The following is a 227798-nucleotide window of genomic DNA, read 5'->3' as shown; positions in this document are numbered from 1 at the left end:
CTCCCGCGCCCTTGCCGGCCACGAGCGGGCATGACAGGGACAGGTCAGTTCGACAGTAAAACGGCTGCCCACCTCCATTGTTCCGACGGCCTCTCGCCACGGCCTCCTGCCCTGCCCTCGTTTCCGGCCCCTCCATGCTCGATAGCCTGATCGCCGTCTTCCTCGTCATCGCGACGGGCTGGTTTCTGAAGACGCGCAACATCGTCTCGCCGGCGCATTGGGTCGGCGTCGAGCGTCTGACCTACCAGGTCCTGTTTCCGGCCGTGGTGATCCATACGCTGGCCATGGCCGACCTGCGCAGCATGCCGGTCCTCGGCATGGGCTCCAGCCTCGTGCTCGCGATCCTCAGCGTCGCGGCCCTGCTCCTGCTGGCCCGCCCGCTGCTGGCGCGCGCCGGTATCGAGGGGCCCGCCTTCACCTCGATCTTCCAGGGCTCTGTGCGCTGGAACACCTTCGTCGGCCTTGCCCTGGCGGCCGGCCTGCAGGGCCGCACCGGCACGACGCTGATGGCGATCGCTGTCGCCTCGATGATCCCGCTGCTCAATGTCATGTGCGTCTTCGTGCTCGCCCGCTATGCGAGCGGCAAGCCGATGAGCCTCGGCGCGACGATCCGCTCGATCCTCTACAACCCCTTCATCTGGTCATCGGCGGTCGGGCTCGCGCTCAACCAGCTCCAGTGGATGCTGCCCACCGCCTTCACCGGCTATCTCGACGTGCTCGGGCGCGCCTCGCTCGGCATCGGGCTGCTCGTGGTCGGCTCGGCGCTCGACCTCGGCCGCCTGGCGCGGCCACGGCTGGCGCATGCCGTTGCCGTCGGGCTCAAGCTTGCGGTCATGCCGGTGCTGGCCTGGCTCTATGCCGGCTGGTTCGGCGTCACCGGCCCGGCCCTTGCGATGACAGTGGTCGCAGGCGCCGTCCCGACCGCAACCGCGGCCTATTTCCTGGCGCGCGACCTCGGCGGCGACGCGCCGCTGATGGCCGAGATCACGACGCTGCAGACGCTGCTCGCCCTGGCCACGCTTCCGGCTGCGGTCTTTCTTCTGACATAGTATACTGAAACTTGAAATTGATTCATAATTGCAATCTATGATTGCAAATCTGTCCGGGAAGCAAAACCCGCCGGACGAGTCGATCCCCGATTATGCGAGGGAATCCATTCGCCATGAAACACAAAGTCTCCAAGCTGGTCGCATTTGAGCCCGATCCGGGAGAGCGCAGCGACGACGACATTCCCAGCCGGCCGATGTCACCGCTGGAGGCCGCCTGCTTCATAGAGGGGATGGCGGCGGAACTCCGCGCCATGGCCCGCGATGCCAGGCTCAGCGCTCTCAGCTATTTTCTCGAGATGGCCAGAATCGAGGCCTCGGCGGAAATCGAGCGACTGGCATCCCCGCGCAACGAGCGTCATTGAAACCGGCCTGGCCGGTTCAGGGCAGATTGCGCGACAATGCCCCGCCGGGGTGGCGCCGTATCGTTCCCGAGAGCTCCAGCTCGACGAGGATCTGACCGATCTCGCGGGCGGGGAGCCCGCTGGCACGGACGAGATCGTCAAGCCCGATCGGAGTGGGGCCGAGAAGATCAAGCACGAGCCGGCCCGGTTCGGGGGCGCCCTTCGCCTGCAATGATGACGGCGGCTCCGGTTCGAAGCCGTCTTCATGCCGGGCATAGCCGGGCGCCGGCATGACCTCGGGCAGGTCGAGTTCGTCCCACATCGCCTCGGAGGCGGGTTCTCCGATGACCTCGCGCATGGCTTGGGCCGGGAAGGACAGGTCGAGCTCGCGCTGGCGCAAGGGCTGAAGCGCTTCGATGACATGGGCCGCTTCGGCGCAGAGCGTCGCCCCTTCCCGGATCAGGTGATTGCCGCCCTCGGCGCGTGGATCGAGGGGCGAGCCCGGAACGGCGAAGACCAGCCTGCCCTGCTCATTGGCGAAGCGCGCGGTGATCAGCGAGCCCGAACGGCGCGCCGCCTCGACCACGACCGTGCCGAGCGACAGCCCCGAGACCAGGCGGTTGCGGCGGGGGAAGTCGCGCGCCCGCGCGACCCAGCCCAGCGGCATCTCGCTGATGAGCGCGCCGTGCTCCAGGATGCGGCGGGCGAGCAGGATGTTCTGCGGCGGGTAGATCTCGTCTAGCCCCCCGGCGAGCACGGCAACCGTGCCGGTTTCGAGGCTTGCCTCATGGGCAGCCGTATCGATGCCGCGCGCCAACCCCGAGACCACGGTGAAATCGGCCTCGCCGAGCTCGCGGGCGAGCCGCGCGGTGAACTTCATCCCGGCGGCCGAGGCGTTGCGCGAACCGACCATGGCCACGCCAGGGCGTTGCAGGATGTCGCCGCGCCCGAGGACGGCCAGCAAGGGCGGGGCCGAATCGATCGCCTGCAGCGGGACGGGATAATCGGCTTCGCCGAGCGCGATAAAGCGGCCGCCGAGGCGCGACAGTCCCTCGAACTCGCGCTCGGCTTCGCCTGCCGGGCAGATGCGGATGGCGCGGCCTGCCTGCCGGGCGAGATCGGGCAGCGCATCGAGTGCCGCGGCCGCGCCGCCGCAGCGGTTCATCAGGGTGCGGAAGCTGCGCGGGCCGATGCTCTCGCTGCGGATCAACCGCAACCAATCGAGACGCTGGCGATCGGAGAGGACGATCCCAGCCATGCCCCTGTCAGCCCTTCTGGCCGATCTTGCCCTCGCGCCCGGCCAAGAGCCGGGCGATGTTCTCCCGGTGCATGATCCAGAGCAGGACGGAGAGGACGGCCATGACGAGCGCCGCCTGTGGCATTCCGGCCCAGAACCAGAGCAGCAGCGGCGCGATCACGCTGGCGATCAGGGCCGAGAGCGAGGAATAGCGGAAGAGGTAGGCCAGCCCGAGCCAGATCACGGCGAAGACGAGCGCAATCGAGGCCTTCACGCCGATCAGCACGCCGATATAGGTGGCGACGCCCTTGCCGCCCTTGAAGCCCAGCCAGACCGGGAAGAGATGGCCGAGGAAGGCGCCGGCACCAGCCGCCAGCGCGGCCTCGGGACCGCCGAGGAAGTGTGCGCCGACCAGGACAGCCACCGTGCCCTTGAGCATGTCGCCGACGAGGGTGGCTGCCGCGAGCTTCTTGTTGCCGGTGCGCAGCACATTGGTCGCGCCGATATTGCCGGAGCCGATGCTGCGCAGGTCCGGCCCGCCGGCGAGCCTGGTCAGGATGATGCCGAAGGGGATCGAGCCGAAGAGATAGCCGACGACGAGGGCGATCAGCGTGGCGGAGCCGGAAAGGCCCCAGTTCAGAACATCCGTCATGCCGCCCCTTTTCCCCCGCGGTTCGCGGCCAGCCTAGCCCGGCTCGACTTCGTAGACCACCCGGCCGCCGACGAAGGTCGCCTGAACGATGCCTTCCAGCCGCGCCTCGTCGAAAGGCGAGTTCTTGGCGCGGGACTTGAGCTTGCGCTTGTCGACGACGAAGGGCGCCTCCGGATCGAACAGGACAAGGTCGGCGGGCGCCCCGACGGCGAGCTTGCCGGCGGAGAGCCCGAGCAACGCCGCAGGGCGCGCCGACAAGGCGGCGAGCAATTGCGGCAGGCCGATCTGCCCGGCCTGAACCATTCGCTGGGCAGTCGAGAGCATGGTCTCGATGCCGAGCGCGCCGTCGGCGCATTCGGCGAAGGGCTGGCGCTTGGTCTCGACGTCCTGGGGATCGTGGTCGGAGACGACGACGTCGATCACGCCCTCGGCCAGCGCCGCTACCATGGCAAGGCGATCGTCCTCATGGCGCAGCGGCGGCGTGACCTTGCAGAAGGTGCGGTATTCGCCGACGTCGTTCTCGTTGAGGGTGAGGTTGTTGATCGAGACGCCGCAGGTGACGCGCAAACCGTCCTGCTTGGCGCGGCGCACGATCTCGACCGATTCCGCGCAGGAGATCATCGCGGCGTGGTAGCGGGCGCCGGTAGCGCGGGCGAGGCGGATGTCGCGCTCCAGCATCACCGTCTCGGCTTCGAGCGGAATGCCCGGCAGGCCCTTGCGGCTGGCGAACTCGCCTTCGTTCATCACGCCCGAGCCGCGCAGGTCGGGATCCTCGACATGGTTCATGATCAGGGCGTCGAAATTGCGCGCATAGATCATGGCGCGGCGCATGACCTGCGGATTGCGCAAGCCCCTGGCACCGTCGCAGAAGGCGACCGCGCCGGCCTCCAGCAGCAGGCCGAGTTCGGTGATCTCCTGACCGTGCAGGCCCTTGGTCAGGGCGGCGCAGGAGAGGACGTTGACGACGGCCTTGTCACGGGCGCGGCGTTTGACGAAATCGATGATCGCGGGGTCGTCGATCGGCGGATTGGTGTCCGGGCGGCAGACGACCGTGGTGACGCCGCCGGCGGCAGCAGCCTGCGAGCCGGTGCCGAGCGTCTCGCGGAATTCGGCCCCGGGCTCGCCAAGGAAAGCGCGCAGATCGACGAGGCCGGGCGTCAGCACCTGACCCTTCGCGTCGATGCGGCGCACGCCCTCGCCCGTGGCCGGCGCGCCCTGCCATTCGACCGCGGCGACCGCGCCGTCGCGGATGAGGACGGAGCCCGCTCCCTCGCGCCCGGCCACCGGGTCGATCAGGCGAGCGTTGACGATCGCCAGGTCCCGCGTCGCCAAGTCCTGCTTTGCCATGTCCTGCGTGTCAGCCATGTTCGGTCTCTTTACGCTCAGGCATTCGGCAGATGCTGGGCCAGCGCGTCGAGCACCGCCATGCGGACGGCGACGCCCATCTCGACCTGCTCGCGGATCAGCGACTGAGCGCCATCGGCGACAGCGGAGGAAATCTCGACGCCGCGATTCATCGGGCCGGGATGCATCACCAGCGCGTCGGCTTGAGCGCGCTCCAGCTTCTCGTGATCGAGCCCGTAATAGCGGAAATACTCCTTCGGCGAGGGCACGAAGGCGCCGTGCATGCGCTCGAGCTGGAGGCGCAGCATCATCACGATGTCGGCGCCCTCCAACCCCTTGTTCATGTCGGTGAAGACTTCGACGCCCATGCGCTCGATGCCGGCCGGCAGCAGCGTCGTCGGCGCGATCAGCCGGACTTTCGCGCCCAGCGCGTTGAGCAGGATGATGTTGGAGCGGGCGACGCGCGAATGCAGGATGTCGCCGCAGATCGCGACCGTCAGGCCCTGGATGCGGCCCTTGTTGCGGCGGATCGTCAGCGCGTCGAGCAGCGCCTGTGTCGGGTGTTCATGGGCGCCGTCGCCGGCATTGACCACCGAGCAGCCGACCTTGCGGGCGAGCAGGTTGACCGCCCCCGCTGCATGATGGCGCACGACGATGATGTCCGGCCGCATCGCGTTCAGGGTCGCTGCGGTGTCGATCAGCGTCTCGCCCTTCTTCACCGAGGAGGACGCGACGGACATGTTCATCACGTCGGCGCCGAGACGCTTGCCGGCGAGCTCGAAGGAGGCCTGCGTCCGGGTCGAGGGCTCGAAGAACAGGTTGATCTGGGTGCGGCCGCGCAAGGTCGCCGCCTTCTTCTCGACCTGGCGGGAGAGTGCGACGTAGGCCTCGGCCCTGTCCAACAGCGCCTCGATGTCCAGATGGGACAGCCCCTCGATCCCGAGGAGATGGCGGTGCGGATAGAGCGGTGCTGGCGATGTCATTTGAAGCAGGCTGTTTAGGCGCGAGTCGGGTGCGGCGCAAGCTCCTGCCGGCAGGGAGGACACATGTCCTGTGGGTCGTGGAGCTTTTGCGGAAACGGCGCTACCAATCGGCTTTTCCGCCGAGCGTGAGGATGCCGCCTTGTCCAGCCCGACCGACGCCTTCGTTCCCGCCCCTGACGGCGCCCTCTGGCAGACGATCGCGCCCGCCGAGGCCGGCTTCGACGCGGAGAGGCTGAAGGCCGCCGTCGAATTTGCCCGCGAGCAGGAGAGCCCCTGGCCGCGCAGCCTGTACTATCCGGACGGCAGCTATGTCGGGAATGTCGAGTGGAACGAGCGCGGCCCCTGGACCGAGATCGTCGGCCCGGTGCGCGAACGCGGCGGCCCGGCCGGCCTGATCCTGAAGGGCGGGCGCATCGTCGCCGAATGGGGCGACACTGCCCGTACCGACATGACCTTCTCGATCGCCAAGAGCTATCTCGCGGTGCTCGCCGGCATCGCCTTCGACGATGGCCTGATCAAGGATGTCGAGGAGCCGGTCGGCGCGACGGTTTCCGGCCCGGTCTTCGCCGGCGCTCATAACGGCCAGATCACCTGGCGGCACCTGCTGCAGCAGTCGAGCGAGTGGCAGGGCGAGATCTTCGGCAAGTCCGACCAGGTCGACCATAACCGCCAGATCGGCCCCGGCGCCGACAACAGCCGCAAGGGCCAGCGCCGCGACCTCAGGACGCCCGGCAGTTTCTACGAATATAACGATGTGCGCGTGAACGTGCTGAGCTACGCGCTGCTGGAGCGCTTCCGCCGCCCGTTGCCGGAGGTATTGCGCGAGCGGGTGATGGACCCGATCGGCGCCTCGGCGGACTGGGAATGGCAGGGCTACTCCTCATCCTTCACCGAGATCGACGGACGCTCGATCCAGTCGGTGCCGGGCGGCGGCCATTGGGGCGGCGGTCTGTTCATCGGCGCGCGCGACCATGCCCGCTTCGGCCTGCTGATCGGCCGCGAAGGCGACTGGGGCGGCCGGCAGATCCTGTCGCGCGACTGGGTCAGGCGCATGCTGACGCCCTCGCCCACCCTGGCCAATTACGGCTATCTCTGGTGGCTGGCGGCGCGCCCGGGCGTGCCGGCCGCGTCCTTCTCGGCGCTCGGCGCCGGCAGCAACGTGATCTGGGTCGATCCGGAGCAGGACATCGTCGCGGTGCTGCGCTGGATCAACGGCGCCCAGACCGACGGCTTCATCGACCGGCTGGTGGCGGCACGGGGCTGAGGCCCCGCTTGCAAAGCCGGCGATCGCCCCCATGTCTCACCGCTGCATCAGCGGGCCGGCGATCGTCGTTGTCATCCATTCGGGGTTTGACAGAGCCGGCGCGCTGAACCACTTTCGCGCGCAAATCCGAACCGCAGCGGTCTTGCGGGTCGCGGAACCGTCGGTTACGGCCGGTTCCGCGCTCTGATCAAGGCTGTCATCGAGACACAAAAACCATGAAGCTCCTCGTCGTCGAGTCGCCGGCCAAGGCCAAGACGATCAACAAATATCTGGGCTCCGACTACGAGGTCATCGCCTCGTTCGGGCATATCCGCGACCTGCCGGCCAAGGACGGCTCGGTCGAGCCCGACAACGACTTCTCGATGAAATGGGAGATCGAGGGCCGCGGCGCCAAGCAGGTCGCCGAGATCGCGCGCGCCGTGAAGGGCGCCGAGAAGCTGATCCTCGCAACCGACCCGGATCGCGAGGGCGAGGCGATCTCCTGGCATGTGCTGGAGGCGCTGAACCAGAAGAAGGTGCTCAAGGGTATCCCCGTCGAGCGCGTCACCTTCAACGCCGTCACCAAGGACGCCGTGCAGAAGGCGCTGGCCAATCCCCGTGCGATCGACCAGGCGCTGGTCGATGCCTATCTGGCGCGCCGCGCGCTCGACTATCTCGTCGGCTTCACGCTCTCGCCGGTGCTGTGGCGCAAGCTCCCGGGCGCCCGCTCGGCCGGCCGCGTGCAGTCGGTGGCGCTGCGCCTCGTCTGCGACCGCGAGCGCGAGATCGAGGCCTTCCGGGCCCGCGAATACTGGTCCCTGGTCGCGACGCTCGCGACGGAATCGGGCCAGACCTTCGAGGCCCGCCTGGTCGGCGCCGACGGCAAGAAGATCACCCGGCTCGATATCGGCAACGAGGAAGAGGCCAAGGCGTTCAAGGCGGCGCTGGAAACCGCGCTCTTCGCCGTGAGCGAGGTCGAAGCCAAGCCGGTCAAGCGCCATCCGCAGCCGCCGTTCCAGACCTCGACGCTGCAGCAGGAAGCCTCGCGCAAGCTCGGCCTCGCCCCGGCGCGGACGATGCAGCTCGCCCAGCGGCTTTATGAAGGCGTCGATATCGGCGGCGAGACCGTCGGCCTCATCACCTATATGCGTACCGACGGCGTCGACATGGACGGCTCGGCCATCACGGCGGCGCGCAACGTCATCGGCAAGGAGTTCGGCGCGAAATACGTGCCGAACGCGCCGCGCAAATACATGGTCAAGGCCAAGAACGCGCAGGAGGCCCACGAGGCCATCCGCCCGACCGATCTCGCAAGGCTGCCGGCCATGGTCGCGCGCCAGCTCGAGCCGGAGCAGGCCAAGCTCTACGAACTGATCTGGAAGCGCACCATCGCGAGCCAGATGGAATCGGCCGAGATGGAGCGCACCACGGTCGACATCGCGGCCAAGGTCGGCGCCCGCAATCTCGATCTGCGCGCCTCGGGCCAAGTCGTGCTCTTCGACGGCTTCCTGACGCTCTATCAGGAGAGCCGCGACGACGAGGAGGACGAGGATTCCAAGAAGCTGCCGGCGATGAAGGCCGGCGACAAGCTGGAGAAGCGCGCGATCGCCGCCGACCAGCATTTCACCGAGCCGCCGCCGCGCTTCTCGGAAGCGAGCCTGGTCAAGCGCATGGAAGAGCTCGGCATCGGCCGGCCCTCGACCTATGCCGCGACGCTCTCGACTTTGCGCGACCGCGAATATGTCCGCATCGAGAAGAAGCGCCTCGTGCCCGAGGACAAGGGCATGCTGGTGACCTCATTCCTGGAGAGCTTCTTCAAGCGCTATGTCGAGTTCGACTTCACGGCGAATCTCGAGGAGAAGCTCGACCGCGTTTCCAATGCCGAGATCGACTGGAAGGCGCTGCTGCGCGAATTCTGGGAGGAGTTCCAGGCCTCGATCGGCGAGACCAAGGATCTGCGCGTCGGCGACGTGCTGGAGGCGCTGAACGGCATCCTCGGCGAGTATATCTTCCCGCCGAAGGCCGACGGCTCCGATCCGCGGCTGTGCCCGACCTGCGGCAATGGCCAGCTTTCGCTCAAGCTCGGCAAGTTCGGAGCCTTCGTCGGCTGCTCGAACTACCCGGAATGCCGCTACACACGGCCGCTTTCCGTCCCCGCTGCCGATGGCGAGGCCTCGGCCGAGGGTAGCCAGGGCGCGCCGGGCGTGCGCATCCTCGGCACCGACCCGGTGACGAACCTTGAAGTCACGCTGCGCGACGGCCGCTTCGGCCCCTATATCCAGCTCGGCGAGGGCGAGAAGCCGAAGCGCTCCAGCCTGCCGAAGGGCCTGAGCCCGTCGAGCGTCACGCTGGACAAGGCCTTGGCGCTCCTATCCCTGCCACGCGAAGTGGCGCGGCATCCCGAGAGCGGCGAGCCGATCCTCGTCGGCATCGGGCGCTTCGGGCCTTATGTCCAGCACGGCAAGGTCTACGCCAATATCGACAAGGACGACGACGTGCTCGAGCTCGGCGCCAACCGCGCCATCGACCTGATCGTCGCCAAGGAGGCCGGCGGCGGGCGCGGCGGCCGGGCGGCGACGCCAGGCCGGGCGCTGGGCGACCATCCTGCCGGCGGCGCTCTGGAGGTGAAGGCCGGGAAGTACGGTCCCTATGTCGCCTGGGGCAAGATCTTCGCGACCCTGCCCAAGACCATGGCGGCCGAGAGCATCACGCTGGAACAGGCGATCGAGCTGGCAAACGCCAAGGCCGAGGCCAAGGGCGGCAAGGGCAAGCCGAAGGCCGCCAGCGGTGCAGCCAAGGCCAAGGCTCCCGCAAAGAAGGCTCCGGCCAAGAAGGCTGCTGCAAAGAAGGCGCCTGCGAAGAAGGCCGCGGCCAAGACAGCGGCCGAGCCGGACGCAGCCGAGAAGAAGGCGCCGAAAGCCGCGCGCGGCTGACGGCGCCGCGCCTCACGGAGAAGCCTGGATGCGGCTCGCGAGCTGGCTCCTGATCGGAGGCGGGGCGGTTCTCTGTCTCGTCGCCTTCGCGGGCTGGGCCGGGCTCAATCTCTTCGCCTGCGGCCTGCATGCGGGCGGCTGCAGCGTCTCCCGCTTCCGCTTTCGCTGGGAGGATACCGAAGCGCTGATGGTCTTCGTCCCGCCCTTCGCGCTGGGCTGCGTCCTGGCCGCGACCGGGATCGCACTGCGGATCGCCGGGCGTCGGAAGCAGCCATGAGGCCTGCGACATGAGGCCTGCTACTGGATCGCCTTGATCACGCCCTTTGTCATTCCGGGGCGCGCCGCAGGTGCGAACCCGGAAGCCACGACCGGGTGAGACATGAGGTGTTCGGTTGCGAGCGGCTCGCCCGGTCGTGGGTTCCGGGTTCTTCGCTCCGCGAAGCCCCGGAATGACAAAGGGGTCCACGCGACGTCAGCGGCCAGGTGCCAAAAGCACCTCGCCTGGAGGGTTGCCCTCAGAGGCTCGCGACTACGACGATGCGCTTCACCTCGCCGCGCAGGAAGGCCTGCAGGAAGCGATCGTAATCCTTGAAGGAAATACAGCCGTTCGAGTCGCCGCGCGGGCCGAGCAGATAGGTATGGGCGAGCAACCCGGCGCGGCCGTGGATCGCGCCGCTGCCGCCCACCGGGTTCAGGCGAATGGCGCGCACGCCGTGGAACAGGGCCTCGCGCTCGGTCAGGGTGTAAGTGTGCGGCGGGGTGACGCCCTTCATCCGGACATGGGCGTAGCGGACATCGTCCATCATCTCGCCGAGGCCTGAATGAGCCTCCAGTCGCTCGCCATTCGGCAGATAGACCATCTTGGCCGCGATATCGTAGATCGCGGTGCCGGCCTCGGCGGTGCGTGTGGGGGTGCCGGCCGAGGGGCTGAGGCGGGTGATGCGGCCACGATCGATGATGTCATCCTGCGGCGCGGCATAGGCTAGCGCGGTCCCGGCCGGCTCCTGCTGCTTCTGCACGCCGAAGAGCTTCTCGAAGAAGCTGCGGTTGTCCCCGGGCGTCGGCGCGGCGGCGGCTGTCCGGTTGCGACGCGAGTTGGTCGGCTGGGCGACGCGCGGCTGGGCTTGCTGCGGCTGGAGCTGCTGCGGACCGGCCTTCGGCAGCAGATCCAAGGGGCGCGGCACCGGCATGGGTGCAGCCTTCTCCGCCAGCGTGACCGGGGGCTGCGGCGGCAGCGGCAAGACGGGCTCCGCGGGAGCGACAACGGCGAGCGACGAGGATGGCGGCATCGGGGCCGCCGGCTGGAACGCGGAGCGGACGGGAGCGCCCTGCACGAAGGACGCACCCTTGCCGCCCGACAGGGAGGGGTCGAGCAACCCGCTATAGGCTGGCGCCTGCTGCTGCGCGACATGACCAGCCGATCCCTTATGGGCGACTGCGGCGGGCATCTTCTCCGCATCGGGGCCGGGCGCGCCCTGCCCCAGCATCCAGAAGCCGGACATGGCGCCGCCGCTCAGGGCGAGCGCGAGGAGAAGCCCCTTCAGCAAGGGCCTGCGGCGACGACGCGGCCGCACATAGGGCGCGCCACCTTCCCGCACATAGGTCGCATAGGTCATCCGCCGCACTCTCGATACGCTTACGCCACGCCCGGCGACCGCAGGCACAGCACGGCCGCACGCGCCTCGACCAAGGGAGGCGCGGCGCGCATCGCGGTGTGACAGGACATGCCGGGAGAACCCAAACTTCGTTCCGTATCGATAAGGCGCTGCCTTGGTTAATCGCCGGTGAACCGGATCGATAATTTTTCGCGGTTCGCGCGCGGCGGAACAGGAGCCCGGCGCGCGCCTCCAAGGCCACGCGAAGACGGCGCGATCGCGGCCGGACGATGGAGGAAGAAAGACGGGATTTTTTCGCGACCCGCCCCGATTGGCCCATTTTTTCGGGCGAGGCTGCAAATCCAACCTATTTCTCACCAACCGGCCTTCGAATCGGATATGTCGCAAGCATCGCAACCGCAGGAGTTGCAGCCGCCGGAATTGCAGGATTCCGTGGCCGCTGCGCCGGAGGCCGGGACCGCCGTGAGCCAGCCAGCCGAGCCCCGGACGAGTTCCGTCGCAGCGCTCGGCGCGATCGTCAGCGGGGCGCTGATCCTGCAGATCGCCTCGACCATCGTGAACACGGTCGTGCCGCTCAAGATGGCGCTGGAGCAGAAGGCGCCGCTGCTGATCGGCCTCGTCGGCTCGGCCTATTCCGTCGGCTTCCTCGCCGGCTGCTTCGTCATCCCCGCCTTCATCCGCCGTGTCGGCCATATCCGCGCCTTCGGCGTCTTCGCGGCGCTGCAGGCGGTGCTGACAATCAGCTTCGCGCTCACGTCGCTCGATTTCTGGGGCATCTCACGGCTCGGCATGGGCTTTGCCGGCGCGGGCCACGCGATCTGCATCGAAAGCTGGATCAGTGGCCAGGCCAAGGCGGGCCAGCGCGGGCGCCTGTTCGGCTTCTACCAGATCCTCAACCGCCTGGCGCTGATCGGCTCGCAGATCGGTGTCGGCTATGTCTCGCTGCAATCGCACGATGTCTTCCTGCTGGCGAGCGCGACCTTCTCGATCGCGCTGATCCCGGTCGGCATGACCCGCGCCAAGGGGCCTGAATCGGGCGAGGTCGTCTCGGTCCGGCTCAACACGATGTGGCAATACGCGCCAGCTTCCGTGATCGGCTGCCTCTATGTCGGGCTGATGGGCGGCGCGCTGACCAATATCGCACCGGCCTACGGCATCCTGATCGGCCTCGATCAGGCCTGGGCGATCCTGCTGACCGCCGGCATCCAGATCGGCGCGCTCGTGCTGCAATGGCCGCTCGGGCTGCTGGCGGACCGTGTCGAAAGCCGCAAGATCATGCTGACCGCCACCGTCTCGGTCGTGCTCTGCTCGCTGGCGCTCGGCGTCGTGCTCTGGCTCTCCGTGCCTCATACGCGCTTCTGGCTGTTCGGGCTTTTCGCCCTGATCGGCGCGGGCGCGATGCCGATCTACACGGTCGCTGTCGCGCATGCCTATTTCCGGCTCGGCCGCGAACGCGCGCTCGGCCTCTCCGCGCAACTGCTCTTCCTCTGGGCGACCGGCTCGGCGATCGGCCCCCTGGTCGCCGCCGCCTTTATGCAGACGGTCGGGCCGAACGGCCTCCTGGCCTATCTCGGCCTGCTCTCGGCGGCGGCTGCGGCCTATCTCGCCTTCCGGCTGCGGCGCAACCCGCCTTCAGCCAGCCCGTTCGGCGAACGCCCGGCCACCGCGCCGACGATCCCGGAGGTTTCACCTTCCGGGCGTTCGCAGGGCGCAAAATAGAGTCTCAGGCCTCGATGACCGGCGCGTGGCGGCTGGGTTTAGCTTTGAGCTTCAGCGTTTTGAGCTCCTCGCGCTCGCGCGGGGTGTTGCGCATGAGCTGGTCCTTGCCGGGCTGGTATTGCACGGGCTGGGCGAGATCGACGCCGTACCAGGCCGCCGCGCGCAGCACGAAGGACGGATCGGCCAGATGCGGACGCCCGAGCGCAACGAGATCGGCGCGGCCGGCCGCGATGATCGTGTTGACCTGATCGACTGTCGTGATGTTGCCGACGCACATGGTCGCGACCTCGGCCTCGTTGCGGATGCGATCCGAGAACGGCGTCTGGAACATGCGGCCATAGACCGGACGCGATTCCCGGGCGGTCTGGCCGGTCGAGACGTCGACGAGGTCGCAGCCTTCCGCGGCGAAAGCCTCGGCGATCGCGACGGAATCCGCCGCCGAGAGGCCGCCCTCCGCCCAGTCCGTCGCGGAGATGCGTACCGAGATCGGCTTTTCGCGCGGCCACGCCTCGCGCAGTGCCCGGAAGATTTCCAGCGGATAGCGCAGGCGGTTCGCGACCGAGCCGCCATACTCGTCCGTGCGCCTGTTGGTCAGCGGCGAGAGGAAGCTCGCCAGCAGATAGCCATGGGCGCAGTGCAGCTCCAGCATGTCGAAGCCGGCGCGCTCGCCGCGTACGGCTGACGCAACGAACTCCGCCTTGACCCGATCCATGTCGGCGCGTGTCATCGCGCGCGGCACCTGGCTTTCCGGGTAGTATGGCAGCGGCGAGGCCGAGACGATCGGCCAGGCGCCCTCCGACAAGGGCTTGTCCATGCCCTCCCACATCAGCCTGGTCGCGCCCTTGCGGCCGGCATGGCCGAGCTGAAGGCAGATCTTCGCCGCCGAATGGGCGTGGACGAAACCGACGATCCGCGTCCAGGCGGCTTCCTGCGCGTCGTTCCACAGGCCCGTGCAGCCGGGCGTGATGCGGGCATCGGGCGCGACGCAGGTCATCTCGGTAAAGATCAGGCCGGGGCCGCCGATGGCACGCGAGCCGTAATGCATCAGGTGCCAATCATCAGGCAGGCCGTCCTGCGCCGAGTACTGGCACATCGGCGAGAGCGTCATGCGATTCTCGATCCGCATCTCGCGCAGCTTGAAGGGCTGGAAGGCGGGCGGGACCGGCGAGCCGTCCTTGCGCCGCTTCGCCACGTCGCCCAGGCCGTCGGCGACGAGCCTGTCGACGGCTTCAACCATCTCCGGCGCGCGCAGGGCCAGATTGTCATAGGTGATGGCCTTGGAGCGGGTCATCAGGCCGAAGGCGAACCGCAAAGGCTCGAAACCCCAGAAACGCTTCAATTCCTCGAACCAGACCAGCGAGACGTCGGCCGCGTGCTGGGTCTTCTCGACTTCCTCGCGGCGCTGCGTCTCGAACAGCTTCAAGCCCGCCGTGACGTCGAGCTTCGCCTGCCCCATCGCCCTGTGCAGGGCGATGGCGTCCTCCATCGCGAGCTTGGTGCCGGAGCCGATCGAGAAATGCGCCGTCGCCTTGGCATCGCCGATCAGCACGACGTTCTCGACCACCCAGTTGCGGCAGCGGATCATCGGGAAATTGCGCCAGAGCGAGCGGTTGGTGATGAGCTTGTGGCCTTCCAGCTCCTCGGCGAAGACGCCTTCGAGGAAGGCGGCCGACTGGGCCTCGTCCATCGCGCCGAGGCCCGCCTTCGCAAAGGTCTCGGGGTCGGTCTCCAGCACCCAGGTCGAGCGGCCGGCCTCGTACTGGTAGCAATGCGCGATGAAGACCCCGTGCTCCGTCTGCTTGAAGAAGAAGGTGAAGGCGTCGAAGGGGCGGGTCGAGCCCATCCAGGTGAAATGGTTGGGGCGCAGGTCGGTCTGCGGCTGGAAGCGCTCGCGCCAGTTCTCGCGGATGCGGCTATTGATGCCGTCAGCGCCGACGACGAGATCGTAATCGCGCTTCAGTACTTCGATATCGGCGATCTCCTCGCCGAAATGCAGGTCGACGCCAAGCTCGCGTGCCCTCGCCTGCACCAGCATCAGCAGCGAGCGGCGCGAGCAGCCGCAGAAGCCGTTGCCGGGCACGCGGAAGGTATCGCCCTTGAAGTGGATCTCGATGTCGTCCCAGTAGGCGAAATTGTCCCGGATCGCGGCATAGCTCTGCGCATCCGCCGCCTTGAACGTATCGAGCGTCTGGTCGGAGAAGACGACGCCGAAGCCGAACGTGTCGTCCGGCTGGTTGCGCTCGAAGACGTCGACCGTCAGTTCCGGCCAATCCCGCTTCATCAGCAGCGCGAAATAGAGCCCCGCCGGCCCTCCGCCCACGACAGCGATACGCATCGACGCCTCCATCCGGGAACCGGGTCGATCCGGCTTGAGAAATTATTTTAAGCCTGAAATGTTTTTGGCCTCAAGTGGCATTTGCGATATTTCCGCCGGGGCAGCACCATACGATCCGATCAACCCCCTTCACTCCGCGCCATTTTGCGTTGCGGGATACCCTGGTACAGGGCCCCGATCAGGTCGCTTGCAAATTCCTTCAGACTTAAAATATATTTGCCGCCGGAGGTCGAGCGGTCATGACACTGCAGGGACAGCGTGCACTGGTAACGGGCGGCGGACGCGGCATCGGCCGGGCCATCGCCGCCGGGCTGACGACAGCCGGAGCCCAGGTCAGCATCCTCGGGCGCGACGAGGCAACGCTGCGGGAGGCCGTCGCCGCTGGAGTCGCCGCCGATTTCGCGGCCTGTGACGTGCGCGACGAAGCCTCGGTTTCCGCGGCGCTCGGCCAACTACCGCGTGAGCAGGCTTTCGATATCGCCATCGCCAATGCCGGCGCGGTCGAGACCGGGCCGTTCCTGCGCAGCGACGGCGAGCGCTTCCGCCGGATGCTCGACATCAACCTGATCGGCACCGTGAACCTGTTCCATGCCGCGCTCCCGGCCATGCTGGAGCATCGCCGCGGCCGCCTGATCGCCATCGCCTCGACGGCCGGACACCGTGGCTACCCCTATGTCAGCGCCTATACGGCGGCGAAACATGCCGTGGTCGGGCTGGTGAAGTCGCTGGCGCTGGAGACGGCGCGCTCCGGCGTCACCGTCAACGCCGTCTGCCCCGGCTATGCCGATACCGACATGGCGACCGCCAGCATCGACAATGTCGCCAGCAAGACCGGCAAGAGCCGCGAAGAGGCGCTGGCGGCGATGATCAAGGACAATCCGCAGGGCCGCCTGATCGCCCCGGACGAGGTCGCAGCCGCAGTGCTCTATCTGTGCGGGCCCGGCAGCGACGCCGTCACCGGCCAGTCACTCATGATCAATGGCGGGGAGTTCTGAGATGGAAACGCCCTCCTCTTCCCTGATCCTCGACCGTGAGACGAAAGCGAGCGAGCGCCCCGGCGACCACAAGGACGAATTGCGCCTCTGGCTGCGGATGCTGACCTGCTCGACCCTGATCGAGACCGAGATCCGCAACCGCCTGCGCGAGGAATTCAAGACCACGCTGCCGCGCTTCGACCTGATGGCGCAACTCGACAAGACCGCGGTCGGCATGACCGTCGGCGAGGTCTCGCAGCGCCTGATGGTCTCGAACGGCAATGTCACCGCCGTCGTCGCGGGACTCATAACCGACGGGCTCGTCGACAAGCGCTCCGCCCCGCAGGACCGGCGGGTGCAGATCCTCACCCTGACGGCACAGGGCCGCAAGGTCTTCCGCGCCATGGCCGAGCGCCACGAAGACTGGATCGCCGAATTGTTCGCCGGGCTCGACCAGCCCGCCATCGCGCAGCTTTTTCGGCTGCTCGGAGAGACCAAGACCTCGCTGCATCGCGCCATCGCGGGGCGGACCGGCGAAGCCGCCAAGGGAGACGCCTGATGGCAGAGATCGCCAATGCCACGACCTTGCCGCTGGCGGGCTTCACGCCGCAGCATTTCAGCCTCTCGGTTTCCGGCAAGGTCGCCACGGTGACGCTGAACCGGCCTGAGAAAAAGAATCCGCTGACCTTCGCAAGCTACCGCGAACTCACGGATTTCTTCCTCGCCGCGCAGAAGGAGGAGGACGTCAAGGCAATCGTCGTCACCGGCGCCGGCGGCAATTTCTCCTCGGGCGGCGATGTCTTCGAGATCATCGGGCCGCTGGTCGCGATGGAGACCAAGGACCTGCTCAGGTTCACCCGGATGACCGGCGAACTGGTCAAGGCGATGCGCGCCTGCCCGCAACCGATCGTCGCGGCGATCGACGGCGTCTGCGCCGGCGCCGGCGCCATCGTCGCCATGGCGTCCGACCTCAGGCTCGGCACGGCCGGCAGCAAGATCGCCTTCCTGTTCAACCGCGTCGGGCTTGCCGGCTGCGACATGGGCGCCTGCGCGATGCTGCCGCGCATCATCGGCCAGGGCCGCGCGGCCGAGCTGCTCTATACCGGTCGCGTCCTCAAGGGCGAGGAAGCCGAGCGCTGGGGTTTCCTCAACCGCATCTGCGCGCCTGAGACCGTGCTGGCGGAGGCGCAGACGCTCGCCACCGAGCTGGCTGACGGCCCGACCTTCGCCAATGCCATGACCAAGCGCATGCTCGAAATGGAATGGGCAATGTCGGTCGAGAGCGCGATCGAGGCGGAAGCCGTGGCGCAGGCGCTCTGCATGCAGACCGAGGACTTTTCCCGCGCCTATCACGCCTTCGCCAACAAGCAGAAGCCGGTCTTCGAGGGCAACTGAGATGGGCAGCGCTTCTCCTCTCGGCCTCGACATCCTCGGCGACACGCTGGACTGGCCGTTCTTCGAGGAGAGCCACCGCGCCTTCGCCGCCGAGCTTTCCGGCTGGGCCGATTCCTATCTCGCCGACCTGCCGCACGACGATGTCGACGAGGCTTGCCGGGCGCGCGTCGCGGCTTTGGGTGCGGCCGGCTTCCTGAAGGCCACCGTGCCGGCCGCCTATGGCGGGCTGACGAACAAGCTCGATGTCCGCACGCTCTGTCTCGCCCGCGAAATCCTGGCGGCGCATGACGGGCTCGCCGATTTCGCCTTTGCCATGCAGGGGCTCGGCACGGGCTCAATCAGTATAGCCGGCTCCGAGGCGATGAAGCGGCGCATCCTGCCGGATGTCGCGTCCGGCAGGCACATCGCCGCGTTCGCTCTTTCCGAGAAGGAGGCTGGCTCCGATGTCGCCGCCATGGCGACGACCGCGACCCCGGATGGCAATACCCATGTCCGCATCGACGGCGAGAAGAGCTGGATCTCGAATGGCGGCATCGCCGACCATTACGTCGTCTTCGTCCGGACGGGCGAGGCGCCGGGGGCGCGCGGGCTCTCCGCCTTCCTGGTCGAGGCCGATACGCCGGGCCTGACGTTTCCCGAGCGCATCGAAGTCATCGCGCCGCATCCGCTGGCGACCCTGCGCTTCGAGGGCTGCCGCGTGCCGCTCGATAACCGCATCGGCGGGCCGGGTGACGGCTTCAAGGTCGCGATGGCGACGCTCGACATCTTCCGCTCGACCGTCGGCGCCGCCGCGCTCGGCTTCGCCAGGCGGGCGCTGCACGAGACGCTTGAGCACGCCAACGGCCGCAAGCTCTTCGGCGGCACGCTCGGCGATCTCCAGCTCTCGCAGGCGGCCATCGCCGACAGCGCTGCCGAGGTCGATGCCGCTGCCCTCCTCGTCTATCGCGCCGCCTGGACCAAGGATCGCGGCGCGCCCCGCATCACCCGCGAGGCGGCACTCGCCAAGCTCGTCGCGACCGAGAACGCGCAGAAGGTGATCGACCGGGCGGTCCAGATTCATGGCGGGCTTGGCGTCACCAAGGGCGTCAAGGTCGAGGAATTGTACCGGGAAATCCGGGCGCTGCGCATCTACGAGGGCGCCTCGGAAGTCCAGAAGGTCGTGATCGCGCGCGACCTACTCAAGACACATGCCGGAAGAGCAGATCGTTAGAGGCGGATTCACCGGTCAGGCCGAGGGGACCTGATCGGATCCGGCTCTTGCAGGGGAATGCCATGACAGCAACCGGATTCGCGAGATCGGGTCATCAGGACAGCTTCGCGCGGGACAACCTGCCGCCGCGCGAAAGCTGGCCCGATCTGAGGCTGGAAGAGGCGGGGCTCACCTATCCCGACCGGCTGAACTGCGTCGCGGAATTGCTCGACCGGCACATTGCCGAAGGTCGCGGCGGGCGCACGGCCGTGATCGCCAGCGACCTGCACTGGAGCTATGCCGACCTCACCGAGGTGGTGAACCGCATCGCCAATGTGCTGACCCGTGACCTCGGGATGGTCAGCGGCAACCGCGTGCTGCTGCGCGCCGGCAATACGCCGATGATGGTCGCTGCTTATCTCGCCGTCATCAAGGCCGGTGGCGTCGCGGTCGCGACCATGCCGATGCTGCGCGCCGGCGAGCTCGCCTATCCCCTGCACAAGGCCAGGATCGCGCTCGCGCTCTGCGACCATCGCCTCACGGCCGAGTTGGAGACCGCCAGGGTGCAAGCGCCGGAGCTCGCCCGCATCGTCGCCTTCGGCGGCGCAGGAGGCGAACTCGAAGCTCTGATGGCGCAGCCCGGCTACGAGGATTTCACGGCAGTCGACACGGCGCGTGACGATGTCTGCCTGATCGCCTTCACCTCCGGCACCACCGGCGAGCCCAAGGGCACGATGCATTTCCACCAGGACATGCTGGCGATCTGCGACTGCTATGGCGCCCGCGTGCTGAAGGCGTCGCCGGAGGATCGCTTCACGGGCTCGCCGCCGCTCGCCTTCACCTTCGGGCTCGGCGGGCTCGTGCTCTTCCCGATGCGGATCGGCGCGGCCATGGTGCTGCCCGAGAAGGCCGGCCCGGCCGACCTGATCGACGCGATCGAGCGCCACAAGGTCAGCGTCGTCTTCACCGCACCGACAGCCTATCGCGCCATGCTCGACAAGCTCGACGGGCGCGACATCTCTTCGCTCAACATCTGTGTCTCAGCCGGCGAAGCCCTGCCCAAGGCGACCTTTGACGCCTGGCAGGCGCGGACCGGCATGCCCCTGCTCGACGGCATCGGCGCGACCGAGATGCTGCATATCTTCATCGGGGCGCCACGCGGAGCGATCCGGCCGGGCTCGACCGGGATTCCGGTGCCGGGCTACGAGGCGAAGATCGTCGATGCCGAAGGGCGCGACGTGCCCGACGGTACGCCCGGGCGCCTCGCCGTGCGCGGCCCGACCGGCTGCCGCTATCTCTCCGACCCGCGCCAGGCGGTCTATGTCCTCGACGGCTGGAACATCACCGGCGATACCTATCTGCGCGATGCGGACGGTTATTTCTGGTACCAGGCCCGCTCCGACGACATGATCGTCTCCGCTGGCTATAATATCGCGGGCCCCGAGGTCGAAGCCTGCCTGCTGACGCATGAAGCCGTGGCCGAATGCGGCGTGGTCGGCGCGCCCTGCCCCGAGCGCGGTCAGATCGTGAAGGCCTATGTCGTGCTGCGCGAGGGTGTCACTGGCGACGCAGCGCTGGTCAAGACGCTGCAGGAGCATGTGAAAGCCGGCATCGCGCCCTACAAATACCCGCGCGCCATCGAATTCGTCGTCGCCCTGCCGAAGACAGCGACCGGCAAGCTGCAACGCTTCGCCTTGCGCCAGATGGCGCAGGGCGAGGCCTGATTTTTCCGTCGACAGAGCCTGAACGGCCGAAACCGAGGCGATACGCCATGTCCGACCTTCCGCAGTCCCGCGCCATCCTGCCCGAAGGCTGGCCGCAGCCGCGCGGCTACGCCAACGGCATGGTGGCGGAAGGCCGCGTGCTGGTGACCGGCGGGCTCGTCGGCTGGGATGCCGAGGGCGTCTTCGCCGAGGGCTTCATCGGCCAATTGCGCCAGACCTTCCTCAACATCAGGGCGGTGGTCGAGGCCGGCGGCGGGCGTGTCGAGGATATCGTGCGCCTGACCTGGTACGTCACGGATATCGCGACCTATCGCGCCAGCCTCAAGGAAATGGGGCCGGCCTATCGCGAGGTCTTCGGCCGGCATTTCCCGGCGATGGCGGTAGTCGCGGTGACGGCGCTGGTCGAGCCGGAGGCTCTGCTGGAGATCGAGGCGACGGCGGTGGTCGCAGGGTAGCGTGCACTTGCCGAGATAAAGCCGGAGCCCTGGTTGTCATTCCGGGGCTTCGCCCTCGGGTCCGACCTTCGGTCGGCCCAAGGATAAACTCCGCGAAGAACCCGAAACCCACGACGGGGCGAGCCGCCAGCAGCCGGGTGTTGAATGTCTCACCCCGTCGTGGGTTCCGGGTTCACGCCTGCGGCGTGCCCCGGAATGACAAAGGGAGAGGAAGACCGGCCGTCGTCAGATCCCCGCGCCGTCCTGCAACGCCCCGACCGGCGCCTTGCGCCAGAGCCGCATATGCAGCGCCCGCAAGCCCGGCCGCAACAGGATGTCACCGAAGGCTAGCGCCAGGGACGCTGCCGCATTGGCCGTCAGCACGAAGGCCGCCGCGAACAGCCCAGCCGTGCTCAGGACGCGCCAGCTCACGCCGGCCAACCAGGCCCGGCGGTCCGGCGTACCGCGCCGGCCGACGATACGGACGACGCCGCGCTTCGCCCGCGCGAGCGCCCCGCCATCGCCCAGGCCCTGCTGGACAGTCCCCTCGGCCGGCTCGACGAAGCCGAAGGCCACCGTCTCGTTGCTGACCCGGTCGATGAGGATGAAGCCGCCGAGTTCGTGGCTGCGGGCATAAGGCAGCGAGACCAGCGGCCGGTCGAGCCGGAGCGTGACGAGGCCGATGCCGTTCATGCCCAGGCTCTGCGCCGGCAACGGCTGGAAGCCCTCGATATCGATGCTGTGATGCAGCGCCTCGATCGTGGCATTGGCGCTCTGCGTGGCGAGCTTCACCAGGAACTGGCCGCCTTCGAGCATGGCGCGCTCGCCGGTCCAGAGCAGGCGCGCTTTGAGACCACGGCTCACCGGAAGTGCCGAGCCTGCTGCAACGATGACGTCGCCGCGCGAGATGTCGATATCATCCTCCAGCGTCACCGTCGCGGCCTGCCCGGCGGCGATCTGGCTGGCCTCGCCCGCAGCGCCGATCAGCCTTGCGATGCGGCTGGTGCGGCCCGACGGCAGCGCCACCACGGGATCCCCGACGCGGGCGCGGCCGGCAACGGGCGTGCCGGCATAGCCGCGGAAGTCGAGATCGGGCCGGTTGACCCATTGCACCGGCAAAACGAAGCCCTCATCGGTCGGCGCGGCGCGCGTAATCGCGACGCTTTCGAGATAGGGCAGCAGCGCCGGGCCGTCATGCCAGGGCATCAACGCCGACGGGCGCATGACGTTCTCGCCGTCGCGGGCCGAGACCGGGATGAACCGGATCGAGGCGAAGCCGAGGTTTTGCACCGCCGCGCGATAGTCATTCGCGATCCGCTCGAAGACGGCGGCGTCATAGCCGACGAGGTCCATCTTGTTGATGGCGACGACGACATGACGGACGCCGACCAGCGAGACGATGAAGGAATGGCGCCGCGTCTGCGGCAGCAGGCCCTTGCGGGCGTCGACGAGGATGATCGCGAGATCGGCGGTGGAGGCACCCGTCGCCATGTTGCGGGTGTACTGCTCGTGGCCGGGCGTGTCGGCGACGATGAAGCTGCGCGTCTGCGTCGCGAAATAGCGATAGGCGACGTCGATGGTGATGCCCTGCTCGCGCTCGGCCGAGAGACCGTCGACCAGCAGCGCGAAATCGGGCGCTTCGCCTTGGGTTCCGAACTTGCGGGAATCGCTGTCGAGGGCGCTGAGCTGGTCGTCGAAGACCGCACCGGCCTCATAGAGCATGCGGCCGATCAAGGTCGACTTGCCGTCGTCGACCGAGCCGCAAGTGATGAAGCGCAGCAGCGAATGCTGGCCGGTTTCGGATGATGCCGGGGCATCGTTGGCCGGAAGCGGCGCCTGCACCGGTTTCGGTGCCTTCTTCTTGGCGAGCGCGAAGCCCATCAGAAATAGCCTTCCTGCTTCTTCTGCTCCATCGAGCCGGATCCGTCATGGTCGATGACGCGGCCCTCCCGCTCGGAGGATCGCGACGAGCGCATCTCGGCGATGATGTCGGTGAGGTTCGCCGCCTCGCTCTCGACGGCACCGGTCAGCGGGTAGCAGCCCAGCGTCCGGAAGCGGACCATGCGGGTCTCGATCGTCTCGCCGGGGAGGAGCTCCATGCGCTCGTCGTCGCGCATGATCCAGGCGCCGTCGCGCCGGACGACCGGGCGCGGCGCGGCGAAATAGAGCGGCACGACCGGGATGTTCTCCAGCGCGATGTAGTCCCAGACGTCGCGCTCGGTCCAATTGGAGAGCGGAAACACGCGAAAGCTCTCGCCGCGATGCTTGCGGGTGTTGAAGAGCTGCCAGGGCTCCGGGCGCTGGTTCTTCGGGTCCCAGCGATGCTCCGGGCTCCGCAGCGAAAAGACGCGCTCCTTGGCCCGGCTCTTCTCCTCGTCGCGGCGCGCACCGCCGAAGGCGGCATCGAACTTGTGGAGATCGAGCGCCTGCTTCAGCCCTTGCGTCTTCATCACATCAGTATGGACGCGCGAGCCGGAGGCGAAGGGATTGATGCCGGCCTCGACGCCCTCGCGGTTGATATGGACGATGAGGTCGAGCCCAAGGCGCTTCGCCGTCTCGTCGCGGAAGGCGATCATCTCGCGGAACTTCCAGGTCGTGTCGACATGGAGCAGCAGGAAAGGCGGCTTGGCCGGATAGAACGCCTTCATCACGAGATGCAGCAGCACGGCGGAGTCCTTGCCGATCGAATAGAGCAGCACCGGCTTGTCGCAGGTCGCGACGACCTCGCGGATGATGAAGATCGCCTCCGCCTCGAGCTTCTGGAGGTGGCTGAGCTGGATCATTGGCGCACTTCCGCAGCCGAGAGGGTGGCGCGCGCCGGCTTTCCGTCCTGCCCGACATGCAGGCCGCATTCCTTGGCCGCATCATCCTCCCACCACCAGCGCCCGGCCCGCTCAGGCTCGCCGGGGCGGATGGCGCGGGTGCAGGGCTGGCAGCCGATCGAGACGAAGCCCTGCGCATGCAGCGGGTTGAGCGGCACGCCGTTCTCCTGTGCGAAGGCGAGCGCGCGCTCGCGCGTCCAGTCGATCAGCGGGCTCGCCTTGACGAGGCCACGGGCCGCATCAGCCTCCGCCAGCTTCACCCCGCCGCGTGCGGCCGATTGGTCGGCACGCAGGCCGGTCAGCCAGGTGGAGGCACCGGCGAGCGCCCGGCCGAGCGGCTCGACCTTGCGGATGTCGCAGCAGGATTTGCGGGCATCGCGCGAGGCATAGAAGCCGTTGATGCCGTTCTGGCGGACATGGAGCTCGAGCGTGTCATGGCGCGGGTAATACGGGCGGATCAGGATGCCGTAGCGTTCCTCGGTCTCCTGCCAGAGGGCGTAGACCTCGGGAAAGAGCCGGCCGGTATCGAGCGTGGCGAAGGTGACCGGCAGCTTCGCCGCCGCGATGAAATGGGTGAGGACTTGATCTTCGAGGCCGAAGGAGGTGGTGAAGACCACACGCCCATTCGCTTCCGCGACGATGCCAGAAACGCGCGCGGGAACGTTCGCCTTGCCGAACGCCACATCGAGCGCGGCTGCACGACGTGCCAGCAGCGCCTCTGCCGGCGTTTTTGCTGTGGGTTCGTCCGAGCCGAAGCCGTTCGCCATGATCGTGGCCGCCTGTTCGGTAAATCGAACAAACCACTTATACCCATGGCGGCAAAGGTTCAATTTACAGCAGGTAGCGTGTTTTTTCTTATTTCACTTCTATTGGAGAAATTTGTTTTGACGGATGCTTCGGGGGCTTTTCGGGAGGGAGCCACTGCCTTGCTCCCCTCTGCCGTCATCCCGGACAAGCCGCAAAGCGGCGCCGATCCGGGATCCATGCCGGAGCGCTTCCGATCGAGGTTCCGGCATGGATCCCGGGTCTCGCTGCGCTCGCCCGGGATGCCCCGCGTGGAGATGGCTAAGACGGAGTGAAGCCTTTATGCCCTCAATGGAAATCCCGCGATTTCGGGAGGATGCGGACATTGCGCGGGTGGCGGTGGCGCGGCAGCGGCGGGTTCTTCAGCTCGTCGATAGGCATCGGAACCTCGGCACGATGCGTGTCCGAAAGCGAGAGCAGGTCGATCGAACGATCCACGATGCGCTGGGCCATGAGATGGGTGACGCCCTCGACGCTTTTCTGCACCCGACCCTCGACCAGCATCAGTCGTGCACCCATGACCTCGCGGCGGAAGCGCTCGAACAAGCGCGCCCAGATCACGACATTGGTGATCCCGGTCTCGTCCTCCAGCGTGACGAAGATGGCGTTGCCCTTGCCCGGCCGCTGACGCACCAGCACGATCCCGGCCGTGCGGACGAAGGCGGCATCGGGCTTCGCCTCGGTCTCGGCACAGCTCAGCACGCCCTCGCGCCGGAAGCGCGGACGCAGGAGCTGCATCGGGTGCCCCTTCAGCGAGAGCCGGACGGTCTGGTAATCGGCGACGATATGCTCGGCCAGCGGCATGACCGGGAGTGCCATGCTCCGTTCCGAACCCAACTCGCGCGCCTGCGCAACCTGGAAGAGCGGCAGGGCGGGATCGTCCGGCAGGCGGCGCACGGCCCAGAGCGCCTCGCGCCGGTCCAGCCCCATCGAACGGAAGGCATCGGCATCGGCGAGCAGGCGCATGGCGCGGGCGGGGAGGCTAGCCCGGCGCATCAGTTCCTCGACGTCGCGATAGGGGCCGCCTGCTTCCCGCTCCTTCGCAATGGTATTGCCCCACTCATCCTTGAAGCCGTCGATCTGGCGGAAGCCCAGGCGCAGGGCGAAGGGGTCTCTTCCGCCCTCCCGACGCGGCCGATCGCGGTAAGAACTTGATTCCGAAACGGCTTCCAAGCCGTTGTCCAAAAAGCTGGAATTGACATCGACCGATCGCGGTTCGACGCCGCCGTTCTCCTCTGCCTCCCGGACGATCTGGGCCGGAGCATAGAAGCCCATCGGCTGGGAATTCAGCAACGCGGCAGCGAAAGCGGCCGGGTAGTGCTTCTTCAGGAACGAGGAGATGTAGACCAGCTTGGCGAAGGAAGCGGCGTGGCTTTCCGGGAAGCCATAGCTGCCGAAGCCCTTGATCTGGTCGAAGCAGCGCTGGGCGAAATCGCGCTCATAGCCGCGCGCGACCATGCGCTCGACCATCATCGTCTCGTAATTGCCGATCGTTCCAGCGTTGCGGAAGGTCGCCATCGCCTTGCGCAGTCCGTTGGCTTCGATGTCGGAGAATTTGGCAGCGACCATGGCGAGCCGCATGGCTTGCTCCTGAAAGAGCGGGACGCCCTCGGTCTTGTTCAGGACTTCGAAGAGCTCGTCCGGCCGCCCATGCTCCGGCGAAGGGGCCGGATAGGTCACGTCCTCGATCCCCGCCCGCCGCTTCAGATAGGGGTGGACCATGTTGCCCTGAATTGGGCCCGGGCGAACGATCGCCACCTGGATGACGAGGTCGTAGAACTTTTCGGGCTTTAGCCGTGGCAGCATGTTCATCTGCGCACGGCTCTCTACCTGAAAGACGCCGAGAGAGTGCCCCTTCTGGAGCATTGCGTAGGTGTCTTTGTCGCCATCCTTCAAATCGGCGAGCGCGTAATCCCTTCCCCCGTTCTCCCTGATCAGATCGAACGCCTTGCGGATGCAGGTCAGCATGCCCAATGCGAGCACATCGACCTTCATCAGCTTGAGTTCGTCGATGTCGTCGCGGTCCCATTCGATGAAGGTGCGCTCGTCCATCGCCGCGTTGCCGATCGGCACGGTCTCGTCGAGGCGTCCGCGCGATAAAACGAAGCCGCCGACATGCTGCGAGAGATGGCGCGGATAGCCCAATAGCCGGGTGGCGAAGTCGACGGCGCGGCGGATCGTCGGATTGGTCGGATCGAGCCCGGCCTGGCGGACCCGGGCATCGCCGATCTCGCTGCCCCAACTCCCCCAATTGGTATCGGCGATGCGGGCCGTGACGTCTTCGGTCAGGCCCAGTACCTTACCGGCCTCGCGGATGGCGCTGCGTGGCCGGTAATGGATCACGGTCGCGGCAATGCCGGCGCGGTGGCGGCCGTATTTCCAGTAGATCCACTGGATCACTTCCTCGCGCCTTTCATGCTCGAAATCGACGTCGATATCGGGCGGCTCCTTGCGTTCGGTCGAGATGAAGCGCTCGAACAGCACATCGTTTTCGGCCGGATCGACCGCGGTGATGCCGAGCACGTAGCAGACCGCGGAATTGGCGGCCGAGCCGCGGCCCTGACAGAGGATGCCTTTGCTCTCGGCGAATTCGACGATCTGGCGGATGGTCAGGAAATAGCGGGCGTAGTCGAGCTTCCCGATCAGATCGAGCTCCTTCGCCAAGAGCTTCTCGACCTTCTCCGGCACACCATCGGGATAGCGGATCAGGCAGCAGCGGCGGACCAGTTCGACTAGCCAGTCCTGATCCTTCCAGCCGGGCGGGATCGGCTCGTCGGGGTACTCGTATTTGAGCTGGTCGAGATCGAACTCGATGCGGGAGAAGAGATGTTGCGTCTCGGTGATAGCCTCGGGGGCATCGCGGAACAGGCGTGCCATTTCCTGCGACGGCTTGAGATGGCGCTCGGCATTGGATTCGAGCAGACTCCCCGCTCGCTCGATGGTGACGCCCTCGCGGATGCAGGTCAGCACGTCCTGCAGGTCCCGCTGGCCGATGGAATCGTAGAGCGCGTCATTGCTCGCGATCAGCGGCGTGCGGGTCGCAGCGGCGATATTCCTGAGGCGAGCGAGGCGGCGGCGGTCGTCGCCGCGCCGGTGCATGCTGGCCGCGAGCCAGACCGCGCCGGGCGCGGCATCGTCTAGCTTGGCGAGCAGCGCGGCCAAGCCATCAAGGCTGCGCGCGGGCATCAGAATCAGCAGCAGGTCGCGGGCGTCGTTCAGGAGGTCGTCGAGGACGAGCCGGCATTCGCCCTTCTTCACGCCGTCCTTCAGATTGCCATGGCTGAGCAGGCGGCAGAGCCGGCCCCAGCCGTCACGATTGGCGGGATAGACGACGATATCGGGCGTGCCGTCGGCGAAGACGAGGCGGGTGCCGGTCGCGAGTTTGAACTTCTTCGCCATCGCTTTCATCGGCTCGGGCTCGATGGGATGATCAGCGAAATCCGGGTTCTCGACCCAGATGTATTCGCCGGGGCTGCCGCCTTGCCTGACCTTGTCGGGCGCCGGCAGGCCGTCCTCGCGCAACTGCTTCAGCGCCGCCCAGGCGCGCACGACGCCCGCCACCGTGTTGCGGTCGGCGATACCGATGCCGGAATAGCCGAGCAACAGCGCCGTCAGCACCATATGCGGCCCCGGCGAGGCGCCGCGCAGGAAGGAAAAATGCGAGGCGGCAACAGGTTCCGCGAAGGCATTCGCAATCTGATTCATGCGAAGAGCCCGTGCAGGAACCAGCGCGGCGGGGCGCTGTCGGCCTCGTAGAAGCCGATCCGGTAGAGCCAGAAGCGGCGGCCTTGCGCATCCTCGACGCGGTAATAGTCGCGCATCGGCTCGTCGGAGCCGTCGCGCCACCATTCCGGCGCGATGCGCTCGGGGCCCTCGGCCCGGGCGACGTCATGGATCAGACGCCGCCAGCGGAAGCGGATCGGCGGACCGTCCGGCACCTCGGCGATCGCCTCGACCGGCTGAGGCGGCTCGAAGAGCTGGAGCGGACGGGCCGGCGGCTCCTGTGGCTCGGGTGTAGACCATTCGGCCTCCGGTAACGGCGCAGCGGCGGAAAGCGCTTTCGCGGCGCGCACGGGGTGATGCGTATCCTGTGCCGCGAAGCGCAACACCCGGTCGCGGCCGAAGCGGGTGACGAGCCGGTCGACCAGATCGGCCACCGCCTCCTCCTCGACCGCGCGGCCGTCGAGGCTGTGCTGGGGCGTATCGAGTGGCTCGCAGAGCGGGACCGCGAGCTTGATCGCATCGAAGCCGAAGCCGGGATCGAGCGGATCGGCCAGTGTCTCGATGCGCTCGCGATAGAGCCGGAGCAGCGCCCTGGCATCGCGCGAAGGCCGGCCTGTTTCGAGGGCGAGACGGCGCACAATGCCGTCGCTGCGAAAGAAGCCGAGCTCGAAGACGCGACCGCCTTGCCCACGCGCCTCCAAGGCCCGCGCCGCCTCTCCGATCAATCGGACGACCACGGCCTCGAGGCTCGCCGTGTCGGCGAAAGGCTCGGCGAAATGGCGCTCGACCACGCAATCGGGCGGCGGGCGCAAAGGCGTGATGCGGCGATCCTCATGGCCGAGGATACGCCGGAGCTTGACCGCCAGCGCCGCGCCGAAACGGGCGGAGAGCGTTTCCGAAGGACGCTCCGCGAGATGAGCCAGCGTCTTGAGGCCGGCGCGGGAGAGCGCGATCACGGTCTCGGCGTCGGTATCCAGCGCGACGGTCGGCAGCGGGCAGAGCCACGCCTCCTCCTGACCGGGCGGGACGATGCCGCCGCGGCCGTGCCGCGCGCAGGCGCGAGCGGCGTCGGGTGTGCCGGCGATGGCGGCTTTCATCTTGAGGCCGCCGCGCTGCATGGCGCGCCCGGCCAGATTACCGAGCCCCGCCTCGCCGCCGAAGAGATGGGCGCAGCCGGTGATGTCGAGGATCAGGCCATGCGGTTCGTCGAGCGCGACAAGCGGCGTGAAACGGTCGCAGAAGCCGGCGAGCGCTTCGAGGAATTCGTGGTCGGCCTGAGCTTGCGTCTCCAGCGCGACGAGATCGGGGATGCGGGCGCGGGCGTCGGCCAGCGTCATCCCGCGCGTCAGGCCGAGAGCGACGGCGCGCCGGTCGCAATCGACGAGGCGCAGGGCGTTGCCCTGCATCTCGGTCAGCACATGCGGCTTCTCAGCCGGCGCGCCGGAGGCCGGAATCGCGCCCGTCCGCCGCAACCTGTCCGTCGCCAGATAGGGGAACCAGAGGGCGAGATAGCGGCGCGGCATGGTCTGTCCGGGAAGCTCGGTCGAAAAGGCTGCATTCCGCAAAGCGATGTCGGTCACGGTCCCACTCCACACGCCATTCACGCCCGGCCGCGCCGCCGCGCTGGCGCAGCAATCTCAAGGCGAAGGCCGGCGCGCCCGGTGCATTCGCCTCCAAGGCCCGCGAGGCCAGCGCCCTCACCTGCCAGCGCGTGCGCGCCGCGCTCGGCGCCTCGGCAGCGGCCACGCGCAGCAACAGCACCGGCACGCCCGAGGCTTCCGCCGCCAGGGCGAGACGACGGCTCGCCGTCAGGTCGAAAGGGCGCGGTTCGCCCCAGGGTTCGATCAGCACGGCCCCGAGCGCCGAACAGCGCGCCGCCTCGGCGCCCGCCCGCAACACGCCCTCGCCGTCGCGCGCCCGCACCAGCAGGAGGCGTGACGGATCGAAGCCGAATTCGTTCAATCCCGGCGCATGCAATCGCCCGGCTTCGGCATCGACGAAATCCTGCCGCGCCCACAGGATGCAACGCTCGCTGGAGCCCTTCGGCGTTTCTTCACACGAACCGGGGGCGGCTTCGCTCGACAATGCTCCGGCCTTCTCATCTGCCTCCCCCGCCCGCAGCGCGAGGCCGAGCGCGAAGCCGGTCGCGGCGGCGAGATCGGCGACCTCGGCAGCGTAGATCTCATGCAGCGCCGCCCGTGCGAGCCCGCCGTTCAGGGCATCGTCCAGCGCAGGCACGCCGAGGCCGATCCGCCCGGCCGCAACCGGCCCACCCCGCAAGGCGGCCTCTGAGAGGCTGCGGCGCAGATCGGACAAGGTCGTGGCGGTTTCCGGCATGGGGCAAGGCTTCTGTTCTCTCTTTGTTCTTTATAGAGCGCTCCCCGCCGGAAGGCGAGTCGAGTCTGGGCCGGAGTGATGAACCGCTGACAATGCATGGCGGGATCGTCCATCCCCGTCATTGCGAGGAGCGCAGCGACGAAGCAATCCAGGGGATCGGGCTGAATGGTTCAACCCGATCCCCTGGATTGCCTCGTTCGCCTGCAATGACGTTTCAATCCGTTCGAAACATGCTCTAGCCTCAGCGGCATGTGGGGGATTCTCTCGACCTATTGGCCGCATATCCTCGCGGTCATCACGATCGCGCTGTCGGCCGTCGCCGGCGCGCATGCGGTGATGACCAAGGACGAGGTGCGCGCCGCCATCGGCTGGGTCGGCGTCATCATCCTTTCGCCGATCATCGGGCCGCTGCTCTACGCCATCGCCGGGGTCAACCGCATCCGCCGCGCCTCGATCCTGGCCCAGCGCCCCGGCCATGGCATGGCGGCGGCCGATTTCCATGTCGAGGACGAGGCGATCGCGACGCATTTCGGCCGGCGCTTCCTCGCGCTCAAGACGCTCGGCGACCGCGTCGCCCGCCACCCGCTGACCACCGGCAACCGCATCGACACGCTGGAGACCGGCGACGAGGCCTATGGCGCGATACTCGCCGCCATCGCGGCAGCGCAGCGCAGCATCATCCTGGAAAGCTACATCTTCGACCGGGACCCGATCGGCCTGCGCATCGCCGATGCGCTGATCGAGGCGCAGAAACGCGGCATCGCGGTCCGGGTGCTGATCGATGCGGTCGGGGCGCGCTATTCGGTGCCGAGCATCGCCGGGCACCTGCGCGAGGGCGGGGTCGCGGTCGACGTCTTCAACGGCAACATCATCATGGGCCTGCGGCTGCCCTATGCCAATCTCAGGACGCACCGGAAGATCATCGTCGTCGACGGGATGATCGGCTTCATGGGCGGGATGAACATCCGCGAGGGCTTCACCCGCGAATTCGCCGGCGACGCCTTCGCTCATGACACGCATTTCCGCATCGAGGGGCCTGTGGTGGCCGATCTCTTCGCCGTCGCGGCCGAGGACTGGTGCTTCGCCACCGGCGAGGCATTGGCCGGCCCGGCCTGGGAGATTCCGGAGCTGGCGCGAAGCGGCATGCCGGTGCTGGCACGCGCGGTGCCCACGGGGCCGGATTCCTATCTGGAAACCAATCACAAGCTGTTGATGGGCGCGCTGTCGGTGGCGCGCCAATCGGTCAAGATCATGTCGCCCTATTTCCTGCCCGACCAGGAACTGATCAGCGCGCTCGTCACCGCGGCGCGACGCGGCGTCGACATCGATATCGTCGTGCCCTCGGTCAACAACCTCGTGCTGGTCGATCGCGCCATGACCGCGCAATTCGACCAGATCCTGAAGAATTATTGCCGGATCTGGCGCTCCACCGGCGCCTTCGACCATTCCAAGCTCCTCGCCGTCGACGGGAGCTGGGCCTATGTCGGCTCCTCCAATCTCGACCCGCGTTCGCTGCGTCTGAACTTCGAGATCGACCTCGAGGTTCTCGACCATGGCTTCGCCCGCGCGATCGAGCGCCGGATCGAGACGGTGATGTCGACTGCGACCCCGGTCACGCTTGCCGGCCTGCGTGCCCGGCCCTATGTCATGCGTCTGATCGACAGGCTGATCTGGCTCGGCTCGCCCTATCTGTGAACCGACGCGGTCATATCCCTGACGCCATGGATGCCTAAGCCGTTACCCGTCCCCTCTCGGCGGGTCCGGAGCACGAGCCGGCGGAGCGATGCAGAAGAAGAACCAGAGCCTGCCCGCCAGCATCATCGCCTCGCTGCGCCAGCGCAACAACCGCCCCGGCACCGTTTCGGCCGGAGAGAACGGTCGTTCCGGGGGCACGCTGGTCGCCTCCTACAACGTCCATAAATGCGTCGGCGTCGATGGCCGCTTCGATCCCGGCCGGATCGGGCAGGTGATCCGCGAGATCGCGCCGGATGTCATCGCCCTGCAGGAGGCCGACAAGCGCTTCGGCGCCCGCCACGGCCTGCTCGACCTCGCCCGGCTGAAAGACGAGACCGGCCTCGTCCCTGTTCCCGTGGAAAGCTCCAATGCCGCGGCGCATGGCTGGCACGGCAATGTCGTGCTGTTCCGGCAGGGATTGGTGCGCGACGTGCATCAGGTCTCGCTGCCGGGGCTGGAGCCGCGTGGCGCGCTGGTCGTCGATATCGACCTGGAGAGCGGCGCGGCGCTCAGGATCGTCGCGGCCCATCTCGGACTGCTCAGGCGCTCGCGCTCGCAGCAGGCCCGGATGATCATCGACCTGATGCGCAGCCGGGACGAGCGCCCCACCCTCCTGCTCGGCGATCTCAACGAATGGCGCCTCGGCGGCCGCTCGGCACTGAGCGCGCTCGATGCCGCCTTCGGCGCGATGCCCGTGCCGGTGCCGAGCTTCCCGGCCGGGCTGCCCTTGCTGGCGCTCGACCGGATCATCGCCAACCGCCCGGAAATCCTGTCGGAGGTCGCGGTCCATGATACGCCGCTCGCGCGCATCGCCTCAGACCATCTGCCGATCAAGGCCTTCGTCGATCCGGCCATGGCGGCGCTGCCGGTCAGCGGCCCCGATTTCAGGATCGCGCCGGCCGAGCCGGCGGGCCCCGGCAGGGCAGCCTTGCATGCCAAGGAAACGCCCCTGCCCCTTCCCGCATCCTCGCCAGGCGGCAAGGGACGCGCGGGCAGCAATCGCGAACTCGTGCGCAAGGCCGGCGCCCAATTGAAGCGCGCCGTCAAGCGCACCTTGCGACGGTCGGACGCTCCAACTCGCTAGGTGACGTGGGCGGCTGCTGGATAGCTCCCGGCCGCCCCCCTTTGTCATTCCGGGGCGTGCCGCAGGCGCGAGCCCGGAACCCACGACGGGGTGAGACATCCGATGCCCGGTTGCGAGCGCCTCCCCCCGTCGTGGGTTCCGGGTTCTTCGCTCCGCGAAGCCCCGGAATGACAAAGATGGTTTGAAACCGCTGTCATGCCGGCAATGCGCTTCAGCGCTGGCCAATCCCTGTGAAGCCTGCTTTCTGGCTTCATCAGCCGTCTCATGGCGCAGAATCAGATGCCGGATAACTTGGCCGAGCGCCCGAGCGCGCTGCAGCTCTTCCTGATCTTCACGCGGATCGGGCTGACCAGCTTCGGCGGCGGCTTGAGCGGCTGGATGCTCCGGGAATTCGTGCAGCGCCGGCGCCTGATGAGCGAGGAGGATTTCCTCAACGGGCTCTCGGTCGCGCAGGCCCTGCCCGGCGTCAACGTCACCAACATGGCGATCTGGATCGGCTACAAGCTCGGCGGACGCAACGGCGCCATCGCTTCCTGGCTCGGCATCGTCGTGCCTGCCGCCTTCGTCATCGTCCTGATCGGCAGCGCCTTCGCCTCGCTCAGCGGCTATGAACTCAGCCATGTCGCGCTGAGCGGCGCGGCTTCGGGCGCGATCGGCCTGTCACTGGCGATGGGGCTGACGGCCGCGCGCCGGGTGCCGCGCCGGGTCTTCCCGCTCGCGATCATGGCCGCGACCTTCGTCGCGGTCGCGATCCTGAAATGGCCATTGCTCTGGACGGTGCTCGGCTTCGGCTCGCTCAGCGTCGCCGTGACCTACCGGGACGGTTGAACGTTTTTTTGTTTTAGACGCATGTTCGCTGCGCGGACCTTCGGTTCTTCACGCGAACCGGTACCCACTTCGCTCGAAAATACTCAACCCGATGTCATCCCTGCCCTTCAACATCCTCCTGGTCTTCCTGCCGCTCTCGCTGGTGACCATCGGCGGCGGCCAGAGCGCCATCGCCGACATGCACCGCCAGATCGTCGAGGTGCACCAGTGGATGAGCGCCGCCCAATTCGTCGACGCCTTCGCGATCGCGCGGCTGGCGCCGGGGCCGGGCTCGCTGCTGGCGACGCTGATCGGCTGGCAGATCGCCGGATTCTGGGGCGCGCTCGCCGCAACCGCCGGCATTTTCGGGCCGACCGCCTTCCTGATCTACGGGGTCGCCCATATCTGGTCGCGCTACGAGGGCGCCCGCCTGCTGCGCGCGCTTGAGAAGGGCTTGCGACCGGTCGCGGCTGGGATGATCCTCGCGGCAAGCTATGTGCTGATCCAGTCTCTCGACAGCGGCTGGATCGGCCGCGGCGTCGCGCTGGTCTCGACCGCCCTGCTGATGCTGACGCCGGTCAATCCGCTCCTGCTGATCGCCGGCGGCGCCGGCTGTTTCGTCGGGCTGCACCTTATGGCGCTGATCTGATCGCCGCCCGCGGCGCCGGGCCCAAGGCTCCAGCTTCACGGGCCACGGAGCATTGAACAAATCTCCTCTCTATTTGTTCAGATAAGGCTTTACACAACAGATTATTGTAATAACTATATTATATCTAAAGTCTCTCTTTTGAATTATATCAATTATTATATCGCAATCCCACAAAGAATCAACTTGCGAATCCTTTAAGAAGACTATTACACGCCCCGGACATGGGACTGGGGTTACGTAATGAATAATAATTCTAGATTGGCTTTCCTGGCAGCTTTGCTGTCGACAACAGCTCTTTCGGTGGCACAGGCGCAAACGCAAGCTCCGCAGGTCAATGCGCCCAGCAGCGATCAGATGATCTCGCTCGACCAGATCACGGTCACGGCGTCGCGCGGCGAAAAGCAGGCTCTCGATGTTCCCGGCACCGTCAGCGTGATCACGCGGCAGGAACTCGACGAGCGGATCACGCGCGACACGCAGGACCTCGTGCGCTACCAGCCGGGCGTCAGCGTCAACCGGATCACCAGCAGCACCGACCCGTTCGGCAATTACGGCGGCTTCACCATCCGCGGCGTCGGCGGCAACCGGGTGCAGATGCAGGTCGACGGCTCGCGCGTGATCGAGCGCGTCACCGACGGCAACCGCGACTTCGTCGACCTGCCCTTCCTCAAGAATGTCGAGATCGTGCGCGGGCCGGGCTCCGTGCTGTGGGGCGCCGACGCGCTCGGCGGCATCGTCGCCTATCGCACGCTCGACCCGGAAGACCTGCTGAAGGGCAAGGACAAGCCCTACGCGGCCCGGCTCACCACCAGCTATGACAGCCTCGACCGCTCCTTCGTGAAGACCGGAATCGCGGCCTTCCGCTTCTCGCCGATGCTGGAAGGCATCGTCGGCGTCAGCCAGAAGAGCGCCGAAGAGGCGCGGTTGACCAAGGCGCGGGCCGATGGCGGCCGCTGGGGCTGCCCGGTGCCGACAATGCGCTTCCTCGGCTGCGACAAGCTCAATCCGCTCGACGTCACGGTCTGGAACAGCTTCGCCAAGCTCGTCTTCAAGCCGACGACGGACCACACCTTCAAGCTGACCGGCGAATACTACGACAGCGATTCAACGGTGAACCAGCTCTACAACTACAACGTCGTGAGCTCAGGCATCCGGAACGGGCCGAACATCCGCAACCAGGTCAAGAGCCGCAAGCGGATCGCGCTCGAACATGAGTGGCAGGCCGGCTTGAGCTTCCTCGATTCCGTGCGCTGGCAGGCGTCGTTCTCGCCGCAGGAGCGGACCTTCGTCACCAACAACCTGCAGACACTCGCCAACGGCCAGCAGCGTCTGACCCGCGGCCTGCACGACTATTCCGAGCAGTTCTCGCAGCTCGACATCCAGGCGAAGTCGAGCTTCGGGCTCGGCCCGAGCTTCCACCGCCTGACCTACGGTTTCCAGGGCGATATCACCAAGACCAACTACAAGCGCCAGGACGATGTGAAGAACCTCGCCACGGGCGTGACGACGACGACGATCGCCGGCGGATTCAACTTCGCGGACTCGACGACGAACCGCTACGATTTCTATCTCCAGGACGAGATCGAGCTGCTGTCGGGCCGCTGGACGATCACGCCCGGCCTGCGTTACGCGAACTACAATATCGATCCCAAGCCCGGGCCGGGATACAAGATCGTCCCCGGCAAGGAGCCGCGCGAGATCACCTCGCACCGGCTGGTTCCGCAGATCGGCACGATCTTCAAGCTCGACGACACCTATTCGGTCTATGCCCGCTATGCCGAGGGCTTCAAGATGCCGACGGCCGAGCAGCTCTATACCTCGCTGCCGTCGACGGGCTTCAACCTGATCCCGAACCCGGACCTGCGGCCGGAAAGCGTCCGTTCCTACGAAGCTGGCTTCCGCGGCAAATTCGCCGATGGCTGGTTTTCGGTCGGCGTCTTCCACGCGCGCTACAAGGACTTCATCCAGTCCTTCTACGAAATCCCCGGCACGATCGACATCACCTACCGCAACCTGTCGCAGGTGCAGATTTCCGGCATCGAGGCCTCGGCCGAATATCGCCTGCACGAGCGCTGGCTCGCCAATGTGTCGCTGAGCTATCAGTACGGCAAGCAGCGCGTCGAGGCGGGCCTGCCCGTCACGCCCTTCGACGTCAATCCGTTCAAGGCCGTCGCCGGGCTGAAGTATCTGATGCCGGAATACGGGCTCGAGGCCGAGGTTATCGGCACCTTCGCCGGCGGCGCGAACCGGGCCAGCTCGCCCACCCTCTTCAAGCAGGGCGGCTACACGGTGTTCGATACCTATCTGAGCTGGAAACCGACCTCAGCCATCACCGTGCGTGGCGGCGTGGAAAACATCTTCGACAAGCGCTACTTCGCCAATCTCGTCGGCGGGACGACCTATGCGAACACGACTGCTGTGTGCACCAGCCCGGCCAGCTGTGTCGCGGCGGCCAATCCGCTCGAATTGCAGACGGCGCCGGGGCGCACTTTCAAGCTCTCCGCTTCCGTCGAATTCTGACCCTGTTCGAGACGCCGCGCTGCAGAGCCCGGCGGATCAGCGGCGCCCCGGCCGAGACCCCGGGGCGTCGCAACCCTTTTGGAGACCATCATGAGCAACGAGACCAACCCGCGCGAAAAGCTCGCGCAGTCGCCAGCCGAAATCCTGCAGAACCTGCCCGCCATGGGTCGCGTCATGCTGAGCACCCGCTCCGGCGGCGCGACGCATGAGCGGATGGGCGCGGTCGAGACCGTGACCATCGCCGGAGACGAGGCAAGGCTATCCGGCGCCTTCCATGACAGCCGCATCGACCTCGCCACGGTCGTCAGCATCGTCGCCGACCGGACCAGCAAGATGCGCGAGCGCGTGCTGCCGCGCCTGGAATGCCAGGGCGCGACCGGCGAGACGCTGTTCAGCCTGATCGGGCTCGACGGGCTGGAGCCTTTCGACAAGGCACTGGAGCCCTTCGGCGCCGGCGAGAAGCTGGAGCCGGTCCAGCGCGAGGCGCCCGGCAGCGGCGGCTCCGCCGACGTGCCCGAGGATGATCTCGGCGGACGCAGCTTCGCTGCGATCCTGGCGAGCGGCGAGGCGATCGCGATCGATATCGAGCGCGCCGGCCTGTTCCAGCACTGGCAGGGCGCCCTGCCCGAGCCGAGGCCGGCGATGGGTTTCGTCAACATCATGCAGGGCGATTTCCATCTGCATCTCAAGGCCGGCGCGGTCTCCGGCTGGGCGCGGACGGAGAGCGAAGGCGTCGTTTCCCTTCAGGCCCGCGACGCCGAGGGCAAGGGCTTCGGCCTCGTCCTGCGTGGTCCGGCAGCGGCTTTCGCAGAGGTGCCGGGTGTCGATGCCCGCGGCTAACGCCAGCCCGGCCGTCGCAAGCTTCGCCCATCCGCGCGCAAGCTGGCTCTGCCCGGAGACGGGCCGGCTGCTGCAGCAGGGCGAACTGATGCAGGCGATGGCACGAAAACGCGTCGTCCTGCTCGGCGAGACGCATGACGTCGCCGAAATCCACCGCTGGCAGCTCCATGTCACGACCTGCCTGCACCTGCTGCGGCCGGCAATGGCGGTCGGGTACGAGATGTTCCCGCTGCGCATCCAGCCGGTGCTCGACGCCTGGATCGACGGCGCGATGGACACAGCGACCTTCATCGAGCGCAGCGAGTGGGCTGATGTCTGGGGTTTCGACCCGGAACTCTACCTGCCGCTGTTCCATTTCTGCCGGCAGCAGCGCGTGAAGATGCTGGCGTTGAACTGCCATCGCCCGCTCGTAACCCGGGTCGGACAGGTCGGCTGGGCAGCGATCCCGGTCGACGAGCGCGACGGCGTCACGCCGGCCGCGCCCGCGACGGAGGGCTATCGCGCCTATCTCGCGGCGATCACCGGCCGGTTCAGCGAAGCGGCCAAGCCCGAGGCGATGGCGCCGGAGCGCTTCGACCGCTTCGTGCGGGCGCAGCAGTGCTGGGACCGCTCTTTCGCCTGCCGCATCGCCGATCATCTTACCGAGGCGACCAACGATCCGCTGGTCGTCGGCATCATCGGACGTGGCCATCTCGAATATGGCCATGGCACGCCGTTCCAGTTGCGCGATCTCGACATCGCGGATGTCGCGGTTCTGCTACCCGCGACCGAAGCCACTCCTGACGCCGCCCCTCTTGCCGGCATCGCCGACGCGCTGTTCCGGCTGGATACGCCCGAGCCACCGCAATCGCGCCGGACGCCGCGAGCCGCATCATGAGGGCCGTGCTCTCCCAGATCATCGGGCTGACCAGGCTCTGCATCGCCGGGCCGGGCGGCAGGGTCGGCGCGCTCTATTTCCTGCTGATCTTCGGGTTGGGCCTCGCCAGCGTCCAGGTCATGGTTCGCCTGATCTCCTGGACCGCCGATTTCTACAACGCGTTGCAGAAGCTCGATGTCGACGGCGCGCTGCGCCAGATCGCGATCTTCTTCGGCCTGATCGCGATCAGCGTCGCGATCCATCTCTCCAGCGCCTATCTGCGCAAGATGGTGCAGATCCGCTGGCGCCGCGCGCTGACCGAGGCCGCGCTCGACCGCTGGCTCGCCGGCAAGGCCTATTGGCATATGCGCGAGCGGACCGATCACGGGCTCGACAATCCCGACCAGCGCATCGCCGAGGATTGCCGCATCTTCGTCGAGAAGCTCACGATCGAAGGCATGGAGCTCGCCACGAATAGCGTCGCGCTGGTGACCTATGTCTCGATCCTGTGGTCGCTCTCGACCTTTGCGCTGTCCTTCAGCCTGTTCGGCTACGCGATTGAAATCCCGCGCTACATGGTCTGGGCCGCGCCGCTCTATGTGGCGATCGCCACGTTCATCACGCATGGGCTCGGGCGCCCGCTGAAGGCGCTCAACATCGAGCAGCAGCGGCGCGAGGCCGATTTCCGCTTCTCGCTGGTCAGGCTGCGCGAGCATGTCGAGGCCGTGGCGCTGGCGGATGGCGAGCCGGCCGAGCGAAGGCTCTTCGGCGAGCGCTTCGGTGCCATCGCCGGGAACTGGCAGAGGCTGGCCAATCGCGAATTGATCCTCGGCTTCTTCACGCGGCCCTATTTCCAGACCGTGCTGCGCATCCCGCTCTTCCTGGCGCTACCGGCCTTTCTCGCCGGGCGCGTCACCTTCGGCGGGCTGATGCAGATCGGTTCGGCCTTCCAGAACGTTGTGACGACGCTGTCCTGGTTCGTGTTCTCCTATCGCGACCTGACCGAGCTCGCCGCGGCTGCGAGCCGCCTGTCGCATTTCATGAGGGCTGCCGAAGGAGCGGCCGCACCGGCAGCGGGCCCTATCCTGCACAAGATGGGCGAGGCAAGGCTGCGGCTGCGCGGCCTCGTCCTCGCAACACCTGCGGGGCGCGATCTCCCACCCGTCCCGGACCTGAAACTGGAGGCCGGCGGCAGCTATTGGCTCGCGGCCCCCTCCGGCCATGGCAAGAGCACGCTGGCGAAGGCGATTGCCGGACTCTGGACGCATGGCGAGGGCCGGATCGAACGGCCGGAGGGGCGCATCCTCGTGCTGCCGCAGCAGCCCTATCTGCCGCTCGGGAGCTTGCGTTCCGCGCTGGCCTACCCGCAACCGCCCGACGCGATCGACGAGGCAACACTGCGCCAGGCGCTCGCCGCCGTCGGTCTGGAGGATATCTGGTCGATCGACGATGACGGCTGGACGGACAGGCGGCGCGGGCTCTCCGGCGGCGAGCAGCAACGCTTCGCCCTCGCACGCGCGCTGCTGCAGGCGCCCGACTGGCTGGTGCTCGACGAGGCGACGAGCGCGCTGGATGCGCAAGCCGAAGCGCAGGCGCTGTCAGCGCTGCGCCTGGCTCTGCCGGCGAGCGCCCTGATCCTGATCGCGCATCGCGCGCCGCAAGGGCTTGGCTCGCTCCAGATGATCGAACTTCGGCAGCAACCACCACGACCGGAGGCGGTCCCCACCACTGCCCTTGCGCAAGCCGAGCCGGTAGGCTGAATGCAGATGAATCGCCCTTCTCTTCCGCTCCCGCTGCCCTGATGGCCTTTCCCTCGCTCGCCGACGCGGCGGCCAGTTTGCGGCGCCGGCTCGCCCAATGGCGCGACGTGCCGCGGCTGCTGCGCTCGCTGTGGCAGACCAGTCCCCGGCTCTTCGTGGCTATCGCGGTGGTGCGCCTGCTGCGCGCGCTGCAGCCACCGGCGATGCTCTTCGTCGGCAAGCTGATCATCGACGAGATCGTGCTGCAGACGCGGACGCCCGCTCCCGGCGCTGCCCTTTCTGACTGGCTGGAGAGCGGCCGGGCCTCGGCGCTGGCGGGATGGATTTTGCTGGAATTCCTGCTGGTCGCCGGCGGCAACGCCCTCAACCGGCTGGGAACGCTGGTCGAAGGCCTTTTGTCCGAGCGCCACGGCTTCGCGATGGGCGCGCTGCTCGTCGAGCGCGCGGCCGAACTCGACCTCCGGGATATCGAGGGCAGCGCGGCGCAGGACAAGCTGCAGCGCGCCAATGCCGCGACGATGCTCGGCTACCAGCTCGTCACCACGCTCCTGACTCAATTGCAGAACGCGATCACGCTGCTCGCGCTGCTGGCCGGACTCGTGTTCTTCGTGCCCTGGTTGATCCTGCTTCTGCTTGCCGCCCTGCTGCCGACCTTGCTGGTCGAGTCGCATTTCAACGCCCGGCAATATGAGGCGGCGACAGCGTTGATCCCGGAACGGCGGCGCCTGAATTATCTCCAGCATGTCGGCTCCTCCACGCATGCGGCCAAGGAGGTAAAGCTGTTCGGCCTGGGCAGCTACATCGCCGGCCTGCTGCGCGAGGTCGCGGAACGTATCATCGCCACCAACCGCCGGCTGGCCGTGCGGCGTGCCACCTGGAGCAGCCTGTCGGGAGCGATCGGGTCGCTCGCCTATTACGCGGCCTATGCGGTCGTCGCCTGGCGGGCGCTGACGGGCGAACTCAGCATCGGCGACCTCACCTTCCTGGCAGGCTCGCTGATGCGGCTCAACGGGTTGTTCGAGGGGTTGATCATCGGCCTCTCGCAGATCACCTCACAGGCCCAGTATCTCGGCGATCTCCATGCCTTCCTCGACATGCGCTCGACCGTGGTGCCTCCGGCGCATCCGCGCGCCTTTCCTACACCTCTGCGACAGGGCGTTGTCTTCGAGGATGTCGGCTTCCGCTATCCCGGCAAGCCGGACTGGGCGCTGCGACATGTCAGTTTCACCTTGCCGGCCGGCGAAACGCTCGCACTCGTCGGCGAGAACGGCGCCGGCAAGACCACGATCGTCAAGCTATTGACCCGGCTCTACGAGCCCGACGAGGGTCGCATCCTGATCGACGGCATCGATATCCGCGACATCGCGCTGCCGGCGCTGCGCGAGCATGTCGGCGCGATCTTCCAGGATTTCGTGCGCTACAACCTGACGGCTTCCGACAATATCGGCGTCGGCCGGGTCGCGCGGATCGCCGAGCGACCAGCCATCGTCGAAGCCGCCCGCAAGAGCCTAGCCGATCCCGTTATCTCCGGGTTGCCAGAGGCTTACGATCAGATGCTCGGGCTTGGATTCATGAGCGGGCTCGATCTCTCGGGCGGGCAGTGGCAGAAGCTCGCCATCGCCCGCGCCTATTTCCGCGATGCCGAACTCCTGATCCTCGACGAGCCGACCGCCGCGCTCGATGCCCGCGCCGAGGCCGAAATCTTCGAGCGCTTCCGCCATCTCAGCGCCGGCAAGACAGTGCTGCTCATCTCGCACCGCTTCTCGACCGTGCGCATGGCCGATCGCATTCTCGTGCTGGAGGGCGGCGCCATCCTCGAACAGGGAAGCCATGCCGAACTGATCGCGCAGGACGGCCGCTATGCCGAATTGTTCAGGCTGCAGGCTGCCGGGTTCCAGTAAGTCCGGCAGCCGTTTTGGGGGCGGCTACCGCCCGCGGATCAGGTCGGCGGCCTGGTAGCCCCAATAGGTCAACTGGACGGCGGCGGTGCCGAACGGGCCGCCGTTCCAGACCAGGCCGAAGGGCGCGAAGAGTTTGTAGCGGTCGCTGGCGCCCCGGATCGCCTCGGCGATGACGGTGCCGCCGATCGCCGTGGTGTTCATGCCGTGGCCACCAAAGGCGGTGCAGTACCAGACGCCCGGCCGGTACTGGCCGATCTGCGGCATGAGATGGCGCGCATAGGACATCAGGCCCGACCAGGCGGCCTCGACCTTCAGCTCGGCGAGCTGCGGATAGGTCGTCACCATCTCGTGGCGCAGGATCGCTGCGACGTCGCTGGGCTCGGTCGTGCGCGTGGTGATACGCCCGCCCCAGAGGATGCGCGAGCCGCCCTCGACCGTGCGGTAATAATCGCCCGCGCGACGATCGTCGCCGACGCCGGTGCCGATGCGGATCGCCTGGCGGATCAGGTCCGGCGCGGCCTCGGTCAGCAGCACATAGGTCGCGATCGGGATATAGGCGCGCCGCAAGGCCGGCAGCACATCACCAGTATAGCCGCCGGTGGTGAACAGCACCTGCTCGGCCTCGATCGTCGCCCTGGCCGTCTTCAACCGCTTCACCGCGCCGTCGAGTTCGCAGGAAATGACCGGCGAGCCCTCGTGAATCTTGCCGCCGAGCCGGACGATCTCGCGGGCGAGCGCGCGGGCATAGTTCAGCGGATGGAAATGGAAGGAATCGTCGGCCGTGAGCGAGGCGTGGTATTTTGGCGAATTCAGCAACGCGCGCGTCTCGTCGCGGCCGAGATAGCGCAGTTTGCGGCCGAAGCGCTTCTCCTGCGTATCCCGCACCGCCTGCAGCCCGGCGCCGCCATCGTAGCGGACGACTTTCATGATGCCGGGCGACGGCGCGGCCTCGGTGATGGCGAGGCTTTCGATGTTGCCGCGGACGATCTCGACGCCTTCCATGGTCAGGCGATAGAGTTCGTCGGCCTGCTCGCGCCCGGTCTGGCGCTCGATCGCGGCGAGCGAGGTCGCATAGCCCGGGCTGACGAAACCGCCATTACGACCCGAAGCGCCCCAGGCGACGCGCTGCGCCTCCAGCAACAGCACGGAGCGGCCGGCGCGGGCGAGATCGAGCGCGGCGGTGAGGCCAGCGAGGCCGCCGCCGACGATGCAGATATCCGTCTTCAGCGTGCCTTCGGCCGGCGCGTAGCTCTCCTGCGTCGCGAGGGTGCGGCGGTAATAGGTGTCGATATAGGAGGACATGCGGTCTCGCGGGAGGCAGGCGGCGGGTGTTTCGTTGTCAGCTTGCGCGATCCGCCATCGGTTTTCCCGGCAGCGGATCGCGATGTCGAGGCTTACTCAGCGGCTTCGGCCGTGCGCGAACCCGGCGGGTCGAAGGCCTGGATCGGCGGCAGGTTGCCGTCGAAGCGCGCGACCTGCACCGTGGTGAGCTGGCCGGTGCAGCCCTGCGCCAACGCCGAGGTGCCGATGTCGCGCGTCAGCACGTTCGGATTGCCGTGGACGCAGAGCGGCTTGTCGTCGTTCGGATCGGCCGGATCGTACCAGGCGCCGGTCGGCAGCTGGATCACGCCCTTGCGGATGCCGTCGGTGACATGGACGGCGGCAAGGCAGGCACCGCGCTCGTTCGAGAGCCGGATGATGTCGCCATCGGCGATGCCGCGCAGCGCCGCATCGTCCGGATGCATATGCGCGATCTCGCGGCCGCGATGCTTGGCGTCGCTGCTATGGCCGCCGAAATCGAACTGGCTGTGCAGACGGGTCCGGGGCTGGTTGGCGACGAGCACATAGGGGTTGGCGTCGTCCGGGACGTTGGTCGCTCCGAGCCAGGTCGGGTGGCCGGGGCAATCGGCCTCGCCGAAGCCGGCGATGGTCTCGGAGAAAATCTCGAGCTTGCCTGATGGCGTCGGCAGTGGCGATGCGTCCGGATCGGACCTAAAGGCGCGCAGATTGCCGCCATCGTCCGGCTGCTGCGGCAGATCGAAGCCCTCGCCGGCCCAGAACTCGGCGAAGCTCGGCGCCGGCAGGCCCTTCGCCGCCAGCGCCGCGCGGGTCGGCTCGTAGAGATGCTCCAACCATTGCCGGGCGTTGCGGCCTTCCGTGAAGGCCTCGCCCGTGCCGAGGCGCTCGGCGAGATCGGCGAAGATCGCGTAGTCGTCGCGGGCCTCGCCATAGGGCGCGACGACCGGATGCATCGGCACCAGCAGCGGATCGTTGGGATTGCCGCCGATATCCTCGCGCTCCAGCGTCATCGTGCAGGGCAGCACGATATCGGCGTGGCGGGCCGTCGCGGTCCAGGCGAGCTCATGCACGACCAGCGTGTCGATGCGGGCGAAGGCCTGGCGCAGGCGGTTCAAGTCCTGATGATGGTGGAACGGGTTGCCGCCGGCCCAGTAGACCAGCTTGATCTCGGGGTAGGTCCGGGTCTGGCCGTTATAGCGATAGGTCGTGCCCGGGTTGAGCAGCATGTCCGAGATGCGGGCGACCGGAATGTAATCGCTGATCGGGTTCTTACCCTGCGAAAAGGTCGGCATCGGCACGGCGTTGTAGCGCCGGCCGTAATAGGCGATGGCGCCCAGCCCATAGCCGTAGCCGCCGCCGGGCAGGCCGATCTGGCCGAGCGCTGCAGAAAGCACCATGCCCATCCAGACCGGCTGCTCGCCATGGGCGGCGCGCTGCAGGGCATGGGCCACGACGATCAGAGCGCGCTTGCCGTGCAGCCGCTTCGCCAGCGCGACGATCTCCTCGGCCGGCAGGCCGGCGATCGGAGCGGCCCAGTTGGCGTCCTTCGGCTGCCCGTCGGTCTCGCCGAGCAGATAACGCTCGAAGACCGGCCAGCCGGCCGTGTAGCGGTCGAGGAAGGCGCGGTCGTGCAGGCCGTTGACGACGAGGGTGTGGACCAGCGCCAGCATCAGCGCGGTGTCGCTGCCGGGCTTGTTCGCAACCCAGTCGGCGCGGGCTCCGGCCGGCAGGTCGCTGCGCAGCGGGCTGACCAGCACGAATTCGCAGCCGCGCTCCTGCGCCCGCTCCATCGCGCCGCGCTCGACATGGCGGCTGGTGCCGCCGCCGGCGACCATGCTGTTCTTGAGCGCCATGCCGCCAAAGGCGAGCACGATCTCGCTGTGATCGGCGATCTGCTCCCAGGAGACGTTGCGCTTCACCAGATCCTCGTAGTCGCCGATGATATGCGGCACGAGGACGGAGGACGCGCCCGAGGAATAGCTGTTGACCGACTTCACATAGCCACCGGTCGAGGTGTTCAGGAAGCGGTGGATCTGGCTCTGGGCATGGTGGAAGCGGCCGGCGCTGGCCCAGCCATAGGAGCCGCCGAAGATCGCGCCGGGGCCATGGTCGTCGCGTACGCGGCGCAGTTCGGCCGCAAGCTTGTCGAGCACGGCCGACCAGGACATCGGCACATATTCGTCGCGGCCGCGGCGATCGTCGGGACCCGGCCCGTTCTCCAGCCAGCCGCGGCGAACCATCGGCTGGGCGATGCGGGCGCGATGGCGCAGCGCGGCGGGGAAATTCTGGATGATCTCGTTGGGATCGGGATCACCCTCATGCGGGCGGACCTCAAGCTGTCCTTCCTTCATGCGCGCCGAGAAGACGCCCCAATGCGAGGTATGCGGGCGGAACGCCTCGCTTTCGGCCACAGCTTCGCCTGCCGGAACGATCGGAGCCGTCATCGCCTTCACCCTCACCTTTTCGGACTGAAACAGCCCTTCCCTCATTCCGCTGGTCCGCGAACGATCGCAAGGGGTTTTCGCGGATTGCGGACAAGCGCCGCACGCTTGGCCACATGCGGAAAGGCCCGGCTGCTCGTCGCAGCCGGGCCTTTCCTCACATCATGAAACCGCTGGCGCGATGCTTAGCGGATCGGCGCCGCGTATTGCAGGCCACCGTTCGTCCAGAGCGCATTCTGGCCGCGCGCGATCTTGAGGAGCGAGCCCTGGCCGAGGTTGCGCTCGAACATCTCGCCGTAATTGCCGGTCGCCTTGATGGCGTTATAGGCCCAGTCGTTCTTGAGGCCGAGCGCCTCGCCGAAGGTGCCTTCCTTGCCGAGCAGGCGCTTGATCTCCGGATTGTCGGACTTCTCGCGCATCTCGTCGACATTCGCCTGGGTCACGCCGAGCTCCTCGGCCGTGACCTGGGCGAAATGGACCCAGGTGACGATGTCGAACCACTGGTCGTCGCCGTGACGGGTGACGTAGCCGAGCGGCTCCTTCGAGATCGTCTCCGGCAGCACGATGTGATCGGCCGGGGCCTTGAAGCGCATGCGCTCGGCATAGAGGCCGGACGCGTCCGTGGTGAAGGCATCGCAGCGGCCGCTCTCATAGGCCTCGGTCGCCTCGTTGTTGGTGGCGAAGGTCACCGGCTCGAACTTCATGTTGTTCTTGCGGAAATAGTCCGCGGTGTTGAGCTCGGTGGTGGTGCCCTGCTGGATGCAGATCGAGGCGCCGCTGAGCTCCTTCGCCGATTTGATGTTCAGCGACTTCTTCACCATGAAGCCCTGGCCGTCATAGTAATAGGTCGCGCGGAAGTTCTGGCCGAGCGTGGTGTCGCGGCTCATGGTCCAGGTCGTGGTAGCGGCGATGAGATCGGTCTCGCCCGACTGGAGCGCCGTGATCCGGTCCTTCGAGGGGAGCTGGATGAACTTCACCTTGGACTTGTCGCCGAAGACGGCCGCAGCCAGCGCCCGGCAATAATCGGCGTTGATGCCGGTCAGAACGCCATTCGCGTCCGGTACCGCGAAGCCGGCGAGATTCGCACCGGTCCCGCAGTTCAGGACGCCACGCGACTGAATGGTCTTCAGGGTCTGCGCTTCCGCCGACACCGAAACGGCGCAAACGGCAGCAGCGGCAAGCGCCAAGGTCAACTTCATTGTTCCATCCCCATATTACGGTAGTGCCGACGATGTTCCACGCGGCCTGGCTCCCGTCAATCGGCTGCACGGGCCTTTCCTTCCGGAAGCTTGCCGTTCCGTCTTACTGCAGGTCGGCGAAGGCGAGCTTCAGGCGCTCGACCGCTTCCGTGACCACATCGCGCGGCGTCGCCAGGTTGAAGCGCAGGAAGCTCTCGCCGCCCTTGCCGAAGGTCGGACCGTGATTGATGGCGATCTTCGCCTGCTTCTCGACACGGGCGGTGAACTCGGCCGTATCCATCCCCGTGCCCGAGAAATCCGCCCAGGCGAGATAGGTCGATTCCAGCGGCATCGAGCGCACACCCGGAATCGCGTTGATCCCGGTATCGAAGATGCGGCGGTTGCCGTCGAGATAGAGGTTCAGCGCATCGACCCAGGCCGCGCCCTCCGGGCTGTAGGCTGCGGTCGCCATCGCCATGCCGAAGGAATTCGGGGAGATGCCAAGCGCGTCCATGCGGCCGCGGAACAGGTCGCGCAGCCGCTCGTCGGGGATGATGACGTTGCCGATATGGGCGCCGGCGATGTTGAAGGTCTTGGTGGTCGCCGTCATCATGACCAGGCGATCCATGATCTCGGGCGCCGCGACCGGCATCACCATGTGCTTCTGGCCGGGCATGACCAGGTCGTGGTGGATCTCGTCCGAGACCAGGATGAGGTCGTGGCGCTTGCAGAAATCGGCGATCGCCCGCAATTCGTCGCGCGTCCAGACGCGCCCGCCCGGGTTATGCGGCGAGCAGAGGATGAGCATGCGCTCGGTACCGGTCATCGCGGCATCCCAGGCGGGGATGTCGAGGACGTAGCGTCCTTCCTCCAGCGCCAGCGGACATTCGACGACGCGCCGCCCGGACGAGGTCACGATGCGCGCGAAGGCGTGATAGACCGGCGTCATCAGCACGACGCCGTCGCCGGGCCTGGTATAGGCCTCGACGCAGAGCGCCGTGCCGTTGACGAGGCCATGCGTGGTGAAGACCGAGGCCGGCTCGACCTCCCAGCCATGCCGGTTCGACATCCACCAGCGGATCGCCGCGAGATAGGCCCGGTCATCGCCGAAATAGCCGTAGATGCCGTGGGCGTTCATGCCATCGAGGGCGGTCTGGACGCAGGCCGGCGGGCGGAAGTCCATATCCGCCACCCACATCGCGATGCCGCCATCGGCCGGCACGCCATAGACGGTTTCCATCTTGTCCCATTTGGCCGAATGGGTGCCGCGGCGATCGATCCGCTCGTCGAAATTGGGAGAAAGCTGCATGAGACCCTGCCGGCTAACACGGAGAATATCCTTCCCCTAGCAGGTCTCCCCAGAGAACACAGCCACTGCCGGGCGCAACCCGGGAGAACGGGGAATGCATTCGCCGTGGCGGGCGGCCGATGACGGAGCGACGTTGCTGCCCCGCCTCCTCGCCTCCGTCAGCGCAGCTTGCGGACCTCCTCCGCCGTGACGCTCGGCTGCTGGCCACCCCAGCTTGCGCGCAGCCAGTTGGAGAGGTCGGCGACCTGCTGGTCGGTGAGATGCGCGGCGAAGCCGGGCATGGGCTGCATGCGCTCAAGCCCCGGGAAGCGCTGGGCGGGAATGCCGGAGAGGATGACCTTGTTGAGGTTGCGCGCATCCGCCAGGCGCAGCGAGGCATTGGTCGCCAGCGGCACCACGACATGCGGGATGCCCTGCCCTTCGGCGCCGTGGCAACTGGCGCAGACGGCGAGATAGCTGGCGCGGGCCGAGGCGGCGGTCTCGGCCGGGACGGCGACCGGCTGCGGCGCCGCCGGCGGGGTCGCCTGCGTCGGCAGCTTGTCGAGATCGAAGAGATAGGCCGACATCGCGGCGAGGTCGTCGGCGGTGAAATACTGGGTCGAGAAATGGACGACCTCGAACATCTGGTTGGTCATCGCGCCCTGCGCCGAGATGCCCGACTTCATGAAGCTCGCGAAGACCAGCGGGTCGAAACCCATCCGCGTCAGCCCGGCCTTGGTGATATCGGGCGCGACGACGCCTTCGAGTTCCGCGCCCTGAAGATAGGCGCTGTCCTTCATCCCCATCGTGAGGTTGCGCGGCGTATGGCATTCGCCGCAATGGGCGAGCGCGTCGGTCAGATAGCGGCCGCGATTCCATTGAGCCGAGCGGCCGGCGACCTCCGTCTTCGTGTCGGAAGACAGGTTGACCAGGTTCCAGAAGGCCAGACCCTGCCGGATGCTGAAGGGAAAGGGCAGATGATTGGCCTTGTTCGCCACCTTCATCGGCTCACGGCTCATCAGGAAGGCATAGACCGCGTCGACATCCTCCGCCGTCAGCTTGCGGTAGGAGGCATAGGGCATGGCGGGGTAGAGATGGCCCTGCTTGCCGACGCCGTCGCGCACGGCGCGGTGGAACTCGGCCCGCGTCCAGGCGCCGATGCCGTGCTCCTTGTCAGGCGAGATATTGGTCGAATAGATCGTCCCGAACGGCGTCTCAAAGGGCAAACCGCCGGCCCAGGGCGCGCCGCCCTTGGTGACGTGGCAGGCATAGCAATCGGCGGCGACGGCGACATAGGCGCCGCGCTTGGCGAGCGTCTTCATCTGCTCGGCCGACAAGGGTTGCTCGATATCCCTGGCGACGACGCTGCGCTCGAACAGGCCCAAGAAGACGGCGCCCGCCGCAAGCACACCGAGGACAGCGATCGTCAGAACCGCCAGAAGCAGCTTCCTCGCCATGCGCGTTACGCCTTCACCAAGCCGGGAGTCTTGAGGGCGAGGTCGCGCACGGCCTCGAAATAGCGGACATAGCCGGTGCAGCGGCAGATATGGCGGTCGAGCGCCTCGCTGATCACCTGCTCCAGCGCCTCGCGCTTGACCGGATTGCGCTTCAACTGGTCGAGCAGCACCGTCGCGCCGGTGACGAAGCCCGGCGTGCAATAGCCGCACTGGAACGAGAAATGCTCGATGAAGGCCTGCTGGACCGGCGAAAGCGCGGTGATGGTCCCGCTGGCGTCGCGTTTGGCTTGCCCTTCCACGGTCCTGACCTTGCGCCCGGCGAACCAGTGCGCGCCGGTGATGCAGGTGCGCATCTCCTCGAGCGTGCCGTCGGGCTTCTCCAGCACCACCGTGCAGGCATGGCAGATGCCCTGGCCGCAGCCCATCCGCGAGCCGGTGAGGTCGAGATACTCGAAGAGGAAATCCTGCATCATCATCGTCTCGGGCACGTCGATCGGCCCGACGGGCTTGTCGTTGATGGTCAGGGAGAGCGGCTTCATCGCGATGGTCATGCCAGCGCCTCCCGGATCTTCTCGGATGTGATCGGCAGGCTGTAGAAGCGCTTGCCGATGGCGTGTGCGACCGCGTTCGCGATCGCCGGAACGACCGCGATCATCACCACCTCGGCCATGCCCTTGGGCGGGTCGGTGTCAGAGAGCGGCGGCAGCACCTCCGCGGTCTGCGACCAGACGGCGACGTCCTTCGAGACCGGCAATTCATAGCGGTTCCAGTTCCAGGTGCCGTCGCCCGGCCCGTCCTCGTGGAGCGGCAGATATTCCTTCAGCGCGTGGCCGATGCCCATGGCGATGCCGCCCTGGATCTGGCCGGAAACCAGCTCCGGCACGATCTGGTTGCCGCATTCGAGGATCGAGTGATGCGAGAGCAGGTTGATCTCGCCGCTGCCGGTGTCGACCACGATCTCGGCCAGCGTCGCCATCGGCGCGTAATAGGTGACACCGGCGTTGTTGCGCTGCGCCGGCGGGTAGAAGACCGCGGCACGCTCGACGAAATGCCAGCCTTCAAGCGTCATCAGGTCCTTGTGCGCAGCCGGCGCGCCCTCGCCGTATTTCACGGCGAGGGCGTCGATGGCGAAGCGGCGTTTTCCGGTATCGGGCAGGTCGAATTCCGCTTCGGCCCATTGCCAGCGGTTGAAGCTGTGCACGGTGACGCCGGTGACGAGGCCGAGCCGGTGCGCTTCCGCCGCGATCTCCGCGAAGGCGAGCGGCTGCATCGCGGCGGCGGTAATCCTGCCATCGACGATGCGCAGGTCCTCGCGGCGCACCGCTTCCGGCGCCATCTGGCCGCCGCCGATGCCGCGCGACCAGAGCGAGCGCGCCGCCGGCCAGATCGCGAGATCGACCAAAGCGCGGGCCGCCTCGCGCGTCGCATGGCCGAGATAATAGACGCTGTTGGAGGCGCTCATCGGCGAGGTGAAGCTCGGCGTCCAGCGCGGATTGGCTTTGCGCTTGTCCTCTTCCTCCTGGGAGAGCGTGTAGGGCTCGTCGGTGGTCTCCAGCGGCATCTGCGGCCAGCGCACCTTGCCGAACTCGGTTTCGTCGGGTTGCCGCCCGAGCAGGCCGGCGGCCATCACCGCCTGCGAGGTCGTGGCGCCCGTGCCGATCTCATGCGCGACATGCGAGAGCTTCAACCGCCCGGTCGCATCGAATTCGAGCGCGCAGAGCGCGGCTTCCGCGCCCGTGCCGTAGTCCTTGTGCACATGGCCGTAGCCGACGCCGTATTTCTTGCCGGGATTGGCAGCCTCGAATTCGGCCTTGCGCGTCTGCCTGTTCGCCCAGAGCGGATGCTGCTGCGCGCGGTCGAGGATCTCGCCATGGCGCATGGCGCCGGAGGGGATCGCGCCCTGCGAATTCTTCATCCCCGATTGCAGCGCGTTGCGGCGCCGGAACTCCATCGGATCGAGGCCAAGCGCCTCGGCGGCTTCATCGACCATCATCTCGGTCGCCGCCATGGTCTGGAGCGTGCCGTAACCGCGCATCGAACCGGCATCGACCGCGCGCGACGAGACGATCGCCGCCGAGAAATCGCTCTTCGGCAGGTAATAGATCGACTGCGCCGCCGTCGCGCCGACGGTTCCGACCGAGACCGAGAAGTTCTCGCGCCCGCCGCCATCGGTGCGGTAGCGCCCGGTCATCGCCCGGAACCGTCCGGTCTTCCGGTCGATGACCATGACCTTCTCCATCTGGAAGCCATGGCGCTTCAGCGCGGTCTGGAACTGCTCGTAGCGGTCGTTGGCGAGCCTGACCGGGCGGCCGTCGCCATAGAGGCCGGCGAGCACGCAATAGAACGGGAAGATCGCGTGGTCCTTGGTGCCGTACCCGACGGTGTAGCCGACCTTGAGGTCGATGCTTTTCAGAGGAAATGTCGACTTCGAGACCATATGGGCCGCCATCTCCGCCACCTCATAGGGCGACTGGGTGGCGATCAGCGCGTGCAGCAGGCCGCTGGCGCGGTCGTACCAGACATTGCCGTTATCGGCTTCCATGGCCGAGGCATCGGCGGACTGGCTGGTGAAGGAACGCCGCAGCACCAGCGCGTCATCGCCGGCAGCGGCGATCTCGCGCTCGATCTCGGCTGCCGCCGCCATGCCGCGCGCCATCGCATCACCGTCGCCGGGGGCCGGCCATTGCGGCTCCTCGCCCTTGAAGCCGGCGCGGATCGTCGTCTCCTTGAGCGCGGAATAGCGATCATCGGCATCAGGATTGCCGCCATCGATCCGGACATAGCGCGCCGCGCCGTAAGGCCCCGGCGTCGTCGAGGGCCCCTCGGGACCGTAGCGCACGACCTTGTCGTTGAAGCGCAGCTTGCGCTTGGCCGCGTCGTAGCGGGCGAAGTCCTGATAGATGAGCATGGCGACGGGCTGGCCGAGCAGCCGGGCCGTCTGGCCCTTGGGAACGAAGAAGACGTCGCCATAGAAGCCCGGCACGGGAATCGCGACGCCATCGGCAACGAGATCCTCATGCAGGACGAGCCGGTCGGGCTTCAGGTCATCGCCGAGCAGGTCGAGATCGACGCCGTCGAAGACGCGATCGACCCGCGTCGCCTTCAGCGTGAAGGCGTGCGCCTGCTCTTTCGGCCAGCCTGCGAGGTCGCGGGCGCGATAATCGCGCGAGAAGGTCTTGCCGCCGGTCACCTTGGCAATCGCGTCGAGGCGGTATTTCGGCTTGCCACCGGCAGCGAGCCAATCGGCACCGGGGCGCGGCGGCGTCTGGATCAGCTCCGCCTGCGTGGGGGGACGGCAGCAGCGAAACCTTGATGGCAACGCCGGCTGCGCCGGCCTTGAGAAAGCTTCTGCGGGACAGGCCTGTCGTCACGTCCAATCCTCCGCCCGCTGGCGAGCCGATTCCACTTGCCGATGCGACGGCACCGGCGAGTTGGCCTACGAGATACTTGAATTGTTCTGATTTCAAGTACCGGTGCCGGGGGGGGCCGCATGACGTCGGGAGAGCGGAGGCTGGCCGAAATCTTGCGGGCCTGAACGCAGGGAACCCTCGAAAGAGGGCCTCGAACGCCGCCATGCGGCCTCGCGACCATGGCCGACGGGCTCTTCCAAAGAAGCAGGTGATATCGCCGAACGCCCATCGTTCGATCCGATGAAACGAAACGGTCGGAATAATGCGATGGACAGCTCATTTCTTCTCCGGCTAGGTCAGCGGAGAGGACAATTTCCCTATGGCTACCATGCGTTCTTCCAATCCTTTGCCCGTGTCTCCCGGTTCGATATCACGGGGATTGGGGCGAATCCTGCCCGGCCTGGGCCTTTGCGTCGGCATCAGCGCGATCGCCTTCGCGCTGGAGCACGTCGAGGCTGCCGCCACGGGTCGGGCCTGGCTCGAAGCGCTGGTGCTGGCAATCCTGATCGGTGCCGCTGTCCGGTCCGTCTGGACGCCCTCCGACACCTGGCGCGCCGGAATCGCATTCTCGGCGAAGACCGTCCTCGAGATTGCCATCGTCCTGCTCGGCGCGTCCCTGAACGCTGCGATGATCGTCGCCGCCGGGCCGGCATTGATCGCCGGCATTGCCGTGGTGGTGGCGCTAACCCTCGCCTTCAGCTTCCTGATCGGGCGGGCGCTCGGCCTGCCGAAGCGCATGGCGGTCCTCGTCGCCTGCGGCAATTCGATCTGCGGCAACTCTGCCATCGCCGCGGTCGCACCGGTCATCGGCGCGGACAGCAAGGACGTTGCCGCCTCCATCGCTTTCACCGCGGTGCTGGGCGTCCTGGTCGTGCTCGGTCTGCCGCTGCTCGTCCCGCTGCTCAGGCTGTCCGAAACCCAGTACGGCGTCCTGGCCGGGCTGACGGTCTATGCCGTCCCGCAGGTCCTGGCCGCGACCGCGCCTGTCGCCACCGCCAGCGTCCAGATCGGGACGCTCGTCAAGCTCGTCCGCGTCCTCATGCTGGGGCCTGTCGTCCTGGTGCTGTCGCTGCTGCGCCACTGGCTGCAGGACGACACGGCCGAGACGGCTCCGGCAGGGAACAGCGCCGCGCGGCAGCGCATCGCTTTCAACAAGCTGGTGCCGTGGTTCATCATCGCCTTCCTGGCGATGGCAGCCCTGCGCACGCATGGCTTTATCCCGGAGGCCGCGCTCGGCCCGATCTCCCACATCGCGACCGTCCTGACCATCGTTTCGATGGCGGCTCTGGGCCTGGGAGTCGATGTCCGTGTCGTTGCCAGGGCTGGCGGACGCGTCACCACCGCAGTCACCATTTCCCTGATCATCCTGGCGATCGTCAGCCTCGGCCTGATCCGCCTGCTCGGCATCAGCTGAGCCGACAGCGGCTGGCGCGAACGAGGCGGGCCGCAGGGATATTTTCAGCGAACCGGCGCCCGGGAGCCCACTGGCGCCAGTTCGGCTGCGAGATTCCGGACCGATTGCCGGATCCCCTCAAACATCGCGAAATTGACGCGGCTTGCCGCCACGAAGATGCCGAGCTTGCGATTGGGCGCGAGCACGACATAGGTCATGAAGCCGCCGAGCCCCCCGCTCTTGCCGAGCAGCAGCGGGACGCCGTCGCGGGCGCGGCTGACGACCCAACCCAGCCCCATGCCTTCCGAATCCGTGACCTCGACCCCGACGGCGCGGCGCAAGCCGTCATGCGGGCGCCAGAGCGCGTGGGCCAGCGCCATCGTCGCCTGAGCCTCGTCCGAAAGGTGCCAGCGCATCCAGCGCACCATGTCGTCGGCCGTCGAATAGAGCCCGCCGCTGGCCGCCATGATCGGCGTCGCCTCCCAGTTCGGGTCTGGATTGCCGAACGGGTCGAGCCCCGTCATCAGGCGCGGCTTCTGCGCGTCCGAAAGCCGGGCGACCGTATCGGCCATGCCGAGCGGCGCGGTGATCCTGTCGCGAAGCAGGTCGGGGAAGGATTTGCCGCCGGCCTGAGCGAGAGCCTCGCCGAGCAGCCCGAAGCCGACATTGGAGTAGATCGCGGTCGTGCCCGGCGCGTAAGCCGGTGCGTTCTGCCGCATCCAGCTCCAGTAGTAGTCGGCGCGGTAGGCGGCAAACGGGTTGCCTTCGCCCTTCACGGCCGGATCGGGCAACTCGCGCGGCAGTCCCGCCGAATGCGTCGCGAGATCCAGCAGGGTGAAGGGCTGGCCGCCGAAGGATTTAACGACCGCCGCCGCAGGAACATGACGTGTGAACGGATCACTCAGGCCAACGCGGCCCTGCGCCGCCATGTCGGCCAGGAGATCGCCCGTGAACACTTTCGAGATCGAGCCGAGCCGCAGGATCGAGCGCCCGTCCGGCTCGGTCTTGCTGCCCGGCGCGGTCTCGCCGACACCGGCGATCTCGGTTTCGTCGCCCTGGACGACGGCGAGGATCAGGCCGGGCGCGCCGGAATTCAGGAACATCGCCGTGGCGGCCATGGAGACGGCATCCCGCAGCGCTGGATCCTTGGTTTGCGCACCGGCCGTTGCCGTCAGGATATGGAGCGCTGCCAATGCGGCGCCCGCCTTGCCGATGAATGTCATGATCGCTCCGCATCATCCTGATGTGTCGCCGGTTGCCCGGATGCAGGGTTTAGAACCGGTAGGCCGCGCGCAGGGTCGCCGACTGGTGGAGATAGCGGCTGGCAGCGCGCGCCGAATATTCGGCACGGAGCTCGAAGCCTTTCGCGGTGACCAGTTCCAGGCCGGCCGAGACGTTGCCATAGGTCTTGGGCAGCCCTGTCACGAGGGTGAAGGGAGCTGCTTCGAAGGCAGCGAGATGCAGCTTCGAGGTCCAGTCGCTGCTCGGCAGGATGCTCACGCCCGCCGAGAGATAGGACCGCAACGTCATGCCTTCGAGATCGTGGCGCATGCCGATCTCCAGGCTCGGCGTCGCCATGACGGTGAAACGGTCGCTGCGATGGACCGCGAGATCGAACCAGCCGGCCCCGCTTTCGCGATGGCCGCGCTGCACCGTGTAATTGAGATCGAGATCGACGAAGGGCTTGGCGTACCAGCTCCCGAAATCCATCTGGTAGGCGGCACGCAGGCGGCCGCCGCCGAAATCGAGCTGCGGCTCGCTCGTGGCAATGCCTCCCGGCGCCCGCCGCGACGTCTTCGCCCTATCGTGACCGACCTGCACCGCCGCGGCAAACTGCCAGGGGCCGAGCTGGCGCTTCAAGGTGAGACCGCCGATGAAGCTGTCATTGTCGCTGGTCGCGCCGGCCGCCGTGCTGGTCCGCCCGAAGCCATAGCTCGCTGCACCGCCGAGGAACCAGCCAGGCGCGAACTCCCTCTGCGCCCCGAGGCTCAGCGTGGTCTGCCTGATCCGAAAGCCGCTATCGTCGGCGCTGCTGCCGCGACGCATCCAGTTCGAGCCGACCCGCGCCCAGTTGCAATCGCCTTCGGAGAGGGCCGCACCCGAGCCCGTGAAGGCCGGACAGCTCATCATCCGGTTGAAGAAGGCGAAGGCTTCGTTGATCTGGTTGGCGGACCGCGCACCGACCCCGTCATTGGCGATCGCATCGACAACGCTGCCGTGATGCGCCAGCGTTTCAACGCTCGTGAAAGCGTCGAACACCGCGGCGGCCCGCGTGTCGCCGCTGTCCCACAGCGCCTGGATATGCTTCGCGACGCGCGACCGGTCGGCGCTCAGGCCGCCATTGGCAAGGCCGAAATGGCCGTCGACCGTCAGGAACAGGTCGCGCCCGTCCGGGCTCTGGAGCATCCGGTAGCTATACGCCGTCGTCCCGCTCTTGAGCGCGAAGGCGCCCGCCGGCCGATCGTCGAAATGCGCGACCTGCAGCGAGACGCCCGGCCGGGGCTTCTGAAGCTGCGGTTCAAGCTGACCGGCCAGCGACGGTGCCGTGCCCGAACTGGCGACGGAGATCATGTCGGCGGTGCCGGCGCCAAAATTCACGTCAGCCTGGTAGATTCCGTCCGGGCGCTGTTCGAAGACGCTCGTGATCCGCGTCGTGGCGATGCTTCCGCCGTGGAGCACCGCACCGCCCGGATTGATCGTCCCGGAGTTGAAAAGCCGCGTCTGATATTGCGCGCCCATGGCGAGGACGCCGCCGGGCCGGTTTTCGACGTCGCTGTTGAACGGATCACCGGTGGTGAGGATGTCGCCGATCATGGTTCCGCTGTTGCTGATCGACAGGCCACCATTCGTCGAACGCCCGGCGACCTTGCCGCGGATCACGCCTGCATTGTCGACGCGCGTGTAGAACTCGCTGATCGCGAGGATCGCCGCATCCTGCTCGCTGGTGACATGCGCCCCTGAGGCGATGCTGATCGCGATCGGCGTCGAGCGGTTGTTCACGTCGGGGCTGGCGCTCGTGCTGACCGCGACGATCGCCGGCGCCCCGGCCCCGCCCGCATGCACGACAGCATCGCGCCCGACCGTGATCTCGACCTTGCCGCCCTTGGTGTTGGTTCCCCAAGCGCCTTGATTTGCCTCGAGCAGGATGCCGCCATCCTTGAAGATCGCGCCGCCGCCAAGGCTCATCGCCACGATGGCGGGAGCACGGGGGCCAAAACTCGCGACCCAGCCATTGTCCCCGACGGCGACCTTCACCGCGCCGCCATTGCCGCCTGCGCCCTGGACGTTGCCGGGCGCTGATCGCACCAGCCCGGTATCGTAGGAGATCGACGAGAGGTCGCCGGCAATGCCGCCGCCGCCGCCGATGCTCTGCGCCAGGATGCCGATGGCGCCCTGCCCATAGGTTTCGACCGATCCGTCGACCCTGACGCCGACAGCGCCGCCGTCGCCATAGGTCACTGAACCGAAAAGAGAGACCGGGTTGAGGGTGACGAGACCCGGCTGCGTCGTCAGCGCGGCGATGCCGCCGCCGGCACCGATGCTCTGGGCGACGATGCCATGAGCCGCCTTGCCGGTGGTCGTGAGATCGCCGTCCTTGCCGAGGGCGATGGCGACGTCCTGCCCGTTGCCGAGCACGCCGCGGGTGGCATTGAGACTGAGCGTCATCGGAAAGGCGAGCGCGCCCTGCGTGCTCGCAGAGGCGACATAGCCGCCGCCGGCGCCGATACTCTGGGCGAGAACGCCGAAGGCAAGGTCACCGGAGGTCCTGACCAGGCCGTCGACGGCGACCGTGACCTTGCCGCCATCGGCTTTCCCGCGCCCGGTTTCCGCCCCGAGCGTGATGTCATGCGAACCGGAAGCGGGGCGGTCGAATACTAGGCTCGCCGCGCCACCGCCGCCGCCGATGCTCTGGGCCATGATCGCGTGCGAGAGCAGCCCCGAGGTTTCGATTCGGCCGGTCGACCTGACGAAGACATTGCCGCCGTGCCCGTTCGCACCGAAGGCACCGACCTTGGTCGCGCCGCGGAGCGAGATCGGCATGTTGCCGACGCCGGCACCGCCGCCGAAGCGGGACGCACTGCGCCCGCCGCCGCCACCGACGCTCTGGGCGAGGATGCCAGCCGAGTCCACGCCGAAGGTGCCGATCCGCCCGCGGTTTTCGACCACGATCGCATAATCGGTCGGATCACCGGCGACGCTGAGCCCGCCACCACCATGGCCGCCGGCTCCGCCGCCGCGGCCTATATTGAGGCCGATATTGAAGGACTGGTTGCCGAGCGCCGTATGGCTGCTGCCGGCATTGCCGCCGCCGCCGCCGACCGCCTGGGCGAAGATGCCCGGCGCCTGGTCGCCATGGGTCGTGATCTGGCCGGTGTTGGTGATCTCGACATGGCCGGCATCGCCGCCGCTGGCGCCGGCGCCGCCGACATTGAAGGAGAGGCTGGCGCCGCCTTGCGCCTGCAGGAGCGGAACCGCGTCGAGCAGCGCGCGCAGAAAGGTCGTGCGCATGTTGGCGTCGGAGAACAGATCCTTGGCGATGTCCTCGACGCTGCGGCCGACGCTGCCGCCATTGCCACCTCCGCCGCCGATGCTTTGGGCGAAGATGCCCGCCGCTCCGGCGCCGCTCGTCTCGATCGTGCCGCTATTGGCGATCTTGACCGCGCCGCCATTGCTGGAGCCGCCCCCGCGTCCACCGAGATTCAGGTTGAGGCCGAAGGTCTCGGGAAATTGCCGGAAATTCGCGCCGGCGGCGGCGAGCGTTCCGAGCGCATCGACCAGGGTCGTCGTCAGCGTGTTGATCGAATGGGAATCGGCGCTGCCGCCATTGCCGCCACCGCCGCCGATGCTTTGCGCCACGATGGCATGCGCACCGGTTCCCGTGGTCTGCAGCTTTCCGGCATTGTCGATCGCGACCGTGCCGCCATGGCTGCCGCTGCCGCCATTGCCGCCGACCGTCACATTGCTGGTGAAGGAAGGCGTGAACTGGCTCGTCACCCATTTGTCGGCGGAGATCGCGCGCAGCGTGCTGATCAGCCGGAAGATGGCGCTGATGTCGCCACCGATCGCGGAGGCGAGCGAGTTGCCGGTGAGCCGCTCCGCATTGCCGCCATCGCCACCACCCCCGCCGATACTCTGCGCGAAAATCCCATAGGACATCTCGCCGGCCGTCGACACGGTGCCACGATTGGCGACCGTGACCGAGCCGCCGTGATTGCCGCTTCCGCCCGTGCCGCCGACCGTGATCGCAGCGGTTCCGCGCTGCGACGGGCTGGTCTTGCCCTGGGAGCTTCCGCCCGCCCCACCGCCGCCGCCCACGCTCTGGGCATAGATGCCGGCCGCGGCGATGCCCGTGCTGGTAATCGTCCCCTCATTGGTGAGGACGACGCTGCCGCCGACAGCGCCGAGGCCGCCATGCCCGCCGACCGAAGTCGCCACCCCGAACGTTGTCGGCGCGGCCTGCGGCGTTCCTTCCGGCAGGGGCACGATCTGCGCGCCGCTGACCTCGGCCAGCGCGCTGCCGCCGACACCGCCGCTCCCGCCGATGCTCTGGGCGATGATGCCCCGGGCGTTGTCGCCACCGGTTGCGATCGTGCCTCTGTTCAGGACATTGACCGTGCCGCCGACGCCGCCGATGCCGCCCGCTCCGCCAACGGCGACGCCAGTGGTGAATTGCGAGGCGGCAAGCAGGGTCAGGCTCTGCGTGGCAGTGGAGCCGCCGATACCGCCGCCGCCGCCGATGCTCTGGGCGACGAGGCCATGCGCGCCGGCGCCGGCCGTCCCGATCGCCCCCACCTGCTTGACATCGACGCTGCCGCCGGCCCCGCCACTGCTACCGGTCCCACCGACCGCGACACTCAGCGCGGCGGCCGCAGGCCCCGTCGGACTGCCGCTGATCGGCACGCCCACGGTGAGTTGCTTCGTCCAGACCGAACCGCCATTGCCACCGCCGCCACCGATGCTCTGGGCGGTGATGCCGATGCTCTGCGCGCCGGCCGTCGTCACCTCGCCATCGTTGACGAGGCTGGCGGTGCCGCCATTGCCGCCGCTGCCGCCACTCCCGCCGATATTGACGCCGACATTGAGCCCGATCCCGATCGCGATCAGGTTCGCGGCGCCGCCATTGCCGCCGCCACCGCCGATGCTCTTGACGCTGATGCCGGTGGCGTTGGCGCCGAAGCTCGCGACCACGCCGCTATTGCCGGCCGAGACGGCGCCGCCCGAGCGGCCACCGCCGCCGCTGCCGCCAAGGCTGACGCCGAGCGGCCCGACGCTGATGGCGCGCGCGATGCCGGCATCGCCGCCGCCGCCGCCGATCGACATGGCGTCGATCCCCGTACCGAAGGCGCCGTGAGTGGTAACACTGCCGGAACGCGTGTTCGTCACCGTGACGAGGCCACCATCGCCGGCATTGCCGCCGCTGCCTCCGGCGGAGACGAAGCCGCCCTGCGTGCTGCCGCCGGTGGCACCGCCGCCACCGATGCTGCGCGCGACGATGCCCTTGGCGTTCTCGCTGGTCTCGGGCGTGTCGCCGCCGGCGCTGATCGCGCCCGCATTGGTGATGCTGATCGCGGCATCGCCGCCGCCGCTGCCGCCACTGCCGCCGCTCGACCAGATCACGCCGTGGTCGTCACCACCGGCACCGCCCTTCCCGCCCGTGGCGAAGGCGCCGATGCCATAGCTGTCGCGGCCGATGGTGGTGATGCCGATCCCGTTCGAGATGGTGATCCGGCCGGTGCCACCGCCATTGCCGCCATCATAGCCCTCCGGCCCCGCAACATGGCCCTTGCTGCCATTGCCGCCGTCGCCGCCGATGCTCGTGGCGCGGACGCCGAACGTGCCGTCTCCCGTCGCCGTGATGTGCGAAGCCGTGCCGCGCAGGATGATGCTGATGTCGCCGCCCTGGCCACCGGCTCCGCCGGCACTGCCGGAGCTCAGGGCTCCCGCCGGCAACCCGGAGCCGCCATGCCCGCCGATGCTGCTGGCCGCGATGCCCCCGGCCGTCGTCGTCAGCGCGCCGCTGAAAGTCAGATCGATCCGTCCGCCGGCACCGCCGAGGCCCGATTCGCCGTCATAGTTGGGGTTGACGCTGTTGCCGCGGCCGCCGCCGCCATTGCCGCCGCTCGAGGCGAGACCGATCGCGGCTCCGACCATGCTCGGCCCCTGAACCGTGATCGTCCCGGCCGAGATCTTCGAGGTGATGTCGCCTCCGCGCCCGCCATCGCCCGCTTTCTCGTTGACCGCCAGATGTCGCGCGGCCGCGTCGAAAGCCGAGCCGCCCGCAGTGGTCGCCCACAGGAAATGCCCCGTGACGGTAGCGCTGGAGAGGGTCAGATCCGTCGTCAGATTTCCACCGTGACCGGCCTGGCCATAGCTGTGGCCGCCGGTGACGATGCTCGTCGCCCCGCCATTGCCGCCGAGCGAGATCAGCGTCAGCCCCGGGCCGAGCTGGCTGAAGAAGGGACCGGAGGGCGTCTGCGCTGTCGGGCGCGCCGTTACCGTGATCGCGCCGCCGTCGCCGCCATTGCCGCCCCAATGGTTGTGGCGGTCCGAGCTCTCGCCGCCCTTGCCGCCATTGCTGCGCAGCAGGACGCCGCCGTGACCGGGAATAGTCGAAGCCACTCCGAGTGACGGAATCTGGGTCGTGATGTCGCGCCCCGACTGGCCGTTCTCGCCGTTGTCATTGTGGTTTCCGCCCGATTTCCCGTCGCGCCCGCCGGCTCCCGAATTGTCGATGCAGATGACGGCGTCCGCAGGACAGCTCTGGGCGAGCGCCGGCATGCCGGCAAGCAGGTCGGCGGCCGTCACCAACGCCAGGCCGGAGACGGAACAGGACAGCCAGCGCGACGAGAGACCGAAGCTCCTGCGCATCACGGGACCCCTCGAAGCGCTCGTCCGATGCCGGAGAGTCCGTGAATGGGAGCAACCGAAGCCCAGGCTGGCAAGCCCGTTTCGACCGATTGCCGGCTGGTGCCGACGAATCGACATGCCATTTCGCAGGAGGATTAATCCGGCCTTACCGCTGCGCCGGCAGGATGCCTTGAAACCGTTTGCGCCGAGCCTGCCTCGAATCAGATGCCGAGGCGTTCCCGGAGAGCCTGTCGGTAAGGGCGCGAGACGCTCCAGACCGCCTCGCTGGCGCGCAACTGGACCGTCCACTTGCCATTGCCCGCGCCTGCCGGTCCGATCTTGCTGACATGCTTCAGGTTGACGATCGCGCTCCGGTGAATGCGCAGGAAATCAGCCGCAGGCAGGAGCGCGGTCCACAAGCCCAATGGGCGGGCATCGAGCATGACCGATCCTCCCATCAACCAGACCTGCGTATAGTCCCTGGCCGAGCGCAGGCCGAGAATCTCGCCCGGCGTGACGCCCCGGACCTCGCCGGCGCGGCGCAGATACAGCAGCGGCGGAAATGAGCCGGCAATGCGGGCCTGCGCCTCGGGCGGGGGAAGCCCCTCGGCAGTTTCCTTGTAGAGCGCCAGGCCGATCAGTTCGGCGCAGGCTGCGAGCGAGACCGCCTCGCCCGCGCTCCATGTCCGCCGCGTCCGCGTCATGTCGAAGCCGATACAGGCCCGCAGCCTGCCCTTGCCGAAGACCGGCACGCTCAGGACGCTCTTGTCGTCCTGCCGCAGCATTTCAGCCGCCAGGGGGCCGGCGAGCCGTGGCAAGCGCTCGACATCGTGAATCATGACCGCTTCGCCCTTGACCAGGGAGCGATGCAGCCAGCCGATCATGGTCACCGGGGCGTCCTGAAGGTCCTGGACATGCGAGCACACGCCGTCCCGGCACCATTCATGGGTGTTGTGGAAGCGCAGCAGGCCATCGTCGTACTCGAACATCCAGGCCCGATCGACATCGGCCCGCATGCCAAGATCCTTCAGGATGCCGGAGATCGCGCCCCAGGCAGGTTCTCTCAGCAGGTGCCGCGCCGCCAGGAACGGCCAGTCCGCTCCGGATCCGCAGGCCTCGCCAACAGGAATATTTTCGAAAGAGCGCATGGGTGGACAGAGCTTCGTGGCGCGTGCCGATAGGGACCTCATCCCATCACGGACGTGAAGCCCACGCAAAGCTGCCTTAGCGCAACGACGTACGGGTTCCGTGCCAGAAAGCTGGCTTCGCCGAAATAAATGGGAATCTCGGGCAGTTCCGGCAAACCGATCGCGGTAATCGTGGTCTCGGTGCCGTCGATGCACCAGGCGGGGATGATCGCATAACCGAGACCTGCCTCGACGCAGCGCTTGACGCTCGAACTCCCCGAAGTCGAGATCGCGATCTCCATCTCGATATCGCCCGCCTGCAGGTAGTCGATGGCGAGGTTGCGCAGAAGCTGGCCGGGCTCATAGGTCACGAAGGGGCGCCCCTGGACCCATTGCCTGATCTCGCCTTGCGGCGGCGCGCCCCATTCGCGCGGGAAAACGAGCGCCGGCCGATAGGTGCAGACAAGGTGCTGCGGCACATTGGGGTCGCCGAAATAGCGCTCGGTAATGCACAGGTCGAGGCTGCCGTCGCGGATCATCTCCGGCAGAGCGGTATCGCGCTCGAAGGCGATGATCTCGACCTGCGGGAAAAGCGCGCGGAACTGCCCCAGGATCGGCGGCATCAGGTAGAAGAAGATCGCCTGCGGCAAGCCGATGCGCAGCACCGGCCGCTCCTTCTGAAGCGTCCGATCGAGCCGGGTCAGCATCGTGTCGAGCTCCGGCAGCAGGAGCTTGTAGAGGCTGCGTCCGCGCGGCGTCAGGGTCACCGTCTTCGCGCCTTGCTCGGAAACGACCAGCCGTTCGCTCAACAGCTGCTCGAGCCGGCGGACATGGTTCGCGGCCGATTGGTAGCTCATGCCGAGCTTGCGGGCGGCGGCGGAATACGAGCCGTCGCGCGCGACGATGAAGAACGTCTGGATGAGCGTCAGATTGGCTTCGCGCATGCGCCCCCCTCGGCCGGTGCCTCACATCTCCTACAACAGCCTGGCTTCGGCGACTTGCAAACAATGATGCAAGTCGAGGCGGATGATTTGGATCGACCCCATAGGTGAAGCCGACGAGGTTCGGGCCATCGCTTTACGGGACGAACCGCTTCTGCATGGCCTCCTCTTCACCCCTTCATGTCGCCGTGATCGGCACGGGGATCGTCGGCGCCTCCGCCGCCCATTTCCTCGCCGCCGCAGGGGCGCGGGTGACGCTGCTCGATACTTCCGGCCCGGCGGCGGGCGCGACCGGCGCCTCGGACGGAGCGGTCTCGGTGGCGAGCAAGCGGCCAGGCCCGATGATGGATCTCGCCCGCCATGCGCGCGCCTTCTACGTGCGCCACGAGCGGGAGGGGCTGTTTCGCGGCCTGTTCCACCGCCGCTCGACCTTCCTCATTGCCCGCACGGCCATCGAGGCCGATCTCGTCGCCCGGCATGGCGCGGACCTGGCGGCTGCGGGCGAACGCGTCGTCGAGGTCGATCGTGCGACGCTTCTCACGCGCATTCCGGGCCTCGGCGACAGCGTCTGCGCCGCGCTCGAGATTCCCGATGACGGGCATGCGCTGGGCTACGAGATCACCCAGCGCCTGCTGGCGACGAGCCGGGTCGGCATCCGTCGCAACGCGCCCGTTTCCGAGATCGTCATGCGGGCCGGCCGTGCCTGCGGCGTCCTGATCCGCAACGAAGTCCTTCCGGCCGATGCGGTGCTCGTCGCAGCGGGCATCGGCTCGGCGCCGCTGCTCGGCCTCGGCGAGATCCTGATCCCGCGGAAGGGCCAGATGGCCGTTACCGACCGGGCCACGACCGCGGGGCCGGCCATCGATGGTCATCTGATGGCGGCATCCTATCTGGCCGCAAAACGCGGCATCGTGCGCGACAACAGCCATATCGGGCTGGTGATCGACCCGCTGATGACGGGTCAGTTCCTCATCGGCGGCAGCCGCGAGGACCATCGCAGCGACCACAGCACCGATGCCGTGACCATCGCGGCGATCCTGCGGGAGGCGCTCGATCTCTACCCGCCGCTGGCGGCCCGCCGCGTCCTGCGCAGCTTCGCCGGCGTCAGGTCGGCCTCCCGCGACGGCCTGCCGATCGTCGGCCTGCATCCGCATCGCCCGGGCGTGGTCATCGCCACCGGATTCGAGGGCGATGGCATCTGCCTCGGCCCGTTCATGGGCGCGAGCGCCGCCCGCCTGCTGCTCGGCGAGAGACCCGAAGCCGACCTGTCCGCCTTGTCGCCGCAGCGCCTGGTCCGGGCCGAGGTCCACGCATGACCAGCCATTTCTTCTGGAACGGCGGCCCGGTGGCCTTCAAGCCGGGCGAGACGATCGCCGCGGCGCTGCTGCGTGCCGGCCTTGCCGATCTCGGCCAGCCGTCGCAAGCGCCAGGCGGACGCGTCTTCTGCGGAACAGGCGCCTGCCAGGGCTGCGTCGTCGCCGTGATGGGCGCGGCACCGGTCGAGGCCTGTCTGACGCCGGCGCGCGCGGGCCTCCGGCTCGGCTCGCTGCCCCTTGCCGGAGGCCAAAATGGGTGAGGCTCCCATCCTCGTCGTCGGCGCCGGGCCGGCAGGCGCGAGCGCCGCCGCGACCATCGCGGAAGCCGGCCTGCCCGTCCTCCTGATCGAGCAGCGAGACCAGTTCGGCGGCGCGATCCATCGCCAGCCGGCCCCCGGCAACGACAGCCATGTCTGGCGCCCCGCGCGGCACCGCCGCAACTGGGCCGGGCTGGTGGCCCGGCTGCAAGCCTGCGCCGGCCGGATCGAGACACGGACCGAGACGATCTTTCTCGGGGTCGACGGCGAGGGGAGCTTCCTGTTCGACGATCGACGCGCTGCCTGCGTCTTCGCGCGCCGCCCCCGCGCAGCGATCATCGCCGTCGGCGCCGTCGAGACGATCCGCCCCTTTCCCGGCTGGGAACTGCCCGGCGTGATGAGCGCCGGCGGCGCGCAGGTGCTGCTCAAGGAAACCGGCCGCCCTCCGGAAGGCCCGATCCTGGTGGCCGGCAGCGGAGCGCTTCTGCCCGCTCTCGCGGCCCAGCTTGCCAAGGCCGGTAACCCGCCCCTCGCCGTGCTGGAGCGCGGCAGGCCGTGGAACGCCCCGGGGGCGCTGGTCCGACTCGCTTTGTCATGGGGCCCGATGAGCGAGGCTGCGGCCTATGCGACGACGCTCGCCGTGAGCCGCGTGCCCTATCGCTGCGGAGCGGTCGTCACGCAGGCGGAGCCGGATGGCGACGGGCTCAAGCTCGGCATCCGCGCCGGCGACAAGCGGGAAGTCCTGCACGTGCGGCATCTGCTGATCCACGACGGCATCGAGCCGAACCGTACCGGCATTCCTCTGCCGGATCCCAAGGCGGCCGTGCCGATCCTGCTCGCCGGCGACGGGCGAGAAGCGCTCGGAGCCGATGCCGCGATCCTCGATGGCCGCCGCGCTGCAACACAGGTGCTCGCCGGCCTCGGCCACGCCGCGCGGCGCGCGTCGCCGGACGAGCGGGGCCTGATCCGGGCGCGCCGCTTCCAGGCCGCCCTCGCGCGGGCGCTCCATAGCGAGCCTGTCGTGCCGCCCCCGGAAACGCTGATCTGCCGATGCGAAGGCCGCAGCTATGCGGAGCTTGCGGCTCTGGCGCAGGACGCCTCCGCGCGCGAGATCCGGCTGATGGGCCGCTTCGGGCTCGGCGCCTGCCAGGGCCGCGTCTGCGGCCCGATGATCGCAGCCCTGCGCGGCCGGCCACTGCCGGCCGCAATCCCCCCGCGCTGGCCGCTGCGCCCGGTTTCGGTCGCAGCGCTCGCCCGCCTGACAACCGATGAAACGGAGTGACCTGACCGTGCCCCTGTCCCTCGCCAAGCCTGCCCGGGCCACCGCCGCCTCTATGGTCGAGGTCACCAGTCCGTTCGACGGCTCCGTCGTCGGTCAGGTTCGCCAGGCCGACGAGATCGCCGTCGCCGATGCCCTGCGCCGGGCGCGCAAGGCCTGGGCGAGCTTCCGCTTCAGCACGCCTGCCGAACGCAAGGACCTGCTCCATCGCCTCGCGGAACGCCTTGGCGACGAGGCCGAGGCGATGGCCCGGACGATCTGCGCGGAGGTCGGCAAGACGATCACCGAGGCGCGCAACGAGGTTCGTCGCGCCGGCAACACGCTGCGGCTGAGCGGCGATGCCGTGACCGTGCTTCATGGCGAGGTGCTGCCGACGGCCATCGTGCCGGGGGCGTCGGACAAGCAGGCCGTGATCACGCATGAGCCGGCAGGCGTCCTCGGCGCGATCACGCCGTTCAACTATCCGCTCAACCTGCTCTGCCACAAGCTCGGTCCCGCGATCGCGGCCGGCAACGCCGTCGTGGCCAAGCCCTCGCCGAAGGCCCCGCTCGCCGCCCAGCGACTGGCGGAGCTGGCCGAGGAGGCGGGCTTTCCCGCCGGCCTGTTCAGCGTGGTCCATGGCGGCGCCGATGTCGCGGCGATGATCGCGAGCGGCGATATCGACCTGCTCAGCTTCACCGGCGGGCCGGCGGCGGGCCTGGCGCTGAAGAATGCCTCCGGCCTCGTGCGCTGCCTGATGGAACTCGGCGGCAACGACCCGCTGATCGTCATGCCGGATGCGGATCTCGACCGCGCCGCCGAGGTCGCGATCACCCACCGCTTCGAGATCGCCGGCCAGAGCTGCGCGGCCGTGAAGCGCCTCTACCTGCACGATGCCGTCCGCGAGACGATGATCGAGCGCATCGCCGCAAAGGTCGCGCAGGTTTCGACCGGCGATCCGGCCGACGCCGCCACCGTCATGGGTACCGTGATCGACGAGCCGGCCGCGGCCGAGGTCGAGCGGCGCGTCAAACTCGCCGTCGCGGATGGCGCCCGGATCGTCGCGGGCGGCAACCGCCGCGGCACGCTGTTCGCACCGACCCTGCTCGATGCCGTTCCGGCGCAGACGGAACTCGTCCGATCGGAGACCTTCGGGCCGGTGCTCGCGGTGCGCCGCTTCGACGATCCCGAAGCGGTGATCGCCGAGATCAATGGCGGCGCCTACGGGCTGCAGGCCGGCCTTTTCACCAATGACCATGCGCTGGTGAAGCGCGTTGCGCGCCGGCTGCGCGTCGGCGGCGTGATGGTCAATGAAGGGCCCGATTTCCGCGCCGAGAACGTGCCGTTCGGCGGCATCAAGTCGAGCGGGCTCGGGCGCGAGGGCATCCACATGACGTTGCGTGAAATGAGCGAAATCAAGGTCGTCATCGACTGACGATGCAAGGAGTTAAGCCGATGATCGATCCAGAACTGCGCCGCCGCCTCACCGGCGTCTTCACGGCGCTGGTCACGCCGTTCCGCGACGGGGAGCTTGATATCCCCGCGCTCGAAAATCTGATCGAGGCGCAGATCGCCGCCGGCGTCGCCGGGCTCGTGCCGGTCGGCACGACCGGCGAGGCCGCGACGCTGAGCGACGAGGAAGCCGACACCGTCATCCGCACCACGGTGAAGGCGGCGCGCGGCCGAGCCTTCGTCATGGCCGGCGCAGGCTCGAACGCGACTGGGCTCGCGATCGGCAAGGCGGTACGCGCCGAGGCGGCGGGCGCGGACGGGCTCCTGCTGGTGACGCCCTACTACAACAAACCCTCGCAGGACGGGCTGTTCGACCACTTCTCGGCCATCGCCAGCGCGGTCGGCCTGCCGATCATGCTCTACAGCGTGCCGGGACGCACCGGCGTCGAGATCGCTCCCGCGACCGCGGCCCGGCTCGCGGCAGCTCATTCCAACATCGTCGGCATCAAGGAAGCGGGCGGCAAGGCGGAGCGCATCACGGAACTCAGGCTGGCGCTCGGGCAGGATTTCGTGATCCATTCGGGCGATGACGGGCTGACCCTGCCTTTCCTGGCGCTCGGCGCCGACGGCGTGACCAGCGTCGCCTCGAACCTGCTGCCGGCGGAGATCGTGGCCTTGTGCCGGGCCTGGTTCGCGGGCGGCCCGCGTGAGGCGCGCCGCATCCACGAAGCGCTGTTCGACCTGATCGGCGACCTCTTCATCGAGAGCAATCCGGTGCCGGTGAAGACCGCGCTGGCGAGAACCGGCCTGATCGGCAGCGAACTGCGCGCACCCCTTGCGCCGCTGCGCCCGGAGAACCTCAAGGTGCTGGAGGCGAGCCTGAAGGCCTTCGCGAGCCGCCCGAACATATAAGAAAACCGGTAGGAGGGTGCCCTACTCTCGCATTGTCCGCTCAAGTGCGTCGCATAGGCTTTTGCCGTCCTAGCAACCAGCACAAGACCGAAAAACATCGGCAAAGGGAACGGAGTGGAAATCTCATGAAGTCGATCATTCGCGCCATCTGCGCCGCCGGCCTTGGATTGCTGGCACTTCAATCCTCGGCCCGGGCCGATGACACCATCGAGGCGATCCGCGCGCGCGGCGTGCTGCGCATCCCCGGAATCATCAACGAGGACCCCTACTTCAACAAGGACCCGCGCACCGGCGAATGGCGCGGTTTCGCCATCGAGATGGCCCGCGACATCGCCAACACCCTCGGCGTCAAGCTGGAGGTCGTCGAGTCGAGCTGGCCGAACTCCATCCTCGATGTTCAGAGCGGCAAGGTCGATCTCGCGCTCGGCGTCACAGCCACGCCGCAGCGCTCGCTTTCGGTCGCTTTCTCGAACCCGACCTATTTCAACAGCTTCATCATCGTCTCGCCCAAGGCGGAACTCTCGAAGCTGAGCTGGGCCGAGCTCAACGACCCGAAATACACCTTCGCGGTCGATCTGGGTTCGTCGCAGGATCTCATCTCCCAGCAGTATCTGCCCAAGGCGAAGATGCTGCGCTTCAAGTCGCGCGACGAGGCCATCGTGGCTGTCGTCACCGGCAAGGCCGATGGTCTCGTCAACACGATGCTGAACGGCCTCGTCATGAGCAAGAAGGCGAGCGGCATCGGCAAGGTGATGGTGCCGTCGCCGGTGCTCTCGACTCCCTCCGTGGTCGCGATGAACTGGAAAGCCGACGAGAAGTCGCGTGCCTTCGTCTCCGCCTGGGCCGAGTACAACCGCCGCATCGGCAACAACCAGACCTGGATCGTGAAGAGCCTGGCGCCTTTCGGCATCACGCTCGACGACATGCCCGAAGGCTTCGGCTTCGGCGGCTGAACAAGGCCCGGTCAGGCTGCATGATTTCAGGCGGAATCACCATGATCCGCCTGAAACCCGAACCGGACTCCCGTCGCGAATGAGGGCAGGATAACCGCGAAAACGGCTTGCCGACCTTCGCATCCTGCTTTCGGGCCGTTTCCAACAAAGATTGGCATGACATGTACACGTGGAGCTTCGCCCCGATCTTCCAGGCGAGCGACCTGTTCCTTTGGGGCGCCTGGATCACCATCGTCTACACGGTGGGTTCCATCGCCATCGGGCTGGTCCTCGGGCTGCTCCTCTGCTTCGCGCGGCTCTCGGGCATCCGCCCACTCAGCTGGCTGGCGCAGGGCTTTCAGGAACTGTTCCGATGCACGCCGCTGCTCGTCCAACTGCTCTGGATCTATTACGCCCTGCCGCTGCTGCTCGGCTTCGATCTGGCCAACTGGGCGGCGGCGCTGATCACGCTCTCGCTCTATGCGGCGGCGTTCTATGCCGAGGTCTTCCGCGGCGGCATCGTCTCGATCGACAAGGGGCAGTCCGAAGCGGGCGCTGCGATCGGCATGTCCGGCTGGCAGGTCATGCGGCGCATCGTGCTGCCGCAGGCGATCCGCCGGATGATGCCGGCCTTCATCAACCAGTCGGTGACGCAGTTCAAGAACACCTCGCTGATCTCGGTGATCTCGGTGGCCGAGCTCACCTATATGGCCAGCATCGTCAACGGGCAGACCTACCGCCCGCTGGAATCCTACACCGTCCTTGCGGTGCTCTATTTCGTCATCCTGTTCCCGATCACGAAGTTCGCCGACATCGTCGAGAGCCGGACGCGCGGCGGCCATTGAGCGAGGACCATCCCATGACCACCCTCCCCACATCCGGCGCCCGCGAAACCGTCCTCGAAGCCCGCGCCATCACCAAGAGCTTCGGCGCGTTTCCCGTCCTTCACGGCATCGATCTGTCCCTGACGAGCGGCGAGGTCGTCGCGATCATCGGCCCCTCGGGCTCCGGCAAGTCGACCTTCATTCGCTGCATGAACATGCTCGAGGTGCCGGACAGCGGAGAGATCCTCTATCGCGGCCGCCGCGTCGTCCCGAAATTCCGCGGCGACGGCCAGCTCCTCGGCCTCGGCGAGTTGAGGCGCCATGTCGGCATGGTGTTCCAGCACTTCAACCTGTTTCCGCATATGAGCGTGCTGGAGAACGTGATCGAAGGCCCCGTCACCGTGCAGCGCAAGCCGCGCGCAGAGGCGGTAGACATCGCGATGGACTATATCGCCAAGGTCGGCCTCGCCGAGAAGCGCGATGCACGGCCGGACCAGCTTTCAGGCGGGCAGAAGCAGCGCGTGGCCATCGCCCGGGCGCTTGCCATGCAGCCGGACGCGCTCCTGCTCGACGAGATCACCAGCGCGCTCGATCCCGAGCTCGTCGGCGAGGTGCTGGGCGTCGTGCGCAGTCTCGCCGAACAGGGCATGACGATGGTCCTCGTCACGCACGAGATCTCCTTCGCCGCCGACGTCTCCAACCGCGTCGTCTTCATGGAAGATGGGCGTATCGCCGAACAGGGCAGCCCGGACCATGTCCTGCACGCCCCCGATAACGAACGCCTCAGGACGTTCCTGGCCCGCTTCCATGCCTGACCGGCAGGAAAACGGCGTGCAGCGCTTCAAGGTCGTCATCGTCGGGGCTGGCCGCATCGGCACGGCGCTGGCGCTGCTCCTGCGCGAGCAGCCGGAATTCGAGATCCTCCTGGCCGATCCGACGGAACCCGGACGCCGAAGGGTCAAAGCGCTTGGGCTCCCGCTCGCCGACGCCGATCCCAGCCACCCGGCCCGGCTCGATCAGCTCCTGGCCGGCGCCGATGCCGTCGTCGCAGCGCTGCCATCCCCGGCGACACCGATGGTGGCTGCCGCGGCCCGGCGCCACGGCACGCATTATCTCGACCTCGGCGACGACGGGGCCGCATTGGAGGCTATCCGACGCGAGGCCGAGGTCGCCTCCGGCTGCTTCGTCGCGCAATGCGGCATCTCTCCGGGCCTGGTTTCGGGGCTGGTGCTCGACCTCGCCTCGCGCTGCGGCAACGAGCCGGACATCGCGGTGCGGATCGGCGCATTGCCGCAGCAGCCGTCCGGCCGCCTGGGCTACGGCTTGATCTGGGATATCGACGCGACGCTGCGCGAGTACACGCGCCCCTCCGTCGCCCTGATCGACGGCCAGAAGGCCGAGCTCGCGCCATTGTCGCGCTGCAGCCCCCTGCGCCTCGATTCATGCGATTATGAGGCCTTCGTTTCGAGCGCCATCCCCGACACGCTCTGCGCGCGCCTGGCGGGGCAAGTCGCGAGCCTGGTCTCCTATACGATCCGCTATCCCGGCCATGCCGACTCCATCGCGTTCCTGCTTGACGAGCTGAAGCTGCGCGACCGCATCTATCTGCTGCGTAATCTCTTCCTCAACGGCTTGCCCGAGATCGCGGATGATCGCCTGCTGATCTCGATCGTCGCGACCTCCCGCCGTGACGGCAGCGAGGCGGCCGAGCATTTTCTGAGAAAGATCGAGCCGGTCGAGATCGGCGGCGTCGTGGTCGGCGCCATGCGGCGCACCGCCGCCTCCCATGTCGCGGCCGTGCTGGACCTTCTCCGCTCCGGTTCGATCGGGAAGCCCGGCCTCCTCGCGCAGGAGGACATCCCCTTTGAGCTGTTGCGGGAGAACCGCTTCCTCGCCTGGTTCTTCGCGACCACGGAAACAGCGCTGCAGCAGAGCTTATCGGAGACCCTCTCATGACCGATGTCGCGACGCGCCCATCGACCGCCGCCGTCAACGATCTGAGCATCGGCGTGCTGATGCTCGACACCCATTTCCGCCGGCTGCCGGGCGACATCGGCAATGGCCGGACATGGCGGTTCCCGGTGCAGTTTCGCGTGGTGCGCGGCGCCGATCCGGCGGCGATCGTCCATGGCCGCCCGGAGGAATTCCTGAAGCCCTTCATCGCGGCAGCACAGGATCTCATCGCCTGCGGCGTGCGCGGCATCACGACGAGTTGCGGGTTCCTGGCCCTGCTGCAGAAGGAGCTCGCCGCCGCCCTGCCGGTCCCCGTCGCGACGAGCAGCCTGCTCCAGGCGCCGCTGATCGAGGCGATGCTGCCGGCGGGCCAGCAGGTCGGCATCCTCACGTTCGCGGCCGAGGCCCTGAGCGCGCAGCATCTCGCGGCCGTGGGCGCCCGCCCCGACACAGCCATCGCAGGGCTGCCGTCGGATTCCCTGTTTCGGTCGGTCTATGGCAACCGTGGCGGTATTTCCGACTTCGCCGAGCTGGAACGCGAGGTCGTCGCCGCCGCGCAGGCCCTGGTGCATCGTCACCCGAATGTCGGGGCGATCCTGTGCGAATGCACCAATCTGCCGCCCCATTCAGCCGCGATCGCTGCAGCAACCGGTCGACCGGTCTTCGACATCATCGGTTTCGTCGAGTGGTTCGGGCATGCGCTATCGCCGCCGGGCTTCCGCTGAGACCGTGCCGCCTGGCGCCGTGTTCAGCCTCGATAACAGTCACGCGCAATAGTGATGGTCGCCGCGGGGGCAGGCACAGGCCGGCCAAACCCACGCGGCAGCGAAGCATATCGGGTCCGTCGGAGCGCACTGCGCGCTCAACCCAAACCGTCGATCGCTACCGAGCACAGCGCTATATCCAGCGCTGCGCAGGCCATTGCCTGTTCTTGCGGGTTTCGCAGTTCTTTACCGGAACGGCCGGAATGGCGCGGTCTACGGGAGTCGAACCCGTCTCCCCAGCGTGAAAGGCTGGTGTCCTAACCGATAGACGAAGACCGCTATGCCGCGAACCGCTGGGGTTCGTGCCGAAGCGGGGCGAGGTATAGTGGCAGGCCTCTTCCTCCGCAAGCACCCGATCACAAGAAAATAGCCGGCAGCCTCTCAGACCGGCCGGGCGAGATCGAGGATGCGCAGTTCCGCCGTTTCCCGGCCGCCCCAGCGGTTGAGCGAGAGCGTCGCGGCGAGGTGCACGCTCTCGCCGCGCGCGGCGAGCAGAGCCTGCCCCAGCGGCTCCTGCGCAGCGCGGAAGGCGATGCCGCCGATGCTGGCGCCATCACCCGAACGCAATTTGATGCGGACATGGCCGCCGGTTCCGATTTCGACGGCGTCGGTCAGCCGATGCGCCGGGAAGACGAAGACGGGCTCCGGGCTGCCGGAGCCGAAGGGGCCGGCTTTGTCGATCTCGGCGAGCAGCCGCGGACTGGCGCCGCCGGCGCTGAGCGCGGCATCGATGAGCAGCGCCTCGGCATCGCCGACGGCGTCGACCTCACGCTGAAGATGCGCGTTCAGGAAAGCGTGGAAGGCGCTCGCCTGGCCGGCAGCCAGCGTCACGCCCGCCGCCATGGCATGGCCGCCGCCCTTGACCGCATGCCCGGCCTCGACGGCGGCGCGCACGGCGCGGCCAAGATCGACTCCGGCGATCGAGCGGCCGGAGCCGGTCGCCCCGCCCTCCCCGTTGAGCGCTAGCGCGAAGGCCGGGCGGCGGAAACGCTCCTTCAGCCGGGCCGCGACGAGGCCGACGATGCCGGGGTGCCAGTCGGCGCTGCCGGCGAGCAGGACCGGCATCCCGGCCATGCCAGCAAGTTCGTGCTCGGCCTGCGAGACCGCCTCCAGCACCGCGAGGCGCTCGATCTCCTGGCGCTCCTGGTTCAGGCGGTTGAGCTCGGTCGCGATGGTCCGTGCCTCGACCTCGTCATCAGTCAGGAGCAGGCGCGCACCGAGCGCGGCATCGCCGATGCGTCCGCCCGCATTGATGCGCGGTCCGAGCAGGAAGCCGAGATGCCAGGGCTGGATCGGGCCGTCGAGGCCGGAAACGTCCATCAGCGCGGCGAGGCCCGGCCGGGTGCGGCTGCGCATCATCGCGAGCCCCTGCCGCACGAAGGCGCGGTTGAGGCCCTGCAGCGGCACGACGTCGGCGACGGTCGCCAGCGCGACGAGATCGAGCGCTGCCAGCAGGTCGGGTTCGCCGCCGCGCGCCGCCCAATGGCCCTGCCGGCGCAGCGCCCGGCTGGTCGCGACCAGCGCGAGGAAGACGACGCCGGCGGCGCAGAGATGACCGAGGCCGGAGAGATCGTCCTGTCGGTTGGGATTGACCAGCGCCTCGACGGCCGGCAGCCGCTCCGGCGCCTGGTGATGGTCGAGCACGACGACGTCGAGGCCGAGCCGGCGCGCCTCGGCGAGCGGCTCCTCGCTGGTGGTGCCGCAATCGACCGTGACGAGCAGGCTCGCGCCCTCGCCCGCCAGCATGCGGATCGCCTCGCTGTTGGGGCCGTAGCCTTCGATCAGGCGGTCCGGGATATGGATACGCGGGCGGGCGCCGGCCTGATTCAGGAAGCCCGCGAGCAAAGCGGAGGAGCAGGCTCCGTCGACATCGTAATCGCCGAAGATCGCGACGCGCTCGCCCCTTATGCCCGCCTGCGCCAGCCGGGCGGCGGCGGCCTCCATGTCGATGAGGACCGCGGGATCGGGCAGGACGTCGCGCAGCTTCGGCTCGAGGAAGCGGGCGGCCTCACCGGGCTCGACGCCGCGCGCGGCAAGCAGGCGGGCGAGGATATCCGGCAGGCCCTGCAACTGGCTCAGCGCCTCGGCGCGGCCGAGGCCGGCGATGTCGAGCCGGTCGCGCCAGGGGCGGCCGAGCACCGAACGGGTTACGCCGAGAAAGGCACGGGGCAGGATCAGACTCATCGTGCCTCCGGCGTCGCGCACGCCGCAGGCAAGGTCAACCCGTGTCGGACATGCCGAATTGGAAAGCTGTGCCGATCACGGCACGGGATGCGCTCCCTCGGCGGCTGCATCTTTTCGGGCCGCGCCGCCGGGCGAGCGGCGGCGGCGGCGATAGCTTGACCAGTTCACACGTCATCCCGGACAAGCCGCGTTAGCGGCGCCGATCCGGGATGACCGCGTGAGGAAAGTGCTCAATCGAGCTGGAACTTCGAGAACTCGCGGTGCTCGCCATAGATGCGGCGGACCGTGCCGGTGATCGAACGGTAGACGAGCGTCTCGGTCTCGATGAAATCCTTGCCGAAGCGTACGCCCGAAAGCATGCCGCCATCGGTGACGCCGGTGGCGCAGACGATGACGTCGCCCGAGGCCATTTCGGACATGTCGTATTTCTTGTTCGGATCGAGCACGCCCATGCCATGCGCCCGCACGCGCTTCTCCTCGGTGTCGAGGATGAGCCGGCCCTGCATCTGGCCGCCGACGCAGCGGAGTGCCGCCGCCGCGAGCACGCCTTCCGGGGCGCCGCCGATGCCGAGATAGAGGTCGATGCCGGTCTTCTCGGGCTGGGTGCAGAAGATCACGCCGGCGACGTCGCCATCGGTGATCAGGCGGATCGAGCACCCGGTCTTGCGGACTTCCTCGATCAGCTTGGCATGGCGCGGGCGATCCATGATCAGCGTCGAGATCTCGTTCGGCTTGACGCCCTTGGCCTTGGCCAGCGCGTTGATGTTGTCGGCCGGCGAGGCGTCGAGGTCGATCACGCCCTTGGCGTAGCCCGGACCGCAAGCGATCTTGTCCATGTAGACGTCGGGGGCATAGAGCAGGCTGCCGGCGCCGGCCATCGCCATCACGGCGATCGAGCCGGGCATGTCCTTGGCGCAGAGCGTGGTGCCTTCGAGCGGATCGACCGCGATATGCACCTTCGGGCCCTGCTTGTTGCCGACCTTCTCGCCGATGAAGAGCATCGGCGCCTCGTCGCGCTCGCCCTCGCCGATGACGATCTCGCCATCGATCGGCAGGCGGTTCAGTTCGCGGCGCATCGCATCGACCGCGGCCTGGTCGGCCGCCTTCTCGTTGCCATGGCCACGCAGGCGGGCCGCTGCGACGGCGGCGCGCTCGGTGACACGCACGAGTTCCATCGAGAGATAGCGCTCGATGATCTGGTCGGGGGAGATGCGGAGATCGACGGACATGAAATTTAGTCCCCTTGCAATGAGTTTGGCGGATACGGCGCTAGAGCAAGATAGTGTCAGAGCAGGATTGGCGCGAAAAACCGGTTCCCACTTTTACGCATCCTGCACTAGGCCTGTTCCCGCTCTATGCGGATAACTTGCGGCGGTTCCGCGACATGGCCGTCGGCCGTGACCTTTTCGAGCGCATCGCGGATGGCGGCTTCGCTGGTGGCATAGGTGATGAGCACGACCGGAACCGGCGCGCCGGAGCGGCCGCCGGGATCGCGCGTCGCAGCCTCGGGCGAGCGGCGCTGGACGATGCTCTCCAAAGAGATGTCGGCTTCGGCCATGCGGGTCGCGATGGCCGCGGCGGCGCCCGGGCGATCGGCCACGGCGAGACGGACATAATAGCCGCCCTCATGACGCTGCATCGGCGCGCGCTTCGGCTCTTCCAGACGCGCGATCGGCAGGCCGAAGGGCAGGCCGGCGGTGCCGCGCGCGACATCGGCGATGTCGGCGACGACGGCGGAGGCCGTCGGGTCGCCGCCGGCGCCGGGGCCGACCAGCGTGATCTCGCGCACCGCATCGGCGTCGATCGAGACCGCGTTGAGCACGCCCATCACCTGCGCGATCGGGGAGGATTTCGGCACCATGGTCGGGTGCACGCGCTGCTCGATCCCGGTCTTGGTCCGCTCGGCCACGCCGAGCAGCTTGATGCGGTAGCCGAGATCGTCGGCCATCTTCAGGTCGAGCGGCGTGATCGCCGAAATCCCTTCGACATGAATCGCTTCGGCGTCGATCTTCGTACCGAAGGCGAGGCTGGTCAGGATCGCGAGCTTATGGGCGGTGTCGAAGCCCTCAACGTCGAAGGTCGGGTCGGCTTCGGCATAGCCGAGGCGCTGCGCGTCCTTCAGGCAGGCCTCGAAAGTCAGGCCTTCCTGCTCCATCCGGGAGAGGATGTAATTGCAGGTGCCGTTGAGGATGCCGGAGATGCGGCTGACATTGTTGCCGGCCAGCGCCTCGCGCAGCGTCTTCACGACAGGAATGCCGCCGGCAGAGGAGGCCTCGAAGGCGAGCGCCACACCTTTGCTCTCGGCGAGGTCGGCAAGCGCGACGCCATGGGCCGCAAGCAGCGCCTTGTTGGCGGTGACGACATGCTTGCCGGCATTCAGGGCTGCCTCGACCGCTGCCTTGGCCGGGCCGTCGGAGCCGCCGATCAGTTCGACGAAGCAGTCGATCTCCCCTGAATTCGCCAGCGCGACCGGATCGTCGAACCAGGCGAGCCCGCCGAGATCGATGCCGCGGTCGCGATTGCGGTCGCGCGCCGAGACGGCGGTGACCCGGATTGCGCGGCCGCAGCGCGCCGCAAGCGCATTTTCCTGCCGGCGCAGGATGCGCAAGGTGGAGGCGCCGACCGTACCGAGGCCGGCAAGTCCGACGCGCAGGGGCTGGGAGGCAGGCGAAAGAGGCACGCTGGTCATGCGCGCGGCGTCGCATGAGGCGGGTTTCGTGTCAACGGAGAGCCACACTCCGCCGCTCCCGGAATCGCCTCAAGCCTCGGCTTTCCGAGCCGAAACCACGAAGGCGGAGAGAGCCCCCTCGATCGCGCCTGAGCCAAAGCGGCCTTCCAGAGCCTTCGCCACGGCTTCGGTAGCAGCCTCGAGCCCCGGCGCGCCGCGCGCCTCGATCTCGCCACGCATCGGCGTGCCCTGGCAGAGGCCGATCGCGGCACCAGCGGCGGAATCGGCACGGGAACGCTTCTCGACCCGCTCGATCTCCGGCCGCGGAAAGCCACCAGACATGATGTCGAGTTCGATCGTGCCGACATCATGATAGCCATGCGGCGTGCGCGCGAGAAAGCGCGGCGGATCGGCGGGAAACAGCTCGGCCAGCGCATCCAGCATGACCGCCGTGAAATCGTTGCTCTCGACCGCGTCCCAGACATTGAACAGAAAGCGCCCGCCCGGCTTCAGCACGCGGCGCGCCTCGGCATAACCCTTCGCCTTGTCCGGAAAGAACATCGCTCCGAACTGGCAGGTGACGGTGTCGAAGCTCTCGTCAGCGAAGGGCAGATCGAGCGCATCCGCCTGGCGGCAAGTGATCCTGCCGTCGTTCGGGAATCGCGCGGCAGCGAGATCGAGCATCGCGGGGTTGAGATCGGTCGCGACGATGCTTCCTCCATCGAGCCGCGCCGCCATTTCCTGTGTCAGTGCGCCCGTCCCCGCCGCGACCTCGAGAATGCGCCGGGGGTCCCCGGCCATCACGCGGGCCGCCAGGTCTTCGGCATAGGGTTTAAAAATCAGGGGTACGAGCAGCCGGTCGTAAATCTGCGGAACGGGACCGGCGAAAACCTTGTCCGTCGCTTCCATGGCAGCGCCTGTCGTTGCAGCCCTCCGACAGGATAGCGCAGCGACTGACCTAGCGAAACGACCATGTACGGATCGACCGCGTCTCAACCGAAATGGCAGACGACCTCGGCGGCGACGCGCTTCACCTTGCCGTCCTCGAAACCGAGATAGATGCGCAGCAGGTTGGTGCCGAAGGCCGTCGCCTTGATGGTGTGCAGCGCCTCGATCGTCTTGCCTTCGGACACGGTGCTGTTCTCGACCGCGGGGGTCCAGAACCAGGGCTTCGGCGGATCGATCGTCACTTCAGAGAGAACGCGCTCGGCATCGGCCCGGCCGGTCCCGACCGGGATGTAGCGGGTGACGATGTCCGTCGCGTCGCGGGCGCATTCGCGGCCATTGGTCACCGCGAGCACGTCCGAGACCAGGGCCGAGCGCGTCTGCGGGATGCGCCCCCTGGAATAGTCGTAGGTCGCAACGAAGCAGACCAGCGCGAAGACGGCGAAAGCGGCGCCGAGCAGGCGGCCTTTTCGTGACATGGAAACGAGCCCCGAGCGCGATGCGGAGCGATCCGTCCGCATCGCATCGGTTCCCATGTTTTGCGGGCGCGGTCCAGAGCCAAGGGTGTCGCTGCCCATGACAACCTCACGCCGTCATCCCGGACAAGCGGCAAAGCCGCGCCGATCCGGGATCCATGCCGGAGCGCTGCCGATGAAGGTTCAGGAATGGATCCCGGGTCTACGCTTCGCTCCGCCCGGGATGACCACCGCTCATAGTTTGGAAGAGAGAGCCCTACCCCGCCTTGGGCATCTGGATGACGTTGTGCAGGGTCGTATCGGCGCCCTTGAGGAAGCGGCCGATATTGCGCGCCGCCTGGCGGATGCGCTGCTCGTTCTCGACGATGGCGATGCGGACATAGTCGTCGCCATGCTCGCCGAAGCCGATGCCGGGCGCGACCGCGACCTCGGCCTTCTCGATCAGGAGCTTGGAGAATTCCAGCGAGCCGAGATGACGGAACTTCTCGGGGATCGCCACCCAGGCGAACATCGAGGCCTCCGGCGCCGGAAACTCCCAGCCAGCCTTGCCGAAGCTCTCGACCAGCGCATCGCGGCGCTTGCGATAGATCTCGCGCATCTCGCGGATGCAGTCGTCCGGGCCGTTGAGGGCGGCCGCAGCCGCGACCTGGATCGGCGTATAGGCGCCGTAATCGAGATAGGATTTCACCCGCGCCAGCGCCGCCAGCAGGCGCTCGTTGCCGACGGCGAAGCCCATCCGCCAGCCGGCCATCGAGAAGGTCTTCGACATCGAGGTGAACTCGACCGCGACGTCGATCGCGCCCGGCACCTGCAGCATCGAGGGCGGCGGGTTGTTCTCGTCGAAATAGACCTCGGCATAGGCGAGGTCGGAAAGCAGAATCAGCTCGTGCTTCTTCGCGAAGGCGACGAGGTCGCGGTAGAAATCGAGCGAGGCGACATAGGCCGTCGGATTGGCCGGATAGCAGGTGACGAGCGCGATCGGCTTCGGCACCGAATGCATCATCGCCCGCTCCAGCGCCGGGAACATCGCCGGAGTCGGCTCGGCCGGGACGGAGCGAATCACGCCGCCCGCCATCAGGAAGCCGAAGGCGTGGATCGGGTAACTCGGATTCGGCACCAGCACGACGTCGCCCGGTCCGGTAATGGCCTGCGCCATGTTGGCGAAGCCCTCCTTCGAGCCCAGCGTCGCGACGACCTGCGTATCGGGGTTGAGCTTCACGCCGAAGCGGCGCTCGTAATAGTTCGCCTGCGCGCGGCGCAGGCCCCCGATGCCCTTCGAGGCGGAGTAGCGGTCGGTGCGTGGCTTGCCGGCGGTCTCGACCAGCTTCTCGATGACGTGCTTCGGCGCCGGCAGGTCGGGATTGCCCATGCCGAGGTCGATGATGTCGACGCCCTTGGCGCGCTCGGCGGCCTTGATCTTGTTGACCTGTTCGAAAACGTAAGGCGGCAGGCGCTTGATACGATGGAAATCGGTCATCTCGAACAGGTCCTCGGCCGCCCCGGGCGGATGGCGTGCTTTGCGCAGATTACATCCTTGCGCCGAGGGTGCTTACCATCGCATCTTTCGTCATGACAGGGCTAATGACGCAATATTGTGCGATTCGCGGTACCGAGACGCGGGCCAGCAGCCGCACCGTCCTGCCTGGAACGGGCCGGCCCTCAATTCTGCGGGATCTTCGCCGGTTCGGGCGGCGGTGTCGCGCCCAGCGCCTTGGCGGCGTTGCCAGCCGCTTCGTTGGCCTTCTGCTTGGCGTCGAGCCCTGCCTCGATCTTCTTGTAGTCCTCGACCCGCTTGCGCGGCGCCGCCCGGGTCACGCTCGACCCGATGGGAATGTATTCGAGATCGGTCGGGCGAGCCTCCCGGACGAAGGCCTTGGATTGCTGCGGGGTGGTTGCCAGACCCGCAGCCTCGGCCACCCCCTTGAAGCCCTCGTCGCTGCCGCAGCCGGCGAGCGCCGTGCCAACCACGACCAGCGCCGCCGGCATCAGGAGCAGCTTTTTCGCGGAGATTTCAGTCGGCATCGGGTCATCCAGCGGTTTTCGATTTTGCTTGGTAAAGCACAGCGGCTGCGTCCTTAATAGGACCAAAATGGAGCGCCATGCGCTATCCTATAACGACAGGGGAAAAGGGCGAGTCATGAGCGGGAAAAGCGACAGGCCGAAGGACAGCGCCGGCCCGGCCGAGGCCGCCGCTCCCGATTTCGACCAGTTCGCGCAGAATATGGGGCGGCTCGTCGAGGAATACGGCAAGATCACCGCCGCCTATCTGAAGCCCATCGAGCGCGGCGAGGCCAAGACCGGCCAGGCCGACGAGGCCAGCGACATGGTCAAGACACTCGGCCGCGTCGCCGAGCGCTGGGTCAACGATCCCTCCAAGATCATCGAGGCGCAGGCTTCCCTCACCAGCGACTTCATGAACCTGTGGAGCACGGCGCTGAAGCGTGCGAGCGGCGAGGAGGTCGCGCCCGTGGCCGAGCCGGACAAGCGCGACGGCCGCTTCAAGGACCCCGACTGGAACCACCCGACCTTCGACTTCATCAAGCAGGCCTATCTGATCGGCTCGCGCTGGGCCGAGACCATGGTCGACAAGGCCGACGATCTCGACCCGCATACGCGCGAGAAGGCCCGCTTCTACATCAAGCAGATCGCAGGCGCCCTCTCACCGACCAATTTCGTCGCCACCAACCCCGAATTGCTGCGCGAGACGATGCAGCAGAACGGCGAGAACCTCGTGCGCGGCATGAAGATGTACGCCGAGGACGTCGAGGCCGGCGGCGGCGAGCTCAAGATCCGCCAGTCCGACGGCGGCTCCTTCGAGGTCGGCGTCAATATCGCGACGACGCCGGGCAAGGTGATCTTCCGCAACGAGATCATCGAGCTGATCCAGTATGCGTCTTCAACCCCGCAGGTGCTGAAGCGGCCGCTGCTGATCGTGCCGCCCTGGATCAACAAGTTCTACATCCTCGACCTCAACCCGGAGAAGAGCTTCATCCGCTGGTGCGTGGCGCAGGGGCTGACCGTCTTCTGCATCTCCTGGGTCAATCCGGATGCGCGCCACGCTGCCAAGGATTTCGAGAGCTATATGCGCGAAGGCATCTTCGCCGCGCTCGACACGATCGAGGAAGCGACGGGGGAAAAGAAGGTCTCGGCGATCGGCTACTGCGTCGGCGGCACCCTGCTCGGCGTGACGCTGGCCTATATGGCGGCGATGCGCGACAAGCGCATCGAGAGCGCGACCTTCTTCACGACGCAGGTCGATTTCTCGCAAGCCGGCGAGCTCTCGGTCTTCGTCGACGAGGAGCAGATCCGCGCGATCGAGGAGCAGATGGCCAAGACCGGCTATCTCGACGGCTCGCGCATGTCGGGCGCCTTCAACATGCTGCGGCCGAACGACCTGATCTGGTCCTATGCCGTCAACAATTACCTGAAGGGCAAGGCGCCGACGCCCTTCGACCTGCTCTACTGGAATTCGGATTCGACGCGGATGCCGGCGGCGAACCACTCCTTCTATCTGCGCAACTGCTACCTCGACAACAAGCTGTCCAAGGGCGGGATGCGGATCGGCGGCAAGGCGCTCGACCTCAAGCAGGTGACGATCCCGATCTACAATCTCGCGGCGCGCGAGGACCATATCGCGCCGGCCCAGTCGGTCTTCAACGGCTCGCAATGCTTCGGCGGACCGGTCGAGCATGTCGTCGCCGGATCGGGCCATATCGCCGGCGTCGTCAATCCGCCCGCCAAGGTGAAGTACCAGTACTGGACCGGCGGCCCGGCGAAGGGCCGCTATGCCGACTGGCTGGCCAAGGCGGACGAGCACCCAGGCTCGTGGTGGCCGCACTGGTTCGGCTGGCTCGAAGCCCAGGCGCCGAAGACGATTGCCGCCCGCGAACCGGGAGGCGGCAAGCTCAAGGCGCTCGCCGACGCGCCCGGAACCTATGTGAAGGTGAAGGCCTAGGGTCTTCGCCTCTCTCCTTCGCTCGGGCGCCGCTCGTGTCGCGCTGAAGCCCGCGTCCCGAAAAGCCGACGAGAAGACGGCAACAAAAAAGCCGGCCCGAGGGCCGGCTTTCATGCGTCGATCCGATCGATCCTCGCTCAATACTTGCGAACCACCGGCTGCACCGGGATGGTCTGAGTCGGATCGTCCCAGCGATAGGTGATGCCGACCGAGGCGATATGAACATAGGGCTTGGCTTCGGCGGCGTAGTAGACCGGCACGGCCGGGTTCCACTGCGGGTGCCCCGGATTGTAGTTCACCGACGCCTTCTTCACGTCGATATAGGTATAGCCGAGATCCAGCTTGATCCGGTCGGTGACCTGATAGCTCGCGCCGGCGCTGAGCCAGAGGCGATCATTATCGGAGATATAGATGGTGCGGTTGCGGTCGTTGACCGCGGACAACTCGTATCCGATGCCGGCGCGCAGCGTCAGGTCCTTGCTGTACTTGTATTCGACGCCGCCGCTGAAGAACCAGGCGTCGTCATACTGGAAATTCAGGCTGGTCTGCGGGCGGCCGTTGAGCTCGTTGACGATCGGGATGTTGCGGAAGCGGCTCCAGTTCGTCCACTCGACCCCGGCATGGACCTGCCACTGGTCGTTGATGACCTGCGAAACGCCGACGACGACAGAGTCGGGCAGGTTCAGGTTGGCCTTGACCGGGAAGCGGGCGAGGATGGGCGTCGGCGTGGCCAGCGACCCTTGGAGGGTCTGGTGGATCGCAGAACGATAGGCCACGCCGATATTGGTTCCCTCGAACGGGGTGAACGTCGCGCCGAGGCGATAGCCGAAATCGATGGTGTCGCCTTCGAGAATGACCGGAGAGGCCGCGGGCCCGAGGCCACCGGCCTGCTTCAGCTTGGCGCTCAGGTACTGGACCTGCAGAGCGGCGCCGACCGAGAGCCAGTCATTGACCTTGTAACCGACGGTCGGCGAGACGTTGATGGTCACGACCTTGGCCGAACGTCCGTAAACCTGGGCGGCGTGAACCTGGTTTTCAGGCTTCGAACGCAGGCCATAGGGGGCGCCCGTGGTCATGCCGATCCAGAGCCGGTCGGTGAGCTGCCAGGCGCTGGCCGAAGCAGGGATCATGGCGCCGTCGCCGCCGAGATTGCCGGTGCCGAACTGGATCGGGTTCAGCGGTGCCGGCGCGGCCGGACCGCCGATCCGCGAAGGCCTCGTCGGCTCATAGTCGCCATTGGCGTTGAGATAGGTGTAGTTCCAGTTGCTGGTGCGGCCGGGAAACATGGTGATGGTCGCCGGGTTCCAGTGCATAGCGCTCATGCCGATGCCGCCCGAGGCCGAGCCGGCATAGGCCATGCCGAGACCTTCGGCGCCCTGGCCGCTGCGGATGGCGAAGGAACTCGCCGAGGCGACTCCGGCCGCGAGGAGAGCGGCGAGCGAAACCGAGGCGGCAGCGGCTGTACGAACAAGGCCCTTCATCGAATCCATCCCGGTTCCAAGATTTTTCGAGGCCCGATACCTCGCTTGATTCGAAGCATGACCTGAGCCGTTTCCGGCCGCAATCCCGCTTCAGGTGCCGCAGATTCGCCGCGCGAACTCCTCATTCGGGGCCCGCATCTTCAAAAACGATCCAAAACTGACCTTTTCTGAACAAGCCTCACCGGGATCGTTCAGAAAGATATCGTTTATATAAGAACTATTGCCGATTTTGAGGGTTCGCGGCCGTCCTGCCCGCAGCTGCGCACTTCGTCGGAAACTTCGCTTTGGAAAGAGTCGTGGCATTCCAGCAACAATTCTGCCGCCTGCGCGCCGCGGATACGCTATGCGCGGTGACGGGCTTGTGTTTCGGGCCGGCATCCGATCAGAATCCCCGACCCATTTAGATCGTTTGAAACGGGGGAAACACCTTGAAACTGCTCCGCTACGGCGCACCCGGCCAGGAGAAACCGGCCCTTCTCGATGCCAAGGGCGGGTTGCGCGACCTGTCCGGCGTCATTCCCGACCTCGCCGGCAAGGCGCTGACCGCGGCCTCGCTCGCCAAGATCAAGGCGCTTTCGCCGGAATCGCTGCCGCTGGTCTCAGGCTCGCCGCGCATCGGCGCCTGCGTCGCGGATGTCCGCAACTTCATCGCGGTGGGCCTGAACTTCGCCGACCATGCGGCGGAGACCGGCGCCGAGATCCCGAAGGAGCCGATCCTGTTCAACAAGGCCCCGAACTGCATCGTCGGGCCCAATGACGACGTGATCATCCCGAAGGGTTCGCAGAAGACCGACTGGGAAGTCGAACTCGCCATCGTGATCGGCGATGGCGGCTCCTATATCGAGGAGAAGGACGCGATGGCGGCGATCGCCGGCTTCTGCGTCTGCAACGACGTCTCCGAGCGCGCCTTCCAGCAGGAGCGCGGCGGCCAGTGGGCCAAGGGCAAGGGCTGCCCGACCTTCGGGCCGCTCGGTCCGTGGCTCGTCACCACCGACGAGGTCAAGGACATCCAGAATCTCGGCATGTGGCTCGAGGTCGATGGCGAGCGCGTACAGAACGGCTCGACCAAGACGATGATCTTCGGTGCGGCCTATCTGGTCCATTATATCAGCCAGTTCATGCGTCTCGATCCGGGTGACGTCATCACCACCGGCACGCCTCCCGGCGTCGGTCTCGGCTTCAAGCCGCCCCGTTTCCTGAAGGGCGGCGAGGTCATCACCCTCGGCATCGAGGGGCTCGGCGAGCAGAAGCAGAACTTCGTGCCCTACAAGGGCTGATCCAGGAGGGGCGCTACGGCGCCCCTTTTCATGTCAGGGGGCCGCGCGAAAAGGCACTGCCGAAGCTGCTTGACCCGGCTTCGGCAGTGCAAGCTGTGCCCGCCTCCAGACCCTGCGGCCTTGTCGAGCCACTCCATCATGGCTGCACAGAACCGATTTTCTACCCCCAAATGGGGGCTTTTTGCTTTCCAGAAGGAATATCCGGCGGAAAAACCGGCTCATTCCGGCCGATCCATCGGGTTTCCCGACGGCCGCGAACGGATTTCCCGATCTGCCCGCAACGACCTCAGCGCGGCCCGGCCGCGCTCTTCAACAGGCCGACCAGATCGGCCTGCCGGCGCGTGCCGGTCTTGGTGAGGATGCGTTTCAGCGTCGTGCGTGCCGTGGCCTCGGTCACGCCGAGACGCCCGGCCGCGGCCCGCGGCGGGTGTCCGGCGGCGATGGCCGCTGCCAGCCGCGCCTCGGCCGGAGTCAGATCGAACAAGCCGGCGATCAGCCCGGCATCGGGCCCCGCCCCCGCTGCAACCGGCGTGGCGACGATGATGGCACCCGCAAAGGAGAAGATATCGCGTGCGCGACCTCGCACGGGCGCGACATGCACGACCATCGGATTCGTGCCGCGCCAGGCCGGAATCGGCAGAGAACGGACGGGCTGGGGCAGGTCCGCGCGCGAAAAGCCTGCGATCACCGTCGCGAGCATGTCGTCGGCCGGGCCGTAGGCGAGCGAGAGGCGGGCCGCACGATCGAGGAACACCGCCGGAATCAGGTCCTGGAACAGGGCGTTGGCATCGAGCACATGACCACGCAGACCGAGAACCGCCGCAGGAAGCCCCATCAGCTCGAGAGCCTGCGAGGCGGCGCGCGCCCGCTCCATCGCCAGCCGGCGCCCAAGCAGCCCGGCCCGGGCGAAATGCGGGCGCAAGCGATCCAGCGCGGCGATGGCCTGCCCATTGACGGTGCCTTCGGCAAAGGTCCGTTCGCAATGGACGATCGTGGTGTCGCCGGTCGGAGCCGCAATCACCGTCGCGACCCCGGAGCCGTATCCGGCCGGGATCAGGAAGTCCCGATAGACCGGCTCGCGCACGAGTTCGTCGCGGCTGAAAACGTCCTCGTCGGTGATGAAGCCGTGGCGTCCATGCGCGAGCAGGCGCTGCGCCCGCTCGTTGACCGCAAACGGGATGCGGCGCAGGACCTCTTCGTAGTCTTCGCTGAATTCGGGTGACGAGGCGAGCAGACGCACGTCGTCATGGAGAACCGTGCCGAGCAGCGCCTCGCGGCAGCTGGCGATCCGGGCCGTGTCGCGGAGCACGGCGGGCCAGCTCTCAGGCACGATCGCGGCCTCGTAGATGCCGTCGATCAACGCATTCTCGAAATCGCTGCCTGTCACGTCCGTCCCTCTCACGGGACGGACAATCTAGCGTTCCGCGCGCAAATGTCTCCTTCAAATGAAGGAGATCAAATGCATCTTAAGGCGCGGACGACAGGCTGCGGCTCAACCCTCCGGCAGGCCGAGCATCAGGCGGATGTTCTGCACCGCCGCACCCGACGCACCCTTGCCGAGATTGTCGAGCCGCGCGACCAGCACGGCCTGGCCGAGATCGTCCTGCCCGAACACCGTGAGCTCCAGCTTGTTGGTGTCGTTCAGCGCTTCCGGCTCGATCTTGCCGCCCTTCCCGTCCTGCGGGACGACGCTGACATAGGTCGAGCCGGCATAGCGCTCGGCCAGGGCGTGGTGGAGATCGGCGACGCCGGGGCGTCCGGGAAGCGCATCGAGATGCAGCGGCACCGAGACCAGCATACCCTGCCGGAAATTGCCGACGGAGGGCACGAAGATCGGCCGCCGGGTCAGGCGGGCATAGGCCTGTAGTTCAGGCAGATGCTTGTGGCGGAGCCCAAGGCCGTAGAGCTCGAAGGCCGGAGCGACGCCGGTCTCGAAATCCTCGATCATCGACTTGCCGCCGCCGGAATACCCGGAGACCGCATTGACCGCGACCGGATGGTCCTGCGCCATCAGCCCGGCATCGACGAGCGGGCGCAGCAGCGCGATGGCGCCGGTCGGGTAGCAGCCGGGATTGGCGACGCGCTCGGCCCTGGCGATCTTCCCGGCATGGCCGGGCTCGAGCTCGGCGAAGCCGTAGACCCAGCCCGGCGCGATACGATGGGCGGTCGCGGCATCGACGATCTTGGGCGCCTCAGTGCCGAGCGCGTCGGCCAGCGCGACCGATTCCTTGGCGGCCTCGTCAGGCAGGCAAAGCACGACGAGATCGACGCTCGCCATCATGTCCTTGCGCGCCGCAGGGTCCTTGCGCTTGTCGGGGTCGATACTCTTGACCGCGACCTCCGGCACCGCGGCCAGACGTTCGCGGATGCCGAGCCCGGTCGTGCCGGCTTCGCCGTCGATGAAGATGGTTTTCAGATTCTGGCTCATCGGGATCCCCGGTGGCTGGGCAGACACAGCAATGGATGGGCTTCGGGCATAAAAAAACCGCGCCTCGGGCGCGGTCGCGGGCATTCGGGCTTCAGCCGAACGTCATCGCGGGCGCGCCGGGGCGGCCTGGCAGGGGCGACGTCGGATGAAGCTCGTCATCATGGCATCGTATATGTTCGCGCTTGAGCGGGCTGTCAATCGGAGCTTGCGCTCCGACGTGCCGGTGGCTTCGGCCGCGGGCTTCCCGAATGGTCAGCGGCGCGCGGTGAGCCAGACGTAGAGGCACCAGGGCAGGATCAGGGCGAGCGCGGTCAGGACCAGCCGCAGCATCGTCCAAGCATACGGATTGTTGAGGGCCCGGCCATCGAGATGCGGCACGCCGTCGATCAGCCCGAGCGCCACCGCCGGAGCCAGGAAGACGAGCAGCGCCCGGCCGATGCGCTGCGCGCGCGGAAGTTCCTCACGCGCCAGCATCAGCAGGCCCGGCACCGCGATCATGCCGAAGGCGATCAGGACAAGAAGAACGCGCATGAGGTTCCAGGCAAGGTGTCGTTGGCGAGTACTATATGTCGTTTCCCCACCGCGCCGTCATCCCGGGCGCAGCGAAGCGAAGACCCGGGATCCATTCCTGAACCTTCATCGGAAGCGCTCCGGCATGGCTCCCGGATCTGCGCTGTGTCGCTTGTCCGGGACGACGATGCGGTTGGGAAGGAAATCGGAAGCTAGCGCCCGCCGGCGACCTTGAGAATGATGCCGGTCGTGTAGCGCGATGCCTCCGAGAGCAGGAACAGCACCGCCTCGGCGATCTCTTCGGCCGTCGCAGCGCGCTTCAGCGGAATCAGCGGCGCGATCCGGGCGACGCGACCGGCCTCGCCGGTGGACAGCGCGTGGATCTCTGTCTCGGTGATGCCGGGTGCCACCGCGTTCACGCGGACACCATGCGGCGCGAGTTCCTTGGCGAGGCCGATGGTCAGGGAATCCACGGCTCCCTTCGAGGCGGCGTACCAGACATATTCGCCGGGCGAGCCCAGCTCGGCCGCGACGGAGGAGATGTTGACGATCGCCCTGCCCTGCACACCTTCGTTCGCCATGAGCGCGCGGGCCGCCTCCCGCGCAACAAGGATCGCGCCGGTAACGTTGACGTCGATGCATTCGCGGATGAGGGCGGTATCCGCCTCGGCCAGGGGACCGGATTTTCCGGTGATGCCTGCATTGTTGACGACATGGGTCAGCGGGCCGAGCGCCGCCTTCGCCTCGGCAAAGACGCGGATGATGTCGGTTACATCAGCCATGTCGCCCTGCAGCGCCACGGCCTTCGCGCCTGCCGCCTCGCAGGCCGCAACGATTTCGGCCGCGGCCTTCCCATTGCTCTGGTAATTCACCGCGACGTCGTAGCCGCGCCCGGCAGCCATGGTGCAGATCGCGGCGCCGATGCCGCGGCTGCCGCCGGTGACGAGAAGAACGGGACGGCTCATGGCAGGCTCCTGCTGATTGGGCGCGACAGAGACAGCCAATACGAAAAGGGCGGCTCTTGCGAGCTGCCCTTCCGCATACCGGTAATCCCAGAAACGATCAGCGCTTCGAGAACTGGAAGCTGCGGCGGGCCTTGGCCTTACCGAACTTCTTACGCTCGACGACACGCGAGTCGCGGGTCAGGAAGCCTTCCTTCTTGAGCGGGCCGCGAAGCTCCGGCTCGTAGAAGGTCAGCGCCTTGGAGATGCCGTGGCGCACCGCGCCGGCCTGGCCGGAGAGACCGCCGCCCTTGACCGAGACGACGACGTCGTACTGGGTCACGCGGTCGACGAGCTGCAGCGGCTGCTTGAGCACGAGGCGCAGCACCGGGCGGGCGAAGTAGACCTCCTGGTCGCGGCCGTTGACGGTGACCTTGCCCGAGCCGGGCTTGATCCAGACGCGGGCGATGGCGTTCTTGCGCTTGCCGGTGGCATAGGCGCGGCCCTGCGCATCGACCTTCTTGACGTGGACGGGAGCAGCGGGCTGCTCGGGCTTGGCGACTTCGCCGAGCTGGGAGAGAGACTGAAGAACCTCGGCCACGGTCAGACCCTCTTGTTCTTGCTGTTGAGCGCGGCGACGTCGAGCGCCTCCGGCGACTGAGCAGCGTGCGGATGCTCCGCGCCCTTGTAGACGCGCAGGTTGCCAAGGATCTGGCGGAAGAGCGGCCCGCGCGGCAGCATGCGCTCGACGGCCTTCTCGAGGATACGCTCAGGGAAGCGGCCTTCCAGGATGAACTTGGCCGAACGCTCCTTGATACCACCCGGGAAGCCCGTGTGGTGGTAGTAGTTCTTCTGCTCGCGCTTGCGGCCGGTCAGGGAGACCTTCTCGGCGTTGATCACGATGACATTGTCGCCGCAGTCGACATGGGGGGTGTACGCAGCCTTGTGCTTGCCGCGCAGACGCATCGCCACAACGGAGGCGAGACGGCCGACGACGAGCCCTGAGGCGTCGATCACAACCCACTTCTTTTCGACATCGGCGGGCTTGAGCGAGACGGTCTTCATCGCGGCACCCTTCGGTTGCGTAAAAAAGGACAAGCCGCCGGAGAGCCCGGCGGCGGTGTGGCGTGGTGACTACGGCGCATCGGCACGCATGTCAAGCATGAGAACGCACTCGATATGCCGAAAAAATGTTTGTTTTCAGCGGAATGTCAAAAACGGTAACTAGATACCACATCGACATTCAGCTCTTCGATTTTGCTTCCTTCATCACGCGACCGCCCCTGCCCGCTCGAGCACGGAAGGCGCTCAACGCATCGCCAAACCAATGCTGCAACCGGCCCTTGACTTAGAGTGCGCTCAAAGATGTAGCTAGTTGTGCGTCACGACGAACAAGGCAAGCCATGAAGATCGGGGATCTCGCGAGGCGCACCGGGCTGTCGGCCCATACGATCCGCTATTACGAGCGAATCAAGCTGCTGCCCTATGCCTCTCGCGCCTCGTCCCAGCACCGCGAATACGACGCCTCCATCCTGTCCTGGATCGACTTCATCGGCCGTCTGAAGACGACCGGAATGCCGATCCGCGACATGCTGCGATATGCGCGCCTGCGCGAACGCGGCCCGGCAACGGAGGAGGATCGCCGCATTCTGCTGGAGGAGCATCGGGCCAAGGTCCGGGCTCATGTCACCGAGCTTCAGGCCTGCCTTGCCGTCCTCGACACCAAGATCGCCGGCTATGCCGGCTTGGACACGGTGGAGACGAACCATGACGCAACAACAGAACGACAGGAACGAGCGGTTCGAGCGAGGCTGGCAGGCCCTGGCGGCCATTGACGGCGAAGCCGGAACCAGGGTGATCGACCAGCTTGCCGATATTGCTCCCGATTTCGCACGCTACATCGTCGAATTCCCCTTCGGCGACATCTACACGCGCTCAGGCCTCGATCTCAGACAACGCGAAATCGCGACCATTGCGGCCCTGGCCGCGCTCGGCAACGCGACGCCGCAGCTGAAGGTGCATATCGAGGCCGGGCTGAATGTCGGGCTCAGCCGCGAAGAAATCGTGGAAGTCCTGATCCAGATGGCCGTCTATGCCGGTTTTCCGGCCGCCCTCAATGGGCTCTTCGCCGCCAAGGAGGTCTTTGCGGCGCGGGCGCGGCAGCAAGCAGCCTGAGATGGCATGAAAGCGATGAGGCGCTTACCGTGCGGCCGGGATCGAATAGGTCCCGGTCGCGTGGCAGACCAGCTCGGTCTCCCCTTGCGAGTAGAGGCAGACCTCGCCGACCGCGAGCCGCTTGCCGAGCTTGAGCAGCTTCGCCTCGCCGATCAGCGCGGTCTGGCCGGGCTTGCGCAGGAAGTTGAAATTGAGGCTCGTCGTCACGGCAAGGCCGACCGGCCCGATCTGGGCGAGGATCGCCGCGTAGAGCGCGAGATCGGCCAGCGCCATCATGGTCGGCCCCGAGATCGTGCCGCCCGGGCGCAGATGCTTCTCATGGTAGTCACAGCGCATCCTGGCCGTCATCGGCCCGACCGCCTCGATGAAATAGGTCCGTCCACCGTAATGGAGCTGGGGGAAGACCTCGTCGAGATAGGCATCGATCTCGGAGGCACTCATGCGGGTCGTCATGCGGAAAACCGAAGGCTGAGGCGGGACTTCTCCCCTTGCAGCATGGCGGGCCGGCTCCGACAATAGGCGCAAATGCGGAAAGGAAGCGCCATGAACGCCCATCACAAGCCGGATGCAGCGCCGGTCCTGCTGCGCCAGGACGCCGGCGGCATCGCAACGCTGACGCTGAACCGCCCGCAAGCACGCAACCCGCTGAGCAAGGCGATGCTGGCGGCGCTCAGCGAGACGTTCAGAGCCATTGCGTCCGATCGGTCGGTCAAGGTCGTTATCCTCACCGCGGCCGGGCCGGTGTTCAGCGCCGGGCACGACCTCAAGGAGATGACCGCCCATCGCGCCGATCCCGATCGGGGGCGAAGCTATTTCACTGACATTCTCGGGCGCTGTTCGGCCATGATGCAGCAGGTCACCGCCCTGCCCCAGCCGGTGATCGCCGCCGTCGAGGGCACCGCGACGGCGGCCGGCTGCCAGCTCGTGGCGAGCTGCGACCTCGCCGTCGCGGGCGAGGCCGCGCGCTTCTGCACGCCGGGCGTCCATATCGGATTGTTCTGCTCGACGCCGATGGTCGCGCTCTCGCGCAACCTCTCGGCCAAGCATGCGCTGGAGATGCTGCTGCTCGGCGAGATGGTGCCAGCGGCGGAGGCCTTACGGATGGGCCTGGTCAATCGTGTCGCGCCCACCGGCAAGGCATTGGACGAAGCGCGGCGGCTCGCCGGTATCATCGCCTCGAAATCGCCCGCCACAATCAAGATCGGCAAGCACGCCTTCTACGAGCAGCGCGAGATGGGGCTGAAGGCGGCCTATGACCATGCCTCGGCGGTAATGGTCGAGAACATGCTCGCACGCGATGCCGAGGAAGGCATCGGCGCCTTCGTGGAAAAGCGCGCGCCGGTGTGGGAGGGGGAATGACAACCTCAATGTCATCCCGGAGCTACCCTTCGGTCGCGCGGGATGACGGCGCGGTTGCCGCATCCTATATCGATCCTGTGCCTTCCCTGCCGCCGAGCCCAACTTCATGAACCACGACGCCTATCCCGACAGCCTGATCCGCGACATCCTGAAGTCCGTAAAGCGGGTCGCGCTGGTCGGCGCCTCCGCCAACGAGGCGCGGCCGAGCTGGATCGTGACGAAATACCTGCTCGACCGCGGCTATGACGTGATCCCGGTCAATCCCGGCCTCGCCGGCCAGACGATCCTCGGCAAGACGGTCTATGCCGCGCTGAAGGACATCCCCGGCCCGATCGATATGGTCGAGATCTTCCGCAATTCGCAAGCCGCCGGCCCGATCACCGACGAGGCGCTGGCGCTCGATCCGCTGCCCAAGGTGATCTGGATGCAGCTTTCGGTGCGCAACGAGGAGGCCGCGGCACGGGCCGAGGCGAAGGGCGTCACCGTCATCATGAATCGCTGTCCCAAGATCGAATATGGCCGTCTTTCCGGCGAGATCGGCTGGCAGGGCATCAATTCGCGCATCCTGTCGTCGAAGAAGCCGGTGCTCGCCGGCAAGGGCTTCCAGAAGCTGACGATCCATCGGCCGGGGACGTAGGCCGCCACGCGACCGGCGACCCCAAAAGTCCTCATCCTGAGGAGCAAGCCGACGGCTTGCGTCTCGAAGGATGCTCCAGCAGTCTCCGGAGACATCTGGAACATCCTTCGAGACGTCGCCGGAGCGGCTTCTCAGGATGAGGGCTCGGAAGCGGCCCGTGAAAGGCAGGCCCATGCACCAGCTCAACACCACCTGTTGCATCGCCGGTGGCGGCCCGGCCGGGATGATGCTCGGCTTCCTGCTGGCACGCGCCGGCATCGACGTGACGGTGCTGGAAAAGCACGCCGATTTCCTCCGCGATTTCCGCGGCGACACGATCCACCCCTCGACGATGCAGCTCATGAAGGAACTCGGCCTGCTCGACGATTTCCTGAAGCTGCCGCACACCAAGGAACGAACCATCGTCGCCCGCTTCGGCGACCGGGACGTGCCGATCGCGGATTTCAGCCACCTGCCGGTGGCGGCGCCCTACATCGCCTTCATGCCGCAATGGGACTTTCTCGACTTCCTGGCGGATCGGGGCCGGGAGCTGCCGCATTTCAGGCTCCTGATGCAGGCGAAGGCGACCGGCGTGATCCACTCCAGCGGCAAGATCGCCGCCGTCACCGCCGAGACGGCCGAGGGCGAGACCACGATCTGGGCCGATCTTGTGGTGGCGGCGGATGGGCGCCGCTCCGACCTGCGGCGGGCCGGCGACTTCACCGTCCACGAGATCGGTGCGCCGATGGATGTGCTATGGTTCCGCCTGTCGCGGCGGGACAGCGACGCCGGCCAGACCTTCGGCCAGGTCGCGCGCGGGCGCTTCGCCGTGATGCTGAACCGCGGCGACTACTGGCAATGCGCCTATGTCATCGCGAAGGGGACGCTTGAGAAACTGCATGCCGCCGGGCTCGATACCTTCAAGGCCGGGCTCGCCGAGCTGCTGCCGGTCGTCGCGGACCGTGTCGATGAGATCACGAGCTGGGACGATCTCAAGCTGCTCTCCGTCGCCGTCGACCGGCTGGAGCGCTGGTGGCAGCCGGGCCTGATCTGCATCGGGGACGCGGCCCATGCGATGTCGCCGATCGGTGGCGTCGGCGTGAACCTTGCCATCCAGGACGCGGTCGCCGCCGCCAACCGGCTGGCGACTCCTCTGCGCGAGAAGCGCGTGACCAACGATGATCTCGCCGCCGTGCAGGAGCGACGGGCCTTCCCCACCAAAGCGACGCAGGCCCTGCAGGTGGCGATCCAGAAGCGAGTGATCACGCCGATCCTGGCCGGCAGCGGCCCGGTAAAGCCGCCCTTCCTGCTCTCCCTGCTGCGCTGGTTTCCGCCGCTGCGACGCATCCCGGCCCGGCTCGTCGGCATGGGCTTCCGGCCCGAGCATATCGGCCCTCAGCTCGCTCTACGGGACTGAATTGACGCTGCGGGGACCGTTCGTTAAATCGAACAGAACATTCGCGCATCAGATCATTTCAGGGAGCACGCCATGACCGACCGCGCACCGGGTTTCAGCACACTCGCCATTCATGCCGGAGCGGCCCCCGACGCGGCGACCGGCGCACGCGCCACGCCGATCTACCAGACGACCTCCTTCGTCTTCGACGATGTCGACCATGCCGCCTCGCTGTTCGGACTGCAGGCCTTCGGCAACATCTATTCCCGCCTCGGCAATCCGACGAATGCGGTGCTGGAAGAGCGCGTCGCGGCGCTGGAGGGCGGCACGGCGGCGCTGGCCGTCGCCTCGGGCCATGCGGCCGAGTTCCTGTGCTTCCACGCGCTGCTGCAGCCGGGCGACGAGTTCGTGGCGTCGCGCAAGCTCTATGGCGGCTCGATCAACCAGTTCAACCATTCCTACAAGAACTTCGGCTGGAACGTGATCTGGGCCGATCCTGACGACCTCGAAGGCTTCGCCGCCGCCGTGACGCCGAAGACCAAGGCGATCTTCATCGAATCCATCGCCAATCCCGGCGGCGTCATCGTCGACATCGCCGCGATCAGCGCGATCGCGAAAAAGCACAACATCCCGCTCATCGTCGACAACACGATGGCCTCGCCCTATCTGCTGCGCCCCTTCGAGCACGGCGCCGATATCGTCGTGCATTCGGCCACCAAGTTCCTCGGCGGACACGGCAACTCGATCGGCGGCCTGATCGTCGATGGCGGCTCGTTCAACTGGGTCGGCGACGACCGCTATCCGATGCTCTCCAAGCCGCGGCCGGAATATAACGGCATGGTGCTGGGCGAGACCTTCGGCAATTTCGCCTTCGCCATCGCGACGCGCGTGCTCGGCCTGCGCGACCTCGGCCCGGCGCTCTCGCCCTTCAACGCCTTCATGCTGCTGACCGGCATCGAGACCCTGCCGCTGCGCATGCAGAGGCATTGCGAGAGCACGCAGAAGGTCGCCGAGCATCTTCAGAAGCATCCGGCGGTCGAGTGGGTCAGCTATCCCGGCCTTCCCGGCGACAAATATCACGAGCTCGCCAAGCGCTATGCGCCGAAGGGCGCCGGCGCGGTCTTCACCTTCGGGCTCAAGGGCGGCTACGACGCCGGGGTCAAGCTGGTCTCGAACCTCAAGCTGTTCTCGCATCTGGCCAATATCGGCGACACGCGCTCGCTGGTGATCCACCCGGCCTCGACCACCCACCGGCAGCTCACCGACGAGCAGAAGACCGCATCCGGCGCCGGCCCGCAGGTGGTGCGCCTCTCGATCGGGCTGGAGGATGTCGAGGACCTGATCGCGGACCTGGATCAGGCGCTGGCATAGGCCAGGGCGTCATTCTCGGGCTTGACCCGAGAATCTCACGACGACGGAGGCGCCGGAAACGGCGCCTTTTTCTTTGGGAGATGCCCTGATTGTCATTCCGGGGCGCGCCGCAGGCGTGAACCCGGAACCCACGACCGGGTGAACCCTTCACCAAGCGATGATCGAAAGCGCTGCGGCCCAGTCGTGGGTTCCGGGTTCTTCGCTGCGCGAAGCCCCGGAATGACAAGGGGGTGTGCCTTATGCCCGCGACGCCTGCTCGGTACGGGTGACATGGACCACGCCCATCGCAAGCACGGCGAAGCCGAGTGCCTGATGCGCGAGGCCGGCCCAGAGCGGCACCACCAGCAGTAGCGTAACGATCCCGAGCAGCGATTGCGCCAGAACCAGCCCGGCAATCGCGGTCGAGCGCCTGGCGCTGCCCGAACCCGGCGCCGCACGGCGCAGTCTCAGCAGGTTCCACAAGGCGACGGCGAAAAGGACATAGGCGCCGATGCGGTGGTTGAACTGGACCAGCGCGACATTGTCGACGAAGTTCTCCCAGAACGGCGTCTGGACGAAGAGCAGCGAGCCGGGCGGCACCAGCGCGCCATCCATCAGCGGCCAGGTGTTGAAGGTGAAGCCCGCCTTGGAGCCGGCGACGAGCCCGCCGAGCGCGATCTGCACGAAGATCAGGAGCAACAGGAGCCATGCGGCTCCCCTGCCTCGCGCCGGCTCGATCCAGCGCAGCGGCGTCAATGTCGTCGCGAAGGCGACGACCGAGGCGAAGAACAGGCCGGCGAAGGTCAGATGCAGCGTCAGCTTCACCGGCGCGACCGCGACCATGCCGGGCTGGAGACCCGACGCGACCATGATCCAGCCGATCGTGCCCTGCAGGCCGAGCAGCAGGCCCATGCCGAACAGCGTCGCGGTCTGCCGGGCGGGCAGCGCGCGGCGCAAGGCGACGACGAGGAAGCCGGCGAGATAGATCAGCCCGATGAAGCGGCCGAGCTGGCGGTGGCCCCATTCCCACCAGTAGATGAACTGGAACTGGCCGAGGCTCATGCCCTCGTTGAGGAGCTGGTATTGCGGGCTGGCGCGATATTTGCCGAATTCCTCGGCCCAGGCATCGGCGGAAAGCGGCGGCATCGCGCCGGTGATCGGCTTCCATTCGGTGATCGAGAGGCCGGAGCCGGTGAGCCGCGTCGCGCCGCCGACCACGACCATCAGGAAGACGAGCCCGGCGACGATCCAGAGCCAGCGGCGGATGCCAGCGTGGTCGGCCCTGGCGTCGGCGCGTGTCTGGTCGAGGGCGAGTGTCACGGGCGGGCTTTCGGTCGCAGGCAGGGATATTCAGGCGCGCATCGCTTCACAAGCGCGGCTGCCGGTGACATAGACCCGTCGCTCCGGCGCGACAACGCCCGCATTGCCGCAGCAGCCAGGTCTGCCCCGTGGAGAGCCCGATGAAACAACGCAACCGCAAGCTGCTCGGGACCGTGCTGATCCTCGTCTTCGTCTGCGTCTATGCGCTCGTCGCCATGGCGCTGGCGCAGGGGCGGATCACCGAGGCGTCGAAGCCGGTGCAGACCATCGCCTATATCGTGCTCGGCCTCGCCTGGGTGCTGCCGCTGCTGCCGCTGATCAAGTGGATGGAGCGCAAGGACGAGGTTTGATCGTTATCAAGCGACGTCCAGTTTGCGCCCCCTGCTCCGTAACCAGAACGGCAACCCCGACAATAGCGCCCGCAGCGCCGCCTCGTTCTGGTGCAGGCCATTGAGCGAGACCCGTGGCAGAGCATGGAGATGGCCGGCGTGCTCGGGATGGAGATGGCCCGGCCGCGTCGTCACTGCGCTCTCGAAGCCCGCTTCCGCGACAAGCGCGAAGTCGCGCGGCCCGGCCGAGCCGGGATCGCCGACCGGATAGGCGAAATGGCGGATCGGGATGCCCAGTTCCGCCTCCAGCCGCTGCTTGCTCCCCACGATCTCGCGGCGCGCGACATCCGCGTCGTGCTTCGCCAGCATCGGATGCGTCAGGGTATGGGCGCCGATGGTCACGCCCGGTGCGCCGGACAAGGCCCGCAGCGTCTCCCAGGGCAGGCATTCACGCTCGACGAGAGCGACCGAATCGATGCCGGCCTCGGCCGCAAGATTGGAAATCACCGAGAGCAGAATCGCTTCCGGGCCACGGCGCAGACGCCAGTAGAGCTTCGCAAAGGCGCGGCTCTTCTCGGCGTCGGTTTCGGTCCGGGCGGTGAAACGGCCATCCGGCAAGGCGAGATCGAGCCGCGGCAAGGCCCGGACCGCCTCCTCCAGCTCCAGCCACCAGAGCCGCGCCGTGCGGTCGGCAAAGCCCGGTGTCACGAACAGGGTCCAGGGCGCCTCGTGCTTCGCCAGCACGGGCCAGGCCTCCTCGACATTGTCGCGATAGCCGTCATCGAAGGTCAGCGCGACGAAGAAGCGGCCAGGCTTCGGATTGCGCAGGCGCGCCAACGCCTCCTGCAACGAGAGGATGTCGTAGCCTTCGGCCCGGGTCAGGTGAAGCGCCTGGTCGAGAAACTCCGGGGTGATGTCGAGCAGCGCGTTCGGCGCGAAGCCCCGCGTCTCCGCCGCCCGGACATGATGCAGGGTCAGGATCACGCCCTGCCCTTGCGCGAAGCCGCGGCTCCAGCGGTCCGCACCCGTCGCCGCCATCATCCGGAATGCGGCCGCGATGGCCCTGTGACGCCCGTTCATCGCCGCCAACTTCTACCGCCCCTTTGCAACCCCCCGTCCTTGATCTGTCGCATTGTCTTCACGCGAACCGGTCTCCACTTCTCTCGACAATGCTTTAACGCTATCGCGCGATCTCGCGGCCGGGCCGGGCGAGTGTGGCCGATCCGTTCACAATGACGGGTTAAGGACGCTTACATCTGTTCTGCTCGCACGGGCGAAGGACGCATGCCCACCATCGCCGCCCCAACGCCGGCCCCGCCGAATGCGATCACCGCCAGCCGCGCCGCAACGCGTCCCTGGGCCTCGATCGCGATCGAGACCGATATCGCCGCGCTTGCGCAAACATGGCGGGCCTTCGAGGCGACGGCGCTGGTGACGCCCTATCAGAGCCATGGCTGGGTCACGCATTTCGCCGAGACGATCGGGGCGGCGCATGACATGACCTTCCGCTACGCCCTGGTGCATGACGCCGCCGGAGCGCTCTGCGCCCTGCTGCCGCTTACCGTCACTGGGCGCAGTGGCTTCCGCTTCGCCGAGTTCATCGGTGGCAAGCACGCGAACTACCATATGGGGCTCTACGCTCCGGGTTTCGCCGCACAGCTCGATGCAGCGCTGACCGCGCAGATGCTGACGGAGATCGGCAGCGCGATCGGCGGGCTCGATGCGCTGGCCTTCGTCAACCAGCCTGTCACCTGGCAGGGCGTCACCAATCCCGCGGCGCAACTCGCCGCCGGGCCGAGCCCAAGCCGCGCCTACAAGCTCGCCCTGATCCCCGGCGACGGCGACGCGACGCTCAAGCGCTCGATGAGCAGCCATGCCCGCAAGAAGCTCAAGAACAAGCACAGCCGCTTCAAGGATTTCGGGCCATCGACGCTGGTACGTGCGGCAACGCCCGAAGAGACCACGCGCATCATCGACGCCTTCCTGTCACAGAAGGCCGAGCGCTTCCGCAGCATGGGGGTGCCAGACCCCTTCGCCGAGCCGGCGATGCGCGCCTTCCTGGAGCGCGCCGCGATGGAATGCGGCAGCGCTCGCCCGTCGATCGAACTCTATTCCCTCGATCTCGCCGGCCGGACGGTGGCGACCTATGTCGGCACGATCCAGGGCGAACGCTTCTCCGGCATGGCGACCTCGTTCGACATGGCCAGCGAAACCGTCAAGACCAGCCCGGGGGAGTTGCTGCTCGCCGAACTGATCCGCCTGAAAGCCCGCGAGAGTATCGCGGTTTTCGATCTCGGCGTGGGCGAGGCCCGCTACAAGACCACCTTCTGCGACGACTATGACGATCTCGTCGACAGCTTCCTGCCCCTGACCTTCAAGGGCCGCGTCTTCGCCCGGATCGCCCGGACGAAGCGCGACTTGAAGCGGCGGATCAAGCGCTCGCCGATGGCGCTGAAGCTCGCCCAGCGCGCATCGGGCTGGCTCAGGATCAGGCGCTCCGAGGAGGAGTAGCGCCGCCCTTCTCCTCAGGCGCCGACGGGCATTTCCGTGCGCGAAACCGGGGGCATGGGCAGGCCGCCCTCCGCGTCGAGGATCAGCGTGACCGGCGCTTCGGTCAGTTCGCTCAGGCGGTAGGCCGTCTCGAGGGCATGGCCATTGCCGACCTGCCCGCTCATGACGAGCCCGGCCTGCGCCCGGCGGGCGACCGGCGCCAGCACCGTGCCATCATCGTTGGAGGCGGCGGCGACCAGCACCCAGTCATAGGTCTCGCAGAGCGCATCGAGCGCGATGTCGACCAGGTCGGGTGCGGCCAGGACCGCAGCGCGGCCGGCGCGGCCGGCGCCGATGCGATGCAGCCGCGAACCGGATGCCCGGGTGATGATGTCGGAGAACAGGGCCTCGCCGGCAAGCAGCTCCGAGAAGCCGGCCTCCTCGCCCCCGTGATCCGAGGACAGGTCGACGAGCACGCAGCGGCAGCGCTGGGCGAGCAGTTCGGCGAGATCGCGCGGCCTGGCGGCCCCGTCGCCCGCGCCATCCAGGACCAGCGCCAGCGGCGCCATGCCGCGCGCCGGCTCGTGGGTCCGCTCGGCGATCTCCGCCAATGTCAGCTCGGGCCGGTCGAGGTCGAGCCGGGTCTGACCGAGCTTTCCGGCATGTGTGAGCAGGCCAGCGACACGCGCATGGCGCGGCGCACCCGGCACCGGGTCAGGCGCGCCCACCTCATCTTCCGACGAGTCGGCGGACACCCAGCGCGGTCCGCGCGGAGCGTCCGGCAGAGGCCTGCCCTGGCCGTTGAGCAATTCGCGGGTCACGATCGTCGCGAGCGCGATCAGGAAGGTCGCAAGCGTCGCGACCAGCACCACCGGCACCTTCTTCGGGAAGGACGGCTCGGTCGGCTCCACGGCGCGCGAGATGATGCGCGCATCGGCCGGCGTCGCATTCATCGTATCGCGCGCGACGGCCTCGCGATAGCGCTGCATGTACTGCTCGAGCTGCTCGCGCAAGGTGCGGGCCTCGCGCTCCAGCGCGCGCAGCTGCACTTCGCTGTCATTGGCGCTGGAGACGTTCTTCTTCTGCCCGTCGAGCGCGGCCTGGAAGCTTTCGACGCGCTGGCCGGCGATCTTGGCCTCGTTCTCGAGCGTGCGCACCGTGCGCTCGGCAGCGGCGCGCAACTGGCCTTCGAGGTCGAGAAGCTGGGCGTTGAGCTCCTTGATCCGCGGATGCTCCGGCAGGAGGCTGCGTGATTCCGCCGCGATCTGGGCGCGCAGGTTGACGCGCTGTTCGATCAGCCGGCGGACGAGGTCGTTATTGGCGACATCCGGGATCTCGAACGTGCGCCCCTGCTTGATGGCATCGCGGATCAACCCGGCCTTGGCCTGCGACTCCGCCTGCTGGCTGCGGGCGCTGGAGAGCTGTGCCGACAGGTCGGTGAGCTGCTGGGACGAGATGGTCGTGTTGTTGGGGCCGGAGAACAGACCGTTCTTCGAGCGATAGTCCTCGACCTTGGCCTCGGCCTCGGCGACGCGCTTGCGCAAGGGCTCGATCGTGGTCGAGAGCCAGTTCGAGGCGCTGCGGGCGTTCTCCTGCTTTGCTGCCTCCTGGAACTCCAGATAGGTCTCGGCGATGGTGTTGGCAGCCTTGGCGGCGAGCGCCGCGTCGCGCGAGGTGAACTCGATGGAGACGATGCGCGAACGGCCGACGGGATAGACCAGCAGCCGGTCATAATATTTCTCGAGGACGCGCTCCTCGGGCGAGCGATCGGCAGGATGGCCGCCGAGCCCGATCATCACGCCGAACTTGCGCACGGCGCTCAGCGCCCCGACGCCGGAATCGAACTCGGCATTGCCGACCAGCCCGATCCGCTTGATCGCCTCGCGCGCCAGGTCGCGGGACATGATGACCTGGACCTGGCTCTGCACAGCCTCGGAATCGAACTGGCTGCTATCGGCCGGCGCTTGGCCCGACATCGCGAAGAAGCCACCGCGGCTCTCCAGCAGCAGTCTCGCCTCGCCCGTGTAGCGCGGCGTGACGACGTTCACCGCGACGAAGGACAGGCCGAGGACCGCGAGCGTCGGCCCGATGATCCAGAACTTGCGGCGCTTGATCGCCGCCCAGAGGGCGGAGAGATCGAGCATATCGCCCCGGCCTTCGCCGGCGCCGCGTGCATCAGTCCCAGCTTGAGCGGTCATGGGCCCACCTATCGACGCAAAACTCTCGTCCCCTGGAAGGGACGCGGGCGACATTGAACGCTCAGTAAGGTTAGTGCGGAGTAAATGCCGGCCGAATGGCGGCACTTGCCGGGCCCTTCCGCCGCCCCGCCGCCCAAAACGGCGCGCGGGAAGCCTTTGTTAACCATACCCGGCCTAAAGATCGGGCGAGTTCTGCACGGGTAAGCCAGTGATGAGTCGACGTCTCGCCTCTCTCGCCTTGGCCGCCGCCATGACTGCGGGTGCCTGCGCGCCCCGCTATCCGGCGTCGGACTATGCGCTCGCCGAACCGGCGGGGCCTTACCGGCTCGCCAGTGGCGACCGGCTGCGCATCATCGTCTTCGGGCAGGACAATCTCTCCAATATCTATGCGGTCGACGGTGCCGGGCGGATCGCCATGCCGCTGATCAACACCATCGAGGCGCAAGGGCGCACGACGCAGCAGCTCGCCCAGGCGATCGAGGCCAAGCTGCGCGGCGGCTATCTGCGCGAACCCAAGGTTTCGGTCGAGGTCGATACCTACCGGCCGTTCTTCGTGCTCGGCGAGGTCACCACGTCCGGCCAGTTTCCCTATGTGAATGGCATGACCGTGCAGACGGCCGTTGCCATCGCCGGCGGCTTCACGCCGCGGGGCCTGCGCTCCTCTGCCGAGGTGACGCGCCAGATCGAGGGCCAGACCGTGACCGCGACCGTGCCGATCACCTATCCGGTCCAGCCCGGCGACACCATCGTCATCAAGGAACGCTGGTTCTGAAATCGCGCCGCGCCCCATGACGGACAGCCCGGCTTCCCGCCCCCTGAAAATCCTGCATGTCTTCCGGGCACCGCTCGGCGGACTGTTCCGGCACGTTCTCGACGTCGCCCGCGGCCAGGTCGAACGCGGGCACGATGTCGGCATCTTCTGCGATTCCAGCACCGGCGGAGCACGAGCCGACGAGGTCTTTCGTGAGCTTGCCGGGCAGTTGACGCTGGGCGTGACGCGGGTGCCGATGTCGCGCTATCCGAGCGCCACCGACCTCAAGGCACAGTTCTCCGAGATCTCGCTGCGGCGGCGCCTCGCGCCGGATGTCGTGCATTGCCACGGCTCGAAAGGCGGGGTCTATGGCCGCATCCCTGCCCTGTTCTCGCCGGGCCGGCGCTACGTCACCGCCTACACGCCCCATGGCGGCAGCTTCAACTACAAGCCCGGCAGCACGGAGCATAAGGTCTATATGAGCGTCGAGCGCCTGCTCGAAGGCGCGACCGACATGTTCCTGTTCGAGAGCCGCTTCATCGCCGGCCGCTTCGAGGCCCATGTCGGCCATGTGCCGCGCACGAATCATCGGGTGGTGCTCAACGGCGTCTCCGATGCGGAATTCGAGCCGATCGACCATGGCGCGGCGGAATTCGACCTGCTCTATCTGGGTGAGCTGCGCTCGGCCAAGGGCGTCGACACGCTGATCGACGCGCTGGCGCTGCTGCGCCAACGGGACAAGCTGACGCCGCGCATCCTGATCGTCGGCTCCGGGCCGGACGAAGACGAGTTGAAGCGGATGACGCGCGAGCGCGGCATCGCCGACCAGTGCGTCTTCGAGCCGCCGGCCCCCATCCGCAAGGCGCTGGCGCGCGCCCGCGCCATGGTGATCCCGTCGCGGGCCGAGTCCCTGCCCTATGTGATCCTGGAAGCAGCCGCGGCGGCCCAGCCGCTGATCTCGACCGATGTCGGCGGTATCGGCGAGATTTACGGCCCCAATCATCGCCAGCGACTGATCCAGGCCGACGACCCGGCGATCCTTGCCGGGGCGATCCGGGCGATGCTTGAGACGCCGGAAGCCGAGCGCCTGGCCCAGGCGGCCGACCTCGCCAGCCATGTCCACCAGAACTTCCGCCTGGACGACATGATCGACGGCGTCATCGCCGCCTATCGCGATGCGCTGAAGACGCGCGGCATCGCCTGAGAAGCCCTTTGTCATTCCGGGGCGCGCCGCAGGCGCGAACCCGGAACCCACGACTGGGTGAGAGATATTGTGTCTCGTTGCCAGCGGCTCGCCCGATCGTGGGTTCCGGGTTCTTCGCTCCGCGAAGCCCCGGAATGACAAAGGGGGCTCCGGCAGACCTCAGACCATCTTCAGCGCGACGACGCCGCCAACCACGAGCAGGATGCCGAGCCAGCCCACCGGCCTGATGCGCTGGCCGAAGACCAGCGCGCCGATGATCGCGGTGATCACCAGACCCGCCCCGCCCCAGACCGCATAGGCGACCGACAGGTCCATGCCTTCGATCGCCTGAGCGAGCGCTGCGAAGGCGCCCATGACGAGAACGATGCCGCCGGCGCCCATGGTGCGACGGGTCATGCCGTCCGAGAGCTTGAGCAGATAGGTGCCGCCGATTTCGAGCGTGACGGCCAGCAGCAGCCAGAGGAAAGGCGTAGCCTGCGTGAAGGAGGCGGTCACACGAGCCTCCCGTCACCCTCGCTGCGTTCGTGCCCCACTCCGTTCTCGATGAGGAGAATGCCGGCCAGGATCGCGGCCAGGCCGGCCGCGCGGGCAGCCGTCAGGTGCTCGCCGAACAGCACATGGCCGATCAGCGCGATGCCGACGATGCCGAGCCCTTCCCAGACGGCATAGGCGACCGCCATCGGAATGACCCGCAGCGCGATGCTGAGCAGGATGAAGGAGAAGCCGATCAGGATCAGCGGCAGCGTGCCGACGAGCCATGAGGTGGAGACAGCCGACTTCAGCGCGGCCGTCGCGACGATCTCGACGGCGATCGCCGCGAGCAGAACCAACCAATGAAAAGACATGTTGCACACGGGCGAAGCCGGCGCTGAACGTCACGGGTGCGACGCAGGGACAGCCAAGCAATCGTTAGAGTTTTAAATCGACGGATCCAAAAAGAAGACTTAGCCGGAGAATTACTCCAGCAACCAACGCCACAGGAAAAACACCTGTCAGGGCGCGGCGCCCATCGAGAGCGATATATGCTTCTCAGACACTCATCGATAACCAATATGCCTGCCGCCCTCTATTCTGTCAACTCGCGATCACTTGCAATAACAATCACTTGCGGGAAATCGTGACTTTTTCAGGCGTTTTAAACCTGTGCCAAATCACTGGCGGGCCAAGACAAAATCCACTTTTTCGCCATCGCGTTTTGGCACTCTCTACAGAGCATGCGGCAAGAGCCTTCGCGGCGCTCCGGAGCCTTACGAATCCACCGAAACAGCAAGCGGTCGGGTTAAATGTTCCGTGAGCAATTTCGGATACAGCCGAACCGGGATCGCAGCACTCCGGCGCGGCGCTCCGAGTTGAGGGTGTAAGGGTCATGGGGACTTTCGACGTCCGCGATATGATGAAGGCGGATGCGGCCGCCTCGGCCTCGCCGGCGATCTTCGGCGGGTCCGACAAGGGCCAGACGCGGCGCTTCCACCCGCTGGCCGAGCGCATCGCGGCCATTCCCGTCAAGCCGACGCTGTCGCCCGTGATGATCGAAGGCGCGGCCCGGCTGCTCGACCTGATCGCCGTGCTCGGCACCGGCGGGCTGATCTACTGGCTCTATGCGGCGGGCAAGGTCGAATACACGCTGCCCTATCAGGTGACGGTCGCGGCGCTGGCTTTCGGCTCGCTTGCGGTCTTCCAGGCGCTGCAACTGTACCCGATCGGAGCCCTGCGCCATTTCATCGGCAGCGGCGTGCGCCTGGTCGCCGGCTGGACGATGCTGTTCCTGGTCGCGCTCGCGGCCTTCTTCTTCCTGAAGATCGGCGATCAGGTTTCGCGCGGCTGGCTGATCGGCTTCTATTTCGCCGGTGCCGGCGCCCTGCTCGCCGGGCGCGCGATCACGACGACGGGCGTGCGCTATCTCACCCGCACCGGCCGGCTGGAGCGGCGCACGGCCATCGTCGGCGGCGGCGAGGCCGGCGAAGCGCTGATCCGCGCCCTGGAAAGCCAGAAGGATACCGGCCTGCGCATCTGCGGCGTCTTCGACGACCGCAACGACGAGCGCTCGCCCGATCTCGTCGCCGGCTATCCCAAGCTCGGCACGATCGACGACCTCGTCGAATTCGCACGCCGCACCAAGCTCGACCTCGTGATCTTCACCCTGCCGATCTCGGCGGAGGCGCGGCTTCTGACCATGCTGCGCAAGCTCTGGGTCCTGCCGATCGACATTCGCCTCTCGGCTCATCTGTCGAAGCTGCGCCTGCGCCCGCGCTCCTATTCCTATTTCGGCGCCGTGCCCGTGCTCGACGTGTTCGACCGGCCGATCGCCGACTGGGACATCGTCGTCAAATGGGCGTTCGACAAGGTCGTCGGCACGCTCGCCCTGATCGCGCTCTCGCCGGTGATGCTGGCGACGGCGATCGCGATCAAGCTCGATACCAAGGGGCCGGTGTTCTTCCGCCAGAAGCGCTACGGCTTCAACAACGAGACCGTCGACGTCCTGAAATTCCGCTCGCTGCGCAACGACATGGCCGACCACAACGCTGCCAAGCAGGTCACCAAGGACGATCCGCGCGTGACGCGCGTCGGCCGCTTCATCCGCAAGACCTCGATCGACGAATTGCCGCAGCTCCTGAACGTCGTGTTCAAGGGCGACCTGTCGCTGGTCGGCCCGCGGCCGCATGCCATCCATGCCAAGGCCTCGAACCGCGCCTATGAGCAGGTGGTGGACGGCTATTTCGCGCGTCACAAGGTCAAGCCCGGCATTACCGGCTGGGCCCAGATCAACGGCTGGCGCGGCGAGACCGACACCGAAGAAAAGATCCAGCGGCGCGTCGAGCACGACCTCTACTACATCGAGAACTGGTCGGTGCTGCTCGACCTCTACATCCTGGCGAAGACGCCATTCTCGCTCCTGACCAAGAACGAGAACGCCTATTGAGCGCGCTGGCGCAAAACCCGCCGCAGGCAGACCGGGCCTCGCGCCTGGCGATTTCCTACGCCGCCATCAAGCGCGGCACCCTCTGGCTGCTCGGCGCCGCCAGCGGGCTCGCCCTGGTCGAGCCCTCGCCCTACGAGGTCGTCTTCCTGCTGGCGCTGTTCGTCTTCGCGCTCACCGGCATCCGGTTCTCGCAGAAGCTTCTGCCGCTCGCGGTCCTGCTGCTCGGTTACAATATCGGCGGCATCCTCTCGCTCATTCCCTGGATGGGCGACGGCGACTCGGTGCGCTTCACCGCGGTGTCGGTCTATCTGATGATCACCTGCGTCTTCATCGCCGGGATCATGTCCCAGGATGCGGCCGGCCGGCTGGAGACCCTGCGCCGCGGCTGGCTGTTCGCCGCCTGGGTCGCAGGATTTGCGGGGCTGCTCGGCTATTTCGACATTGCCGGGCTCGGCTCGGTCTTCACGCTCTATGGCCGCGCCGCCGGGACGTTCAAGGACCCGAACGTGCTCGGCCCCTATCTGGCCCTGCCGATCGTCTACGTGCTGCAGCGCATCCTGACCGGGCAGGTCGGCATGGCGCGCGGCCTGGTCACGCTGAGCATCCCGCTCGCCGCGCTGTTCTTCACCTTCTCGCGCGGCGCCTGGGGCGTGCTGGTCGTCTCGACGGCACTCATGATCGCCCTCACCTTCCTGACCGCTCCGAGCGCCGCCAGCCGGCGCCGGATCGTCGCGATGTCGCTGGCCGCGCTCGTCGCCATGGTGGCCGCGCTCCTGGTCGCGCTGTCCTTCGAGGACATCCGCAACGTCTTCGACGCGCGTGCCAGCCTCGACCAGGAATATGACCAGGGCGTCACGGGGCGCTTCGGCAACCAGTTGCGCGCCATCCCGATGCTGCTGGACGCACCGAACGGCTTCGGACCGCTGCAGTTCCGCTGGCTCTTCAACCAGGCCGATCCGCACAACGTCTACATCAACGCCTTCGCCTCCTATGGCTGGCTCGGCGGGCTGTCATGGATCAGCCTGATGGTGGCGACCTGCTATGTCGGCTGGCGGGTGGTGTTCCGGCCCGGCCCGACCCAGCTCCACGCCATTGCGATCTGGTCGGTGCTCTTCGTCACCATCCTGCAGGGCTTCCAGATCGACAGCGACCACTGGCGGCACCTCTACCTGATGCTCGGCCTGATCTGGGGCCTGGCGGCGCTCGGACCGGGCGAGGGCGGCGCGGAGGGGCGCCCATGACGACGGCAGCGCCACCAGCCAGCGGAACGGCGCCGTCCGGCCAGATCGAGAGCATCCAGACCCTGCGCGCGATCGCGGCGCTGCTGGTCGTCCTCGGCCATGCCGCCCATGAGACGGAAGCCATCGGCGCGCGCGTCGGCCTGCCCGCGATCGACCTGTCCTTCATGCGCTGGGGCATCGGCGTCGACATCTTCTTCGTGATTTCCGGCTTCATCATGGTCCACACCTCGGCCGATCTGTTCGGCCGGCCGGGAGCATGGCGGGTATTCCTCACCCGGCGGATCGCCAGGATCGTGCCGCTCTACTGGCTCCTGACCAGCGTCCTGCTGCTCGGCGGCCTCGCCGTGCCCCAACTGCTGAACGTTCCGCTCGGCGATTGGCAGCATATCCTCGCCTCCTATCTCTTCATCCCGAGCCTGCGCGGCGGCGACGAGACCAGGCCGGTGATGGCGCTGGGCTGGACGCTCAATCTGGAAATGTTCTTCTACGTGCTGTTTGCCGGGGCGATGCTGCTGCCCCTGCGGCGCGGAATGGCCGCGCTCACGCTCGTCATCGGCGGCCTCGCCCTGGCGGGGATGCTGCTGCAGCCGGAGCAGGTACAACTCGCCTTCTGGACGCAGCAGATCATCCTCGAATTCCTGTTCGGCTGCCTGCTGGCACTGCTTCACAGGCAAGGCGTGAGCCTTCCGGGACCGGGCGCTGCGCTGCTCGTGGTCCTCGGCTTCGCCGCCATGTTCAGGCTTCACGGCCTCGAAGCCGGGGAAACGACCCTGCCGGCGCTGCGCTGGGGCATCCCGGCCGTGATGATCGTCGGCGGTGCGGCGCTCTATCGCGGCGCCACGCCGCGCCTGGCGCTGCTCCTCACCGGGCTCGGCAATGCCTCCTACAGTCTCTATCTGTTCCACCCCTTCGCGCTGCGCCCGCTGCGGGAGGTCTGGATCAGGCTGGTCGGCGGGGCGCTGCCACTGGAGATCTACATCGCGGTCGCCATCGCGGTCGCAGCCGTCGCATCCACCCTGCTCTACCGCTGGGTCGAACGTCCGATCGGGCGCAGGCTGCGTTTCCCCTCCGCCACGGGCACGGCGCGCGAACAGCGGCCGGCAATGGATGGATCACGCTGGGCAAAAGACCGCGAAGCGGGTCATACCGCGGGCTGAGCCAGGTCTTCTCCGGCCGGGTCGAAGCCGTCTCGAGGCCGGCGAAGCGGGCTCAGCCCCGGCCCTTGCGGACGACGACATAGGCATAGGTCGTCACGAAGCTCCAGCCGACACGCGCCGCCAGTGCATTGAAGACGTGATCGACCTGCTTCAGCCCCGGCATCCGGTCGAAATAGCCGTGTCCCCAGAAGCGCTGGACATGGGTTTCGGCGAAGCCGGCGCGCTTGAGCATCGGCTCGAGCAAGGCCGGGTTGCCGCGGCACCAATCATAGAGCGCGGGGAATTTCGGATCGCCGCCGCCGTCGCGACGCGCCGGGAACAGGGCGTGGACGATGGCGTGCGAGACCTTCTCCGGCAGGACATGGTTCAGCGCGAAGACCGGCGCCCAGAGCGTCGGGAAGAAGGCCAGCGCCACGCCGCCGGGCGCCAGCAATTCATGGATATTGGCCCAGGCCCGCTCGACCCCGTCGACATGCTCGAAGACCATGCGCGACACCATCATGTCATAGCCGCCACGCGTGACGTCCGGCTCGCTCAGGTCGCCGGCGATGTCGAAGCGCGCGGTCCTGAGCCCGCGCGCCGTCAGCGCCAGCTCGCCGGCATCGATGTCGTTGACGATGAGATCGATGCCGTTGCGGGTGGCCTGTTCCTGGGTGAACAGGGGATCGCGGCCGCCGCCGATCTCGCAGACGCGGCGCAGGCCGAACTGATGCGCAAGCCCGAGGATGGTCGCCTCATAGTGATCCCAGGCCCATTGCGAATGCCAATCGGGCTTGATCTCGGTGAAGAAATTCGCAAGCGAACCGGCGGCTTGCGTCGTCTCCCGACGGCCCGGCCCGGCGTCCGTGATCGCAAGACTCGCCATGGACATGATCGCTTCCGCCTCTTCGTGCCCTGCCCGCCCCGCCAGCAACATTGGCTGCGCGACGGCGCGAGGGCAACGACAAGCCTAAGGAAGGGTTAATCACGAAAGAAGCCGTCCCGAGAACGGCGCGCCTTCGAAAGAGGCTGCGACGGCGTGAGCGAAGGGCGAATCCATCGCCCGGCTTCAGGGCCGAGCCACCGCGCCGCAAAGAAGCCTCGCGATGCCCGAAAGCTGCAAGAGATGGATGGTCGTTGATTTTCAGGGATTTAAATGGTCGGAGCGAGAGGATTCGAACCTCCGACCCCTTGTCCCCCAGACAAGTGCGCTAACCGGGCTGCGCTACGCTCCGACGGGTCGGCTTATAGTGGCGAGGCGCGGCAGATGCAATGCGCTTCGAGACGATCATCAACAATCCCGTCGCATGACGGCGATGGCTCGTCTGGGCCTAGCGCTTCCGCCGGGCTGACTGCGCCGAGCCGTCATCGAGCCGCTCTCCAAAAGCCGTAAGCCGGATTCTCTCGAACGCCTCCCAAATGGGAGATGCTCGAGAGCCTGGACTGCGCTTCCGTAGGGCATTCAGGCGAGGCCCATGCTCGATCAGGATGAAGATCCCGCAACCGTCACCGGCTTCACCGTGCCACATTGGCTGCTGTCGGCCATCAACGCGGCAGCGGCCCTGATCCTGATTCTCGTGACCTGAGCCAAGCATCGCACCGGTCTTGGAAAGCGGATACCCCAAATGGGGGCTGCGCGAACACTTGCGTTGGAGCGATGATGAAAGTGCGGCTCCGGGTCATTCAATCATGAAACACAAGCAACAGATGTCGCTTATCGCGCGGCGCGCCCAAATCCGGCGTGCGGCCGCTGGCCGGAAAGATCTCGCTTCGGCGCAGCCGGCGGTCCGCCCGGTCCTGCGCCTGGTCTCTTCGAGCTCCGAAGCCGCGCGAAACCCGCATAACCAACATCGCGAACTGACCTCGGCCGTCGAATAGCCGCCGGCTTCCGATTACGGAGCGCGTTCAGGCAATGGTCATCTGCGATGGCCCTTGATGCCGACGCGGCACGCGGATTGCCGCTGCGGCGACGATCAGCATGGACGGTATCGCGTTGAGACAGGATGGGTTCCATTGCGGGGATTGTGGCTCGCCCGGGGTCTCGATTCCGCATGCGCTCAGCGATGCGAGCGTGGTCTCCTGCGCCAATTGCGGATTGAGCCTGGGGTCCTGGGCGGAGTATCGCCGACGGATCGATCTGGCCCTGATGGCCGAGCAGGCCGGGAAGGCGCGCCGCGTCATCGTGGCGGACCCGGTCGGGAACGGGCTCGCCCGGGCCTAGCGACAGCGTTGCAGCGGCGGCCTGCGCGCATCGATCCGGAGAGATGGAGTTGTCCACTCCTCAGCCTCTTGGGCCGGCTTGCCAGACGCCTCGTCCGGCCTCACGATCCCCTGACGTAGCGTCGATTGGGAGGTCGAAGATGCGTGCCGTGTCGCGTCCGGTGGATATGACGGTTTCGAGCCAGCGCGCGATTCTGCTGCGCGTGCTCGTGCTTCTGGCCATCACGATGGCCATCCTGATGCCTCTGATCGATTAGCCGCAGCAGCGGCACCGCAGCGTTTTCGCCACGATGCCGCCTCTGATCAGTTGCGCGCCAGCCAGTCGCCGAGAAGGCCGATATCGGCCTGCCCGAGACCATGCCCCGCGGGCAATGCGCGATGCTCGACGGCGGCGCCGCTCTCGCCGAGCTGGCGCGCCAGCGCTTCGGCATTGGCTTTCGGCACGATCGGATCGAGCGCGCCCGACAGGATCAGCACCGGCTTGCCGGTGAGATCGACACGCGGCGGCTCGGCGAAGGGGACCATCGCGCGCAGGAGCGCCGCTCCGGCGAGGATCTCGGGCCGCTGCAGCAACAGCGCCGCCGCGATATTCGCGCCGTTGGAGAATCCGAGCGCGATTGGCGCGGGCAGGCCGTAACGCTCCCGCGCCTGCGACACGAACGCCGCGAGCTCGTCGGTCCGCCGCCTGAGGTCCGCTTCGTCAAAGACACCTTCGGCCAGGCGGCGGAAGAAGCGCGGCGCCGTTCCTTCAAGAACCTTGCCGCGCGGCGAGAGCAGGCTTGCGCCCGGCGCCACGGTGCGGCCGAGCGAAAGCAGGTCGCGCTCGTCGCCGCCGGTGCCGTGCAGGAGCAGGAGCGGCCTGCGAACCGGATCGCTGCCCGGCTCGAAGACATGGATGAAATCGGTATCGGCGGTTGTGACGGTCATGGTCGTCTCCCTTGGTCAAGCGGAAGCGCCCTGCCCCTTGCGATAAGCGGACAGGGCGTCCTGGTCTCGCTCCGCCGCCCGCCTGAACGGCGGGCGACGGGTCTCGTCAGCCGAGGTCGGGCAGGACCGCCTCGATCTCCTTGCGATGCGCCTCGTACTGAGGCGGCAGCTTCAGCGAACGGCCGAGTTCGGCCGCGGGCTCGTCGATCGCGAAGCCGGGGATATCGGTCGCGATCTCGAACAGGACATGGCCCGGCTCCCGGAAATAGACCGAGCGGAAATAGTTCCGGTCGCGCTGTTCCGTGGGGCTGATGCCATGGTTCTGAACAAGGCGGCGCACCATCTCCTGCTGCGCGGCGTCATCGGCCGCCCGGAAGGCGATATGGTGGACCGAGCCCGCGCCCTGCCGGGCCGGCAGGAAGCCGCCGGCGACGCGCAGGTCGATCACCCCGCCGACCGCCGTGCCCTTCGCGGCATAGCGGATCAGCGTGTCCTCGCGGCCGATCTCGGTGAAGCCGAAGACGTCGCTGAGGATAGCTCCCGTCGGTGCGGCATCGGCCAGCAGCAGGCTGACGCTGTGGAAGCCGCGCAGCGCATGCTCGGCGGGAATACCGCCGTCAGCCCAGGCCGGCTCCTTCTCGACACCCGGCAAGCCGACGAGGGCGAGCCTCATGCCGTCCGGATCCCGGAAGCTCAGCACGGTCTCGCCGAAGCGCCGGACCGGCACCTCATGCGGCACGCCCTGCTCGACGAAGCGATGCGCCCAGAAGCCGATCGAACCTTCCGGAACCCGGAAGACCGTCTCCTGCGTCTCGCCGACGCCGAGGCGGCCCGGAGCGGCATGCTCCCACGGGAAGAAGGTCAGGATCGAGCCGGGCGCGGCATCCACATCGCCGAAATAGAGGTGATAGGTGCCGGGATCGTCGAAATTGACGGTCTTCTTGACCAGGCGCAGGCCGAGCACCCGCGCATAGAAATCGAGGTTGCGGCGCGCCGGGCCGGAGATGGCAGTGACGTGATGAAGGCCGTTGATCTGCATGGCAAGCTCCTCCGTGTTCTCGATCGCGATGGGCAGATATCCGCCCCGTTGGCTGGAAGATCGGCATGGAGGCGGCCGAGCGCCAGAGGCAATTGATTGCGTTCATGCAATGCCTACATCGCCAATCTACAATTTGATTTGCACATGAGTCCGATCGATTGTCCGGCCAGAGACCAACCGGTCCCGTTTCAGGAGACGTCCCATGATCGACAATCGCCTCGCTCCCTATGGCGCCCTGACCTTACGCGTCGCGCTCGGCCTGATGTTCATCGCCCACGCCTATCTCAAGCTCGTCATCTTCACGCCCGCCGGCTTCACCGGCTTCCTCGGGCAGGTCGGGCTGCCCGGCTTCCTGGCCTGGCCGATCATGCTGGCCGAGCTCATCGGCGGCCTCGCCATCCTCATCGGCTTCCATGGTCGCCTGGCCTCCCTGGCGTTGCTGCCGGTCCTGCTCGGCGCGCTTGCGGTCCATGCCCCGAACGGCTGGGTCTTCAATGCGCCGAACGGTGGCTGGGAATATCCCGCTTTCCTGGCGCTCACCGCCTTCGCGCATGTGCTGATCGGGGATGGCGCGCTTGCCGCCACCGGCACGCGTCCCAAGGTCAGCGCCAAGCCGGCGCTGGCTTGACGCAAACCCGCCTTGAAGGGGCTCGCGCCTTGGCCGAGAGTGAGCGGATGAATCAAGCCGCGAAGCCTCTGGCCTGGGACGATTTCCGCCTGATCAAGGCGATCGCCGACAAACGGGCCCTGCCGGCTGCCGCGGCTGCGCTCGGCGTCAACCACTCGACGGTGTTCCGCCGCCTCGGCCAGATCGAGGAGGCGCTCGGCACCCGCCTGTTCGAGCGTCACCGCAGCGGCTATGTCGCGACGCCGGCCGGCGAGGAAATGATCCAGCTCGCCGGCCGCGTCGACGACGACATCACCGCTTTCTCGCGCAAGCTCGCGGGGCAGGAGATCAAGCCGGCCGGCGAGTTGCGCGTCGCCACCAACGACTCCCTGCTGGTCGACCTGCTGACGCCGCTCTTCGCCCGTTTCCTCGGGCAATGCCCGGATATCCGGCTCGATATCCTGATCGGCAACCAGGCCGCCAATCTCTCCAAGCGCGACGCCGATGTCGCGATCCGCGCCACCGACAATCCGCCGGAGACGCTGGTCGGCCGCAAGCCCGCCCGGATCGCCTGGGCGCTCTATGGCCGTGCCGCCGATTTCCCCGATGCGGAGCTGCCCTCCCGCGAAAGCCTGTGGGAGCGAAGCTGGGTCTCGCTCGGCGACCAGTTCACCATGCTGAGCGCGGTGCGCTATCTCGCCCGCCACGTCACGCCGGAGCGTGTCGTCTACAAGCTCAATACCGTGCTCGGCCTTGCCGAGGCGGTCGAGGCCGGGATCGGCATCGGCTTCCTGCCATGCTTCATCGGCGATACGCGGCCCGGCCTGAGACGGCTCGGCGAACCGGAGCCCGATCTCGCAGCCGACCTCTGGCTGCTCACCCATCCCGACATGCGTCACACGCCGCGCGTGCGGCTCTTCCTCGATTTCCTGGCGGTCGAGCTCGGGCGGTTGAAGCCGCTGGTCGAAGGTGATCGTCCGATCGGCGGGGCCGCGGCGCCGGTCTGAGCAACGCCCGGCCGCTCATCCATGTGAATGACGCCCGGCCGAAATCGCACTGCTAGCTGTTTCGGGAACGGAACAGCGGCTCTCAAGCCGCCCCGGCGATCGCGCGAAAGGCGGCCTGTCCGCGATCCACCTTGCCGGCCGCGTGGGAGGCTGACGCCATGCCGGAGCCTGGCAAGAAATGGGTCGAAAAGGGATCACGCTGCAACAACACGGCCGGCATCCAGAATGCGATCAACGTCTACAATGGCGGCCGCAACAATCTCAAGGTGGACGGCATTTTCGGCGACAACACCGAAAGTGCGATCAAGACTTTCCAGCGCGCCTGCGGTCTCAAGGACGACGGCAAGGTCGGAGACGATACCGGCTCCAAGCTGTTCGATGAGCACTCATTGACCCAGACGCTGACTGTGACGCTTCCGGCCAATGCCTTCCAGCTTACCGGCAAGACATTGCCGCCCCGGGCGCTTCTCGATACTGCCGGGGCATTGCTCACGCGACAAAAGGCGGTGGAAGCCTGGACGAGCGCTGCCCGGGTCGAGAAGGCCGGCATCGACATCCCGAAACTCGAGCTGCGTCACATCGGGCTGCAGGCGGCGAGCATGCTCGCCCACGGCGCCAAGCAGATCCCGCCGCTCGGCTTTCTCCAGCAACTGCCGAAGCTCGACGCCAAGCTGCCGCATACCCTGCAATTCGTCGGAGAAACCACGGATTTCAGGACTTTCAAGATCAGCTATACCGTCGACAAGGTTCTTCAGCCGCGCACCCCAAGCTTCATCAAGCCGTATTTCAAGAATGAATTCAAACCCGGTTTCGACCTTGAGAATCCCGGCCTAAAGGTCGAATTCAGGTCCGAAGTGGGCCTTTCCAGCCCCAAGATCATTATCGGAAAATATCTGGAAGCCGGCGCCAACCTCAATCTCTGGACAAGCGCGAAGGGAGCGATCGGGCTGGGCGGGGCCGTGGGCGAGCTGTCAGGCGGGGCCAAGGCCGAGGCGCGCGCCGTCGGCCACATCTTCCAGTCCGAGTTCCGGTTCGGGCCGATCAGGCGCATGCAGCTCGATGCCATCGCCGGTTTCAACCTGGGCCTGTCGGCGCATCTGTTCTTCCATTCGGCCGGAGCCGTGTTCAACGTCATCCCGCCCCGCCTGGAATTCGCCCCCCTGGCACAGGGCCTGCTGACTGTCGGCTTCGAATGAAGGGCGAACCCACGAAGGGCATGCGAACGTCTGTCTCGCAATGACTGTCCAAGAGGCCGAGCAGCCTCTAAGCTGCCGCCATGGAGATCGTCATCCCCCTGATCATCGGCCTCAGCCTGATCTGGCTGATCGGCCGCGGCGTGCCCTGGAACGCCAAGCTCATGACCGTCCTGGTCACGCTCGCGATCATCGTCCTGATCGTCCTGATCGAGCGCGGTGGCTACTGGCCGGAATCCTGGCGCCGGAGCTGAGCCTCGGCGCTTACGCCGAGACCAGCTTGAGTCCGACGATCCCGGCCACGATCAGGCCGATGCAGGCGAGCCGCAGGGCGCCCGCCGGTTCGCCCAGCAGGGCGATGCCGAGGATCGCCGTGCCAATCGTGCCGATGCCGGTCCAGACCGCGTAAGCCGTGCCGACGGGCAGCGATTTCAGGGCAAGGCCGAGCAGGCCAAGGCTGACGACCATGCTGGCGCCGGTGAACAAGGTCGGGACGAGCCGGGTGAAGCCTTGCGTGTATTTCAGGCCGATGGCCCAGCCGACCTCGAACAGGCCTGCGATGAACAGATAAAGCCAGGCCATGCCGGCGCTCCCAGTGATGAGGCGCGACGATCCGCGCCGGAAACGGGACGTGCCAGGTCGTCCTCGGCTTCGAAGTTATGGTCAGGAGCGGAGCGATCAACCCGCGTCGCGCCTGCATCGGCGCAAACGCCCCAGGCGCGACCGCAAGTCTGGATCAGGCCGTGTCCGGCGCCGGCTGCAAGGCCTGTTCGAGGATGCGCCGGCACTCGCCGAGCTCCTTCAGCACCGCCGTGAGGACCGAGATGTCGTCAAGCCCTTCGGGAACGGGCTGCCGGTAAGGCGCCAGCCGTTCGGGTGCCGCCTCGGCAGCGGCGCCCGGGCCGCCTGGCGTGACCGCCGGCGCTGCGCTGCTCATCGCCCCGATCGGCGCGCCCCGGCCGATCGCCTGGACATGGCGCGGCCCCTGTTCCTTCAGGATGCGCTGCAGGCCCTTGATCGTATAGCCTTCGCCATAGAGCAGGCGTCGGATTCCCTTGAGCAGGGCGACGTCGTCAGGCCGGTAATAACGGCGTCCGCCGCCGCGCTTCAGCGGCTTGATCTGGTTGAAGCGGGTCTCCCAGAAACGCAGGACGTGCTGAGGTATGTCGAGGTCTTCGGCGACCTCGCTGATGGTCCGGAAGGCATCTGGGCTCTTGGTGTCCAATTCGGCCTCGGTATCGCCGGCGTGGAACTCCAGGCTCACTCAGTCTCACCCTCACCCGTCTGTCCGTTGATGCGGGCCTTCATCACGTTCGAGGGCTTGAACACCATCACGCGACGCGGCTCGATCGGGACCTCAACGCCAGTTTTGGGATTACGCCCGATTCGCTCGCCTTTGTCTCGCACGACGAACGATCCGAACGAGGACAACTTCACATTCTCGCCGCGCGCCACCGCATCGCAGATCTCGTCGAGCACCGCCTCGACGAGCTTCGACGACTCCGTCCGCGACAAGCCGATCTTCTGGTAGACAGCCTCGCACAGGTCCGCACGAGTGACCGTTTGCCCCGCCATTCATATCCTCCAAGGCGTATTGCGGGCGGCGGCCTGGAACCGCCGACCCTTCGCCATTATGGACGGCGGACGCTAGGCGCCCCCGTCGCGCGGGTCAATCCTCAAGCGCGGCCAATATGCCGCCCTAGGCCGGATTCGACCCTAAATGACGATGATTCATGACAATTTTCGTGAATTATCTACCGCTGGGTCACCAGCGGATCAGGGCCGAGCCCCAGGTGAAGCCGCCGCCCATCGCCTCGATCAGAACGAGCTGTCCGCGCTTGATGCGGCCATCGGCATGGGCCTCGGCCAGGGCAAGCGGGATCGAGGCCGCAGAAGTGTTGCCATGGCGGTCGACGGTGACGACGACGTTGTCGTGGCTGATGCCGAGCTTGTCGGCCGTGGCGTCGATGATGCGCCGGTTGGCCTGGTGCGGCACGAACCAGTCGATATCGGCGCCGGACAGGCCCGTCTGCTCGAAGGTGTGGCGCACCGTCTCGGCCAGGTTGGTGACGGCGTGGCGGAAGACTTCCTTGCCTTCCATGCGCAGGAAGCCGACCGTCTTGGTCGAGCCCGCGCCGCCATCGACATAGAGCTTGTCCTTGTAGCGGCCGTCCGAGCGGATATGGGTGGTGAGGATGCCGCGATCGGCCAGCGTCCCCTCGCCCGGCGCGGCTTTCAGCACAACGGCGCCGGCGCCGTCGCCGAACAGCACGCAGGTAGCGCGGTCCTCCCAGTCGAGGATGCGCGAAAAGGTCTCGGCGCCGATCACCAGGGCGGCGCGGGCACCGCCCGTGGTCAGGAACTTGTCGGCGGTCGCGAGCGCAAAGACGAAACCCGAACAGACCGCCTGCATGTCGAAGGCCGCGCCGCCGGTGATGCCGAGCGCCGCCTGGATCTGCGTCGCCGTAGCGGGAAAGGTGTGATCCGGCGTCGCGGTCGCGACGATGATCAGGTCGATCTCGGTGGGGTCGATGCCGGCGTCGGCGATCGCCGCCTGTGCCGCCTTGAGGCCAACCACCGAGGTCGGCTCGTCATCGGCAGCGACATGGCGCTGGCGGATGCCGGTGCGCTGGACGATCCACTCGTCGCTGGTGTCGACGCGGGCGGCCAGCTCGGCATTCGTGACGATGCGCGCGGGCAGGTAGGAGCCGCAGCCGACGACTTGAGAGCGCAGGATGGACAAGAAGGTTGTTCCCTATTCCGCCTCGGCGGGCTGCGCGGCCATCAGCTCCGGACGCGTGCTCGCGGCGACCATTTCGCGGACCTTCGCCATCAGGTCCTCGCGTGCCATCTCATAGCCCAATTCGGCGGCGCTGGCGAAGCCGATCGCATCCGTACCGCCATGGCTCTTGATGACGATGCCTTCCAGGCCGAGGAAGACGCCGCCGTTCGACTTGCGCGGGTCGAGCTTGTCCTTCAGCGCCGCGAAGGCGCCACGGGCGAAGACATAGCCGATCTTCGCCATCAGCGAGCGGCTCATCGCGGCGCGCAGGTAATCGGCGATCTGACGGGCGGTGCCTTCGGCCGTCTTCAGGGCGATGTTGCCGGTGAATCCCTCGGTGACCACGACATCGACCGTGCCCTTGCCGAGATCGTCCCCCTCGACGAAGCCGTGATAGGCGAGATGCGGCAGGTTGCTCTCGCGCAGGATGCGCCCGGCTTCCTTGACCGCCTCGACGCCCTTGATCTCCTCGACGCCGACATTGAGCAGGCCGACTGTCGGCCGGTCGAGATCGAGCACGACGCGGGCCATGGCCGCGCCCATCACGGCGAGATCGACGAGATGGCGCGCATCCGCGCCGATGGTGGCGCCGACATCGAGCACGATGCTCTCGCCGCGGGCCGTCGGCCACAGGCAGGCGATCGCCGGCCGGTCGACCTGCGCCATCGACTTCAGGCAGAATTTCGACATCGCCATCAGCGCGCCGGTATTGCCGGCCGAGACGGTGACATCGGCCTCGCCCGTCTTGGTCGCGTCGATCGCGCGCCACATCGACGATTTGTAGCGGCCATAGCGCAGCGCCTGGCTCGGCTTGTCGTCCATCTTCACCGAGACCTCGGTGTGGTGGAAGGTGGTGACGGCCTTGAGCTTCGGGTGCTGGTCGATCAGCGGAAGCACCTGCTTCTCGTCGCCGAAGATGACGAATCGGGCATCCGGGCGGCGCTCGAGCATCAAGGCGGCGCCGGGTATGACGATGGTCGGGCCGTGGTCCCCGCCCATCGCATCGAGCGCGATTGTAACCGGTCTTGTCATGGAATTCTGGCGTGTCCCGGAGATGGCCGACCTTCAATCCGGGGCGGCTCAGTGCCGGCCGGACAATAGCGGTTTGGGCCAGCGCCGCAAGCCGCGCAAGGGCCGCGAAGCGCTTCAGTCACCGCGTTTCAACTTTGCCAGCGCGGCGAAAGGCGATTCCGGGGCGGCGTCGCCCGCGGACGAGTCGAAGCTGGCACCGGGCTTGCGCGGATAGGGATCGAGCGCCAGCGCGAGGAACTCCAGCGTGACCCCGCCGAGATCGATCACGCCGTCGATGATGGGCTCGGGCGGATCGTCCTCGTTCAGCAGCACCTCGATATCGATCTCGGTACCGTCGCGCTCGTTGCGCCGGGCGAAGGCCGCAGTCTCCTCCTCCGAAGTGAAATCGAGCTTGACGGGTATGTCGAGCTGAACCGGGAACGGCTCGAGCGTCACGACGCAGGCCTGGTGGAGCCGAGCCGCGATGCGCCCTTCGAGCTTCACGCGCTCGCCATTGCGCGACAGGACATGGCGCGCCTCCAGCAATTCGATGGACACGAGGCCGAGCTGCGCCGCGATGGCCGGCAGCTCAGCGGCCTGCGCCCGTACCACGACCTCGGTGCCGCGGGTGCGGATCGCCTCGATCCGGATCGGATGGCTGAGCGGCAAGGCCGGAGCACGATCAGGCGTCATGAGCGACCTCCCGGGCCGAGAAGGCGGGAAAGAGATTGTCCCGGTTCATGATGCCGTCCAGATCGGCGGTGGCGAGTGCCTCCTGCGCGGCACGGGTATAGGCGGCCAGCGCAGGCGCCGCTTCCGGTGCGCAGGCGTTGCGCCCCAGCGCTTCGGCCAGTGCCTCCAGACCGGGAGCGGCCAGCGCGGCCTCATAGGCCTGCACCCGGCCGTAGAACATCTGGCCGATCTTCTTCATCTTCTTGGGCACGGCGACATCGCTGATGCCGCCATTACGGAAACCGAGCTCGAGATAGGCGAAGCAGGCATCGATGAATTCCTGCGCCAGATCGGCGGCCGGAGGCGGCAATTCGCGCAAACGGCGCAGCACCAGCAGGACATGCAGGGTCAGCGATTCGAAACGGCCTTCGAAGCTGTCGGGAATACCGCCATCGATATAAAGCGCAGGCAGGCGCGAAGCCTCCGCGACCCGCCCGAACAGCGTGTCCACAGGAGAGCGCCGATTGGCACGCTTGCCGAACAACCCGAAAATCACCTGTTTACTCCCGCCCGCTGCTGCCGGGGCGCACTTGCCTTGCCAAAGCCATTCTCGGGCGTTACGCCAACCCTTACCCTTTTGACAAGCGGCTTGGGATCGTCCCGGGCCGTGCTCGCCTTTCGGATCGTGCCCGCATGACCCAGATCACCCGCCGCACGGCTCTGCTCGGAGCCCTCGCGACCACCTCCCTCATGCTTGCAGGCTGCGGCCCCGATGCAGGCGGCTTCGTGCTGCCGACCTCGGCGGGCATCAACGAGGAGTTCAAGCGCGGCTTCGTGATGGACGATGCGCTGATCGCGCAGGTCAAGCCGGGAATGGACGTGCAGGCCGTGCTGACCACGCTCGGCACCCCGTCGACGACCTCGACGATCGGCAACCGAACCTTCTACTATATCAGCCAGACGATGCGCCGCCGGTTCCAGTTCCAGGACCCGCAGACCATCGACCAGCAGGTGCTGGTGATCTATTTCAACAAGAGCTTCAAGGTCGAGCGCATCGCGCATTACGGCCTGCAGGACGGCATCATCTTCGACTTCATCAGCCGCACCACCCCGACGGGCGGCGAGGAGCAGAGCTTCCTGCGCAACCTGTTCAAGGGCGTCACCAAGTTCAATCCGCTCGGCGCGTAAGCGGGGCGCCTTCAGGTCACCGGACATCAAAAGCCCGCGGTGCGAACCGCGGGCTTTTTTGCGTCTTCACGGCCCCGGAGGGCGATCAGGCTGCCGACGAGCGATTGCGCAGCGGCAACGTCATCGCCAGCACGCCGGCGATCACGAGGACGAGCCCGGCCCAGGCGGTCGGCACCAGCGCCTCGCCGAGGAAGACCATGCCGATCAGCACGCCGGTGGGAACGCGCAGATAGGCGACCGACGTCGTCGCGACCGAGCCCAGCCGCGCGATCAACCTGAAATAGATCACGAAGGCCAGAGCGGTCGAGACCAGCGACAGCGCGACCAGCGCCTGGATCGATTGCATCGAGGGCGCCAGCGTCCAGGGCCGGTCCAGCACCAGGCTGAGCGGCAGCAGGACGAGCGCGCCGCAGAGGAGCGAACCCGCCGCCGGCATGATCGGATCGAGCCCCTTGAAGCTGCGCCCGAACAAGGCCGCACCGCCATAGCAGATGCTGGCCGCGACCAGGGCGAGCTGGGCCCAGAGCTGTTCGCCGAAGCCCGCCATCGCCTGCCTGCCAACGATCAGGATGGTACCGGCGAGACCGGCCGCTATCCCGGCCAGGCGCAGGCGCGGCAGGCGTTCCGCCGAAGCCGACAGGCATGAGAGCAGGACGACGAAGATCGGGCTGGTCGAGCTCAGGATCGTCGCCAGCCCGGCATCGACGCTGCGCTCGGCCCAGGCGATCAGGGTGAAAGGCACGACGCTGTTGAGGCAGGCCTGGACGACGAAGAGGCGCCATGTCGCGAGGTCGCGCGGCAGCTTGAGGCCGCGCCAGCGGATAACGGCGAGCAGGGCGAGGCTTGCGATCAGGGTCCGGGCAGCGATGAGCGTGAGTGGCGGGATCGTCTCCACGCCGAGCTTGATGAAGGTATAGGAGCCGCCCCACAGCACGGCCAGCACCAGCAGGAGCGAGAGCTCCACAGCGCGGTTGGGGGCAGCGGCGGGGCGGTCGAGCGTTTGCGTGGACATGGGTCCTCCTGAGGTTGGCGGGACCATGCCAGCGGGGCAGCACCCGCGCATGCGGGAACGCTACGGACCCGGCCGTAGCTTCGGAGCTTATTTCAAGAGGTTGTCGATTTGATTCAAGCGAGGGCGGCAAGCTGTTGTGAAAGCAAACATTTCCAAAGCCTCGCACCGTTGACCGCCGTCGTCATTGCGAGCGCAGCGAAGCAATCCAGGGGGACTGGGTCACAGCATTCAACCCAGTCCCCCTGGATTGCTTCGTCGCTTCGCTCCTCGCAATGACGGTCCCAAACGTTTCGAACAAAAAACCCGCGGCTCGCGCCGCGGGTTCGTGAGCGTCTCGGTGCTGTTTGCGATCAGGAATGCGCCAGGATCGCCAGGAGCAGCAAGGCAATGATGTTGGTGATCTTGATCGCCGGGTTCACGGCGGGGCCCGCCGTGTCCTTGTAGGGGTCGCCGACGGTGTCGCCGGTCACCGAGGCCTTGTGCGCTTCGGAGCCCTTGAGATGGCGCACGCCGTCCTTGTCGACGAAGCCGTCCTCGAAGCTCTTCTTGGCATTGTCCCAGGCGCCGCCGCCCGAGGTCATCGAGATCGCGACGAAGATGCCGGTGACGATCACGCCCATCAGCATGGCGCCGACGGCCGCGAAGGCGTTGTTCTTGCCGGCGATCCCGTAGATCACGAAATAGGTCACGATCGGCGCCAGCACCGGCAGGAGCGAGGGCACCACCATTTCCTTGATCGCGGCGCGGGTCAGCATGTCGACGGCGCGGCCGTAATCGGGCCGGTCCGTGCCTTCCATGATGCCGGGCTTCTCCTTGAACTGCCGGCGCACTTCCTCGACGACGGAGCCCGCCGCACGTCCGACCGCCGTCATGCCCATGCCGGCGAAGAGGAAGGGGATCAGGCCGCCGAGCAGCAGGCCGACGACGACATAGGGGTTCGACAGGGTGAAATCGACCGTGACGCCCTTGAAATACTGGAAGGTCGTCGATCCCGCCTTGTTGGCCTCACCGATGAAGAAGTTCAGGTCCGAGGTATAGGCCGCGAAGAGCACCAATGCGCCGAGGCCGGCCGAGCCGATGGCATAGCCCTTGGTGATCGCCTTGGTGGTGTTGCCGACCGCGTCGAGCGCGTCGGTGGAGTGGCGGACCTCCTTGGGCAGGCCCGCCATCTCGGCGATGCCGCCGGCATTGTCCGTCACCGGGCCGAAGGCATCGAGCGCCACGACGACACCAGCCAGCGCCAGCATGGCCGTCGTCGCGATGGCGATGCCGAACAGGCCGGCGAAGCTGTAGGACACGATGATGCCGGCGATGATGACGATCGTCGGCAGCGCGGTCGATTCCAGGGAGACCGCGAGGCCCTGGATGACGTTGGTGCCGTGGCCGGTCACCGAGGCCTGGGCGATCGAGACGACCGGGCGCTTGCCAGTGCCGGTGTAGTATTCGGTGATGACGACGATGAGCAGCGTCACCGCGAGGCCGACCAGCGCGCAGGCGAAGAGGCTGCCCGAGGTGAAGGTGACGTTCTGCGTCGTGGTGAAGGAGGCCGAGAAGCCGCCGAACATGGCGTAGTTCACCGCCGCGATCGCACCGACCGACAGCACGCCGGCGGCGATGAAGCCCTTATAGAGCGCCCCCATGATCGACTGGTTGGCGCCGAGCTTCACGAAGAAGGTGCCGATGATCGAGGTGACGATGCAGGCCGCGCCGATCGCCATCGGGTAGAGCATCATCGTGCCGAGCACCGGCTGGCCGGCGAAGAAGATCGCGGCAAGCACCATGGTCGCGACCAGCGTCACCGCATAGGTCTCGAACAGGTCGGCCGCCATGCCGGCGCAGTCGCCGACATTGTCGCCGACATTGTCGGCGATGGTCGCGGGATTGCGCGGATCGTCTTCGGGGATGCCGGCCTCGACCTTGCCGACGAGGTCGGCGCCGACATCCGCACCCTTGGTGAAGATACCGCCGCCGAGACGGGCGAAGATCGAGATCAGCGAGGCGCCGAAGCCCAGCGCCACCAGCGAATCGATCACCGTGCGGCTGGAGGGCTCGAAGCCGAGATAGGAGGTCAGGACACCGTAGTAGACGGCGACGCCGAGCAGCGCGAGGCCGGCGACGAGCATGCCGGTCACGGCGCCCGCCTTGAAGGCGACGTCGAGACCCTCACCGAGCGACTGCATCGCGGCCTGGGCCGTGCGGACATTGGCGCGCACCGAGACGTTCATACCGATGAAGCCGGCGACGCCCGAGAGCACCGCGCCGATCAGGAAGCCGATCGCCACCCATTTGCCGAGCAGCCAGGCGAGCGCGATGAAGAGCACGACGCCGACCATGGAAATCGTGAGATACTGGCGCTTGAGATAGGCCTGCGCGCCTTCGGCGACCGCACCGGAAATCTCCTGCATGCGCTGGTTGCCGGCATCGCGCTTCATCACATCGCCATAGGCCCAGACGCCGTAGGCTATGGAAAGCGCACTCAATATGATGATGAGAAGCAGAGCTGACATTCGATTTCCTGACCTAGAGCTTCCGAGCCGTCGGGAGCGCTGTCGCTCCTCTTTGCAGCATTGGACGTCAGGCAGCGAAAAAGCGGGCCCTCAAGACTCAGGGCCCGCTCCGCGTCGCCAGTGTCAGGCGAATTTGTGGCAAGTTTCGACGAGGAGCGCAAACGCCCCGGCTTACAAATTTCGTCGAATGTCAGGCAGATCGGCGAAAGCTCAGAGAGCGAGGTCGCGATTGACGTTCTTGTAGAGCAGATAGCAGGCGTCGCCGTAGCCCGTCGGATAGAATTGCTGCGGGCAAAAACCGCCCATCCAGATGAAATCCCGCTCCCAGATCTCGTGCCAATCGGCGCCGAGCAGGTAGAGCCCCTGCCCTTCCAGCATGTAGAGGCCGTGCTCCATCACATGCGTCTCGACCGCCGGGAAGCAGACGCCCGGCTTGAACCACATCAGGTTCATTTCGAAATCGAAGCGCATGTCGCCATAGGGCAGCAGGAACTGGAAGCCGCGCCCTTCCATGCCGGTGTGATTCGCCATCGGCACGGCGTCCTGATGCGAGACGATCGGCTCCGGCACGGCGAGCCCCGGCGCCGGCTCGTAGCGCTTGCGCAGGGCGAGCACGCGGATGGCCTCCGCCGTCTCGTTGCGCAGGGTGAAGGCGGTCGCCGGCGGCAGATAGGCGAAGCCGCCCGCCGTCAGCGTCTGGGCCGCGCCGCCTGCGACGGCGATCCGGGCTTCGCCGGAGAGGACGTAGAAGAAGTGCTGGATGCCGTCTTCGCTGAAGGTGGCCGGCGTGCCGCCGCCAGGCGCGATCTCGAGGACATACTGCGCGAAGGCCGCGCCCATGACCGGCCCGGTGAGGACGCGCACGATCGTGTCGCGGTATTGCGGCAGCCGGCTGACCAGCACACCCTCGGGCGGCATGAAGGCGTAGTTGGATTTGATGACACCGCGATTATGCCCGATGGCACCGGGCGGAACCTGGCCGGTCGCAGGCGGGAAGGCGCGGTTGTTCATCAGTTTGCTCCGATCGAGGATAGCGGTCTGGCTCAGGCCGTGGCAGGCCGCTGGAAGCGCTGCCATGCCACCAGCAGGAGAGCAACCATCACCGGCGGGAAGACCAGCCAGTTCACGGCGTTCCAGCCGCCATGGCTGAGCAGGCCGCCCGACGAGAAGGAGGCGATGGCGACCGAGCCGAAGACGAGGAAATCGTTGGCCGCCTGGACCTTCACCCGCTCCTCCGGCCGGTAGCAATCCGTCACCAGGGCGGTGGCGCCGATGAAGCCGAAATTCCAGCCGACGCCGAGCAGGATCAGCGCCAGCCAGAAATGGCCGACGCTCAGGCCGGTGAGGCCGACGACGGCGGCGAGTGCCGTCAGGCCGAGGCCGAACGCGGTCACCGTGCCCTTGCCGAAGCGGGCGATCAGGCGGCCGGTGAAAAAGCTCGGCCCGAACATCGCCAGCACATGCCACTGGATGCCGAGCGTGGCGTCTCCGACCGAATGGCCGCAGGCAACCATCGCCATCGGCGCCGCCGTCATCACGAAGCTCATCAACCCGTAGGCGACGAGCGAGGCCGTGACCGAGGCGATGAATTTCGGCTGGCGCATGATCTCACCAAGCGGGCGCCCGCCGCCGGAACGGACTGCGGCCACCGGCGGCGCACGCAGGCGCGAGACGATCAGGATCGCGACCAGCGCGAGCATTCCCTGGGCGATGAAGCTGGCGGCGAAAGGTGCAGCCGGCGTCAGGTCGCGCGTCCAGTAGACTGATTGCGGGCCGATGACGCCCGCGGCAAGGCCGCCGATCATGACCCAGGAGATCGCGCGGGGCCTGAAATGATCGGTCGCGGTATCGGCCGCCGCGAAGCGGTAGCTCTGGACGAAGGAGCCGTAGAGCCCGCAAACGAAGGTGCCGAGGCAGAACAGCCAGAACAGGCGCAGCGAGACACCGCCCGCCGCAATGCTCGCACCCGCCGCGCCGACGAGCGCTCCGATCAGGTAGCCGCTGCGCCGGCCCAACCGGCGCATGATCATCGCGGCCGGGATGACGCCCGCAGCGATACCGAGCTGGAGCAGGCTGACCGGCACGGTCGCGAAAGCCTGGTCCGCGACGAGCTGCGCCCCGACGATGCCGCCGAGCGAGACGATGATGGCCGGATTGGCGCCGCCGAGCGCCTGGGCACCGGCGAGGACCAGCGCATTGCGCTTTGCGAGCCCGTCGCCATCGAGAGCCGGAACATGCTGATTCATCACAACGCGCCTCGCGGTCGCCGTGATGCGCCGCCGTCAGAAATGAGAGAAGGAGCCTTGCGCGAAGCTTCGCGCCCCGCCCTTCCCGCGATACGTCACCACGCCGGCCTCGCCCGAGATCCGCCCGATCGGCGTCAGCAGAAGCATTGATCCCTCTGCCGCCGCAACCAGAGCAGGATATTCCCTTTCCGAGGCCGTGCAGAGAATTTCGTAGTCGTCTCCGCCGGTCCAGGCCAGTTCCGTCAATGCGGGAGCGGCCATGAGCGCGGCGCGGGCCGGAGCCGAGAGCGGGATCGCGTCGAGATCGATCTCGGCGCCGACGCCGGAGGCTTTCACGAGCTTGGCGAGATCGCCGACGAGGCCGTCGGAAACGTCCATGGCCGCCGAGGCATGACGCTGCAATGCATCGGCCAGCGCATAGCGCGGCTGCGGATGCAGGTAGCGATCGGCGAGGAAGGCGCGATCCTCGGCGCTGAGCGCGGCAACCCAGTCCGGCTTGTCGGGGCCGTGAACCTTGAGGCCGAGCGCGCCGTCGCCGATGCTGCCGGAGACGAGCACGATATCGCCCGGCTTCGCGCCGGAGCGTTTCACCATCCGCCCGGCGGGAACCGTGCCGAAGGCGGTAATCGAGAGGGTGAGCGGCCCGCTGGTCGAAACAGTATCGCCGCCGATCAGCGGGCAGCCCGCCGCCTCGGCCATGCGAGCAAGCCCGACCGCGAAATCGGCGAGCCAGCCCTCGGTCCAGCCACGAGGCAGGGCGAGCGTCAGCACGAAGCCTTCGGGCTTGCCCCCCTTGGCGGCGAGATCGGAGAGATTGACGGCCAGCGCCTTCCAGCCGATCGCTTCGGGCGGATCGTCGGGGAAGAAATGGACGCCCGCGACGAGGGCGTCGGCTGTCACGACGACCTCGTAGCCGCGGCCTGGCCGCAGCAGGCCGGCATCGTCGAGGAGACCGAGCCCGCCCGGCCCGGCGATCGGCGCGAAATAGCGGGCGATCAGCTCGAATTCGCCGGGGCGCTGGTTATCGGCCATAAGTCAACGAAGCTCCGCAACTGTTCCAAGGTCATCCCGGACAAGCGGCGCAGCCGCGCCGATCCGGGATCCATGCCTGAACCTCTATCGGAAGCGCTCCGGCTTGGAATCCCGGGTCTCCCTTCGGTCGCCCGGGATGACGGCTGAGGAGAACCTAAGCCGCCGGGTCGAACTCGTCGGCGCGGAAGTCGCGGGCCATGCGGTCGAGCACGGCATTGACCATGCCGATCTCGTCGCCTTCGTAAAAGGCGCGCGCGACCGCGACATATTCGGAGATGACGGCACGCGCCGGCACATCCTTGCGGAAGGCGAGCTCATAGGCGCCGGCACGCAGGATCGCGCGGACCACGGCCTCGACCCGCTTCAGCGGCCAGTCCTTGGCCAACAATTCGTCGACGGTGCGGTCGACCAGGCGCTGCTCGCGCACGACGCCGCCGAGGATGTCGCGGAAGAAGGCGATCTCGGCTTGCGGCAATTCGATCTCCTCGACCTCCTTGCCGATCCAGAAATGCTCGAACTCGGCCATGGCCTCGACGACGCCGCGGCCGCCGATTTCCATCTCGTAGAGCGCCTGCACGACCGAGAGCCGCGCCCCGCGCCGCTTCTCGGCGCGGCTCATTGGGACGGCTCCGCCAGGGAGCGCTTGTAGCGCAGCACGGCGAGCGCCGCTTCGGCGGCCCCGCCGCCCTTGTTCATGTCTGAGCGGTTGGCGCGGGCCCAGGCCTGCGCCTCGTTCTCGACGGTGAGGATGCCGTTGCCGAGCGGCATCGCGAAGGCGACCGAGAGATCCATCAGCGCGCGCGAGCTTTCGCCTGCGACGATGTCATAATGGCCGGTCTCGCCGCGGATGACGGTGCCGAGCGCGACGACCGCCTCATAGGGATCGACTGACTCGTCGGCGGCACGCAGGCCGATGACGATCGCCGAGGGGATTTCAAGCGCGCCGGGGACGGTGACGACATCGACGCGGCAGCCAGCTTCTTCCAGTGCGGCGGTCGCACCGGCCAGCAGCTCATCGGCAAGCTTGTCGTAGAAACGTGCCTCGACGACGAGGACGCGGGCGCCGTCGATCTCGACGGCAGGAGTTGCGGCCTTGTCGGCCGAGGTCTGCCGGGGTCCGGCCATTTCTTGTGTCCTTCTTGGAATGTGATCGGGCTGGTTACCCTTGCGGGCGCGCCTCCGCAAGCCGCGCGGCATACCGTGCCATCAGATCGACCTCGACATGAACGGCGTCCCCCTCCTTCCGCTCCCCCCAGGTGGTGACCGCGAAGGAGTGCGGAATCAGCAGGACGGTGAAGACATCATCCTCGACCGTGTTGATGGTGAGCGAGGTGCCGTCGAGGCAGATCGAGCCCTTGGTCGCGATGAAGCGCTCCAGTCCCTGCGGGGCGCGGATGTGAAAGCGGGCAGTCGCTCCCCAGGGCTCGTCGGGATCGGGCTCGATTGCATCGATCTTCAGGATGCGGCCGGGGCCGTCGACATGACCGACGACGAGATGGCCGCCGAGTTCGTCGCCAACCTTGAGCGAGCGCTCGAGATTGACCCGCGTACCCGGCTCCCAGGTGCCGACGACCGTCTTGGCCAGCGTCTCGGCTGCGGCCTCGACCTGGAAGATGCAGCCGGGTTCGCCATCCGTGCGGGCGCGCAGCGCGGTCACGGTCAGGCAGACCCCGGCACAGGCGATCGAGGCACCGATGGCGATGCCTTCCGCCTCATAGGGACAGGAAATGGCGAGGCGCTTGAGGCTCGGCCCCTTGCGCTCAGCCTCCACGACCTCGCCGATGGCGGTGACGATGCCGGTGAACATCAGCCTCTCCTCGTGAAATGCTCGAAACGGTCCTGACCGATCTGACCGGCCTCGACAAGGGCGTATAGATCGGGGTCGGCCAACTGCGCGGCAAGCCCCGGACGTACGGCAACGACGCCGGGCTGCCCCAGCGTTTTCGGAGAGGTCGAGACGATGACCTCATCTGCCAGCCCTGCGAGTGCGAGCTTCTCGCCGATGCGCGGGCCGCCTTCCGAGAAGACGCGGTTGATGCCGCGTGTGCCGAGCAGCGTCAGGGCCTCCCGGAGATCGAGATGGCCGTCGGGGGCCATCGAGACCCGCATGACCTCGACGCCGGCTGCAACCAGCGCCTGCTCCGGTTCGATCGGCGCCGTCTCGGCCGCGATCACCCAGACGGGGACCTCATGGGCGGTGCGGGCGAGTTTCGAGGTCAGGGGCAGGCGCAGATGCGTGTCGAGGATGACGCGGATCGGCGAGCGATCCGCCATGCCGGGCAGGCGCACCGTGAGCTGCGGATCGTCCGCAAGGACCGAGCCGATGCCGAGCATGATCACGTCGTGATGCGCGCGCTGGAGATGGACCCAGCCGCCAGCAACCGGGCTCGACACGGCGAGCGGCACGCCCCCTGCCCCGCCGGCATAGCCATCGGCGGTGCGGGCGATCTTGAAAGTCACCATCGGGCGGCCCTGCGTGACGCGCGTGAGATAGCCGCGATGGGTGCGCCGCGCCTCGTCCTCCAGCACGCCGACCGTGACCTCGATGCCGGCTGTGCGCAGCAGCGCATGGCCGAGCCCGGCGATGAAGGGATTGGGATCGGACATCGCCGAAACCACGCGCTTCACGCCCGAGAGGATGGTGTGCTCGACGCAAGGGATGCCGCCACGCACGGAGCGATGCGAGCAGGGTTCCAGCGTGACATAGAGCGTGCCGCCCATCGAGGCCGCACCCGCCCGCGAGAAGGCATGCGCCTCGCCATGCGGCCGGCCGCCGGGCTGGGTATGGCCACGCGCGACGACCACGGGACCGTCGGGCGTGTCGCGGGTGACGATAGCGCCGACCGATGGATTGGTCGCCGTCGTGCCGAGACCCCGCGCGCCATAAGCGAGCGCCTGGCGCATGAAGGCGCGGTCAACCGCTTGTTTCTGTTCTGGCGCATTTTCCCGATGCGAAGCGGTGCCCGCTTCGCGCGAAAATGCTCTGGGATCAGTCATCGGCGCGCGGCGGCGGGGCGGAGATGCCCTCCTCGTCGATGGTGCCGAGCTGGCCGAGCAATTCCTCGAAATCCTTCGCCTCGCGGAAGTTCTTGTAGACCGAGGCGAAGCGGACATAGGCGACGTCGTCGAGGCCTTTCAGCCCCTCCATCACCAGTTCGCCGACGGTCGAGCTCTGGATCTCGGCCTCGCCCGAGCTTTCGAGCTGGCGCACGATGCCGTTGACCATGCGCTCGATCCGCTCCGGCGTGACCGGGCGCTTGCGCAGGGCATGCGCGATCGAGATTTCCAGCTTGTCGCGGTCGAACGGCGTCCGCCGGCCCGAACGCTTCACGACAGTGAGCTCGCGCAATTGCACGCGCTCGAAGGTGGTGAAGCGGCCGCCGCAATCGGGGCAGACCCGGCGGCGGCGGATCGAGGCGTGATCGTCGGTGGGACGGGAGTCCTTCACCTGCGTGTCGAGGGAGCTGCAATAGGGACAGCGCATTCCGATTCGCCAGCCTTTCTCAGAGCCCCTTCAACGATGCCTCAGTAGATCGGGAAGCGCGCGGTGAGCGCCTTGACCTTGGCGGTGACGGCCTGCTCGACGGCAGCATTGCCTTCCTCGCCATTCTGGCTCAGGCCGTCCAGCACCTCGGCGATCAGCTCGCCGACCTGCTTGAACTCGGCGATGCCGAAGCCGCGCGAGGTCGCCGCCGGGGTGCCCAGGCGGATGCCGGAGGTCGTCATCGGCTTCTCCGGGTCGAAGGGGATGCCGTTCTTGTTGCAGGTGATGTGGGCGCGGCCGAGCGCGGCTTCCGCCGCCTTGCCGGTCAGCTTCTTGGAGCGCAGATCGACCAGCATCAGGTGGTTGTCGGTGCCGCCGGTGACGAGGTCGAAGCCCTTCGACTTCAGCGTCTCGGCCAGCGCCTTGGCGTTGGCGACGACGGCATGAGCGTAGGTCTTGAACTCCGGCTGCAGCGCCTCGTGGAACGAGACCGCCTTGGCCGCGATGACATGCATCAGCGGGCCGCCCTGGATGCCCGGGAAGATCGCCGAATTGACCTTCTTCGCGATCGCCTCGTCATTGGTCAGGATCATGCCGCCGCGCGGGCCGCGCAGCGTCTTATGCGTCGTGGTGGTGACGACATGGGCGTGCGGGAACGGCGAGGGATGCGCGGCGCCGGCGACGAGCCCGGCGAAATGCGCGATGTCGACCATGAAATAGGCGCCGACCTTGTCGGCGATCTCGCGGAAGCGGGCGAAGTCCCAGTGGCGGGCATAGGCCGAGCCACCGGCGACGATGACCTTCGGCTTATGCTCGACGGCGAGGCGCTCCATCGCGTCATAGTCGATCATCTGGTCGACGACGCAGACGCCGTAGGAGACGACATTGAACCACTTGCCGGACTGATTGACCGGTGCGCCATGGGTCAGGTGCCCGCCAGCAGCGAGATCGAGGCCCATGAAGGTGTCGCCCGGCTGCATCAGGGCCATGAAGACGCCCTGGTTAGCCTGCGAGCCAGAGTTCGGCTGGACGTTGGCGTAAGTGCAGCCGAAGAGCCGGGTGGCGCGCTCGATGGCCAGCTTCTCCGCGATGTCGACGAACTGGCAACCGCCGTAATAGCGCCGGCCCGGATAACCCTCGGCATATTTGTTGGTCATCACCGAGCCCTGCGCCTCGAGCACGGCGCGGGAGACGATGTTCTCGGAGGCGATCAATTCGATCTCGTCGCGCTGGCGACCGAGCTCCAGGTCGATCGCGCGGGCGATCTCGGGGTCGGCGTCATGCAGCGAAGCGCCGAAGAAGGAGTTCGAGAGGTGCTTGTCCAGCGCGGCTTCGGTCATGTCCGGCTCCTGAAGTTCAACGGCCGGTCGACGCCCGGCTCCGTCGCGGCTCCCCTATCATGCGGCGGGAGGCTGTCCAAGCGATAGATCGCGCACGGGAAAAGCTGCATCGCCGCAGCGGTCAATTGTCCGGAGCACGCCGCTTCGACAGCATTTTCTTCTCCTTCTCCGGCCGGGACGGCGTGTAGACGAGCGGCCTGCGCGAAGCTGTCTTCAACAGCGCCCGAAAGGTCGGGCACTCCAGGTGAGTCGGCGCACGGCAATCCGCGACATGGCGCAGGGCATCGCGCAGCGTCCGCAGCCCGACCATCTGCCGCTGCAATTCGTCGGCCCGGGCCCGCAACTGCTCGCGCGGGATATCCGGCTTCCCGTCCGCGCCGAACATCGCGGCGATCTCCTCCAGCGAGAAGCCCGCGGTCTTGCCGAGCCCGATCAGCGACAGCCTGAGCAACACATCGGGATCGTATTGCCGGCGCAGGCCGCGGCGCGCCTCCGAGCGAATGAGCCCGACCTCCTCGTAATAGCGCAGGGTCGAGGCCGGCACGCCCGAGCGCTCCGCGACCTTTCCAATATCCAGCAACAGCATGCTTGACCTCAAGTCGACTTGAATTCGTAGGCTCTGCCGAACGCATGATTTCGGCAAGAGGAAAAATTATGGAAAGCATTGTCACAACACGAGAAAGTCCGACCTGGGCGGACCCGCGCGCCATCGCCCTGCTGATGGCCGCATCGCTCACCACCATGGCGAACGCGACGATCAGCCCCGCGCTTCCAGGCATCGAGCGCCTGTTCGCCGACGACCCCAACGCGGCGCTGCTGACGCGGCTCCTGGTACCGGCGCCTTCGCTCAGCGTCGCATTGTTTGCGCCGCTCGCGGGTTTCGCTGCCGACCGGATCGGCCGGCGTGCGATGCTTCTCGTCGGCGTCGTGCTGTTCGTGATCGCGGGCAGCGCCGGACTCGTCCTGCCCGACCTGCCGTCGATCTTTGCGAGCCGCCTCGTGCTCGGCGTCGCCGTCGCGCTGATCATGACGGCGCAGACCGCGCTGATCGGCGATTATTTCACCGGCGACGACCGCAACGCGCTGACCGGCCTGCAGATCTCGGCACGGAATTTCGGCGGGCTGGTCTTCATTTCGCTGGCGGGCTGGGCCGCGACGCTGTCGCCGCGCCTGCCCTTCGCGATCTACGGGCTGGCCGCAATCTTCCTGCCGCTGATGTGGCTGGCCATCGTCGAGCCGCCGCGCAGCGCTGCCGCTACGGGCGCCATCCCAGCAAGCGACCATGGCGGACATCCGTCCTGGCGCAGCCTGCTCGCTGGGCTCGTCCTGCTGCAGGGCCTGACAAACATGATCTTCTTCCTGATGCCGACGCAGATCTCGTTCTTCCTGGAGACCCGGGGCTTCGAGAGCGCGGTGATGACCGGGACGGTCCTCGGCCTGCTGATGATCTCCGGCGGCTGCACCGCCCTGCTCTACCGGCACGCCCGGCGGGCGGGCGGTGCGGCGGGCGTTTTCGCGATCGGCTACGCCGCGATGGCGCTGGGCTTCCTGCTCCTGTCGCGCACGGCATCGATGCCGGGTCTGTTTGCGGCGGCGCTCCTGATCGGGGCCGGCTACGCGCTGGTTTCGCCGAGCTTCGTCGCCATGGCGCTCGATCTCGCGCCCCGGCGTTCACGGGGCATGGCGGGGGGCATCCTGACCGCATCGATCTTCATCGGTCAGTTCTGCTCGCCTCTGGTCAGCACGCCGCTGATCGCCGCCCATGGGTATGGCGAACTGTTCCGCGGGACGGCCTGGCTTCTGACGATCATGGCGCTTGCAGCCGTGCTGGCGAGGTTCGGGGCGATCGTCCGCTCGAAGCGTTGATCGTCCGCCTCGCAAAGTGAGGAGCGGTCGGCCGGCTCCCCTCCTGCCCCCATCGCATGGGCCGGAACCGGACGCCGTCGCAAAGACATCGGGCCGCCATCATGGTTAACGATTTATGGCTTGCAGCTTGCTGCGCATGACCTAGCGCAACACTGGATGCCTCTCGATGACACAGAACGCCCCAAAACAGAACGCGAGCCGTGTTCCAGCTTCGACTCTGCCGATCTCCAAGCAGGTCAGGAAGGCATTTCTCGGCAGTGCGAGCGTCTTCGTCCTGTCGATGCCACTGATCAGCCAGGATGCCGCAGCCGAAGGATGGCAGGTGACCACGCAATACTACCCGGGCGGCTCGACCAGCGTCCATCGCTGGTTCGACGGCGACGGCGATGGCAGCATCACGCGCCTCGGCAACCCCGCGCCCCGAAACAACTGCCCCGTCCCGGCCTTCGAGGTCATGAATCCAGAGCCTGGAGAAGCGCGCTGCGTCGGTTACGTCATGCCGTCCTGGCTGACGCGCTGAAGCTTGCGGAGCGGCTCCATTCCATGAAAAAGCCCGCCGGAAACCGGCGGGCTTTTCAAAACGCGCGCGAAGCGGGACGCCTCAGATGTCCTGATCGCCCTGCAGCGCCGCGACGGGTGCCGGGCCGAGGCCATCCTTGTTGTAGATGTCGTCGCGGAACTGCACGCCGCCATCGGGCGTGGCCCAGGCGGTGATATAAACCCAGTAGCACGCCACCGGATCGGCGATGCGGGCGTTGACGCGCTGGCCGGACTGGATCGTCTCGTCGATCTTGGCGCGATCCCAGCCGGGCGTGTTTTTCAACAGCCAGGCGACGTAGTCGCGCACGTTCTGGACACGCATGCAGCCCGAGGAGACGAAGCGATAGTCGTCGCCGAAGATGCCCTTCGACGGCGTGTCATGCATGTAGACGCCGTGCGGGCTCGGAATGTTGATGCGCACGAAGCCGAGCGAGTTGAACTCGCCGCCCGGGTCCTGCCGGAAGGTGTAGCGCGTCGCCTCGTCGGAATTCCAGTTCACGCTGGCCGGCGAAATCTCGCTGCCGCTGGACGAAATGATGCGGATCTTGTTCTCGGTGAGATAGCCCGGCTCCTTGCGCATCTTCGGGATCAGATCCTTGCGGATGATCGAGGCGGGAACCGTCCAGGTCGGATTGAAATTGACTTCGGGGATCCGGGTCTGGAGCAAGGGCGACTGACGGTCGATCTTGCCGACGCCGGCCGCATGGCGCGTCGCGACATGGCCGTTCTCGACGGTCTCGACCATCGCGGCCGGGATATTGGCGACGACATAGCGGCCGCCGAGATTGCCGGACCAGCTACGCAGCCGGACGACATTGGTCTCGAGCTGGCGGATGCGGCGGTCGATCGGCACGTTGAGGGCAGCGACGGTCGCACGGTTGATCGCGCCGGTGGTCGACAAGCCGACGCGCGCCTGGAAGCCGCGCACGCCCGCCTCAACATAGGAATCATAGATATTGCTGTCGCCGGCCGCGACATCGAGATCGCCGGTGATGATCAGGCGGCGGCGCAACGTCACGACGCCCGGCCCCTTGGCGCCCACGCCCATGCGATCGGGCAACTGGACCTGCGGCCAGCCGCCGCGCGCGGCGAGGTCACGATAGGCCACGATCGCCTGCTCGGTCGCCTGTAGGGCCTCGGCCGACAGCATCGGCGTCGAGGATCGCGCCACGGCATTGCGCGCACCGGCATCGTAGCTCTGGCGCCACTCGGCCTGCTGGGCGAGCGCCGGTGCAGCGGCAGCCGTGGCGGCACCGGAAAGCAGGGCCAGCACCGTTTCGCGGCGGGTCAGGCTCAATTGCGACATCTCTTCCCTCTTCAAGGCTTCACGCTTGCAACGCAGGCCACAAGAAAACGCCGCCTGATGGGGCGACGCTGGCGACGCAATGGTGCGACGGGCGACCTCTCGGCGATCGACGGTGTCCTAGCACAGTTAACGAGGCGTGATGACAGAGGCGATTTTAGGGCATGGCAACGTTTTGCCGCATGCATGGCAGCAAAACCACAGTCGAGGCCCGGCATCGACCGAAACGCGCCGGCGCGACCGGGACATCGTCCCAGCCGCGCTACGGCAGGCGAATCTGATGCGGCCGCAGGAAAGTCGCTGATATCTCAGAGCTTGTAGCGGATCTGGTCGGTCCAGAAGCGCTCCAGGCGCAGCAGGGCATTGTTCATGCGCTCGAAATCGTCGGCCGCGATGCCGCCGATCTGCTCGACCGTGCGGACATGCTTGTCGTACACGCCCTTCACGATATCGTGCACGCTCGCGCCCTTCTCGGTCAGGCTGATGCGGACCGAGCGGCGGTCGATGCGCGACCGGGCATGATGGAGATAGCCGAGCTCGACCAGCTTCTTGACGTTGTAGGAGACGTTCGAGCCGAGATAGTAGCCGCGGGTCCGCAGCTCGCTGGCCGAGAGCTCGGCATCGCCGATATTGTAGAGCAGCAGCGCCTGCACGCTGTTGACGTCGTCACGGCCGCGGCGCTCGAACTCATCCTTGATGACATCGAGCAGGCGGCGATGCAGCCGCTCCACCAGCGTGAGGGACTCAAGATAAAGAGGCTTCACGTTGAGATCGGCATCACCAGTCTTGGCAACATCCGAAGTCTTGACGCTCGCTTTCATGGTATATCCCGCCTGTTGTGTGTCGGCCAGGATTTGTCTCCCGGTCCGCTTCTGAAACACACCATAAGCTGGACCGGATGAAAACGAGTTTAAATATCAGGATGAATCAGGGATTTACCCCTTTGGGTGAATCGTAAGTGAAGCCAGAAACGCTTAAGCTAAAGCGATTCTTACCATGACTCGGCGCAATCGAGGGGTCGAGCGGGCGCGGGACGCCTTCTCCTGAGCGTCGCCAACGCGGCCAATCCGCGCTGTCATCCCGTGCGCGGTGCAGCGCGCAGCGATGCGCCGCAGACACGGGACCGCGCGACGAGAGGGCCGCCTTTTCCGGGTGTCATCCCGCACGCGCGCTCGCTATTCCGCCTCGTTCTCGGCCGCCCAGGTCGCCAGGAAATAGACGGCGATCAGCCCGATATAGAGGCCGACGAGCCAGGCCGTCATCGGCACGAAGCGCGGGAAGAGGAAGCCCAGCAGCATCTGGCTGATCGCGGCCAGCAGCCAGAGCACGCCGCCCCAGGTCGAGGTCAGCCACAGGCCGACGGCGGCGACGAGGTCGATCACCGCGAAATAGACGATGATCGCCTGATAGCTCAGCAGGCGGTTCTCGAAGGGCGGTTGCGGGTTTCCGGGCAGGCCGAAGATCACGGCCCAGGCCGTCAGTCCCTTGGCGAGCCAGAAGGCCGAGAGCAGGCGCAGGAACCAGACGAGGACAAGCCGCCACCGGCTTGCCTGCTTGCCCTCGACCTCGCCCGTCCGGGCGCCGCGCAGGGCCTCGCCGTCTCCGCCCAAGCTCAAGCTCAACCCTCCAGATTGAGTTCGTCAGCGCCAAGCGGCGCGAAATAGGCAGCGATAGCGGCCGGGTCGACCGCATCGAGCGTCGATGGCTGCCAGCGTGGCGCCTGATCCTTGTCGATCACCACGGCGCGCACGCCCTCGTAGAAATCATGGCCGCGAGCGATGCGCCAGACGATGCGGTATTCGGTGCGCATGGCCTCGGCGAAATCGAGGCCGCCGCCGCGGCGCATCTGTTCGAAGGCGATGGCGACGCTTGTCGGCGATTTGACCGCGATGGTCTGCAGCAGCTTGCCGGCAAAGCCACTTCCGTTTTCGGCAGCCTGGCGCAGGCGCTGGATCACCTCCGGCAAGGTCGCTGCCGCGAAGACCTCGGCCATCATCGCCCGCTCGTCATGCAAGGGGCCGGGCCCGCGCTGCAATGTGAAGCCGGCGAGGATGTCGTCGACCGCGCCCGGCCGGGTCAGCGCATCCGCGAGTTCCGCCATCCGCTCGCTGGGCACGCCATGGGTCGCCAGCCCGGCCGAAATCGCATCGGCCGCGCCGACGCGCTCGCCGGTCAGGGCGAGGAAGCTGCCGAAGCCGCCGTCGAGACGCGGCAGGGCATAGGTCGCGCCGACATCCGGGAAGAAGCCGATGCCGACCTCCGGCATGGCGAAGAGATAGCGGTCGCCGGCGATGCGGTGGCTGCCATGCAAGGATATGCCGACGCCGCCGCCCATGACGATGCCGTCGATCAGCGCGACATAGGGCTTGGGATAGGTCTTGATGCGGTGGTTGAGGATGTATTCCTCGCCCCAGAAGGCGAGCATCTCGTCATGGCGCCCGGCCTTGCCGCAATCATGCAGCCAACGGATGTCGCCGCCGGCGGAAAAAGCCTTCTCGCTCGTGCTGACGACGACGACACGCGTGACCTGTGGATCATTCTCCCAGGCATCGAGGGCGCGGGCGAGCTCGCGGACCATGCCGAGGCTCAGCGCGTTCAGCGCCTTCGGCCGGTTGAGCACGACGACGCCGGCGGCGCCGCGAATCTCGCAGATGATCTCGCGATCCTGAATCATGGTCCGATCCCGCTTCGATGGGCTGCGGTTCTGGAAGGCGGGGCAAGGCTTGTCAACGCGACGGATCGGCGGGCGGCAGGCGGCCATGACTGGGGCGATGCCGGCAAAGTTGCGACCATGCGCCCTGTTTTGGAATCGTTCCGATGTGTTATGGAAAGCCTCGGCCGGTTTCGCCCGCATGACGAAAGCCGTGCCGGTACCGTTCATCGCTTGAGGCAATTGCCATGGAATCCCGGGTCGTGCGGCCTTTCCCCACTCCCCTGTCCCGTCAGGACGAGGCGCCCTCGCTCGGCCTGACGCGCCGCATGCGGCGCAACCGCAAGGCGGACTGGTCGCGCCGGCTGGTGCGGGAATCGGCGCTGACGACCGACGACCTGATCTGGCCGATCTTCCTGATGGATTCATCCGAAGCCCGCTCGCCGGTCGAGTGGATGCCCGGCGTCGACAGGCTCAATATCGATGAGGCCGTGCGCCAGGCGGCGGAAGCGGCCGCGCTCGGCATCCCCGCGATCGCGCCGTTCCCCTTCGTCGACAAGGCCCTGCGCGACCCCACGGGCTCGGAGGCACTCAATACCGGCAACCTGATGTGCCGCGCCGTGCGCGCGATCAAGCGCGAGGTGCCGGGGATCGGCATCATCTGCGACGCCGCGCTCGACCCTTACACCTCGCATGGCCATGACGGCGTGATGGAGGGCGAGCGCGTCCTCAACGACGCGAGCGTGCAGATCCTGGTCGGGCAGGCGCTCGCTCTGGCCGATGCCGGCGCCGACGTGATCGCGCCCTCCGACATGATGGACGGGCGCATCGGTGCGATCCGCGCCGCGCTCGACGGGGACGGCCATGAGGACGTGCAGATCATGGCCTATGCGGCGAAATACGCCTCGGCCTTCTACGGCCCGTTCCGCGACGCGATCGGCACCAATGCGACGCTGGTCGGCGACAAGCGGACCTACCAGATGGACCCGGCCAATTCGGACGAGGCGATCGCGGAAGTGATGCTCGACCTCGAAGAGGGCGCCGACATGGTCATGATCAAGCCCGGCCTGCCCTATCTCGACGTGGTGGCGCGGGTGAAGGATCATTTCCGCGTGCCGACCTTCGCCTATCAGGTCTCCGGCGAGTACGCGATGATCATGGCCGCCGCCAACAATGGCTGGCTCGACGGCGACAAGGCGATGCTGGAGAGCCTGCTCGCGTTCAAGCGCGCCGGCGCCGACGGCGTGCTGACCTATTTCGCGCCGCGGGTGGCGAAGAAGCTGAAGGCCGGCGTGTAGCGGTATCGCATAAGGGTGTCATCCCGCATCTGCGCAGCGGCACGTAGTGCCGCTGCGCAGATGCGGGACCGCGCTCCGGAAAGGCGCCTTCTCGTCATGCGGTCCCGTGTCTGCGGAGCACCGCTTCGCGCTGCACCGCGCACGGGATGACACCGTGCCCCGGCAAGCGCTACCGTCGCCCGACATGCGCCCGCTCCTCCTGTCGATTCTGGCCGTCGTCACGCTCGCCCTCGCGGGCTGCGGCAGCGATTTCGACACCGACCAGATGCGGCTCTGCCGGCAGGCGATCCCGCCGCTCAATCCGCCGAACGCCCGCATCGAGATCGAACGGACCACCAACGGTCCCGTGCCGCGGGCGCTGCGGCTGTTCTACCGGGTCGAGCTCGGCGACGGCCTTTCGCGCCACCGGAGCATCGACTGCCTCTTCGCCGGCGAGGGCAGCGGGCCGAGCCGCGGTGCGCTTGTCGGCATCGCCTCCGACGGACGGCCGATGGCCGATGCGAGCTTCTATCTGCTGCGACGCTTCTACCTGGAGGATCGGGCCTCGCCGCCGCCGGACCCGGCCGAACCCGCTGCCGAGACGCTGCCGGCGATCCCGGCTGGCCTCGCCTATGGCCTGCAGCAGGGCCTGAGCGCCCTGCCCTCGGCCGCGATCTACGGCATGCTCGCGGCGGCCTATGCCCTCGTCTACGGCCTGACCGGGCGGATCATCCTGAGCTTCGGCGAATTCGCTGCGCTCGGCGCGCTCGCCTCGGTCGTCGGGGTCGCGCTGCTGCTCTCGCTTGCGATCTCGACGCCACTCTCCGGCCTCGCCGTTGCCTTCACTGTGGCGATCGCCGTCTGCGCCCTGCATGGCTTCGCCATGGGCCGCTTCGTGCTGCGCCATCTCGAACGCGCCACCGGCCAGCAGATGCTGATCGCCACGATCGGCCTCGCCATTGCGATGTCCGAATATCTCCGGCTGGCGCAGGGGCCTGAACTGCGCTGGCTGCCGCCGGTGTTCAACACGCCGATCGCGCTGGCGCATGCCGGCGATTTCGTGGTCACGCTGAATCCGCTCGCGCTGGCACTCGCCGCCATCGGCCTTGGTGCCACGCTCGGCGTCGTCCTGCTGATCCGGCGGACGGCCTATGGCCGCGCCTGGCGGGCGGTGTCGGACGATGCAGAAACCGCCGCGCTGTTCGGCGTCGATGCCCGCGCCGTCCATGACGTCGCCGTCATCATCGCCTGCGCCTGCTGCGGCATCGCCGGCGTCATCGTCACCGCGATCTATGGCGGCATGGGCTTCGCCGGCGGCTTCTCGCTCGGTCTGAAAGCGCTCGTCGCGGCGATCCTCGGCGGCATCGGCTCGGTCAGCGGGGCGGCGCTCGGCGGGCTCTGCATCGCCGTTTTCGAAACCGTCTGGTCAGCAACCTTGCCGATCGAGCAGCGCGACCTCGCCGTCTACTGCCTGCTTGCCATCGTGCTGATCTGGCGCCCCGGCGGCTTTTTCGGCGATGGCGAATTGACGCCGCGGCGGGTGTGAGGCCCTCTCCTTCGCCTGCCAACCGGATTCGAGACCCGAGCATGAGCGAGAGCTTCGCGATCACCCCCGAGGATATCGACGCAGCCGCCAGCCGAATCGCCGGGCATGTCCTGCGCACGCCGCTGGTGCCGGCGCCGCGCCTGTCGGAGTTGACCGGCGCGACCGTGCTGGTGAAGCACGAGAACATGCAGGCGACCGCCTCCTTCAAGGAGCGCGGCGCGGTCAACAAGCTGCTCTCGCTGAGCGAGGCCGAGCGGGCGCGCGGCGTCATCGCGATGTCGGCTGGCAACCATGCCCAGGCCGTCGCCTATCACGCCAGGCGCTTCGGCACGCCTGCGACGATCGTGATGCCGGAGACGACGCCGCTGGTGAAGGTCGAGAACACCCGCGCCCATGGTGCGCGCGTCGTGCTGCATGGCGAGACGCTCTACGAATGCGCCGACAAGGCCCATGAGCTCGCAGGCAGCGAGCAGCTCACCTTCGTCCACCCTTATGACGACGCGGCAGTGATGGCCGGGCAAGGCACGATCGCGCGCGAGATGCTGGCCGACGAGCCCGGTCTCGACGTGCTGGTCATCCCGCTCGGCGGCGGCGGGCTGATGGCCGGCAACGCGATCGCCGCCAAGGCGATCAAGCCGGGCATCGAACTGATCGGCGTCGAGGCCGCGCTCTACCCGTCGTTCTTCAACGCCGTGCAGGCGCAGGACAAGCCGATCGGCGGGCCGACGCTGGCCGAAGGCATCGCGGTCAAGACCGTCGGCCAGCTCGCCCTGCCGGTGATATCGAGCCTCGTCAGCGATATCGTCCTCGTCGGCGAGGACCTGATCGAGCGCGCCGTCAACGCCTATGCGAGCCTTCAGCACAGCCTGGCCGAAGGGGCAGGCGCGACGGGCCTTGCCGCGATGCTGAAGGAGCCGGAGCGCTATGCCGGCCGCACGGTCGGGCTCGTGCTCACCGGCGGCAATATCGACACGCGCCTGCTCGCCGCGATCATGGTGCGCGAGCTGGAGCGCGAGGACCGCATCGTCGCCTTTCGCCTGACCACCAGCGACCGGCCGGGCCTGCTCGGCAGGATCGCGAGCCTGCTCGGCGAGGAAGGCGCCAATATCCTCGAGGTCAGCCATGGCCGGCTCTTCCTCGACGTGCCCGCCAAGGGCGTCTCGCTCGACGTGACCGTCGAGACGCGCGGGGCAGCGCATTCGCGCGCGATCGAGGATGCGCTCGCCAAAAACGGCTATGCGCCGCGGCGGATTCTCCCACGCGGTCTTGCGGAACCGGCCCGCTGATCAAACATTATCTCCCGGGCGCCAGTTTCCCGCGCGCCGATGGAGGATCGAAGTCCCGATGAGCGACACCCGTTATGGCCAGCCGCCGATCACGGCGCTGGAGCCGCGTCCCTACCAGAACGTCAGCGGCGTTCTCGGCTCGCGACTGTTCGCCTGGCTCGTCGACATCGTCGTGCTGTTCTTCCTGGGCTGGCTGGTCGTGTTCCTGCTGGCTCTGCTCGGCGTCGTCACCTTCGGCGCGACCTGGCTGCTGATTCCGATCGCCACGGTCGCGACCGCGCTCGGCTATGCCGCGCTGACGATCGGCGGGCGCAAGCAGTCGACCTGGGGCATGCGCATCGCGGGCTTGCGGGTCGAGACCGCTTCCGGCGCGCGCCCCGACGGGCTCGCCGCTGCCGTGCATGCGCTGCTGTTCTATGTCGCGGCCGGCACCTTCCTGCTCTGGCTCGTCGACGTCGCCTGCGGCTTCGCCCGCGCGGACCGGCGCATGGGCCACGACCTGCTGACCGGACTGGTCGTCGTGCGCACCTGACCGGTTGAGCCAGATCAAAAAGGCGAGAACCGTTTCCCGATCGGCCGCGCCGCGCTTGTTGCCGGTGCGGCCGATGCTACATTGAAGGGTGGAAGCTTCCGGGGAGCCAGCCGACGTGACGCGCCCATTGCGGGATGCCCCGCAATTCTACCTGACCTCGCCGACCGCGTGCCCCTATCTGCCGGGGCGCGAGGAGCGGAAGGTGTTTACGCACCTCGTCGGCTCGCAGGCGCGCGAGCTCAACGACGTGCTCTCGCAGGGCGGCTTCCGGCGCTCGCAGAGCATTGCCTACCGCCCCGCCTGCGAAATCTGCCGGTCTTGCGTCTCGGTCCGCGTCTGCGTCGACGATTTCCGCCTGTCGCGCAGCTTCCGCCGCGTGCTTGCGCGCAACAGCGACCTGATCGGCGAGGCCCTGCCGCCGCGGCCGCGCTCCGAGCACTATTCCCTGTTCCGCTCCTATCTCGATGAGCGCCATCCCGATGGCGGCATGGCGACGATGTCGGCGCTCGATTTCGCCATGATGGTCGAGGACAGCCATGTCGAGACCAACCTGATCGAATACCGCCGCCGCGGCCCCGATTCCGGCTTCACCGGGCGCGGCGAAGGCGACCTCTTCGCGATGGCCCTGACCGATACGCTCAGTGACGGACTCTCGATGGTCTATTCGGTCTACGACCCCGGGCTGGAGCTGCGCTCGCTCGGCACCTTCATGGTGCTCGACCATATCGCCCGGGCGCGCCGGCTCGGCCTGCCTTACGTCTATCTCGGCTACTGGGTCGAGGGCTCGCCGAAGATGGCCTACAAGTCGCGCTTCCTGCCGCAGGAGCGCCTGATGCCGCAGGGCTGGGAGCGCGTCGACCACAACGATTCAACCGATTGAAACGCATTCGCGACGCGCGGAAAACGCGCTTGCCGCGCCTCGCTCCTCCCGACACTCTGTCGCCAGCGGCCCGGCAGCAGATCCGCGCCACAGGGGCCGAACCGGAGGAATGATGAGCCAGGAACTGACCGACAGGCTGGAGCGCTGCTATACCGGCATCATCCACGACACGATGCGGGCGATGGGCCTGAAGGATTTTGTCCTGCCGCCGGAACTGCGCCCGCTCCTGCCCGGCCAGAAGCTGGCGGGGCCGGCCTTCACCGTCGAGGGCAAGACCGGCGAATTCGATGCGCATGAGACGCTCTTGGGCTGGACCGGCCTGCTCTCGGCCGCCAAGCCCGGCCATGTCTGGGTCTGCCAGCCGAACACCAACGAGATCGCGCTGATGGGCGAGCTTTCGGCCGAGACGCTGAAGAACAAGGGCGTGCGCGGCTGCGTCATCGACGGCCTCTCGCGCGATACCGAATTCATGGTCGAGATGGGCTTCCAGGCCTATTTCAAGGCCTATACGCCGCGCGATATCGTCGGCGCCTGGTTGCCCAAGGCGGTCGACGAGCCGATCAAGATCGGCGAGGTCTGGATCCGTCCGGGCGACTACATCCTCGCCGACCGCGACGGCGTCGTCCGCATTCCCGTCGAGATCATCGAAGAGGTTCTGGAGAAGTCCGAGACCGCGATCACGGCCGAGAACAAGGTTCGCACCGCGATCCTCGCCGGCACCGACCCGCAGAAGGCCTATCTGCAGTACGGCAAGTTCTGACGCGTTCCCTCCTTCGAAGGGCGGCTCACCATGACCCACGATCCGCGCCTCATCCTGCTCGATCCGCGCGACAACGTCCTCGTCGCGCGGGTTCGGCTGAAAGCCGGCGAGACGGTCGAGACCGGTTCCGGCCCGGCCGCGCTCGATCGCGACATCGCGCTCGCCCACAAGGTTGCGCGCGGTGCCATCGCGGCCGGCGAGAAGATCCTGAAATACGGCGCGCCGATCGGCGTCGCGACCGAGGCGATCGCGCCGGCCGCGCATGTCCATGTCCACAACATGCGCAGCGACTACACGCCGACCTATCATCTCGAAGACGAACGCAAGGCGGGAGCCTCGGCATGAGCACGATGCGCGGCTATCTCCGCTCCGACGGGCGCAAGGGCATCCGCAATACCGTCGCGGTCGCCTATCTCGTCGAATGCGCCCACCATGTCGCGCGCGAAATCGCCCTGCCCTGGCGCGAGGAAGGCGTCCACGCCATCGGCTTTCCCGGCTGCTACCCGAACCCCTATGCCGAGCGGATGATGGAGCAGCTCTGCACCCATCCGAATGTCGGCGCCGTGCTCTTGGTCTCGCTCGGTTGCGAGAGCTTCAACAAATACGCGCTGGAGCGGGCGGTGCGCGCCAGCGGCCGGCCGGTGAAGACGATCATCATCCAGGGCACCGGCGGCACCCGCGCCTCGATCCGCGAGGGCCGCGCCTGGGTCGAGGAGCAGCGCGCTCTCCTCGATACGCAGGAGACGGTGCCGATGGCCGTCTCCGAACTCGTGGTCGGCACGGTCTGCGGCGGCTCGGACGGCACCTCCGGCATCACCGGGAATCCGGCGGCCGGACGTGCCTTCGACCAGCTCATCACCGAGGGTGCCGCCTGCATCTTCGAGGAAACCGGCGAATTGATCGGCTGCGAGCACATCATGGCGGCGCGCGCGATCACGCCCGAACTCGGCGCCGAGCTGGAGAAATCCGTGGCCAAGGCGGCCCGCTATTACGCGACGCTGGGATACGGCTCCTTCGCCGCCGGCAATGCCGAGGGCGGGCTCTCGACCATCGAGGAGAAATCGATGGGCGCCTATGCCAAGTCCGGGGCATCGCCGATCTCCGGCCTGATCAAGCCCGGCGACGTGCCGCCGCATGGCGGGCTCTACCTGCTCGATGTCGTGCCGGACGGCGAGGTCCGCTTCGGCTTCCCCAATATCAACGACAATGCCGAGATCGCGGAATTGATCGCCTGCGGCGCGCATTGCGTGCTGTTCGTGACGGGGCGCGGCTCGGTCGTCGGCTCGGCGATCTCGCCGGTGGTGAAGATCTGCGCCAACCCCGAGACCTATCGCCGGATGTCCGAGGACATGGACGTCGATGCCGGGCGCATCCTCGAAGGCTGCGCCGGGCTCGACGAGGTCGGCTCCGAGATCCGCGATCTCGTCGTCTCGCTCGGCCAGGGCGGCCGGACCAAATCGGAAGAACTGGGCCATCAGGAATTCATCCTGACCTACAAGAGCTTCGAGCCGCTCGGCCCGGCCTGCCTGCCAGCTTAGGCAAGGCCGCGTCACGGCGCCCGCTTCCACTGATTGGGCGGATTGGATAAGCCTCGTTTCATGACGGGCGCAGCGGGACGTACGAACTGGCGGAGGAGCGCGATCGCGCTCGTCGCCGTCTATGTCCTCGTCCTGCAGACGACGCTCGTCGCACTTGCGGCGGGATTGTCGGCGCAGCCCTCGCCCGGCCTTGTCCATCCGCTCTGCACACCCGGCCAGACGGCGCCGGTCGATCCCGCACCGGATAGCGGCGGCGCGAAACTCCCCGATTGCTGCGCGACGCTGTGCCTGTCAGCGGCGATCGCCTTGCCGCCGCCATCTCCGGCCGCTGTCTTCGTGGCGCGCCGGCCCGCCGTCGCATTCGCCCACCACCTGCCGTCCGAGCAAGTCTCGGCGCCGCCCGCGCCGGGCTATCCGCTCGGCGCACGCGCTCCCCCTGTCCCGGTCTGAAGCCCTCTCCCTTCAGCTCAGACCAGGATTTTTCCATGACAACCGTCTCAACGGCAACGGCCGCGCCCGAACGCGCGAGCCGGCCCGCCGCATCCTTCTATCGCGCCGTCTGGCGCTGGCATTTCTATGCAGGACTGATCACCCTGCCTTTCCTCATCCTGCTGGCGGTGACCGGCGGGTTATACCTCTTCCGGGCCGAGATCGACGGCCTGATCCATCGCGACGTGAAGCAGGTCGAGGCGCGCGCGACCGGCGAGCGGCCGCCCAGCGAGATCGTGGCGCAGGCCGTGAAGGCCTTCCCCGGACAGGCCGTGAAATACATCCCGCCGGAAACCGCGACCGCCTCCGCCGAGGTCACGATCCGCGACGCGGGCGGGACGCGGATGGTCGTCTATGTCGATCCCTACGATGCCCGCGTGCTCGGCCAGATTCCCGACAAGGGTACGGTGATGTGGGTGGTCCGCCAGATTCACAGCCTTGCCTATTTCGGGCCCGTCGCGAACGGCGCGATCGAGATCGCCGGCGGCTGGGCGATCCTGCTGGTGCTGACCGGCCTCTATCTGTGGTGGCCCCGCAAGCAGAGCGGCGGCGTGGTCACGGTCCGGGGCAAGCCGCGCCAACGCGTGTTCTGGCGCGATCTCCACGCGGTCACCGGGCTCGTCGCCGGCGGCTTCATCCTGTTCCTGGCGATCACCGGCATGCCCTGGTCGGTGCTGTGGGGCAGCAAGGTCAACCAATGGGCCAACGGCCATAATTTCGGCTATCCGGCCGGTGTCCGCGTTGCCCTGCCGATGTCGGACGAGCATCTCGCCCATATCGCGCCGACGACATGGTCACTGGAGCAGGCCAAACTACCGGTATCGCAGATTGCAGGGGGCGAACCGATCGGTCTCGACGCCGCCGTCGCGGCCTTCGACCGACTGGGCCTGACGCGCGGCTATGCCGTCAATCTCCCGGGTGGTCCGGGCGGGGTCTATACCGGCTCGGTCTATCCGAAGGACATGGCGCTCCAGCGCGTCATCCATCTCGACCAGTATAGCGGCAAACCCCTGATCGACATGAGCTATGCCGATTACGGCCCGCTCGGCAAGGCGCTGGAATGGGGCATCAACGTGCATATGGGGCAGGAATTCGGGTTGGCGAACCAGCTCGTGCTGCTGGCTGCCTGCCTCGCGATCGTCCTGCTCTGCGTCTCGGCTCTGGTGATGTGGTGGAAGCGACGCCCGCAAGGATCGCTCGGCGTGCCGCCGCTGCCTGCGGAGAAGGCGACGCTGCGGGGGGTCGTCGCACTGCTCGCCATCGGCGGGCTCGCCTTTCCGCTGGTGGGGCTGTCGCTCATCATCATGGTGCTGATCGACGGTGTGATGGTAAGAAAATTGCAACCTATGAGTGCATAAATTGACAAGCCTGCCTCCCCGAGCAGCAGGCTACCCACGGACTGAACAACGGGGCGTCATCGCCCCGTTGTTCAGAAAAAGCGCTGCCGCCTTAAGAGTAAATCAAGCCGGACCTGCGCAGAGTGCCGCCACTGCTTTGCCGTGGGAGCCCTCATGCTGCGTAACCTGACCCGGATGCCGGCGGACATGTCGTCGGATTCGCGCCGGCAGCTTCTGCATGCCGTGACGGACCTGTTCCTGCTCGACCACGATCCGAACGCCGCGGCAAAGGAGCATTACGGGGAGATCGCGACAGGCTCGCTCGGTCATCTCGGCGACGAGGACCGCAAGGGCTATGCCGACCGCGTCGCCAGCATGCCGACCCTGCCGCATAATGTCGCCGTCACGCTCGGCGGCGACGGCAATGCCGAGGTCGCCCGGCTGGTGCTGTCGCTCTCCCCGGTCCTGACCGATACCGACCTCGCCGCCATCGCCGTCAGCCAATCACAGCAGCACCTGGTCGCCATCGCCGAGCGCGCGCGCCTGTCCGAAAGCGTCACCGACATCCTCGTCGAGCGCGGCGACCAGAAGGTTCTGCATACGGTCAGCGCCAATGAAGGTGCCGCCTTCTCCGATCGCGGCTTCGACCGGCTGCTGGAACGCGGTGAGGGCGATACCGCCATCACAGACGCGCTCGCCCGCCGGTCCGATCTCGCGCCGAACCGTGCCCAGCGTGTCCTGCGGATCGTCGAACAGTTCTCAGACGGCGGCGCCGCGGCGCCTGCGACCGAAGCGGGTGTTTCGCTGGCCCGGCAGGCGCGCCAGCAGCGTCTCGAGGTCAAGCTGCTGCTCTCCGATCTCGCCGCCAAGGTGCGCGAGGTCGACGATGTGCTCACCATGCTGGCCGACGAGGATCGCGCCTATCACCTGTCGCAGGTGCTGGCGGAAATCGGCGGTATCTCGATCGAGCAGGCGCTGCGCGTGCTGATGCAGCGGGATTCCAGTGGTATCGCCGTCGCCTGCCGCTCGCTCGGCATCGGCTCGACGGCATTCCGCGCCATCCTGCAATTGCGGGCACGGCGGCTGTATTTCTCCTCCCGCGACGTCGACGATGATGTCGATGCCTATGACAAGCTCGATTTGGCGACGGCGGAACGGACCCTGCGCTTCCTCAAGCTCAGGACCAAGATCGCCTGAGGCGCCGCCGGGCCTGGCCACAAAACCGCGACATTCGCCCCGCTCCATGCTAGCTTCCGACGGGGCACGCTGTCGCGAGGACGCTTTCGACGTGAGATTTCCGCTTCTTTCCGCCGCGACGCTCGCCGCCCTGCTCGGCGCGGGCGTTTCGGCGCAGGCGCAGGCCTTCCTGCCGCTGTCCGGCTTCGCCCCGCTGCCCTCCTTTGCCTGGGACCAGCCCAGCCTCTCGCCGAAATGGGAGGGGTCCTATGCCCGCATCTCCTCGGGCTTCCAGGTCACCAGCGGCAAACACATGCGCACCAGCGCCGGGCCGACGATCGGGCTTGAAGCCGGGACGATGCGGCGCGAAGGCAATTTCGTCTATGGCATCGCCGGCGCGATCGATTACGCGCCCGCAATCGGCGGCTACGGCTATCCGAGCTTCGGCAATGCCGCCTATACGCGCGACCTCGCCGGCGCCTTCAAGGTCAAGGCCGGCGTCCTGGTGACGCCCGATGTGCTGCTCTACACCACGGTCGGCATGAGCGCGGCCAACGAGACCTGGCGTTACGGCGCGACCGGCTTCTCCTCGCCCTTCAGCCGCAGCAGCATCGCCGTGCGGCCCGAGGCGCGCGCCGGCGTGCTCTGGGCCGTCACCGACAAGATCACGATGGGTCTCGAAGTCGGCGTCGTCGGCGAGGCGATCCGCTGAGAGCCTGATTCAAGCGGTTGCGAGGTTGATTCCGGTTTTCGCGGCAAGTCTTTGATCTTGGGCTTCTTTCAGGCCTGATCTTCCCTTCTCCCCCTGCGGGAGAAGGTGGCATGGCGAAGCCAGGACGAATGAAGGGTCGCGCGACCTTTACCGTCATTGCGAGCGCAACGAAGCAATCAAGGGGGACTGGTTCGAAGCGTTTCACCCGGTCTCCCTGGATTGCTTCGTCGCTTCGCTTCTCGCAATGACGGATAGCGTAGCGCGACCCCTCATCCGCCTGCCGGCACCTTCTCCAGCAAGGGGAGAAGGGACTACCCCCCGAACGTATTGCTCTTCGGGAAGCCCTTCGGCGGCAGGCGGCCGGCTTCGGCGCGGTGGCCGAGCCATTCCATGAGATCGGCCTGGGTCACCGTCCAGGTCCGGCCGGAGGTGTCGAGCCAGGTCAGGCCATCCGCGAGGTTGAAGGTCCTGGCGTCGGAGAGGCCGCCATCCTTGTAGCGCTGCAGGCGCACGCCCTTGCCGCGGCCCATCTCCGCCACTTCGGAGATCGGGAAGCAGAGCAATTTGCGGTTCTCGCCGATGATCGCGACATGGTCGCCATCGGCCGGCACCGCCAGCACCGCGACCGTCTTGCCATCGACATTGAGCACCTGCCGGCCTTTGCGGGTATTGGCGACGACATCGTCGGCCGGCGCGACGAAGCCCCTGCCCTCGCTCGTCACCATCAGCAGCTTGGAGCCCGGTCTGTAGGGGAAGGCGGAGACGATCTCGGCCGTCTCCTCCAGCTCGATCATCAGGCGGATCGGGTCGCCAAAGCCGCGCCCGCCGGGCAGCTTGGACGCATCCAGCGTGAAGACCTTGCCGTTCGAGGCGAGCACCAGCACCTTCGCCGTCGTCTCGGTGAAGAAGGCGGTCTGGAGAGCGTCGTCGCCCTTGAAGGAGAAGCTCGACTTGTCCTGGACATGGCCCTTCAAGGCCCTGATCCAGCCCTTCTTCGAGATCACGACCGTGATCGGCTCGCGCTCGACCATGGCCTGGGTCAGGTCGATATCGGTGGTATCCGGCATATCCGCGAAATCGGTGCGGCGCTTGCCGATCGCCGTTTCCGGACCAAAAGTCTTCTTAACCTGGCGGATATCCCAGGCGATCGTCTTCCACTGCGTCGCCTCGGAGGCGAGCAGGCCTTCGACCTGCTCCTTTTCCTTGGTCAGTTCGTCTAGTTCGGTCTTGAGCTGCATCTCCTCGAGCTTGCGCAAGGCACGCAGCCGCGTGTCGAGGATCGCGTTGGCCTGGACTTCCGTGAGCTCGAAATACCGCATCAGCTCGATCTTCGGCTCATCCTCCTCACGGATGATTTTGATCACCCGGTCGAGATCGAGATAGACGATCAGCAGGCCGCGCAGGATTTCGAGCCGCTTGTCGATCTGGCCCAGCCGAAAGCGCGAGCGCCGCTGCAGCACCTCGCGGCGATGGTCGAGCCAGGCACGCAGGGCTTCACTGAGACCGAGCACGCGCGGCACCAGCCCGCCGGTCAGCACGTTCATGTTCATCGAGATGCGCGCTTCCAGCTCAGAGAGCCGGAAGAGCGATTCCATCATCAGGTTGGGATCGACATTGCGGGCGCGCGGCTCGATGACGATACGGATGTCCTCGGCCGACTCATCGCGCAGATCTGCAACCAGCGGCAGCTTCTTGTCGTTGAGCAGTTCTGCGATCTTCTCGATCAGGCGGCCCTTCGAGACCATGTAGGGGATCTCGGTGACGACGACCTGCCAGGCCCCGCGTTCGAGATCCTCCTTCACCCAGCGCGCGCGGGTGCGGAAGGCGCCGCGGCCGGTGCGGTAGGTCTCCGCCATCGAGGCCCGCGTCTCGACGATGATGCCGCCGGTCGGGAAATCCGGGCCGGGCACGAAGGTCATGAGCTGCTCGGACGAGGTTTCCGGGTGCTGGATCAGGTAGAGCGCGGCGTCGCAGAGCTCGGCGGCGTTGTGCGGCGGAATCGAGGTCGCCATGCCGACCGCAATGCCCTGCGAGCCGTTGGCGAGCAGGTTCGGGAAGGCGGCCGGCAGCACGACCGGCTCCTCGTCCTCGCCGTTATAGGTCTCGCGGAAATCGACCGCGTCCTCGTCGATGCCGTCGAGGAGGAGCCGCGCGACCTCGGTCATGCGCGCTTCGGTATAGCGGTAGGCTGCAGCGTTATCGCCGTCGATATTGCCGAAATTGCCCTGCCCGTCGACGAGTGGGTAGCGCTGGGCGAAATCCTGCGCGAGGCGCACCAGCGCGTCGTAGACCGACTGGTCGCCATGCGGGTGGAACTTGCCGATGACGTCGCCGACAATGCGCGCGCATTTCTTGTGGACCTGGCCGGGGTCGAGCCGGAGCAGCCGCATGGCGTGCAGGATGCGGCGGTGGACCGGCTTCAGGCCATCGCGCGCATCCGGCAGGGCGCGGTGCATGATGGTGGAGAGCGCATAGGCGAGATAGCGCTCTTCGAGCGCCGATTTCAGATCGATGCGCTCGGCTTCATCTTCCGGCGGCGGATCGACCGGTTTGCCCATGCTGCGTCAGCCCTCGTCTCGTCGTATTTCGCGCGGTCAGACCCCGTTCTTCACATTCAGACGCGATTGTCTGAATCTGAAGAACGGGATCGATTCTTAAAGCCGGAGCATTGCTCTACGCGAAAAACCGGTACCCACTTTTTCGCGCAATGCTCTATGGCACAGCGCGAGTCGCCCCGCCAGAACAATGCAGGTACGAAGCGGCCCGCGCAAACGCGGAAGCCGCTATTTCGCGCTTAGTCGGTGGATGATTCGGCCGAGGGCGAATTCGCCGCAGCGCGCGTCGCCAATTCGACCAGTCGCGCCCGCTCCGGCGGCTCGCGCAGGCCGCGCGGTTCAAGGATGTGGCGGCGCAGGAAGAATCCGGTCAGGGCGAAGCCGGAGAGGATGTCGGCCGGTGTCGGGCGTCTTCCGCCCTGCCCCTCGACGAGGAACGATGGCAGCTTCAACAGGCGATCGAGATAGGGTTGCGCCGCCGGGCGGCTGACGGCCTTCCCGGATTTCGGCGAGACATGGCTGAGATCGTCAGGCGAGCCGGTGACGGCGCAGCGCGCCAGATCGAGCCCGAAGCCCAGCTCGGTGAGCATCGCCAGTTCGAAGCGGATGACCAGCGCCGGCGCCATCTCCGCCTCGTCGAGATGGGCGACAAGGACGGAAAGCCCTTCATGGAGGCCGGGATGCGGATCGCGCTCCGGCAGGAGACGCAGCAGGCCGGCGATCGTGCCGAGTCCGTAGAGCGCGACCGGCGCGGCGATCAGGCGGGCGGCATGGGAGGTCAGGAGCTCGACCTTGTACTCGCCGAGATGCTCGTCGAGCCGGGCGCGCCAGGTCAGCGAGACGCTGTTACCGGGTTGAAGCGAGGCTTGCGCTTTGGCCGAGCGCCCGCCCCTGACGAGGCCGAGATGGCGGCCGTGATCGCGCGTCATCGCCTCCAGGATCACGGCGCTCTCGCCATGAGCCTTGAGGCCGATGATCGTGCCCTCGTCGGTCCATTCCATGAGGACAGGATTTAGGGCGGGAAGCGCGGGACCGCAATTTCATGCGCTCGTTTCCAGCCACGGGACGATGGGCGATTCGCAGGGCTCCCGCTTTTGTTTGGAAACGCGGGTCATCCCGGACGCAGCGAAGCGGAGATCCGGGATCCATGCCTGAACCTTTTTCGGAATCGCTCCGGAATGGATCCCGGGTCTCCCTTCGGTCGCCCGGGATGACGGCGTGTTTCGGAAGCCAACCGAGGAGCCTCACGCCACATATTGCGCGACGCCGCCGCCGAAGGACCAGTCCTCGCGCTTGACCTCGACGAGGTTGATGAAGACGTCGTCGGGCCTCAGGCCGGGTTCGCGGGCGAGGTTCGCCGCGATAGCCGCATAGAGCTTCTTCTTCTGCGTCACGCCGCGGGTATTGGCGACGGTGAGCTGAATGATCACCAGGTTCTCGCTGCGGTTGAAGCCGAAATAGTTGGCATCGAAGACGAACTCGTCGGCGTCGTGCTGGTGGACGATCGCGAAGAGATCCTTCTCGGGAACCTCGAAGGTCTCGCGCAGCGCCTTGTAGACGCCGTCGATAATGGCGGCAGGCTCGGAAGCCGGGCGGCCGCGGCGCATGGAAATCCGGATCAGGGGCATGGCTCGTTTCCTTGTTTAGGCGCGACAGCGCCTTTCGAGGAGCACCCTAGGTCAGCTCTTATGATCTGAAAATCGCATCTATGATGATATCAATGATATGGTATTATGATGTATGAGCACTCTGGATATCGACGCCGTCGCCTCCTTCCTGCGCGCGGCCGAGCTGAAGAGCTTCACCCGCGCCGCAGAGGCGCTTGGCACGACCCAATCGCTGGTCAGCACGCGGGTGAAGCGGCTGGAAGACGGGCTCGGGCGCCTGCTGCTGCAGCGGCATCCGCGACTCGTCCGATTGACGACCGAGGGCGAGCGCTTCCTGCCGGCCGCTCGCGACTTGCTGGCGGCGCATGGCAAAGCGCTCGCGGCCTTTGCGGTTGCGCCGGAGCATATCGCGGTCGGCATCAGCGAACAGGCTGTCGGCGCCGAGGTTCCGGCGGTGCTGGCGCGCCTGACCGCCCATGATCCCGGCATCGTCATCAATCTCCGGATCGAGCCGTCGCGGATGCTGGAAGAAGCGTTCGAACGCGGCGAGCTCGATGTCGTGATTGTCCGCCGGCTCGCGGCGGGGCGAACCGGGGAAGTCCTGCGCGAGGATGCCGTCGGCTGGTTCGCAGCACCCGATCTGGTGCGGCAGGCCGATACGCCCGTGCCCTTGGTGAGCCTCGTCGCCGAATGCCGCCTGCGCCGGCACAGCATGGACATATTGGACCGTGCCGGCATCGCCTGGCGCGAGGCCTTCGTCGGCGGCGGGATGGCGGCGGTCGCGGCGGCTGTGCAGGTCGGTCTCGGCGTCTCGCCGCTCGCCGCGCGGATCGCACCGACAGGAGCAGTGGATGTCGGGCCCGCATGGGGCCTGCCGTCGCTCGGCGGATCGCAGGTCGTGCTCAGGAGCAATGTTGCGACGCCGCGCGCAGGCGCCTTCGTGCGCGAACTGGCGGCGGCGTTCCGGGGTTAGGTCTAGTAGCGTCTGCAAGAACCTCGTCCCCTTTGTCATTCCGGGGCGCGCCACAGGCGCGAACCCGGAACCCACGACGAGGTGCGGCATTCTGTGCCCCGGTTGTTGCCCGCTCACCCGGTCGTGGGTTCCGGGTTCTTCGCTGCGCGAAGCCCCGGAATGACAAAGGTGGTTCCTGCCAAGAATGGCCCGGCGGTTGCCGCCCTTCCGCCCTACCCGACGACGCGCTCCACCCGGCTGATCACGCGCTTCTCGCGCAATTCGCTGATGATCGCCGAGAGGTGCTTCAGGTCCCAGACCGTGAGGTCGATGGTGACGTCGGTGAAGTCCGGGTTCGGCCGGTTCATCGAAACCGAGTCGATGTTGCCGTCATGCTCCGCGATCGTCGTGGTGATCTGAGCGAGCGAGCCGGGCTCGTTGATCGATTTCAGGGTGATGCGGGCGGGGAATCGCTGCGGTGCCTTGTCGTCCAGGTCCCAGCGGACATCGAGCCAGCGATCCGGCTCGTTGTCGAAGGCGGCAAGCGCCGGCGACTGGATCGGATAGATCGTCACCCCCTCGCCCGGCGTCAGGATGCCGACGATGCGGTCGCCCGGCACGGCCCCGCCCTGCGGCGCGAAGCGCACCGGCAGGTCGCCGCCAAGGCCGCGGATCGGAATGGCGGTGTCCGGCTCCTCGCCCGGCAATTTGAACTTGAGGTTCTCGCCCTTGCGCAATTCGAACCAGCCCTTGCCATCGGCAGCGGCGCCCGGCTTGCCCTCGGCCGAACCGCGCTTCTCCGGTTCGAGGTCCGGGTAGACCGCCTTGACCACGTCGCCCGAATACATCTCGCCGCGCCCGACCGCCGCGAGCACGTCGTCCACGGTGTTGCGGGCGAGGCGCTTCAGCGCCGCCTTGAGCTTGTCATCCGAGAAGGCGCGCTCGGCGCGCGAGAAGGCGCGTTCGAGAATCTGGCGGCCGAGGCCGGCATATTGGCGGCGGACCGCGGTGCGGGTGGCGCGGCGGATCGCGGCGCGGGCCTTGCCGGTGACGACGAGCGATTCCCAGGCGGCCGGCGGGGCCTGCCCGTCGGCGCGGGTGATCTCGACCTCGTCCCCGTTCTGCAACTCGGTCAGCAGCGGGGCGATGCGGCCGTTGATCTTGGCGCCAACGGCGCCGTTGCCGACATCGGTATGGACGGCATAGGCGAAGTCGATCGGCGTCGCGCCGCGCGGCAGGGCGATGAGCCTGCCCTTCGGCGTGAAGCAGAAGACCTGGTCGTGGAAGAGCTCGAGCTTGGTGTGCTCGAGGAACTCTTCCGGGCTGTCGCCCTCGGCCAGCAGGTCGACGGTGCGGCGCAGCCATTGATAGGCGCGGCTCTCGTCAGCCAGGCTGATCGGCTCGCCGGCCCGGCCATCCTTGTAATGGGCATGCGCGGCGATGCCGTATTCGGCGATGCGGTCCATGTTGTCGGTGCGGATCTGCAATTCGACGCGGCTGTGGCCGGGCCCGACGACGGTGGTATGGATCGAGCGGTAATCGTTCTGCTTGGGCGTCGAGATGTAGTCCTTGTAACGGCCCGGCACCATCGGCCAGGTCATGTGGACGATGCCGAGCACGCGGTAGCAATCCTCCGGCTTCGCGACGATGACGCGGAAGCCGAAGATGTCGGAGAGCTGCTCGAAGGAGACGGATTTCCGTTCCATCTTCTTCCAGATCGAATAGGGCCGCTTGCGGCGCCCGAAAACCTCGGCCCGGATGCCGCTGGCGGCAAGCTTCTCCTTCAGGTCCTCCTCGATCTCGCCGATGACCTTGCCCTCCCGCACGGTCACCTCCTCCAGCCGCTTGGTCACGGTGGCATGGGCCTCGGGCTTGATATGGCGGAAGGAGAGTTCCTCCAGCTCCTCGCGCAGTTCCTGCATGCCCATCCGCCCGGCGAGCGGGGCATAGATCTCGATCGTCTCCTCGGCGATGCGCAGGCGCTTCTCGGGCGGGACGAAATGCAGGGTGCGCATGTTGTGCAAACGGTCGGCGAGCTTGACCAGCAGGACGCGGATATCCTCGGCGATGGCGAGCAGCAGCTTGCGGAAATTCTCGCCCTGCGCCGCCTTCTTCGAGACGAGGTCGAGCTTCTTGATCTTGGTGAGACCATCGACCAGCCGGCGGATATCCGGCCCGAACATGCTCTCGATCTCTTCCAGCGTCGCGGTCGTGTCCTCGACCGTGTCGTGCAGGACGGCGGCGACGATGGTGGCATCGTCGAGCTTGAGGTCGGTCAGGATCGCCGCGACTTCGAGGGGATGCGCGAAGAACGGATCGCCGGAGGCGCGCTTCTGCGTGCCATGGGCGCGCATGGCATAGACATAGGCCCGGTTGAGCAGGTCCTCGTCGGTATTCGGATTGTAGCTCCTGACCCGGTCAACGAGCTCATATTGCCGCATCATGCCCATGCGGGCCCCAACCTCATCCTGCGATCATTGCAACTTATTATTATTTGCACAGGCATTGGCGGCAGCAAGGCGTTTTCCGGATGGGGGCCATGAAAAAAGCCCGGCAATGCCGGGCTTTAGTGGGAAACGGTGAACAATCGATTCACATCCGATCGATGCCACGGTTTTCTCGGCTCTTTAGTTTTGCATCGGCTTTGTCCGAAAACCGCGTGCCACTTTTCGGGACGATGCTCTGAGGATCAATCCTCGTCGTCGGCGCTCTCGGTCGGCGGCACGAGGCCGTCGAGGCCGCGCAGAAGGTCCTCTTCGCTCATCCGGTCGAACTGGACTTCGCTGTCGGGGGTCGCAGCGCTGGCGGGGCTGGCGAGCAACGGAACGGTCTCCAGCTCCGGCTCATCGACCTCGACATGCTTCTGCAGCGAGTGGATCAGATCTTCCTTCAGATCCTCGGGCTTGAGCTTCTCGTCGGCGATCTCGCGCAGCGCGACGACGGGATTCTTGTCGTTATCGCGGGCGACGAGGATAGACGAGCCCGACTGGATCATCCGCGCGCGGTGGCTGGCGAGCAGCACCAGCTCGAAGCGGTTCTCGACCTTGTCGATGCAGTCTTCAACGGTAACGCGAGCCATGGCCGGCTTCTTCCGATCTCAGCGATGCAGGGAATGGATTGAGCACGGCCTTACAGGCAAAGCCACAGCGATGCAAGAATTTCACTCGCTGCCGGCGCCGTGTCAGGAGCCCATGCGGCGCACCATGTCGTCCAGCGTCGGCTCGAACCGGCTCGTGACCTCGCCGCCGCGCGCGCCCATCGCCGGCAGCTCGTGCGGCTTGAGCTCGGCGAAGCGCATCCGCATCGTGGTGGCGACACCTTCGCCAAAGGCGATCGCCTCGCGATTGCCGATCGAGGACAGGAAATTGATCGTGCTGGCGGATGCGTCGGAGATCGCCGAGCGGATGATCTGCTGGTCGCGCTCGTTGGCCAGCCGCATCGCGAAGATGGTCGAGCATTGCGACAGGATGGTCGGATCGAGCTCGCCGGGACGCTGCGTCACGATGCCGAGATAGGCGCCGTATTTGCGGCCTTCCTTGGCGATGCGGGCAAGGGCCTGGCGCGTCGGAGAGAAGCCGAGCGAGGGGTCTGAGGGGACATAGCGATGCGCCTCCTCGCACAACACCAGGATCTCGCAGGCGCCCTGACTGGCGGTGGCGAGATCGAAGGCCAGGCGCGACAGCACCGAGGCCACCGCATTCACGACCTCGCCCGGCAAGCCGCCAAGCTGGAACGCCGTGATCGGCCGGCCATGCATCGGGATGCGGAAGACCTGGGCCAGGATCGGCGCGACGGTCTCGTACATGTTCGCCCGCCCGAACATGAAGCGATAGCGCGGATCGGCATGCAGCGATTCCAGCCGCACCTTGAGCGAGCGCAGCGCAGCGCGGGGCCAGCGCTGCTCATGCAGGCCGATCAGCTCGTCGATGACCGTGAAGACGTCCTTCAGCCGATAGGGGGTGGCCGCATCGGCAGGCCCGGCCTGCGGTGTATCGACCGACTGGCGCGAGACGCCGAGATCCAGCGGACGCTTCAACAGGCTCGAGCCGAGATCGCGCGCCCTGTCCTGCGCATTGGGCATACGGTAACGCGCCCGTGCGGCCGAAACAACCTCGCGCAGGATGTCCGGCTCGTCGTCGAGGGCGGCGCGGCCCCGGAACACGACATCGGCCAGCTCGTCCTGCTTGAACATCCAGAAGGGCAGATCGAGGCTTTCGCCGTCGATGGTCAGCGCCAGATCGGGAAAGGCGCTGGAGTATTCGTTGTGCGGGTCGAGGATAAGCACACGCAGGCGCGGCCGCACCGAGACGGCACGGCGCAGCAGCAGCGCAACCGCGCTCGACTTGCCGACGCCGGTGGTCCCGACCAGAGCGAAATGGCGCGAGAGCATGTCCTGGACGCTGACGGTCGCGGGAATGCTCGCATCCTGCGTCACATGGCCGATCTCGACGCCGGCGCGGTCGCCGAGGTCGTGCACGAGCGCGAGATCGCCGGAGCGGATGCGATGGGCGATCGCGCCGATCGGCGGAAAGCTGCTGATGCCGCTCTGGAAACGCAGCCGACCCTCGGCGCTTTCCAGCACCTCGCCGAGAAACTCCACCTCGACCCGGATCGGGTTCTCCTCCGCCTCGCTCCAGGCGTCGTCGACGGCCTGCAGCTTGTAGACCAGCGCGACGATACGGCTCGGACCCAGGTTGATCGACACCATACGGCCGATGGCCCAGGCATCGCCCGCCAGCCAGCCACTGGTCGAAACCGCGCTCAGAATCGTGGCCCGCGAGCCGTCGCAGGCAATGACGCGGCCGAGCGCCCGCTCGGGCGGCTGATGGCTGTCACGCCTGTCCGGCAGGACATCGGTCTGAAAAGCCGCGTTCTTCAGTGGTAGTTGCATCGGCTCAAGCGAATTCTGCAATGTCGGATGCCGACGCTACGGAGTTTCGGTTACGATTACCTTCACGAGGAGCGCTTATTCCGCTTAATCGAATCGCGGTGTTTTCGCCCCTCGCCGGACCGATCACAATTCGTGAGCCCGGCATCACAATCCCTGCATTGAGCCAATGCGCTGCTTTCGTCTAAGCAGGACGCAAGAACACAGGGGGGCACCATGGCCGATCGGCTGCGTCTTGGCATCAATATCGACCACGTCGCCACGGTGCGAAACGCGCGCGGAGGCGCCCTGCCCGATCCGGTCCGGGCCGCGCACCTCGCGATTGCCGCCGGCGCGGACGGCATCACCGCCCACCTGCGCGAGGACCGCCGCCATATCCGCGACGCCGACATGGAACGCCTCGCCACCGAATTGAGCAGGCCGCTCAATTTCGAGATGGGCGCCACCCCCGAAATGATCGCGCTGGCGGAGCGGCTGAAGCCGCATGCGGCCTGCCTGGTGCCGGAGAAGCGCGAGGAACGCACCACGGAGGGCGGGCTCGATGTCGTCGGGCAGGAGAGCCACCTGATGCCGGCGATCGCCCGGTTGAAGGCCGCCGGCTGCCGCGTGTCGCTGTTCATCGAGCCGGACGAGGCGCCGATCGCGATGGCTGCCAAGCTCGGCGCGCCGGTCATCGAACTGCATACCGGGAGCTGGTGCCATGCCGTCATCGACGGCGAGACGACCAAGGCGGAAGCGGAATTCCAGCGCCTGGCGAACGGCGCGGCGCTCGGAGCCAGGCTCGGCCTCGAAGTCCATGCCGGGCACGGGCTCGACTACGACACGGCGCGAACGCTCGCTGCCGTGCCGGAATTCGTCGAGTTCAATATCGGCCATTTCCTGATCGGCGAAGCGATCTTCATCGGCCTCGAAGCGGCGATCCGCCGGATGCGGCAGGCGATGGACGAAGGTCGCGCCGGGGGCTGAACCACCGCTCCCCGCCTTTCCATTTCCGGAAGCGGTTCCTGTCGGGCGAAAAGCGCGCTACATCGCGAGCATGATCCTCGGCATCGGCTCCGACCTCTGCGACATCCGCCGAATCGAGCGCTCGCTCGAACGCTTCGGCGAGCGTTTCACCGAACGTGTCTTCACCGAAGGCGAGCGGACGAAATCGGACCGGCGCGCGACCCGCGCCGCCTCCTATGCCCGCCGCTTCGCCGCCAAGGAGGCCTGCTCGAAAGCGCTGGGAACCGGCTTGCGCGCCGGTGTCTTCTGGCGCGACATGGAGGTGGTCAACCTCCCGGGCGGGCGCCCGACACTGCGCCTCACCGGCGGCGCAGCGGAGCGGCTGAAGGCCATGACCCCGCCGGGCCATGAGGCCTTCGTCCATGTCTCACTGACGGACGACCCGCCTTTGGCGCAGGCTTTCGTGGTGATCGAGGCTCGGCCGATCGCCTGAGGCCCCTCGCTTCAAGCAGAAGCCGCCGCCATTCCGGAGCACCGCCTGGCGATGCCTCGGAACGACGGCGGCTATTTAGATATTAGCTGCCTGCCCTGCCGCTCAGCGGCCGGTGATTTCGCCTTCCGGCTCGTTGCTCAGCCAGCGATAGATCACGCCGCCAAGCACGCCGCCGATCAGAGGCGCCAGCCAGAACAGCCAGAGCTGCTGCAGCGCCCAGCCGCCGACGAAGAGCGCCGGACCGGTGCTGCGGGCCGGGTTCACCGAGGTGTTGGTCACCGGGATGCTGACGAGATGGATCAGGCAGAGACCGAGGCCGATCGCCAGCGGGGCGAAGCCGGCCGGCGCCTTGCCATGGGTCGAGCCCATGATGATGAAGAGGAACATCATGGTCATCACGACTTCCATGAGGAAGGCCGAGACGAGGTTGTACTTGCCGGGCGAATGCTCGGCATAGCCGTTCGAGGCGAAGCCGCCGGCAAGATCGAAGCCCGGCGCGCCGCTGGCGATCTGGTAGAGAACGGCGGCCGCCACGACGGCGCCGACCACCTGCGCAATGATATAAGGAACGACCTGGCCCGCCGGGAAGCGCCCGCCGGCCGCGAGGCCGACCGTCACCGCCGGGTTGAGATGGCAGCCGGAGATATGGCCGATCGCATAGGCCATCGTCACGACCGTGAGGCCGAACGCCAGCGAAACGCCGAGCAACCCGATACCGACATTCGGAAATCCCGCGGCGATGACCGCGCTGCCGCAACCCGCGAAGGTCAGCCAGAATGTGCCGATGGCTTCGGCGGCTAATTTCTTCGTGCTCATGAATGATTCCCCCATTTACGCGCGATCGTGATGCTGTTGGCGAAAATCCGGGCCGTCAATCTGCGTCCGGGGCAAAAGCCGCCCTGATATCGCCACTCTCCCATTCTCGATTCGCATGCGCCATCCGCCGATCCCCTCCCCCTCCCGCTCTTGCGCGTTGTCGCAGGCGCGATAGTCGGCTAGACCGCGCGCAGGATCGCAGCCTCAGGAGCGCCCGCGTGGCCAACGACGTCGACAGCAAAAGCAAGGCGGCCAAGGAAGAGGGCGGCGTCCTCGAGACGATCAAGGTCGTCGTCCAGGCGCTGCTCATCGCGCTCGTCATCCGCACCCTGCTCTTCCAGCCCTTCAACATCCCGTCCGGCTCGCTGATTCCGACGTTGCTGATCGGCGACTATCTGTTCGTGTCGAAATACACCTACGGCTATTCCAAGCACTCGATCCCGTTCAGCCCGCCGCTGTTCTCAGGGAGGGTCTGGGCGGCCGAGCCGAAGCGCGGCGACATCGCCGTGTTCAAGCTGCCGAGCGACAATTCGACCGACTACATCAAGCGCGTCATCGGCCTGCCCGGCGACCGCATCCAGATGATCGACGGCATCCTGCACATCAACAACACGCCCGTGAAGCGCGAGCGCATCGGCGATTTCGTCACGACCGACAACTGGGGCCGCAGCGCTCCGGTGATCCAGTATCGCGAGACCCTGCCCAACGGCGTCAGCCACCAGATCATCGAGCGCGAGGGCGATACCGGCACCTTCGACAACACGCAGGTCTTCATCGTGCCGCCCGGCCATTTCTTCATGATGGGCGACAACCGCGACAATTCGCTCGACTCGCGTGACCGCAGCGTCGGCTTCGTGCCGTTCGAGAATTTCGTCGGGCGAGCCGAGATCATCTTCTTCTCGATCGAGGACGGCGCCTCGGCCTGGAAGATCTGGGAATGGCCCTCCACGGTTCGCTGGAGCCGCCTGTTCAGCTCCATCAAGTGAGCAAGGTGGGCGACGGCGGGCGTAAGGCCCCGGATACGGCGCGGCTCGAGGCCGTGCTCGGGCATCGTTTCGCGGACCAGGGCCTGCTCGCGACGGCGCTGACCCATATGAGCGCCGAGGACTCGCGACTGGCGAGCTACCAGCGCCTCGAATTTCTCGGCGATCGCGTGCTCGGCCTTTCGGTCGCCGAATTGCTGTTTCGACAGTTTCCGCAGTCGGAGGAAGGCAATCTCTCCCGCCGACTCGCCGATCTCGTGCGCAAGGAGACCTGCGCGGAGGTGGCCGAAGGCTGGAATCTCGGCCAGTTCATGCGGCTCGGCGAAGGCGAGATTCTCGGCGGCGCCCGCAAGAACAAGGCGATCCTGGCCGATGCCTGCGAGGCGATCATCGGCGCGGTCTTCATCGATGGCGGCTACGAGGCGGCGCGCGCGCTGATCGAGCGCGCCTTCGGCGAACGCATGCTGAAGCCGGTCCGACCGTTACGCGACGCCAAGACCGCGCTGCAGGAATGGGCGCAAGGCAAGGGCTACCCGACGCCGACCTATAGCGAGCGCGGCCGCTCCGGCCCCGACCATGCGCCCGTCTTCGTCGTCGCGGCGAAGATCACGGGGCTTGCCGACGCCGAGGCGCGCGGCCCTTCCAAGCGACTGGCCGAGCAGGCCGCGGCCGAAGCCTTTCTCAGGCGAGAGGGCCTATGGAACGACAACCCGGAAGGCGACAATGTCTGAATCCGACCAAGCCACGCGCTGCGGCTTCGTCGCGCTGATCGGCGCGCCCAATGCCGGCAAGTCGACCCTGCTCAACCAGCTCGTCGGCGCCAAGATCTCGATCGTCTCGCGCAAGGTGCAGACGACGCGCACGCAGGTGCGCGGCATCGCGCTCGCCGGCACAGCGCAGGTCATCTTCGTCGATACGCCCGGCATCTTCGCGCCCAAGCGCCGGCTCGACCGCGCGATGGTGACGAGTGCCTGGGGCGGCGCCACCGATGCCGACCTGATCGGCGTCCTCGTCGATGTCGCGCGCTTCGACCACGAGGAAAATACGGCGCTGTTCGAGAAGCTCGCCGAGCTGAAGCAGCCGAAATTCCTGATCCTCAACAAGATCGACACGGTGCCGAAGGACAAGCTGCTCGCCATCACCGCAGCGGTGAATGAGCAGGGACAGTTCGAAAACACGTTCATGATCGCGGCGCTGACCGGCTACGGCGTCAAGGACATCCTGGCCTGGCTGGAGAAGCGCCTTCCGCTCGGCCCCTGGCTGTATCCGGAAGACCAGATCTCGGATGCGCCCCTGCGCTTCCTCGCCGCCGAGATCACCCGCGAGAAGATGTTCGAGCGGCTGCATGACGAACTGCCCTATCGCTCCACCGTCGAAACCGAGAGCTGGCAGCAGAAGCCGGACGGCTCCGTCCGCATCGAGCAGACGATCTATGTCGAGCGCGAAGGCCAGCGGAAGATCGTGCTCGGCGAAGGCGGCCAGACAATCAAGGCGATCGGCCAGAAGGCGCGCGTCGAGATCGCCGAGGCGGCCGAGGCCAAGGTCCATCTCTTCCTGTTCGTGAAGGTGCGCGAGAACTGGAGCGACGACCCGGAGCGCTATCGCGAGATGGGGCTGGAATTCCCGAAGGGCAAAGGCTGAACGGCGCGGAGGCCGCGATGCGCAGCGAGAAGGACAAGATGCTGGCCGGCGAGCTCTATCGCGCCGACAGCCCGGAACTCATCGCCGATAATCGCCGCATCAGCGCCTGGATGGAGCGTTTCAACGCAACCGGTGCGACGCCGGAAGCGCGGCTACCGCTTATGCAGGAGGCCTTCGGCCATGTCGGGCGCGGCGTCGTCATCCGCCCGCCCTTCCATTGCGACTACGGCTACAATATCAGCCTCGGCGACGGCGTCTTCCTCAACTTCAACTGCATCATCCTCGACGTCGTCGCGGTCACCATCGGCGACGGCACGCAGATCGGCCCCGGCGTGCAGATTCTGACCGCCGATCATCCGCGCGATCCCGGCCAGCGCCGGCAGATGCTGGAATTCGGACGCCCCGTCAGCATCGGCAGCAATGTCTGGATCGGCGGCGGCGCGATCATCCTGCCCGGCGTCACGATCGGGGACGATGCCATCATCGGCGCGGGCAGCGTGGTCACGTGCGACGTGCCGGCAGGCGGCACCGCGGTCGGCAATCCGGCGCGCCTGCGGCCCTGACGTAACGGAAAACCGAACTGCGTCAGTGTGCCACGGCCGCTCCTTGTAACTTGTCAAATTTCAGTCGCAAAACGACATTGTTAGAACGCGTTTTGTGCCCATTTTCATACCTAAAGATATTTTAGCAGGAGTGATTGCCATGAGCGCCGCACCGCGCATCGCGCTGTTCATCGACGGCGCCAATCTCTACGCGACTTCAAAGCAGCTCGGCTTCGACATGGACTATCGGCGCCTGCTGCGGGAGTTCCAAAGCCGCGGCAACCTGATCCGAGCCTTCTATTTCACCACATTGGTGGAAAGCGAAGAGTATTCCTCGATCAGGCCGCTGGTCGACTGGCTCGACTACAACGGCTACCGGGTCATCACCAAGGCGGCGAAGGAGTTCACCGACGCCACTGGCCGGCGCCGCGTCAAGGGCAACATGGATATCGAGCTGGCGATCGAGATGCTGGAGCTCGCGTCGCATCTCGACCAGATCTACCTGTTCTCCGGTGACGGCGATTTCCGGCCGCTGGTCGAGGCGGTACAGCGCAAGGGCGTCAAGGTCTCGGTGGTCTCGACGATCTCGACCAACCCGCCGATGGTCTCCGACGAGTTGCGTCGGCAATGCGACGAATTCGTCGACCTCGCCCAGCTCATGCAGAAGATCGGCCGCGACCCGGCCGAGCGCGCCAATCGCACGGGGGCCGGCGCCGCACCGGGCACTCCCGGCAACCCGTCGCTGGAGCGGCGCTACGGTATCCGCCAGGGCGACGAGCCGGTCGAGGGGTGAGCGGAATGTTATTTCAGCAGAGCGCGGGATCCCCTCTCCTGTAAGGAGAGGGGATCCCCACGCGCTATTTTGGAAACACGGATTTACCCGCCCGTCTTGAGCAAACGCTGCTTGTCGCGGTTCCAGTCGCGCTCTTTCTCGGTCTCGCGCTTGTCGTGGAGCTTCTTGCCCTTGCCGAGGCCGAGTTCAACCTTCGCCCTGCCCTTGTCGTTGAAGTAGACCTTGAGCGGGATCAGGGCCATGCCCTCGCGCTGGACCGCGCCCATCAGCTTGTTGATCTCCCGCCGGTGAAGCAGGAGCTTCCGCGGCCGACGAACCTCGTGATTGAAGCGGTTCGCCTCCAGATATTCCGGAATATGGGCGTTGAACAGAAAGAGCTCCGTCCCCATCGGGCCGGCATAGCTCTCTCCGATCGTCGCCCTTCCGCCGCGCAGCGACTTGATCTCGGTGCCCTGCAAGGCGATGCCCGCCTCCACGGTTTCCTTGATCTCGTAATTGAAGCGCGCCTTGCGGTTATCCGCTGCCAGGCGATAGCGCTCCGGGTCAGGTTTCTTCATGCCGTTCCGCTGAATCCATATTGTGCGACCGGCGCAAGCAGAGCCTGAGAAGCCGATTCGAAGCCGGCACTCAAGCCTCTGAAAAGACCGATCTTATCATTCTTCCACCCGCCGCGAACGGCGAGTGAATGACCGCGCGTGTCCGGCGCGGCCACCCTAACCTATCTAGGCATTCAACAGCCCGGCGAAAACCATGGCCTCGCGAATGACCTTGCCCGTCGCCGGGGTCACCGGCATCAGTGGCAGGCGAACCTCCTCCTCGATGCGGCCGAGCAGCGCGAGACCGTGCTTGGCGCCGGCGAGGCCGGGCTCCTTGAAGATCGCGTCATGCAGCGGCACCAGCCGGTCCTGCACCTTCAGCGCCCCGGCATAGTCGCCCTTCTGGACGGATTCCATCAGGTCGGCGCAGAGGCGCGGCGCGACATTGGCGACGACCGAGATGCAACCATGGCCGCCGGCCGCCATATAGGACAGCGCGGTCATGTCCTCGCCCGAGAGCTGGATGAAATCCGGCCCCATGGCGTGGCGCTGCTGGGAGACGCGCGCAAGATTGGCGGTGGCGTCCTTCACGCCGGCGATGTTCTTGAGCTCGTAGAGCCGCGTCATCGTCTCGACCGACATGTCCACCACCGAGCGCGGCGGGATGTTGTAGATGATGATCGGAATCCCGATCGCATCGTTCACCGCCTTGAAGTGCTGGTACATGCCCTCCTGGGTCGGCTTGTTGTAATAGGGCGTCACCACCAGCACGGCATCGGCGCCGGCCTTCTCGGCATGGACGGCGAGGTCGATCGCCTCGATCGTGTTGTTCGAGCCGGCGCCGGCGATGACCGGGACGCGGCCCTTGTTCTGATCGATGACGATCTCAACGACGCGCTTGTGCTCGTCATGCGACAGTGTCGGGCTCTCGCCGGTGGTGCCGACGGGCACGAGCCCGGTCGAGCCATTGCCGATCTGCCAATCGACCAGCGCGCGCAGCGTCGTCTCGTCGACCTTGCCGGCTTTGAACGGCGTGACCAGAGCGGGCATCGAGCCGGTAAAGGCAATGTGCTTGGTCATGGGACGATCCTGGGACGAAAACGCGGGTTACGGGGCCGCCACACATAAACCGTCGTCTCGCCAAGGCAAAGCCGGCAAGTCATGAAAATGCGTGGCCTCATAGTTAAGCCTTCATAAACTGCCTTCCCCGACCATCCCTTGATGATCGCCCTAGATCGCCATGCGCCCTGACGGCGCGAGGTGGCGATCTAGTTCTTTGTTCGGCATCGGATTGTTCCGAAAGGTGGGCTCCACTTTTCGATCCGATGCTCCAGCCAGGAGCCGCGCCATGGCCCCGCCTGCCGCCGCGAGGAGACTGATCGGCCTGTTGCTGCCTGCCCTGCTCTCCGCCTCGACGACGCAGGCGGGCGACGACGGCATGCTCGCCAGCCAGCGCAAGCTCGCCATGCTCGGCGATGTCGAGACGACAAGCGCGCTGCCGCCCTACCCCGCCGACGCCTTGCGTGGCGAAAGCCCGATCAATGCGGAGGCCGTAAAGGCGGCTGTGGCCGCCTATCGTCGCAATGCGCTTGCCGAGGGCGACGATCTCGCGGCGCGCATCGACGACCGGTCCGCGCGCTCCCTGCTCGAATGGGTGGCGATCCATGCCAATGCCGGCGCCGTGCCCTTCACGCGGATCGACGCCTTCCTGCGCGATCATCCGAACTATCCGGCCACGACCCGTTTTCGACGCCGCGCCGAGGAGGCGCTGATCGCAGAGAAGAAGAGCCCGGCGATCGTGCGGGCCTTCTTCCATGGCCAGCAGCCCGTCTCGCCATCCGGGCGGATCGCGCTGGCGCTCGCACTCAAGGAGGAAGGCAAGGCGGAAGAGGCCGCCGACCTCATCCGCCAGAGCTGGCGCAAGGATTCGTTCGGGCAGTCGCTCGAAAAGATCGTGCTCAAGGACTTCGAGGCGGCGCTGACCAAGGACGATCATCGCTTGCGCACCGAGCGCTTCCTGTTCCGGGAGAGCGGCCCGGCGGCTTTGCGCAATGCCGCCCGCGTCTCGGCCGATTATGTCGTGCTGGCCAAGGCGCGGCTGGCGAGTGCCAAGGCGCGCCGACCGATCTCCGAGAAGCTGATTTCCGCCGTACCGGCCTCGCTGCGTGGCGATGTCTCCTTCGCCTTCCTGCAGGCGCAACAGGCGCGCCGCGGCGACAAGCTCGACGATGCCGTGAAGGCGCTGACCGCGATCCCGCGCGACCCGGCCCTGCTCGGCGACGGCGACGGCTGGTGGGCAGAGCGGCGCATCATCGCGCGCAAGCTCCTCGATGCCGGCCAGCCGCAGAAGGCCTATGAAGTTTCCTCCGGCCATGGCGCCGAGGACGCGGCCGAGCGGATCGAGGCCGAATGGAGTGCCGGCTTCGTCGCGCTGCGCTTTCTCAAGAAGCCGGATGTCGCGCTAAAGCATTTCGACGCGGCCGCCGGCATCGCCGAAGCGCCGATCTCGGTCGCGCGTGCCGCCTATTGGCAGGGCCGCGCCTATGAGGACCTTGGCAAGGCGGATGAGGCCAAAGCCGCCTATGGCAAGGCCGCGGAACAGCCGATCGCCTATTACGGGCAGCTCGCCCGGGCGAAGCTCGGGCTTCCCGGCCTGCCCTTGCGGCGCACGGCCGCCGCCGGGCTCGAGACCCTGCCGGGGCACCAGGCCGTGCGCCTGCTCTACCGCATCGGCGAGCGCGACCTCGCCACGCTGATGCTGAAAGACCTGGCGCAGCGCCTGCATACCACCGAGGCGCTGGAGGCGATCGCCGCGATTGCCCGGCGCGAGACCGATGCGCGCGCGCTGGTCGGCATCGGCAAGGCGGCCCTGCAACGCGGCTTCCCGCTCGACATGGCGGCCTATCCGGTCAACGGCATCCCGGATTTCGACGTGCTCGGCGATCCGATGGAGCGCGCCATCGTCCATGCCATCGCAAGGCAGGAGAGCACCTTCGACCCGACCGCGATGTCGCATGCCGGCGCGCGCGGGCTGATGCAGATGATGCCGGCGACGGCCCGCGAGACGGCGCGCCGCGCCGGCCTGCCCTTCGACTGGGAGAAACTGGGCCAGGACCCGCTCTATGCGGCGCGGATGGGCGCGGCCCATCTCAACGACCTGCTCAAGGAGTGGCGCGGCTCCTATATCTTGACCTTCGCCGCCTATAATGCCGGCTCGCCCAATGTGAAGAAATGGATCGCCGCCTATGGCGACCCGCGCGATCCGGAGGTCGACGCCGTCGACTGGGTCGAGCGCATCCCCTTCTCCGAGACGCGCAACTACGTCCAGCGGGTGATGGAGAACCTGCAGGTCTATCGCGAGCGCCTGAACCAGCGCACCGCCTATCTGATCGACTACGACCTGAAGCGCGGCGGCAAGCGGGACTGAGGGTGTTCAAACCACCCTTGTCATTCCGGGGCTTCGCATAGCGAAGAACCCGGAACCCACGACTGGGTGAGCCGACGCCGACTGCAAACAAATCTTGAATGTCCCACCCAGTCGTGGGTTCCGGGTTCGCGCCTGCGACGCGCCCCGGAATGACAACCATTGCCGCTCCAAAGGCCCAGCAACGATCTTCCCTGCCGGTTGCAATATTTGAAATTTTCAATTATTTCTGCAGGGCAGCGGAGGAATTTCGATGCTGCAGGACATTGCCGATTTCGCGCCCACGCTTGAGGCCTGGCGCCGCGACCTTCACGCCCATCCCGAAATCGCCTTCCAGGAATTCCGAACCTCGGAGTTCGTCGCCAAGACGCTTGCCTCCTTCGGCATCGAGGTGCATCGCGGGCTCGGCGGCACCGGGCTCGTCGGCGTCATCAAGGGCGCGGCAGAAGGACCGACCATCGGATTGCGCGCCGACATGGATGCGCTGCCGATGGAAGAGGATACCGGGCTCGACTATCGCTCGAATACCAAGAACCAGTTCCATGGCTGCGGCCATGACGGCCATACCGTGATGCTGCTCGCCGCGGCCCGCCATCTCGCCGCCAATCCGCCCAAGCGCGGCAAGGTTCATCTGATCTTCCAGCCCGCCGAGGAAATCGGCCAGGGCGCCGAGCGGATGATCGCCGACGGGCTGTTCGAGCGCTTCCCCTGCTCCGAGGTCTACGCGCTCCACACCATCCCGCTCTATCAGGAAGGCACCGCCGCGGTGCGCCCCGGCCCGACGCTCAGCGGCACGACCGTGTTCGAGATCACGATCAAGGGCAAGGGCGGCCACGGCGCGGCGCCCCATACGACGGACGACCCACTGCAGGTCGCCGCGCGACTCGCAACCGAGATCTCCTCGATCGTCGGCCGCCATGTCGACCCGATGCAGCCGGCCGTGATCAGCCTCGGCAAGCTCGTCGTCGGCACGGCCTCGAACATCATCCCGGACTCGGCCGAACTGAGCGGCACGATCCGCACCTACAACCCGGAAACGGAAGCACGCATCGTCGGCAAGCTCGATGCCGCCTGCCGCGGCTTCGCCCAGATGTCGGGCTGCACGATCACCTGCACCAAGAAGGCGAGTTGCCCGCCCTGCCTCAACGACCCGCGTGCCGCTGCGGCCGCAGCGACTGCAGCAGGGCAGGTTCTCGGCGAGGCCAATGTGCAGACCGATCTCACGCCCCTGCCCTTCTCGGACGATTTCGCGCTGATGCTGCGGCAATGGCCCGGCGCCTATATCTTCCTCGGCCAGCCCGGGGCGATGTGCCACCACCCGACCTTCGATTTCGACGACCGCCTGCTGCCCGTCGGCGCCAGCATCCTGTGCCGCCTCGTCGAGCGCCAGACCGGAGCCAACGCATGACCGCCGCCGCGATCCCGAGCGCCGCGCCGCGCTCCTCCGCCATGGTCCGCCGCGCCGTGATCTCATCGGTGATCGGCAACGGCCTCGAATGGTATGATTTCCTGGTCTATGGGTTCTTCGCCACGGTGATCGCGCAGGTCTTCTTCCCGACCTCCGATCCGCTGGTCTCGGCCCTGCTGACGGCGGCGACCTTCGCGATCTCCTTTCTCGTCCGCCCGGTCGGCGGCGTGCTGCTCTCGACCTATGCCGACCGCTTCGGCCGCAAGCCGATCCTGACGGTGATGATCCTGATCATGGGGTTCTCGACCGTGCTGATCGGGCTGACGCCGGGCTATGCGACGATCGGCATGCTCGCGCCCATCCTCGTGATCCTCGCCCGCATCCTGCAAGGCATCTCGGTCGGCGCCGAATTCGCCTCCGCCACCGCCATGCTGGTGGAATATGCCCCGCCCGGCCGCAAGATGATGTTCGGCAGCTTCCAGATGTGCTCGCAGGCGCTGGCACTCGCGCTCGCCGCCTTCTCCGGCTACGCGCTGGCGACACTGCTGACGCCGGAAGCCCTGCAAGGCTGGGGCTGGCGCATCCCGTTCCTGCTGGGCTCGCTGATCACGCCGCTCGGCTTCTATATCCGCCGCTTCGTCGACGAATCCCCGGAATACGAGAAGGATACGAAGCAGAGCACCGGCCAGACGCCGTTCCGTACCGTGCTGGCCGAGCACCGCAACGCGCTGCTGCGCTGCTTCGGCATCATGATCCCCGGCACGGCCTCGAACTATGTCTGGTTCATCTTCCTGCCGGGCTATGTGATCCGCCAGCTCAAATTGCCCTTCACCAGCGCCATGCTGAGCTCGCTGATCGGCGGCATCCTGCTCTTCATCTTCGTGCCGATCATGGGCCATCTCGCCGATCGCTGGAGCGCCTTCCGCATCTGGCTCCTGGGCATGCTGAGCTTCGCGCTGCTCTCCTATCCGCTGCTCGCCTATGTCGTGGCGCAGCCGAGCTTCGAGCGGCTCCTGACCGCGCAGGCGATCTGCGCGCTTTCGATCGCCGCGATCTGGGCGCCGACGCCGGGCCTACTCGCCGGCATGTTCCCGACGCAGGTGCGCTCGACCGGCATGTCGATCGCATACAATGTCGTGGTGCTGCTGTTCGGCGGGCTCGCGCCCTTCACCCTGACCTGGCTGGTGGCCAAGACAGGCTCGGACATGGTTCCGTCCTATTATCTCCTCGCTTGCACGGCAGTCTCCCTGCTCGCGCTCGGGCTGGCCAGCCGAACGCGCGCGCAGGGCTGAGCAAGGGAGTAAGATGGTCCGCGACTCCTTCCTGACCTTCCGGCTCGACCAGTTGAGCCAGACCGCGATGGCGAAGGCCTCGCAGGTCTACAAGGAGCGGCTCGGCCTCAATATCCGCGAATTGCGGGTGATGCGGGCCATTGGCGACCAACCGGGGCTCTCATCCCGGAGCCTGTCGGAAGCGACCTTCATCGAGCAGACGCTGGTCTCCAAGCATCTGCGCAAGCTGGTCGATGCAGGGCTGGTCCAACGCGAACTGGAAAGCGCCGATGCGCGGCGCGTCGCCCTGCATCTCACAGCGCAGGGCGAAGCAATTCGCGAGGAGGCCGACCAGCTCGGCGAGGAGATGGAGCGCGATTTCCTCTCGGTTCTGACACCGGCGGAACTCGCCCAGTTCAATCACTGTCTTGCCAAGCTGCGCGGCTGGGGCTCCTCCTGAACCGGAGTATCCCGAAAGCCGGCTTTCATGCCCGGCGCGACCATGGTTAGGTGCGCTCCCGCCGCGCCTGCCTTTGAGTCCGCCATGACGTCCGAAACCGGCTTCACCTCCCGCTTCATCAGCGCCAGCGACGGGCTCAAGCTGCATTTTCGCGATTACGGGCCCCTCGCCGCGACCACGCTGCCGGTCATCTGCCTGCCCGGTTTCGCTCGCACCGCTGCCGACTTCCATGAACTGGCGCTCGCCTTGTCGCAGGACGAGGACAAGCCGCGTCGCGTGCTCGCGCTCGACTACCGCGGCCGCGGCCTGTCGGAATACGACAGGGACTGGAAGAACTACGATATCCGCATCGAGCTCGACGATCTCGTCCAGGTGCTCGTCGCAAGCGGGATCGAGCAGGCTATCTTCGTCGGCACCTCGCGCGGCGGTCTCCTGACCATGGCGCTGGCAGCGGCGCGCCCCGCCCTGATCCGCGGCGTCATCTTCAACGATGTCGGCCCGGTGATCGACGCGCGCGGCCTGCTGCGCATCCGCGGCTATGTCGGCAAGCTGCCTGTTCCACGGAGCTTCCAGGAAGGCGCGGAGATCCTGAAACGGCTCTCCGACCAGCAATTCCCGATCCTCGGCGAAGCGGAATGGGAGATGATGGCGCGCCGCACCTGGACGGATCGCGACGGCGCCCTCAGGCCCGATTACGACGTCAAGCTGATGAAGGTGCTGGAAGAGCTCGACCTCGAAGCGCCGCTGCCGGTGCTCTGGACCTATTTCGACGCGCTCAAGACCGTGCCGATGCTGGCGATCCGCGGCGCCAATTCCGATCTCCTGGCGGAGAAGACATTGGAGGAGATGGCGGAGCGCCATCCCGATTGCGAGATCTACACCGCCCCCGGACAGGGCCATGCCCCGCTGCTCGGGACGAAGGACATGATCCGGCGGATCGGCAAGCTGGTCGCGCGGGCCGAGCGGCGCGCCGGCTGATCCGTTTCAGGATTTCGAACGCCCATCCTCGGCGATGTCGGCGACATTGCTCTGCCCCGCCGTGCCGTCATCGCGCGAGCTTTCGACCTCGCCCGCCTTGGCCCGCCTGGCGAACTCGGTCTCCGTTCCCGCCGCCAGGAGCTTCGCCTGGCCGACCCAGTCCTCGCGCTCGATCCGGCCGGGAAAGGCGAGATAGCCGCCAACCCATTCGACGTTCTCGGACGTCCAGCCGGCAATCTGCTCGAAATGCCAGATGCCGAGGCCATGCAGACGGCCCTCGTTCTGCCGGCCGATGCCCTTGATCAGCTTCAGGTCATCGGCCTTGCCGTCGCGGGCCGCAGCGAACCCCGCCGGCCGCTGGCCGGGCAGCTCCGCCTCGTTCTCGACAGGCGGCAGTTGAGTCTTTGGTTTCGCGGGCGAAGAGGCGGCCGCGACCGGCGCGATGTCAGCTTGCGAGGCCCGTCGGGCGGTTGGCTTGCGGAGAAGGCTCGCGCAGACGCAACCCGCCCAGTAGGCCGCCGTGAACAGCAGCGCGGTCTCGACCCAGGTCGCCGGCATGCCGTTCAGGAGCTGGAGCCAAGTGACGGCGGCGCCGGCGATCCAGAACGCGGCCAGCACGCTCCAGGCGCCGCTCCAGAAGCGTGCCTTGCCGCCGTCATGGCTGATCCAGCCGATGGCGAAGCCGAGGCCAAAGGCGGCGACCAGGAACCAGAGGAACTGGCTGGCGAGATAGAGCATGTCGGACTCCTACTTCGCCACGGTGAACTGCACGCGGCGGTTCATCGCTCGTGCTTCCGGCGCCTCATGCGGCACGAGCGGCCGGGTGCTGCCGTAGCCTTTGACGGCAAGCTGGCCCGTCTCGATACCGCGCCGCGCCAGCTCGTCGCGCACGCGCAACGCCCGGCGCAACGACAGATCCATATTGTCGAAGCCGCGCCGCTCGCCATCGCGATTGGCGTGCCCCTCGATCACGACGGGCGAGCCCGGGCACTTCCTGAGAATGGCCGCAGCCTCGCTGATGACGCGCTCGGTCGTGGCATCGAGTTCGACGACCGAGGTCCCCTGGCCGAACAGAACGGTGTTGCTCCTGGTCAGCCCGTCGAGATCGTTCTGGCAGCTTGCCGGCGGATCGACCACGCAACCGGTCTGGCGCAGGCTCACCACCGCATCGGCCTTGTAACCCGGTGGCAGGCCGGTTGCGGCGCTGGTCTCGATCTCGCTCCTGATCAGGTCGCGGCAGGTCAATCCGCGCAGAGTCACGCGGTCGTCAACGATCGAGGCCGAACCGAGATCGAGCCGCAGCAGGTCGGCGAGGACGGTACGGGCAGCCTCGGCAAAGCCGGCCGGAGCGCCCGGAACGAGGGTCGTCGAGTCCTCGAAGCGGTCCTTCAGCGGGGAATCCGCGACCAATGCCCGCAGTGCAGCCTGCGCTGCTCGGTCGGGCAGATATCCGGCGAGCCGCAAACCGGTCCGGTCCGCCGATAGCGACAGGCCGTACGGCCGCACGACGACGCTCTCCGGCATGGCGGCCAATGCCAGGCCGGCGGGAGCATTGCGTGCGAGCAGATCGCGCAGCGCCGCAAGGCTCGCGGCATCCGCAGCCTCGCCGGCAATGGCAAAGGCCTTGTCGCGGATGCTCACCGAGCCGGTCCTGAGCTTCGACAGCGCCTCGAGCGCAAAGGCGGTCGAGGCCCGCAGGTCGAGATCGGAGCGCAAGGCCGGTTCCACAACCATGCGATCCTCGACGGCCGCTTCGCCGAAGAGACCCCGCACCGTGGCGAGCAGGTTCGTGCGTGCCGCCTCGTCCGGCAGCTTCCCGTTCAGGCGCAGGCCGCTGTCACTGCGAACCGCATTCCAGTCCAGCGGCACGGGCGCCACCACAGGGGGCGGCACCAGCCGGGTGCTCGCTGGCGGAGTACTCCCAGGCGGAGTGCCTGCCGGTGGCGGAGGGGCAGAGCCTTGCGGCGTTGCAGGAGCTGGGGCCGGAGCGGACGCAGAGCCCTGCGGCTTGGGCGAAGCGGGCAGCACATCATGCAGGATCAGCCCGGGCACCTCCGGCATCGGCACGACGACCGGCACCGGCAGCGAGGGCATCGGGGGACATTCGATCGCAGCCCGAGCCACCGAATCCGGCCCGTCGAGCTGGGCGATCTGCAGGCGCAAGGCCTGGCAGGCCTCGTAGGTTTCGGGCCCCTTGCCGGTCAGGGCGTAATTCTCACCGTCGATCTCGGCTTTTCCTTGCCGAAGCCGCGCCAGATCGCCGAGCGCGCGCGTCACTTTTACAAGGAAAGCCGAAGGCGCCCCGAGCGCCGGCTTCATCTCGTCGCGAAGAGCGGTCGCGGCGCCGAAGGCCTGCCGCGCCGCCGCGAGCATCTGCTTGCGCGCGTCCTGATCGGGGTAGAAGCCGCGTATCACCAATGCTGCGCCGGCCTCGTGCTCGGCGCTCCAGCGATAGGGGGCCACGGTCGGCGGCTCGATATCGCATTTGACGGAGCGGAAGCCCGGCCGCTCCGCCTGTGCCACCGCCGCTTCGAGGGCCAGGAACGAATCCGAGCTGGCCGCCTTGCCTTCGATACAGAAACGGCCGTCGTCGAGGGCGACGCGGCCCGATGCCAGTTTCGGCAATTCGGCGAGCATCGCCACCGCCATCGCGGCAAAGCCCTCGGGCGCGCCGAAGGCGACGGTCTGGCGATCGTCGATCCGCAGGCCGGGCAAGGCTGCCGATGCCACCGCCATGTTGGCGGCCGCAGTCTCGAGATCAGGCACGAAGCCGCCGAGCGTCACGTTGTCGGACTGGCGGCTGGCGAACCAGGAATAGGGCTTCTGGGCGACGACCTGCGACAGCCCGCCGAGCGTCCGGCGCACGCCGAATTCGCCATGCAGCCGGGCCATCGCCTTGTTCGCGCCGTCCGACGACAGGACCTCGCCGCCGATGGTGACGTCGCGGCCATCGACCTGGGCAACGACCGGGCGGGCACCAGGCGTCGTGCCGGCGACCGCAGCGACGGCCTGCTCGGCACGCAGCCCGACATCGCGCTCGATCGCGGTATCGAGCGCGAAATTGCCGGCTCCCCACAACAGGCCCAAGGGGACCAGGCCCCAGAGCCAACGCGCCGGTTGAGACATGCACAGCCCCCTGCCCCGCGCCGACCCAGGGCCTGGCGCGGTACCCCATGACCGGGATCACCCTCGTTTTCTCAAAGGCTTGTCGAGCGATCCGCAGATATCGATTCAACGGACGCCCGTAGCCGATCCCTGGCGGGACCGTGGCTGGGACGCCTATGCCAGATCAGGCCGGGGGACGGGCTGCCGTCAACAGTGAAGCCGGAACAACCCACATAAAAAAGAAGCCCCGGGTTTCCCCGGGGCTTCCTGACCAGAGATCGGAGACCGATCAGAAGTCGCGCTGGATGCGCAGACGGCCGGTCCAGGCGTCGTCCGACTTCAGCAGGCGGACCGGGAGGCCAGCAGCAGCGAACTTGGCGTCCGGAACGCGAGTGCCGTACTCGGTGCGCGAGTAGAGAACCTCGACACCGATGTCGAGACCGGCGACCGGCATCCACACCAGGTTGGCGCCGAGCATCAGCTCCTTCGGGTCGACCGAGATCGGCGCGCCGAAAGCATTCACGCCGTCGTTCGTCTGGAGAGCAGCGTACGAAGCCAGGAAGTCCGAACGCAGCGACGGGGTCCAGAAGTGACGCAGAGCGGCAACGAGGTTGTAGCCGGTGGTCGACTTGATGTTGCCGAAGGCGTTCACGCCGAAGTTAGCCGGAATGTACCCGAGCAGACGGCCATGGCCGATCGCGCCGGTGCCCGTGAAGCCGAGATACTCGATCGCGCCGTCAGCGTAACCAGCCTGCAGGAACAGGGCGTCGCCAGCAGCCAGCATCGGCAGGTTGAACTTCACGCCGGCCTGGACTGCCCAGCCCATCTCGTCCTTCTTGGCACCGTTGCCGCCGGCGAACGGCGACGAGTAGATGCCACGGTCGCCGATGGCGCCCGACAGCTGAGCCGAGCCCCAGCCCTGATCGACGCGCAGCGAAGCGACGACGTCAGGATAGGTCGTGCCCTGGTAGGCGAGGACCGAAGGACGACGACCCGTGGTCTTAGGATCTTCGAGCGAAACCGTGGCGCTGAAGCCGCCGCCGAAGGTGGCGGTGTAGGCGAGCAGGTTGACCTGGCGGTCCGAGGTACGCAGGACCTGGAAGCCGTAGTCGTTCGCGTAGAACGAGTAGAACGACTGGATCTTACCAGCGGTCAACGGGCCAAGCTGAACGAAGGCGCTGTCGAGGAAGGCAACGTCTTCGTTGACGCCGTTGACACCCGAGAAGCGGTTGGCGCCAGCGTTCGTGCCGCCGTAGCGGTAGGAGCCGGTGCTGGTCGTCAGGTCGTAACGAACGAACGTGCGCAGCGTGCCATAGGCAGTCTGGTTACGAGCGTCGATGTAGATACGGCCGCGAGCGCGGGTGCCGTACGAGTCCTGACCAGCATTCCAACGCTCGCCGAAGGTGTACTCGGCGCGAACACGACCACCGATGCGAAGGCAGGTGTCGGTGCCCGGGATGTAGAAGAAGCCGGCGCCGAAAGCGGAGCAGACACGAACGTATTCGACCGGAGCGGCCTTCCGCGAGGGAAGGTCGGCGGCCTGAGCCCCGGCGACCGCGGCGATGCCGGCGGCGGAACCGAGGAGGAGGCTCTTGACGAGCTTCATTTGGTAACCTCCAAAAGAGTTTCGAGACCCTCGGGCTTCAGCCTGCCCCCCGCCCCAAGCTTTCTAGCCTGATCGCAGAACCTGCCTGTTCCCGGTCTTTCGCCTGCGTCACCGACCTATTTCGGAGGCGAAGGCGAAAAACAGCGACCGGGAACGTCCCGACGCATTCCCACCATACGAAAGCCGCCCCGCCGATCAACCTCGATCCGCCGCCCGAGCCTGTGAATGGGGTGCTTTGGAAACCGGTGTTGCAGGGGAGCCACGCTTTGACCGGCAAAATTCACCAAGCATTAACCCAAACGGCACCGCACAAGAGGTTTTCGGCTTGCCTGGCCGGGGAATCGCATCGCTGAAAGGGGGAATCGGACCGAATCTCTTCGCGCGCCCTTTTCGGGCGACACGGCCGGCTCAGTACTCCCACTCGGCCCCGATTCCGACAGCAGCGCTGCCGTCGGCCCCGGTCTCGGCCTGGAGCTTCAGGCGCTTGGTCAGGTCGATGCCGACCGAGACGCCGCTATCCTCGGGTTTGGAGCCGACCTTCACGCCAACGGAGATATTGTCGCTGATATAGCGCGAGGCTCCCACGGTCGGCCCGCCCTCGCCCATCTGGATGTCGAGATTGTCGACGCCGAGCGATTTGCGCAGCCGCTCGAAGGTATCGCCGCCGCCGCCGCCGGCGAACTGCGCCGCCGCCTGGGCGAGCTGCAGGGCCTGGAACGCCGAGAGCGAACCCGAGGCACGGGCGAAGAGCAGCCGCGACAGCACTTCGTCGGGCGGCAGTTCAGGCTGCGAGGTGAAGGCGAAGACCGGCTGGTCGGCCGGGCCGCTGATGATGATGCGGGCGGTGACGTCGCCGGCGCTGGTCTGGGCGATGAAGTCGAGATCGGGAATCAGCCCGCCGGCGAAGGTCAGCCGGCCGCGGCTGAAATCGAGCCGCTGGGTCAGGACGCTGAGCCGCCCGCGGCGCAGTTCGAAGCCGCCGTCCAATGCAGGCGCGGAGGACGTGCCGCCGACGCGGATCTCGCCGCCCAGCTCGGCATCGATGCCACGGCCGCGGATGAAGACCTTGCTGGGGGCGGAGACCGTCAGGGCGAGCGCCGCATCGAAGGCCGGCGCAGCGCGGCCACGGCGCCCCTTGGCCTTCTGCGCCTTGCGCGCGGCGGCGAGGCGGGCAGCCGCCGCGCCCTTGGCATTGACATGCTTGATGCCGTCGACCGGCCGCAGCGTCGCCGGCAGGCGATCCGGCACGGAGACTTCGAGCGAGGCGATATCGATCCGGCCGCCGAGGCGCGGGCGCTGCGCCAGCGGGCCGGCGATTTCGAGGTTCAGCCCTGCCACGGCGGTGACCAGTCCGCTCGATACGAGCTGGGCGCGATCGCCGCGAATCCGGATGTTGCCGGGGAAGCCGGCGGCCGGATCGACCTTGACCTGGCCGCTGGCGGAGATCGTGCCGCCGTTCGGCGTCCGGGCGGAGGCGCGCTCGATCGTCAGGTTGTCGCCGTTGGCGGCGACCCGCGCCTCGATGGCGTTGAAGCGGATGCCTTGCAGGGCGTCGGTGAAGCTGCCGCCCGAAAGGGTCGCGTTGCCGCTGAGGCGGGGGGCGGAAGCGGTTCCGCCGGCGCGCATGTCGAGGGCGACCGCGCCCGTGACGCGCTGGCCGCCTGCGGCCAGCATGGTGTTGGCGAGTGCGGCGTCGACCCGACCCTGGGCGGTGAGGTCGAGCGGGCCGGTGGCGTTGAGCGGGGCAGTGCCGCGCAATGTCAGGCTGGCGCCCTTGCCGGCATTGATGGTGGCAGAGATGCCGGCGGCGTCGCCCTTGAGCGCGCCCTCGCCCTGGATCTCGACCGGCGGCAGACCGGCTTGCCGGGTTTCAGGGGTGACGAGCTGCGCGATCCTGAGCTTCCACGGGCCCGAGAGGTCGCCCGGGCTGCCCTTGATCTGCGCCTCGGCATTCAACGTACCGCCGAGCTTCAGGCTCGGCACCGCGATGCTTGCGGCGGACAGTGGCACGTCGCGGGCGGCGAAGCGCAGATCGAGCGTCTCGCCGGCGCGACCGTCGAGCGTCACTCGCCCCTTGTCGATCCGCAGGGCGAGATCGGTGATCTCGATGCCGGAGGCCGGGAAGCTGAACGCAGCGGGATTGGCGAGTGTGATCGCGCGGCCATCGCGGCGCGCGTCGAAAGAGGCGAGCTCCAGCTTCAGGGGCTCGCCCGGAACAAGCCGCCCGGCGCCCTTCAAGGCAAAGCCACGGGCATTGGCGCTGAGCGTGAAGGCGCTGGCCTCGGGCGCCCCCTTCGAATCGAAGCGGATGCCGCTGATCGCCTCGCCAGCCGCGACGGCGCGGTCGATGGAGATCGCTGCGTCGAGCATCGGGCGACCGTAGATATCCTTCGCATTGGCGCGGGCGTCGAGCTTGTCGACGGTCAGTGAGGGGCCGACGAGACGCGAACCGCGGGCGGTCAGGTCGATGTCCTGCCGACCTTCCGGCGTCGCCAGCACGATATCGGCATCGAGCTGCCCGCCGAGCTTGGTCAGCGCCAGGGCGGAGAGATCGTCGAGATTGCGCGCCGCAAGCGTCAGGCGACCGGCGGCACGGCTCGCCGGATCGAGCGTCAGGCCGCCATTCAGCCGGACCGAGCCGAGGGCGAAATCGAGCGTCGAGAGGTTCCAGCCATCATCGGGCTGGCGGGCGAGGCGCAGCGAGCCGGTCGCCGGCTTGGAATCAACCTCGCCGGAGAGGGTGACGCTGGCGTCGAGCGCACCTTGCAGATCCTTGGCCACGGCATCGATGGTCAGGCGCGGGATCGGCCGGGCGAGCGCGGTGGCATTGGCGACGGCGATGCGGGCGGTGGCATCGAGCCTGTTCTGCGGGCCGGTGATCTGGGCGGTGACGTCGCCGCGGCCGGAGAGGCGCGGATCGGCGCGCTTGAGATCGGGCAGGTTCAGCGCGAGCTTCAGGTCGGATTGCTGCTGGCCGATCGAGCCGTCGGCGGTGAAGGCGGCATGCTGGCCGGCGACGCGCAGGCCCGTCACCGTATAGTCGCCGGCGAGCGCGTTCACGCGGCCAGCGAGGGTCAGATTGCCCGCGAGCAGCCGGTCGAGCGCGGCCTCGCCGGTCGCGAGGCGCTCGGCCTTGCCGGCGAGCGTCGCGGTGTAGTTGTTCGTGCGCGGAGTCGCGTCGAGATCGGCGGTGATATCCGCCCTGCCCCCGAGCGGACGTCCGGCCAGCCCGCTCAACCGGGCGAGATCGGGCAGCACCGCCTTGAGCTGGCCGAGCATGCGCGCCTGGCCGAGCTTGCCCTTGTAGTCCAGCTCGACGCCGGAGAGAGCGAGGCGCAGCATCTCGAAATCGGCCGTGCCGTCATCCTGTCCGGTGCCGCGCAAGGTGAAGGTGACCTTGTCGCCGACCGCGCGCATCAGCGCCTTGTCGGCCAGCACGATCCCGCTGGCCTGGCCATCGGAGGTCAGCGCAATACGCGTGCCGGGCTCGCCGATGGTGCCGGTCGGCGTCGCGTTGAAGGTGAGCGCGACCTTGCCGAACTGGCCGGCCGGCAGCTTCGCATCATTGGCGTCGAGCTTCGCGACGACGGTCGGCCCGGCCACCGGGCCGCGGATCGTAGCATCGAAGGCGAGCTTGCCGATCTCGGTGCCCGCCGTGACCGTGCGCCCACCCTCGTTGGGGCGCGAAGCCGCAGTCACCCGCAGATCGAGCGTCTTGTCGGGATTGTAACGGCCCAGCACGTCGAGACGGGCCAAGGCCGAGACCAGCGCGAGATTGCGGATATCGATGCCGCTATCGTCGCGGAAGCCGACGGAACCATCGAGCCGGGTCGAGCCGGCGAAGACCGGCGCGACCGGCGCCGGCATCAGCCCCTCGATGCGGGCATCGAGCGCCAGCGCGAGCTGGCGTTCGGTTCCGGCGCGGGTCAGCGTGGCCGAACCATTGGCGCCGATGGTTGGGCCTGCTGTGAAGACGAGGCTGGAGCGGAAGGAATCGAGAGGACCATCGCCCGTGAGGTCGAGCTTCACCGGAGGCTCGCCCGGCAGGCCGGCAACCTTCGCGATCAGGCCGCCCGCCGGCTCGTCGAGCTTGGCGGCGAGCTGCAGGCGCGTGCTTTCCGGCACGAAGGACATGGTGACGTCGAAGAGTCCGCCCATGTCGAGCCGCTTCGCCTCGAGCTTGAGGTCGAGCCCCTCATTGGGCGGTCCCAGCCGCGCTGCGCCACTGGTGCTCAGGCGGGCGGCGACGCCAAGCACCGGCTCGCCCAGTGCGAGTTCGTTGAGCTGGAGCGCCCGGATGATCACCTTGAGCGGCAATTCGGGCAGGATCGGCTCGTTGCTCGGCGGCGCCGCGCCGGCCGGCTGCGGCGCCGGCTTGCGCAAGATTTCGAGCTTGCCGATCTCCAGCCGGTCGACATCGAGCCGGCGCAGCAAGAGCGCGCTTCGGGTCCAGATCAGCCGGACGCGGTCGAGGCGCAGCCAGACGCCGTCGCGATCCGACAGCACGATGTCGCGGATTTCGACATCCGAGGAGAGCGCGCCGTTGACCTCGCCGATCGAGACCTGGCTGGTGCTGCTCGACAGGGCCTTGGAGATCAGGTCGGCGATGACGCCGCGATCGGTCTGGGCGTTCTGGGCGAAGCCGCCGAAATGCGCGGAGAAGAGGAAGCCCGCCGTCAGCAGCAGGGCCAGGAGAGCGAGACGCGGAAGGGTCAGGAGCCGGCGCATCAGAAAGCCTGCCCGATGCTGACATAGAGCGCGACCGGCTTGTCGCCCTTGCGCGGGTTGAGCGGCGCGGCGATGTCGACCCGGATCGGCCCGATGCCGGTATAGTAGCGGAAGCCCAGGCCAGCGGCCATCTGCAGCTTCTGCTTGCCGTCCGGCAGGCTCGATTCGAAGGCGGTGCCGGCATCGAAGAAGGGCACGATGCCGATCGTGTCGGTGACCTTGATGCGGGCCTCGACCGAGGCTTCCAGCAGGCTGCGGCCGCCGGTGATCTGCCTGAAGGGCCCAAGCGGCGACAGGCTGCGATAGGCATAGCCGCGCACCGAGCCGCCGCCGCCGGCATAGAAGCGCCGCGTCGCCGGGATCTCGTCGAGGCTGGCGCCGGAGACCGAGCCGAAGCCGATACGGCCGGCGAGGATGTAGCGCTTGTCCTCGTCGAGCGCATAATAGCCGGAGACCGTCGCCTTGGTCTGGTAAATGCCGACCGTCGAGCCGAGGAAGGTCGGATAGGGCGTGAAGGAGGCCGTGGCGCGGAAACCGCGGGTCGGATCGAGCAGATTGTCGGTGGAATCGTATTTCACCGAGAGCGGGATGCCGACCAGCGTGTAATCGACCTGCCCCAGCACATCGCTGGTCTGGCCGCGCTCAACCTCGATGCCGGCCTGGACCGAGAAGGTGTCGCTGAAGCGGTGGCGGATCGCCGTGGTGACATTCGCGTAGCGGGCGGTGTAGCCGCCATAGCGGTTGAGGCCGACGCGCTCGCGCGTCGCGACGCCGTCGAGCAGCCAGTCGTTGCGGCTGCCGCCCAAGGCCGGCTTCATGAAGCTGAAGGCGAAGCGGGCGCCGAGATCGGATTCCTTGAAATCGCCGAAGCGCTGGATCTTGGTGCCGTCGATGCGCGGCGCGAAGAAGACGCTGGCCTCGAGCCGCAGGCGCTCCGCGCCGCCGAACAGGTTGCGGTGCTCCCAATAGGTCTTCACCGCCGGGCCGTCGATCGTCGAATAGCGGGCCGAGAAGCCGAGCAGGCGCTTGGGCCGCTCGGTCACCTCGACGAAGATCGGCAGGTTGCCGGCGCCGTCGAGCTTGTCATCCTCGCGGATGCGGACCGAGCCGACGGCAGGGATCGTCGCGATCGAGCGGCGGGTATCGGCCAGCGCCTTCGGCGAATAGGGATCGCCCGGCTCGAGATAGATGAAGGAGCGCACGACCTCGGGCGGAATCTCGTCGGTCTGGCCGATTGTGATGTCGCCGAAACCGGCGAGCGGGCCGGGCGCGAGGACATAGGTCACGTCCATGATGCCGGCGGCGTGGTCGACGACCGGGCGGAGCTCGACGACCTTGGCAAGCGGTCGCGACTGCGCCCGCATATAGTCGACCAGCGCGGCCTGCGCCGCCCGCAGCGTCGCAGCGGTGGCCGGATCGCCTTCCTTCAGCTTGGAGACCTTGAGCGGATTGGCGATCGCCGGAGGCCCGTCCTCGTCCTGCTCGACGACATCGATCTTGCGTAAGCCGAAGACTTTGCCGGGACGGGCCTTGATCGTGATCGGCACGGCGTCGCGGTTGCGATGCGCCTCCAGCGCCCGCACCAGCGTGGCGTTCGGCTCGGCCCCGACCTTGAGCGGGACGCCGTCGACGATCAACGTCACATCGGCGTTGAAATAGCCCTGCGACCAGAGCGCATCAAGCATCGGGTTGAGGTCGGTCGCCATCCGGCGCGACAGGCTCTCGCCATCGGGCGGGGCGTCCTGGCGCAGGCGGTAGAGCAGCGAGGCGTCCTGCAGCGAGCGCGTCAGGGCCTTGGCGTCGTCGGCCTCGCCGAGATCGAATTCGAGCTTGTAGGGCAAGGCAGACGGGCTCGGCGCCGGCGGCTCGTCCTTCTTGGTGAAGAGGCCGAACACGTCGAGCGACGAGAGATCAAAAGCCCGGGCAGGTTCAGCCTGCAGGCCCAGCAGTGTGGCAAATGCACAGCTGCCGCTCAGCGCGACCGCATGCCCTGCCCTACGCCAAAACCGCATCCACCCTCCACGCAACCCCCCGCCACACTCAAAAACATGCCCATGCCCGCCGCCATCATAGGGAGCGAGCCCATATGCGCAATGCTCAAGGACTCGACCGTTCCTGCTAACGAAGGGTTAAGGTCACCGTGGCGAGCGGCGAAAGCCGGGTCACGACCTCGCCCTTGCCGGGCGATAGAACGCCGCCGCAGAGGCTGCCCGTGGTCACGATCTGGCCGGCCTTCAGGCCGCCGAGATTGTCGCTCTGGCGGTTCGCCCAGGCGAGGAAGGGCGCCATCGGATCACCGTTGCCGTGCACCGCCGGCTGGTCATAGATCGTCACGCCGTTGAGCGAGATGAAGCAGCCGAGGCCGGTCAGGTCATCGAGCGTGGCGATGTCGAGCTCCGGGCCGACGAGATAGCCGCCATGGCCCATCGCATCGGCGAGCCAGAGCGGGAAAGCCACGTTGCCGGCCCAGTTGGCAAGGCGGCTCTCGACGATCTCGATGCCGAGATAGGCCTTGTCGCAGCAGGCGAGCAACTCGGCGCGCGACCAGGGCTGGCCCGGGCGGAAGGGCACATCGCGGGCAAGCCGGAGCGCGATCTCGATCTCGATGCGCAGCTCCGCGCCGATCGCGCCGTCATAGACCTCGCCGGGCGCGAGCCAGGGTCCGGGCATCAGGCCGGCGACCGCCGTGCCATCCTCGGCGATGCCGACCTTCCAGCCGGCCTCGGGCAGGCCCAGCGCCTTGCCGACCGCCGCCTGTGCAATGAGGCCCTCGGACAGGGTCGCCGGCACCGGCAGGCTCGCGATCTCGGCCAGCGAGCGCTCGCGGCGGGCCTTCACCAGCGCATCGCGCACGGTCTCGACGGTAGTCGGCATGGGAATTCCTCTGCATCCGGACGGGCAAGCGCGTCACGTCCTGCTATCGCAGCCGGCCGTGCGCGACAAGACGAGGCGATGCACCGGTGGCCGGCTCAAGTGCCATGGAACCTCCGGGCGGCTTTCCGGTTCCCCGACCATGACCCAGATAATCCCTCGTACCCGGCGCGCGCTTTTGCAGGGGTTCGCCGGCCTCGTTCTGCTCGGCTCCGCCGCCACAGCGCAGTCAGCCGTTCCGGCCGCGGAGTTCGTGCGCCAGACCGCCATCGCACAGATGTTCGGCATGGAATCGGCGACATTGGCGCTGCACAAGAGCAGTTCACCCGCGATCAAGGATTTCGCGCACGCTCTCGCCAGCGAACAGGGGGCGGTGACGAGCGGCCTGCGCCGCATCATCGCCAAGCGTTCGGACATCGCCCTGCCCGACCGCCCGGACGGGCGCCATCTCGACCTCCTGCGCGACCTCAACGACAAGCAGGGCCCCGCCTTCGACAGGGCCTATGTCGAAGCCCAGCGCAGCACCCATCGCGAAGCCACGCTGATGATGGAGCGCTACGCCAACGAAGGGGACGACGCCGAGCTGAAAAGCTTCGCAGCGCAGTCGCTGCCGGTGTTCCGTGAACTCGACCGCAAATCGCGGGAATTGTCGGTCGTTCCGTAGGGTCTCTGGCGACCCACACGCCAGGGGCTTCGCACAACCCTTGTCATTCCGGGGCGCGCCGCAGGCGTGAACCCGGAACCCACGACCGGGTGAGACATTCCATGCCGGTTGCCCAGCGGCTCACCCAACCGTGGGTTCCGGGCTCTTCGCTATCGCGAAGCCCCGGAATGACAAAGGTGGAGCGTTGTCACCCCTTCGAGCGCCCTTCCGCCTCGCGCTCGTAGACGGCAAGGAAGGCCTTCCCCATCAGCGAGGATTCGCTGTCGATCAGCTTGCGCAATGTCGCGGCGCGGATCGTCTGGAGCTGCAGATCCTCCGGTGCGGCCGCGGCCGCGAGTTCCGCCAGGGTCACAGCGAGCCGGCTCTGCCCCTCCCCTGCCAGAGCCTCGGCACGCTCGGCCAGCTTGCGGGCGCCACCGGCGAGATCGGCAAGTTCGGCAGCCAGTTCCGCGGTGCGGGCGGGCTTCAGATGGGCGGCGTTACCATCGAACCAGCCGGCGTTGAGATGATAGATGCTGCGGATGAGGAATTCGGGATCGTCGTATTTCGGCAGCAGATAGGGCTTGACGAGATAGCTCTGGGGAACCTTGACCTTGTTCAAGACATCTTCGAGCGTCGCTCCCGCATTCATCAGCGCCAGCGTCTCCCGGACGAGATGCTCCAGCGCCTCGGCCCCGTCGCACAGCATCCGCGCCACCCGCTCCCGCCCGAAGACGACAGGGCCATGGCCGGGGATCAGCGTTTCCGGCTTGAGCGCCTCCATCCGCCGGAGCGCCTGCGCCCATTCTGCGGCGTAACGCTGGACCTTGCGGGGATTGCCGGCATTGGGGAACACCCAGATCACGAAATCGCCGCTCGCCAGCACGCGCCGCTCCGGCAGCCAGACGAAGGTCGCGTCATCCGTTTCGCCGCGGCCATGGAAGAGTTCGAGCTTCTCCCCGCCGATCGAAAGCGACAGGGTGTCGTCATAGACCTCGTCAGGGCGGCTGGCCGACCGGATAGACATAGCCGGGCATGTTGAACTGCTGGCCCTGCACGATGCTGTTGAAGCCGTGCGAGTCGACATAGCGCTGCATGCGCCGTGCGACGTTGCGATGGGCGACGATACGCGGACGCGGCCATCCTCGCGCATCCGCCTCTTTATCGATCACCTCGATGCCGCTGGTATGGTCGATATGACCATGCGTGAAGATCACGGTATGGATCGGGTCATCGTCCCAGGAGCGGATGATTTCGAGCGTCTGCCGGGCGGTGTCCGGCTTGGCCGTGTCGATCAGGACGAGGCCTTCGTTCGTGCGGATCGCCGTCACGCTGCCGCAGAAATAGGTCGTGTGAACGGTGATGATATTGTCGTCCACCTGCGTGATCGCACCATGCGAGACTGCGGCGGTCCATTCCTCCATCGCGGCGCTGCCGTCCCAGAGGCGTTCGAACAACGGGTCCTGTTTCATGCGGGGTCCTCCGGCAAGGCTCCCCCTGTCTAGCACCATCGGCCCGTCGCGGCAGGTCGATCCGGGCGCATGCTGACAGCCCGCGTCAGCGGCCGTTCCAGCGCCATCCCCGGCAATGCGAAAGCCTCGGCGCCACCCGGCCTTCACGCCTCTGGACATCATGCCTCAAAGCCGCGCAAAAAGCCGACGGGCGCCCGCGGCTATCCAAGATCGCGTGCGACAAGAATCGCCCGGGAGGAAACAGGAACATGAAATCGCTTTGGGTCATGGCCGCCGCGCTCGGCGCCACCCTCAGCCTGCCCGTGCAGGCGCAGGACAAGGTCAAGCTGGTCGACGTCATCGAATTGTCGGGCGCGGGTGCCGCCGCCGGCACCAACTGGAAGAACGGCGCCGACATGGCCGCCGCCGACATCAACGCCAAGGGCGGCATCCTCGGCAAGCAAGTCGAGATCGTCCATTACGACACGCAGACCAATCCGGGGAACACCCGTGCCGCCGTGCAGCGCGGCATCGACGAAGGCGCCTATGCCATCCTCGGCCCGATCTTCTCCGGCCCGATCGGCGCCTCCATGCAGATCTCTCAGCGTGCCGAGATCGCCCAGATCGTCGGCGGCGAGGCGGCCGGCTTCACCCGGCAGGGCAATCCCTACATCTTCCGCACCTCGATCAGCCAGGCGGCGGCGATGCCGAAGATCGCCAAGTACCTGAAGGAGACCGTCAAGGCCGGCTCGATCGCCGTCGTCTGGGTCAATAACGATTTCGGCAAGGGCGGACGCGACACCATCCTGCCGGAGCTGGAGAAGGCCGGCATCAAGGTCGCCGTCGACGTCTCGACCGAGCAGGGCCAGGCCGATTTCACCGCCGATGCGATCAAGGTGAAGAACGCCAATGCCGATGCCGTCTTCGTCTACCTGAACGAAGAGGAGAGCGCCCGCTTCCTGCGCGCCGCCAAGCAGCAGGGCATCGCCAAGCCGATGATCGGCGAGACCACCCTGCTCGGCGCCAAGGTGCTGGAGCTCGCGGGCGACGCCGCCAACGGCGTAAAAGGCCATGTCGGCCTCTCGACCGACGCGCCGATCCCGGCCCTGCAGGAATTCGGCAAGCGCTATCGCGAGAAGTACGGCTTCTCCTCCGACCATAACGGCGTGAAGGGCTACATGGCCGTGTTCATGGTGAAATGGGCGACCGAGAAGCAGAAGAAGCTCGACCCGAAGGGGATGGCCGCCACGCTGCGCGGCGCGACCATCAAGGCGAGCGAGGAGCCGGGCATCCTGATCGACACCGTGATCGAGCAGAACGGCGATCTCGACCGCGAGAGCTTCCTCGCCGAAGTCGTCAACGGCAAGCAGGTGATCAACACCACCCTGCCGCGGATCAAGCCGTAAGGCTCACCCCCACCACGACGTCATCCCGGACGTAGCGAAGCGGCGATCCGGGATCCATGCCTGAACCTTCCTCGGAAGCGCTCCGGAATGGATCCCGGGTCTCCCTTCGATCGCCCGGGATGACGTGAGGTTGAGCACAAAGCGGAAGCCATGGCCGAATTCATCGCCTATCTCATCGCCGGCATCGCCACGGGCGCGATCTACGCGCTTGCCGCGATCGGCTTCACGCTGGTCTGGCAGACCTCGCAGACGATCAATTTCGCCCAGGGCGAGTTCGTCATGCTGCCGGCCGTGCTGATCCTGCTCGCGGTCAAGCTCTTCGGCCTGCCGCTCTGGGCCGGCGGATTGCTCGGCATCGCGATCTTCCTGCTGATCTTCGGCGCCGGCTTCAAGCTCGTCGTCGTCGATCCGATGATCAAGCATGGCGTGCTGCCGCTCGCCATCGCCACCATGGCGCTCTCGATCGTGATGAAGGAAGGCGCCAAGGACGGCTTCTCGGCGGAGGCGCAGAGCTTCCCCTCGCTGGTGCCGACCGACATGATCGATCTGTTCGGCGCGACGATCTCGCTGCAGCACCTCGCGATCATCGTCGTCGCCTTCGCGGCGATCGGCCTGCTGCAATGGTTCGTCGGCGGCACGAAGCTCGGCCGGCAGATGCAGGCGACGGCGCAGAATCCGACCGTCGCGCGCATCCTCGGCATTCCCGTCGAGCGGATGGTGCTGCTCACCTTCCTGCTCAATGCCGCGCTGGCGGTCGTCGCCTCGCTTCTGATCTCGCCGATCTATCTGGCGAAGTTCTCGAACGGCGAGACCATCGGCCTCTTCGCCTTCATCGCCGCCATCGTCGGCGGCTTCAACCAGATACGCGGCGCGCTCGTCGGCGGCCTGCTGATCGGCGTCGCGGATTCGCTCGCCGCGGCTTATGTCTCCTCGCAATACCGGCTTGCCGTGCCGCTGGTGCTGCTCGTCGCGATCATCCTGATCAAGCCGGAAGGGCTGATGGGCCGCAAGGAGGAGCGCCGCGTATGAGTGCCCCTGCCCTGCAAACCCCTGCCGAAGTCCCGCGCCGGCCGGTCCGCCGGATCGATGCCGCTCTGATCGCGCTTATCGTCGGCGCCGTCATCCTCTGGTTCGCGCCGGTCGGGATGGGCCGCTACGGCACCTATGTGCTCTCGCTCTGGCTCGTCATGAGCATCGGCGTGATGGGGCTCAACCTCACTCTCGGCTATGCCGGCCAGACCTCGCTGGCGCAGGCGGCCTTCATGGGGCTCGGCGCCTATGCAACCGCGATCCTGACGACGAAATTCGGGGTGAGTTGGTATGCCGCCTTCGGGTTTTCGGGCCTGCTCACTTTCACTGTGGGCCTCCTGCTCGGCTTTCCGGCACTGCGGGTGCGCCACCATTACCTCGCCTTCGTCACGCTCGCCTTCTCGACGCTGATCTGGCTGGGCTTGCGCAACGAGCAATGGCTGACCGGCGGTGTCTACGGCATCTCCAATATCAACCGGCCCGATTTCCTGGGCATCAAGCTGTTCGGCGCACTGGAATTCCACCGCTTCGTCGTCGTCGTCACGCTGATCCTGTCGCTGGGGCTGTGGTGGCTGGTCCGCTCGCCCTGGGGCCGGGCCTTCACGGCCCTGCGCGAAAACCCGGTCCGGGCCGCGAGCCTCGGCATCGACACCCGCGCCTACACCTTGCTCGCCTTCGCGATCGGCTCGGCCTATGGCGGCTTTGCCGGCTCGCTCTACGCGCCGCTGGTCGAGTTCATCGACCCCTCGCCGTTCTCGCTGTCGCAGAGCCTGTTCTTGCTGCTGATGGTGGTCGCGGGCGGTGCCGGTTATCTGTTCGGGCCCTTCGTCGGCGCACTGCTCGGCGTCGTGCTGCCGGAATGGCTGCGCTTCGCCGGCTCGCTCTACCTGATCATCTTCGCCGCGATCGTGCTGGCTCTGCTGGTCATCTGCCCGCAAGGCGTCAGCGGCCTGATCGAGCGCGGCTGGAACGCGATAAGGCGCAAGACCGGAGGCGCGCGATGAGCCCGGTCCTCGAAGTCCACGACCTGCACAAGGCCTTCGGCGGCATCAAGGCCGTGAACGGCGTCTCCTTCTCCGTGAAGGAGGGCGAGATCCTCGGCATCATCGGGCCGAACGGTTGCGGCAAGTCGACCCTGTTCAACTGCATTCTCGGCCAGCTCGAACCGACGCAAGGGGCGGTGAAGCTCGACGGCCGCGATGTCACCAACATGCGGCCTTCCGCTCTCAACCGGCTCGGCGTCAGCCGCACTTTCCAGCTCCTGCAGGTCTTCCCGGAACTCTCGGTGCGCGAGAACCTGATCCTCGCCGGCCAAGAGCATCAGGGCTCGATGCTCGGTCGGTTGTTCGGTGCGCGCGATGCCGGCCTGTCGGAGAAGGCCGAGCAGATGATCGGCTTCTTCAAGCTCGGCCATCTCGCTGACGCCAAGGCGGGGGGCTTGTCCTATGGCCAGCAGAAGCTGCTCGACGCGGCGATGGCCTTCATGGCGGGCCCGCGCCTCGTGCTGCTCGACGAGCCGGCTGGCGGCGTCAACCTGACCATGCTCGGCGACCTGAAGGAGCGCCTGCGCGCGATCAATGCCGAGCAGGGCGCGACCTTCGTCGTGATCGAGCACAACATGGATTTCGTGATGTCGCTCTGCACGCGCGTCATCGTGCTGGCCGAGGGCAAGGTGTTGGCCGAGGGCACGCCGGCCGAGGTCCGCGCCAACCCGGCCGTGATCGAAGCCTATCTGGGACACTGAGGAGCGCGGCGATGAGCACACCGATCCTCGAACTCGACGGCGTGGTCGGCGGCTACGGCGCCATGACCATCCTGAACGGCACCTCCTTCGCGGTGAAACGCGGCGCGATCACCACTGTCATCGGGCCGAACGGCGCCGGCAAGTCGACGGTGTTCAAGGCGATCTTCGGCCTGCTCAAGCTGCGCGAGGGCCGCATCCGCTTCGATGGGCGCGACATCACCGGCTGGAACCAGCGGAAGCTCCTCGAAGCCGGCATCTGCTACGTCCCACAGGGGCGCAACATCTTCCCGGAGCTTTCAGTGCGCCACAATATCGAGCTCGGCACGGTCGCGGCCGGCTCCGGGATTACCGACATGCCCCGGCGGCTGGAGGCCGCGCTCGACCGCTTCCCGGCGCTGCGCGCCAAGGCCGACCAGCAGGCCTCGACGCTCTCCGGCGGTGAGCAGAAGCAGCTCGAGATCGTGCGTGGCCTGTTGCTCGATCCCCAACTCGTGCTGATCGACGAGCCCTCGATCGGCCTGTCGCCCCTGATGGTGCAGGAGACCTTCGGCATCCTGAAGGACCTTCGTGCCAAAGGCGTCTCGATCCTGATGGTCGAGCAGAACGCCCGCTCGGCGCTGGAGATTTCCGACGAAGGGCTGGTGCTCGAACTCGGCCGCACGCGCATGCAGGGGCCGGCAGCGGAAATCCTCGCCGATCCGCGCATCGGGCAGCTCTTCCTCGGCGGCACGCTGACCGACGCGGCCTGAGCGACAGTCGCTCACCCTCCCCGTCATTGCGAGCGCAGCGAAGCAATCCAGGGGGACTGGGTAAGACGTCTCACCAAGTCCTCCTGGATTGCTTCGTCGCTTCGCTCCTCGCAATGACGGGATACGCATCCGGACTTTGACAGCGGCGCCCTCTCCTGTCGGGATGGTGGCGGATATAGAGACCGGAGCCCGACGCCCCATGAAGATTCGTGCCGCCGTCCTGAACGCGAGCCCGGTTGCCGCGCCCTATGCGCAGAGCCGCCCGCTGCGGATCGAGGAGCTCGACCTCGCCCCGCCCGGGCGCGACGAGGTTCTGGTTCGCATCCGCGCCGCCGGCCTGTGCCATTCCGATCTCTCGGTGATCGACGGCAACCGCCCGCGCCCGGTGCCTATGGTGCTCGGGCATGAGGCTGCCGGCGAGGTTGTCGAAACCGGGGAAGGCGTCGACGATCTCAAGCCCGGCGACCGGGTGGTGATGGTGTTCGTGCCGTCCTGCGGCCACTGTTCTCCCTGCGCCGAGGGGCGCCCTGCCCTGTGCGAGCCCGGCAATGCTGCCAACGGGCGCGGCGAGATGCTCGGCGGCGGACGGCGGCTCTCGACGCATGGCCAGCCGGTGCATCACCATATCGGCGTCTCCGCCTTCGCCGAGCATGCGGTGATCTCGCGCCGCTCGCTGGTCAAGATCGAGGCCGATATCCCTCACGAGATTGCCGCCCTGTTCGGCTGCGCGGTGCTGACCGGTGTTGGCGCCGCCGTGAACACGGCGCGGATCAAGGCTGGCGAGACGGTGGCGGTGGTCGGGCTCGGCGGCGTCGGGCTCTCGGCTCTGCTCGGCGCCATCGCCTGTGGTGCCTCGCGCGTCGTTGCCGTCGATCTCGCGCAGGACAAGCTGGATCTGGCGCTGGCGCTCGGCGCGACCGATGCTTTCAAGGCCGATACGCCGGATGCGATCGAGGCGATCAAGCTAGCGACCAAGGGCGGCGTCGACCACGGTCTGGAGATGGCCGGTTCGGTCAGGGCGCTCGACCTCGCCTACCAGATCACCCGGCGCGGCGGCACGACGACGACGGCCGGACTCGCCAACCCCGCCCATACGCTGTCGCTCTCGCCGGTCCGGCTGGTCGCCGAGGAGCGGACGCTGAAGGGGTCTTACGTGGGCTCCTGCGTGCCCTCGCGCGACATCCCGCGCTTCATCGAGCTCTACCAGCGTGGCCGTCTGGCCGTGGACAAGCTCTGGACCAGCTCGAGCAGTCTCGACGAGATCAACGAAGGCTTCGACGCGCTGCACGAGGGCCGCACGATCCGCCACATCGTCAGGATGTGACGCGCGGCGCAGTCCTCGGGCGGGCAAGGCTCGCCGAGAGCGCTGCCAGCAGCATCAGCCCCGCCGCCGCGACGGGCAGGATGGCGAATTCGGTCGCCGCGTAGAGCGCACCGAACGCGGCCGTGCCGACGAAGAGCGCGAGATAGGTCACGCCGCTGTTGAGGCCCATCAGCGCGCCGCGACGCGCGGGATCGAGCGCGCCGAGGCGCATGATCAGCACGTTCAGCCCGAAATGATTGGCGAGCCCCCAGAGAAACACCGCCGCCAACGTCAGGACATAGCTGCCGCTGGCGGCGCCCATGCCGAGATAGACGCAACCGACCGCCAGGAACATCGCCGGCAGGAAGCGCCCGGCATCGAAGCGGTCGATCAATCCATCCAAGAAGGCGGCGGCGCCGAAGCCGAGGCCATAAGTCAAAGCGAGCAGGCCGTTCGCGCTGAGCGGCAGGCCGAGCACGCGATGCAGATGGTCGCCGATATAGGCGTAGACGCCGTAGAAGGAGGCCATGAAGCCGGCGCAGGCGATCAGCAGCGGCGCGACGCCGGGCACGCGCAACGCTGCCAGCGGCGATGAGTTCGTGGTTGTTGCTGGCGCGCCCTGCAGTTTCATCGCCTGCGCGACCAAAAGCGCGAGCGCGCTCGCAGCGGCGGCAAAGCCGTAGACGAAGCGCCAGCCGATCCTGTCGGCCAGCACCGCCGAGAGCGAGACGCCGGCGACCATGCTCAGCGTCCAGCCCGAGAGCACGATGCCGATCGTATCGCTTTCGCGTCGGGCTGGGGCGACCGCAGCGGCGAGCGTATAGATCGAGGGCAGCGCCACGCCGGCCGCAAGGCCAGCCACGAATTGGGCGCCGACCAGCATCGGCAGGGCCGGCGCGGCAGCGCTCGCCGCCAGAGCTAGGGTAAAAAGCGCGAGCGCCACCCGCAGCGTCGCACCCGCGCCGAAGCGATCGATCAGGCGGCCGAGCAGGATCGCCGCCAACGCCGTGCCGATGCCGAAGGCGCCCGAGGCCGTCATCACGGCCGGCGTGCCTCGACCGAAGCTTTCCGCGACCTGCGGCGCAATCGGCCCGAGCACGAGGGAATTCGAGCCGATGACGCCGATGCAAAGGCACAGCGCGTAGGCTGCGGCCGGAATGCGGACGGCCGGCAGGGCTGCGGCGGAAGAGTGTTGATTCATGTTCGGCATGAGGAAAGAATGACCGAACACTATTCAGGTTCAACCGGATTCACGGCCATGGATCAAAAAACAGATGGCGTTCGGCGCGAACGCGCGGCGGAGCGTTCGCTCGATGCGATGGACCGAAAGCTGTTAGGCGTTCTGGTCGAGGATGCGACGGAGAGTTATGCCCGGATCGGCGAGAAGGTCGGGTTGTCACCGCCGGCCGCGCATGAGCGGATCAAGCGGCTCAAGCAATCCGGCGCGATCCGCCAGATCGCGGCGCTGATCGAGCCGACCGCGACGGGCAAGACCCTGCTAGCCTTCGTGCATGTCGACACCACCGGCTGGGGCAAGACGCCCGCTCTGATGGCGGTGAAGGAGCACCCGGAGGTGGAGGAGATCCACTCAGTCGCGGGCGATACCTGCATGCTGTTGAAGGTCCGGACCACCGACACTCACGCGCTCGAAGGGCTGCTCGGGCGGCTCTACGACACGCCCGGCGTCAAGGCTACGCGCAGCTATGTCGTGCTCTCGACCTATCTGGAACGGCCGGTGCAGCCCGGCATCACCGCGAGCTGGCCGAAGCCGGCGGCAGCTGGATAGCTCGGCTGGATTTAATCTGTCCGGTCAAAGGCATAGCGCCCGCTCATCATATCTTGATTCAGGCGGTTTTCGCGACATTGGCGCTGCGCTCCCCCCAACACGGGCGCATGGCGGCTGCGATTTGACTCGGCCGCGCCGGGGCGCTCTTCCTCTCTCGACTACTGAGGGGATGCCGATGTCGAATGCGCTCGAAGGAATCGTCGTGGTCGCGCTGGAGCAGGCGGTGGCTGCGCCGGTCGCGAGCTGCAAGCTCGCCGATGCCGGCGCACGCGTCATCAAACTGGAACGGCCCGAAGGCGATTTCGCGCGCGGCTATGACGGCTTCGCCAAGGGGCAGTCGTCCTATTTCGTCTGGATCAACCGGGGCAAGGAATCCTGCCGGGTCGACCTGCGGCAGCCCGAAGACCTCGCGCTGGTCGAGGCGATGATCGCGTCGGCCGACATCTTCATCCAGAATCTGGCGCCCGGTGCGGCCGACCGGCTCGGGCTCGGCAGCGCCACGCTCCGGCAACGCCATCCGCGACTGATCACCTGCGACATCTCCGGCTATGCGCCGGGCACGCCACATGAGCGACGCAAGGCCTATGACCTGCTGATCCAGGCGGAATCAGGCCTCTCCGCCATCACCGGCACGGCCGAATCCGGCCCCTCGCGGATCGGGATCTCGATCGCCGACATCGCCACGGGACAGGCAGCCTATGCCGCGATCCTCGAAGCGCTACTGAAGCGGGCGCGCACCGGCGTTGGCTCGGCGATCGCGCTCTCGCTGTTCGACACGCTCGCCGAATTGATGAACGTGCCCTATCTCACGCGCCGCTATGGCGGCATCGAGCCGGCGCGGGTCGGGCTCGCCCATCCCTCGATCGCTCCCTATGGCGTGTTCTCGCTTGTCGACGGCGAGGTGCTGGTCTCGATCCAGAGCGAACGGGAATGGCAGGTCTTCGCCCGCGACGTGCTCGAAAGCCCGGAGCTGGCAGCCGATCCCCGCTTCGCCTCAAATGTGCTGCGGGTGAAGGAGCGCATCCTGCTCGATGGCGAGGTGCAGGTGCGGCTCGGCCGGCGGCGCTTTGCGGATATCGCCGCCGCGCTGGATCGCCATGCCATCGCCTATGGCACGGTTTCCACCGTGGGCGGACTGATCGATCATCCGGCGGCGACCGCCCTGCCCGTCCCGACACCGAACGGACCCGTCGCGGTGCTGGCGCCATCCGCCATCGTCGACGGCCGGCGCGTCGCAATGCGGCCGGTTCCGGCGCTGGGCCAACACGACGCGGCACTGCGCGCCGAATTCGCCCGCCAGATCGAAGCGAAAACCGCCTGAGCGGAACGACCATTTTCGACCGAGGGAAGCCTCTCATGAGCATCGACATCGCCAAGCTCGCCGGCTGGACCGGCAGGACCGAGGAGGCGCAGGACATCGTCACGCCGCGGCTGGTGCAGAGCTTCGCCGCCACCTTCGGCCGCCATCTCGCCCCTCACCATCCCGGCGAGGCGCCGCTGGCGCTGCACTGGTGCCTGGCTCCACCGATCTCGGATATCGGCGCCTGCGGACCCGACGGCCACGCTGCCAAGGGCGAGTTCCTGCCGCCGGTGCCGTTGCCCCGGCGGATGTGGGCCGGCGGGCGGATCGAGACCCTGTCGCCGCTGCGCGAGGGCGACCGCGTCATCAGGCATTCCCGGATCGGCGAGATTTCCTACAAGGAAGGCCGCAGCGGCCCGCTCTGCTTCGTCGCCGTCCACCATGACTATGCGACCGAGCGCGGCGTGGCGCTGCGCGAACGGCACGACATCGTCTATCGCGAGGCGGCAGAGCCGGGTGCTTCCGCTGCCGGTGCGCCTGGCCCGGCCGCCGCGGGCGAACCTGCCGATCTCATCTGGGAGGTCGAGGCCAGCCCGCTGCTGCTGTTCCGCTACTCGGCGCTGACCTTCAACGGCCATCGCATCCACTACGATTTCCCCTATGCGACCGGGACGGAAGGCTATGCCGGGCTGGTCGTGCATGGACCGATCCAGGCGACGCTGATCGCCAACATCCTGGCGACGCTGACCGGAGGTGAGCCGATCCGGCTCGACTATCGGGGCCTGAGCCCACTCATCGCGGGCGGCGTCTTCCGGGTGAAGGCGAAGCAGCAGGCGGATGGCAGCGTCAGGGGCTGGACCGAGGGCGCGGACGGGCGGGTGCGCATGGAGGGCTTCCACCGCCCTGCGTGACAGCGTCTCAACCGCGGGAAGACGCTCAAGGCGGGAACCGCCAACCCCTCGGCCCACCAGCCCTGGAGTATCGCCGGCATCTGCCTGTACCCGAATACGGTGAAGACCGCGAAAATCGGCGACTCTAACGTTAGGGAATGCTCGGAGCGCACCACCGGCATCTTCAGCCGCATCGCCTCCGCTGCAAGAGACGAGCAGCCGCTGATCAACCCGGCCTGCCTCGCGTCCGATTTCGCCGTGATCGAGGGCGTGACCGATCGGATCGATGTCACGCAAGCCTCGCGCTGCGGCGCCGACGGCCAGCGCGTCACGCCGGAAGCGCACCCCATTCCCGACCTCGCCCGCGGCGCCGGAAAACGGCCCGCAGGCCGGACGGCGGAGCAGGTCAGGGGCGGGCTTGAAGATTTCGCCAAGTACCGTCTGCGCAGCCGACCGTGCTATATCGGCCTAAAGTTATAATTTGTCGGCGAAACCTCCGAAGCGACATACAGTTCTTTAATAGATTTTTAGCGAGAATAGCACCTACGCCGGCCAAAAAGCAGACATAGCGACGGGACGCCTGATGATCGTCGACGTTCACGAAAACGATCTCGCGATGAAATCGGAACTGGTGGCAGCGCTTTATGCCACGCCAGGCACGATTTTCATCGGCACCGTCACGGTCGCGGCCGTGATGGCCGCGAGCGCGTTGCTGACCGGTGGCGATATCGTCTTCTACCTCATGGCAGCAGCGATGGTCGCGATCGGCGTGTTCCGCTACCTGTCGCACCGCTACTACACGGGCATCCACCTCGCGACGTCGACGGAACGCCAGATCGGCACGCTCGAAAACCTGGCCATGGCCGGCGCCTGGTCGACCGCCGCCCTGATCTCGGCCTTCGGCAGCTATGCCATGCTGCGCTATACCTACGAGCCCGTCGCGGCGCTGGCGATCGCCCAGACGATCGGCTATCTCGCCGGCATTTCCGGGCGCAACAGCTCACGGCCGGTCATCACCCGCGTGCAGGTGCTGGCGGCGGCCACGCCTTTCACATTTGCCCTGCTGTGGACGCGGGACCCCGCTTATCTTGTGATCGGGCTGTCGGTCGCGCTCACCGCCGTCCTGACCTTCTCGAGTGCCCAGGTGATCCACCGGATCTTCCTCGCCCGGCTGCGCACCATGCGCGAGCTCGAGCATCTGGCCGTCAACGACACGATCACCAGCCTCTACAACCGCCGCGGCTTCATGCGCGAGATCCGGCAGATGGCGGCTTCCGGCCGCCCGGTGACGCTGATCTCGATCGACATCGACCGCTTCAAGAGCATCAATGACAGCCTCGGCCACGATATCGGCGATGCGCTGCTGCAGGGCTTCAGCGAAACGCTGCTCGCCGAGCTCGGCGTCGGCGACATCGCCGCGCGCACCGGCGGCGACGAATTCATGGTCGCCACCACGCGCGATGCCGAGGGTGCCAGCGCGCTGGCGGCCCGCCTCGTCATGATGCTCGCCAGCCAGCGCGTCATCGGCGGGCGCCACGTCACCGCCACGGCCAGCATGGGCATCGCACCCGCTGGCTGCGCCGCCTCGATCGACGAGGCCCTGAAATGCGTCGACATCGCCCTCTATCGGGCCAAGCTCGACGGGAGGAACCGCTTCGTCATGTATACCGATGCGATCCGCAATGAACATGAAGACGGCGTGGCGCTCGAAACGGAACTGCGCGACGCCATTCGCCGCGGCGAGTTCGAGCTGCATTTCCAGCCGATCTACAACCCTCGCTCCGGCACCGCGACCATGGCCGAGGCGCTGCTGCGCTGGCAGCATCCACGGCGCGGCACGATCAGCCCCGCGGTCTTCATCCCGCTGGCCGAGCGGACCGGGCTGATCACCGTGCTGGGCTCCTGGGTGCTCGGCGAGGCGATCCGGTCAGCCTTGTCCTGGCCGCGCAGCGTCGGCGTCAGCGTCAACGTCTCGGCGCGCCAGTTCGACCATGGCCACGACATCGTCGGCGTCGTCGAGGCGCTCCTGCGGATGAGCGGCATCGAACCTCACCGGCTGACGATCGAGATCACCGAAAGCTCGCTGATCGATGATCCCGACCATGTCGTCTCGCGCCTCGTGGCGCTGCGCGCGCTCGGCGTGCGGATCGCCCTCGACGATTTCGGCACGGGCTATTCCTCGCTCAGCTATCTCGCACATCTGCCGATCGATACGATCAAGATCGACCAGGCCTTCACCCAGGAGCTCGGGTCCTCGCGCAAGGCAGATTCGCTGATGAACGCGATCGCCCAGCTCGCGCATGATCTGAAGCTGCGCCTCATCGTCGAGGGCGTGGAGACGCAGGAGCAGCTCACCGTCATCGAAAAGCATGCCGTCCACGGTATTCAGGGCTATATCTTCGCCCGGCCGATGACAGCGGAGGATTTGCTGCCCATGATCGGCAATCGTGTGGCGACGGGGCGAATGGGGTCGGCGCGCTCGCGTTCCGGCTCGCGCAAGCCGGGCCGCTTCAGCCAGGTTGCCTGACGCGCCCCGGACGCAGACGCTCGCGCGAGCCGGAGGCCTTGATGCGCCCGAACTATCCGAGCGGGAAGGATCTGCTGAGCGCCGATGCCGTCTCGCGCTTCGATCTCGACGACATCATCGCGCGCGCCGAGCGGCATCTCCACGAAGAAGAGCTGGAAAAGGCCGGTCTGCCCCTGCCCGAGCAGCCGCCCGCCCCGCGCCGCCGGCCGAAGGTGATCGCCACCCTGTTCGACCAGCGCAGCACCCGCACCCGCCTCGGCTTCCAGACGGCGGCCGCCCGGCTCGGCCACCAGTCGATCGACGCCTATGACACCGACCGCAGCCGGATGGGCACCGATACCGGCGAATCGATCGAGGACCATATCCACACGGTCGAGCTCTACAGCGACGTGCTGATCGTGCGCTCGCATATGGAGGACATGCCCTACCGCGTTGGACGCCTGAGCTATCTACCGGTCATCAATGCCGGCAACGGCGCCGACGAGCACCCGACCCAGGCCCTGGTCGACATCTTCGCGATCCGGCAGATGCGCGGTGCGATCGAGGGCCTCAGCATCGCCCTGTCGAGCGATTCGCGGGCACGCTTCGCGATCTCCTTCGTGAAGATGCTGCGCCTTTCCCCGCCGAAGCGCTTCACGCTGTGCTGCCTGCCGGATACGCCGATCAACCCGGCGATGCGCGAGGCGATGACCGTGCTCGCCGATCTCGGCACGCAGGTCGGGCTCGTCCACGACATCCGCCATACGCTCGACCATGACGTGCTCAGCATCCAGATGCAGGACATGAGCAAATTCGCTCACGCCTCCCTCGGCAACGAAGCCGTCGACAAGGAAAAAGAGAGCGAGCCCTTCACACTGACCGCCCGCAAGGTCCTGGATGCCCGTTCGGACACATTGATCCTCAACCCTCTTCCGCGCTTCTCGGAGCTCGACACCTCATGCGACAGCCTCCCGAACGCAGGCTATTTCCGTCAGGTCCAGCTCTCCGTGCCGATGCGAATGGCCATTCTGGAGCGCATGTTGCTGGGCATTCCCTGGACGGGGCAGGCCGAGGATTTCCGGCCTTCCTCGGGTGGATGAGCGCGTATCTGGCGTCCTATCTCGCGATCGCCCTCTCCATCCGCCTGCTCTCGGGCTATCTCACCGTCATCGAGATCGGGCTCTTGCGCTCGGTCGGCAGCCTCGCCATCGCGGCCTCGGCCGTCTGGGCCGGCGGGGCGGAACAGCGTCGCACCATTCTCCCCCCGAAGCTGCGAGAGGATATCGCCCGCAGCATCCTGCATCTCGTCGGCTCGCTCGCGCTGATCTGGAGCCTGGCGCACCTGCCGCTCGCGCTCGTCACCACCATCGAATTCACCGGTCCGCTCTTCGCAGGCGTGCTGCTCTTCCTGGTCCTGCGTCGCCGACCCGGCACCGGTGCAACCGTCGGCCTTGCCGTGCTCGCGACCGGGATCGGCTTGCTGGTGTTCCGGCTCGACGCCGTCCCCAATCGCGACCTCGCCATCGCCATCGGCGCCGTCGCGGCGCTGACCAGCACCAATCTCATGCTGGCGCGGCTGGCGGCACAGCGCAGTACGCTGTCCATCGTGCTGCTGATGCATACGATCCAGCTGCCGCTTTATCTGCTGCTCTGGTTCTTCGTGCCGGAGCAGTGGTCGCCGCCGCCGCAGCCGTACCGGCTGGCTTTCGCCTTGCCCGAGCTTGCCGTGATCGGCGGCGCCGTGCTCGCACTGATCATCGGCGGCTTCGTCTCGCAGGCCGCGCTGGCCAACGCCTCGCGCCATGCCACGCCGCTGCAACTCTGCAGCGCCGACACCCTGCGCGTGCCGCTGATCACGCTCGCCGCCTATCTGCTGCTGGCGGAATTGCCGCCGGCAGAGCTTTGGCTGCCGGGACTCTGGGTGCTCTGCGGCGTCGTCATCACCAGCCTGCCGGTGTCAGTGGCTGCAAAGCTGCGCCCGGAGCGGGCCGGGCGCTCCTGAGTTCAGACGATCAGGGCGTGATCTCGAAGATCACGTTGACCTGCGTCCGGTAGGTATTCTCGCCGCTGGCCAACGGCACGGCCGCATCGCTGGCGGCCATGCGCACGGCTCCGCCGTACGGCATCGGGCGCGCCATGATCGACTGCTCCTCGATCGAGAGGATCTTGCCGAGCTTGACGTCCGCCGCCTCGGCCAGGGTCTTGGCGCGGGCCATCGCATCGGCGACCGCGCGCTTGCGCGCCTCGGTCAGGGTCGGCTTGATGTCGTCCTTGACGAAAGCGATGCCGCCGCCCTGGTTGACGCCGAGCCCAACCACCTTGTCGAGGATGCCGCCCGCATCAGCGAGATTGCGGACCCGAACGGTCAGCGCATTGCTGACGCTGTAGCCGGTGATCTTGGGCTCGCCGCTGCGGTCCTTGCCCGGCTGGGCATAGCGCGGCTGGATGTTGAGGCCCGCGGTCTGGAGATCGCGCTCCGCGACGCCGGCTTCCTTCAGCGCGGCCAGCACCTGCTTCATCGCCTCGTTGTTGGCGGTGAGCGCCGCACGGGCCGTATCGGCCTCGCGCAGGACGGTGAGGTTGAGGATCGCCATGTCCGGCGCGACGCCGACCTCGCCTTCCCCGATCACGCTGATGCGCGGGCTCGGCTGCTGACCGGCCGGATTCTGCTGGGCGATCGCGGGGGCGGAGAGCAGCGCGGCGGCGCCGACGAGCACGGTTCCGGCCAGAGCGAAGGCAAGGCGATTCGACATGATGTCTCCTGATCTGCCGGCTCCATCGGCCGGCCGGGCATCCGAGCAAGGATATCTTGTCGAAATTATCACGATGCGACGCGGCAGGCCGCCGCGCCCGCTATTCCTCGACCAGCCGGCGCGCGATGACCTGTGCCTGGATCTCGGCCGCGCCCTCGAAGATGTTGAGGATGCGCGCATCGCAGAGCACGCGGCTGACCGGATATTCCAGTGCGAAGCCGTTGCCGCCATGGATCTGCAGGGCGTTGTCGGCGGCTGCCCAGGCGACGCGCGCGCCGAGCAGCTTGGCCATGCCGGCCTCCAGATCGCAGCGCCGGTCGGCATCCTTCTCGCGGGCGGCGAAATAGGCGAGCTGGCGGGCGATCAGGATTTCCGCCGCCATCATCGCGAGCTTGTCGGCGACGCGCGGGAAGGCGATCAGCGGCTTGCCGAACTGGATACGCTCCTGAGCATAGCGCAAGCCGAGGTCGAAGGCCGATTGCGCCACACCGATGGCGCGGGCCGCCGTCTGGATGCGCGCCGCCTCGAAGGTCTGCATGAGCTGCTTGAAACCCTGGCCGGGCACGCCGCCGAGCAGGTTTTCGCCCTTCACTTCGAAACCGTCGAAGGCGAGCTCGTATTCCTTCATGCCGCGATAGCCGAGGACCTCGATCTCGCCGCCGGTCAGGCCCGCGACCGGGAACGGATCGGCATCGCTGCCGCGCGGCTTCTCGGCGATCAGCATCGAGAGGCCCTTGTAACCGGGCTCGGATGGATCGGTGCGGACCAGCAGCGTCATGATGTCGGCGCGGACGGGATGGGTGATCCAGGTCTTGTTGCCATGGACCTTCCAGACATCCCCTTCCTTCACGGCCCTGGTGCGCAGCGAGGCGAGGTCGGAGCCGGTATTGGGTTCGGTGAAGATGGCGGTGGGCAAAACCTCGCCGGAAGCAATCTTCGGCAGCCACTTCTCCTTCTGCTCGGGCGTGCCGCCGCAGAGGATCAATTCGGCCGCGATCTCCGAGCGCGTACCGAGCGAGCCGACGCCGATATAGCCGCGCGAGAGCTCCTCCGAGACGACGCACATCGAGACCTTCGACAGGCCCATGCCGCCGAACTCCTCGGGGATGGTCAGGCCGAAGACGCCGAGCTCGGCCATCTTCTCGACCACCGGCATCGGGATGTATTCGTTCTCCAGATGCCATTCATGGGCATGCGGCGTGACCTCCGCAGCGCAGAAGCGGCGCATCTCCGAGCGGATCGCCTCCAGCGTTTCGTCGAGGCCGGTATCGCCGATGCTGGCCGCGCCCTGGTCCTGGCTGAACAGAGCAACGAAGCGGGCGCGATTCTCCGGCGTATTGCCCTCGGCGATCAGGGCATCGGCAGCGTCCGAGCCGGCGGCGGCAATGGCCTTCTGCGAGAGACCCAGCGCCGGGAGCCTGACGATCTCGCCCTGGCTCATCGGAATGCCGCCGAAGATCTGGGCGGCGTACTCGCCGGCGCCGATGCGCAGCGCATAGTCCTCGACGGCACCGTAGCGGCCTTCCGCCTCGAGGCGCTCGCCATAGGCCTTGAGCTCGCGCAGAGCCGTGACATAGGTCGCGAGCCAGGACAGGCCGTGGGCGGCGTGCTGCTCGGCCTCCAGCCGGGCCGAGGAGATGCGGCCGTCGACCAGCACCTTCTGCCGCACTGCCGCAACGGCCTCCTGGAACAGGGTCTCGAAGCCCGGCAGCGCCGCCGCGATCAGCGCGATCGCATTCGCGCGATTCTCAGCCTTTGCGGCCGTATTGGCGTTCATGGTCTTGGACCCTCCCTTTGTTGCGACGCAGCATAAAGGGAGATCGAGGGAAACCGAAACCCTCCTTTTTGGGGAGACGGCTACTTCCGGCTGGCGAGCACGACGCCGAGGATCGTCACGGCCATGCCGCCGATCTGGAGCGGCGTCAGTGTCTCCCCGAAGAGCAGCCAAGCCTCGACCGCGACGAGCGCCGGCACCAGATAGAGGAAGGTCACGATGCGCGAGACCTCGCCGCGCCGGAGCATGAACAGGTAGAGCCAGATGCTGCCGATCGAGAGCACGATCACCGACCAGGCCAGCACGAGCAGCATGGTCAGGTTCCAGTCGATCCGCATCGGCTCGAAGGCCACCGCGAAGGGCAGCACGACAAGCCCTGCCGCGACATACTGGATCGCGGTGATCGTGCGCAGATCACCGGAGACGACCCGCGCCTTCTGGTAGAACGAACCGAAGGTCACCGCGAACATGCCGCCGATATTGATCAGCATCGGCACGGCGATGCCCCAGAGCGCGGCCGGCTCGACGCCGGCGAGTTGCGGCTCCAGAACCAGTGCGATCCCAAGGAAGCCGCAGGCGATGCCGAGCCAGCGGATGCCCGAAATCCGCTCGCCGACGAGCGCGGGCGCGAAGAGCGCCGTCAGGATCGGCTGCAGCCCTGCGATCAGGCCGGAAATGCCGGCCGGCAGGCCATGGCGCACCGCCCACCAGACGCCGGCGAGATAGATGCCGTGCAGCAGGATGCCGGTGATCGCCACGTCGATGACGGCGCGGCGGCTGCGCGGCCAGGGCGCGCCGGTCGCAAGCGCGATCAGCGTCAGCAACGCCGCGGCGCAGGAGAAGCGCACGACGAGGAAGGTCAGGGCATCGGCATGACGGGCCGAATAGCCGGCGACCACCCAGCCCGTGGACCAGAGGAAGGTGAAGAGCAGCGGTATCGCGCGCAGGATGAGAGGCGAGGACATCGAAACCCGGAACCGCTGGACCTGGAGCAATTCCGCAATTCTTCGAATCGCGGAGTTGCTCCAGGTCTTCGTTTTATCGCATTTTCTTCACGCGAACCGGCGTCCACTTCGCTCGAAAACGCTCTGGCCGTCTCTAGCGCCGATCGACGGCCACAGACAGAGCGCCAACGCGCCCTGCCCATGTTCCCATCGTCGATGCGCGGTTCAATCGCGGTCGGGCGCGCCCGGCGGAAAGAGCTTGCGGAACGGTCTGGCCTCGTCGACGGCGCGCGCAAAGGAGGGCCGCGCCAGCAGGCGGGACCGGTAGGCGCGCAGGTTCCCGAAAGCCTCGTCGATCTCGTGGACCCAGTCGGCATAGAACAGGGACGGCGCCGCCGCGCAATCGGCCAGGCTGAAGGCGTCGCCGCAGGCCCAATGCCGCCCGGCCAGGGCTCCATCGAACCAGCGATAGGCGTCGTCGAGCTTTTCATGGGCCCGGGCCACGCTGAAGGGATCGCGGTCGTCGGCCGGGCGCAGATGGTCGAAGACGATCGCCTGCATCGGCGTCATCACATAGTTGTCGAAGGCGCGATCCATCATGCGCACGTCGAGCGCCTGCTTAGCGTCGGCCGGCACCAGCCGGGCCGCGCCTGGATGAAACAGGTCGAGATGTTCGATGATGACGCTCGATTCGAAGACCGGCGTCTCGCCATCGACGAGCACGGGCATCTTCTTCATCGGCCAGAGCTTAACCCATTCGGCGCCGGCCGCGGGATCTTCCGGACCGAGCAGGCGATAGGTGAAGGGCGTCGCGTTCTCGTAGAGCGCCACCAGCACTTTTTGACAATACGACGAGAACGGATGGGCGTAGAGCGTGAGCGGCACGGGCGCCTCCTGACCGACGGCAATTCGCAATCTCGGAATAGAAAATCCGATTGCATATTGCAAGCAGTTTACGCCCGCCGCCTTTCCGCGACACTCAGCCGGCCAGCGCCTCCGCGACATCCTCATAGGTCCTGAGGCCCGTGCGCGGCGCATAGACCAGCACGGACATGTTGCCGGGCGCGTGCTCGTTCTTCCACATCTTGTGATGGGCGAGCGGGATCTTGTCCCAGGGGAAGACCTCGGACATGCAGGGGTCGATCCGCCGGTCGATCACGAACTGGTTGGCGGCGCTCGCCTGCTTGAGATGGGCGAAATGCGAGCCCTGGACGCGCTTCTGCCGCATCCAGACATAGCGGGCGTCGAAGGTGATGTTGAAGCCGGACGTGCCCGCGCAGAACACCACCATGCCGCCGCGCTTGGCGACGAGGCAGGAGACCGGGAAGGTCGCCTCGCCCGGATGCTCGAAGACGATGTCGACATCCTTCTTGCCTGTGATGTCCCAGATCGCCTTGCCGAACTTGCGGGCTTCCTTGGTCCACTCGTTGTACTCGGGCGAATTGACCTTGGGCATCTGGCCCCAGCAGTTGAAATCCTTGCGGTTGATCACGCCCTTGGCGCCAAGGCCGAGCACATAGTCACGCTTGGTCTCGTCCGAGATCACGCCGATGGCGTTGGCGCCCGACGCCGCGCAAAGCTGCACGCCGAAGACGCCGAGGCCGCCGGAGGCGCCCCAGACGAGGACATTGTCGCCGGGCTTGATCGTGTGCGGGGCATGGCCGAACAGCATGCGATAGGCGGTGGCCAGCGTCAGCGTGTAGCAGGCGGCCTCCTCCCAGGCGAGGTGCTTCGGCTTGTGCATGAGCTGGCGCGACTGGACGCGGCAGAACTGGGCGAAGGAACCGTCCGGCGTCTCGTAGCCCCAGATGCGCTGGGTCGACGAGAACATCGGGTCGCCGCCATTGCACTCCTCGTCGTCGCCATCGTCCTGGTTGCAGTGGACGATGACCTCGTCGCCGACCTTCCAGCGCTTCACCTTGGAACCGACGGCCCAGACGATGCCCGAAGCATCGGAGCCGGCGACATGGAACGGCGCCTTGTGCACGTCGAAGGGCGAGATCGGCTGGCCGAGGCCGGCCCAGATGCCGTTGTAGTTGACGCCGCCGGCCATCACGAGGAGCAGCACCTCCTCCTCGCCGATCGACCAGGTCGGCACGACCTCGACCTGGAACGAGTCCTGCGGCGCCCCGTGGCGCTCGCGCCGGATCGCCCAGGCATACATCTTCTCGGGGACATGGCCGAGCGGCGGCAATTCGTCGAGCTCATAGAGGTCCTTGAGCGGCTTCACGGCGGCCTGCGACTTCGACATGGTCGTCTCCCTGCTCTCTTCCGTCGTTGCCCAGCCCGGAGCTCGTCGGCGGTATGGGATGCCGATCATGCATCTTATGCTGCGCTGCGCCATTACTCTAAGGAATCACACCGCAGTGCAAAACCCTTTCTTTTCGGCGCTTGCGCTTTCTTCATCGTTTGCTGAGATGCTGACGTCCTGCGCGGCGCCAAGGAGAAACGATGCGCGGCTTGCTCATGATGGTCGGCCTGCCCGATATGTCCCTCATGTCCGTGGTCATCGTCCTGGCGATGGTCGTGTTCGGCGCCATGCTGCTCGGCTGGCTTGCCGACCTGCTGCTCGACGACGGCGGTTTCGGCGTGATGCTGAACACCGGAATCCTGCTGGTGGGCGCTTTCGCCGGCGCCTGGCTCTGGCACCGCTATGGCATTCCGACGCGTTTTCCGGCCGAGGCCCTGCGGGTCGTGATCGCGACCGGCTCCGGCCTGCTGCTGCTGATCGGGATGGCCGTCATCCGGCCGTGAGAGGCATCTCTCACGCCCAAACTCGGCCCAGCCCGTGCTATGGCCGGCCGCCCCGGCTGGCGGCGAGCATGTAGTTCACGTCCATGTCGCGCGCGGCGCTCCAGCGGCCGGTCAGCGGATTGAACACCACCCCGGTCTGCGTCCCCAGCGTGAAGCCGTTGCCTTCGATCGCGCCGCCGAGCTCGGCGGGCGTCACGAACTTCTCCCAATCATGTGTGCCTTTCGGCAGCCAGCGCAGGACATATTCGGCGCCGACGACCGCCAGCGCGTAGGATTTCAGCGTGCGGTTGAGCGTCGCCATCACCAAGAGGCCATCGGGCTTCACCGCCGCGCAGCAAGCGGCAACGAAGGCCTCGACATCGGCGACATGCTCGACGACCTCCATCGCCAGCACGATGTCGAAGCGTTGGCCCGCTTCCACGACCGCCTCGATCGTCTCCTCGCGATAGTCGATCGCAAGCCCGCTCTTCTCGGCATGGGCGCGTGCGACGGCGATGTTGGTCGGGGCCGGATCGAGGCCGGTCACTTCGGCGCCGAGCCTTGCGAGCGGCTCGGACAGCACGCCGCCGCCGCAGCCGATATCGACAAGGCTCAGGCCATCGAGGGCGCGCATCTTCTTGGGGTCACGCCCGAAATGCGCGCAGGCCTCGTCGCGGACGAAGGCGAGCCGGACCGGATTGAACTTGTGCAGGACAGCCATGGGGCCCTTCGGGTCCCACCAGTCGCGGGCGATCGCATCGAAGCGGGCGACCTCGGCCGGGTCGATCGTCGAGCCTGTGCGGTGGGGCGCAGCCGCCATGAACCGGTCCTTCGCTTATGCGATGCCGCATTGACACCGCGCCTGACGCCCGTCATCTACACCCGCCCCGCTGCAAGTGCGAGGGCGACCTTTCGACCCGGCTTGCCGGGGACAGCTATCGAAAAGACCGTCATGGCCCGTCTGGTGATGAAATTCGGCGGCACCTCAGTCGCCACTGTCGAGCGCATCAAGAACGCGGCGCGCCACGTCAAACGCGAGTTCGATGCCGGCAACGAGGTCGCGATCGTGGTCTCCGCCATGTCCGGCAAGACCAACGAGCTGGTCGGCTGGTGCAAGGAAGCATCGCCGCTGTTCGACCAGGCCGAGTACGACACCGTCGTCGCCTCGGGCGAGCAGGTCACCTCAGGGCTGATGGCGATCGTGCTGCAGGAGATGGGCCTGCCGGCGCGCTCCTGGCAGGGCTGGCAGATCCCGCTCTACGGCTCCGACGTGCATGGCTCGGCCCGGATCGAAAGCGTCGACGGCGCCGGCATCCTGGCGGGCTTCGACCGCAACCGCGAGATCGCGGTCTGCTCCGGCTTCCAGGGCGTCAACCCGCGCACGCATCGCATCGTCACGCTCGGCCGCGGCGGCTCCGACACCAGCGCGGTCGCGCTCGCTGCCGGCCTCAAGGCCGATCGCTGCGACATCTACACCGATGTCGACGGCGTCTACACCACCGATCCGCGCGTGGTGCCCAAGGCCCGGCGCATGGACAAGGTTTCCTTCGAGGAAATGCTCGAAATGGCCTCGCTCGGCTCCAAGGTTCTGCAGGTGCGCTCGGTCGAGATCGCGATGGTGCATCGCGTGCCGACCTATGTGCGTTCTTCCTTCGACGACCCCGAAAACCCCAATCCTGGCACCCTCATCTGCGACGAGGACGACATCGTGGAACAGCAGATCGTCACCGGCATCGCCTTCTCCCGGGACGAAGCCCAGATCACCCTCCGCCGCGTGGCCGACAAGCCCGGCGTCGCCGCGGCGATCTTCGGCCCGCTCGCCGATGCCAACATCAATGTCGACATGATCATCCAGGTCGTCTCGGACGACCAGGCGACGACCGACATCACCTTCACCGTGCCGACCGCCGATTACGAGCGCGCCAAGGCGCTGCTCGAAAGCAAGCACGACACGATCTCCTACCAGGAGATCCAGGGCGCGACCGACGTGGTGAAGATCTCGGCGATCGGTGTCGGCATGCGCTCGCATGCGGGCGTCGCGGCGCGCGCTTTCCGGGCGCTGGCCGAGAAGGGCATCAACATCCGCGCGATCACGACCTCCGAGATCAAGTTCTCGGTGCTGATCGACTCGGCCTATACCGAGCTCGCGGTGCGCACGCTGCACTCGCTGTATGGGCTGGATGCGGCCTGAGAGGACGCGCCGCGGCGCCATCCTTGAGGTCTCGCTTGGCGAGAGCCACAGAGCCATGAACGGCCCCAGAGAAGCGCAGACAGCGCGGGGAACCCCTCTCCTGTAAGGAGAGGGGTAGGGGTGAGGTGTAGGCCCCTGGACCAGTAAGCGCCAACCTTACGACTCGGCAGCGACCATCTCACACCTCATGCGGTGAGCGGCCTACCCCTCACCCTGCCCTCTCCCTCCGGGAGAGGGTTCCCCGCGCTATCCGCGCCTCTATTGGGAAACGGTAGCGGGGGCGCCTCTGTTATTCCGCCGGATGCGTGACCGGCGGCGCGTGCTTCGTGCCGCGCACGTAGCCGCCGAGCCTCACCAGCCCTTCCGAGAGCCTGTCCATGTAGAGGAACAGGACGGGCGTGATGAACAGCGTCAGCACCTGAGAGATCATCAGGCCGCCGACCACGGCGATGCCGAGCGGCTGGCGCAGTTCGGCGCTGGCGCCGGCGCCGAGCGCGATCGGCAAGGTGCCCATCAGCGCGGCGAGCGTCGTCATCAGGATCGGCCGGAAACGCATCACGCAGGCCTGGTGGATCGCGTCCTGCGCCGACTTGCCCTCGCGCCTGAGCACCAGCGCCACGTCGATCATCATGATCGCGTTCTTCTTGACGATGCCGATCAGCATCAGAAGCCCGATGATGGCGATGACCGACAGCTCGAGGTCGAAAAGCCTCAGCGCGCCCAGCGCACCCACCGCCGCCGAAGGCAGGCCGGTCAGGATCGTCAGCGGGTGGATGAAGCTCTCGTAGAGGATGCCGAGCACGATGTAGATCGTCAGGATCGCACCGGCGATCAGCAGGCCCTGGTTCGCCAGCGAATCCTGGAAGGTCTTGGCGGTGCCGGCGAGCGTGGTCGAGATCGACTTGGGCAGGCCGAGCTCGTCCTTGATCGTCTCGATGCGATTGACGCTGTCACCGAGCGCGACCCCGGCCGGCAGGTTGTAGGAGATCGTCACCGCCGGGAGCTGGCCGAGCTGGTTCACGGTGAGCTGGCCGGCCGTGCGCTCGATCCGGGCTATGGCGCCCAGCGGCACCAGCGTGCCGGTCTTGGTGCGGATGCGGATGGCGTTCAGCCGCTCGGGCGTCCAGTGCTCGTTCGGGTTGAACTCGACGACGACATCGTAGCTGTCGCCGGCGGTGTAGATCGTCGAGACCTGACGGACGCCGAAGCCGGAATAGAGCGTCGAGCGCAGGATGTCGGAGCCGATGCCGAGCGCGTTGGCCTTGTCGCGGTCGACGATGACTGTCGCCTGCAGGGCATTGTCCTGCAGGTCGGTGGTGACGTCGACGAAGGTCGAGCGATCGCGGCTCATCGCGTCCGCGAGGCGGACAGCCCAGCCGTTCATCTGCTGCTGGTCGAGCCCCTGCACGACGAGCTGGTACTGGCTCTTCGAGGAGCGCGCTCCGATGCGCAGGTTCTGCACGGGGGTCATATAGGTGTTGATGCCGGCCACCTGGGCGAGATCGCGCCTGAGCGAGGCCAGCACCGCCTGGATATGAGGCCGCTCGTCGAGCGGCTTCAGCTCGACGAAGAGCCGCCCGGCATTGAGCGCGCTGCCGCCGCCGCCATTGCCGCCGACGGTCGAGGCGACATGCGCGACATAAGGCGACTTGCGGAAGATGTCGGCGACCTCGGCCTGCAGCTTCTGCATCGCCTCGAAGGAGATGTCCTGCCGCGCCTCGGTCGAGACCTGGAGCTGGCCGATATCCTCCTGCGGGAAGAAGCCCTTCGGCGCGCTCTGGAGCAGCCAGACGCTGCCCGCCATGGTCAGGAAGAAGGCCAGCAGCATCAGCGGCTGGACGCGCAGGCAGAGCTTCAGGCCAGCGTCATAGCCGGCGAGCAGCTTGTCGAAGCCCTTCTCCAGCCAGCGGCCGAGCGCGTTCTCCTGATGATGTTCGGAATAGCCCGAGAGCAGGCGCGAGCAGAGCATCGGCGTCAGCGTCAGCGAGACGAAGGCGGAGGCCAGGATCGAGACCGTCACCACCACCGCGAACTCGTTGAAGATGCGCCCGATGACGCCGCCCATCAGCAGCACGGGGATGAAGACCGCAACCAGCGAAAGCGAGATCGAGATGATGGTGAAGCCGATCTCGCCGGCACCCTTCAGCGAGGCTTCGAAGGCGGAAAGCCCGTCCTCCTCCATGTGGCGGACGATGTTCTCGAGCATGACGATGGCGTCGTCGACGACGAGGCCGACCGAGAGCGTCAGGCCGAGCAGCGAGATGTTGTCGATCGAGAAACCGAGCAGGTACATAGCGGCAAGCGTGGCGATGATCGAGATCGGCACCGCCACCGCCGGAATGAAGGTCGCGGCCACCCGGCGCAGGAAGACGAAGATCACCATGACGACCAGCGCTATGGTGAGCAGCAGCGTGAACTGCACGTCGTCCACGGCCTGGCGGATCGAGGTTGAGCGATCGTTGAGCAACGAGAGCGAGGCCGCCGCCGGCAACTGATCCTCGAAGGCCGGGATCATCGCCTTGACGCGGTCGACGACCTCGACGGTGTTGGCGTCGGGCTGGCGCTGCACGGCGAGCACGATCGCCGGCGTGCCGTCATAGTTGCTGCGGGTCTGGGTGTTCTCGACGGAGTCGATCACCCTGGCGACGTCGCCGAGCCGAACCGGCTTGCCCGAGCGCGTGGTGATGATGACGTTGGCGAACTGCGCGGCATTGGCGAGCTGCGTCTTCGCTTGAATCGTCAGCTGCTGGGCCGTGTTCTGGATCGTGCCGACCGGCGTATTGGCGTTGGTCGCGGTGATCGCGGCTTGCAACTCGTCGAGACCGATGCCGCGCGCGGCGAGTGCGGTCGGGTCGATCTGGATTCGCACCGCATATTTCTGGCTGCCCCAGATCAGCACCTGCGCGACGCCGTCCACGGTGGAGAGCGCCGGCGAGATGACCTGCTGGGCGAAGGCGTCGAGCTGCGAGAGCGGCACCACATCGCTCTTCAGCGCCAGCAGGATGATCGGCGCATCGGCCGGATTCACCTTGCGATAGCTCGGCTGGGTCGTCATCTCGGCCGGCAATTGCCGCTGGGTGCGGGCGATCGCGGCCTGCACATCGGCGGCGGCCGCGTCGATATCGCGATTCAGCACGAACTGGATGGCAATCGAGGTGGAGCCCTGCGAATTCGTGGTCGAGATCGAGTCGATGCCGGCGATGGTCCCGAACTGCTTGATCAGCGGCGTCGCGACCGAGGTCGCCATCGTATCCGGCGAAGCGCCGGGCAATTGCGCGGAAACATTGACGACCGGGAACTCGGCGCGTGGCAGCGCCGCGACCGGGAGGAAGCGGTAGGCGAAGAGTCCCGCCAGCACCAGCGAGACCGACATCAGGATGGTCGCGACCGGGTGGCGGATGCAGAAGGCGGAGACGTTCATGACCGCGTCCCCTCCGCGACCGGCGTGGCCTGCGCCGGCTTCTCGCCCGCAGCCGCTCGCTCGCGCACCCGCGTGCCCTGCTTCAGGCGCATCTGCCCGTCGGTGACGACGCGCTCGCCCGGCGCGATGCCTTCGGTCACCGCCGTGCGCTCGCCATCGCTGAGCGCGACCTTGATCTGGCGAAGATCGACCGTGGAATCCGGCTTGATGACGAAGGCGTAAGGCCCCTTCTGCCCGGTCTGCACGGCAACGGTCGGGATCACCGTGACGCCGGAAAGCGTCTCCGGGATGATCTCGACATCGACATATTGCCCAGGCCAGAGGCTCAGGTCGTCATTGGCGAAGGCGGCCTTGGCGGTGATCGTGCCGGAGGTGATGTCGACGGTCGAATCGACGAAATTGAGCTTGCCCTCGGCCGCCGTGCGGGCCGCATTCGGCACGCGCGCGGTGACCGGTACGGGCTTCGCCGCGGCGAGCGCCCCTTGCAGGGTCGGCAATTCGCTCTCCGGCATGGCGAAGGAGACGCGCAGCGGCTTCATCTGGGTGATGGTCAGAAGGCCGGTGCCGCTGCTGTTGGCGCTGGCATTGACGAGATTGCCCGGCGTGACCTGCACCGTGCCGATGCGGCCGTCGATCGGCGCGGTGATGCGGGTATAGCCCAGCTTGAGCCGGTCGGCGTCGAGCGTCGCATGGTCGCCCTGGATCGAGGCGGCGGAGCTGCGCTCGTCGGCCGTCGCCTGATCGACCTGCGCCTGCGTGCCGGCGTTGCGGGCGAAGAGCTGCCTGTAGCGGTCGAGATCGGCGAGATTGCGGGTATGGGTCGCCTCGTCGCGGGCCAGCATCGCCTCGTCCTTGGCGATCTGAGCCTTGATGTCGCGATCATCGAGGGTGAAGAGCAGATCGCCGGCCTTGACGAACTGTCCGTCCGTGACGTGCTGGGCCGTGATCTGGCTGTCGATGCGCGAGCGCACCAGCACGCTCGCCGGCGTCTCGACGAAGCCGATGGCGTGCTTGCGCACCGGGAAATCGGCCTGGATCGCGGCAGCGGACACCACCGCCACAGCGGCCCCCTCGCCTCTCCCGCCGCGCGCGCTGCGAGCGGCCTCGGGGGTGCGCGAATGCAGGTACCAGGCGCCGCCGGCAGCGAGGCCGACGACGATGACGCCGATGATCAATCCTGAACGCTTCATAGTCTGTCCACTCGCTCAGGCGGCACTGCCGGCGGAAACCGACGGCTTGTCTTCGGATCGGGTACGGGTCTGTTCGCGGATCGCGGACAAGGTTTCGAGCGCCGACAGGATCGCCACCTCGTCGACGCCGCCAAGCACCTCCTGAGCGATCTCGGTGCGCACCGAATCGAGATCGTCGACCAGCGCCCGGCCTTCCGGGGTGAGAAAGAGGCGGTAGGCGCGGCGGTCGGCAGGATCTTCGCGGCGCTCGATCAGGTTCTGGCTCTGCAGGCGGTCGAGCAGGCGGGCAAGCGAGATCGGCTGAAGGTCCATCTGCTCGGCAAGCGCGGCCTGATTCAGCCCTTCCTGCCGCCTGAGCCGGGACATCACGCCCCATTGCGCCCGCGTCGTGCCGTGCTGGCGGGCGCGCTGCTCGACATAGGTCCTGAGCAGACGCGAGGTTTCGACGAGCTGGAACATCAGTTCCCGCCGCAGGGGTCGTTTCATTCGCAGGCCTCCCAACCGTAAGCCTGCTTATCATATGTGCGATTACGGCATTTTCAGGAGCAGATTGTGCAACGCACGCAAAGGTGAACTGGCGCTGCAGCCGTGCCCATCACCGGCCGGTGAAAGCGGCTGACCGCTTTTCCAGAAAGGCCGTCACGCCCTCGCGGAAATCGTCAGTCGCCGTCGTCTCGCGGAAGGCGTCGCGCTCCGCGTCGAGATGATCTGCGAGATCGGCATCCGGAGCTTCCGTCAGGAGGGTGCGGATGCGGCCATACGCACCGGTCGGTCCCGCCGCGAGCTTGCGGGCCAGCACCAGGGCCTCGTCGCGCGCCTGAGCAGCCGGCACGACGCGGTTGACGAGGCCGATCTTCAGCGCGTCCTCCGCGCCGAAGGTCTCCGCCAGAAGCGCGATCTCGCGGGCCTTCCGCTGACCGACGAGGCGGGCAAGCCGGTAGGTGCCGCCGAGATCCGGCGTCGCGCCGATCCGGGCATAGGCCATGGTGAAGCGCGCATCGTCGGCCGCGACGGCGAGATCGGAGGCGAGCGCGAGGCTGAAGCCGCCGCCGGCGATGGCCCCGTGCAGGCAGGCGACCGAAGGCTGCGGCAGGGAATCGAGCAGGCGCAGCGCCTCGTGCAGCGGCGCCATAATCGCCTCGATGCCGGCCGCGATATCGTGGCTCGCGAGGAATTGCGAGACGTCGCCGCCGGCGCAGAAGGCCCGGCCATTGCCTTGCAGCAGGATGGCACGCACGTCGCCGCTGGAAGCGATCGCCTTCACCTGCCCGAGAAAGCGCTCGGCCATCGGCGCGTCGATGGCGTTCAGCACGGCCGGCCGGTTGAGCGTAAGGATGGCGACGCCGCCGTCACGGGTGAGCTGAACGGAATCGGAAGCGTCGGACATGGCGGTCTCCGAGGATGAAGGGTCGCGTCGAGGCTAGCATCGAGAGCGCCGGCGCCGCGAGGTGCATCTGCACGCATCGGGCATCGCGTTTGCGCGAGGGCCACTGGCCTTGCCGGCGCGAAGGCTTCTAGACTGTGCCGGAAACCTGCCCCTTCGAGACCCATTCCCGACATGAGCCAGCTCTTCAGCCCCTATCAGCTCGGCAGCCTTACGCTTGCCAACCGCATCGTCATCGCCCCGATGTGCCAGTATTCGGCACAGGATGGCTGCGCTAGCGACTGGCACACCATCCATCTCGGTCATCTCGCGCTGTCCGGCGCCGGCCTCCTGATCATCGAGGCGACGGCCGTCGAGCTGGACGGGCGCATCAGCCCGTTCGATCTCGGCCTCTGGTCCGACGAGACCGAAGCCGCGCTCGGCAAGGCGCTGGATTCCGCCCGCCGCTGGTCGGACATGCCGATTGCGATCCAGCTCGCCCATGCCGGGCGCAAGGCCTCTCTCGCCCAGCCCTGGAAGGGCGGCGGCCAGCTCGGCCTCGACCAGGGCGGCTGGACGGTCGAAGCGCCCTCGGAGATCGGCTTCGAGACCTATCCGCGGCCGCCGCGCGCGCTCACAAGCGACGATATCGGCCGGTTGATCGAGGCTTTCGCGGATTCGGCCCGGCGGGCCGTGCGGCTCGGCCTCGCCGCGATCGAACTGCATGGCGCCCATGGCTATCTGATGCACCAGTTCCTCTCGCCGTTCTCGAACAAGCGCGAGGACGATTATGGCGGCTCGCTCGAGAACCGCATGCGCTTCCCGCTCGAAACCCTCGACGCGGTGCGGGCGGTTGTTCCGGCAGGCTATCCGGTCGGCTTCCGGATTTCCGGCACGGACTGGGTCGAGGGCGGCTGGGATATCCAGCAGAGCATCGCCTTCGCCCAAGCTGCCAAGGCGCGCGGCGCCGATTTCATCGACATGTCCGGCGGCGGGCTCTCGGCGACGCAGAAGGTTCCGCTCGGCCCCAACTATCAGGTGCCGCTCGCGCGCGCCGTGAAGCAGGCGACCGGCATCACCACCATGGCGGTCGGCCTGATTACCGAGGCCGAGCAGGCCGAGGCGATCATCGGCACCGGCGAGGCCGATCTCGTCGCATTGGCGCGCGGCATCCTCTACAACCCGCGCTGGCCCTGGCACGCGGCGGCCCAGCTCGGCGCCACCGTCAAGGCGCCGAACCAGTATCTGCGCTCACAGCCCAGACAGTATTCCAAGCTGTTCGCGTAAGGGGGGTCACACCGCCGTCATTCCGGGCGCAGCGAAGCGGAGACCCGGAATCCATCGTAGAATGCGACGCCCTTCGATGGATTCCGGATCGGCGCGGCTACGCCGCTTGTCCGGAATGACGGAATCCCTTCCTTTCATGTCAGCCCCAGACCCGAGAGCCGCATGACCGCCTATTCCGACCTCTCCGCCCATTTCGGCCGCATTGCCGCGCTGTCGAACGCCATCGGCATCCTGCAATGGGACAACGATGTGATGATGCCGAAGGGCGCGGCCGAGACGCGGGCCGAAAGCATGGCCCTGCTCCAGGTCATGCGCCATGGCCTCTCCACCGATAGCCGTATCGGCGACTGGCTCACTGATGCCGATAACGACGGCGGCCTTGGCGCCTGGGAGAAGGCGAACCTGCGCGAGATCCGCCGCGTCTGGACCGTCGATACCGCCTTGCCCTCCGAGTTGGTGGAAGCGTCGAGCAAGGCGATCTCGGCCTGCGAGATGCGCTGGCGGCAGGCGCGGGCCGATGCGGATTTCGCCGGTCTCCTGCCGTATTTCGCCGAGGTCCTGAACCTGCAGCGCCAGATCGGCCAGGCCAAGGGCGAGAAGCTCGGGCTTTCCGCCTATGATGCCCTGCTCAACGATTACGAGCCGGGCGGCCGTTCCGCCAAGATCGACGCGCTCTTCGACGACCTCGCCGCCTTCCTGCCAGGCTTCACTCAGGAGGCGCTTGCCGTGCAGACGCGCCGGCCGGCGCTTCCGGCGCTGGAAGGCCCGTTCGCGACCGAGACGCAGCGGGCGCTCGGCCTCAAGTTCATGGCGGCGCTCGGCTATGATTTCGAGCGCGGCCGGCTCGATATCTCGACGCACCCGTTCTGCGGCGGCGCCGACAACGATGTCCGCATCACCACGCGCTACGACGAAGCCGATTTCACCAAGGCGCTGATGGGCGTGCTGCACGAGACCGGCCACGCGCTCTACGAACAGGGCCGCCCGCAGGGCTATCTCAACCAGCCGGTCGGCGCCGCGCGCGGCATGAGCCTGCACGAGAGCCAGTCGCTCCTGATGGAGATGCAGGCCTGCCGCTCCCGCCAGTTCCTGAACTATTCCGCACCGCTGATGCGCGAGAGCTTCGGCGGCACCGGCCCGGCCTGGGAAAGCGAAGCGATGTGGCACCGCTACACCCGCGTCGAGCCCGGTTTCATCCGCGTCGATGCCGATGAGGTCACCTACCCCGCCCATGTCATCCTGCGCTACCGGCTGGAAAAGGCCCTGATCGCCGACGAGATGCCGCTCGCCGAACTGCCCGCTGCCTGGAATGCCGGGATGAAATCCCTGCTCGGCGTTACGGTCCCCAACGACCGGCTCGGCTGCCTGCAGGACATCCACTGGCCGTCGGGCGGCTGGGGCTATTTCCCGACCTATACGCTGGGCGCCATGACCGCGGCCCAGATCTTCGATGCCGCCTGCAAGGCGGAAAGCGCGATCCTGCCCGGCATCGGCAAGGGCGATTTCAGCCCCCTGGTCGGCTGGCTGCGCGCCAATATCCACGGCAAGGGCTCGCTGCTCCCGACCGACGACCTGCTGACCGAAGCCACCGGCCGGCCGCTCGACGCCTCCGTGTTCAAGGCGCATCTGCGCCGGCGTTATATCGACGAGGCGTAAGGGCCTTCATTTTATTTAGTTGAAACAAAAACTTAGCTCATAGCTAGCGGCTGATCGGCCATGCAGCTTTCGAGCTTGCATCGAGGCGCTTGAAGCGGGATGTCGAAGACGACCTCCCGCTTCGGTGACCGATCATGACCCAGACCAAGCCCGCCCCCCGCATCGCCATCACCTATTGCTCGATGTGCAACTGGATGCTGCGCTCCGCCTGGCTCGGGCAGGAGCTGCTCTCGACCTTCGGGCAGGATCTCGGCGAGGTCGCGCTGATCCCGCGCACCGGCGGCATCTTCCAGATCCATTACGAGGGCGAGCTGATCTGGGACCGCAAGGCCGATGGCGGCTTCCCGGATTCGAAGGTGCTGAAGCAACGCGTGCGCGACCGGCTCGACCCCGCGCGCAGCCTCGGCCATGTCGACGGGCACACGATGCCGGCCGAGGCGGAGAGCTGAGGCTTTCTTCCTCCTTCGAAACTATTCGCGGTCATCCCGGACAAGCGGCCTCAGCCGCGCCGATCCGGGATCCATGCCTGAACCTGCGCCGGAAGCGCTCCGGAATGGATCCCGGGTCTCCGCTTCGCTACGCCCGGGATGACAGCGTTGAGGCTGCCGCTACGTGCTTCCGCGTCGCGGCGATCCAGGCCTTCAGCCGGCCCTCGGGATCGGCGTTCAGGGTGATGTCCGTCACCGCCGCGACGATATCGGCGCCGGCCTCGAAGACACCCGGCGCCCGCTCCAGCGAGATGCCGCCAATGCCGACAAGCGGCAGCTCACCGACGCGGCGCTTCCATTCGCCCAGCCGCTCCAACCCCTGCGGGCCGAAGCGCATCTGCTTCAGGATGGTCGGATAGACCGGGCCGAGCGCGACATAGTCCGGCTTGGCCGCGAGCGCGCGCTCCAGCTCGGGCTCGTCATGGCTGCTGATGCCGAGCTTCAGGCCGGCCTTGCGGATCGCGCCGAGATCGGCGTCGTCGAGATCCTCCTGGCCGAGGTGCAGCCATTCGCAGCCCTCGGCGATGGCGAGCTTCCAGTAATCGTTGACGACGAGCACGCAGCCGGCCGCGGCGCAGAGCGCCTTCGCCCGGGCGATCTCGCGCGCGACCTCGGTCTCGGGGCGGTCCTTGACGCGCAATTGCACCAGCTTGACGCCGAGCGGCAGCATCCGCTCCAGCCAGTCGGCGCTGTCGAAGATGGGATAGAACGGATCGAGCTTCATGCAGGAGCAATCTTTCAGGCGAGGAAGGCTTTGCCCATGACGGGCGTGGAGGGAGCCGCCATGTCGCGTGCCTCGATCGGTTGCGCGGCGAAAGCCTGGCGGCCGGCGCGGATGGCGAGCGAGAAGGCCTCGGCCATCGCAGCGGGATCGCCAGCCTTGGCCACGGCGGTGTTGAGCAGGATGCCGTCATAGCCCAGCTCCATCGCCTGCGCGGCATGGGAGGGCAGGCCGATACCCGCATCGACGACGAGGGGCACATCCGGGAAATGCTGGCGCAGGCTGCGCAGGCCATAGGGGTTGTTGAGCCCCCTGCCCGATCCGATCGGCGCGCCCCAGGGCATCAGCACCTCGCAGCCGGCATCGAGCAACCGCCCGCCGACGACCAGGTCCTCGGTGGTGTAGGGAAAGACCTTGAAGCCGTCGTCAGTGAGGATTCGCGCGGCCTCGACCAGCGCGATCACGTCCGGCTGGAGCGTGTCGTCCTCGCCGATCACCTCGAGCTTGATCCAGTCGGTACCGAAGACCTCCCGCGCCATCTGCGCCGTGGTGACGGCTTCCTTGACGGTGTGGCAGCCGGCCGTGTTCGGCAGCACCTTGACGCCGAGCTCGCGGATCAGCGCCCAGAAGGCCTGCCCGGCGCCGCCGGACGATTCCCGGCGCAGCGAGACGGTGACGACCTCGGCGCCGGAACGCTTCACCGCCTCGGCCAGGATCGCCGGCGATGGGTACTGCGCCGTGCCGAGGAAAAGGGGGTTCTGCGGCTCGAAGCCATAGAAGGACGCCATCTCAGCCTCCCTGCATCGGCGCGACGATCTCGATGCGATCGCCCTCGCTCAGGGCCGTCTCGGCGCGCTTACGGGCCGGCACGAAATCGCCGTTCACCGCGGTCGCGACGATGCGACCGGTGAAGCCCAGCTCAGCCAGCGCCTCGGCCAGCGTCTTGGCGGCAACGGTCTGGGGGGCTCCGTTAAGCAGCAAGGTCATGCAGCATCTCCGGTGTTGCTTGCGGGTTCAGCGCGGCGTCGGCTGCCATCCGCGCCATGGCGGGGCTGAGCAGGAAGCCGTGGCGATAGAGCCCGTTGACATGGATCACCCGGCCGCGCCGCGTCAGCCGCGGCAGGTTGTCGGGAAAGGCCGGGCGGGCATCGGTGCCGATCTCGACCACCTCCGCCTCGGCAAAGGCCGGATGCAGCGCATAGGCTGCACCAAGCAGTTCGAGCATGGCGCGGGCCGAGATGCGGCGGCGCTCGCCGCTCTCGATCATCGTCGCGCCGACCATGAAGAGCCCGTCCGCGCGCGGC

Annotated in this window: 199 protein-coding genes, 2 tRNA genes and 1 pseudogene (1 of these 202 cut by a window edge); 99 read left to right on the top strand and 103 right to left on the bottom strand. The window is 67.1% G+C overall.

Annotated elements, in window-relative coordinates; translation table 11 throughout:
* The first annotated feature begins 134 nt into the window (after positions 1–134).
* On the top strand, positions 135–1049 hold the full coding sequence (locus ACWIEX_RS08185) for an AEC family transporter (protein ID WP_454032581.1): 915 nt from the start codon (positions 135–137) through the stop codon (positions 1047–1049).
* 113 nt (positions 1050–1162) lie between these two features.
* Positions 1163–1411 carry a hypothetical protein gene (locus ACWIEX_RS08180; protein ID WP_454032580.1) on the top strand — a complete coding sequence of 83 codons (249 nt, stop codon included), beginning with the start codon at positions 1163–1165 and terminating at the stop codon, positions 1409–1411.
* Between the two features lie 16 nt (positions 1412–1427).
* On the opposite strand, the gene dprA is transcribed toward ACWIEX_RS08180, so the two are convergent.
* The 4 genes from dprA to ACWIEX_RS08160 are packed head-to-tail and all read right to left on the bottom strand — an operon-like array spanning position 1428 to position 5606.
* Entirely contained in the window at positions 1428–2639 is a 1212-nt protein-coding gene (dprA, locus tag ACWIEX_RS08175; protein ID WP_454033479.1) for a DNA-processing protein DprA, read from the bottom strand.
* 16 nt (positions 2640–2655) lie between these two features.
* Complete coding sequence (plsY, locus tag ACWIEX_RS08170) at positions 2656–3279, bottom strand: glycerol-3-phosphate 1-O-acyltransferase PlsY (RefSeq protein ID WP_454032579.1); 624 nt, start codon at positions 3277–3279, stop codon at positions 2656–2658.
* Between the two features lie 33 nt (positions 3280–3312).
* Positions 3313–4644: a dihydroorotase gene (gene pyrC / locus ACWIEX_RS08165; RefSeq protein WP_454032578.1), complete on the bottom strand. Its 1332-nt coding sequence runs from the start codon at positions 4642–4644 to the stop codon at positions 3313–3315.
* 17 nt (positions 4645–4661) lie between these two features.
* The gene (locus ACWIEX_RS08160; protein ID WP_454032577.1) at positions 4662–5606 is read right to left on the bottom strand and encodes an aspartate carbamoyltransferase catalytic subunit; all 945 of its coding nucleotides are present in this window, start codon (positions 5604–5606) and stop codon (positions 4662–4664) included.
* A 139-nt stretch (positions 5607–5745) separates the two neighbouring features.
* On the opposite strand from ACWIEX_RS08160, the gene ACWIEX_RS08155 reads away from it, so the two are divergent.
* The 3 genes from ACWIEX_RS08155 (at position 5746) to ACWIEX_RS08145 (ending at position 10059) form a co-directional block, all read left to right on the top strand.
* Complete coding sequence (locus ACWIEX_RS08155; RefSeq protein WP_454032576.1) at positions 5746–6870, top strand: serine hydrolase domain-containing protein; 1125 nt, start codon at positions 5746–5748, stop codon at positions 6868–6870.
* A 215-nt stretch (positions 6871–7085) separates the two neighbouring features.
* Positions 7086–9782 (top strand): type I DNA topoisomerase, encoded by a 2697-nt coding sequence (gene topA, locus ACWIEX_RS08150; protein ID WP_454032575.1) that lies wholly within the window; start codon positions 7086–7088, stop codon positions 9780–9782.
* Positions 9783–9810: 28 nt separating this feature from the next.
* Entirely contained in the window at positions 9811–10059 is a 249-nt protein-coding gene (locus ACWIEX_RS08145; protein WP_454032574.1) for a hypothetical protein, read from the top strand.
* Between the two features lie 238 nt (positions 10060–10297).
* Here the strand turns inward: ACWIEX_RS08145 and ACWIEX_RS08140 are convergent, their stop codons facing one another.
* On the bottom strand, positions 10298–11398 hold the full coding sequence (locus ACWIEX_RS08140) for a DUF2778 domain-containing protein (RefSeq protein ID WP_454032573.1): 1101 nt from the start codon (positions 11396–11398) through the stop codon (positions 10298–10300).
* Between the two features lie 462 nt (positions 11399–11860).
* On the opposite strand from ACWIEX_RS08140, the gene ACWIEX_RS08135 reads away from it, so the two are divergent.
* Entirely contained in the window at positions 11861–13117 is a 1257-nt protein-coding gene (locus ACWIEX_RS08135; protein ID WP_162260047.1) for an MFS transporter, read from the top strand.
* Between the two features lie 4 nt (positions 13118–13121).
* Here the strand turns inward: ACWIEX_RS08135 and ACWIEX_RS08130 are convergent, their stop codons facing one another.
* Positions 13122–15452: a bifunctional salicylyl-CoA 5-hydroxylase/oxidoreductase gene (locus tag ACWIEX_RS08130; RefSeq protein ID WP_454032572.1), complete on the bottom strand. Its 2331-nt coding sequence runs from the start codon at positions 15450–15452 to the stop codon at positions 13122–13124.
* A gap of 239 nt (positions 15453–15691) precedes the next feature.
* Here ACWIEX_RS08130 and ACWIEX_RS08125 point away from each other — a divergent pair, with 239 nt between their 5' ends.
* From ACWIEX_RS08125 to ACWIEX_RS08100, 6 genes are all read left to right on the top strand, one after another.
* Positions 15692–16447 (top strand): SDR family NAD(P)-dependent oxidoreductase, encoded by a 756-nt coding sequence (locus ACWIEX_RS08125; protein WP_454032571.1) that lies wholly within the window; start codon positions 15692–15694, stop codon positions 16445–16447.
* Position 16448: 1 nt separating this feature from the next.
* The gene (locus tag ACWIEX_RS08120) at positions 16449–16985 is read left to right on the top strand and encodes a MarR family winged helix-turn-helix transcriptional regulator (RefSeq protein ID WP_454032570.1); all 537 of its coding nucleotides are present in this window, start codon (positions 16449–16451) and stop codon (positions 16983–16985) included.
* The gene (locus ACWIEX_RS08115) at positions 16985–17821 is read left to right on the top strand and encodes an enoyl-CoA hydratase family protein (RefSeq protein ID WP_454032569.1); all 837 of its coding nucleotides are present in this window, start codon (positions 16985–16987) and stop codon (positions 17819–17821) included. The genes ACWIEX_RS08120 and ACWIEX_RS08115 overlap by 1 nt, the downstream gene beginning before the upstream one ends.
* 1 nt (position 17822) lies before the next feature.
* The gene (locus ACWIEX_RS08110; protein ID WP_454032568.1) at positions 17823–19031 is read left to right on the top strand and encodes an acyl-CoA dehydrogenase family protein; all 1209 of its coding nucleotides are present in this window, start codon (positions 17823–17825) and stop codon (positions 19029–19031) included.
* Between the two features lie 62 nt (positions 19032–19093).
* Entirely contained in the window at positions 19094–20734 is a 1641-nt protein-coding gene (locus tag ACWIEX_RS08105; RefSeq protein WP_454032567.1) for a benzoate-CoA ligase family protein, read from the top strand.
* A gap of 47 nt (positions 20735–20781) precedes the next feature.
* Complete coding sequence (locus ACWIEX_RS08100; protein ID WP_454032566.1) at positions 20782–21189, top strand: RidA family protein; 408 nt, start codon at positions 20782–20784, stop codon at positions 21187–21189.
* 225 nt (positions 21190–21414) lie between these two features.
* Here ACWIEX_RS08100 and ACWIEX_RS08095 read toward each other — a convergent pair whose 3' ends face one another.
* From ACWIEX_RS08095 to ACWIEX_RS08070, 6 genes are all read right to left on the bottom strand, one after another.
* Complete coding sequence (locus tag ACWIEX_RS08095) at positions 21415–23049, bottom strand: sulfate adenylyltransferase subunit 1 (protein WP_454032565.1); 1635 nt, start codon at positions 23047–23049, stop codon at positions 21415–21417.
* Positions 23049–23951, bottom strand: coding sequence for a sulfate adenylyltransferase subunit CysD (gene cysD, locus ACWIEX_RS08090; protein WP_454032564.1), 903 nt, complete (start codon positions 23949–23951; stop codon positions 23049–23051). The genes ACWIEX_RS08095 and cysD overlap by 1 nt, the downstream gene beginning before the upstream one ends.
* Positions 23948–24757 carry a phosphoadenylyl-sulfate reductase gene (locus ACWIEX_RS08085; RefSeq protein ID WP_454032563.1) on the bottom strand — a complete coding sequence of 270 codons (810 nt, stop codon included), beginning with the start codon at positions 24755–24757 and terminating at the stop codon, positions 23948–23950. The genes cysD and ACWIEX_RS08085 overlap by 4 nt, the downstream gene beginning before the upstream one ends.
* Positions 24758–25082: 325 nt before the next feature.
* Complete coding sequence (locus ACWIEX_RS08080) at positions 25083–28499, bottom strand: error-prone DNA polymerase (protein ID WP_454032562.1); 3417 nt, start codon at positions 28497–28499, stop codon at positions 25083–25085.
* The gene (locus tag ACWIEX_RS08075; protein WP_454032561.1) at positions 28496–30040 is read right to left on the bottom strand and encodes a Y-family DNA polymerase; all 1545 of its coding nucleotides are present in this window, start codon (positions 30038–30040) and stop codon (positions 28496–28498) included. The genes ACWIEX_RS08080 and ACWIEX_RS08075 overlap by 4 nt, the downstream gene beginning before the upstream one ends.
* Positions 29946–30854: an ImuA family protein gene (locus ACWIEX_RS08070; RefSeq protein WP_454032560.1), complete on the bottom strand. Its 909-nt coding sequence runs from the start codon at positions 30852–30854 to the stop codon at positions 29946–29948. Before ACWIEX_RS08070 ends, ACWIEX_RS08075 begins: the two co-directional genes overlap by 95 nt.
* 249 nt (positions 30855–31103) lie before the next feature.
* Here ACWIEX_RS08070 and ACWIEX_RS08065 point away from each other — a divergent pair, with 249 nt between their 5' ends.
* The 9 genes and pseudogenes from ACWIEX_RS08065 (at position 31104) to ACWIEX_RS08025 (ending at position 43005) form a co-directional block, all read left to right on the top strand.
* A complete protein-coding gene (locus tag ACWIEX_RS08065) occupies positions 31104–32549 on the top strand; it encodes a phospholipase D-like domain-containing protein (RefSeq protein ID WP_454032559.1) in 1446 nt (481 codons plus the stop codon).
* A gap of 88 nt (positions 32550–32637) precedes the next feature.
* A pseudogene (locus ACWIEX_RS08060) lies at positions 32638–33435 on the top strand (endonuclease/exonuclease/phosphatase family protein); the annotation flags it as partial.
* A 516-nt stretch (positions 33436–33951) separates the two neighbouring features.
* On the top strand, positions 33952–34500 hold the full coding sequence (locus ACWIEX_RS08055) for a chromate transporter (protein WP_454032558.1): 549 nt from the start codon (positions 33952–33954) through the stop codon (positions 34498–34500).
* A gap of 91 nt (positions 34501–34591) precedes the next feature.
* Complete coding sequence (locus tag ACWIEX_RS08050; RefSeq protein WP_454032557.1) at positions 34592–35128, top strand: chromate transporter; 537 nt, start codon at positions 34592–34594, stop codon at positions 35126–35128.
* A gap of 354 nt (positions 35129–35482) precedes the next feature.
* Complete coding sequence (locus ACWIEX_RS08045) at positions 35483–37648, top strand: TonB-dependent hemoglobin/transferrin/lactoferrin family receptor (RefSeq protein WP_454032556.1); 2166 nt, start codon at positions 35483–35485, stop codon at positions 37646–37648.
* Positions 37649–37738: 90 nt separating this feature from the next.
* Entirely contained in the window at positions 37739–38488 is a 750-nt protein-coding gene (locus ACWIEX_RS08040; protein ID WP_454032555.1) for a hypothetical protein, read from the top strand.
* Positions 38475–39365, top strand: coding sequence for a ChaN family lipoprotein (locus tag ACWIEX_RS08035; RefSeq protein WP_454032554.1), 891 nt, complete (start codon positions 38475–38477; stop codon positions 39363–39365). Before ACWIEX_RS08040 ends, ACWIEX_RS08035 begins: the two co-directional genes overlap by 14 nt.
* On the top strand, positions 39362–41104 hold the full coding sequence (locus ACWIEX_RS08030) for an ABC transporter ATP-binding protein/permease (protein WP_454032553.1): 1743 nt from the start codon (positions 39362–39364) through the stop codon (positions 41102–41104). The genes ACWIEX_RS08035 and ACWIEX_RS08030 overlap by 4 nt, the downstream gene beginning before the upstream one ends.
* Before the next feature lie 41 nt (positions 41105–41145).
* Positions 41146–43005, top strand: a complete 1860-nt coding sequence (locus tag ACWIEX_RS08025) for an ABC transporter ATP-binding protein (RefSeq protein WP_454032552.1) — start codon at positions 41146–41148, stop codon at positions 43003–43005.
* 24 nt (positions 43006–43029) lie between these two features.
* Here the strand turns inward: ACWIEX_RS08025 and ACWIEX_RS08020 are convergent, their stop codons facing one another.
* The 7 genes from ACWIEX_RS08020 to ACWIEX_RS07990 form a co-directional block, all read right to left on the bottom strand.
* Positions 43030–44307, bottom strand: coding sequence for an NAD(P)/FAD-dependent oxidoreductase (locus tag ACWIEX_RS08020; protein WP_454032551.1), 1278 nt, complete (start codon positions 44305–44307; stop codon positions 43030–43032).
* 92 nt (positions 44308–44399) lie between these two features.
* Positions 44400–46748, bottom strand: coding sequence for a molybdopterin guanine dinucleotide-containing S/N-oxide reductase (locus ACWIEX_RS08015; protein WP_454032550.1), 2349 nt, complete (start codon positions 46746–46748; stop codon positions 44400–44402).
* A 182-nt stretch (positions 46749–46930) separates the two neighbouring features.
* Positions 46931–47944: an amino acid ABC transporter substrate-binding protein gene (locus ACWIEX_RS08010; RefSeq protein WP_061963901.1), complete on the bottom strand. Its 1014-nt coding sequence runs from the start codon at positions 47942–47944 to the stop codon at positions 46931–46933.
* Between the two features lie 103 nt (positions 47945–48047).
* Positions 48048–49232: a MalY/PatB family protein gene (locus ACWIEX_RS08005; protein WP_454032549.1), complete on the bottom strand. Its 1185-nt coding sequence runs from the start codon at positions 49230–49232 to the stop codon at positions 48048–48050.
* Between the two features lie 158 nt (positions 49233–49390).
* Positions 49391–50668: a cytochrome c gene (locus ACWIEX_RS08000; RefSeq protein ID WP_454032548.1), complete on the bottom strand. Its 1278-nt coding sequence runs from the start codon at positions 50666–50668 to the stop codon at positions 49391–49393.
* 5 nt (positions 50669–50673) lie between these two features.
* On the bottom strand, positions 50674–51219 hold the full coding sequence (locus ACWIEX_RS07995) for a (2Fe-2S)-binding protein (RefSeq protein WP_454032547.1): 546 nt from the start codon (positions 51217–51219) through the stop codon (positions 50674–50676).
* On the bottom strand, positions 51216–53987 hold the full coding sequence (locus tag ACWIEX_RS07990; RefSeq protein WP_454032546.1) for a xanthine dehydrogenase family protein molybdopterin-binding subunit: 2772 nt from the start codon (positions 53985–53987) through the stop codon (positions 51216–51218). The genes ACWIEX_RS07995 and ACWIEX_RS07990 overlap by 4 nt, the downstream gene beginning before the upstream one ends.
* A gap of 410 nt (positions 53988–54397) precedes the next feature.
* Between ACWIEX_RS07990 and ACWIEX_RS07985 the strand changes: the two genes are divergently transcribed.
* Positions 54398–55492, top strand: a complete 1095-nt coding sequence (locus tag ACWIEX_RS07985) for a YeiH family protein (RefSeq protein WP_454032545.1) — start codon at positions 54398–54400, stop codon at positions 55490–55492.
* A 44-nt stretch (positions 55493–55536) separates the two neighbouring features.
* Here ACWIEX_RS07985 and ampH read toward each other — a convergent pair whose 3' ends face one another.
* The 4 genes from ampH to ACWIEX_RS07965 form a co-directional block, all read right to left on the bottom strand.
* Complete coding sequence (gene ampH / locus ACWIEX_RS07980) at positions 55537–56694, bottom strand: D-alanyl-D-alanine-carboxypeptidase/endopeptidase AmpH (RefSeq protein WP_454032544.1); 1158 nt, start codon at positions 56692–56694, stop codon at positions 55537–55539.
* Positions 56695–56743: 49 nt separating this feature from the next.
* Positions 56744–63340 carry a hypothetical protein gene (locus ACWIEX_RS07975; RefSeq protein WP_454032543.1) on the bottom strand — a complete coding sequence of 2199 codons (6597 nt, stop codon included), beginning with the start codon at positions 63338–63340 and terminating at the stop codon, positions 56744–56746.
* A gap of 200 nt (positions 63341–63540) precedes the next feature.
* Positions 63541–64467 carry a GAF domain-containing DNA-binding protein gene (locus tag ACWIEX_RS07970; protein ID WP_454032542.1) on the bottom strand — a complete coding sequence of 309 codons (927 nt, stop codon included), beginning with the start codon at positions 64465–64467 and terminating at the stop codon, positions 63541–63543.
* Positions 64468–64505: 38 nt separating this feature from the next.
* Positions 64506–65390 carry a LysR family transcriptional regulator gene (locus ACWIEX_RS07965; RefSeq protein WP_454032541.1) on the bottom strand — a complete coding sequence of 295 codons (885 nt, stop codon included), beginning with the start codon at positions 65388–65390 and terminating at the stop codon, positions 64506–64508.
* Positions 65391–65545: 155 nt separating this feature from the next.
* On the opposite strand from ACWIEX_RS07965, the gene ACWIEX_RS07960 reads away from it, so the two are divergent.
* The 10 genes from ACWIEX_RS07960 (at position 65546) to ACWIEX_RS07915 (ending at position 75016) form a co-directional block, all read left to right on the top strand.
* Positions 65546–66703, top strand: coding sequence for an NAD(P)/FAD-dependent oxidoreductase (locus ACWIEX_RS07960; RefSeq protein WP_454032540.1), 1158 nt, complete (start codon positions 65546–65548; stop codon positions 66701–66703).
* Positions 66700–66963, top strand: a complete 264-nt coding sequence (locus ACWIEX_RS07955) for a 2Fe-2S iron-sulfur cluster-binding protein (protein WP_454032539.1) — start codon at positions 66700–66702, stop codon at positions 66961–66963. The genes ACWIEX_RS07960 and ACWIEX_RS07955 overlap by 4 nt, the downstream gene beginning before the upstream one ends.
* The gene (locus tag ACWIEX_RS07950; RefSeq protein ID WP_454032538.1) at positions 66956–68242 is read left to right on the top strand and encodes an FAD-dependent oxidoreductase; all 1287 of its coding nucleotides are present in this window, start codon (positions 66956–66958) and stop codon (positions 68240–68242) included. Before ACWIEX_RS07955 ends, ACWIEX_RS07950 begins: the two co-directional genes overlap by 8 nt.
* A 7-nt stretch (positions 68243–68249) precedes the next feature.
* Entirely contained in the window at positions 68250–69653 is a 1404-nt protein-coding gene (locus ACWIEX_RS07945; protein WP_454032537.1) for an aldehyde dehydrogenase family protein, read from the top strand.
* Between the two features lie 20 nt (positions 69654–69673).
* Positions 69674–70582 (top strand): 4-hydroxy-tetrahydrodipicolinate synthase, encoded by a 909-nt coding sequence (dapA, locus tag ACWIEX_RS07940; protein WP_454032536.1) that lies wholly within the window; start codon positions 69674–69676, stop codon positions 70580–70582.
* A 125-nt stretch (positions 70583–70707) separates the two neighbouring features.
* On the top strand, positions 70708–71535 hold the full coding sequence (locus ACWIEX_RS07935; protein WP_454032535.1) for a transporter substrate-binding domain-containing protein: 828 nt from the start codon (positions 70708–70710) through the stop codon (positions 71533–71535).
* Positions 71536–71696: 161 nt separating this feature from the next.
* Entirely contained in the window at positions 71697–72359 is a 663-nt protein-coding gene (locus ACWIEX_RS07930) for an amino acid ABC transporter permease (protein WP_454032534.1), read from the top strand.
* Between the two features lie 14 nt (positions 72360–72373).
* Complete coding sequence (locus ACWIEX_RS07925; protein ID WP_454032533.1) at positions 72374–73153, top strand: amino acid ABC transporter ATP-binding protein; 780 nt, start codon at positions 72374–72376, stop codon at positions 73151–73153.
* 16 nt (positions 73154–73169) lie between these two features.
* Entirely contained in the window at positions 73170–74294 is a 1125-nt protein-coding gene (locus tag ACWIEX_RS07920; protein ID WP_454032532.1) for a saccharopine dehydrogenase family protein, read from the top strand.
* Positions 74291–75016 (top strand): aspartate/glutamate racemase family protein, encoded by a 726-nt coding sequence (locus tag ACWIEX_RS07915; protein ID WP_454032531.1) that lies wholly within the window; start codon positions 74291–74293, stop codon positions 75014–75016. The genes ACWIEX_RS07920 and ACWIEX_RS07915 overlap by 4 nt, the downstream gene beginning before the upstream one ends.
* 243 nt (positions 75017–75259) lie before the next feature.
* On the opposite strand, the gene ACWIEX_RS07910 is transcribed toward ACWIEX_RS07915, so the two are convergent.
* The 8 genes from ACWIEX_RS07910 to ACWIEX_RS07875 form a co-directional block, all read right to left on the bottom strand.
* Positions 75260–75334: transfer RNA gene (locus ACWIEX_RS07910), tRNA-Glu, on the bottom strand.
* A gap of 102 nt (positions 75335–75436) precedes the next feature.
* The gene (recJ, locus tag ACWIEX_RS07905) at positions 75437–77239 is read right to left on the bottom strand and encodes a single-stranded-DNA-specific exonuclease RecJ (RefSeq protein ID WP_454032530.1); all 1803 of its coding nucleotides are present in this window, start codon (positions 77237–77239) and stop codon (positions 75437–75439) included.
* 230 nt (positions 77240–77469) lie between these two features.
* The gene (glpX, locus tag ACWIEX_RS07900; RefSeq protein ID WP_061963934.1) at positions 77470–78468 is read right to left on the bottom strand and encodes a class II fructose-bisphosphatase; all 999 of its coding nucleotides are present in this window, start codon (positions 78466–78468) and stop codon (positions 77470–77472) included.
* A 107-nt stretch (positions 78469–78575) separates the two neighbouring features.
* The gene (locus tag ACWIEX_RS07895; RefSeq protein WP_454032529.1) at positions 78576–79928 is read right to left on the bottom strand and encodes a homoserine dehydrogenase; all 1353 of its coding nucleotides are present in this window, start codon (positions 79926–79928) and stop codon (positions 78576–78578) included.
* A gap of 69 nt (positions 79929–79997) precedes the next feature.
* Positions 79998–80816, bottom strand: coding sequence for a class I SAM-dependent methyltransferase (locus tag ACWIEX_RS07890; protein ID WP_454032528.1), 819 nt, complete (start codon positions 80814–80816; stop codon positions 79998–80000).
* A gap of 83 nt (positions 80817–80899) precedes the next feature.
* The gene (locus tag ACWIEX_RS07885; RefSeq protein WP_454032527.1) at positions 80900–81331 is read right to left on the bottom strand and encodes a hypothetical protein; all 432 of its coding nucleotides are present in this window, start codon (positions 81329–81331) and stop codon (positions 80900–80902) included.
* A gap of 253 nt (positions 81332–81584) precedes the next feature.
* The gene (locus tag ACWIEX_RS07880) at positions 81585–82805 is read right to left on the bottom strand and encodes an LL-diaminopimelate aminotransferase (protein WP_454032526.1); all 1221 of its coding nucleotides are present in this window, start codon (positions 82803–82805) and stop codon (positions 81585–81587) included.
* 182 nt (positions 82806–82987) lie between these two features.
* Positions 82988–83350, bottom strand: coding sequence for a hypothetical protein (locus ACWIEX_RS07875; RefSeq protein WP_454032525.1), 363 nt, complete (start codon positions 83348–83350; stop codon positions 82988–82990).
* A gap of 115 nt (positions 83351–83465) precedes the next feature.
* Between ACWIEX_RS07875 and phaC the strand changes: the two genes are divergently transcribed.
* Positions 83466–85283, top strand: a complete 1818-nt coding sequence (gene phaC, locus ACWIEX_RS07870) for a class I poly(R)-hydroxyalkanoic acid synthase (protein WP_454032524.1) — start codon at positions 83466–83468, stop codon at positions 85281–85283.
* Between the two features lie 137 nt (positions 85284–85420).
* Here the strand turns inward: phaC and ACWIEX_RS07865 are convergent, their stop codons facing one another.
* Positions 85421–86764 (bottom strand): OmpP1/FadL family transporter, encoded by a 1344-nt coding sequence (locus tag ACWIEX_RS07865; RefSeq protein WP_454032523.1) that lies wholly within the window; start codon positions 86762–86764, stop codon positions 85421–85423.
* Between the two features lie 428 nt (positions 86765–87192).
* Here ACWIEX_RS07865 and ACWIEX_RS07860 point away from each other — a divergent pair, with 428 nt between their 5' ends.
* Entirely contained in the window at positions 87193–88041 is an 849-nt protein-coding gene (locus ACWIEX_RS07860; RefSeq protein ID WP_454032522.1) for a fumarylacetoacetate hydrolase family protein, read from the top strand.
* A 286-nt stretch (positions 88042–88327) separates the two neighbouring features.
* On the opposite strand, the gene ACWIEX_RS07855 is transcribed toward ACWIEX_RS07860, so the two are convergent.
* The 6 genes from ACWIEX_RS07855 to rplM all read right to left on the bottom strand — a co-directional run bounded on the left by ACWIEX_RS07855 (position 88328) and on the right by rplM (position 92985).
* Positions 88328–89428 carry a helix-turn-helix transcriptional regulator gene (locus ACWIEX_RS07855; protein ID WP_454032521.1) on the bottom strand — a complete coding sequence of 367 codons (1101 nt, stop codon included), beginning with the start codon at positions 89426–89428 and terminating at the stop codon, positions 88328–88330.
* Between the two features lie 105 nt (positions 89429–89533).
* Entirely contained in the window at positions 89534–90469 is a 936-nt protein-coding gene (argC, locus tag ACWIEX_RS07850; protein ID WP_454032520.1) for an N-acetyl-gamma-glutamyl-phosphate reductase, read from the bottom strand.
* Positions 90470–90721: 252 nt separating this feature from the next.
* Positions 90722–91000, bottom strand: a complete 279-nt coding sequence (locus ACWIEX_RS07845; protein ID WP_454032519.1) for a hypothetical protein — start codon at positions 90998–91000, stop codon at positions 90722–90724.
* Between the two features lie 191 nt (positions 91001–91191).
* A complete protein-coding gene (locus tag ACWIEX_RS07840; protein WP_454032518.1) occupies positions 91192–91944 on the bottom strand; it encodes an SDR family oxidoreductase in 753 nt (250 codons plus the stop codon).
* Between the two features lie 97 nt (positions 91945–92041).
* Complete coding sequence (gene rpsI / locus ACWIEX_RS07835) at positions 92042–92521, bottom strand: 30S ribosomal protein S9 (RefSeq protein ID WP_061963959.1); 480 nt, start codon at positions 92519–92521, stop codon at positions 92042–92044.
* Between the two features lie 2 nt (positions 92522–92523).
* A complete protein-coding gene (gene rplM / locus ACWIEX_RS07830; RefSeq protein ID WP_061963961.1) occupies positions 92524–92985 on the bottom strand; it encodes a 50S ribosomal protein L13 in 462 nt (153 codons plus the stop codon).
* A 338-nt stretch (positions 92986–93323) separates the two neighbouring features.
* Between rplM and ACWIEX_RS07825 the strand changes: the two genes are divergently transcribed.
* Both ACWIEX_RS07825 and ACWIEX_RS07820 read left to right on the top strand, forming a co-directional pair.
* Positions 93324–93755, top strand: coding sequence for a MerR family transcriptional regulator (locus tag ACWIEX_RS07825; RefSeq protein ID WP_454032517.1), 432 nt, complete (start codon positions 93324–93326; stop codon positions 93753–93755).
* A complete protein-coding gene (locus tag ACWIEX_RS07820; RefSeq protein WP_454032516.1) occupies positions 93688–94095 on the top strand; it encodes a carboxymuconolactone decarboxylase family protein in 408 nt (135 codons plus the stop codon). The genes ACWIEX_RS07825 and ACWIEX_RS07820 overlap by 68 nt, the downstream gene beginning before the upstream one ends.
* Positions 94096–94119: 24 nt before the next feature.
* On the opposite strand, the gene ACWIEX_RS07815 is transcribed toward ACWIEX_RS07820, so the two are convergent.
* On the bottom strand, positions 94120–94548 hold the full coding sequence (locus tag ACWIEX_RS07815) for a PaaI family thioesterase (protein WP_454032515.1): 429 nt from the start codon (positions 94546–94548) through the stop codon (positions 94120–94122).
* 90 nt (positions 94549–94638) lie between these two features.
* Between ACWIEX_RS07815 and ACWIEX_RS07810 the strand changes: the two genes are divergently transcribed.
* The 4 genes from ACWIEX_RS07810 (at position 94639) to ACWIEX_RS07795 (ending at position 98837) form a co-directional block, all read left to right on the top strand.
* Positions 94639–95454, top strand: a complete 816-nt coding sequence (locus ACWIEX_RS07810) for an enoyl-CoA hydratase (protein WP_454032514.1) — start codon at positions 94639–94641, stop codon at positions 95452–95454.
* A gap of 106 nt (positions 95455–95560) precedes the next feature.
* A complete protein-coding gene (locus tag ACWIEX_RS07805) occupies positions 95561–96091 on the top strand; it encodes a CoA-binding protein (protein ID WP_454032513.1) in 531 nt (176 codons plus the stop codon).
* A 157-nt stretch (positions 96092–96248) separates the two neighbouring features.
* The gene (locus ACWIEX_RS07800; RefSeq protein WP_454032512.1) at positions 96249–97487 is read left to right on the top strand and encodes an FAD-dependent oxidoreductase; all 1239 of its coding nucleotides are present in this window, start codon (positions 96249–96251) and stop codon (positions 97485–97487) included.
* Between the two features lie 72 nt (positions 97488–97559).
* Positions 97560–98837, top strand: a complete 1278-nt coding sequence (locus ACWIEX_RS07795; protein WP_454032511.1) for an O-acetylhomoserine aminocarboxypropyltransferase — start codon at positions 97560–97562, stop codon at positions 98835–98837.
* Between the two features lie 237 nt (positions 98838–99074).
* Here the strand turns inward: ACWIEX_RS07795 and ACWIEX_RS07790 are convergent, their stop codons facing one another.
* The gene (locus ACWIEX_RS07790) at positions 99075–100160 is read right to left on the bottom strand and encodes a COX15/CtaA family protein (RefSeq protein WP_454033478.1); all 1086 of its coding nucleotides are present in this window, start codon (positions 100158–100160) and stop codon (positions 99075–99077) included.
* A 116-nt stretch (positions 100161–100276) separates the two neighbouring features.
* Between ACWIEX_RS07790 and ACWIEX_RS07785 the strand changes: the two genes are divergently transcribed.
* Positions 100277–100486 (top strand): DUF2842 domain-containing protein, encoded by a 210-nt coding sequence (locus tag ACWIEX_RS07785; RefSeq protein ID WP_454032510.1) that lies wholly within the window; start codon positions 100277–100279, stop codon positions 100484–100486.
* Between the two features lie 6 nt (positions 100487–100492).
* On the opposite strand, the gene ACWIEX_RS07780 is transcribed toward ACWIEX_RS07785, so the two are convergent.
* Complete coding sequence (locus ACWIEX_RS07780) at positions 100493–101554, bottom strand: polysaccharide deacetylase family protein (RefSeq protein ID WP_454032509.1); 1062 nt, start codon at positions 101552–101554, stop codon at positions 100493–100495.
* Between the two features lie 195 nt (positions 101555–101749).
* Here ACWIEX_RS07780 and ACWIEX_RS07775 point away from each other — a divergent pair, with 195 nt between their 5' ends.
* A complete protein-coding gene (locus tag ACWIEX_RS07775) occupies positions 101750–102976 on the top strand; it encodes a GNAT family N-acetyltransferase (RefSeq protein ID WP_454032508.1) in 1227 nt (408 codons plus the stop codon).
* Positions 102977–102990: 14 nt separating this feature from the next.
* Here ACWIEX_RS07775 and ACWIEX_RS07770 read toward each other — a convergent pair whose 3' ends face one another.
* Complete coding sequence (locus tag ACWIEX_RS07770) at positions 102991–105153, bottom strand: GumC family protein (RefSeq protein ID WP_454032507.1); 2163 nt, start codon at positions 105151–105153, stop codon at positions 102991–102993.
* A gap of 211 nt (positions 105154–105364) precedes the next feature.
* Between ACWIEX_RS07770 and ACWIEX_RS07765 the strand changes: the two genes are divergently transcribed.
* Both ACWIEX_RS07765 and ACWIEX_RS07760 read left to right on the top strand, forming a co-directional pair.
* Positions 105365–105925, top strand: coding sequence for a polysaccharide biosynthesis/export family protein (locus tag ACWIEX_RS07765; RefSeq protein WP_454032506.1), 561 nt, complete (start codon positions 105365–105367; stop codon positions 105923–105925).
* 16 nt (positions 105926–105941) lie between these two features.
* The gene (locus ACWIEX_RS07760) at positions 105942–107108 is read left to right on the top strand and encodes a glycosyltransferase family 4 protein (RefSeq protein ID WP_454032505.1); all 1167 of its coding nucleotides are present in this window, start codon (positions 105942–105944) and stop codon (positions 107106–107108) included.
* Between the two features lie 159 nt (positions 107109–107267).
* Here the strand turns inward: ACWIEX_RS07760 and ACWIEX_RS07755 are convergent, their stop codons facing one another.
* Both ACWIEX_RS07755 and ACWIEX_RS07750 read right to left on the bottom strand, forming a co-directional pair.
* Positions 107268–107603, bottom strand: a complete 336-nt coding sequence (locus ACWIEX_RS07755) for an SMR family transporter (protein ID WP_454032504.1) — start codon at positions 107601–107603, stop codon at positions 107268–107270.
* Positions 107600–107953 (bottom strand): DMT family transporter, encoded by a 354-nt coding sequence (locus ACWIEX_RS07750; protein ID WP_082617017.1) that lies wholly within the window; start codon positions 107951–107953, stop codon positions 107600–107602. The genes ACWIEX_RS07755 and ACWIEX_RS07750 overlap by 4 nt, the downstream gene beginning before the upstream one ends.
* Positions 107954–108474: 521 nt before the next feature.
* On the opposite strand from ACWIEX_RS07750, the gene ACWIEX_RS07745 reads away from it, so the two are divergent.
* Genes ACWIEX_RS07745 through ACWIEX_RS07735 form a run of 3 tightly spaced genes read left to right on the top strand, consistent with a single transcriptional unit; the run spans position 108475 to position 112426 of the window.
* Positions 108475–110028 (top strand): undecaprenyl-phosphate glucose phosphotransferase, encoded by a 1554-nt coding sequence (locus ACWIEX_RS07745; RefSeq protein WP_454032503.1) that lies wholly within the window; start codon positions 108475–108477, stop codon positions 110026–110028.
* Positions 110025–111269 carry an O-antigen ligase family protein gene (locus ACWIEX_RS07740; protein ID WP_454032502.1) on the top strand — a complete coding sequence of 415 codons (1245 nt, stop codon included), beginning with the start codon at positions 110025–110027 and terminating at the stop codon, positions 111267–111269. The genes ACWIEX_RS07745 and ACWIEX_RS07740 overlap by 4 nt, the downstream gene beginning before the upstream one ends.
* The gene (locus ACWIEX_RS07735; RefSeq protein ID WP_454032501.1) at positions 111266–112426 is read left to right on the top strand and encodes an acyltransferase family protein; all 1161 of its coding nucleotides are present in this window, start codon (positions 111266–111268) and stop codon (positions 112424–112426) included. Before ACWIEX_RS07740 ends, ACWIEX_RS07735 begins: the two co-directional genes overlap by 4 nt.
* A 52-nt stretch (positions 112427–112478) precedes the next feature.
* On the opposite strand, the gene ACWIEX_RS07730 is transcribed toward ACWIEX_RS07735, so the two are convergent.
* The gene (locus tag ACWIEX_RS07730) at positions 112479–113297 is read right to left on the bottom strand and encodes a class I SAM-dependent methyltransferase (protein WP_454032500.1); all 819 of its coding nucleotides are present in this window, start codon (positions 113295–113297) and stop codon (positions 112479–112481) included.
* A 265-nt stretch (positions 113298–113562) separates the two neighbouring features.
* Positions 113563–113640, bottom strand: a tRNA-Pro gene (locus ACWIEX_RS07725).
* A 743-nt stretch (positions 113641–114383) separates the two neighbouring features.
* On the opposite strand from ACWIEX_RS07725, the gene ACWIEX_RS07720 reads away from it, so the two are divergent.
* Positions 114384–114626, top strand: a complete 243-nt coding sequence (locus tag ACWIEX_RS07720) for a hypothetical protein (protein WP_454032499.1) — start codon at positions 114384–114386, stop codon at positions 114624–114626.
* Between the two features lie 302 nt (positions 114627–114928).
* Here the strand turns inward: ACWIEX_RS07720 and ACWIEX_RS07715 are convergent, their stop codons facing one another.
* Positions 114929–115552, bottom strand: coding sequence for an alpha/beta hydrolase (locus ACWIEX_RS07715; protein ID WP_454032498.1), 624 nt, complete (start codon positions 115550–115552; stop codon positions 114929–114931).
* A 106-nt stretch (positions 115553–115658) separates the two neighbouring features.
* Positions 115659–116591, bottom strand: a complete 933-nt coding sequence (locus ACWIEX_RS07710) for a ring-cleaving dioxygenase (RefSeq protein WP_454032497.1) — start codon at positions 116589–116591, stop codon at positions 115659–115661.
* A 202-nt stretch (positions 116592–116793) separates the two neighbouring features.
* On the opposite strand from ACWIEX_RS07710, the gene ACWIEX_RS07705 reads away from it, so the two are divergent.
* The 4 genes from ACWIEX_RS07705 (at position 116794) to ACWIEX_RS07690 (ending at position 119652) form a co-directional block, all read left to right on the top strand.
* Positions 116794–117219 (top strand): DoxX family protein, encoded by a 426-nt coding sequence (locus tag ACWIEX_RS07705; RefSeq protein WP_454032496.1) that lies wholly within the window; start codon positions 116794–116796, stop codon positions 117217–117219.
* Positions 117220–117266: 47 nt separating this feature from the next.
* Positions 117267–118205, top strand: coding sequence for a LysR family transcriptional regulator (locus ACWIEX_RS07700; RefSeq protein WP_454032495.1), 939 nt, complete (start codon positions 117267–117269; stop codon positions 118203–118205).
* A 158-nt stretch (positions 118206–118363) separates the two neighbouring features.
* Positions 118364–119401, top strand: a complete 1038-nt coding sequence (locus ACWIEX_RS07695; protein ID WP_454032494.1) for a peptidoglycan-binding domain-containing protein — start codon at positions 118364–118366, stop codon at positions 119399–119401.
* Positions 119402–119481: 80 nt separating this feature from the next.
* Positions 119482–119652 carry a hypothetical protein gene (locus ACWIEX_RS07690; protein ID WP_454032493.1) on the top strand — a complete coding sequence of 57 codons (171 nt, stop codon included), beginning with the start codon at positions 119482–119484 and terminating at the stop codon, positions 119650–119652.
* Positions 119653–119662: 10 nt separating this feature from the next.
* On the opposite strand, the gene sugE is transcribed toward ACWIEX_RS07690, so the two are convergent.
* From sugE to ACWIEX_RS07655, 7 genes are all read right to left on the bottom strand, one after another.
* Positions 119663–119980 carry a quaternary ammonium compound efflux SMR transporter SugE gene (gene sugE / locus ACWIEX_RS07685; protein ID WP_113585605.1) on the bottom strand — a complete coding sequence of 106 codons (318 nt, stop codon included), beginning with the start codon at positions 119978–119980 and terminating at the stop codon, positions 119663–119665.
* 154 nt (positions 119981–120134) lie between these two features.
* A complete protein-coding gene (locus ACWIEX_RS07680; protein ID WP_454032492.1) occupies positions 120135–120662 on the bottom strand; it encodes a MerR family transcriptional regulator in 528 nt (175 codons plus the stop codon).
* Positions 120659–120973 (bottom strand): integration host factor subunit alpha, encoded by a 315-nt coding sequence (locus ACWIEX_RS07675; protein ID WP_047573001.1) that lies wholly within the window; start codon positions 120971–120973, stop codon positions 120659–120661. The genes ACWIEX_RS07680 and ACWIEX_RS07675 overlap by 4 nt, the downstream gene beginning before the upstream one ends.
* A 190-nt stretch (positions 120974–121163) precedes the next feature.
* Positions 121164–122141: a beta-ketoacyl-ACP synthase III gene (locus tag ACWIEX_RS07670; RefSeq protein WP_454032491.1), complete on the bottom strand. Its 978-nt coding sequence runs from the start codon at positions 122139–122141 to the stop codon at positions 121164–121166.
* A 12-nt stretch (positions 122142–122153) separates the two neighbouring features.
* Positions 122154–123212 (bottom strand): phosphate acyltransferase PlsX, encoded by a 1059-nt coding sequence (plsX, locus tag ACWIEX_RS07665; protein ID WP_061964015.1) that lies wholly within the window; start codon positions 123210–123212, stop codon positions 122154–122156.
* Positions 123213–123326: 114 nt separating this feature from the next.
* A complete protein-coding gene (locus ACWIEX_RS07660; RefSeq protein ID WP_454032490.1) occupies positions 123327–123884 on the bottom strand; it encodes a YceD family protein in 558 nt (185 codons plus the stop codon).
* A complete protein-coding gene (locus ACWIEX_RS07655) occupies positions 123874–124419 on the bottom strand; it encodes a ubiquinol-cytochrome C chaperone family protein (RefSeq protein ID WP_454032489.1) in 546 nt (181 codons plus the stop codon). The genes ACWIEX_RS07660 and ACWIEX_RS07655 overlap by 11 nt, the downstream gene beginning before the upstream one ends.
* A gap of 137 nt (positions 124420–124556) precedes the next feature.
* On the opposite strand from ACWIEX_RS07655, the gene ACWIEX_RS07650 reads away from it, so the two are divergent.
* Complete coding sequence (locus ACWIEX_RS07650; protein ID WP_454032488.1) at positions 124557–125051, top strand: outer membrane protein assembly factor BamE; 495 nt, start codon at positions 124557–124559, stop codon at positions 125049–125051.
* 85 nt (positions 125052–125136) lie between these two features.
* On the opposite strand, the gene ACWIEX_RS07645 is transcribed toward ACWIEX_RS07650, so the two are convergent.
* From ACWIEX_RS07645 to ACWIEX_RS07590, 12 genes are all read right to left on the bottom strand, one after another.
* Positions 125137–126063: a DMT family transporter gene (locus tag ACWIEX_RS07645; protein WP_454032487.1), complete on the bottom strand. Its 927-nt coding sequence runs from the start codon at positions 126061–126063 to the stop codon at positions 125137–125139.
* A gap of 350 nt (positions 126064–126413) precedes the next feature.
* The gene (locus ACWIEX_RS07640) at positions 126414–128570 is read right to left on the bottom strand and encodes a sodium-translocating pyrophosphatase (protein ID WP_454032486.1); all 2157 of its coding nucleotides are present in this window, start codon (positions 128568–128570) and stop codon (positions 126414–126416) included.
* Between the two features lie 210 nt (positions 128571–128780).
* Entirely contained in the window at positions 128781–129581 is an 801-nt protein-coding gene (gene allE / locus ACWIEX_RS07635; RefSeq protein ID WP_454032485.1) for a (S)-ureidoglycine aminohydrolase, read from the bottom strand.
* A gap of 32 nt (positions 129582–129613) precedes the next feature.
* A complete protein-coding gene (locus ACWIEX_RS07630) occupies positions 129614–130816 on the bottom strand; it encodes an MFS transporter (protein WP_454032484.1) in 1203 nt (400 codons plus the stop codon).
* Between the two features lie 36 nt (positions 130817–130852).
* Positions 130853–131848, bottom strand: a complete 996-nt coding sequence (gene thiL / locus ACWIEX_RS07625; protein WP_454032483.1) for a thiamine-phosphate kinase — start codon at positions 131846–131848, stop codon at positions 130853–130855.
* A 154-nt stretch (positions 131849–132002) separates the two neighbouring features.
* Positions 132003–132467, bottom strand: a complete 465-nt coding sequence (gene nusB / locus ACWIEX_RS07620) for a transcription antitermination factor NusB (protein ID WP_454032482.1) — start codon at positions 132465–132467, stop codon at positions 132003–132005.
* Positions 132464–132973, bottom strand: a complete 510-nt coding sequence (ribH, locus tag ACWIEX_RS07615) for a 6,7-dimethyl-8-ribityllumazine synthase (RefSeq protein WP_454032481.1) — start codon at positions 132971–132973, stop codon at positions 132464–132466. The genes nusB and ribH overlap by 4 nt, the downstream gene beginning before the upstream one ends.
* A 34-nt stretch (positions 132974–133007) precedes the next feature.
* Positions 133008–133655: a riboflavin synthase gene (locus ACWIEX_RS07610; protein ID WP_454032480.1), complete on the bottom strand. Its 648-nt coding sequence runs from the start codon at positions 133653–133655 to the stop codon at positions 133008–133010.
* Positions 133655–134752 (bottom strand): bifunctional diaminohydroxyphosphoribosylaminopyrimidine deaminase/5-amino-6-(5-phosphoribosylamino)uracil reductase RibD, encoded by a 1098-nt coding sequence (ribD, locus tag ACWIEX_RS07605; RefSeq protein ID WP_454032479.1) that lies wholly within the window; start codon positions 134750–134752, stop codon positions 133655–133657. The genes ACWIEX_RS07610 and ribD overlap by 1 nt, the downstream gene beginning before the upstream one ends.
* An 85-nt stretch (positions 134753–134837) precedes the next feature.
* A complete protein-coding gene (gene nrdR, locus ACWIEX_RS07600) occupies positions 134838–135332 on the bottom strand; it encodes a transcriptional regulator NrdR (RefSeq protein ID WP_061964039.1) in 495 nt (164 codons plus the stop codon).
* A 41-nt stretch (positions 135333–135373) separates the two neighbouring features.
* Positions 135374–136672 (bottom strand): serine hydroxymethyltransferase, encoded by a 1299-nt coding sequence (gene glyA, locus ACWIEX_RS07595; protein WP_454032478.1) that lies wholly within the window; start codon positions 136670–136672, stop codon positions 135374–135376.
* Between the two features lie 121 nt (positions 136673–136793).
* Complete coding sequence (locus ACWIEX_RS07590; protein WP_454032477.1) at positions 136794–137258, bottom strand: helix-turn-helix domain-containing protein; 465 nt, start codon at positions 137256–137258, stop codon at positions 136794–136796.
* A 68-nt stretch (positions 137259–137326) separates the two neighbouring features.
* On the opposite strand from ACWIEX_RS07590, the gene ACWIEX_RS07585 reads away from it, so the two are divergent.
* Both ACWIEX_RS07585 and ACWIEX_RS07580 read left to right on the top strand, forming a co-directional pair.
* The gene (locus ACWIEX_RS07585) at positions 137327–138538 is read left to right on the top strand and encodes an MFS transporter (RefSeq protein WP_454032476.1); all 1212 of its coding nucleotides are present in this window, start codon (positions 137327–137329) and stop codon (positions 138536–138538) included.
* A 166-nt stretch (positions 138539–138704) separates the two neighbouring features.
* The gene (locus ACWIEX_RS07580; protein WP_454032475.1) at positions 138705–139058 is read left to right on the top strand and encodes a hypothetical protein; all 354 of its coding nucleotides are present in this window, start codon (positions 138705–138707) and stop codon (positions 139056–139058) included.
* Between the two features lie 81 nt (positions 139059–139139).
* Here ACWIEX_RS07580 and ACWIEX_RS07575 read toward each other — a convergent pair whose 3' ends face one another.
* The 4 genes from ACWIEX_RS07575 to ACWIEX_RS07560 all read right to left on the bottom strand — a co-directional run bounded on the left by ACWIEX_RS07575 (position 139140) and on the right by ACWIEX_RS07560 (position 143055).
* Positions 139140–140384, bottom strand: a complete 1245-nt coding sequence (locus tag ACWIEX_RS07575) for a L,D-transpeptidase family protein (protein WP_454032474.1) — start codon at positions 140382–140384, stop codon at positions 139140–139142.
* A 305-nt stretch (positions 140385–140689) separates the two neighbouring features.
* A complete protein-coding gene (ldtR, locus tag ACWIEX_RS07570; protein ID WP_454032473.1) occupies positions 140690–141202 on the bottom strand; it encodes a transcriptional regulator LdtR in 513 nt (170 codons plus the stop codon).
* 354 nt (positions 141203–141556) lie between these two features.
* The gene (locus tag ACWIEX_RS07565) at positions 141557–141997 is read right to left on the bottom strand and encodes a DUF6163 family protein (RefSeq protein WP_454032472.1); all 441 of its coding nucleotides are present in this window, start codon (positions 141995–141997) and stop codon (positions 141557–141559) included.
* A 2-nt stretch (positions 141998–141999) separates the two neighbouring features.
* On the bottom strand, positions 142000–143055 hold the full coding sequence (locus ACWIEX_RS07560) for an enoyl-CoA hydratase/isomerase family protein (RefSeq protein WP_454032471.1): 1056 nt from the start codon (positions 143053–143055) through the stop codon (positions 142000–142002).
* A gap of 224 nt (positions 143056–143279) precedes the next feature.
* Between ACWIEX_RS07560 and hemB the strand changes: the two genes are divergently transcribed.
* The 12 genes from hemB (at position 143280) to ACWIEX_RS07500 (ending at position 154564) form a co-directional block, all read left to right on the top strand.
* Positions 143280–144329: a porphobilinogen synthase gene (hemB, locus tag ACWIEX_RS07555; protein WP_454032470.1), complete on the top strand. Its 1050-nt coding sequence runs from the start codon at positions 143280–143282 to the stop codon at positions 144327–144329.
* 154 nt (positions 144330–144483) lie between these two features.
* Complete coding sequence (locus ACWIEX_RS07550; RefSeq protein WP_454032469.1) at positions 144484–145854, top strand: branched-chain amino acid ABC transporter permease; 1371 nt, start codon at positions 144484–144486, stop codon at positions 145852–145854.
* Positions 145855–145895: 41 nt separating this feature from the next.
* On the top strand, positions 145896–147140 hold the full coding sequence (locus ACWIEX_RS07545) for a threonine ammonia-lyase (RefSeq protein WP_454032468.1): 1245 nt from the start codon (positions 145896–145898) through the stop codon (positions 147138–147140).
* A 58-nt stretch (positions 147141–147198) separates the two neighbouring features.
* On the top strand, positions 147199–147672 hold the full coding sequence (locus tag ACWIEX_RS07540; protein WP_454032467.1) for an RDD family protein: 474 nt from the start codon (positions 147199–147201) through the stop codon (positions 147670–147672).
* Between the two features lie 115 nt (positions 147673–147787).
* Positions 147788–148552 (top strand): arginyltransferase, encoded by a 765-nt coding sequence (locus ACWIEX_RS07535; protein ID WP_454032466.1) that lies wholly within the window; start codon positions 147788–147790, stop codon positions 148550–148552.
* 112 nt (positions 148553–148664) lie between these two features.
* Positions 148665–149312, top strand: coding sequence for an RraA family protein (locus tag ACWIEX_RS07530; RefSeq protein ID WP_454032465.1), 648 nt, complete (start codon positions 148665–148667; stop codon positions 149310–149312).
* A gap of 30 nt (positions 149313–149342) precedes the next feature.
* Positions 149343–149657 carry a UxaA family hydrolase gene (locus tag ACWIEX_RS07525; RefSeq protein ID WP_454032464.1) on the top strand — a complete coding sequence of 105 codons (315 nt, stop codon included), beginning with the start codon at positions 149343–149345 and terminating at the stop codon, positions 149655–149657.
* On the top strand, positions 149654–150850 hold the full coding sequence (locus ACWIEX_RS07520) for a UxaA family hydrolase (RefSeq protein WP_454032463.1): 1197 nt from the start codon (positions 149654–149656) through the stop codon (positions 150848–150850). The genes ACWIEX_RS07525 and ACWIEX_RS07520 overlap by 4 nt, the downstream gene beginning before the upstream one ends.
* A gap of 60 nt (positions 150851–150910) precedes the next feature.
* Positions 150911–151300, top strand: coding sequence for a hypothetical protein (locus ACWIEX_RS07515; protein ID WP_454032462.1), 390 nt, complete (start codon positions 150911–150913; stop codon positions 151298–151300).
* A gap of 35 nt (positions 151301–151335) precedes the next feature.
* Positions 151336–152697: a PepSY-associated TM helix domain-containing protein gene (locus ACWIEX_RS07510; RefSeq protein WP_454032461.1), complete on the top strand. Its 1362-nt coding sequence runs from the start codon at positions 151336–151338 to the stop codon at positions 152695–152697.
* A 153-nt stretch (positions 152698–152850) separates the two neighbouring features.
* On the top strand, positions 152851–153873 hold the full coding sequence (locus tag ACWIEX_RS07505) for a DUF2336 domain-containing protein (protein WP_454032460.1): 1023 nt from the start codon (positions 152851–152853) through the stop codon (positions 153871–153873).
* Between the two features lie 91 nt (positions 153874–153964).
* Complete coding sequence (locus ACWIEX_RS07500; RefSeq protein WP_454032459.1) at positions 153965–154564, top strand: outer membrane protein; 600 nt, start codon at positions 153965–153967, stop codon at positions 154562–154564.
* A 311-nt stretch (positions 154565–154875) separates the two neighbouring features.
* Here the strand turns inward: ACWIEX_RS07500 and parC are convergent, their stop codons facing one another.
* The 3 genes from parC to ACWIEX_RS07485 form a co-directional block, all read right to left on the bottom strand.
* A complete protein-coding gene (gene parC, locus ACWIEX_RS07495) occupies positions 154876–157122 on the bottom strand; it encodes a DNA topoisomerase IV subunit A (RefSeq protein ID WP_454032458.1) in 2247 nt (748 codons plus the stop codon).
* Positions 157123–157358: 236 nt separating this feature from the next.
* A complete protein-coding gene (gene recO / locus ACWIEX_RS07490) occupies positions 157359–158120 on the bottom strand; it encodes a DNA repair protein RecO (RefSeq protein WP_454032457.1) in 762 nt (253 codons plus the stop codon).
* A gap of 243 nt (positions 158121–158363) precedes the next feature.
* Positions 158364–158747: a tautomerase family protein gene (locus tag ACWIEX_RS07485; protein ID WP_454032456.1), complete on the bottom strand. Its 384-nt coding sequence runs from the start codon at positions 158745–158747 to the stop codon at positions 158364–158366.
* 112 nt (positions 158748–158859) lie between these two features.
* On the opposite strand from ACWIEX_RS07485, the gene ACWIEX_RS07480 reads away from it, so the two are divergent.
* Positions 158860–159699 (top strand): LysR family transcriptional regulator, encoded by an 840-nt coding sequence (locus tag ACWIEX_RS07480; RefSeq protein WP_454032455.1) that lies wholly within the window; start codon positions 158860–158862, stop codon positions 159697–159699.
* A gap of 212 nt (positions 159700–159911) precedes the next feature.
* Here ACWIEX_RS07480 and ACWIEX_RS07475 read toward each other — a convergent pair whose 3' ends face one another.
* The 3 genes from ACWIEX_RS07475 to ACWIEX_RS07465 form a co-directional block, all read right to left on the bottom strand.
* Positions 159912–162122 carry a RelA/SpoT family protein gene (locus ACWIEX_RS07475; protein WP_454033477.1) on the bottom strand — a complete coding sequence of 737 codons (2211 nt, stop codon included), beginning with the start codon at positions 162120–162122 and terminating at the stop codon, positions 159912–159914.
* A 245-nt stretch (positions 162123–162367) separates the two neighbouring features.
* Positions 162368–162757: a DNA-directed RNA polymerase subunit omega gene (gene rpoZ / locus ACWIEX_RS07470; protein ID WP_454032454.1), complete on the bottom strand. Its 390-nt coding sequence runs from the start codon at positions 162755–162757 to the stop codon at positions 162368–162370.
* Positions 162758–162859: 102 nt separating this feature from the next.
* Positions 162860–164569 (bottom strand): ATP-binding protein, encoded by a 1710-nt coding sequence (locus ACWIEX_RS07465; protein WP_454032453.1) that lies wholly within the window; start codon positions 164567–164569, stop codon positions 162860–162862.
* 213 nt (positions 164570–164782) lie between these two features.
* On the opposite strand from ACWIEX_RS07465, the gene ACWIEX_RS07460 reads away from it, so the two are divergent.
* Together ACWIEX_RS07460 and acpS are read left to right on the top strand one after the other, a co-directional pair.
* Positions 164783–165532, top strand: coding sequence for a pyridoxine 5'-phosphate synthase (locus ACWIEX_RS07460; protein ID WP_454032452.1), 750 nt, complete (start codon positions 164783–164785; stop codon positions 165530–165532).
* Between the two features lie 70 nt (positions 165533–165602).
* Complete coding sequence (gene acpS, locus ACWIEX_RS07455) at positions 165603–166004, top strand: holo-ACP synthase (RefSeq protein ID WP_454032451.1); 402 nt, start codon at positions 165603–165605, stop codon at positions 166002–166004.
* 102 nt (positions 166005–166106) lie between these two features.
* On the opposite strand, the gene aqpZ is transcribed toward acpS, so the two are convergent.
* A complete protein-coding gene (aqpZ, locus tag ACWIEX_RS07450; RefSeq protein ID WP_061964104.1) occupies positions 166107–166820 on the bottom strand; it encodes an aquaporin Z in 714 nt (237 codons plus the stop codon).
* Between the two features lie 218 nt (positions 166821–167038).
* Here aqpZ and lepB point away from each other — a divergent pair, with 218 nt between their 5' ends.
* From lepB to ACWIEX_RS07425, 5 genes are all read left to right on the top strand, one after another.
* Positions 167039–167806 carry a signal peptidase I gene (gene lepB, locus ACWIEX_RS07445; protein ID WP_454032450.1) on the top strand — a complete coding sequence of 256 codons (768 nt, stop codon included), beginning with the start codon at positions 167039–167041 and terminating at the stop codon, positions 167804–167806.
* Positions 167758–168534: a ribonuclease III gene (gene rnc, locus ACWIEX_RS07440; RefSeq protein WP_454032449.1), complete on the top strand. Its 777-nt coding sequence runs from the start codon at positions 167758–167760 to the stop codon at positions 168532–168534. Before lepB ends, rnc begins: the two co-directional genes overlap by 49 nt.
* Positions 168527–169444 (top strand): GTPase Era, encoded by a 918-nt coding sequence (gene era, locus ACWIEX_RS07435; protein ID WP_454032448.1) that lies wholly within the window; start codon positions 168527–168529, stop codon positions 169442–169444. Before rnc ends, era begins: the two co-directional genes overlap by 8 nt.
* 17 nt (positions 169445–169461) lie before the next feature.
* The gene (locus tag ACWIEX_RS07430; RefSeq protein ID WP_454032447.1) at positions 169462–170007 is read left to right on the top strand and encodes a sugar O-acetyltransferase; all 546 of its coding nucleotides are present in this window, start codon (positions 169462–169464) and stop codon (positions 170005–170007) included.
* A 139-nt stretch (positions 170008–170146) separates the two neighbouring features.
* Positions 170147–170779 (top strand): LabA-like NYN domain-containing protein, encoded by a 633-nt coding sequence (locus ACWIEX_RS07425; RefSeq protein ID WP_454032446.1) that lies wholly within the window; start codon positions 170147–170149, stop codon positions 170777–170779.
* 83 nt (positions 170780–170862) lie between these two features.
* Here the strand turns inward: ACWIEX_RS07425 and smpB are convergent, their stop codons facing one another.
* Together smpB and dapA (ACWIEX_RS07415) are read right to left on the bottom strand one after the other, a co-directional pair.
* Complete coding sequence (gene smpB / locus ACWIEX_RS07420) at positions 170863–171336, bottom strand: SsrA-binding protein SmpB (RefSeq protein ID WP_454032445.1); 474 nt, start codon at positions 171334–171336, stop codon at positions 170863–170865.
* A 165-nt stretch (positions 171337–171501) separates the two neighbouring features.
* Positions 171502–172395 (bottom strand): 4-hydroxy-tetrahydrodipicolinate synthase, encoded by an 894-nt coding sequence (gene dapA, locus ACWIEX_RS07415; protein ID WP_454032444.1) that lies wholly within the window; start codon positions 172393–172395, stop codon positions 171502–171504.
* Between the two features lie 268 nt (positions 172396–172663).
* On the opposite strand from dapA (ACWIEX_RS07415), the gene ACWIEX_RS07410 reads away from it, so the two are divergent.
* The 5 genes from ACWIEX_RS07410 to ACWIEX_RS07390 all read left to right on the top strand — a co-directional run bounded on the left by ACWIEX_RS07410 (position 172664) and on the right by ACWIEX_RS07390 (position 178856).
* The gene (locus ACWIEX_RS07410; RefSeq protein WP_454032443.1) at positions 172664–174742 is read left to right on the top strand and encodes a lytic transglycosylase domain-containing protein; all 2079 of its coding nucleotides are present in this window, start codon (positions 172664–172666) and stop codon (positions 174740–174742) included.
* Between the two features lie 250 nt (positions 174743–174992).
* Positions 174993–176147, top strand: a complete 1155-nt coding sequence (locus ACWIEX_RS07405; RefSeq protein ID WP_454032442.1) for an amidohydrolase — start codon at positions 174993–174995, stop codon at positions 176145–176147.
* On the top strand, positions 176144–177439 hold the full coding sequence (locus ACWIEX_RS07400; protein ID WP_454032441.1) for an MFS transporter: 1296 nt from the start codon (positions 176144–176146) through the stop codon (positions 177437–177439). The genes ACWIEX_RS07405 and ACWIEX_RS07400 overlap by 4 nt, the downstream gene beginning before the upstream one ends.
* Before the next feature lie 13 nt (positions 177440–177452).
* The gene (locus tag ACWIEX_RS07395; protein ID WP_454032440.1) at positions 177453–177878 is read left to right on the top strand and encodes a MarR family winged helix-turn-helix transcriptional regulator; all 426 of its coding nucleotides are present in this window, start codon (positions 177453–177455) and stop codon (positions 177876–177878) included.
* Positions 177879–177962: 84 nt separating this feature from the next.
* A complete protein-coding gene (locus ACWIEX_RS07390) occupies positions 177963–178856 on the top strand; it encodes an alpha/beta fold hydrolase (protein ID WP_454032439.1) in 894 nt (297 codons plus the stop codon).
* Positions 178857–178862: 6 nt separating this feature from the next.
* On the opposite strand, the gene ACWIEX_RS07385 is transcribed toward ACWIEX_RS07390, so the two are convergent.
* The 6 genes from ACWIEX_RS07385 to ACWIEX_RS07360 form a co-directional block, all read right to left on the bottom strand.
* Positions 178863–179594 carry a hypothetical protein gene (locus ACWIEX_RS07385; RefSeq protein WP_454032438.1) on the bottom strand — a complete coding sequence of 244 codons (732 nt, stop codon included), beginning with the start codon at positions 179592–179594 and terminating at the stop codon, positions 178863–178865.
* 9 nt (positions 179595–179603) lie between these two features.
* Positions 179604–181982, bottom strand: coding sequence for an OmpA family protein (locus ACWIEX_RS07380; RefSeq protein ID WP_454032437.1), 2379 nt, complete (start codon positions 181980–181982; stop codon positions 179604–179606).
* Positions 181983–182250: 268 nt separating this feature from the next.
* Positions 182251–183567, bottom strand: a complete 1317-nt coding sequence (locus ACWIEX_RS07375) for a porin (RefSeq protein ID WP_454032436.1) — start codon at positions 183565–183567, stop codon at positions 182251–182253.
* A 408-nt stretch (positions 183568–183975) separates the two neighbouring features.
* Positions 183976–188295 (bottom strand): translocation/assembly module TamB domain-containing protein, encoded by a 4320-nt coding sequence (locus ACWIEX_RS07370; protein WP_454032435.1) that lies wholly within the window; start codon positions 188293–188295, stop codon positions 183976–183978.
* Positions 188295–190307 carry an autotransporter assembly complex protein TamA gene (locus ACWIEX_RS07365; protein WP_454032434.1) on the bottom strand — a complete coding sequence of 671 codons (2013 nt, stop codon included), beginning with the start codon at positions 190305–190307 and terminating at the stop codon, positions 188295–188297. The genes ACWIEX_RS07370 and ACWIEX_RS07365 overlap by 1 nt, the downstream gene beginning before the upstream one ends.
* Before the next feature lie 106 nt (positions 190308–190413).
* Positions 190414–191169, bottom strand: a complete 756-nt coding sequence (locus ACWIEX_RS07360) for a hypothetical protein (protein WP_454032433.1) — start codon at positions 191167–191169, stop codon at positions 190414–190416.
* A 139-nt stretch (positions 191170–191308) separates the two neighbouring features.
* Here ACWIEX_RS07360 and ACWIEX_RS07355 point away from each other — a divergent pair, with 139 nt between their 5' ends.
* Positions 191309–191830, top strand: a complete 522-nt coding sequence (locus ACWIEX_RS07355; RefSeq protein ID WP_454032432.1) for a DUF4142 domain-containing protein — start codon at positions 191309–191311, stop codon at positions 191828–191830.
* 187 nt (positions 191831–192017) lie between these two features.
* Here ACWIEX_RS07355 and ACWIEX_RS07350 read toward each other — a convergent pair whose 3' ends face one another.
* Entirely contained in the window at positions 192018–192836 is an 819-nt protein-coding gene (locus tag ACWIEX_RS07350) for an alkyl sulfatase dimerization domain-containing protein (RefSeq protein ID WP_454032431.1), read from the bottom strand.
* Positions 192808–193281 carry an MBL fold metallo-hydrolase gene (locus tag ACWIEX_RS07345; protein WP_454032430.1) on the bottom strand — a complete coding sequence of 158 codons (474 nt, stop codon included), beginning with the start codon at positions 193279–193281 and terminating at the stop codon, positions 192808–192810. The genes ACWIEX_RS07350 and ACWIEX_RS07345 overlap by 29 nt, the downstream gene beginning before the upstream one ends.
* Before the next feature lie 248 nt (positions 193282–193529).
* Here ACWIEX_RS07345 and ACWIEX_RS07340 point away from each other — a divergent pair, with 248 nt between their 5' ends.
* The 6 genes from ACWIEX_RS07340 to ACWIEX_RS07315 all read left to right on the top strand — a co-directional run bounded on the left by ACWIEX_RS07340 (position 193530) and on the right by ACWIEX_RS07315 (position 199512).
* The gene (locus tag ACWIEX_RS07340; RefSeq protein ID WP_454032429.1) at positions 193530–194666 is read left to right on the top strand and encodes an ABC transporter substrate-binding protein; all 1137 of its coding nucleotides are present in this window, start codon (positions 193530–193532) and stop codon (positions 194664–194666) included.
* A gap of 150 nt (positions 194667–194816) precedes the next feature.
* Complete coding sequence (locus ACWIEX_RS07335) at positions 194817–195695, top strand: branched-chain amino acid ABC transporter permease (RefSeq protein WP_454032428.1); 879 nt, start codon at positions 194817–194819, stop codon at positions 195693–195695.
* Entirely contained in the window at positions 195692–196699 is a 1008-nt protein-coding gene (locus ACWIEX_RS07330) for a branched-chain amino acid ABC transporter permease (RefSeq protein ID WP_454032427.1), read from the top strand. Before ACWIEX_RS07335 ends, ACWIEX_RS07330 begins: the two co-directional genes overlap by 4 nt.
* Positions 196696–197439 carry an ABC transporter ATP-binding protein gene (locus ACWIEX_RS07325; RefSeq protein WP_454032426.1) on the top strand — a complete coding sequence of 248 codons (744 nt, stop codon included), beginning with the start codon at positions 196696–196698 and terminating at the stop codon, positions 197437–197439. The genes ACWIEX_RS07330 and ACWIEX_RS07325 overlap by 4 nt, the downstream gene beginning before the upstream one ends.
* 11 nt (positions 197440–197450) lie before the next feature.
* Positions 197451–198188, top strand: a complete 738-nt coding sequence (locus tag ACWIEX_RS07320) for an ABC transporter ATP-binding protein (RefSeq protein WP_454032425.1) — start codon at positions 197451–197453, stop codon at positions 198186–198188.
* A 199-nt stretch (positions 198189–198387) separates the two neighbouring features.
* Entirely contained in the window at positions 198388–199512 is a 1125-nt protein-coding gene (locus tag ACWIEX_RS07315; RefSeq protein WP_454032424.1) for a zinc-dependent alcohol dehydrogenase family protein, read from the top strand.
* Here ACWIEX_RS07315 and ACWIEX_RS07310 read toward each other — a convergent pair.
* Positions 199502–200701, bottom strand: coding sequence for an MFS transporter (locus tag ACWIEX_RS07310; RefSeq protein ID WP_454032423.1), 1200 nt, complete (start codon positions 200699–200701; stop codon positions 199502–199504). The two genes, ACWIEX_RS07315 and ACWIEX_RS07310, sit on opposite strands and share 11 nt — an antisense overlap.
* 48 nt (positions 200702–200749) lie before the next feature.
* Between ACWIEX_RS07310 and ACWIEX_RS07305 the strand changes: the two genes are divergently transcribed.
* From ACWIEX_RS07305 to ACWIEX_RS07275, 7 genes are all read left to right on the top strand, one after another.
* Positions 200750–201277 (top strand): Lrp/AsnC family transcriptional regulator, encoded by a 528-nt coding sequence (locus ACWIEX_RS07305; RefSeq protein ID WP_454032422.1) that lies wholly within the window; start codon positions 200750–200752, stop codon positions 201275–201277.
* 175 nt (positions 201278–201452) lie between these two features.
* Positions 201453–202598, top strand: a complete 1146-nt coding sequence (locus tag ACWIEX_RS07300) for a CaiB/BaiF CoA transferase family protein (protein ID WP_454032421.1) — start codon at positions 201453–201455, stop codon at positions 202596–202598.
* 35 nt (positions 202599–202633) lie between these two features.
* Positions 202634–203488 (top strand): HTD2 family dehydratase, encoded by an 855-nt coding sequence (locus tag ACWIEX_RS07295; protein ID WP_454032420.1) that lies wholly within the window; start codon positions 202634–202636, stop codon positions 203486–203488.
* 99 nt (positions 203489–203587) lie between these two features.
* Entirely contained in the window at positions 203588–203947 is a 360-nt protein-coding gene (locus tag ACWIEX_RS07290) for a hypothetical protein (protein WP_454032419.1), read from the top strand.
* A 103-nt stretch (positions 203948–204050) separates the two neighbouring features.
* The gene (locus ACWIEX_RS07285) at positions 204051–205994 is read left to right on the top strand and encodes a putative bifunctional diguanylate cyclase/phosphodiesterase (RefSeq protein WP_454032418.1); all 1944 of its coding nucleotides are present in this window, start codon (positions 204051–204053) and stop codon (positions 205992–205994) included.
* 41 nt (positions 205995–206035) lie between these two features.
* The gene (locus tag ACWIEX_RS07280; RefSeq protein WP_454032417.1) at positions 206036–207073 is read left to right on the top strand and encodes an aspartate carbamoyltransferase; all 1038 of its coding nucleotides are present in this window, start codon (positions 206036–206038) and stop codon (positions 207071–207073) included.
* Positions 207070–207975 (top strand): hypothetical protein, encoded by a 906-nt coding sequence (locus ACWIEX_RS07275; protein ID WP_454032416.1) that lies wholly within the window; start codon positions 207070–207072, stop codon positions 207973–207975. The genes ACWIEX_RS07280 and ACWIEX_RS07275 overlap by 4 nt, the downstream gene beginning before the upstream one ends.
* Positions 207976–207985: 10 nt before the next feature.
* Here the strand turns inward: ACWIEX_RS07275 and ACWIEX_RS07270 are convergent, their stop codons facing one another.
* The 5 genes from ACWIEX_RS07270 to ccrA form a co-directional block, all read right to left on the bottom strand.
* Entirely contained in the window at positions 207986–208726 is a 741-nt protein-coding gene (locus tag ACWIEX_RS07270) for an SIMPL domain-containing protein (protein ID WP_454032415.1), read from the bottom strand.
* A 100-nt stretch (positions 208727–208826) separates the two neighbouring features.
* The gene (locus ACWIEX_RS07265; protein WP_454032414.1) at positions 208827–210503 is read right to left on the bottom strand and encodes an acyl-CoA dehydrogenase family protein; all 1677 of its coding nucleotides are present in this window, start codon (positions 210501–210503) and stop codon (positions 208827–208829) included.
* Positions 210504–210583: 80 nt separating this feature from the next.
* Positions 210584–211465, bottom strand: a complete 882-nt coding sequence (locus ACWIEX_RS07260) for a DMT family transporter (RefSeq protein ID WP_454032413.1) — start codon at positions 211463–211465, stop codon at positions 210584–210586.
* A 204-nt stretch (positions 211466–211669) separates the two neighbouring features.
* The gene (locus ACWIEX_RS07255; RefSeq protein ID WP_454032412.1) at positions 211670–212329 is read right to left on the bottom strand and encodes a glutathione S-transferase family protein; all 660 of its coding nucleotides are present in this window, start codon (positions 212327–212329) and stop codon (positions 211670–211672) included.
* Between the two features lie 94 nt (positions 212330–212423).
* Positions 212424–213695, bottom strand: a complete 1272-nt coding sequence (ccrA, locus tag ACWIEX_RS07250; protein ID WP_293796246.1) for a crotonyl-CoA carboxylase/reductase — start codon at positions 213693–213695, stop codon at positions 212424–212426.
* 200 nt (positions 213696–213895) lie between these two features.
* On the opposite strand from ccrA, the gene ACWIEX_RS07245 reads away from it, so the two are divergent.
* Complete coding sequence (locus ACWIEX_RS07245) at positions 213896–214198, top strand: hypothetical protein (protein WP_454032411.1); 303 nt, start codon at positions 213896–213898, stop codon at positions 214196–214198.
* Positions 214199–214235: 37 nt separating this feature from the next.
* Here the strand turns inward: ACWIEX_RS07245 and ubiG are convergent, their stop codons facing one another.
* Entirely contained in the window at positions 214236–214997 is a 762-nt protein-coding gene (gene ubiG, locus ACWIEX_RS07240; protein WP_454032410.1) for a bifunctional 2-polyprenyl-6-hydroxyphenol methylase/3-demethylubiquinol 3-O-methyltransferase UbiG, read from the bottom strand.
* Between the two features lie 132 nt (positions 214998–215129).
* Between ubiG and ACWIEX_RS07235 the strand changes: the two genes are divergently transcribed.
* Positions 215130–216368, top strand: a complete 1239-nt coding sequence (locus ACWIEX_RS07235) for an aspartate kinase (RefSeq protein ID WP_454032409.1) — start codon at positions 215130–215132, stop codon at positions 216366–216368.
* 289 nt (positions 216369–216657) lie between these two features.
* Here the strand turns inward: ACWIEX_RS07235 and ACWIEX_RS07230 are convergent, their stop codons facing one another.
* The 4 genes from ACWIEX_RS07230 to ACWIEX_RS07215 all read right to left on the bottom strand — a co-directional run bounded on the left by ACWIEX_RS07230 (position 216658) and on the right by ACWIEX_RS07215 (position 222366).
* Complete coding sequence (locus tag ACWIEX_RS07230; RefSeq protein ID WP_454032408.1) at positions 216658–219789, bottom strand: efflux RND transporter permease subunit; 3132 nt, start codon at positions 219787–219789, stop codon at positions 216658–216660.
* The gene (locus ACWIEX_RS07225; protein ID WP_454032407.1) at positions 219786–220979 is read right to left on the bottom strand and encodes an efflux RND transporter periplasmic adaptor subunit; all 1194 of its coding nucleotides are present in this window, start codon (positions 220977–220979) and stop codon (positions 219786–219788) included. The genes ACWIEX_RS07230 and ACWIEX_RS07225 overlap by 4 nt, the downstream gene beginning before the upstream one ends.
* A 15-nt stretch (positions 220980–220994) precedes the next feature.
* Positions 220995–221465, bottom strand: a complete 471-nt coding sequence (locus tag ACWIEX_RS07220) for a MarR family winged helix-turn-helix transcriptional regulator (RefSeq protein ID WP_454032406.1) — start codon at positions 221463–221465, stop codon at positions 220995–220997.
* Positions 221466–221574: 109 nt separating this feature from the next.
* On the bottom strand, positions 221575–222366 hold the full coding sequence (locus tag ACWIEX_RS07215) for an enoyl-CoA hydratase/isomerase family protein (protein ID WP_454032405.1): 792 nt from the start codon (positions 222364–222366) through the stop codon (positions 221575–221577).
* A gap of 171 nt (positions 222367–222537) precedes the next feature.
* On the opposite strand from ACWIEX_RS07215, the gene ACWIEX_RS07210 reads away from it, so the two are divergent.
* The 3 genes from ACWIEX_RS07210 (at position 222538) to ACWIEX_RS07200 (ending at position 225734) form a co-directional block, all read left to right on the top strand.
* Entirely contained in the window at positions 222538–223629 is a 1092-nt protein-coding gene (locus tag ACWIEX_RS07210) for an NADH:flavin oxidoreductase/NADH oxidase (RefSeq protein ID WP_454032404.1), read from the top strand.
* A 162-nt stretch (positions 223630–223791) separates the two neighbouring features.
* On the top strand, positions 223792–225285 hold the full coding sequence (locus ACWIEX_RS07205) for a carboxypeptidase M32 (protein WP_454032403.1): 1494 nt from the start codon (positions 223792–223794) through the stop codon (positions 225283–225285).
* A 134-nt stretch (positions 225286–225419) separates the two neighbouring features.
* Positions 225420–225734 carry an Rdx family protein gene (locus ACWIEX_RS07200; RefSeq protein WP_454032402.1) on the top strand — a complete coding sequence of 105 codons (315 nt, stop codon included), beginning with the start codon at positions 225420–225422 and terminating at the stop codon, positions 225732–225734.
* A gap of 127 nt (positions 225735–225861) precedes the next feature.
* On the opposite strand, the gene ACWIEX_RS07195 is transcribed toward ACWIEX_RS07200, so the two are convergent.
* The 4 genes in view from ACWIEX_RS07195 to thiO are tightly spaced (at most 14 nt apart) and all read right to left on the bottom strand, a layout consistent with a single transcriptional unit that may run on beyond the window.
* Positions 225862–226497 carry a thiamine phosphate synthase gene (locus tag ACWIEX_RS07195; RefSeq protein WP_454032401.1) on the bottom strand — a complete coding sequence of 212 codons (636 nt, stop codon included), beginning with the start codon at positions 226495–226497 and terminating at the stop codon, positions 225862–225864.
* Positions 226498–226511: 14 nt separating this feature from the next.
* Positions 226512–227282, bottom strand: coding sequence for a thiazole synthase (locus tag ACWIEX_RS07190; protein ID WP_454032400.1), 771 nt, complete (start codon positions 227280–227282; stop codon positions 226512–226514).
* 1 nt (position 227283) lies between these two features.
* Entirely contained in the window at positions 227284–227481 is a 198-nt protein-coding gene (thiS, locus tag ACWIEX_RS07185; protein ID WP_454032399.1) for a sulfur carrier protein ThiS, read from the bottom strand.
* Positions 227465–227798 carry the final stretch of a glycine oxidase ThiO gene (thiO, locus tag ACWIEX_RS07180; protein ID WP_454033476.1) on the bottom strand. 662 nt of this gene lie beyond the right edge of the window, so 334 of the gene's 996 nt are visible here — the last part of the coding sequence; its start codon lies off the right edge, out of view; the stop codon is at positions 227465–227467. Before thiO ends, thiS begins: the two co-directional genes overlap by 17 nt.

The organism is Allobosea sp. NPDC055353 (genome assembly GCF_053644975.1).
Note: the sequence above shows the minus strand (reverse complement) of the source record. Positions and strands in the feature narration are given on the sequence as shown.

Coding starts and splice junctions, on each gene's coding strand:
- ACWIEX_RS07245 (WP_454032411.1), top strand. CDS start 213,896: ATGCGCGGCTTGCTCATGATGGTCGGCCTGCCCGATATGTCCCTCATG.
- ACWIEX_RS07475 (WP_454033477.1), bottom strand. CDS start 162,122: ATGATGCGGCAATATGAGCTCGTTGACCGGGTCAGGAGCTACAATCCG.
- ACWIEX_RS07700 (WP_454032495.1), top strand. CDS start 117,267: ATGAATCAAGCCGCGAAGCCTCTGGCCTGGGACGATTTCCGCCTGATC.
- ACWIEX_RS07950 (WP_454032538.1), top strand. CDS start 66,956: ATGGGTGAGGCTCCCATCCTCGTCGTCGGCGCCGGGCCGGCAGGCGCG.
- ACWIEX_RS07545 (WP_454032468.1), top strand. CDS start 145,896: ATGAGCGAGAGCTTCGCGATCACCCCCGAGGATATCGACGCAGCCGCC.
- rpoZ (WP_454032454.1), bottom strand. CDS start 162,757: ATGGCTCGCGTTACCGTTGAAGACTGCATCGACAAGGTCGAGAACCGC.
- ACWIEX_RS08140 (WP_454032573.1), bottom strand. CDS start 11,398: ATGACCTATGCGACCTATGTGCGGGAAGGTGGCGCGCCCTATGTGCGG.
- dapA (WP_454032444.1), bottom strand. CDS start 172,395: ATGACCAAGCACATTGCCTTTACCGGCTCGATGCCCGCTCTGGTCACG.
- ACWIEX_RS07215 (WP_454032405.1), bottom strand. CDS start 222,366: ATGTCCGACGCTTCCGATTCCGTTCAGCTCACCCGTGACGGCGGCGTC.
- ACWIEX_RS07365 (WP_454032434.1), bottom strand. CDS start 190,307: ATGCGGTTTTGGCGTAGGGCAGGGCATGCGGTCGCGCTGAGCGGCAGC.
- ACWIEX_RS07840 (WP_454032518.1), bottom strand. CDS start 91,944: ATGAGCCGTCCCGTTCTTCTCGTCACCGGCGGCAGCCGCGGCATCGGC.
- ACWIEX_RS07230 (WP_454032408.1), bottom strand. CDS start 219,789: ATGAACGTCTCCGCCTTCTGCATCCGCCACCCGGTCGCGACCATCCTG.
- ACWIEX_RS07190 (WP_454032400.1), bottom strand. CDS start 227,282: ATGGCGTCCTTCTATGGCTTCGAGCCGCAGAACCCCCTTTTCCTCGGC.
- ACWIEX_RS07795 (WP_454032511.1), top strand. CDS start 97,560: ATGACCGACCGCGCACCGGGTTTCAGCACACTCGCCATTCATGCCGGA.
- ACWIEX_RS07520 (WP_454032463.1), top strand. CDS start 149,654: ATGAGCACGATGCGCGGCTATCTCCGCTCCGACGGGCGCAAGGGCATC.
- ACWIEX_RS07710 (WP_454032497.1), bottom strand. CDS start 116,591: ATGCAGATCAACGGCCTTCATCACGTCACTGCCATCTCCGGCCCGGCG.
- ACWIEX_RS07200 (WP_454032402.1), top strand. CDS start 225,420: ATGACCCAGACCAAGCCCGCCCCCCGCATCGCCATCACCTATTGCTCG.
- ACWIEX_RS07730 (WP_454032500.1), bottom strand. CDS start 113,297: ATGTCCATGGCGAGTCTTGCGATCACGGACGCCGGGCCGGGCCGTCGG.
- ACWIEX_RS08040 (WP_454032555.1), top strand. CDS start 37,739: ATGAGCAACGAGACCAACCCGCGCGAAAAGCTCGCGCAGTCGCCAGCC.
- ACWIEX_RS08025 (WP_454032552.1), top strand. CDS start 41,146: ATGGCCTTTCCCTCGCTCGCCGACGCGGCGGCCAGTTTGCGGCGCCGG.
- ACWIEX_RS07825 (WP_454032517.1), top strand. CDS start 93,324: ATGAAGATCGGGGATCTCGCGAGGCGCACCGGGCTGTCGGCCCATACG.
- parC (WP_454032458.1), bottom strand. CDS start 157,122: ATGGGCAAACCGGTCGATCCGCCGCCGGAAGATGAAGCCGAGCGCATC.
- ACWIEX_RS07400 (WP_454032441.1), top strand. CDS start 176,144: ATGACCGCCGCCGCGATCCCGAGCGCCGCGCCGCGCTCCTCCGCCATG.
- plsX (WP_061964015.1), bottom strand. CDS start 123,212: ATGACAAGACCGGTTACAATCGCGCTCGATGCGATGGGCGGGGACCAC.
- ACWIEX_RS07690 (WP_454032493.1), top strand. CDS start 119,482: ATGGAGATCGTCATCCCCCTGATCATCGGCCTCAGCCTGATCTGGCTG.
- ACWIEX_RS07405 (WP_454032442.1), top strand. CDS start 174,993: ATGCTGCAGGACATTGCCGATTTCGCGCCCACGCTTGAGGCCTGGCGC.
- ACWIEX_RS07380 (WP_454032437.1), bottom strand. CDS start 181,982: ATGTCTCAACCGGCGCGTTGGCTCTGGGGCCTGGTCCCCTTGGGCCTG.
- ACWIEX_RS07375 (WP_454032436.1), bottom strand. CDS start 183,567: ATGAAGCTCGTCAAGAGCCTCCTCCTCGGTTCCGCCGCCGGCATCGCC.
- pyrC (WP_454032578.1), bottom strand. CDS start 4,644: ATGGCTGACACGCAGGACATGGCAAAGCAGGACTTGGCGACGCGGGAC.
- ACWIEX_RS08085 (WP_454032563.1), bottom strand. CDS start 24,757: ATGGCGAACGGCTTCGGCTCGGACGAACCCACAGCAAAAACGCCGGCA.
- ACWIEX_RS07815 (WP_454032515.1), bottom strand. CDS start 94,548: ATGACGACCCGCATGAGTGCCTCCGAGATCGATGCCTATCTCGACGAG.
- plsY (WP_454032579.1), bottom strand. CDS start 3,279: ATGACGGATGTTCTGAACTGGGGCCTTTCCGGCTCCGCCACGCTGATC.
- ACWIEX_RS08100 (WP_454032566.1), top strand. CDS start 20,782: ATGTCCGACCTTCCGCAGTCCCGCGCCATCCTGCCCGAAGGCTGGCCG.
- ACWIEX_RS08050 (WP_454032557.1), top strand. CDS start 34,592: ATGTCATCCCTGCCCTTCAACATCCTCCTGGTCTTCCTGCCGCTCTCG.
- ACWIEX_RS08055 (WP_454032558.1), top strand. CDS start 33,952: ATGCCGGATAACTTGGCCGAGCGCCCGAGCGCGCTGCAGCTCTTCCTG.
- ACWIEX_RS08070 (WP_454032560.1), bottom strand. CDS start 30,854: ATGCCGGAAACCGCCACGACCTTGTCCGATCTGCGCCGCAGCCTCTCA.
- ACWIEX_RS08030 (WP_454032553.1), top strand. CDS start 39,362: ATGAGGGCCGTGCTCTCCCAGATCATCGGGCTGACCAGGCTCTGCATC.
- sugE (WP_113585605.1), bottom strand. CDS start 119,980: ATGGCCTGGCTTTATCTGTTCATCGCAGGCCTGTTCGAGGTCGGCTGG.
- ACWIEX_RS07630 (WP_454032484.1), bottom strand. CDS start 130,816: ATGAATCAGCATGTTCCGGCTCTCGATGGCGACGGGCTCGCAAAGCGC.
- aqpZ (WP_061964104.1), bottom strand. CDS start 166,820: ATGAGCACGAAGAAATTAGCCGCCGAAGCCATCGGCACATTCTGGCTG.
- ACWIEX_RS07750 (WP_082617017.1), bottom strand. CDS start 107,953: ATGTCTTTTCATTGGTTGGTTCTGCTCGCGGCGATCGCCGTCGAGATC.
- ACWIEX_RS07270 (WP_454032415.1), bottom strand. CDS start 208,726: ATGTCGAATCGCCTTGCCTTCGCTCTGGCCGGAACCGTGCTCGTCGGC.
- ACWIEX_RS07575 (WP_454032474.1), bottom strand. CDS start 140,384: ATGTCGCAATTGAGCCTGACCCGCCGCGAAACGGTGCTGGCCCTGCTT.
- ACWIEX_RS07540 (WP_454032467.1), top strand. CDS start 147,199: ATGAGCGACACCCGTTATGGCCAGCCGCCGATCACGGCGCTGGAGCCG.
- ACWIEX_RS07845 (WP_454032519.1), bottom strand. CDS start 91,000: ATGCGCGTTCTTCTTGTCCTGATCGCCTTCGGCATGATCGCGGTGCCG.
- ACWIEX_RS08095 (WP_454032565.1), bottom strand. CDS start 23,049: ATGGGCTTCGCGCTCGCCAAGAAGAAGGCACCGAAACCGGTGCAGGCG.
- ACWIEX_RS08145 (WP_454032574.1), top strand. CDS start 9,811: ATGCGGCTCGCGAGCTGGCTCCTGATCGGAGGCGGGGCGGTTCTCTGT.
- ACWIEX_RS07580 (WP_454032475.1), top strand. CDS start 138,705: ATGACACAGAACGCCCCAAAACAGAACGCGAGCCGTGTTCCAGCTTCG.
- ACWIEX_RS08120 (WP_454032570.1), top strand. CDS start 16,449: ATGGAAACGCCCTCCTCTTCCCTGATCCTCGACCGTGAGACGAAAGCG.
- ACWIEX_RS07355 (WP_454032432.1), top strand. CDS start 191,309: ATGACCCAGATAATCCCTCGTACCCGGCGCGCGCTTTTGCAGGGGTTC.
- ACWIEX_RS07960 (WP_454032540.1), top strand. CDS start 65,546: ATGGCCTCCTCTTCACCCCTTCATGTCGCCGTGATCGGCACGGGGATC.
- ACWIEX_RS07430 (WP_454032447.1), top strand. CDS start 169,462: ATGCGCAGCGAGAAGGACAAGATGCTGGCCGGCGAGCTCTATCGCGCC.
- ACWIEX_RS08080 (WP_454032562.1), bottom strand. CDS start 28,499: ATGAATCAGATTGCGAATGCCTTCGCGGAACCTGTTGCCGCCTCGCAT.
- ACWIEX_RS07640 (WP_454032486.1), bottom strand. CDS start 128,570: ATGTCAGCTCTGCTTCTCATCATCATATTGAGTGCGCTTTCCATAGCC.
- recJ (WP_454032530.1), bottom strand. CDS start 77,239: ATGAGTCTGATCCTGCCCCGTGCCTTTCTCGGCGTAACCCGTTCGGTG.
- ACWIEX_RS07805 (WP_454032513.1), top strand. CDS start 95,561: ATGAACCACGACGCCTATCCCGACAGCCTGATCCGCGACATCCTGAAG.
- ACWIEX_RS07195 (WP_454032401.1), bottom strand. CDS start 226,497: ATGAAGCTCGATCCGTTCTATCCCATCTTCGACAGCGCCGACTGGCTG.
- ACWIEX_RS07885 (WP_454032527.1), bottom strand. CDS start 81,331: ATGTCACGAAAAGGCCGCCTGCTCGGCGCCGCTTTCGCCGTCTTCGCG.
- rnc (WP_454032449.1), top strand. CDS start 167,758: ATGGCCCTCCACGGTTCGCTGGAGCCGCCTGTTCAGCTCCATCAAGTG.
- ACWIEX_RS07715 (WP_454032498.1), bottom strand. CDS start 115,552: ATGACCGTCACAACCGCCGATACCGATTTCATCCATGTCTTCGAGCCG.
- ACWIEX_RS08180 (WP_454032580.1), top strand. CDS start 1,163: ATGAAACACAAAGTCTCCAAGCTGGTCGCATTTGAGCCCGATCCGGGA.
- ACWIEX_RS07350 (WP_454032431.1), bottom strand. CDS start 192,836: ATGTCTATCCGGTCGGCCAGCCGCCCTGACGAGGTCTATGACGACACC.
- ACWIEX_RS07590 (WP_454032477.1), bottom strand. CDS start 137,258: ATGCTGTTGCTGGATATTGGAAAGGTCGCGGAGCGCTCGGGCGTGCCG.
- glyA (WP_454032478.1), bottom strand. CDS start 136,672: ATGACCGAAGCCGCGCTGGACAAGCACCTCTCGAACTCCTTCTTCGGC.
- ACWIEX_RS07265 (WP_454032414.1), bottom strand. CDS start 210,503: ATGAACGCCAATACGGCCGCAAAGGCTGAGAATCGCGCGAATGCGATC.
- cysD (WP_454032564.1), bottom strand. CDS start 23,951: ATGATCCAGCTCAGCCACCTCCAGAAGCTCGAGGCGGAGGCGATCTTC.
- dapA (WP_454032536.1), top strand. CDS start 69,674: ATGATCGATCCAGAACTGCGCCGCCGCCTCACCGGCGTCTTCACGGCG.
- argC (WP_454032520.1), bottom strand. CDS start 90,469: ATGAGCCAGAATCTGAAAACCATCTTCATCGACGGCGAAGCCGGCACG.
- ACWIEX_RS07345 (WP_454032430.1), bottom strand. CDS start 193,281: ATGAAACAGGACCCGTTGTTCGAACGCCTCTGGGACGGCAGCGCCGCG.
- thiS (WP_454032399.1), bottom strand. CDS start 227,481: ATGACCTTGCTGCTTAACGGAGCCCCCCAGACCGTTGCCGCCAAGACG.
- ACWIEX_RS07560 (WP_454032471.1), bottom strand. CDS start 143,055: ATGATTCAGGATCGCGAGATCATCTGCGAGATTCGCGGCGCCGCCGGC.
- ACWIEX_RS07880 (WP_454032526.1), bottom strand. CDS start 82,805: ATGACCGATTTCCATCGTATCAAGCGCCTGCCGCCTTACGTTTTCGAA.
- ACWIEX_RS07315 (WP_454032424.1), top strand. CDS start 198,388: ATGAAGATTCGTGCCGCCGTCCTGAACGCGAGCCCGGTTGCCGCGCCC.
- ACWIEX_RS07505 (WP_454032460.1), top strand. CDS start 152,851: ATGCTGCGTAACCTGACCCGGATGCCGGCGGACATGTCGTCGGATTCG.
- ACWIEX_RS07610 (WP_454032480.1), bottom strand. CDS start 133,655: ATGTTCACCGGCATCGTCACCGCCATCGGCGAGGTCGTGGAGGCTGAG.
- era (WP_454032448.1), top strand. CDS start 168,527: ATGTCTGAATCCGACCAAGCCACGCGCTGCGGCTTCGTCGCGCTGATC.
- ACWIEX_RS07280 (WP_454032417.1), top strand. CDS start 206,036: ATGCGCCCGAACTATCCGAGCGGGAAGGATCTGCTGAGCGCCGATGCC.
- ACWIEX_RS07360 (WP_454032433.1), bottom strand. CDS start 191,169: ATGCCGACTACCGTCGAGACCGTGCGCGATGCGCTGGTGAAGGCCCGC.
- ACWIEX_RS07465 (WP_454032453.1), bottom strand. CDS start 164,569: ATGCAACTACCACTGAAGAACGCGGCTTTTCAGACCGATGTCCTGCCG.
- nrdR (WP_061964039.1), bottom strand. CDS start 135,332: ATGCGCTGTCCCTATTGCAGCTCCCTCGACACGCAGGTGAAGGACTCC.
- ACWIEX_RS07395 (WP_454032440.1), top strand. CDS start 177,453: ATGGTCCGCGACTCCTTCCTGACCTTCCGGCTCGACCAGTTGAGCCAG.
- ACWIEX_RS07515 (WP_454032462.1), top strand. CDS start 150,911: ATGACGGGCGCAGCGGGACGTACGAACTGGCGGAGGAGCGCGATCGCG.
- ACWIEX_RS07320 (WP_454032425.1), top strand. CDS start 197,451: ATGAGCACACCGATCCTCGAACTCGACGGCGTGGTCGGCGGCTACGGC.
- ACWIEX_RS07305 (WP_454032422.1), top strand. CDS start 200,750: ATGGATCAAAAAACAGATGGCGTTCGGCGCGAACGCGCGGCGGAGCGT.
- thiL (WP_454032483.1), bottom strand. CDS start 131,848: ATGGCCGATAACCAGCGCCCCGGCGAATTCGAGCTGATCGCCCGCTAT.
- rplM (WP_061963961.1), bottom strand. CDS start 92,985: ATGAAGACCGTCTCGCTCAAGCCCGCCGATGTCGAAAAGAAGTGGGTT.
- phaC (WP_454032524.1), top strand. CDS start 83,466: ATGAGCGGGAAAAGCGACAGGCCGAAGGACAGCGCCGGCCCGGCCGAG.
- ACWIEX_RS07890 (WP_454032528.1), bottom strand. CDS start 80,816: ATGGAAGCGACGGACAAGGTTTTCGCCGGTCCCGTTCCGCAGATTTAC.
- topA (WP_454032575.1), top strand. CDS start 7,086: ATGAAGCTCCTCGTCGTCGAGTCGCCGGCCAAGGCCAAGACGATCAAC.
- ACWIEX_RS07220 (WP_454032406.1), bottom strand. CDS start 221,465: ATGAAACGACCCCTGCGGCGGGAACTGATGTTCCAGCTCGTCGAAACC.
- ACWIEX_RS08075 (WP_454032561.1), bottom strand. CDS start 30,040: ATGCCGCGCCGCTATCTCGCCCTCTGGTTCCCCTATCTGGCGACGGAC.
- ACWIEX_RS07745 (WP_454032503.1), top strand. CDS start 108,475: ATGGGGACTTTCGACGTCCGCGATATGATGAAGGCGGATGCGGCCGCC.
- ACWIEX_RS07775 (WP_454032508.1), top strand. CDS start 101,750: ATGCCCACCATCGCCGCCCCAACGCCGGCCCCGCCGAATGCGATCACC.
- ACWIEX_RS08015 (WP_454032550.1), bottom strand. CDS start 46,748: ATGACGGCTCCGATCGTTCCGGCAGGCGAAGCTGTGGCCGAAAGCGAG.
- ACWIEX_RS07955 (WP_454032539.1), top strand. CDS start 66,700: ATGACCAGCCATTTCTTCTGGAACGGCGGCCCGGTGGCCTTCAAGCCG.
- ACWIEX_RS08115 (WP_454032569.1), top strand. CDS start 16,985: ATGGCAGAGATCGCCAATGCCACGACCTTGCCGCTGGCGGGCTTCACG.
- nusB (WP_454032482.1), bottom strand. CDS start 132,467: ATGAGCCGCGCCGAGAAGCGGCGCGGGGCGCGGCTCTCGGTCGTGCAG.
- ACWIEX_RS07935 (WP_454032535.1), top strand. CDS start 70,708: ATGAAGTCGATCATTCGCGCCATCTGCGCCGCCGGCCTTGGATTGCTG.
- ACWIEX_RS07410 (WP_454032443.1), top strand. CDS start 172,664: ATGGCCCCGCCTGCCGCCGCGAGGAGACTGATCGGCCTGTTGCTGCCT.
- ACWIEX_RS07425 (WP_454032446.1), top strand. CDS start 170,147: ATGAGCGCCGCACCGCGCATCGCGCTGTTCATCGACGGCGCCAATCTC.
- ACWIEX_RS07585 (WP_454032476.1), top strand. CDS start 137,327: ATGGAAAGCATTGTCACAACACGAGAAAGTCCGACCTGGGCGGACCCG.
- ACWIEX_RS07330 (WP_454032427.1), top strand. CDS start 195,692: ATGAGTGCCCCTGCCCTGCAAACCCCTGCCGAAGTCCCGCGCCGGCCG.
- ACWIEX_RS07975 (WP_454032543.1), bottom strand. CDS start 63,340: ATGCGCAGGAGCTTCGGTCTCTCGTCGCGCTGGCTGTCCTGTTCCGTC.
- ACWIEX_RS07915 (WP_454032531.1), top strand. CDS start 74,291: ATGACCGATGTCGCGACGCGCCCATCGACCGCCGCCGTCAACGATCTG.
- ACWIEX_RS07765 (WP_454032506.1), top strand. CDS start 105,365: ATGAGTCGACGTCTCGCCTCTCTCGCCTTGGCCGCCGCCATGACTGCG.
- ACWIEX_RS08110 (WP_454032568.1), top strand. CDS start 17,823: ATGGGCAGCGCTTCTCCTCTCGGCCTCGACATCCTCGGCGACACGCTG.
- ACWIEX_RS08045 (WP_454032556.1), top strand. CDS start 35,483: ATGATCTCGCTCGACCAGATCACGGTCACGGCGTCGCGCGGCGAAAAG.
- ACWIEX_RS08000 (WP_454032548.1), bottom strand. CDS start 50,668: ATGGCGAGGAAGCTGCTTCTGGCGGTTCTGACGATCGCTGTCCTCGGT.
- ACWIEX_RS07485 (WP_454032456.1), bottom strand. CDS start 158,747: ATGCCCCTGATCCGGATTTCCATGCGCCGCGGCCGCCCGGCTTCCGAG.
- ACWIEX_RS07275 (WP_454032416.1), top strand. CDS start 207,070: ATGAGCGCGTATCTGGCGTCCTATCTCGCGATCGCCCTCTCCATCCGC.
- ACWIEX_RS07660 (WP_454032490.1), bottom strand. CDS start 123,884: ATGACGCCTGATCGTGCTCCGGCCTTGCCGCTCAGCCATCCGATCCGG.
- ACWIEX_RS07865 (WP_454032523.1), bottom strand. CDS start 86,764: ATGAAGGGCCTTGTTCGTACAGCCGCTGCCGCCTCGGTTTCGCTCGCC.
- ACWIEX_RS07480 (WP_454032455.1), top strand. CDS start 158,860: ATGAGCACTCTGGATATCGACGCCGTCGCCTCCTTCCTGCGCGCGGCC.
- ACWIEX_RS07875 (WP_454032525.1), bottom strand. CDS start 83,350: ATGCCGACTGAAATCTCCGCGAAAAAGCTGCTCCTGATGCCGGCGGCG.
- ribD (WP_454032479.1), bottom strand. CDS start 134,752: ATGCGCCAGGCGCTCGCTTATGGCGCGCGGGGTCTCGGCACGACGGCG.
- ACWIEX_RS07965 (WP_454032541.1), bottom strand. CDS start 65,390: ATGCGCGAAGCCAATCTGACGCTCATCCAGACGTTCTTCATCGTCGCG.
- ACWIEX_RS07210 (WP_454032404.1), top strand. CDS start 222,538: ATGAGCCAGCTCTTCAGCCCCTATCAGCTCGGCAGCCTTACGCTTGCC.
- hemB (WP_454032470.1), top strand. CDS start 143,280: ATGGAATCCCGGGTCGTGCGGCCTTTCCCCACTCCCCTGTCCCGTCAG.
- ubiG (WP_454032410.1), bottom strand. CDS start 214,997: ATGGCGGCTGCGCCCCACCGCACAGGCTCGACGATCGACCCGGCCGAG.
- ACWIEX_RS07525 (WP_454032464.1), top strand. CDS start 149,343: ATGACCCACGATCCGCGCCTCATCCTGCTCGATCCGCGCGACAACGTC.
- ACWIEX_RS07820 (WP_454032516.1), top strand. CDS start 93,688: ATGACGCAACAACAGAACGACAGGAACGAGCGGTTCGAGCGAGGCTGG.
- ACWIEX_RS07460 (WP_454032452.1), top strand. CDS start 164,783: ATGGCCGATCGGCTGCGTCTTGGCATCAATATCGACCACGTCGCCACG.
- ACWIEX_RS07785 (WP_454032510.1), top strand. CDS start 100,277: ATGAAACAACGCAACCGCAAGCTGCTCGGGACCGTGCTGATCCTCGTC.
- ACWIEX_RS07970 (WP_454032542.1), bottom strand. CDS start 64,467: ATGCGCTCTTTCGAAAATATTCCTGTTGGCGAGGCCTGCGGATCCGGA.
- ACWIEX_RS07695 (WP_454032494.1), top strand. CDS start 118,364: ATGCCGGAGCCTGGCAAGAAATGGGTCGAAAAGGGATCACGCTGCAAC.
- ACWIEX_RS07650 (WP_454032488.1), top strand. CDS start 124,557: ATGACCCAGATCACCCGCCGCACGGCTCTGCTCGGAGCCCTCGCGACC.
- acpS (WP_454032451.1), top strand. CDS start 165,603: ATGATCCTCGGCATCGGCTCCGACCTCTGCGACATCCGCCGAATCGAG.
- ACWIEX_RS07390 (WP_454032439.1), top strand. CDS start 177,963: ATGACGTCCGAAACCGGCTTCACCTCCCGCTTCATCAGCGCCAGCGAC.
- ACWIEX_RS07810 (WP_454032514.1), top strand. CDS start 94,639: ATGAACGCCCATCACAAGCCGGATGCAGCGCCGGTCCTGCTGCGCCAG.
- ACWIEX_RS07645 (WP_454032487.1), bottom strand. CDS start 126,063: ATGTCCACGCAAACGCTCGACCGCCCCGCCGCTGCCCCCAACCGCGCT.
- recO (WP_454032457.1), bottom strand. CDS start 158,120: ATGGAATGGACCGACGAGGGCACGATCATCGGCCTCAAGGCTCATGGC.
- ACWIEX_RS07300 (WP_454032421.1), top strand. CDS start 201,453: ATGTCGAATGCGCTCGAAGGAATCGTCGTGGTCGCGCTGGAGCAGGCG.
- ACWIEX_RS07895 (WP_454032529.1), bottom strand. CDS start 79,928: ATGACCAGCGTGCCTCTTTCGCCTGCCTCCCAGCCCCTGCGCGTCGGA.
- ACWIEX_RS07985 (WP_454032545.1), top strand. CDS start 54,398: ATGGCTACCATGCGTTCTTCCAATCCTTTGCCCGTGTCTCCCGGTTCG.
- ACWIEX_RS07530 (WP_454032465.1), top strand. CDS start 148,665: ATGAGCCAGGAACTGACCGACAGGCTGGAGCGCTGCTATACCGGCATC.
- ACWIEX_RS07310 (WP_454032423.1), bottom strand. CDS start 200,701: ATGCCGAACATGAATCAACACTCTTCCGCCGCAGCCCTGCCGGCCGTC.
- ACWIEX_RS07260 (WP_454032413.1), bottom strand. CDS start 211,465: ATGTCCTCGCCTCTCATCCTGCGCGCGATACCGCTGCTCTTCACCTTC.
- ACWIEX_RS08035 (WP_454032554.1), top strand. CDS start 38,475: ATGCCCGCGGCTAACGCCAGCCCGGCCGTCGCAAGCTTCGCCCATCCG.
- ACWIEX_RS07335 (WP_454032428.1), top strand. CDS start 194,817: ATGGCCGAATTCATCGCCTATCTCATCGCCGGCATCGCCACGGGCGCG.
- ACWIEX_RS07510 (WP_454032461.1), top strand. CDS start 151,336: ATGACAACCGTCTCAACGGCAACGGCCGCGCCCGAACGCGCGAGCCGG.
- smpB (WP_454032445.1), bottom strand. CDS start 171,336: ATGAAGAAACCTGACCCGGAGCGCTATCGCCTGGCAGCGGATAACCGC.
- ACWIEX_RS07235 (WP_454032409.1), top strand. CDS start 215,130: ATGGCCCGTCTGGTGATGAAATTCGGCGGCACCTCAGTCGCCACTGTC.
- ACWIEX_RS07340 (WP_454032429.1), top strand. CDS start 193,530: ATGAAATCGCTTTGGGTCATGGCCGCCGCGCTCGGCGCCACCCTCAGC.
- ACWIEX_RS07720 (WP_454032499.1), top strand. CDS start 114,384: ATGGACGGTATCGCGTTGAGACAGGATGGGTTCCATTGCGGGGATTGT.
- ACWIEX_RS08160 (WP_454032577.1), bottom strand. CDS start 5,606: ATGACATCGCCAGCACCGCTCTATCCGCACCGCCATCTCCTCGGGATC.
- ACWIEX_RS07930 (WP_454032534.1), top strand. CDS start 71,697: ATGTACACGTGGAGCTTCGCCCCGATCTTCCAGGCGAGCGACCTGTTC.
- ACWIEX_RS08185 (WP_454032581.1), top strand. CDS start 135: ATGCTCGATAGCCTGATCGCCGTCTTCCTCGTCATCGCGACGGGCTGG.
- ampH (WP_454032544.1), bottom strand. CDS start 56,694: ATGACATTCATCGGCAAGGCGGGCGCCGCATTGGCAGCGCTCCATATC.
- ACWIEX_RS07760 (WP_454032505.1), top strand. CDS start 105,942: ATGACGGACAGCCCGGCTTCCCGCCCCCTGAAAATCCTGCATGTCTTC.
- ACWIEX_RS08130 (WP_454032572.1), bottom strand. CDS start 15,452: ATGCGTATCGCTGTCGTGGGCGGAGGGCCGGCGGGGCTCTATTTCGCG.
- ACWIEX_RS07385 (WP_454032438.1), bottom strand. CDS start 179,594: ATGCTCTATCTCGCCAGCCAGTTCCTCTGGTTCCTGGTCGCCGCCTTT.
- ldtR (WP_454032473.1), bottom strand. CDS start 141,202: ATGAAAGCGAGCGTCAAGACTTCGGATGTTGCCAAGACTGGTGATGCC.
- ACWIEX_RS07995 (WP_454032547.1), bottom strand. CDS start 51,219: ATGACCATCGCGATGAAGCCGCTCTCCCTGACCATCAACGACAAGCCC.
- ACWIEX_RS07370 (WP_454032435.1), bottom strand. CDS start 188,295: ATGCGCCGGCTCCTGACCCTTCCGCGTCTCGCTCTCCTGGCCCTGCTG.
- ACWIEX_RS07325 (WP_454032426.1), top strand. CDS start 196,696: ATGAGCCCGGTCCTCGAAGTCCACGACCTGCACAAGGCCTTCGGCGGC.
- ACWIEX_RS08125 (WP_454032571.1), top strand. CDS start 15,692: ATGACACTGCAGGGACAGCGTGCACTGGTAACGGGCGGCGGACGCGGC.
- ACWIEX_RS07925 (WP_454032533.1), top strand. CDS start 72,374: ATGACCACCCTCCCCACATCCGGCGCCCGCGAAACCGTCCTCGAAGCC.
- ACWIEX_RS08105 (WP_454032567.1), top strand. CDS start 19,094: ATGACAGCAACCGGATTCGCGAGATCGGGTCATCAGGACAGCTTCGCG.
- ACWIEX_RS07770 (WP_454032507.1), bottom strand. CDS start 105,153: ATGACCGCTCAAGCTGGGACTGATGCACGCGGCGCCGGCGAAGGCCGG.
- ACWIEX_RS07225 (WP_454032407.1), bottom strand. CDS start 220,979: ATGAAGCGTTCAGGATTGATCATCGGCGTCATCGTCGTCGGCCTCGCT.
- ACWIEX_RS07285 (WP_454032418.1), top strand. CDS start 204,051: ATGATCGTCGACGTTCACGAAAACGATCTCGCGATGAAATCGGAACTG.
- allE (WP_454032485.1), bottom strand. CDS start 129,581: ATGAACAACCGCGCCTTCCCGCCTGCGACCGGCCAGGTTCCGCCCGGT.
- ACWIEX_RS08065 (WP_454032559.1), top strand. CDS start 31,104: ATGTGGGGGATTCTCTCGACCTATTGGCCGCATATCCTCGCGGTCATC.
- ACWIEX_RS07675 (WP_047573001.1), bottom strand. CDS start 120,973: ATGGCGGGGCAAACGGTCACTCGTGCGGACCTGTGCGAGGCTGTCTAC.
- ccrA (WP_293796246.1), bottom strand. CDS start 213,695: ATGTCGAAGTCGCAGGCCGCCGTGAAGCCGCTCAAGGACCTCTATGAG.
- ACWIEX_RS07705 (WP_454032496.1), top strand. CDS start 116,794: ATGATCGACAATCGCCTCGCTCCCTATGGCGCCCTGACCTTACGCGTC.
- ACWIEX_RS08010 (WP_061963901.1), bottom strand. CDS start 47,944: ATGAAGTTGACCTTGGCGCTTGCCGCTGCTGCCGTTTGCGCCGTTTCG.
- ACWIEX_RS07295 (WP_454032420.1), top strand. CDS start 202,634: ATGAGCATCGACATCGCCAAGCTCGCCGGCTGGACCGGCAGGACCGAG.
- ACWIEX_RS08005 (WP_454032549.1), bottom strand. CDS start 49,232: ATGCAGCTTTCTCCCAATTTCGACGAGCGGATCGATCGCCGCGGCACC.
- ACWIEX_RS07205 (WP_454032403.1), top strand. CDS start 223,792: ATGACCGCCTATTCCGACCTCTCCGCCCATTTCGGCCGCATTGCCGCG.
- ACWIEX_RS08020 (WP_454032551.1), bottom strand. CDS start 44,307: ATGTCCTCCTATATCGACACCTATTACCGCCGCACCCTCGCGACGCAG.
- ACWIEX_RS07735 (WP_454032501.1), top strand. CDS start 111,266: ATGACGACGGCAGCGCCACCAGCCAGCGGAACGGCGCCGTCCGGCCAG.
- ribH (WP_454032481.1), bottom strand. CDS start 132,973: ATGGCCGGACCCCGGCAGACCTCGGCCGACAAGGCCGCAACTCCTGCC.
- glpX (WP_061963934.1), bottom strand. CDS start 78,468: ATGTCCGTCGATCTCCGCATCTCCCCCGACCAGATCATCGAGCGCTAT.